This is a genomic window from Acinetobacter towneri, from assembly GCF_001758345.1.
GTDB lineage: Bacteria > Pseudomonadota > Gammaproteobacteria > Pseudomonadales > Moraxellaceae > Acinetobacter > Acinetobacter towneri_A.
Window position 1 is genome coordinate 173,015 of the sequence record NZ_MKQS01000001.1, and the last position, 230,686, is coordinate 403,700.

Consider the following 230,686-nt stretch of genomic DNA (forward strand, 5'->3'; position numbering starts at 1 on the left):
TTGTAGTTTTTCGATCAATACCCTTCCCTTTTGCAACGTGATGGCTTTGAATAGTGAAATAACAGCGTTATAAAAACAGGATGATTATGCAGAATCTAGGATTTGCACTTATTGATGCACATATTCATCAGTGGGATCCCTATAACACGCCGCACAGCGCACGGCTTGCTGTTAAGCTTTTGGGCAAGCATCCCAATTTGCTGGATAAAACCATTCGCATGATAAAACCAAAAACACTCATTGAAACTTTAGGACGCACCGAGCAGGTCACATCGCGCTATTTACCTGAGCATTATGCCCGTGACTTAGGTTTTTATACGGCTGAAAAAGTCGTGCATATTGAAGCCAATTGGCACAACCATAAAGGCAAAGGCGTAGTTGGTGAAACCGAATTTATAGAAAGTCTGGATTTTAAAAATAATGGTTTGGCTTTGGGCGCGATTGTCGCCACTGCAGACCCGCGCGATTCTAATTTTAAGAAAATTCTCAAATTACATCACAAAGCTTCTCCGCATTTTCGCGGAATTCGTAAAATGGCAGCCGTGCATGAAGATCGTGGGATTTTTGCTTGGGCAGACGAACCACACTTATATCGGAACAAAAAGTTTCTAAAAGGTTTTGAAGCTTTGGCGCAATATAATTTAAGTTTTGATGCATGGACGTATTCGACCCAATTGGGTGATGTCTTGGCATTGGCCAAACAATTTCCAGAAACTTCTATTGTGCTTGACCATTTGGGCACACCAGCAGGACTGTTCGGGCAAGTTGGCACACATACAGGCGTGACCAAAACAGCACGAGAAAATATTCTATTTCGTTGGCAAGAAGATATTGCCGAGTTGGCACACTGCCCAAATGTTTACAGTAAAATTTCAGGGTTATTTATGCCTGTTTTAGGTCATCAATTTCACTTGCAAAAACGTGAAGCCTCAAAACAGGAAATTATAGATTTAACTGCACCACTGATTCAGCATGCCTTACAAAGCTTTGGAATATATCGGTTGATGTTTGCCTCAAATTTCCCAATGGATCGGGTGAGCACGTCTTTGGTCAATTTAATTGATGCAACCAGTGATATTGTTGCGGCTTATCATCCAAATGCTTTGCAGCAAGTGTTTCATCATAATGCCAAACAGTTTTATCGTTTATAAAGCTTTAGCCAATTGAGCATGTAGACAAAGCTTACATACAACAAAAACGCATCAAAATAGATGCGTTTTTCTATCTACTCAAAATTAAATTGAATCTTTATTTAGACTGCGGCTTTAACGGCAGCACCTCAACATTGGCTTGACCATATTGATCTGCTGCTACTTCAAGCAGATGCTCCAAACGTAAATATTTCTGAATCACAGCATCTACATCGGCTTTAGTGAGTTTTGCTAATGCTTGATCACGTCGTTCACGATAGCGTAAATCACGACCTTGTTCTAATTGTGGCACCAACATACGGTGGATACTGCGTTCATCTTCCAATGCAGTCACACGCTTTTTCAAAATATCGGCTTTTGCAGCTTCCACTTCTTGCAAACTAACACCATCACGGCGCAAATCCTGCAACACTTTATGCACTGCCTGTGACACTTGAGCCGACTTGCCTGCACTGTATTGCGCAGAAATACTGAGCGCACCCGATGGTTCAAATTCACTTAAACTCAAACCACTACTAAAACCATAAACCAATGCATTTTTTTCACGTAATTCTTGCGCCAAACGTGAAGACAACTGCGATTCGCCCAAAATATAACTCAGCACCATCATGGCAGGTGTGTCAGGATGATTCAGGCCCAAAGGTAAGGTCAATAAACTTTGATAACTACCAAATTCGCGCTGTTCTGCTAATACATGCAACTTTTTCGCAGGATATGCCGTATAGGCTGAATCTAAGCGTTGATAGGCTTCCGTATTACGCGATTGTCCTAAACGCTGAACTAAAGTTTTTTTGATTTGTTTCGGATCAAACTCACCTGTAATGGCAATATGCGCATGATTCATAGCAAAAAATTGACGATATAACTGCTGCACCTGCGCTTGAGTTGCAGCTTGTAATTGTTGCTTCGCAAATTCAGGCTCGAAGTGATAGCGTAAATCGCCTTGCGGGTAAATTTCAATTAAACGCGCCATAGTCAAAGCTGCTACAGTTTCAGGCTCGGTATAAGGTCGTTCTAAACTGGATAAACTTTGAGATCGAATTAAATCAAACTGACTTTGCTCAAAACTTGGGTTTTGCATGACATCTAAAACAAAGTTAAAAAAAGCATTAAACTTTTCTTTTTTTGCCACAATTTGAATATGAATCGCATTGGCATCGGCTTGGGCAAATGCTGAACCACCTGCAGCAATTGACTGATCGGCAATGTCTTGCAAGCTATGCTCTTGAGATGCACGCAGCAGCAAATACGCGGTTAAATCTAAAATTTCGCCCTGCTTAAATAATGATTGTGCCGTACCAAAATTCACCGAAATGGTGGCATAAGTTTTATCATCCCGTGTTGCAGTTGGAAATAATGCATATTTGGCACCATTTTTTAAGCTGCCACGCTGAATCTTTTTTTCATTTTGAATCAAAGCTTGTTTAGATTTTTGCACATAGTCTGTCACTTCTTGCTGATAACTTTGCACATCTTTCAAAGGTGCAACAGGTGCATCTTGCTGGTCTAAAGTTTTTGCTACATTTGGATTATTTTTTGCTGTGAGTGCCTGTTTTTGATCTTCAGGTGTGGGTTGAATATCGCCAATGACCCGATGCTGTGCAGTGAAAAACTGTTTTAAACGCTGATTCAGTTCATCTGCATTTAACTGTTGAATACTATTCAAATCACGCCAATATTGTGTCCAATCACCCTGATACGCCACAGCATAATCACTCAAGCGACCACCCAAAGCCACCGCATCATTCATCACACTGTCTGCCTGATTTTGAATCAAGTTTTTCGCACGTTGTAACTCGGCATCATTAAAGTTCTTTGCCTGTTCGATGCTTTGGTTCAAGCCAGCTTGTACTTGCTTAGCGTCATGATTGGGCGCATACAACGCCCCCATCAGCACCAAATTAAAATCTTGATCTAACCAAGTGCTGGACTGCACCATCGTACTTTTGCCTGTTTCTACCAGTGTTTGATACAAATGCCCACTCGGTTGCAACGTATGTAAATAAGGTGACAGCACCAAAGCGGTTTTGATCTTTTCGTCATTGCCATTTAAATACAGATTAAACTTGGCCAGTTGACTGCCCTTTTGCACCACAAAATTACGTTGCTGAATTTTATTACTGTCTAATCGTGGCACCTGTACCTGTTTGGGAATTTGCCGTGCAGCAATTGGACTAAAATGTTGATCAATTTGTTTTAACACCGCTGCCTGATCAAACTTGCCTGTCATCACTAAAATAGCATTATTAGGCGCGTACCATGTGCGGTAAAATTGATTTAACTCCTGCATTTTAATGGATTGTAGCTCGTTTAAATCGCCAATCGGTAAGCGTCCAAAATACTGATTGCCATAGGCCGATTTCCACACCTGATCTATCAAGACTGAAAACGGTTGATCCATACGCACTTCACGTTCACGCTTTACAATCGCAATTTCGGCAGGCACATATTTTTCCTGCATGACCAACTTATCCATGCGTTCCGCTTCAAGATAAATCATCTCATTGACTGCGCGAGTTTCAGGACGAATGATGTTGGTGTATTTAGTCGAATAATAGTCGGTGCTGGCATTGTGCATTAAACTATATTGATCTAAACGGCGCTGAAATTCCTCGGCAGGTACATTTTCTGTACCTTTAAATGCCAAATGTTCCAACAAGTGTGCCAAACCACCTTTGCCTTGGGGATCATTCAATGAACCCGTTAAATACACCATATTCATAAAGACTTTATTTTCTTTTTGATTGGGTGCCAAAATGACTTTTAAGCCATTATCAAGTTGATATTCTTGTATTTCTTGCTGAGATTTTACTAAAACTGGCTGGGCGAAAACCACGCCATTGAATGCCAGTACACATAAAGGTAAAGTGAGGGTTGTAAAACGTAGCAACTTCTTTTTCCCGATTAATTTCATTCTATTTTTGATTTGCCATCGAAAATGGCAATTTTCAAATTGAGCGCAACAGCATACCAAGCTGCGATTAAAGCAACCGTAAAAATTTGCAAAATATATGATTTAGACCAAGCAAAACGAGCAAACTACTCTCATCTCAGCTTTTTTTCCAATATAAAGAAAGATGAAAACTCAATATGACAAAAATAAAGTAATGATCAATCGTAAATTTGACTAAGCATTTGATCAATTTTAAAGCATGAAAGAAGTCTAATGCAGTATCTAGTTTAAATCATGATTTCGCCCTGCAAATATAGCTGTGCATAACCTGAAATTTCGATACGACCATTAGGTAAAATTTTGCAATACAGTACGCCACCTCGGGCTGAAGCCTGATAAGCCACAAGTTCAGTTTGCTGCAATTTTTCTGCCCAAAATGGTGCAATTGCAGTATGAATTGAACCTGTAACAGGGTCTTCTGCCATGCCCATAGCAGGTGCGAAATATCGTGATACGCAGTCATACTGTGCATTTTTAGAAGCAGTAATCGCTACATCAACACTCGACTGTGCTGTGATAGCTGTACGCAATTGTCCCAATTGTTTTAATAATTCAAGATTCGGCTGTTCATCTAGCACATCTTGTACCGATTCATATTCCACAATATAAGCTTGCGCATTGATATAGACATTTTTAAATGGTTTAGTCAAAGCTTGGCGTAAAATATCGGGATAATCTTCAACTTCCTGGGCAGCGCGTATCGGGAAATTCATGCAAATTTTGCCATCTTGCTGTTGCTGAACTGTAAAAATTCCCAGATTTTTCACATGAAATTGAATTGTCTTTGCCTCGGTAAAATCCTTAAATAAAACAAAGCTGCTAGCAAGTGTTGCATGACCACAAAAATCGACTTCTGTTGTGGGGGTAAACCAGCGGATTTCAAAGTTTTCCGCATCTATCATTTTGACAAAAGCGGTTTCGGACAGATTATTTTCCAATGCGATATTTTGCATTAAATCATCAGCTAACCATGTTTTACTCACAAGCACGGCGGCGGCATTGCCTTTAAACAATTCATGGCTGAAAGCATCAACTTGGTAAATTTTCATGATTAAATGGTTTGTCCTAAAAATAATGACGGCTACCTAATATAAATAGGCTTGAAACATAAATGCTAAAAATATGTGATATTTATAAAATATTAGAGCTGAGGTTAGCGTGAACTTGCTAGTAAATATGGATAAGGATTCACAGCCCCATGCCCGCGTAAATAAATGCCATAATGCAAATGTGGCGGCGTGTTTTGGGCATTGCCTGACGTGCCAACAAAACCAATGACTTCACCAGCTTCTACCCAGTCTCCCACATGAATATGTTCGGCATAATCATCAAGGTGTGCATAATAATGTTGGCTTAATGCAGGCCCAGTAATCCAAATGACTTTTCCACCTAAGCGGTCTAAACCAATTTTATGCACAATGCCATCTGTCGCCGCAATGACGGCTGTCCCACGCACCGCAAAAATATCAGTCCCCTGATGCTTTCGCCCTTCACTGCGTGCTGCACCCCAGGTATCTTGTATTTGAGCAATATTCACACCTTTCACTGGAATTTGTAGTGGAGTCACTGTGAGTTCAGTTTGTTGCAATTTCCAATATAAATACGGGGTTTGAATTCCTGCAGACTCGCCAGACACGGGTGGCTGACATGCACAGAGCAAAGCTAGCATTGAAAAGCTAAAGATTAGTATAAAGCACCAACGAGCTTGTTGCATAACATCCTAATTTATATTCATACACGTTTATCTTAATTTTATGCATTATAGATGCCTAGTCTGTTTCTGTAGTTTAATGCATACACAAAAAAATAATTGTCTTTAAGCAATACTTTCCCCTATTCTTATCGCATAATAGACCCATCTCAAACGCACTGTATTTGCGATTTAATTGGAAATCGCCCGTTTTTCCTTTTAAATACTCTCAATTTTCCCAATTTGTTGAATTTAAAGAAGCATTTCTTATGAAAATCGTCATCTTAAATAAACCATATGACGTTCTCTCTCAATTCCGTGAAGATGAAAAACATCTCACCATGTCGGCTTTTGTAGATGATCCAGACTTACGTTTAGCTGGGCGTTTAGATATGGATTCGGAAGGCTTGGTATTTTTGACTGATCATGGCGGCTTGAATCAGTTTATTACCAATCCAGCCAATAAAAAATACAAAACCTATTTGGTTCAAGTCGATGGTGATGTCACTGAAGATGCCTTAGCACAATTGCGTAAAGGCGTGGAACTGAAAGATGGAATAACTTTGCCTGCGCAAGCGTATAAAGTTGATGAGCCTGAATGGTTGTGGGAGCGTGATCCTCCTGTACGTTTCCGTGCTTCTGTACCTACTTCGTGGATTGAAATTTCAATTTGTGAAGGTCGCAACCGCCAAGTACGTCGTATGACGGCTGCGGTTGGTTTTCCAACTTTGCGTTTAATTCGTACCAAAATTGGTTCAATTGATTTAGTGCAGTTGGGTTTACAACCCGGTGAAACCAAAGAAATTGAACCGTTGTTGTATCCTGATTTTAAAGATGTGCCCGCTGCTGAACCGTATCGCTCGCGTTCTTATGTGAAAAAACCTGGTGGTACGGGTGGCAAGCCAATCCATCAAAAGAAAAATAAAGATGGTACGCCTAAGAAAAAATCAGGTACGCCACGTATTTGGCAAATGGAAGAAAGTGAAAAACCACGTCGTAAGACCAATGGTACCACACGTCCTAATACCAAAAGCCGTGGACGTCGGGCGCGTTAAATAAAAAGGAATAAGCTCACTCATTATGGTGGGCTTATTCCATTATTTTAAAGGAGTTCAGACTCTAGTATTTGAATATACTTTGGTAAATCCTGCTCTATAAGTTCACGAAACTTTTCAGTCAGAATTTTTCTCAATTTTTCTGTATCCCCACTTTCTATAAAATCACCAATATCATTTTCAGACAAAATTAATTTCTGAAATGACTGATGCCATTTAGGCTGTAAATTCTTGTCAACACGATTAAAAAAACTTTTATGTTTGCGGTATATTTCAAAAAGCCTTTCACGAACTTCTTGTTCACCTACTCCAATTTTTAAATCAAAATTAACAACATGATTTCTTATATTGAACTCATACAAATAAATAGTATTATTTTCTAAATTTCCATGCTTTGGAAATAGACCTTTATCCTTTAATTTCTCAATATTTTTATGCAAAAATATTGGTTGAAAGCGGACATAAGTTTTATTACTGTTATAAGGTAACAATAACTACTCTTGCTCGATAAGTTCACGTAAAATATTTCCAATTTCACTTGTATCATTTGGCGTACTATATTTAAAAACTAAATCGAAAGCAGACTTATATCTCTTATAGAGTTTTTTTGCGATATCTTCAATTTCTTTATTTTCATTCAACATAGATTTTAACGTCTGTAAATATTGCTCAAGAACAAATTTGGTTTTTTCAGCCAAATTAGCTGATTGTTTTAGGATTTTTTGTTCAATCAGCTTACTAATATGACCATAATTTAACTGAACATAATGTTTTGAATCCTGATCATTAATATTTTGATCTTCCAAAGACAAATAAATATAAATCTTATGTTTATAATCAGGATAACTTGTTTCAATAATATTTCTATATTTTCTAAGCTGACCTTTTCCTTCTCCAGAGTATATTTTATTTTCAATCATCATACAAAATTCATTCTTTTTAGATAAAAACAATAAATCTATATTTTGCATTTCTCTATGAATTACGAGGTCATCAAAATCTAAGTGAACAAAATCAAAAACAGATAAACCTGACTCATTACCTAAATTTTGAAATTCATTTTCTTTAAAATATAATTTTATAAACTCTTTTAATACAAAATCTCCTAATTTATGAGTTTCTGCAGGATCAAACAGCCATGCTAAAAAATTTGAATGCTGTAATTCTCTGTGTGAAACTCTTAAAATTTCCATAAGATTGACTTCTTCATTTACTAAATTCTGCAAACTATTGAAGTCATCATCTAATATCAGCTCTTTTAACTGATATTCCACCTCATTTCTCATAATTTAAGCCTTGGTCCCTCTTAAGCATTACACTTAGTTACTTTCTTAATATTTTTATTAAAAGTAAACCGATGCAAAAGCATCGGTTTACATTTTTATGATCAGCCTTTCAACCACTGCTCTACTTTTGCCTGATCTGTAACATTTAATACCACTTCTGGCAATTCAATCTGCGCAGCATTTAGCTCAAGAGCCATCAACTCATCACGGCGGAAAGCATGAACAGTATAAATTGCATCCTGTTTGGCATATCGCTCAAGGGATTTTACCGTAGCTTTTAAACCATCAATCGCAATAATCACATCATGCGCAGAAAGCCCCGCTTTTACCGCTGAACCCTCACGATGGGCAGCTTGTACCAACACCCCTTCAGGTTTATCTGCCAATTTTAAACCAAACGGCAAAGACTTATCCTGTTTTAGCTGATAATCAACGCCAAATTCAGGCAATAACTGATCGAGCGGCAATTCATCAGTCGTGTTAATTAAATGATGGATTTGCTCCGACCAATCATCTCCTGTCAATTCTTTACATAATTCAAAGATAGTGCGCTCATGCACTTGAATGCCCTGTTGCGCATTGGCATACAATTTCTGCATTAAGGCATCTAAGCTTGAACCACGTAAGCGCAAGCCCAAATCTAAACATAAAGCCACCAAACAGCCTTTATTATAGTAGCTGGTTCCTGCATTGTTCGAGTTTTCATCTTGACGATAGAACTTAACCCAAGCATCAAAACTGGATTCTGCCACCGTTTGAATCGCACGACCCGGGTTTTGCAAATAACGATCAATCTGAGCTTTGAGCAGCTCCAAATAAGCCGCTTGATCTATCACACCGCTGCGTAGCAATAACAGATCATCGTAATAAGACGTAAAGCCTTCAAAAATCCACAATAGTGAGGTATAGCCTTCCTGATTCAGGTCATAATTCACAAAATTTTCAGGACGAATGAATTTCACCAACCAACTGTGAAAATACTCATGGCTGCACAGACCTAAAAAGCGCTGATAATCTTTAGAGGGTTGTTCAGGCTCGTTAGCTTTCGGTAAATCATCACGCGGTGTAATTAAACTGGTACTGTTCGGATGTTCTAAGCCACCATAGCTATTGCCTGTTGCCATGGTCATAAAGGTATAGTTTGCAAATGGCGCAGAACCAAACATAGCAATTTGTGTGGCACAAATTTTTTCAATATCTTGCTGCATACGTGCAGCATTCATTGCATGTTTACCCGAAACCACAAATTCATGTGGAATATCTGCTGCGGTAAAACTAAAACGAGTTTGTTCTGCCAATTCAAACGGTGCATCAATCAATTCGGCATAGTTTTTGGCTTTTAAGGTATAACGCCCTTTTACCAAACTTTTTGCAGTCAAACCTGTTGCAAGCTGAAAATGCTTCAGCTCATCTGGTAAAAATATTTCAACTTCAATGGCTTTGTCTTCTTGTCCATCTAAGCCCAAACAGGCACAGGCAGGATTGACATATAAACGCGTCTGATCGACATAAGCGCCACGCACCGACAAATCATAAGCGTAGACATCATATTCCACCGTAATCAATTCATGATCGGTATTAAATAAGCGCCATTTATTCTTTTCAAATTTCTGAATTTTGAGGATACGCCCTGCTTCATCATAAGCACGGACCGATTCAAGATGTTTGGAGAATTCACGGATTAAATAGCTGCCTGGAATCCAAGTAGGTAGTGATAAAACCTGAGTAGGATTAGCCAAAAAACGCACGGTGACATGCATAAGATGCTGACGATAATCGTCAAATTCGATTTGATAATGCAACATAATGGGCAATACAAAATGTATAAATAAGAACTTGACCACAAGCTTAACATTTTTTTAGCAATTGATGCGTCAAGACGAGATTTGTCTGCATTTATGGCTAGCCAACTGCACAAAAAAGGCATAGCATGCGCTAGTCTATTGACATTGTTTTTGCTGCTTAAAACCATTGTGACACCAATGGATTGGTGTAAATAAGGAACCTCTTTGAAACGTGTTATCTATCTGATTGCGCTGCTCTGTTGGCTATCCAGCGCAATCACGCATGCCGCATTATTGAATATTCAAGCTGAAAGTGTAGAAGCCGAAGCATGGGCAATTTTAGACCCACAATCTGGGCAAGTGATTGCAGAGCACAATAGTCACGTACAACGTGCACCTGCTTCACTCACTAAAATGATGGTGGCTTATATTGTGCTCAAAGATATTCAGGCAGGTAAATTAGACCGAAATGAAATCTTGACCGCAACACCTGTAGTACAGCAAGTGATGTGGGATGAATCACAAATGTATCTAAAAGCAGGTGAACAGATTTCGATAGATCAACTATTGGCAGGTTTAATTATTATGTCTGCTAACGATGCTGCACTCACTTTAGGTGAACGTGTTGCAGGTGGTGTGCCGCAGTTTATCGCCCGAATGAATCAGGAAGCGCAAGCTTTGGGCATGCAAGATACACATTTTCAGAATCCATCTGGTGTGACTATGCCTAATCATTATTCTTCTGCGGCAGATATGGCACGTTTAGCACAAGCGATAGTGACTGAAACACCCGATTATTTGGCTTATTCAAAACAAACTAGTTTTACCTACAATCAGCACTTTCACCGTGCGACCAATATATTATTAAAACAAGACCCAAGTGTAGATGGGTTAAAAACAGGCTACACCAAAGCTGCAGGCTACAACCTTGCTTTAACTGCAAACCGCCCAACACTGGATAGTGCTGCACCTGAACGTCGTTTAGTGGTGGTGGTGATGGGAACTAAGAGTGCGCAAAAACGCGCTGAAGTGGCACATCAATTATTAAATTTAGCCTATAGCTATACCCGTAATGAAGTCGCGATTAAACCCAAACAAATGATTGCAGAATTGCCTGTAGTGAAATCGACCTTACGCATGTTCAAGATTGAAAGCAGTCAGCCAAAGTTTGTGACGACATCGCTGTATGAACAGCCACATGCAATTAACTTGTCGCAGTTCGATCAAAGCACTCAACGTCTACAACTTGTGAATGCACAAGGCGAATTAGAAACACTTGAACCTGCACAGCGTACACAAACGCATGTCAATATTGAATTGTCTGAAAAATTGCTGACTGCGCCATTAGCACAGGTCATGAAACTGGCAACCGTACACGTTTATCAAAATAACCAATTGATTAACAGTTTTGCGATTGAAGAACAGGTCAACATTGTTGAAGCCAATATTTTTGAAAGAATCATGATGTGGTTTGGTAGTTTGTTTAATTTCTTTAGCCATCAACCTGTAGAAGATGAAAAAACTTCACTCGGTTAGAAGCCGATGATCCTCAAGAATTAAATATCACCAAGATGGGCAATGTCCCATCTTTTTTATTGTCATCTACACATCATGCAAAGAGCTTAAAATGAGCCTGCAGTAAAATCTGCAAATTTATAGGTATGACGCATAAATTTGCATTGAAATTATAAAATTTGCCCCGATTAACTAAAAAATGTCATAAAAAACTCGGAAAAGTGAAGAATTTGCAGAAATGTCTATAACAAATTCCACGTTTCACTTTATGATGTACCCTTAAAAAATTGAATGGATCAATAACATGACTGCTATTGCAAATGACCTCGTGGTTTCTTTCCACTACACATTGACTAACGCAGAGGGTGAAACTCTCGACAAATCTCAAGGTGAACCACTTGCCTATTTGCATGGTGCAGGTAATATCATCCCTGGTTTAGAAAAAGCGTTAGAAGGTAAAGCAGTAGGTGAAAAATTTACTGTAAACGTACCTGCAGCTGAAGGTTATGGCGAATACAACCCAGACTTAGTACAAGAAGTTCCTGCACAAATGTTCCAAGGTGTAGACAACATCCAAGCAGGCATGCAGTTCCAAGCGCAAACTGATGATGGCGTTCAAATCGTAACTGTAAAAGCAGTTGAAGGCGACAACGTAATTGTTGATGCAAACTTCCCACTTGCTGGTCAAGATTTAACGTTTGAAGTTGAAATCGTTGAAATCCGTGAAGCTTCTCAAGAAGAATTAGATCACGGTCACGTACATGGTGCGGGTGGTCATCACCACTAAGATCAGTAACGATCGAAGCAAAAGGCAAAGTATTTTTACTTTGCCTTTTTTGTTTGTCATTCTAAAATTTAGGATAAGCACATGACTGAAAGATCCTTTCAGGCAGACTATTGAGGAAAGATCATTACAGAAAAAATCAACACAGCCATTGTCGTTTTATTGGACAATTAAACCCTTCGCATTTAAGACAATTTTACCCAGTCATGCTTATAATGAAGTCACCTTTCTAGCGACCACATCAAGCATTCTTCCCATGCAAAACTATAATTTAGTTTGGTTCCGACAAGATTTAAGAATTTCAGATCACACCGCGCTTTGGCATGCTAGCCAAGCAGGAGCTTGTATTGGCGTGGTGATTCTTTCGCCTCAGCAATATCGTTTACATCACGATGCGCCGATTAAAATTGACTTTTACTTGCGTCAATTAAATGCACTAAAAGACGAACTCGCACAACTCAATATCCCACTGATTGTTCAAATCACGCCATCTTGCGCTGACATTGCACAAACGCTGCTCCAACTGTGTCAAACATTAAAGGACACACATCCAATTCAAAATATTTATGCCAATATTGAATTGGGAGTGAATGAGCTAAAACGTGATCTTGAAGTTCAACAAGCCTTGAACCAACACGGTCAGGACTTGGTGTTGTACCATGACCGCACGCTTTTTCCTGTGGGTACGGTGCGCAATCAGAGCATGAAACCGTATCAGGTATTCAGCGCATTTAAAAAATATGCCTATCAACAGTTGAATGTCAGTATTCCGCGTTGCTTTCCTCAGCCGCAACCACAACTACCCATCCAACTTCCTAAACAATATCTCTCTAAAGTGCCAAGTTTAGAACACTTAGGTTTCGACCCGCTTCCAACGGCACAACAAAATTTATGGGCAGTCACGGAACAACATGCACAGCACTTGTTGGATGATTTTACACGTGAACAAATGCACGATTATCAGCAACAACGTGATTTTCCTGCGTTGTCTGGTACCAGCCAATTATCTGCGTATTTGAACTGTGGCATTCTCTCCATTCGGCAATGTCTAGCTGCGGTTTTTGCGCATTCACAAGGGCATTTTCATCTCGAAAATGCAGGACAACAAACTTGGTTAGATGAATTACTTTGGCGTGAGTTTTATCAACATATTTTGTTTGATTATCCCAAAGTTTCCAAGCACCGTCCTTTTAAAGATCAGACCGCACAGGTGGCGTGGCGCAATGATCCTGCAGGTTTAGCTGCATGGCAGCGAGGAAAAACAGGCATCCCCATTGTGGATGCGGGGATGCAACAACTTTTGCAAACGGGCTGGATGCATAATCGAGTCAGAATGATTTGCGCGATGTTTCTGTGTAAAAACTTGTTGATTGACTGGCGCTTGGGCGAACAGTGGTTTATGCAACATTTAATTGATGGCGATTTGGCTGCCAATAACGGTGGCTGGCAATGGTGTGCCTCAACTGGTACAGATGCAGTGCCCTATTTTCGAATTTTCAACCCAGTGAGCCAATCACAAAAATTTGATCCTAATGGTGATTATATTCGCACATGGCTACCTGAACTGGCACATTTGGATGCAAAAAACATTCATGAACCGTATGCGAAAAATCCAAATCTAAAACTGGATTATCCTCATCCAATTGTTGATTTAAAACTCAGTCGTTTACGTGCCGTTGAAGCCTTTAAACAGCTTTAAGTCATACTAACATGAGATTTGTCAGCCTCTCCCATCTGCCATTCGTTAGCATGATGGGAGATTTAACGATTAAAGCAACAGCTAGGCTGCTTGCTCGTCACGTTTAAAGACCAATTCGCCTTTTAAAGAACTGTCTGCATCGAAGTAATAACCTTCACTATTGAAGGCTTTTAACTCTTCTGCGCGTTCCAACTTATTTTCGATGATAAAACGCGCCATCAAACCACGGGCTTTTTTGGCATAAAAACTGATGACTTTATATTTGCCATTTTTCTGATCTAAAAACACAGGTTTAATAATTTCAGCCTGAATTTTTGCTTCCTGCACCGACTTATAATATTCATCGGAAGCTAGATTCACCAATAATACTGACTGATTGTGTTTTAAATCTTGGTTAATTAAATTGGTGATGATATCGCCCCAAAAACGATACAAATTTTCACCGCGCGGATTATACAATTTAGTGCCCATTTCCAAACGATACGGCATCATTAAATCCAATGGACGCAATAAGCCATATAAGCCAGATAGCATGCGCAAGTGTTGTTGAGCAAACCCAATCTCTGCAGCAGATAAACTATAAGCATCTAAGCCTGTGTACACATCACCTTTAAAGGCAAACATGGCCTGACGTGCATTAGCAAGATCAAACTCTGCTTGCCAGTCACGAAAACGCTCGACATTCAAAGTGGCAATTTTTTCACTGACACTCATTAAACTGGCAATTTCTGTAGCAGAAAGTTTACGTGCTACATCAATTAACTCTTGTGAATGTTCAAGTAATCTAGGTTGAGTATATTCATCGCTTGGTAATGCAGTTTCATAATCTAAAGTCTTGGCTGGAGAAATTAAAGCGAGCATAAACCACCTAAATAAAAAAATACTGCGCTCACTATAGCAGCAGCTTTCAACAAACTCCAATGCGTGTTTTTGTTTAACCCTATCGGAAAAACACGTTGCGTTGTGCTTCCTGACGATGATCTCATAAGATCAATCCTACGTAGATACTGAGGTACTTTTATTTCAGCGCATGCTTTTAAAAACATTGGTTCTCTTTAATCAGTTGATGTTATTTATTACAGTACTTACAACTTTTCTCTAGGCAATAAAAAACCCACTTAACTCTCCCAAATTAAGCGGGTTAATAAAAATTATTTTGTTGTATTGTTCTTGCTGCTTAATATACGGTTGCGATGTGTCATTTAGATGACATTTCAATAAAAAAAACGAATGATTTTGATTTAAAAATCATGTATAGATTTTAAACATCCAACACATATCGTCCTAGTTTAACCTTTCCACTCAAATTCACTAAAAGATTGGTCTTCTTTCAGAGTATTTTCTACCGCTTGCGCCAATTGATTTAATAAACTTTGCTCTGTAATCCGTTCTAGCCAGTCTTGTTCTTCATTCGGGTATGAAGTAATTTCACAAACAAGGTGTCCATCCTCACCTCGGCTTTGACAGTTCACAGCCAAAGGCAGCGCATGTTGATCTACACTTACAGCGACTTGTGCACCACTCTGCGGCAACGTTTGAAAGCCATAGTGAGATAAGTTTTGTGAAAGTAAATTCGCCACATAATTCTGTGCCAAAGTGCAATCTTGTAACTCTTGTTTATTTTCACAATTTGCCATAAATTTTAATTTGCGCATGCTCGAACCCAAAGGCTTTTTTCTTGTATGGGTTTAGCATAAGCAATAAAACGCAAACAGCCAAGCAAAAGCTTGGCTGTTTCAGCATAAAGTCTAGGCTTTGCGATTTGTCATCGCAGCCCGTATCGTTTTGGCTTATTCTGTCACTTGAATATTCAGACCTGCCACACCTGCAAGCTCAGTAAAGGTTGGGAAACTTGTCGCTACTGTTTCTGTACCGACAATTTTAATTTCTCCAGAAGTACGCAAGCCTGCCATAGAAAAACTCATGGCAATACGGTGATCGTGATGTGATTCAATCTCGCCGCCTGTGAATATCGCGGACCAATCGCCCGCTTTGCCTTTACCCTGAATGATGATGCCATCGTCAGTGGGTGTGCAGTCAATACCCATGGTTTTTAAACCATCTGCCATCACTTGAATACGGTCTGATTCTTTCACGCGTAATTCTGCAGCACCTGTCAGTACAGTTTGACCTTCAGCACAAGCTGCAGCAATGAACAATGCAGGAAATTCATCAATCGCCAATGGCACTTGATCTTCAGGAACATGAATCCCTTTTAAAGTACGTGAACCACGAATACGAATATCTGCAATTGGTTCACCACCTGCAATACGTTCATTTTCCACGCTCAGGTCTGCGCCCATTTGTTTCAGAATTTCAATCACCCCTGTACGAGTTGGGTTAATGCCCACCGCTTCCAAGGTGACATCTGAATTTTCTGTAATGGCTGCACCCACCATAAAGAACGCCGCAGATGAAATATCAGAAGGTACTTGAATATCTGTACCCACCAATTTACCGCCACCTTGCAATGAAATACGGTTGCCTTCAGTTTTCACTTCGTAACCAAATGCACGTAACATACGTTCGGTATGGTCACGCGTTGGTTCAGGCTCAGTCACTGAGGTTTCACCTTCTGCCCAAAGCCCTGCCAATAAAATACCTGATTTCACTTGTGCAGATGCCATTGGCAAATCATAGTGAATGCCTTTTAACGCTTGCGTACCTGTAATAGATACCGGCGGTGTGCCACGTTCACCCGTTGTTTGAATTTGTGCCCCCATTTCACGCAATGGTTTAGCAATACGCTCCATTGGACGCTTGGTCAATGACGCATCACCTGTCATAACAGAATCAAACTGCTGTGCAGACAACATGCCTGCCAACAAACGCATAGATGTGCCTGAGTTACCCATATAAATTGGGCCTGCAGGTGCTTTTAAACCTTGCATACCTACGCCATGAATGGTGACCTCACCATTTTTAGGGCCTTCAATGCTCACCCCCATATCACGGAATGCTTGCAAAGTCGCCAATGCATCTTCACCTTCAAGGAAACCAGTCACATGCGTAGTGCCTTCGGCAATTGCACCAAACATAATGGAACGATGTGACACAGATTTGTCACCTGGTACGGTAAATTTACCTTTGAAAGTCTTAGCACCCGGCAAAATCGTAAATTGTTGTGTCACGTGATTGTTCTCCATAAAAGGTTTCTTGGCGAGCATATGATTAAAGTGCTGTCGTGCCGCTTGCGCATGTCCTAGCAAGCCCATTAAAGCATGCGAGTCTTCTTGTTCAATCAGTTGGCGAATAATCGCAAGTTGACTTTCAAAGCCATCCACCGCTTTTAACAATGCAGTTTTATTGGCAAAGAAAATATCATGCCACATTTGTGGATCGCTTGCTGCAATACGCGAGAAGTCACGAAAGCCCCCCGCAGCATAGCGAAAAATGTCTAAATTATCTTCACGATTTGCCAATTGTTCGACCAAATTAAAGGCCATTAAATGTGGAAGATGACTGGTATATGCCAATACTTCATCATGTTTTTCCACATCMATGCAAATTACTTCGGCTTTGGCGCTTTCCCACATTTGAATCAGTTTATTGACTGCCCACGGCGCACTGCTTGGCAATGGTGTCAAAATGACTTTGTGATTGGCAAATAAATCGACCTTGCCTGCATGCACGCCCGTATGTTCTGCCCCAGCAATCGGATGCCCGGGTACAAAACCTGCAGGTAAATGTTCACCAAATACCGCTTTGGCTGCAGCCACGACACTGCCTTTGGTACTGCCTACATCGGTCAGAATTACATTGTCTGCCAAATGTGGTTGAATTAATCGCAAGACTTTTTCTGTGGCTTGCACAGGTAGCGCCAAGACCACTAAATCTGCGCCTTGTACCGCATCAATAGGGTTATTAAAGCCTTGTTCAATTAATCCTAATTCAAAAGCATCTTGCAGCGTTTTTTCAGAACGGGTCGATGCCACAATATGCCGACTTAAATTTTCCGCCAGCATTACACGTGCCAAACTCGAACCAATGAGCCCGAGTCCGATAAATGCAACTTTTTCAAACAATGGTTGCGCCATGTTTTATGCCTTTGCTTCCTTGCCCAATACTTTGGCTAACGCACAGAGAAACTTCGCATTTTCTGCTTCTGTACCAATTGAAATACGTAAATGGGTTGTAATACCCACAGGACGTACAATCACACCTTCTTTCAATAAAGCATTAAAAGTTTGACCTGGATCGGCTTCCACATCTACCAAAATAAAGTTAGCACGTGAAGGCACATAATTCAGACCTAATGCTTTAAAGCCTGCTTCCAATTGTGCCATGCCTGCTTTGTTAGCAATACGTGATTTTTCGATAAAATCTTCATCTTTTAATGCCGCAACCGCAGCCACCATTGCCAAGTGATTGACGTTAAAGGGTTGACGAATACGGTTTAAATAATCAGTCACTTCAACTGAAGCCAAAGCAAAACCAACGCGTAGTGCCGCCAAACCATAACACTTAGATAAAGTACGGCTCACGATTAAGTTTGGATATTGCTCAAGGAATTTGAGGCTGTTGAAGTTTTCTGGAAAATACTCCACATAAGCTTCATCTAATACCACAATCACCTGTGCAGGAACTTTTTGCATAAAGGCTTCAAATTCAGCCTCTTCAAACCATGTACCTGTTGGGTTATTTGGGTTTGCAATAAAAATTAACTTGGTGTTGTCTTGAATTGCTGCCGCCATAGCATCCAGGTCATGTGAAAAACCTTTGGCAGGCACTTCAATGGCTTGTGCATTAATGGCTTGTGTTAGCAAAGCATATACTGCAAAGGCGTGCTGGCTATACAACACCGAATCTTGGTCTGAAACGAAAGTACGCGCAAACATTTCTAGCAAATCATTTGAACCATTGCCCAAAGTAATGCGATCATGCGCGAAGCCAAATTGTTTGTGAATTTGGTCTTTTAGAATAAAACCACCACCATCTGGATAACGACCAATTTCAGCAATTTCTGCTGCAACAGCTTCTTTGACTTTGTCTGAACAGCCCAATGGGTTTTCATTTGAAGCAAGTTTGACGATATCTGAAATGCCCAACTCACGCTCAAGCTCACTGATTGGTTTACCTGGTTGATAAGGCTTTAACTTCGAGATGCCTTCATTGGCTGGGACAAACGACATTTTACACTTCCAGTTGACTAGGTGATAAAGGTGGTGCGCATGATAAACATGCGCACCACTAAATTAAATACGGTTATAACACGGCAGCAGGATAAGAGCCCAAGACACGAACTTCTTTCACTAATGGACGGATTTCTTCAATCGCTGCACGGACATTGTCTTGCTCGACATGCCCTTCAAGGTCAATGAAGAATACATAGGCCCATTTTTCTGGCAATGCAGGACGCGTTTCAATACTGGTCAAGCTAATATTATGCTTCGCAAATGGTGCAAGAATTTCGAGCAGTGCCCCTGCACGGTCATGTGCAGATACCAACAATGAAGTTTTGTCGTTGCCACTTGGTGGAACTTTCTCACGACCAATCACCAAGAAACGTGTAGTGTTTTCTGGGTTATCTTCAATATTGCTATGTAAAATTTCGAGTTCGTAAATATTGGCCGCTATTTCAGAGGCAATTGCAGCAGAATGCCATTCATTACGAATACGGCGTGCTGCTTCTGCGTTTGAGCTGAGTGCTACACGTTCCACCCCTGGATAATGCACATCTAACCATTTACGGCATTGTGCCAAAGTTTGCTGATGCGCATAAATTTGTTTAATGCTGTCTTTACGGGTATTTTCAGACACAAGAAATTGGTGATGAATACGCAACTCCACTTCACCAATCACATTTAATGACGATGATTTAAAACAATCTAAAGTATGGTTCACCACACCTTCAGACGAGTTTTCGACAGGCACTAAACCATAGTGAGCGCTACCTGCTTCCACTTCACGAAATACTTCATCAATAGTAGGCAAAGGACGTACAATCGCATCATGACCAAAATGTTTAAGCACTGCGGAATGTGTATAAGTACCAATTGGCCCTAAAAAAGCAATACTTTGTGGCGCTTCAAGTGCCAAACATGCCGACATAATTTCACGAAATAAACGTGCCATGGTCACATCGGACAACGGCCCTTCGTTGCGTTCCATAACATTACGTAAAACTTGCGCTTCACGTTCAGGACGGTAAAACAACGGGCTCTCTTCTGCTGCAAATTTTGCTTTCGCCACCGCTTCAGCAAGTTGTGCTCGACGGTTAATCAGCTGCTGAATCTGTTGATCTACAGAGTCAATATCTTCGCGGATTTTAGCGAGATCAAGAGAAGTCGTTGTGTTCTGATCGTCTTGGATCATTGTTATGTCGCCCTTCAAAAACATTTTGCAAATAGTATAACAATAGTTAGCTTTCAAATGTTGCGCAATACAACTTTCAGTGTTTCAGATGCAAAAACATACAGTTGAGCAAAACATTCTCAATCTATACATTTAAGTTTTAACTTTGCACAACGTACCGCTTAAAACTGTGCAACTCTACATTTCTTTTTTATCTCTCATTCTAAGCGGTGTAATTTTTTTAAGTGTAATTCTCAATCAGCGCATTATTTTTAACTCTGATGAAATCATAAAAAAGAGCCAGCACGGGGCTGACTCTGATGATGATCGTTGATCTTTATTCAATTAGACTTTGAAGCATTGTTTTAACGCCCCAATAAACCACGCGCGACAATTTCTTTCATAATTTCATTTGTTCCGCCGTAAATCCGCTGGATTCGCGCATCAACAAAGAAACGAGAAATTGGATATTCCGTCATATAACCATAACCGCCAAACAGTTGTAGCAATTGATCGGCAACTTTCATTTGCATATCGGTTGCAAAGCTTTTTAGAGCGGCTGCAGTTTCTACGTCCAGTTCGCCCTGCATATACAATTCGACGTTTTGATTATAAAAAGCAGCAGTTGCCAATTCATCAATTTTCGCCTGTGCCAATACAAAACGGGTATTCTGGAACTGACCAATCGCTTGTCCGAACGCCTGACGCTCTTGCACATATTGCGTGGTCACATCAATTGAACCACGAATAGCACCCAATGCCGTGGCAGCAATTGCAGTACGTTCACGCGGCAATTCTTGCATTAAGTAGGCAAAACCATGCCCTGCCTGTCCTAACAATTGATTTTTCGGTACTTTGACATTGTCAAAGAATAGCTCTGAGGTATCTTGTGAATGCAAACCAATTTTTTCCAAATTGGTGCCTTTTTTAAAGCCTTCTAAATGAGTATCGACCAACATGAGCGATACGCCTTTGGCACGTGCTTGCGGATCTGTTTTTACTGCCAATACCACCAAATCTGCATGCTGACCATTAGAAATAAAGGTTTTAGAGCCATTTAGTACATAATGATCATCTTGCAAAATGGCATTGGTCCGCATGGCTTGCAAATCTGAACCCGCGCCTGGCTCGGTCATGCCAATTGCACCGACCACTTCACCCGACACCATTTTAGGCAGCCAGTATTGTTTTTGTTCTTCTGTACCAATATGCAAAATGTACGGTGCAGCGATTTCAGAGTGACAGGAAATACCTGTAGAAAGTGCGCTATAACCTGCACGTGCCGATTCTTCGACCAACATTAAAGAATAATGCGTTGGAACACCATAACCGCCATATTCTTCAGGCACATCAATACATAAAAAACCATTTTCCCCTAACAGATTCCACACACTACGCGGCATGATGCCCTCACGTTCCCACGTAGCATAATGCGGTGCAATATGCTCCTGCATAAAACGTCTAAAGTTATCTCTAAATAATTCTAAATCAGCATCATAAGCCAGCATATCCAATCCTTTATTTTTTCAATTGTTGTTTTCAACAGTATCCATGCTATGCAATTTTATTCAGGCTGTCATGTGTTATCCCTACAGATTGTCTTACTTTACAGTCAAACTTTAGTCGCCATTTCAGATGTGCAAACACAACATGTGGCGCTTGTATAAACTGAAGTTGTGAATAGTGCTGCAAACTGTTGCCGAAGTTTATACACTAGTTAAATTAAAATTGATGTGATGTGAACTCGCTTATGCCAAATACAAACCCCAATAAAAGAAATATTTATAAAGATGCAGAACATCCATTTGCACAATTTATCCGTATTATTGGCAAAGGCAAAACAGGCGCACGTTCACTGACCTATGATGAAGCCTATCAAGCTTTTTCTATGATTTTGCGCAATCAAGTGTTGGATGTGCAATTGGGTGCTTTTTTAATGCTGCTACGTGTGAAGGAAGAATCTGTAGAGGAATTAGCAGGTTTTGTGCAAGCCACACGTGATCAACTGCAATTTAAACCGCTTCAGGTAGATTTAGACTGGTCATCTTATGCAGGTAAACGCAGACATTACCCGTGGTTTTTATTGGCAGCGCTGACTTTGGCAAAACATGGTTATAAAGTGGTGATGCATGGTGCTTCAGGGCATACCATCAACCGTTTATATACCGAACAAGCGCTGCAATATTTAGATTATCCAATTTGCCAAAATGACCTAGAGGTTGAGCAGCAATTAGCTCAGTGTAATTTTGCTTATTTACCATTGGATGTTATTTCACCGATTTTGAGTGAGCTGATTAATTTACGCAATGTGATGGGTTTACGCTCACCCATTCATACCCTTGCTCGTTTAATCAATCCTTTTAATGCCAAAGCGACTATGCAGGCGATTTTTCACCCTGCCTATCGCAGCTCACATCAACAAGCCGCATTTCAGTTAGGTTATCAAAACAGTGCGGTGATTAAAGGTGAAGGTGGAGAATTTGAGCGCAATCCCGATGCCAAAACTTTAATTTGTGGCATCAAAAATGGCGCTTCATATGAACATGAACTACCTAAACTGACCGATAACCGTAGCCCTGTCGAAGAAGAACTGGATTTGGCCGTGTTTAAAGCTGTGTGGTCAGGTCAGCACACGCATGAATATGGTGAAGTTGCCATTACCGAAACTATGGGCATTGCTTTATATACAATGGGCGTATGTGATGATTATGCAGCAGCGATGCAAAATGCCCAGCAGCTTTGGCAAAATCGTCACAACTAAAAACTTATTGAAGATACAAAAAAAAGACACCAATCTCAGGTGTCTTTTTTTTCTTTCAATTTTTCTAAAAGCACTGGCTTATCATTTAAACAAAGCGAATTGGTTTAAATTCATCATGCTTGTGATGATCGTCATCACACTGCTCACCTTCTTCTTTAGTACCACGGTCAATATAGCCACTACGCTCAGTTTCAGGCAGGTTTTTCATTTCCCACGCATACACTGCTTGCATACAAATTTGACGTTGCTCTTGGGTCAGCGCAACACCGTTAGGCCACTTGCCAATTTCAATTGCCGTTTTTAAACGTCCAACAATTTCAGGATCGAGTACGGCAAGCATTTGTTCAATATTCATCATTCATCCTGCTGTTGCATTGATTCAAAATCTTGATTCCACCCTAACTTGGTACGACATGCCATATAGAAGTCATAACCTGGTGGATGTAATAAATTTAATTTATAAGGATGTTTGCGGATATGCAAACTATCTCCAACATTTAATGAAACACTATGTTGACCATCGGCACTGACCATTGGCAACACACGGTTTTCACGAATCTGGATTTTAATTTCACTGTGTCCGCCCACCACAATTGGACGCGAAGACAACGTATGTGGATGCATAGGCACCAACGCAATTGCATCCATGCTTGGATGTACAATTGGCCCACCACCCGACAAAGCATAAGCAGTTGAACCTGTTGGGGTTGAAACAATCAGACCATCACTATGCTGACGGTAGACATACTGCCCATCAATGTTCAGTTCAAAATCAATCATGTGTACAGACTTACCTGAATGCAGCACCACATCATTTAAAGCAATCGCTTCATAAATGATTTCGCCTTTAGAGCGCACTTCCATTTCCAGTAAAAAACGACGGTCTGACTGGAAGTGACCTTGTAACACTTGATCTAATTTAAAAATAACTTCAGTCGGTTTAATATCGGTCAAGAAACCTAAACGACCACGGTTCACCCCAATCACAGGAGTATTGTATTTGACCAAGGCACGCGCTGCATGCAGCAAAGAACCATCACCACCCACTACAATCACTAAATCGACCACTTCACCTAATAAAGCACGGCTAACCGTTTGGGTATTGTTATAAGGTACAAGTTGAGCAGTGTCAGAATCAAAAACGGGATGCAAACCCAATCCTAAAATATGGTCGTGAATCAGACATAATGTTTCTACGACAGAATATTTGTCCGTACGCCCAATCAGTCCAATGTTCCGAAAGTTCTTATGTGAAATTTGCACCTGCGATATCGCTCCGCTACGATTCGATGCCTATAATAGCACTAACCCGATTGATTTAAAAAAACTTTAGTTGCTCGAAATTCTGATTGTTTAGAGTGTGATTTCTTAAAACAATCATTTTATTTTCATACTTTTCTATACACAAAGTTTTCATAAAATAAAACAGCCTCAAAACGAGAAAAATCAAAGATATTTAAAGCTTCTAACAAGCTAATACAACAAAAAATCTGTATGCTATCCCATCCTAAAAACATCTTTTTTGCTTAAACTTAAAGAATAGATCGGTCATTTTTATGAATCTTAATAAATATTTAGCCATTTACGGAGCAGGAATATTTTTTGTTGGACTTATGTTTTTGGCTAAACATGGTTACTTAAATTTCTATGAAGAAAAAGCACAAGAACTTAACATCAATAAGCCCATAAACTTTATCCAGCCCATTGAAAACAAAGTTAATCATTCAGAAAGCTCCATGACTAATATGTCAGGTAATAATCTTATAGAACAACTCAAAGCCGATATAGAAGATACAAAACAATCATTCCCTTTACAAAATGAGGATAAATCAACTTTTATAGATGTCGTTCTTATGGATCAAGATGTTGCATACACGATCATCACACCCTTAACTAAATCTGATTTTACAGCAGAATACATTCACTTGATTACCGAAACTAATTGTAATGATGAATACTTACAGCCTTATTTAAAAGCAGGTTTTAGTTTTACTTATAAGTTTTTCGACCTAAATATGAATCGCATTTTGAACTTAAGCACCACCCTTAACCACTGTGAAGGCTTACAACAAGGTAATACTATCTAATCAAACTTAATTTTCTCTTCAGTCACAGATTAATTATTGCAAATTCAGTAAAAGCTTCGCATGATTAGCAAAATTTATCAGGATCTTATCGCGATTTATGAAGTCTGAGCGTGGCATAGGCATAATTGCATTACTGTTTTGCATTATCGTTATTGGTGGGTTTATTGCTTTTAGTATCTACTTGATTCGTCTAGATAATATTGTCAGAGACAAATTCGAGGGACAACGATGGGATATTCCAGCCAAGGTATTTGCACGCCCATTAGAAGTGTATAGCAATGCACCTGTGAGTCAGACTGACTTTACGCAAGAACTAAAACTGCTGGGTTATAAAAATACGGATAATTACGCCAAAACAGGCAGTTATGTCACAGATGGCAATACCTTATTTGTGCATACCCGTGGTTTTGACTTTGGCGATAGTGTCGAACCTGAACAGGTTTTAAAAGTCAGTTTTGCTAACAATCAAATTAGTGAAGTAAGTGCCACCAAACCTTCTAATACGGGTATCGCACGCTTAGAACCCATGTTAATTGGCGGGATTTATCCGCAGCACAATGAAGATCGAGTACTGATTAAACTGAATAAAGTACCTAAACCATTGATTGAAGCCCTCATCGCTACCGAAGATCGCAATTTCTATCAACACTACGGCGTTTCAATTCGTGGTACTGCACGTGCAATTGTCAGCAACGTCACTGGTGGCAAACGTCAGGGCGGTTCCACTCTTACCCAGCAATTGGTAAAAAACTTTTATTTAAGTCCAGAACGCACTTTAAAGCGTAAAGCCAATGAAGCGCTCATGGCGATGCTGATTGAGCTACATTACAACAAAGATGAAATTTTAGAAGCTTATTTAAATGAAGTAAATTTAGGACAAAACGGTAACTACTCTATTAACGGTTATGGTTTGGCTTCACAGTTTTATTTTGGTATGCCATTGCGTGAACTCAACATTGCACAGCAAGCTTTTTTAGTGGGTTTGGTACAAGGCCCATCATTATATAATCCTTGGCGCAATCCAGAAGCTGCCAAGAAACGCCGTGATATTGTGCTAAACAATATGTTGGTGATGGGGTATTTAAACCAAGAACAATATGAAAAAGAAACTGCACGCCCTTTAAATGTCATTACAAAACCTTCCCTCGGACCTGCCCGCTTCCCCGACTTTTTGGATATAGTCCGCCGTCAATTGCGTACTGAATATCAAGAAGGAGATTTGACCAATCAGGGTTTGCGTATCTTCACCACGCTTGATCCTATTGCGCAAACCAACGTACAAAATGCTTTTAAAGCATCAGTTGAGCGTTTAAGCAAAGCCAATCCAAAACGCTTAAAAGACTTACAGGGTGCGGTGCTAATTTCTCATCCTGAAAATGGCGAGTTAGTAGCAGCGGTGGGTTCTACGCAAGATTTTACTGGCTTTAACCGTGCCTTGGATGCCAAGCGTCAAGTTGGCTCGCTGCTCAAACCGATTATTTATTTAAGTGCAATTGAGTCTGGTCGTTATAACTGGGCAAGCCCTGTAGAAGATAGTCAGATCAGCATCCCGATTGATGGTAAATCATGGACACCCCGTAATTACAGTGGCAGCGATCACGGGATTGTGCCTATGTCACAAGCCTTATCTCAGTCTTATAACTTATCTGCAGTTCGTTTAGGACAGGAATTTGGACTATCGACCTTCCGTAATCACCTCATTAAATTTGGTGTCCCGAGTGATGCAATTCCGCACTATCCGTCTATTTTCTTGGGTGCAGTAGATTTATCGCCTATGCAGGTGATGGATATTTATGGCAACTTTGCCACTGGTGGTTTTAAATATCCGACCAAAGCGATTCGTACGGTGGTCGATGCCAATGGACGTTTACTTGACCGTTATGGTTTAACTGTACAACAAACCATTGATCCTTCTGCCGCCTATATTTTGAATTATGGTTTACAGCAAGTCATGAGTTCTGGTACAGGTCGTGCGGCATATAATAGCCTATCGAAAGATTTGAAATTGGCGGGCAAATCTGGTACCACCAATGATACCCGTGATTCATGGTTTGCAGGCTATTCAGGCAATTATTTAACCGTTGTATGGCTCGGTTTGGATGATAACAAAGTCACAGGCTTAACAGGCTCGTCTGGTGCTTTGCCCGTGTGGAGCAATGTAATGCAGCAATTGCGCCAAAAACCTGTCAACTTACGTCAGACTGAACAAATTCAATGGCATTGGATTGACCGCAATACGGGACATTTATCTGCGCAAGGCTGTGAAGGCGCGATGTACATTCCTATAAATCGTAATAATGTACCGCGTCAGGCAACCGCATGTGGTTTTTCACACTATCAAGTTGAACCCGTTTACCAACCCGATACCGAAACTCAGCAAGCAGCTCCTGAGACCAGTGATAGTATCGAGAATTATATCCGTGAAACAGAACCTGTAACGGATGACAATACCGATGGTCGTGTCATCTCAAGCGGCAGTTATATCAATTAAACTTGAGGATATCGGTCAGTTAGGCTTATGAAATTATCTCTTTTAAGGCAAGTTTTTTTCACCACGTTTGTAGTAGGGACGATGGCAACGATTGTAGCTTGCCAGAGTTTACCTRAAACGCCCGCATCTCAGCCTGCGCCTGAGAAACCTCACACTGTGACTACACCAGAAGGTGTGGTTATTCGTCCTTATGAACGTGAAGAAATTAAGCGTCAATCTCTGCAAGTGGTGGTGCCACAACAGAAGGTACAACAAAAACTAGAAGATGGCCGCAATTTACCTGCTTTTCAAAAGTTGATGCAGCAAACCCAGACCGCGTATAAAAAAGGCCAATTCAATCAGGCCGAAACTGCGGCTCTGCAAGCGCAGCGACTTGCCCCGCAAGCGGCTGAGACCTATTTATATTTGGCTTTAATTGCCAACCAAAAGAAACAACCTGCCAATGCCGAAGCTTTGGCACGCCGCGGTTTAACTTATGCGCAAAGCGCTGCCATGAAACGTCAATTGTGGTTAGTCCTTCAAAAAGCAGCACAGCAACAAAATAATGCTAAAAGCCTTGCGCAGGCTCAACAGGCTTTAAAAAATTTGTAATGGCAGTGATTTAATCAACTGAAAAATCGCTGAGTGATATCACATTTGCAATTTTTTTTGTGCAAACTAGAAAAAATTAAATAAAACGTACACCTGCAATGCCATAGGCATGATGCTGCTCTGCCGTAGCTAAATCATCCTGAGTTAAGCCACCCAAAGCAAACACAGGAATATCGACAAATTCAGCAATCTGCTGGAATTTTTCCCATCCTAAAGGTGTGGCATCATCATGCGTGGTGGTTGCCAAAACAGGACTGAGTAAAATTGCTTCACAACCAATTTGCTGTGCATGTTGTGCCGAAACAATGTCATGACACGCTGCAATATATCGCTGCCCGACTTTTAAATCGCCCTTTTGTAATTCCATCAGTTGCGATTGTTTCAAATGAATTGCTGCAATAGCATGATGCTGAATCGTATTTAATTGCTTCCACAATTCCAAATTGACAATCACTTGCCCCAGTTGCTCAATGCCATACTCCGACAATTCGACCTTGCATGCAGGGTTTGGCTCAACCCGCCAATACAGTAGCTTTTGCTTAGGCAAATTTGTCAATTGTTTTAAATCATCACTGACTTTAATTGTCTGTTGCCACGCTAGTCGTTGCACAATTGCACGATTGGCGTTCGGAAAATTCAGCTCTAAAAGTTGCGGGCGGCTAAACCACATCCAAGGCACTTGAATATCTTTTAATAACGCCGCGGGTACAGCAGCCTGAAAAATATGGAGATTGACAATCACATCATCATATTCATGGCWAATAATATCAAAGGCATGCCAGTGCTGAATCCCAATACCCACTTCTTCGAACACTTCACGGCGGCAGGCATCTACAGGGGTTTCACCTGCTTCTACTTTTCCACCTGGAAATTCGTGCTTATTGCCCTGATGTTGTTTGGCTTCGCGCCACCCCACTAACACTTTGTTTTGATGAAATAACAACGCAATTGCCACATGAATATTTGGCTTAGACATGAACCCGATTCCTTTTTTTGCAATGTACGTTTCACTGCAAATTGTAGACTTTTATAAATTCAACAATAATCCGTTGACAGGATTATATGATAATGATTATCATTTAAAACAATTCTTACACACCACGGAGTAACAAAAATGAACGCCCCATTTAACCTATTTTCACGTCATTCAGACACTCAGCATGCCCTACCTATGTTACATTCAAATAACTTGTTTGCGCTAGGACGCGAAATTCGTATTTTGCATGCAGGTGAAGAATATCGTTTACGCTTAACCCGTAACAATCGTCTTATTCTCACAAAATAATTAAAACAATCAACACAATAACAAACGTGGAAACAGCAGTATGAATCAGCGCATACTGCTTTTAAGTGCTGACTTGTTCAATTTTAACTTGCTTCCCAAAACTAAGCATAGTTACAGTTGTGCTTTAGGCAACAAAATGCGCACTTTTAATCCACCTTGTTCAGCACGTAAAAATTCAATTTTTCCTGCATGCAACTCTATAATTTTCTTACAAATCGACAATCCTAAACCAGAACCTTGAGTTTTGCTGCCCAAAGCACGGTAAAAACGTTCGCCCAAACGTGCCAACACTTCATCAGTCACCGCTTGACCATTGTCGGCGATGCAAATTTCCTGCATCAATTCATGCGGTTTTGCTTCAATCCAAATACTTCCTTGAGGTGCTGCATAACGCACGGCATTGTCAATTAAGTTACGCAGGCAGCTAAATAGCAATTCAGGATTGCCTTGCACTTGTATCTGTTGAATATCTGACTGAATCTGAATGGCTTTTTCCTGAATAAATGGTGTCAGGCTTTGTAAAACTTCCTGTACCAAGTCTGCTATAGATACCGCACTTTTTTTTAATGATGCAGCATCGGTCGGGTCTAAACGTGCCAATAACAGCAAGTTTTCCAATACCTGTGTACCACGGCTGACATCACGCTGAATTTGCTCTAAATCTTGTGCCAACTCAGGTTGTTGGTGGTATTTACGTTTTAACACCTGTAAACGCAATTGAATGGCAGATAAAGGAGAGCGTAATTCATGCGAGGCATCTGCAGTAAATCGCTGTTCTGCAATTAAAGATTGCTCTACCCGCCCCAACAATTTATGCAATTGCTGCAGCATCGGTTGCAGTTCTTTCAATTCAGGTTGCGTGGGGATAATTGGCGTCAAATCATGTTGATTTTTTTCTGCAATTTGTTGGGAGAGTTGCTGAATCCGATTAAATTGACGACCAATCATAAAATGCACAATGGCCCATTGCAGTAACCACAACAGCAATAAAATAGCGGCATAACCTAAACTGGTTGCAGCAGTTTCCTTGAAGCGATATTTAAGCGGCTGCGCGACAATCACATGCAAGCCATCTTCCTCTGCCACATAGCTGCGCCAAATTTGCCCGTCTTGCCAGTGAAATGAAAAACCATGCTCAGATGCCACAGCAAGCTGAGGCAAGTGAAGCTRAGAAATGTCATGTTCATCTTCAGAGGTAGTCAGAATCAGATCATCTAAACCCAATTGATAAGCAATATGAAATTGCTCACTCAACTCATCGACCTGATTGCCTGCATGGTCACGCAAGTCTGCTCGCAGCAACATATCGGCTATTTCATCCATAATGTCGTCATGCACACGCATGGTCTGATAACTGGCAACCGCCAATAATAAAATCAGCGCGAACCCACCCGCCAAGACCGAGCTTAAAACGGAGCTTTTAACCAGTTTGGACTGTAAAGAAATAACCTGTTTAGACATGCGGAGATCAAACTGAATTAGTTATTTTGCTGCATACGATAGCCTAAACCTCGTATGGTTTTAATACGGCTACTGCCAATTTTTTTGCGTAATTGATAAATAAATACTTCAATCGCATTACTTTCAATTTCATCGCCCCATGCATATAAAGACTCTTCGAGCTGTTCACGAGTCACCACATGCTGTGGGTTTTGCATCAGTTTATGTAAAATCTGGAATTCCTTAGCTGTTAAATTGACCTGTTGATCATCCACTTTCACTTGTTTACTTTGCGTGTCTAAAACCAAGTTGGCAAATTCAAGCTGCTTTGTCGGAAGACTTTGCGCATTGCGTAATTGACTGCGTACCCGCGCTGATAGTTCTTCAAGGCTAAACGGTTTGACCAAATAATCATTGGCGCCTAAATCAAGTCCCTGTACTCGATCTTGAATACTATCGCGCGCAGTAATAAAAATAACAGGTGTGTCCTGTTGCTGCTGTCGTAATGCGTGCAGAATTTCATCACCACTATTTCTAGGCAACCCACGGTCTAACAACACACAATCATAATGATGCTGCTGAATGGCTAAAATGGCATGATCGCCACACTCAACCCAATCAACATTATAGCCATCCATTTCCAGCCAAGTTTTTATGCTTTCTGCTTGAGATACATCGTCTTCAGCCAAGAGTATGCGCATATCATTCTCTGTTATTTATGCTTCAAAATTTTATGATTTGAAAATACTTTACATGATAAAACCACATACACCTTACAGCGTATGTGGCTTTTGAGTGAAATCAGTTTTGTGTAAGAAATAATGCTGTTTTACACAGCGTAGATTTAGAAACGAACTTGATCCACATCTATTTCAATACGTTTTGCAGGTTTATGATCAATATCCACTTCACCGATTAAGGTAACAGGCGTTTTGGCAGAAATTGCTTTGCCATTCCATAAATCATCATCAATATCGACTGTAATGGTGCCTGTGTTATCACGGAACTGATATTTTTCATCACCAATAGATTTCACCACATAACCTTTTAACTGCACTTTACTGTCATCTTTCAGGCTTAATGCTTGTTTTACCGTTACATTTTGATGTAGTGCTTGGGTGTTAATGCTGTCGTTTGCCATAGTGATTGAAGCCGTTGCCATTAAACCTGCCATCAACATTGCTTTCATTGTAAATTTCATTGCTTCACCTTTTTGTGTTGCTCATTTCGTTATGGTAATTAAAACAAAGCAAGATGAGCTGAATCTTAAGATTTCCATTTTTTTAAAATTCATTTTTAAAAAGTTTGAATCTGCTAATTTAATGGCACTACGCGCAACACTTCCTCTAAAGTGGTCACACCTTCTAAAACTTTACGCGCGCCCGCAATACGTAACGGTTCAATGCCCTCTTTTTTAGCTTGCTGACGTAATTCATTTAAATTGGCATTAGCGCTGATGAGCTGTTTGGTGTTTAAACTTAAAGGCATAAATTCATAAATTCCGACCCGACCTTTATAACCTGTTTGACGACATTCATCGCATCCAATAGGTTTAAACACTTGTGCTGGCATTTCCATAATGTAGTCAAAGGTCAAATGTTCCCAATCTTTTTCATTTATTGAGCCTTCCTGCTTACAATGTGGACACAGCTTACGCACTAAACGCTGTGCCAAAACGCCTAAAATTGTGGCAGCAGTCAAAAATGGCTGCACGCCTAAATCATGCAAACGAGTCAAACTTGAAGGCGCATCATTGGTATGCAGTGTCGATAAAACCAAATGTCCCGTCAGTGCCGCTTGAATCGCCATATTTGCGGTATCCTGATCTCGAATTTCCCCGACCATAATAATGTCAGGGTCTTGACGCATTAAGGCACGCACACCCTCAGCAAAACCTAAATCAATTGCAGTATTGACCTGCATTTGGTTAAAACTTGGTTCTAACATTTCAATCGGATCTTCAATAGTGCAGACATTGACTTCGTCGGTGGCCAATTGCTTTAGGGATGAATACAACGTGGTGGTTTTACCCGAACCTGTAGGGCCTGTAACCAAAATAATGCCGTGACTATGTGCGGTCAGTGCATGCCATTCATTCAACAAACGACTATCAAAACCCAATTGTTGAAAACTGCGTACCAATACTTCGGGGTCAAAAATACGCATCACCAGTTTTTCACCAAACGCCGTTGGCAAGGTCGATAAACGCAGTTCAGTTTCTTGCCCTTTTGGAGTGCGGGTTTTTAAACGTCCATCTTGCGGTTTACGTTTTTCGGCTACATTCATACGCCCTAAAATTTTAATCCGTGAGATGACTGCTGTGAGTGTATTGGCAGGCATGTTATAGATCGTATGCAACACGCCATCAATACGAAAACGTACTTTGCCTGTGTCTTTGCGTGGTTCGAGATGGATATCACTTGCGCCTTGTTCAAAGGCAAATTGCAGCACCCAATCCACCAACTTCACAATATGTTGATCATTGGCATCTGGGTTTTGGGTATCGCCCAATTGCAATAAAGCCTCGACCCCTTTATTTTCGCGATCATGTGCAGAAGATTTTTGCGATGAATGTACTGCACGACTCACTTGGTAATATTCAATCAAGTAGCGCTGTAATTGATCTGGGCTGAGTAAAACCCGCTGAATTTTTTTGGGCAATAAACTATGTTCTAAGTTAGCAACCCATTCTTTTTTATAAGGTTGATCTGTCGCAATTAATACCGCATCTGCAGTCACTTCTACCGCTAAAATACGGTTATGCAGCGCAAATTCCTGCGACATCACAGCAGTTAAAGCGGCAACATCGGCTTTTAATGGATCAATAATATAAAATGGCAAGCCTGATTTATCAGCCAGCCATTGGCATAAACGGTTTAAAGTTAAAGTGGTTTGGGGATGGCTTAGATCGACCAAATTAAAGTTGGCAATCCATTGTAGTGGATGCCATTTTAATTGATCACGTTGACGATGCGTGGTTTGGACCAAAGCCTGATCACGTTCAGTAATTTTGCCATCTTTGACTAATTGTTCTAAGCACCAAGTACTGTCTATTTCAAAATTAAAATTCATTGTTATATGCCCCAAAATCTGGGTTTACTATAGCAGAGTTTGCTTTCAAGGCTGAATGACTTCTTTCACACGGCAATCTTGTATAGTTCGATTAAGCCATAATTTTAGAGCAAAAATAGATTCATAAATGGCGATCAACTCATTTCAAATATATGATGTTTAAAATAACACCTTGTATTTGGAATGTTGCTGTGGATTTTCTGACTCCTCCATCTTTGGTTACAACCAATTTTCCCGAACTGCTCACCATGTTTGCAGCAGCACTCGGTTGTGGCTTACTGATTGGGTTAGAACGCGAACGCAGTAAAAAAAATGGACAACATCACCATTTTGCAGGCGTGCGTACCTTTGGTATTTGCGCATTACTCGGTGCAATTTGCTTCTTATTGGGCATGAGCATTGCCATTGTGGGTGCACTGATTGTTGGCGGAATAGGCTTATATTCCCTTAAAAACCAAACCGAAGATGACCCAGGTGCAACCACCGAACTTGCCTTCGTGATGACCTATTTTATAGGTGGATTGTGTTTATGGAACATTCCACTTGCTGCGGGTTTATCTGTCATTTTGACAGGTTTACTGATGACCAAACACACTATGCACGGCATTGTCAGTCAATGGATTACCGAAGCAGAACTGCGTGATGGCTTGTTCTTATTAGCCTTAGTGCTGATYGCTTTACCACTGACGCCCAATACCCCCTTGTGGGGCAATGTGCTTAATCCTTATGTGATTTTAAAATAATTGATTTTAATTTTAAGTGTGCAAGCGTTGGCACATATCGCCAAACGCTTACTTTCAAGCAGCAATGCCCTCATGTTATCTGCGATTGCTTCAGGTTTTGTATCAAGCACTGCGACCATCGCTAGTTTAGGCATGGAAGTGCGAGCGGGTCGTGGTGAAGCACGTGTCAATGCAGGTGCAGCACTGATGTCTTGCGTGGCGACTTTAGCGCAAATGTTGATTATTGTGGCAGGTGTCAATCTGGCGTGGTTTAAATTATTAATTATTCCAAGTTTGGTCGGAATCACGATTTTGGTTGTCGCGGGTGTGTGGTTGCTTAAACAGCATAAAAGTACGGCAGTGGCAAAGCCAGAAACCGATACCCGTATGTTTAGCCTTAAAGAAGCAGCAATTATTGTGGCAACCTTAACAGCAATTCAAGCCATGGTTTACGGCTTGGATCAAACCCTCGGGGATACAGGTTTAATTATTGGTACTCTGCTCGCCTCTTTATTTGAGGTTCACGCTGCAATTGCAACCGTGGTGATGCAAGGTCCACCAAGTCAACAAGTACTTTTGTATGCCTTAATTTTAGGTGTGGTGGCACATGCAATTGCTAAATGCGTCAATGCCGCACTCATTGGTGGCCTGCGCTTTGCGCTGTATTTCGCCCCTACCCAAATTTTGCACATTCTGGCGTTGGTGGCGATTTTATATATGCAGGTTTAATCGACAGTGATTAAAACAATATTAAGGATGTGTACCGCGTCCTGATCGACACGGAAACTGACATCAAAGTCTGCAAAATTTATGGTGTAAATTCGTTCAGCATCATCCTGATATGCAGGTCGTGGATCTAAAGACAAGACCTGTTCCAATTCCTGCGCAATTTGTGGTTGCAATACGCCAGCGCTGAGTAACTGATTTTTTTGCGCTTCGGCTGTGTCCATCCATAGCACTGTTTTTCTTATGGGTTCGTCTTGCGCATAGCCACTTTGTGCATCAGGCACGGCATCTGAATATTGAATATAAGGCTTAATATCCAAAATAGGCGTGCCATGCAGTAAATCTGCCCCGGTTACATAAACTCGCAATGACTTACCCACTTTTTTGACCTGTTTAAATTGCACTACAGACAAACCAATCGGTGCAGGACGATACATGCTGCGCGTCGCAAATACACCTAATTTTTGATTGCCACCCAAACGTGGCGGACGTACTTGCGCACGAAAACTAGGGCTTTGCTGTTTCTGTAATGTTTGATGCGTATCGGTTTGGTTTTTATTGTCGTGAAATTGCCATATTAACCATAAATGACTAAACGCTTCGATCCCTTCGAATGCCAACACATCGTTATATGGTGCTTGCATTTCAATATACGATTCGACCTGTACCAGATTGGGTTGACGAGGAATACCAAATTTTTCTCGGTAGGGAGAGTGCATAAATCCGATTATTGGCATTTTTAGATCAGTCTTCATCACTTTTTCTGATAAGCTCAATTAAATATATTCAGTTTATAGAGAATGATTTTAGATTAGAATAGCAAGCTGTTCTAATTTGATAATTTATTGAGACCTTTAATGGCTGCTTTCAACGTCGAAAAGATTACTCACGTACACCACTGGAATGACACTTTATTCAGTTTTAAAACGACTCGTGATACTGCACTACGTTTTAAAAACGGTCAATTTGTGATGATTGGTCTAGAAGTCAATGGCAAGCCTTTAATGCGCGCTTACTCAATTGCCAGTGCTAACTATGAAGAAGAGCTAGAGTTCTTCTCAATTAAAGTACCCGATGGCCCTTTAACCTCTATTTTACAAAAAGTAAAAGTGGGTGATGAATTACTGGTTTCTAAAAAACCAACAGGCACTTTGGTGCTGGATGATTTAAATCCTGGTAAAAATTTATACTTGCTTTCTTCAGGTACAGGTCTAGCTCCATTTTTGGCGACCATCCGTGATCCTGAAACTTATGAACGCTTTGAAAAAGTAATTGTGGTTCACGGTACACGTTTCATTTCTGAATTGGCTTATCAAGATTTAATTCTAAATGAATTGCCAAACCACGAGTTTTTCCAAGAACTTGGTATTCGTGAAAAACTGGTGTATTACCCAACCGTTACACGTGAAGAATATCCAAACCAAGGACGTGTGACCACAGCTATTGAATCGGGTGAACTCTTTGAAAAAATTGGTTTGCCACGTTTTAACCCTGAAACTGACCGTGCCATGTTATGTGGTAGCCCTGCATTCTTAAAAGATGTTGCAGCATTACTTGACCAACATGGTTTAAAAGAATCACCACGTATGGGTGAATTGGGCGATTACGTGATTGAACGTGCTTTCGTTGAAAAATAAGAGCTATTGAATCTAAAAAACCGAGCTAAATAGCTCGGTTTTTTTGTCATTGGCATCAATTAACGTACGCTACGACCTTCTTGGTTAGCACGTCCTTCACAGTGTGCACCGCCGCCAATTACAAACCCACGCTCTGCCTGACATGAACCAATCATACGACCACTCGAATCATACGTTGTCACTTTTGAAGCACAACCTGTCATCAAAATAGCCGCCGTTAATGCGATTAAACTAGAAATTTTCATTGTATTACCCCTCTAAAAAATTAGTCTTGTTGCAGTGAAATCTGCGAATTATTTGGTATGGTCGGCAAGAAACCCGTGCGCTCATCTACTTTAGAATAGTTAATGCCTTGTATGTTGGCACCACCATAACACACAGCTTTCGCCCCCAAAATAAAACCCTGTGTAGCAACACATGAACCAATCACTTGCCCTGCAGTATCATAAGTCACTACTTTAGAACTACAGCCAGCCAAAGCAATTAAGCTTGCTATAGAAAATAAGTTAATTAGTTTCATTTAACCCTCAATTTAAAATAATTAAATATTATTCGTCGTGAAAATTCTTTTTAAACACATCAATTTATTTTTAATTTTAGTTATATATTATTTTTTTGTAAATAACAATTTGAAATAACTTATCGTTATTTTCACTTCAAATTTTAAAATTGTTGCAGCTACAAAAATTAAAAGCACTCCATCTATATTACTCAGATCAGATGGAGTGCTTTTTACGTTTATTCTTTACTCAGGTACATTCATTCTTCGTTCAACCAACGCTTGCTGAATCACATGATACCCCGCTGTTAAGCCCAAACTTGCCATAATCACGGCTACAACAAGGTCTGGAATCAAACTACCCGTACCAAATACACCCACTGCCGCCAAAATAACTGCGAAATTACCAATCGCATCATTACGGCTACATAACCACACCGATTTCATATTCGAGTCGCCATCACGAAATGCATATAAAATCAATGCAGTAACCACATTAGCCAATAAGGCAATAATCCCAATAATACCCATGGTGATGGCCTCAGGTGGAATACCTTGTATATAGGCATAGATGACTTTAGCCATCACCACCACACCAAACAATGCCATAGTGATGCCTTTGAGCAAAGCCACAGTAGCGCGCCAATATAAACTTGCACTTAACACCGCAAGTGAAATCCCGTAATTGACTGAATCACCAAAGAAATCTAGCGAATCTGCCCACAGGGATGATGAATGGGCATAGGCACCACCAATCAACTCGATAAAAAACATGCTGAGATTGATCACCAATGCAATCCATAACGCGGTTCTAAATTTACTATTCGGTTTGATTGGCGCAGGCTCATGACTACACGTACATGCCATAGACACACCTTCTTTCAAAATGAAACTGTTTCGATTATGCTCATTTAAAACTATAGACTTAGTCCAAGGTCAAGCATGGCACAATATTTAATTCATGAACTGGCTAAAAAAGTTGGTGTCAGCACAGATACAATTCGCTTTTACGAAAAGAAACACTTACTCAATCCCAGCTTTCGTGCCGAAAATAATTATCGCTATTACAATGATGATGCTCTCAAGCGTTTGATTTTTATTAAGCGTTGCCGTGCTTTAGATATGAACTTAAAAGAAATTGAAGCCTTAATTGAATTAGAAAAACAGCCAAAGCAAAACTGCTGCGCCGTGAATGAATTAATTGATGAACATTTAAGGCATGTAGCAGATAAAATTGCCGAGTTGCAGCATTTTCAGCTACAACTTCAGCAACTTAGACAAGCCTGCACCACGAAAACGACCATTGATGATTGTCAGATTTTAAAACGGCTCGAAGCCGAATAATCACGCTCCAAGCTTTTTAAACATGGTTTTGCGTATTTAAAATTGAATTATTAAGACTTCTGGTTAACACGCTTCGACAACTGCTCGGCAGTTTCCACACGCTCAGAATAACGATCTACCAAATATGCAGCTTGCCCGCGCGTCAGCAAAGTAAATTTATATAACTCTTCCATTACATCGACAATACGGTCGTAATAGCTAGATGCTTTCATGCGACCATCTTCCTCAAACTCTAAAAAGGCTTTAGGAATAGAAGACTGATTGGGGATGGTGATCATCCGCATCCAACGTCCTAAAATACGTAATTGATTAACACTGTTAAATGACTGCGACCCGCCACACACCTGCATTAAAGCAAGCGTTTTACCTTGTGTGGCACGAATTGCACCTGCAGCAAGTGGAATCCAGTCAATTTGTGCTTTAAAAATCGAGCTCATCGAACCATGACGTTCTGGGCTACACCAAACCATACCTTCTGCCCACGCCAACAATTCATGCAGCTCTTGAACTTTGGGGTGTGAAGCATCACCATCTTCAGGTAAAGGTAAACCTTTAGGATGGAAAATTTTGACCTCAGCACCAAAGTGCTCCAAAATTCTGCCTGCTTCTTGTACCGCCAAACGACTATAAGAACGCTCACGGTTTGAACCATACATCAATAAAATTCGTGGCGGATGGTTTAACGGCTTTGCCTGCACCTGTTCAAAACTTGGTGTAGGCAATAAATCTAAATCAATATTGGGCAATAACATGCTGCATACTCTTACAACTAAAATGGGCAGTGAATACCCAGGTTTTTATCTTCAACCTCAAAATGAAGAAAATTACTTTGAACTAATGAATGACTCATTTTGATAAAACTTTTTACGCAGCCATAAAGACACACTCACTAAAGCAATCAACACAGGCACTTCAACCAAAGGGCCAATAATCGTGGTAAATGCAACGGGAGAAGCCAAGCCAAACGTTGCAATGGCAACAGCAAGTGCTAATTCAAAATTATTCCCTGCTGCGGTAAAGGAAATGGCGGTCGTCCGTGGATAATCATTGCCCATCCATTTGCTCATAAAGAAGCTAATAAAGAACATGGCAACGAAGTAAATAATCAATGGAATGGAAATGCGTAAAACATCCATCGGCAAGCTCAGTACTTCAGCGCCTTTTAGTGCGAACATCGCCACAATGGTAAATAGCAATGCCAACAGACTAAATGGGCTAATTTTGGGTAAAAAAGACGTTTGATACCAATCTAAGCCTTTGCTTTTCACTAAAATCAAGCGTGTTAAAAAGCCCATCAAAAAAGGAATACCCAAATAGATTAAAACAGCTTGGGTGATTGTCCAAAAACCAACATCAATCACTTGTCCTGCCACGCCAAAATACGGCGGCAAGAAACTCAGAAACAGCCATGCATAAGTACTAAAGAATACAATCTGAAAAATACTGTTAAACGCAACTAATGCAGCCACGTATTGGTTATCACCACAAGCCAAGTTGTTCCAGACCAAGACCATCGCGATACAGCGTGCCAGACCAATTAAAATCAAACCTGTCATATATTCAGGATAGTTTTGCAAGAAAATAATCGCCAAAGCGAACATCAAACACGGAGCAATCAACCAGTTTTGTACCAAAGACAACAACAAGGTTCGGCGGTCTTTAAACACTTCTGGCAAAGCTGCGTAATCGACTTTTGCCAATGGTGGATACATCATCAAAATCAAACCAATCGCAATGGGAAGATTGACTGTTCCCACACTCATTTGATCTAAGCTTGCCGATACTGCAGGAAATACCACGCCAATCGCAACACCTAGCCCCATGGCAATAAAAATCCATAAGGTCAGATTACGATCTAAAAAAGAAAGTTTGGACTGTGCCATGTGCTTACTCGCAATGTGTTGCAATTGTAGGGTTGATGTGCGTCATCGGGCTGACATCTTGCTGCGAAATAATATTTAAAACAGCAAACGCCCATTCGGGTAAATCTGGGTTCAAACGGTAATACACCCACTGCCCCTGACGTTGATCGAGCAAAATAGATAAGTTGCGTAACAACGCCAAATGACGTGATATTTTCGGTTGATTTAACTGCAATTGTTCTGTCAATTCGCACACACAAATATTGTGTTGAGCCATCACCAATTTCAGAATGTCCAGTCGGGTTGGGTCTGACAAACATTTAAAAAAATCAGTTTGATTCATTTTTTATCTGCACTTCAATATTAACTATTGCGAATATACGCATATCCATATATAAATGCAATATTGAAATTTTATCGACCTAAAACGAGTCACTACGCATGAGTAACACTATCAAAATTTTTCATAACCCTGCCTGTGGGACGTCACGCAACACTCTAGAATTAATTCGAAATACAGGACAAGAACCTGAAATTATCGAATATTTAAAAACACCACCTACACAGGCTGAACTTGCTAGCATGATTCAACAAGCAGGTTTAAGTGTCCGCGATGCGATCCGTAAAAATGTTGAACCATACGAACAGTTGCAGCTTGAAGGCAGCTCACACAGCGATACAGAATTAATTGCATTGATGGTCGAGCATCCGATTTTAATTAATCGTCCATTTGTTGTGACCGAGTTGGGTGTAAAACTGTGCCGCCCTTCGGAACTGGTCTTAGATTTACTCAGTCAACCACAACTAAAAAGCTTCAGCAAAGAAGATGGTGAAGTGGTGATTGATGAACAAGGGCAACGAGTGCGTTAAAACGCTTTCATCATTTAAAAATTGATTATAGGTGATCAGTCAGATTGGTATTGAAAGTCCCTACTCTTGCATTCCGTATGGCACAGGATAAGGAACTTTCAATATCAAGATTAGCCCAGCGTTTCAGCACGAGTTTTCTTCTGAATCCCGAGCTATTTACTAGGTTGAATCCTAAATTTAGATTCATACAATAAAGCCATATTTCTGCTATTGCTTTTTGATCATGGTCATTTCCCACGTCACCGAACTTCTTTCTCCTGCTGGTTCTTTAAAAAACATGCGCTATGCATTCGCTTATGGTGCAGATGCAGTCTATGCAGGTCAGCCGCGTTACAGTTTGCGCGTGCGGAATAACGAATTTGATCATGACAATTTGACAATTGGTATTCAAGAAGCACATAAATTAGGCAAAAAGTTTTATGTGGTGGTGAATATCCAGCCGCATAACAGCAAACTCAAAAACTTTATTCGTGATCTAGAACCTGTAGTTGCTATGCAACCCGATGCGCTGATCATGTCTGACCCAGGTCTGATTATGATGGTGCGTGAAAATTTCCCCGACATGCCTGTACATTTATCGGTACAAGCCAATGCGGTGAACTGGGCAACGGTGAAATTCTGGCAAAATATGGGTTTAACCCGTGTCATTCTTTCGCGTGAATTGTCAATTGAAGAAATAGAAGAAATAAAAAATAAAGTTCCTGGCATGGAAATTGAAGTATTTGTGCATGGTGCGCTGTGCATGGCCTATTCAGGTCGTTGCATGCTTTCAGGCTATATGAATAAACGTGATGCCAACCAAGGCGCATGTACCAATGCCTGCCGTTGGGAATATAAAATTCACGATGCAAAAGAAGATGAAACAGGCGACGTAATTCCTGTCAAAAATCTTTCTGAATCTGCCGATGCAGATGAACAACACATGCAGGCACAGCATCAATTTAACGAGCCTGTGTTATTACAACGTAATGATGAAGATATGTTTGCTGCTGAAGAAGATGAACACGGCACTTACTTTATGAATTCTAAAGATTTGCGTGCAGTGCAACACGTTGACCGTTTAACTAAAATGGGCATCCATTCATTAAAAATTGAAGGTCGCACCAAATCTTATTTCTACTGCGCACGAACTGCACAAATTTACCGTAAAGCCATTGATGATGCGCTTGCAGGCAAACCATTTGACCCTGCATTGATGACTCAATTAGAAGGCTTAGCTAACCGTGGTTATACCGAAGGTTTCTTGCGTCGTCATGTGCACAGCGAATATCAAAACTACGCAACAGGTTCATCAAATTTTGATCATCAACAATTCTGTGGTGAAGTCTTAGAACGCAATGGCGACTACATTAAAATTGATGTAAAAAATCGTTTTGTGGTAGGTGACTCTTTAGAATTGATGACACCACAAGGCAATATCTATTTTACTTTAACTGAAATTAAAGATAAAAAAGGCAATTTGATTGAAGATGCCAAAGGTTCAGGGCATATTGTAGAAATCCCTGTACCTGCAGATGTCGATATGCGTTATGCCCTGCTGATTCGCAACTTGCCAAATTCGACTGCAGATATTTCTGCCTCATCCTTGGCTTATCAAGCCAACTAAGTGGCAATAAACTAAGCGAGTATTGCGATGGCACTCCTGATTACCGACCAATGCATCAATTGTGATATGTGCTTACCCGAATGCCCGAATGAAGCGATTTATGAGGGGGATAAGGTGTATGAAATTGATGTGGCGCGTTGTACAGAATGTGTGGGGTTTTATGACTACCAAACCTGCGTTTCAGTCTGCCCAATTGAATGTATTATTCCGCATCCTGAGCATGTCGAAACCAAAGAGCAACTGCAGGAAAAGTTTAATCAGCTAAATTTATTTGGAATAAATAATAAGGCTAATTAGACTGAAATGAATCCAACTATAGTAAAGCAAACTGGATGTTAAAAATAAAAAAAGAACTGAATTGTTAGCCGACCCAGTTCTTAAAACCAAAAATAGAATAAATAAACTTTTAATACTGTCCGATAACGCAATTTACTGAACATAGCGCCTGAGTATTGGGGAACTCAGGCGCTATCTTTTTAGCGAATACATTTAAGGATGATTCATCCGCGTATTCAGATGTATTCGTTCAGACTTATTGACCTGAACGAATGATGTAATCAAATGCTGAAAGTGATGCTTTCGCGCCTTCACCTGTTGCAATGATGATTTGCTTGTACGGTACAGTTGTACAGTCACCTGCGGCAAATACACCTTTTACATTGGTTTCGTTGCGCTCATTAATCACAATCTCACCACGATTCGTCAACTCTACTTTTGACGCTTTTAAGAAATCCGTATTTGGTAATAAACCAATTTGCACGAAAATTCCTGCAAGCTCAACAGTATGCTCGACATCTGTCGCGCGGTCTTTATATTTCAATGCAGTCACTTGCGCACCATCACCAATCACTTCAGTCGATAATGCATTGGTAATTACAGTGATATTTGGCAAGCTGTTCAATTTGTTTTGCAAGACTTGGTCTGCACGTAATTTAGTATCAAACTCGACCAAAGTCACATGCTCTACAATCCCTGCAAGGTCAATCGCTGCTTCTACACCTGAGTTACCACCACCAATCACTGCAACACGTTTGCCTTTAAATAATGGGCCATCACAGTGTGGGCAGTATGCCACGCCACGGGTACGGTATTCTGCTTCACCTGGTACATTCATTTCTCTCCAACGTGCACCTGTAGATAAGATCACCGTTTCCGATTCAAGTGTTGCACCATTTTCCAAAGTCACTTCGACCAAACCATTGGCAGTTTCATCAGCACCTTTAATGGCAGATACTTTTTGTAGATTCATAATATCTACATCGTATTCACGCACATGCGCTTCCATTTCTGCCGCAAACTTTGGACCTTGTGTTTTTTGGATAGAAGTAAAGTTTTCAATATCCATGGTGTCCATGACCTGACCGCCCATGCGCTCAGCCACAATACCTGTACGAATACCTTTACGCGCTGCATAGATTGCAGATGTATTCCCAGCAGGGCCGCCACCAATTACCAAGACATCAAAAGCTTCTTTGGCATTCAGTTTAGCTGCATCTTTGCTTGCAGCATCTGTATCTAATTTAGCTACAATTTCTTCCAAAGTCATACGACCTTGACCGATGTGGTTGCCATCTTGGAATACGATTGGCACAGCCATAATTTTGCGCTGCTCAACTTCTTCTTGGAAGAATGCACCATCAATCATGGTTGCTGTTGTGCCAGGGTTGTAAATCGCAATGAGGTTCAAAGCTTGTACAACGTCTGGACAGTTGTGGCAGCTCAGCGATACAAACACATCAAAGTGAGATGAAAGATTCAATGCTTTGATTTGCGTTAATACTTCATCCGATACTTTTGGTGCATAGCCAGAAGTTTGCAATAACGCCAAAATTAATGAAGTGAACTCGTGCCCCATTGGTAAACCTGCGAAGAATACGCGCGGTTGCTCACCTACTTTTGCAATCCCAAAACTTGGTACACGTGTATTGTTACCGTCAAAACGTGCTGTAACTTGTGGTGAAAGTGCCGCAATTTCTTCAACCAATTCTTTAATTTTGGCTGATTTATCAGAACCATCTAAAGTCGCCACAAGTTCGATTGGGCTTTCAAGACGTTCTAATAAAGTTTTAAGTTGTGCTGAAGTATTTTGGTCTAACATAGCTAACGTCTCCAAGGGAGTAAATTTATTTGTTAAGGTTATCTTACGAAAAATAGTTACATAGGGGAAACGGTTTATTTTTATATTTATGATCGTTTTTTTGAATGATTGCTAAATTTTTAAAATATAAATTCAGCAACTTTGTTCCAGCATCGAAAATGTAGCTAACGTATTCATATTCCACAATAACATATTTTATGCTTGACTGCTGCAACGATTATTATCCTCTACTTTTATTCCAAATGTTGTTGAATCCGCTGAATACGTTGCTGTAGATGTCGCGATAAAAACCACAGTACCGCAGAGAGGATTAACATAAACACCATCACCACGAAATTCAAATAATAAGCAAGTCTATTTAATTGTTCTGCTTGCTGCACTTGTTTCTGTACGCTTTGCGCCATAGGTGTTAAAGCTTTGCCATAAACTTGCTGTTGGATCGCCCACAATTGTTCAGGTTTAAAGCCATATTGTAAAAATTCCGGATCTTGCTGCTCGGCTTTGACCAAAGTTAATACTTGTGGAATGGCTGCATCTTTATCTGCAGGATGGTGCAATAAAGCTGTTTGCGCCAACAAGTAAGCTTTAACAGGCATGGCCATGTCTGCATTTTGTAAATAACGCGCCAATTCACTTTCTTGAATGTGCTTTTCATAATGCACAATTTTAGCATATACCTGCTGCGTATCATCTTGTCGGTCATGCTGCACATAACTCAATGCCGACCAGAGTAAGATAAAACTCAGCAACCAAGCTACAAACTTCAAGACAAAGGATTGAAAGCGTACGTAGAAAAAACGAATTTTCCTAAGTAGATGAACTAAAACGAATGCACCCATAAACGACACAGACAGTTTTAAAATCAACCAACCAAACCAGCTCAATAAGCTGAAAAAATAATCAGGTTGCTGCCCTAAATTTGCCAAAGTCGCATCGACACTTGCAGGCATGTGTAATTGCTGAACTTCAGTGCTTAAACCAAAGAAGCTATAAATCACATCTTGCTGAATAAAAAAGCCAATTGCCGATATAAGCACCACCGTCATAGACAGCACAGCCAAAAAACTGAGCTTTTTTTGGCGCTGCTGTAATGCCACAACACCTGTTTTTAGTTGCTGTGGCTGAATGGCATATTCATCAAGTGCGGGCAAATCCGACTCCTTTTCAGGTAAATTTCAGATTAAATAAAGTCATTGTCAAACACGTTTATTCACCAAACTGTTGGCTTGATCCAATCACCAATTGATTTAGATTCTCTTGCAAGGCTCGTAAACGCGTAGTCGCTTCTGCACGTTTTTGCATGCCTTCTTTTTGTACCTGAATCACATCGTTCACAGTTTTAATGAGGGTATTTTGTACGTGTTCAAGGGTTTCAATATCAATCACCGAACGCTGATTGGCTTTGGCAGTATCCACCGAGTTTTGATGCAATAAATCTGCATTACGGCGCAGTAATTCATTGGTGGCATCATCAATACTGTTGGCCAGTTGCACACTGTTTTTCTGCTCATTTAAAGAAATCGCCAAACTAATCTGGTTTTTCCACGCAGGTAAGGTAATGTTTTTAATCGCATAAAATTTATCGACCAACATTAAATTATTGGACTGGATAATCCGAATCATCGGCAAAGTTTGCATGGCAGATTGTTGCAACACCTGCAAATCACTCACCCGCTTTTCTAAATTATTAGCAAGATGATTGAGATCATAAATTTTTTGAGTCGTGGTCTGATCCTGCGGCTGCGCGGAAAATTCAGAAATTTGCTGCTGAATTTCCTGCTGTTTTAACTTACCTGCTGCAATATAAATCCCCAATTGTTTATATTCATCTTGCACACCATGAAACATTTTATCCAGTGTATCTACACGGTTTTTTAAACCATTTTGTGAGCTTTCAATTTCTGTGACCAGACTATCAATTTGCGCTTTGGTGCTGTTAAAGTTTTGATCAAAACTTTGTTTAGCGCCTTTTAACTTATTGAATAAACCACCCAAAAAGCCACTGCTTTTGTTTGGATTTAAAATACTGTTGGTATTTAACTGCTGTGCAACCTGCACCACCTGATTCAGCTTTTGCCCTGTGACATCCAAATCCTTATTTTGCACCAAACCTAAAAGCTCATCGGTATAACTTGACGTTTTAGTGGCGATATTTTTGCCATATTCTGCAACCGAATGATGGCTAAGATCGCTTAATTCTTTACGCGCAGCCAGCACCTCCTGAAAGTCATCAGGCTGTAAGCCAATTTCCTGCAAATTGAGTTGCTGAAATTGTTGCTGAGTCTGTTCATCACTCACTTGCACAGCGACGTTGCGTTGTTCAGAAGTTGTCATATTTCGCCTCTATCTAATCAAAACCATGCCTTATGATTGCGCAGGTTTTTCTAAGGATTTTTTTAATGTCTTAATTAAATGCTCACGACTTTGATCCAGCTTTTCTAGCTGACTGTGTGAGCCACTTTGCTGACTTTGTTTGACATGATATTGCCATGCAGGAATGAGTACCTGCTGCGCTTCTTTAAAGCGATCTAACAAACTAAAAGAGAGTTGCTGTGAAAGTTGCATTTGAGTAATCGCAATATCATTACTACTTTGCAAAGTCTTTAAACTATAAATTTTCTTGGCCAGTCGTTCGCTAAAATTATCCAAAGGATGCTGATTGCGCACAAATCGTGGATATTCCAATAAAAATTCATCGGCAGCTTGAATATATTTCGCCATTTGCTCACGCAAACCAACCAACTGCTGAAAACGTGATTGTGATTTCTGAATTTCAATTTGCAGCTTTTGACTCAAACGGTCTGCTTGCCCTAACAAATGATCTAGGTTTTTATAATATTGCACTTGCCCCGCGCCATATTCCAAATCTATGCCTAGCCACTTTTGTAGTGCATTAAACTTACGTTGCTTTAACACTTTTTTAGATTTGCCAAGCGCCTGAATCAACTGCTCAATGGTCACACTCAATTGCTGGGTTAAATGTGGATCTACCCCATCCAATAAAACTGACTGCGCTTGAATCACCTGATCTGCATAATGATTTAGACGATATTGATCATTCAACAACGGTACTAAATCATTGCGTTGAATCGCCAAAAGCTCAGCACGATCCACCGTAATCTCTTGCAAAGGCAGCAACACTTCAAACTGAGCCATAGACCATCACAACCCTCTTTACATGATTTTATAGTACGTGTTTTTCGGCTAAGGTCATGTAATATTTTGCAATTTTTTATTTCGATCTGCTTAAATGCTTTTTTATAGATTCGCATAACATCAGTCACAAGATGCCTGATTCAAAACACCAGTGCATAAAAAAGCCATGATCAACATGGCTTTCAATGTTCCTAACGCAGGATGATAAACAGATTATAAATAATCGCCTTCACGCTCTGGCTGATACAAAATCTTCTCAATTTTGACTTTCATCATATGACCATCGGGCTGTGGCCATTCAATTTCCTGACCTTCAGCTAAACCTAAAATGGCAGTCCCGACAGGTGCAACCACATTCACCTGCCCTTTCTCACCTTTAAAGTCATGCGGATAAACCAAGGTAATTTCAGTCGGTTCTTTTGCAGGTGCAATGGTAATCAATGCGCGGGCATTCATGCTCACCACATTATTCGGTACATCTTGTGGCGCAACCACTTCAGCACGTGCCAATTCATCTTCTAGATGTTGCATCGTTGGCGTCAATTTAGGTTGATGCTCAAGCATCGTTTCCAAACGGTGCAAATCTTGTTCTGAAATAATAATCTTTGGTCTAATCATTTACTTTTATTCCTGTCATTCCGACAATACTGTCATCATCAGCTTGCCTACAATCATATTCAATACGCTTAAGTTATAACAGAAATTCAGCTTATTGAACGAAAAATCAATTTTTTACATCCATAAAAAAAGCCCCCTTGAGGGGCTTTTCTCAAGGCTGTGCTTATTTTGCGTAAACTGGGAATTTCGCGCAAACAGCTTCAACTTTTGCTTTTACAGTATTAATTACAGCTTCGTCACCTTTGCTGTCAAGAATGTCTGCAATCCAACCTGCAAGATCACGTACTTCTGCTTCACCAAAACCACGTGTAGTTACTGCTGGAGTACCAATACGGATACCAGAAGTTACAAATGGAGAACGTGGATCGTTCGGTACAGAGTTTTTGTTTACAGTAATGTGCGCAGCACCTAACCATGCATCTGCATCTTTACCTGTAATATCTTGCTTGATTAAAGAAAGCAAGAACAAGTGGTTTTTCGTACCACCAGATACGACATCATAACCACGTTCGATAAGAACTTCAGCCATCGCTTGCGCATTTTTAACAACTTGTTGTTGATACGCTTTGTATTCAGGCGCCATTGCTTCTTTAAAACAAATTGCTTTTGCTGCAACTGCGTGTACCAATGGACCACCTTGGTTACCAGGGAACACAGCAGATTGTAATTTTTTCTCGATTTCTTCGTTTGCTTTCGCAAGAATTAGACCAGAACGTGGACCACGCAATGTTTTGTGTGTTGTCGTAGTCGTTACGTCAGCAATTTGCACAGGGTTCGGATATACACCAGCAGCCACTAGACCTGCTACGTGTGCCATATCTACAAATAAATAAGCACCAACTTTGTCTGCGATGTCGCGGAAACGCTGCCAATCTACAATTTGGCTATACGCAGAGAAACCCGCAACAATCATGCGTGGTTTGTGTTCAAGCGCTAAACGCTCAACTTCTTCGTAATCAATTTCGCCAGTTTCTGGGTTTAAACCATATTGGATAGCGTTATATGTTTTACCTGAGAAGCTTACTTTTGCACCATGAGTCAAGTGACCACCATGTGCCAAGCTCATACCTAACACAGTGTCGCCTGGGTTAAGTAAAGCTAAGTAAACTGCAGAGTTTGCTTGTGAACCAGCGTGTGGTTGAACGTTAGCATAATCTGCACCAAAGAGTTCTTTAGCACGGTCAATCGCCAATTGTTCAATAATATCTACGTATTCGCAACCGCCGTAGTAGCGTTTGCCTGGGTAGCCTTCTGCATATTTATTGGTAAGTTTTGAACCTTGAGCTTCCATTACTGCAGGTGAGCAGTAGTTTTCAGAAGCAATTAACTCAATATGAGCTTCTTGGCGCGCATCTTCATTGGTGATCGCTTGAGCTAATTCTGGATCAAATTCGGCAATAGAAATATTGGCAAACATTAGCGAGGTCCTATTAATTTAGGGCTTTTAAGCCGTGCTAAGATTGGCGCGTATTGTAGCATAAAGTTTGTGAACTGAGAGAATGAACTTTGCTCAGTTTTACATAAAAATAGCTCATGTTTCAGATAAAACATGAGCTATTTTAGGTCAAATCAATCTTTATCGTAATTCAATGACTTATTGAATAGGCATTAGTGATTGAACATCTTTGACAATCTCATCCATATTATCCACATACACCGAACCATGATCCCATTTTTGCTCTACAGGTAAATCCTGATCAGTGACGTAATGAATTTTAGTTCCCATCCCTTGAGCTGACTGAACCAAGTAATCCGTGACTTGTTTCGGTACAGTTGGGTCAGCCGTTCCTTGATAAATAAATATAGGCGTACTGATTTTCACTTTTAATGGCTGTGAACCATTGGTTAAGAAATCTTTAACTTCAGGGATGGTCTCATGAAATTCGGTTGAGTACGTGGATAACCATCCAATTTTCCATAAGTCTGTGCGTGCTCTCGCATTGGCTGAAGCATACTCCCACCTAATGCCTCATAACAGATTGACTCTGCCTGAGCAGCAAGTTGATCTGTTGGTGACACAAATATTTCAGAATATTTCAAGGTTGGAGCAGTATTTCTTAGCCCCGCAGCAATTAGAGCAGTAAACGTATCTAATGGTACAAGTGTCTGTACTTTCTTTATTACATCTGGCTCCTGAGCTGYTTTTTGTTCACCACCCGCCAATACCAACGCTAAATTTGATGCAGGTGCGATAGCTATGGCACCCTTATAATTTAACTGCGCACGCGATGCATACTGCGCTGCACCTAAAGCCGCATGTCCACCCTGTGAATGTCCAACTACACTCCAGCGCGTTTCTGCCGTGTTACCCAAAAGCTTGCTTGCGGCGACAACAGCATCTGTAATCGAATACGCCGCACTTTTTAAATTTAAGAATGGATGTAATTCTTTAGCGCTTGGTTCACCTAAACCCTCATAGTCTGGTGCAACAACGGCGTAACCTGCAGCCAATAATTTAGCAATGAAATATTCATTTCCTTTTAAACCTTGACGGCTCGGCGCACACGCGTCTGCCACACCTGTTGTGCCATGCGCCCAAACTACAAGTGGCCATCCGCCCGCAGGCTTAAGTGTTTGAGGGGTAAAAACCAGTGCAGTTGCCTGCGTTTCTTGTCCATTTACCCCTAACATTTTATAAGTCATCAATGTTTTAGATGCACTCACTGCATCTAAAACATTATTTGCATTTGCACCTTGATCTAAATAAGACTCTGTTTTTACGATAGGGGCACTAAAATTATATTTCGGAATACCATCATCAATTACTACAACGCTAGTATCGTCATGATCATCATTACATGCCGTTAAAAACAAACTGCTACTGACCAAAGCCACACTTAACCATATTTTTTTCATTTGCTTACCCTTGTCTTCATATTCTTATTGATTGCATCCTTCGCAATCTTTAGTTGTACGCTTTTTTATAGCATCAGGCAAGACTATACAAATTAATATGCAACTGTATTTTATTTAAAATTAAACACTTACTTTAAAAAACCGGTCAATCGATCACATATAGAGTAGTTTATAAAATTTCGATTCAATTTGTCATACGCAACCGCTAATGTTAGATTGCATTTGTATTGAATGACGCAAGCGAATTAGGACATGCAGGCTATTATTCTCGACACTGAAACCCATACTTTAAATGGACAACCTATTGAGATTGCTTACGCCCCCATACAAATTCAAGATGGCAAAATTAGTCTGGATAAAAGTCAAATTTTCGATCAGTTATATCAGGTCGATGAGCCTATTTCATTCGCAGCAATGGCGGTACATCATATTTTAGAATCGGATTTAATTGATCAACCGCATTACAGTAGTTTTGAATTACCTGCCCAAACCACCTATATCATTGGGCATAATATTGATTACGATATTCGCGCTCTAGATAAATGTGGTGTAGATACCTCTAAAATTAAAGCCATTTGTACTTTGGCACTTGCCCGTCGCGTATGGCCGAATGCAGAAGCACACAATATTTCAGCTTTAATTTATATGATTACCAAAGGCAGCGAAAAAGCGCGTGACATGATTAAAAAAGCGCATCGTGCCGATATGGATATTATTTTAACGGCCAATATTTTGATGCACGAAGTTCATCAACTACAAATTCAAAGTATTGAAGAACTCTATATCGCCTCAGAGGAAGCACGTATTCCACACATTATCAATTTTGGCAAACATCGTGGTACTGCAATTGCTAACCTTCCTACCGATTATGTGCAATGGTTATTAAGACAAGAAGATTTAGATCCTTACTTACGCAAGGCGCTCGAAAATACCAGTATTTTGACTTTATAAATATTTCAAGTGAATCATCCACTTTTTACTTGTCATAATTTATTCATCTTAATGTAATTTTCAAAGTCTATGCTTTGCCTTAATTTATTGGGGAAATAAATTAAGGCTCATGTTTAATTATCAAAAAACTCAACTCGGTCTAGATGCATTACAACAACGCACACGTGATTTAAATGCACGTCAACGTCGTTTATTGGTACTGATTGGTACTGAAGATTTTGATTTACTCGGAGATCAATTCAAGCAACGTCTTGCACCACCTGAATTGATTGAACAGCTATTAGATATGCAATTGATTGCGCCTGCTACGCTTGAGCAAGACAGATTGCAACAACAAGAGCAAGTACCAACACCGAACCCTTTACACACAGAAATTCATAGCCAACTTGCAAGCAGCATCCCTCAAGCACATGCAGAAAGTTTGGCAGAACCAATCCGCACTCAACATCTTCAAGTAAATTCAGTTCCTGCATATTTAGAAGCACGTGTTGCAGCTGCTATCAATACTACAGAACAGGCCGCTGAACAACCTGAACCACAAGCAGAAACACAGCCTGAAATTTCAGCTTTGAGTTTTGAAGATGTAAAATTTCTCATGATGGATACTTTACAACGTCATTGTGGATTAATGGCAAAACAACTGATTCAGCGAATTGTACAAGCGCAGGATATTCGCAGCTTAAAACTCTGCCAAATGCAATGGATTACCTCTTTGCAAGAAACACGTTTGCCACCGAAAGCACTCAATCAGATTTTGCAGCAAATCAACCACTCTCTGCAAAAGCTTAATCCGACTTAAAGCTTAGATTTTTGTACTTAGTTTTAAGTCTTTTTAACAATTAAAACTATGCTTAGGGATATGCATTAATTTATTTTTATTATTTTTCAACATCTTAAGAACACATGTAAATCTTAGATTCATTATCCCTATAAAAACTAAGACTTTAGCGGCATAGCCCCGACTCATAAAAATCAACGATATAGTATTTTCTAGAATTGTTGAGGCACAAGGTTATGATGAGTCATGCATTTTTTAGCGTTTGATGCTTATGACAATCCAATGCAACTCGGTAAAGTTGGCAATTGGGTGATTACCTTTTTAAGCCCAAAAGATCAGTAAAGCCAAATACAGCTGGCGATTACCAATCTATTACTACGTCAAATTTCGGCACATTTACAACCGCGATGCTTGGTAATTCAACAAAGTACAGATGTCCTGCTCTGGTAAATCTTGCAGATTGAATGTTTTGATAGTCAAACCAAACAAGAGTTGAGTTTTGAGCCTGATAATAAATTGGGCACGCCGTCATTCAAAACTATCCAAGAATTTGATAAATACGATGTAAATATCCTACATGTAAAAGATCAGGCGGTTAAATGTGACATGTTCTGAGCTTGATGAGCACTTTACTTGCATCTACTTAAAAATTTGTGCACAAAAAAGCTCATCGAAATGAGCTTTTCTAAAAATCAAGTGGTCTCACAAATAATTACTCCAACACACGGAAAATACTATCAGACTCTCGGCTTTCAAACAAAAGTTCGATGCTTGGTAAAATTACTTCACCTTCCACAATAATGTGTTCAATTTTGTGAAATAGTGCCAAACCCGCTGCCAATGAAGTTTCTGGGATATTACGTAGCAATGCTTTTGCTTCGTAAATATGGCTAAACTGGTCTTTAACTTTAATATCGATGATTTGCGTCATTGTTGTTCCCTTTTTCTTGACGGAAGTTTTTTATACCATAGCTTATAAATTTTTTAAAAAAGTGAGTTGTTAGATTGTTTGACAATGTAGTATTTTTTAAACTAAATTTTAATTATTTAATAAATTCAACCACATATTTTTTAAAATTTTATTTACAACTTACAAAATCACAGTAAAGTTGCTTGTTTTTTATTCTAGCACAGAAAAAACTCGCATTGCTGCGAGTTTTTTTATGTTGGAAGGCTAGTGCTGATTTTATTGTTTGAACAAAAGTTGCAAACTCAACGAGCTGTCATTGATCCGTCCAACTGCATCGTAGCGTCAATTACATTGAATGACCTACTGTAATTTCAATATAGTGAAACTTATTTTTTACTGCAATAGCCCACTACATTTCAACACATTCACACAGCAAAATTTCAATTGATTTAATTTTCAGTTGCGGCATAATTTTATGCGGCTAAAAGCTCCAGCTTTACGATTAGCTTCTGTGCGAATCAAAAATAAATTAAAAAAACAATACGCAGCTGATTACTCAATTAATTCAATTTCATAATTAACATCTTGCAGCATATCTTTATTGTATAGCTTTACCATTGCTGTAGCTTCAGCAAAATCATAAAACAAACCTGCTCCCCTTCTGCCACGGCTTTACAACGAAATTCCGTGGTGCCAATTTCTGATGTGGAAAAAGTTGAATGATATAGCCCAGGAAGTTGCTCTCAGATTTTCAGTTTTAAAATAGGTGAGTATTATATGACTTTGTTGCACTATGATTTGAAATACAAAGCGCCTTGCACTAAGGTTCTCTCCTAAGCATCGGATGACATGTACCATAGTTTCAACCGAACTGTGCAGATGATAGCCTGACCTATTTTCCATAGCGTCATACCTGAGATACCGTCTTGGCAGCTAATCAGGTTTAGAGATTATTCGATTAATAAATAATGTATTTAAAAGGCAGTCTGATGTTTTAAAATGCCATAACTCAGATGTATAAGCTTGCGCTTTGCAGCACCTAAAAGTGTGTGATTCAGAGACATCATTTTCAATATAATGGGTGTTTATGAATAGAGAAGTTCAACTAAGATTCGTATGGGTTAAATTATTTGAAGAGACCAATGATGCTGGCCTAGTTTGTCGGAGATGTGGCATTTCTAGACCAACGTTGCGCAAGTGGTGGAAAAGATATTCTTAACAAGGTATTGATGGATTAAGTAGTCAGAGTAAACGTCCTTTAAATCGCCAAATATTAAAATCGATGCTGAGCAAGCAGCTTTAATATTAGAAATGCGCTCGGCTAGAAATCTTGGTGCTCTAGGTTTGCAAACAGAATTGATGAGGCTGCACAGAATCTCGTTGTCCTAAGCGACTATCCATCTAGTGATCCTAGCCAAAATAATGGACAGCACGTCCCTCTAAAGATAACGTAACTTTAATCTTTGGAGATTCAAGAAATGGCTAAACGTTTTAGTCCCGAATTTAAACAGCAAGCGATTGATTATGCACTTTCAAACTCCCACGAAGCTATAGCTGCAATCGCCCAGAAATTAGGTGTGGGTTATTCAACCTTAGACAAATGGATTCGTGAAGCCAATCCAGTGGGTTCAAGCAAACGTCAACTTTCACCAGAACAACAGCGGATCTTGGAATTAGAGAAAGAAGTCAAACAGCTCAAGGAAGCCAATGACATCTTAAAAAAAGCGCATGTGTACTTTCTAACAGATCATGCCAAGAAAAGTACACGGTAATTCAAGATCTAGATATGAATGAAGTCACCGTATCTTCTGCCTCTAAATACCTAGGTGTCAGCACTTCAGGCTATTATGCCTGGCAAAAACGTCAAGCCAATCCAGCACAGAAATATAATGACTTAAAAGCCGTATATTGGCAGCATCATGCACGATTGGGGGCACCTTCATTAGTACATGACATGCATGAATTAGATTACAACATGAGCGAACGTACTATTGGAAGGATGCTAAAAAAGCTTGGTTTACGTAGCAGGATTGCACGTAAATACAAGCATACGACTGATTCAAACCATCGTTTGCCTACAGCACCCAACTTGTTGGATCGTCAATTTACGGTCAATGAACCCAATAAGATCTGGACAACGGATATTACCTATATCCGTACTAAGCAAGGTTGGCTGTATTTGTGTGTGATGCGTTTCATTATGCAATGGCTCGTCAGGGGTATCCAATGGGTGTCATGGTGCATTCGGACCAAGGCTCACAGTACTGTAGTCGTGATTTTAGGACGCTATTATTGACGAATAACTGCGTTCAAAGTATGTCACACAGTCTTGCGCAGTATACTGCTCATGTTGGGATAATGCAGTGACCGAAAGCTTCTTTCATACATTGAAAGGTCATGTGGTCCATGGCAGTGTGTTTGCCACTCGAAAAGAAGCGAATACTGTCTTGTTTGACTATATTGAGATTTATTACAATCGGGTCAGAAGGCATTCCGCAAACGGCTGGTTAAGCCCAGAAGCCTTTGAACAGAAATATTTTAAGAATTTAGAGGGATTTGTTGTCCACGATACTGTCTAGGATCAAGAATCGGATGAAAAAATTAACGGCTATTTCGATTTATTGGAAAATCCAGATACTTCACAAAAAGTACGCAAACAGTTCCTTTGCAAAGACTGGCCTGATATCTATTACAAGCAGTACGTCCCTGCTTTAAAGCAACTTTCACCAGAATATACCGATGAAGAATTAAGTCAGGCACTCGATAGAGCCGTGGACTACTACAAAGAAAAGTATGTGATTGACTGCAATCAGTAAAGTAAAGCTCGTGCCATATCTAGTTACTACTGTCTAATTAAGGTCAATCGCAATCCTCACCTGTTATAACGAAGTAGCGCAAAACAAACTCATCAATGCCTATCGATGGGTTCTTTTTGTGTAATAACTCTGTAACAGTGGATTTAAACGTAGTTTTATACCATTTATTATATTTACTCTAATGTTTAGAAGACAAAAAGGAAAATAAAATGAAATACGTGTTAGGTGCAACTCTTATAGCTCTAGCGATCACTGGCTGTACTTCGACTCCAAATAAAGAAGTAACGCGCGAAAACGTGATACGCAATGCCCCTGAAAACACACAAGTTATCAGTTTTGTAGGCCCTAATGATTTAAAACTTTACCTAAAATCATCTGACCTATTTGAAACTGCACAAATGATTGATGGATCGGGTGAAGTTTATCATCTTAAACGCGCTGTTTCTGGTAGTGGAGTTCGCTTAGCGAATGATGATGGTGTTTCTATTCACTTCAAAGGCGGTGAAGGTATTGTCGAGTTTGAAAAAGACAAGCCGATCAGTATTACTGAAGTAAAAAAATAAAGTATCTAGTGAAAATCAACCCACCCCAGCGGTGGGTTTTCTTTTGCCTATTACCGCTTATAGTTTAAAATCTAATAACAATAAAACTTTGACCATACAAAAAATCCTCCTGACCAGCTTACTTTTCACTATCACTCTTAACGGTTCCAAAAGGAACCTGAATATTAGAGGCATCATCTACGGCGCATCATGATTCAAAAATGATTGAATAATTTAAGGCTGCTGATGAAAAGATGAGTAATTTTCTAGATCAATTAGATAGTCCGAACAGATCAATAGAAATCAGTAAGAAAATTATCTGCAAAGACTACCCTGAATACGCAAAAGAATATGTTCCTGTCTTTCTAAAAAATTAATCAAAATATGGGCAATGTAGCACCACTATGTTCTATTAATTCCTGGCTGCCTTCAATTTCCATTTCAAAGCCATTCCACTCATAACCCATCTTAAAAAACAGTTCTTGAGCTTTATCAAATTCTTTATTTGTTGGAGTAGCTGTACATAATCTTTGCATCATCCTTATTTCAATTCTTATTAATAGAAGACTTAAACCAATTTTTATATAAAATCAGTGCAATTGTAGAAATATCAACATAATAGAAAAAAATTTCGGGAATCTTGAAATATTAGCTTACAAAGTGGTGAAATTAATTATGAGTACACAAATGAGTACACAAGACATAATTTTTACTTATATTGTTCTTTAAAATCAGATATTTAACATATTAATATGGTGCGCTCAGCGGGACTCGAACCCACGCCACAGGCTTCGGAGACCTGTACTCTATCCAGTTGAGCTATGAGCGCGCGCTGCACATCATAACAAAAAATTGCTGAAGGTAAAGCAACTATATGTATGTTACGTATTTTTATGCTTATGCTTTAAACAATGTTCCAAACTTGGAACAAAGAATTCCATGTAACTTACTTGGTTTATTGATACGGATCGCTCACAATAGTAGCTCTATTCCTCAAGTGAGAATTTCATGACTGATGCATTGACGTTAAGAGACGTGTCAAAGACCTATCGAAATGGTTTCCAAGCACTCAAAGGAATTAATTTGACCGTTCCTGAAGGTGAGTTTTATGCCCTACTTGGACCTAATGGTGCAGGTAAATCTACAACCATTAGCATCATCAGTTCTCTCACCAAAAAAACGGCAGGTACTGTCGAAATTTTTGGGCATAATCTAGATACCCAACCATCCCATGCCAAGCAATGTTTAGGGGTAGTACCGCAAGAATTTAACTTTGGTCAGTTTGAAAAGACCTTTGATATTTTGGTCACACAAGCAGGATATTACGGTATTTCAAAAAAAGTTGCCGAACAACGTGCCGAAGAATATTTAGAAAAACTAGGCTTGTGGGTTAAGCGTGCCACTCAAGCGCGAATGCTGTCTGGCGGTATGAAACGTCGTTTAATGATTGCACGTGCCATGATGCACGAACCGAAACTGCTTATTTTGGATGAACCCACTGCAGGTGTAGATATTGAGCTGCGTCGTTCAATGTGGGATTTTTTAACAGAGATGAATGATAAAGGCACCTCAATCATTCTCACTACCCACTATTTAGAAGAAGCCGAAATGTTGTGTCGTCGTATCGCGATTATTGATCGTGGAGTGATTAAAGAAGACACTTCCATGAAAAACTTCTTAAACCAGTTAAGTGAAGAATCTTTTATTTTCGATTTAGCTGAACCGATTCAACCCATTCATTTAGATATTATTGGTGTACGTTTCAACTTAATTGATGCAGTGACCCTAGAAGTCACTATGGATAAAGCTCATACCCTAAATGATTTATTCCAACTCTTAGAAGCACAAGGCATTCGCGTGCGCAGTATGCGTAATAAGTCCAACCGTCTAGAAGAGTTGTTTGTCAAAATGGTCGAAAAAAATTTAGATGGAGCTGCGCAATGAATTTTACTCAACTACGGATTGCACTCTATACCTTAGTGCATAAAGAAGTTCGTCGTTTTATGCGCATATGGCCCCAAACCTTGCTTCCGCCAGCCATCACCATGAGTTTGTACTTTGTGATTTTTGGTAATTTGGTCGGTTCGCGTATTGGTGAAATGGGCGGCTTTAGCTATATGCAATTTATTGTGCCTGGCTTAATTATGATGGCGGTCATCACTAACAGTTATGCTAACGTATCTTCCAGTTTTTTTAGTGCAAAATTCCAGAAAAGCATTGAAGAACTGATTATGAGTCCTGTACCGTTACATGCCATTTTATGGGGCTATGTTTTGGGTGGTGTTATCCGTGGTGTATTGGTCGGCATTATTGTCACCACCATGAGTTTATTCTTTACTGACCTTTATATTACCAATTGGTTTGTCACCATTTACACAGTATTAATTACGTCCTTTTTATTCTCATTAGGTGGCTTTATTAATGCTGTTTATGCAAAATCGTTTGATGATATTTCCATTATACCGACTTTTGTACTGACTCCACTGACTTATTTAGGTGGTGTATTCTATGCCATTAGTGCCTTAAGCCCTTTTTGGCAAAATCTCTCTTTAATTAACCCTGTGGTGTATATGGTTAATGCTTTCCGTTACGGCATTTTAGGACATAGTGATGTCAACGTGACGATTTCATTATCTGTGATTACACTATGCTGCGCAGTGCTTTATGGTATTGCCTATCATTTACTTTCTCGTGGTTCAGGAATGCGTGAATAATGAGTGTTGAACAATCTCTCCTTGGTAAAGACACCAATTATCCTACAGAATATCAACCCGATATTTTATTCCCTATTTCACGTGCTGCTGCACGTGAAAAATATGCAGATGTTGAGGGAATCCAACTCGGGCAAGACTGGTGGCACGTTTTTGAAATTTCGTGGTTGAATGCCGCAGGTGTTCCACAGGTTGCGATTGGTCGGATTGCGCTACCTGCTTCATCACCTAACCTGATCGAATCAAAATCATTAAAGCTCTACTTTAATAGTATGAACTTTACTCGCTTTCAGTCTGAAGCCAATTTCATTGAAACTGTTGAGCATGATTTAACGGCTGCAGCACAAGCACCTGTTACGCTAACTTTATTTAAGGTTGATGATTTGGCAATTAGCCAACCTGAAGGTATTTGTATTGATCAGCTCACGCCTGAGCGTTTAGAGCAGCATCCTGACCCAAGTTTATTGCAATTCGATTTAGAACAAGCGGAAGATATAGAGGTACAACTTTTCTCACATTTATTACGCAGCAATTGTCCTGTCACAGGACAACCTGACTGGGGCACGGTTTTTATCCGTTATCAAGGCAAAAAACCTTGTTATCGCAGTATTTTGGCTTATATTATTTCTTATCGTCAGCATAATGGTTTCCATGAACAATGTGTGGAACAGATGTTTGCAGACATCTGGCAAAAATTCGCACCAGAAAAACTGATGGTATATGCAACCTATACACGTCGTGGTGGTTTAGACATTAACCCTTGCCGTGTATCGGACTTAACATGGATGCCTCGCCCTATTCGTTTAGCGCGACAATAACAACATTGAGGTTGAACAATGCCATTTTTTGGATTCATTCCATCTGCAGAATTATTAAATACGATTGAAACTGCACAACAGAAAAAAAATTCAAGTGAGCCGCTGTACCCACTGCGCGACAAAACCGCATTAATGATTAATGAAGAAATCATTGATGCCATTTTAACCGAGTTGGTACGTCGTTTTCCTGCCAGCGATAAACGCGACACTGCCGAAAAACTTGCGGGCTATGTCAAATCTACCGTTGCAGTACTCCTAAAACAATTATTAAGCAAAGCGCCAAATGATGTCGTGAAACAATCGATTGAATTTTCTGAGCGCAGTAGCTTTAAAGATGCAGCAGGCAATGCACGTGTAGGTGAAACGCTCGATGCAAGTTTAGTGACCAACCTGAAACACAACTATGCCGAAATTCAAGCAGGCAATGAAGTGAACAAAGCTGCTTTAACCGAACTATATAAACAGTTTGCAGAAGCGACGGTACGCCACTTTATGAGCGACTTTAACAAAACCCTCGATTTGGGCATGATTAAGCGTAAAGCAGCAGATATTGGCGCAGCAGCGGTAATTAAAGCTGTCCATATTGCGGTGGATAAAATCATCCCAAATTTAACCAAAGAGGAACTCTTGGTTTTAGCGGAATATCACGACACATTATTCCATCATTAATATCAGTAAGTTGAGCTGCTGATCAGTTTTAAGCCCTTTTTTGCATATTATGTGCGAAATAGCGAGAATCGCACTTGCTATACGCTTCTTACACAGCACAAACTGAAGATGCAGCATTCCTAAAAGATGTAACCAACCTACCCAATGCCTGATTTCGATCAGGCATTTTATATGCAGTTGAAGATTGTGATATGGCTGCAACTTTTACACAATAAAGAATAACTTTTTGCACCTAAATTGAATTTTGTTACAAATCCTGCGCGCTTTTTACACATTCTTTGTCTATTTTTGTATAAGTTTTTGCAAGCCAGTCACGCATGAATGCTATCTTAGTCGCTTGCTTCGCTTTCGCAGTTTGGCCCCAATAGCGGCTTATTCTTCATATATAAAGCAACTTATTTACTGCATATAAATAAGTTGTGTAAATCATCAATTTGGAATTTACCCCAACATGTTCAATCTTGATTTTTATAACAAATTAAAACGTCTTTCTTTACTCATTGGTGCATTTTCTATTACCAGTTTTTGTCAGGCCAATGATTTCCAAAATCATCCGTCTTATGCCAGTTTTAAACAAAAAACCATGCAGACCTATGGCTTAAGTGCAGCACAAGTTGATTGGGCGATGGAAGGCTCTAAAAACTTACCGAATATCATCAATATCATGAACCGCCCAGGCGAAAGTAAGCCATGGTACGACTATAAAACCAATTTTCTTGCAGAAAGCACTATTCAACGTGGTGTGCGCTTTAAACAACAATATGCAGACACCCTCAATCGTGCTGAACAGCAATTTGGTGTACCGCAATCCATTATTTTAGGCATTTTAGGTGTAGAAACAGGCTTTGGAAGCAATAAAGGCTCTTTTGTAACCCGTGATGCCCTTGCCACCTTAGGCTTTGGTTATGAACGTCGTGCAGAATACTTTAAAGATGAACTCGCGGCACTGATCGCATGGTCATATAAAGATGGTGTGCCAACTTCTTCAATTGTTGGTTCTTATGCAGGCGCTGTTGGTTATCCGCAGTTTATGCCTAGCAATATTCCAAAATTTGGGGTCGATTATGACGGGAACGGACATATTGACCTACGTAACTCGGCAGTCGATGCCGTTGGCTCTATTGCGAATTATTTGGCGCAACATGGGTGGCAGCGTAATCAACCCATTGCATTTGCTGCTCGATATACAGGTAACAATCCTGACAACGTCATTGCCAAAGATTTAACCCTGCCAACGCCTTATGGGGTTTTAAAATCGCAAGGGGTGATGCCAATGAATCCCATTGTGCAAATAGATGACCTTGACTTGGTCAATGTCATTCAATTACAAGAAAATTATGGTCATATCTACTATATAACCTATCCAAATTTTCAGGTGATTACGACTTATAACCGTAGCCGTATGTATGCGACTGCACTGTGGTTATTGGGCACTGAAATTGCGAGTCGCTAAGCAAAAAATTAAGTGAAGAACACGAAAGTCAAGAAATATTTCCAACAATTTGATCACAAAACCAACTTTTTACACACTATGTTACAATATTGATTATTTTTTAATCAATTAGAGTTGGTTTTTGGTACTTTTTGTCATTATTTTCGTATAAAGACTAGACACCTTTAGTAAGGGATGAATATTATCCATTTCGTCAAATGTAGTCGAAAAAGTGAAATTACAGACAGGATTACCACTATTTCAATCAGTTAAGAGCGAAATTAAGTTAATAATTCTGTCTTCAGGAGTTCAAACCATGCCCAGTCCACTTAAATACTTACTTGCACTTTCTGCAGCTGTTGCCCTAAGTCAGTCGCAAGCTGAAATGGTGCAATCATCATTCAACAATGATAATGAGTCATCTAGCCTAGCTGCGCGTGTACTCAACAAAGAAACACAAAGTTTTAATTCACATTTCTCAAATTTAAATAGCCTTTCAATCACCGAACGTTCAGGTGACCAAATCCGTCGTCAAACGATTGCAGCGAAAATTGAAATTCCTGCTGAAGAGCCTTCAGTGATTGAAAAGTTAAACGCAGTGGCATCGAACACTGTACGTAAATTTAGCCAAACAGGTATGGCATCTTGGTACGGTCGCCAATTCCACGGTCGTAAAACTGCAAGCGGTGAAACATTCGACATGAATGCAATGACTGCTGCACACCGTAGCTTGCCGCTAAACTGCTATATTCGCGTAACCAACAAAAACAATGGTAAAAGCGTTGTAGTTAAAGTAAATGACCGTGGTCCGTTCCATGGCAACCGTGTACTTGATCTTTCTTATGGCGCTGCAAAACAATTGGGCATCACTAATGCAGGTACTGCCAAAGTAAGCATCGAGCGTATTGACGGTCCAAACTCTTAATATTCACTTACACGATTTCGCATTTGACTTAAAAGCCACAGCAATGTGGCTTTTTTAATGCCTGTAAAATTTATAACCACCCTATGCATCTATGCACTCAGATGATTTACACCAATTTTGTGGCTACTTCATGATGAAAATATAATTACTGTTTTGACCACCTCTTTGTTCTCAGTTATATTTTATACAGTTAAACAATAACAACGGATGATCGGTCTACAGGAGTAGCACATGAAGACAGTAAGTGAATGGCTCGATGAATACAGCGACAGCCATCAAAATAAAACCAATAAATTAATTCACTGGGTTTGCGTACCTACGATCTTTTTTTCAATTGTCGGCATATTGGCTCATTTCAGTGCTTTACTGACGACTTTACTTCTGGTGCTCAGTTTTATTTTTTATGCACGTTTAGATTTGATTCTTGCAGTTGCAATGGCCGCTTTAATGCTGGTAATGGCATGGCTGATCTATGTTTTGCCTATGGGTATGGGTTTTTATATCGCAATTTTTGTTTTGGCGTGGATTGGACAGTTTTATGGTCACAAAATTGAAGGGAAAAAGCCTTCATTCTTCAAAGATCTCCAATTTCTTCTCATTGGCCCAATTTGGTGCATGGATGCCTATTTAGGTAAAATCCTACCCTCTTGGAAAACACGTCGTAAAAACAGCATTATGAGCGTTTAAACGCTATATCCTATTTTCATTATCGGAAGAACCTTTATTGATAGGTTCTTCCTTGATGTTTTAACCATCCACCCACGTGTCTATTTGCTGGATCATGATGTGTCCAGTGAATCACCCCACCCTTATCTGAGTATTCATATTCACCAAAAAACTCAACGATATCGCCTTTGGCAAGGCTAGTAATTCGTGGTGCAAGATCAATATTATGTGCAACCAACACAGTTTGCCCATTATTCAGTTTTAAAATAAATTTTTGATGCCGTGAGCCTTCGTTGTCATCTGCCAACACTGCAATGACCTGCCCACTCGCATGAACTTGTAGATTACTCTGGCTACGCTCAAATGCACGTTCAATCAGCTGAACACCCTGAGCATCTTGTCCTTGCAGCTTATCTCGCTGTAGGTTCGACTGTTCTTTTTCAGTTTGCGATGTGCGCGTAGTACTTGTAGTTGGCGCGTTTGATGTTTCAGACTGAAACTGTTGTAAATCTATGCAAAAAAATGCAGCAATTAACACTACAATAATTGCGCCTATGCCTAAATTCTTTTTATTTGCCATATAACCTTCTTGTTCTGATTCCAAACTATAAGATGAAGTTAGTTAGTTATAAAATACTGATTTAAAATAATATTTATAGTTTTATATCAATATTTATGCCTCAATTGCAGATCGAAAAAGCTATATTCACAAAAAAGCCCCAAAATAAATTGGGGCTTTTCTTACAAAATGTTTTACGTTCAGTAAAAATTATTTTGCAGCAGCTTGAGCAGCAGCAACTTCTTCAGCAAAGCTCATTTCTGCTTTTTTCTCAATACCTTCACCCACTTCGAAACGAACGAATTGAGCAACAGTAGTACCAGTCGCTTTTAATACTTCAGCAACTTTCTTCTCGTTGTCAATTACGTACATTTGACGATCAAGCGCAACTTCGTTCAAGTATTTTTCAACTGAACCAGTGACCATCTTCTCTACGATGTTTGCAGGCTTACCAGATTCAACTGCTTTCGCTTCTGCAATTTCTTTCTCTTTAGCGATAAGATCAGCAGGAACTTGTTCAGCAGTAACAGCAACTGGGTTAAATGCAGCAACGTGCATTGCAATACCTTTACCAGTTGCATCATCACCTGTGTAAGAAACAACAACACCGATTTTTAAACCGTGCTTGTACACAGCAAGGTTTTCGCCTTCAACGATTTGTGCACGACGAACTTGAATGTTTTCACCAATTTTTTGAACAAGTGCAATACGCGTTTCTTCAACAGTTGCGCCATCTTCAAGTTTAAGCTCAGCAATTTTAGCAGCATCAGTTTCGTTTGCAGCAAGTGCAGCAGCAGCAACTTTCGCAGAGAAACCAGCAAAGTTTTCGTCTTTTGCAACGAAGTCAGTTTGACAGTTTACTTCTAAAAGAATCGCTTTGTTGCCTTCTTGAACGATTGTGATTGCACCATCAGCAGCAATGTTACCTGCTTTTTTAGCAGCTTTTGCTTGACCAGATTTACGAAGGTTGTCAATCGCTAATTCGATGTCACCGCCCGCTTCTGTTAATGCTTTTTTACATTCCATCATTGCTAGACCAGTACGATCACGCAATTCTTTAACCATGCTTGCTGTAACTGCAGTCATGTTTATCTCCTAAAATCGGTAGAAAATGAATTCTTTTTTTAACAGAAACGGCCCAGAGGGTGTCTCTTGGGCCGTCTGCATACATGACGCTTACTTTGCCACCATCACATGTCGCAAAAATGACAAGCTTACGTCAAAACGCATTAAGCCTCAGAAGCAGGAGCTTCTTCGCCTTTTGCTTGAGCATTGGCTTGAGTTTGAGCGTATTCTTTACCAGCAATGATCGCATCAGCCATTGAAGAAGCGTAAAGTGTTACTGCACGGATCGCATCGTCGTTACCCGGAATAACGTAGTCTACGTTGTCTGGGTTAGAGTTTGTATCAACGATACCAATTACAGGAATACCTAAGTTTTTAGCTTCTTTAATTGCAATCGCTTCGTGATCAACGTCAATTACGAATAATGCGTCAGGTAAACCACCCATGTTTTTCACACCGCCTAAAGCGCGCTCAAGTTTTTCCATCTCACGGGTACGCTCTAAAGCTTCACGTTTAGTAAGCTTAGCAAAAGTACCGTCAGTAGACTGAACTTGAAGATCTTTTAAACGGCTGATAGATTGGCGAAGTGTTTTCCAGTTCGTCAACATACCACCTAACCAACGGTGATCTACATACGGTTGACCAGCACGTTGAGCTTGTTCACGGATGATTGCAGAAGCAGCACGTTTTGTACCAACGAACAAAACTTTGTTCTTTTTGCTAGCCAATTGGTTTGCAAAGTTCAAAGCATCATTTAACGCAGGAACAGTGTGCTCAAGGTTGAWGATGTGAATTTTGTTACGCGCACCAAAGATGTATTGACGCATCTTTGGGTTCCAGAAACGTGTTTGGTGACCAAAGTGTGCGCCAGCTTGAAGAAGGTCGCGCATGCTTACGTTGTAATCTGCCATTTTCTTTACCTTAAAGTTTGGGTTAGGCCTCCATATATCCGCATTCTCCACCCCAAAGGGCACCCAGAGTAATGTGACGATATATGTGCGGATTTTTAATTTCCCTTTTACCACGCCGCATGAAACATATTCATAAAAAGCATTTGATAAAATGGGCGGCTATTTATACCATAGTCACATATAAATTTCCAAAAGTTTTTAGAGATCATGAACAGTACTTATCAAGCGCCTCGTCGATTAATTAAAACCGAAGATGAAATTGAGAAAATGCGGGTAGCGGGACGACTGGCAGCGGAAGTTTTGGATATGATCAAGCCACATATCAAACCAGGTGTAACTACACTTGAGCTTGATACGATTTGTCACGATTATATTGTCAATGTACAACATGCCATTCCAGCCTGCCTAGGCTATGGTGCTGCCCCGGGTCGTCCAGCCTTCCAGCATACTATCTGTACTTCGGTAAACCACGTGGTCTGTCACGGTATTCCATCTGAAAACAAGATATTGAAAAAAGGTGATATCCTGAATATTGATGTCACGGTCATTAAAGATGGCTACCACGGCGATACCAACATGATGTACGTGGTGGGCGGTGAAACTTCTATTCTTGCCAACCGTCTATGCAAAGTAGCACAGGAAGCCATGTACCGCGGTATGCAAGTTGTAAAACCGGGCGCGACCATTGGTGATATTGGTCATGCCATCCAGAAATATGTCGAATCTGAGCGCTTTAGTGTTGTGCGCGAATATTGCGGTCACGGCATTGGAACAACCTTTCATGATGAACCACAAGTGCTGCATTATGGCCAGCCAGATACCGGCATGATTTTAGAAGAAGGCATGACCTTTACCATTGAGCCAATGGTGAATGCAGGCGTTTGGCAAACCAAATTACTGGGTGACAAATGGACTGTGGTGACCAAAGATCATAAACTTTCAGCGCAATATGAACACACTATTTTAGTGACTAAAGACGGTCTAGAAGTCCTGACTGCACGTCCTGAAGAAGACCTGTCGCGTTTCCAGTCTTAAGCTGTCATTGGCGTAAAAACTAAAAAAAATGTCAGAAAGGTCACATTTATGTGGCCTTTTTTATCACCCCAAATTCCTACTTAAAACTTATTAATCAAAAACTTATATAAGGATTTAGGTTTCATACCTAAAAAATGTATTCATTATTTCAAGCTACACAAGTCATAAACAAGTCACAGAGCAGCAAACTTATTTTTAGAATGTTACAAATGTAATAAAACAATCTTCTTCAAAAACAACAGTCTTGCTTTATCTAACTATTAAATAATGGCCCCTTATAAAAACGAGCAATAAATTGGACATGGAGTCCCTTATATGAAGAAGACCTTATTATTTGCCAGCACGCTGTTGGCCTTACCTGCTGTTTCTTATGCCTCACCGTATTTTAGTCTACAAGATGGTGATGGATTTAAACGCTTTTCTGTATCGGTCGGTGCACTGCATGTTATGCCGCAAGGCAAGGCACAACCTTTTCGAGTCAATACAGCTATTCAAAATGGCTACACAGCCGATGTCGGTGAGGTTCAATCCCAAACTGTAAAAGATAATTTACGCGACGGTTTTGAGCCACCCGTATTATTAAGTGGGGCATTAAATTTGCTGCCTACCGTTCCTGCCAACATGAGTGGACAAGCCACAATTTCAGGTTTGGAACAATGGGATAATCCTGGTACAGGTTTAGAAGCAGATGATGTCACCACGCTGGGTATCATCAGCAACTATTTCTTTACCGATAATATTTCCTTTGAAGTCAAAGGTGGTATTCCCCCTAAAGTTGATTTACAAGGCAAAGGTAAAATCTATGCACCCTTTTCAGCAATTGCACGTCCATTAGGTGGTGCATTGGGTGAGCTTGAATTACAAAATGATATTTTCATTACCGATTTAGAAGCACATGGCCCTGCTGCATCTGCCCGTGCATGAACACCTGCATTTGAGTTTCAATACCATTTTGGCAAAACTGGTGTAAATAAATTCCGTCCTTATGTCGGTGTCGGTTTAATGTACGCTTATTTTAATGAATTAGAAATTAACCCACGCACTGAACAAGACCTAATCGCCGCAGGTCACATGATTGCAAATATTAAAGAAGGAAAAGCGGGCGCATCTTTAGAAGGCACACCAAGTGCAGCCAACCCTAAAGTTGAATTAGACGCCACCGATGCCTTTGCACCCGTTGCCACTGTCGGCTTTACCTATGACTTTAATGAAAAATGGTTTGCGGTCGGTTCTGTATCTTATGCACATCTTAAAAACAAAACCACCATTACTGTGACCGATGCTAAACACGGCGAACTCATTCACTCCAAAGCCGATATTGAAGTGAATCCGATCATTGCATACGCAGGTTTTGGGATGCGCTTTTAAGCTATAATTTTACTCTTCCCACTTTTAACTAAAAATAAGACGGCTACGGTCGTCTTATTTTTTTTTGTACTTTTTAATTAAAGTAATCGCTTCAATCTTGATAACTCAATTTTATCATTTGATGAATTTTATTTTATCGCGATCCTGAGCTGAATCGACTACCATAGCAGTCTGTTTGCTGTTGTTGGATGCCTTATGTCGAATGCTCAATTTTCCAAACCTCTGATTTACATGTTAATTGGAAGTGCCATTATTTTGGCATTATCGCTTGGGGTTCGGCATGCATTTGGTTTGTATTTGGTGCCTATGAGCCATGAATTTGGTTGGGGACATAATGTCTTTAGTTTAGCCATTGCCACGCAAAACCTGATTTGGGGTGCAGTCCAACCCATCACAGGTGCTTTTGCAGACAAATACGGCAGTAAAATTGTAGTTGCAGTCGGTGGCGCACTATATGCACTCGGCTTATTACTTATGGCCGTCAGCTCAACAGGCTTATTGCTAAATTTAAGTGTGGGTTTAATTTTAGGATTGGCGCTTTCTGCGACCTCATTCCCTGTACTACTTTCTGCAGTGGGTCGTGCTGCTCCTCCAGAAAAGCGTAGCCTTGCAATGGGTATTGCCAGTGCTGCAGGCTCGTTTGGGCAATTTATCATGTTGCCATCGACCTTATTGTTATTACAAAGTGTAGGTTGGTCGGGCGCATTAATTGTCAGTGCGATTTTAATTGTCTTGATTGTTCCTTTGGCATGGATGCTCAAAGCACCCATGTATCAAAACCCTAATGCAAGTTCAGTCAGCCAACCCGCTTTAGGCTTTAAACAAGTTTTGGTGATTGCCAAAAACCATAAACCCTTTTGGTTTTTAGCTTTGGGCTTTTTTGTCTGTGGTTTTCAAGTGGTGTTTATCGGGATTCACCTCCCTAGCTACTTAATTGATCATGGCTTTAATGCAACCACAGGCACAGTTTTTCTAGCACTCGTGGGTTTATTTAATATTGTAGGCACCTATACCGCAGGTTGGTTAGGCGGTCGCTATTCGAAACCGCACTTGCTGATGTGGCTTTACGGACTACGCGGTATTGCCATTATCGTCTTTTTAATCCTGCCTTTAAGCATCTGGACAATTTATGCATTCGGGATCATTATGGGCTTATTGTGGTTATCTACAGTGCCTTTAACCAATGGTATTGTGGCAAATATGTTTGGAATTAAATACCTGACCATGCTCAGTGGCATTGTGTTTTTCACACACCAAGTCGGCTCTTTTTTTGGTGGATGGCTTGGCGGTTTAAATCACGACCTGACAGGTAACTATAATGTTATCTGGATTGTTTCTATTGCTTTAAGTGCGTTTGCGGTCTTGGTACATTTTTGGGTAGATGAGGAGCACGTCATTCATGATTAATTCTTTATTGAATTTTAAAGTATTGCTCACACTCGCAATCACTGCCCTTTTTGGCTTGTCGATTTTTTTATGGATGCAAACGCCACAACTGTTTGAATATTTTAATCAGGCGTTTTGTGCGCATTAAAACGCGATTTCTAAAATATTAAGTCGATTTTGCTACTCAAAACTCCGCTTTAGACATGGAGCGTCTTATGCAGATTCAATTGCATCGTGGAAGATTGATTGACCATATTCATCTTGTGGTGAATGACCTTGAGGCAAGTCGGGCATTTTATACTGCCATATTAGCGGTGCTAGATATTCCAGTTATGGGAACTACCAATGATCACTTTTGGGCAGATGAACTCTTTATCTCGTCAGTAGAAAGCCCTGCCGCACAAGGTACACTCACTGGGCGTCATCATCTCGCCTTTCAAGCTAAAAATCGTCAAATGGTCAATGCTTTCTATCTTGCAGCATTGGCGCATGGTGGTAGATGCAATGGCAAACCTGATGAACGTGCTTATCATCCTGATTATTATTCAGCTTATGTGCTTGATCCTGATGGCAACAATATTGAAGCTGTCTTTCATGGCGAAGCACAACGCAGCGCAGCATCAGTCATAATTGATATTTAACGCTCTCTGTTCCATAGATTAACGCCTCTCCTGTGCATAAATTTCCTTACAGCAAATCAATAAAAAACACCCCACAAGAATGATCTTATAGGGTGTTTTAAATTTTTTTTTGCGCTCTAGCAGAATCACTTAAAACAAACGATTCATCCCATTTAAGGTCGCGACACGATACGCTTCCGCCATGGTTGGATAGTTGAATGTAGTTTCCACAAAATACTTAATGGTATTGTTCGGGCTGTTCATCACCGCCTGACCAATGTGGATAATCTCTGCCGCATTATTACCAAAGCAATGCACGCCCAAGACTTCTAAAGTGTCACGGTGGAATAAAATCTTCAATTCGCCCACAGTATCACCCGTAATTTGCGCACGTGCCAAATGACGGAAAGATGCCTGACCAACTTCATAAGGAATTTTTTCTTCCGTCAATTCCTGCTCAGTTTTACCAATCGAAGAAATTTCAGGAATGGTATAAATACCTGTTGGAATATCGGTCACAGGTGCAACATTTTCTTCGCCACTCATATTTGCACCCGCACAACGACCTTGGTCATAGGCAGCAGATGCCAACGAAGGCCAGCCAATCACATCACCCGCAGCATAAATATTCTCTACTTCGGTTTGATATTGATCATTCACTGTTAATTGACCACGGCTGTTTGGTTTCAGTTCTACATTTTCTAAACCTAAACCATCGGTATTCCCTGAACGTCCGTTACACCACAAAATCGCATCGGCTTTGATTTTCTTACCACTTTGCAAATATAAAACCACGTGATCATCAAAAGTTTCTAAATGATCAATTTGCTCGTTGTGACGAATTAGCACCCCTTGCGCACGCAAGTGATATGACAAAGCATCTGAAATTTCATCATCCAAATAGCTGAGCAATTTATGCTGAGTATTAATCAAATCAACCTTATGATCTAAACCAATGAAGATGGATGCATATTCGCAACCAATCACACCCGCCCCATAAATAATGATTTTTTGAATTGAGAAATCTAAATCCAAAATTTTGTCTGAATCAAATACACGCGGATGATTGAAATCTAACATTTCTGGACGATATGGACGGCTACCTGTCGCAATCACAATTTGCTGACACCTCATGGTTTCTTTAATGCCATCGGCACCAAATACCAAGACCGTATTTTTATCTTGGATATAAGCACGACCATGATAAATCGCAATTTCGTTACGGTCATAAAAGCGAGAGTGCGTTTCAACTTGCTGCTGAATAACTTTATGTGCACTTTGCAACACTTGTTTCATGGTGAACTGACGCCAATCACCCATTTTTTTAAACATCGGGTCACGGCGATAACGGATAATATTCGACACTGTCTGACGCAATGCTTTACTTGGAATGGTGCCCACATGAGTACAGTTACCGCCAAGCTGCTCACGAACATCTACAATCGCAACCCGCTTACCTGATTTGGCAAGTTTCATTGCCGCGCCTTCACCCGCTGGGCCTGAACCGAGAACAACCGCGTCATACTTCACGAAAGTTCCACTAACGACCTCTTTTTTACGTGGCATTCAACGCTCCTTTTCTTTAAATCTGTCTTTTCAATGGGCTATATTATGACGTAAATCTTTTGAATTTTCTGTATTTACTGTGCATATATTACGTGATAACCACATTTTTTATATGAATATCGTTTTTACCCAATTTAAGCACAATTTCGTTATAATAATCATCTTATGATGAAGTTAAGGTGACATTTTACTTTGGCACTTAGATTCGGTTTAAACAGATTCTATTTCACGTAAAATCTACCCTACACTATATCTCTCCCCTTTCAAAAACAGTGGAAAAGTTGAATATGTCTGCAAACCGTAAACCAGAACAGGGTGTCAAACTTCGTGGTGCTGAAAAAGTCGCACGTATTCCTGTAAAAGTTATTCCTACGGTTGAAACGCCTCGTAAGCCTGACTGGATTCGGGTCAAAATGACGGCCCCAGAAGAAGTTCAACGCATTAAAACCACTTTGCGTCAGCAAAAATTGCACACCGTTTGTGAAGAAGCTGCTTGTCCAAACCTGCCAGAATGTTTTGGCGGCGGTACAGCAACCTTTATGATCATGGGTGATATTTGTACGCGTCGCTGCCCGTTCTGTGATGTTGCGCATGGTCGTCCAAATGCATTAGATCCTGAAGAACCACGCCACATGGCAGAAACCATTGCCAACTTAGGCTTAAAATATGCCGTGATCACCTCTGTAGACCGTGATGACTTATTAGATGGTGGTGCACAACATTTTGTCGATTGTATTAAAGAAACTCGTTCTTTAAGCCCAAATACGTTGTTGGAAATTTTGGTGCCAGACTTTCGTGGTCGTATGGATATTGCACTACGCATTATGACCGAATGTCCGCCAGATGTTTTTAACCACAACATTGAAACTGTGCCACGCTTATATAAAGCGATGCGTCCGGGTTCAGACTATCAGCATTCTTTAAACTTGCTGAAAATGTTTAAAGAATATTGCCCAGATATTCCAACCAAATGCGGTTTGATGGTGGGTATTGGCGAAACTGAAGAAGAAGTCATTGCACTGTTAGATGATCTTAAAGCACACGATGTAGATTATGTGACCATTGGTCAATATTTACAGCCATCTAAAGAGCATGCACCAATTGACCGTTTTGTAACACCTGAAGAATTTGAGCGTTATACAGCGCATGGTCAAAAGTTAGGTTTTAAAAATATTTGGGCTGCACCAATGGTACGTTCAAGTTATTTTGCAGACCGTCAATATTATGGCAAACCTGTACCAACAGTACGTCGTAAAGCTGACCCTGCTAAAAAAATTAGCGTACAAACCATTGAAGCTTAACACTCGCTTATTTCAAAATTTGTGATAATGCTAAAACAGCCCCGACTTTATGTTTGGGGCTTTTTTTATGCCTAATGGATTCACTTTGGCAGGTCGATACGGATATTTTTGATTATTTACGACCAAGTGCGCATCGTGTTGCACTAAATAACGAGGCAAGTGTCGAAGAAATTCAGGAAGTCTTGTTACACAGCTTGCCTTATTGTGGCGCACCTGCAACTCAGGAAGCTTTTCGCGCAGCGTTGGAAGTTTTGGCAGAACACACTGCAAATACTTAAACGCAATCTAAATCAAAACATATAAACCCTCGGCATTTCACTGAAACTATTCCGTGAAATATCGATGTGATTGAATTTAAATCCAATACACATTAAAGCTATAAAAGAACTCATTTAACTCAAAGCGCACCTGATAACCTAAATCAGTCAGCTGTGCCGATAAATTCCGAATATCTTCTAAAGGTAAATGTTTTGGCAGCACGCTAAAAACTGCAGTATTGCCCTGCTTAGCATTCTCTTCAATTAAAGACGCCAAACGCTGCTTGTACAATTCAATATCTAGCTTGGCATGATCTGAATAAACTTTTGCTTGTTCAGCAGTTAAAAAATTTGCCATCTTATTGTTCTCATCATGTCGTTATTTAAGATTCAGCATATTGAAAGTTGATAATATCGCTCAAGTGATTTTTTGTTATTGTCTGCATAATTGAATAATCAACAGAGCCTAGTTTTAGAAAATAAAATCACATCGAAGATGGCTTTTTCCCTGCAGACCTTTTAGGCTATCGCACATTCTTATGTTGTAATTTTGCTGGATAGCATTATGTCAGAATCTGTTTCAATCTCCCCTGCGCTAATGAACCGCGCCATTGCAGGACAAGCCGATGCCCAATTTGAAGTGGCGGTGCTGTATATGCAAAGCGATTTTAATGAAGATATTGAACTTGCTGAACAATGGGCACTCAAAGCAGCCGCAAATGGACATATCGAAGCCATGTATTGGCTTGGTGAAGGCTATACCGTATATGCCAAAGACATTCAGCAAGATGACCCTGAAGATGCCAAACAACATTTTGAAGATGCTTTTGTCTGGCTCAAAAAAGCCAGTGATGCACAACACCCTGCAGCTATTTTAGAGTTGGCAGGCTATTACCGTCGTGGTGATGTTGTTGAGCAAGATGTCGCTCGCTCTGTCGCATTGGTTCAGCAAGCTGCTGAACTAGGCGAAGTACAAGCCATGCGTGACCTTGCTTTTATTTATGCAAATGCTTTGGGTGTAGATACTGATGAAAACAAAGCTGAATATTGGACACAAAAAGCCGATGCAGCGGAGTAATTGATTTTTCTAGCCGATCAATTGATGGGCTAGATAATTTTTGCATAATTCGAACCGTCATTGAATCAAGCTTAGACTTTTAATAATGCTTAAACTTCGACCACTATTACTTGTCTGCAAATACCCGCTTGCTGACGCTGTTGTTCAAACACAGCCGCAGGCATCGGCTCAAAACTGTCAAAGAAACAAATTTCTGCATCATCAATTGAATATAGCAATGAGTGATTGCCCACGCCTTCTAAAGTGTCGTAATAGACGATTATAAATTTATTTTCATCAAATGCGTGCTGAATTTGCTGATAGCCGATTGCCGCCAATACAGGCAATTTAAGCTGTTTAGCTTCGGCATAACTTAACTTTTCTGCATCTTGTATATCTGGGTCAGGGTCAGTATAAAACTGCACATTAAAGCCAAACTTTTTCAGTCCAACAGCCAAACCAATTGTGGTTGTGCCCTGCTCTGGCGTATAACCACACACTTCAATCAATTGTTGAATATCGGCATCAATTCCTAAGTGTCGTAGCAACATCCACACTGCGTAAATCCCGCCGTTGGCTTCTAAATTTGCCAACTCTTGAGGAAGCTCTAAAGCCATCATTCAATCTCAAAAATATGTTTGTAGTGATAATAAACAAAACATGATTGGAACTGAATCAATTTCCAAGTACAATATCGCGCTAGTCGAGGGATGCTGCGACGTTTTACAGGCACGAAATGTAAAATCGCCAGGCTCGACCAGCATAGCAACGCGTTTGCTATGCAAGAAACGGCATCCGCGAACTGAATGATCAATTGTTTTTTATAAGGAGATCGTGATGAACGCGGTTAATGCTTCATTTACAGATTATAAAGTTGCCGATATCACACTAGCTGATTTTGGTCGTAAAGAAATCAAACTTGCAGAAGCAGAAATGCCAGCCCTTATGGGTTTGCGTAAGCGCTACTCAGCTGCAAAACCTCTTGCAGGCGCGAAAATTCTCGGCTGTATCCACATGACCATTCAAACTGCTGTTTTAATTGAAACGCTAGTTGAATTGGGCGCAGAAGTTCGTTGGACTTCTTGTAACATCTTCTCTACTCAAGACCACGCTGCTGCAGCAATTGCTGCTTCAGGTGTGCCTGTTTTTGCTTGGAAAGGCGAAACTGAAGAAGAATATGTATGGTGTCTCGAACAACAAATTAATGTAAATGGCACACCATGGGATGCCAACATGATTTTGGACGATGGCGGTGACTTAACTGCACTTGTTCACGAAAAATATCCTGCATTATTAGAGCGCATTCACGGCATTACTGAAGAAACCACTACGGGCGTACAACGTCTAATTGAAATGTGGAAAGATGGTTCTTTAAAAGTGCCTGCAATTAACGTCAACGACTCTGTGACTAAATCTAAAAACGACAATAAATACGGTTGCCGTCACTCACTCAACGATGCAATTAAACGTGGTACAGACATGCTATTGTCTGGCCGTCGTGCATTGGTGATTGGTTACGGTGATGTGGGTAAAGGTTCTGCACAATCTTTACGACAAGAAGGCATGATTGTTCGTGTTTCTGAAATTGACCCAATTTGTGCAATGCAAGCATGTATGGATGGTTACGAAGTTGTATCTCCATACAAAAATGGCGTACAAACAGGCAATAAAGCAGACGTTAACCTAGAGCTGTTAGAAAATACTGACTTGATTGTGACTACAACAGGTAACTATCATGTGTGTGATGCGGCAATGCTAGATACACTTAAAGCAGGCGCTGTTGTATGCAACATTGGTCACTTCGATACTGAAATCGACACCAACTACTTACGTGGTTATAAGTGGGTTGAAGTGAAGCCACAAGTACACCAAGTGTATCGTTCAGAAAACGAAAACGATTATTTAATCTTGCTTTCTGAAGGTCGTTTAGTGAACTTGGGTAACGCAACAGGTCACCCATCACGTATTATGGATGGTTCATTTGCTAACCAAGTATTGGCACAAATGCACTTATTTGCAGAGAAATTTGCCGATCTTCCTGCCGATCAAAAACAAGCGGCAATTCGTGTTGAAATCTTACCGAAAAAACTAGACGAAGAAGTTGCTGCTGCAATGGTTGCTGGTTTTGGTGGTGTATTAACACAATTGACTCAAGTACAAGCGGACTACTTAGGTGTAGCTGTTGAAGGTCCGTTTAAATCGGATGCTTATAAATACTAAGTTTTTAATCCTTCTCCCTAACCCTCTCTCATAGGGAGAGGGAATGATTCATTGTTTAATGAATGTATTCGAGGGTAAGTCCTCTCCTGAGCAAGTTTAAAGCACTGCTTTTAAACCCAGCGCAAGAGAGGATTTAGGAGAGGTGAAAAAATATAAATAAGTATTTATAACAAGGATTTAATTATGACCAAACAAGTTCCTATTTCATTTGAATTTTTCCCATCTAAAACCGATGTAGGTGCAGAAAAACTCAAAGTTGTGCATCAAGAATTACAACTTTTAAATCCAGAGTTTTTTTCTATCACTTATGGTGCAGGTGGTTCTACTCGTGAACGTACTTTATCGACCATTAGCGACTTCAATGGCAAAGGCACACCTGTAGCGCCGCACCTGTCTTGTATTGGTGATGACAAAGCGCGTATTGCTGAATTGCTTGATATTTATAAAGCACAAGGCATTGACCGCATTGTGGCTTTGCGTGGTGATTTACCTTCAGGTCAAGTTGGTTTAGGCGAATTGCCGTATGCGTCTGACTTGGTGCGTTTTATTCGTGAACATTCAGGTGATCATTTTCACATTGAAGTTGCGGCTTATCCTGAAATGCATCCACAAGCAGACCACTTTGATCAAGACATTAAAAACTTTGTCACCAAAGTAAATGCTGGTGCCAATGCTGCCATCACCCAGTTCTTTTTTAATCCAGATGCGTACTTTTACTTTGTAGAACGTATTCAAAAGCAAGGTGTGAATATTCCTGTTGCGCCTGGCATTATGCCGATTACCAATGCCAGCAATTTAATTCGCTTTGCAGATGGTACAGGTGCAGAAATTCCACGCTGGATTCGTAAGCAATTAGCAACCTATGGTGATGACACAGCTTCAATCAAAGCCTTTGGTCATGAAGTGATTATTAAACTGTGCGAACGCCTGATTGCAGGTGGTGCACCAAGTTTGCATTTTTACACCATGAACAACACCGAACCGACTCGTCAATTAGTGACAGATCTTGGTTTGGCTTAAGCTGTATTTTTCATATTTATTGACTTGAACGAGTAATCCCTATGCCCCGTTTTTATATTGAGGCTGAATTAGCAGTAGATACACAAGTTGAACTGACTGAAACAGTATTTCATCACTGGGTGAAAGTACTACGCGCACAAGTCGGTGAAACCGCCACCTTGTTCAATGGGCAAGGTGGTGAATATGAAGTGGAACTGGTTGAAGTTACCAAAAAAACAGCGCTAGTGCAGATTAAAAGTTTTAATCCAGACAATCGCATCCCAAGCTTTAGCGCCTTATTAGGACAAGTAATGAGCAAAGGCGATCGTATGGATTATGCGATTCAAAAAGCGGTAGAGCTTGGCGTAACTAACATTCAGTTGCTCACCTCTGAACGCTGTGAAATGCGCTTAAAATATGACCGTGATCAAAAGAAAATAGATCATTGGCAAGGCATTACCATTGCAGCCTGCGAACAGTGTGGCATGAATATCGTCCCGAAAATTTTAGCCCCACTACGGTTAGAGGACTGGCTCAATAGCGACCTTCCTGCTACCAAATTAGTGTTAGCACCAAATAAAGATCAAGTCGATGTGTTAAACAACGCCAGCAAAGATTTGGCTTTATTAATTGGGCCTGAAGGTGGTTTAAGCGAGGCTGAAATTAGCGCTGCAAATGCTGTTGGCTTTCAAAACTGGTGTATTGGTTCTCGGATATTACGCACTGAAACCGCACCCGTGGTTGCTTTAGCAATCTTAAATTATCGCTTAGCTGAGTAATTTATCCACTTTTGCAGAAATCGATAGCCAATAACATTGCAATTTATAAAGCACAGGATTACTCTCGAAGAAGATCTTAAAAATTTTGCACAAAATTTAAACACAAACCGCAATAGTTTATGCATCAACGTAATGTTATTTAAAAATATAAATGATGGAATCATTTAACTAGATTTTGGGGAAGTATGTCAGACGCTCAAGATGAATTGTTGCAGCAATACTTAGATGCTGCGCAAATCACCAATACCATTCGGCTTATTCGATTCTTTTTGGTCAGCATCCTGATTGTTTGTCTGTATGTGTTTTTTATTTATCAAATTTCTTTCTCACAATCATCACCCTACCTCAATATCTGGTTTATTCTCACTGAACTGACCATTGGTTCGTGTTTACTGCTCACTGCGATTCACTTTAAAACGGGGCAATATCAACTCCAACATGCAGATCGCTGGTTAAAATTGGTATGTTTCTTAATTGGAACTGCAATCGCAGTTGGGGTAACTTTGCTGTATTACTTTTTACCCCATCAAAACCCTGAACTGAACATCCATGAAGCCATTATTCTAGCTGCCTTATTAATTATTGTGAGTCAAACCTTTGCCCTCACCTTTTTAACACAACGCTTGAGTTATTTTTGTTGGGTATTCATTCCAGTCATTACGCCCTATATTGCCGCGCAGTTTTTAATTCGCTCTGAAACTTCTGCTTTCTTTTTTCTGGCAACAAATTTTGCATTAATCACCTTACTCATTTGTGCCAATACTTCAATGCATATGCATCGTCGGTTATCGAGCGTCAATTTTAAAAACGACCAATTAAAAAAAGCCGCAGAGCAACAAGTTGACTGGACAGATCAACTCCGCCAACAATTGCAAGTGGAAATGAACAAATCTAAAGATATTGAATTACAACTGCAATTTAACAATCAAATGCTGGAACAAAAAATTAGAGAACGTACCTTTGACTTAGAACAAACCCATCTAGACTTAATCAATCAACAACATAGTTTAATTTTGGCACATGAAGCCGCAGGTATTAAAGCGTGGGACTGGAATATCCGAGAAAGAAGCATTGTCTTTGGCACTGGCTCACAGCAAACTCGTTTAAAAAATTCCAAAAAGCATCGGAATAAATTACAGCAATTAATTCACCGTGATGATATTGCACACCTTCATCAAACCATGAAAGAGCATTTACGTGGTCAGACAGAACGCTATCAAGCCACTTATCGCATTCAACATAATTCAGGTCAATGGTATTGGGTGCAAGATATTGGGCGGGTAATTGAGCGTGATCCTGTCACCAATAAACCTTTACGCATGGTCGGGGTTCGCCGTGACATTCACCAAGAACGAATTGCACAAGAACGCTTAAAACTCACTGCTAGCGTACTTGAACAAGCGGCTGAAGGTATTTTTATTTTAGATGAAAACCTGCGCTATATTGAAAGCAATCCATTTTATGCACAAATGAGTGGATTTCAACGTGACCATATTATAGGTAAATATCTGTTTGATCTAGTCAAATCCAACAAAGCAAATCCACGCATGACACAAGAGGAAATTGTTCAACAATTACTCAGCAAGGGTGAATATCATACTGAAAAGAGTATAAAATTCCGCTCAGGAAAAGAATTAGAAGTTCGTTTGCATATCAATGCAGTCAAAGATGAGCAAAACCGTATTATTAATTATATTGGAATTGTGTCTGATTTAACCGAACATAAACTAAAAGAACAGCGTTTATCCTATTTAGAAAATTATGATGCGCTGACCGATCTCCCCAATCGTTTTTATTATAATTATCAACTACATCAATATCTTATTTCACAGCAAGATTCATTGCAGCAATTGGCGGTCATTCGACTCAATATTGACCGTTTCAGACCTTTAAATGAATATTTATGCAATAATGGTGGCGATGAATTGCTCCGCCAAGTGGCGCAGCGTTTACGTATCACCAATGCCGAAGCGCTGTTTGTTGCACACTTAAATGGCGATGATTTTGCAATTGTTTATGAAATTTCTCACATTCGCCCTTCAATCGAAGAGCACTGTGAACGTATCACCAAAGCCTTTAATTTGCCGTTTAATGTACAGGGACAAGAACATATTATTACTCTGTCGATGGGGGTTTCCCTCTATCCTGAACATGGACGCCAGTTGGATTATCTAAATAATTGTGCTGAACAAGCCTTGTCTGAGGCTAAGCGTTTAGGTGGCAATACCATTAAATATTACACTTTAGACAACACCAAACTGCTAGAGCAAGATGTGCATTTAGAGCGTGACTTACGCCAAGCCATTAAAAATGATGAATTAATTGTATATTATCAACCTAAAATTGATTTCCATAACTATCAAGTGGTTGGGTTTGAGGCATTGGTACGTTGGCAGCATCCAAGCAAAGGCATTATTCCACCCAACCTATTTATTCCTATTGCAGAACAAACCAGTTTAATTTCCGATATTGGTCGAGTTGTGATTCAACAAACAGCCAAACAAATTCGTGAATGGAACCTGTTAGGTTTTGATCATATTCGAGTATCAGTCAATGTGGTTGCACAACAACTGCAACGTGGTCAATTACTTCAAGATTTAGATGATGCGATTAAAACCTATCAAATTTCAGGTGCAAGCTTAGTATTAGAAATTACAGAATCCTTTTTGGTGGAAAATTCCACAACCGTGAAGTCCTTATTAGATGAAATTAAACAACGTGATATTCATATTGCCTTAGATGATTTTGGTACAGGCTATTCTTCACTTTCTTACTTAACTGACTTCCCAATAGACATTTTAAAAATTGACCGTAGTTTTATTTCTAAAATTGGAAATACCAAACAAGAAGCCATTGTCAATGCCATCATTGCTATGGGCAAAGCCATGGACATGACTGTAGTGGCTGAAGGAATTGAAACTGAACAACAACTCCAATATTTGCAGAATTTAAAGTGTGATATTGCACAGGGTTATTTATTCTCTAGGCCTTTGCCTGAAAGTGAAGCGACTCAATTTCTAAAAGCAAATTTAGTATCCGCGCTTATCGCTCCTTAATCTTAAACTAGACCTAAAAGCTCCAAGTTTGTTCTAAAAATAAACAGTGACGACTGTGCTAAGAGGGCAAGTAATGGTATATTTCCATAAGATTCATAAAAATTCACCAGCATCGCTGGCCAACTTGTCACATAAGAGATTCAGATGGACGATCAATCATTAAAACAGCAGGCACTTTACTATCACGAATTTCCAACACCAGGAAAAATCAGCGTTACTCCAAGTAAGCAGCTGGTCAATCAACGTGACTTAGCGCTTGCTTACTCACCAGGTGTCGCAGCACCATGTTTAGAGATTGAACGTGACCCTTCAAAAGCTGCACTTTATACCGCTCGCGGTAACTTGGTTGCTGTCGTGAGTAACGGTACAGCAGTACTGGGTTTAGGTAATATCGGTCCTTTGGCGTCTAAACCTGTGATGGAAGGTAAAGGCGTACTCTTTAAAAAGTTTGCTGGTGTCGATGTTTTTGATATCGAAATTGCTGAAAATGATCCAGATAAAATTGTAGATATTGTGGCAGCATTAGAACCAACTTTTGGTGGTATTAACCTTGAAGACATCAAGGCACCAGAATGTTTCTACATTGAGCAAAAACTTCGTGAACGTATGAACATTCCGGTGTTCCACGATGACCAACACGGTACCTCAATCATTGTCGGTTCAGCCCTACTCAATGCTTTGTTGCTCAATGGCAAGAAAATTGAAGAAATCAAAATTGTAGCTTCAGGTGCAGGTGCCGCCGCGCTATCTTGTTTAGACCTATTATGTGCGTTGGGCGCGAAAAAAGAAAATATCATTGTTGCGGACTCACGTGGTCTAATCACCACTAAGCGTGAAGGTTTGGATGACTCTAAAAAACGCTATATGCAAGATATTGAAGCAACACAACTAGCCGATGTAATTGGCGGTGCAGATATGTTCCTCGGTCTTTCTGCAGCGGGTATCTTGACTAAAGCTATGGTTAAAGAAATGGCTGAAAATCCAATTATCTTTGCTTTGGCTAACCCCGACCCAGAAATCCTACCTGAACATGCGCACGAAGTACGTCCAGACGTAATTATGGCGACAGGCCGTTCAGACTACCCTAACCAAGTCAACAACGCACTTTGCTTCCCGTATATTTTCCGTGGTGCATTAGACGTTGGCGCAACAACTATCAACGAAGAAATGAAAATTGCTTGCGTACACGCAATTGCACGTATGGCACACATTGAAGCAGATGCCTCAACTTATGGTGAAAAATCTGCATCATTCGGCCGTGATTATTTAATTCCACGACCACTTGATCAGCGATTAATTCTTGAAATTGCACCTGCAGTTGCTCAAGCCGCTATGGATTCAGGTGTTGCAAGTCGTCCAATTCAAGACTTCTCTGCATATCGTCAGCGTTTGTCTGAGTTTGTATATAACTCGGCATTGATGATGAAGCCTATTTTTGCTCAGGCAAAAACTGATCCTAAGCATATTGCTTATGCAGAAGGCGAAGACCTACGCGTACTTCGCGCAGTACAAATTGCAGTAGATGAAGGCTTGGCAAAACCAATCCTTATCGGCCGTACTGCTGTGATTGAAGCAAACATTAAAAAGCTAGGTTTACGTCTTGAACATGGCGTGAATATAGAAATTGTAGATCAGGAAAACAACCCGAACTACGAAAAATTTGCAGATGATTACTACACTATCATGCAGCGTAAAGGTGTGACACCTGAATACGCGCAGCGTGAAGCACGTCGTCGTTCTACCCTCATTGCAGCAATGCTAGTGAAGCATGGTTTAGCCGATGGTATGTTATGTGGTACTTATTCAAGCTACGATATTCACCTTGATTTCGTAAAAAATGTGATTGGTCTAAAAGAAGGTCGTACTAACTTCTTTACCCTTAACGCATTGATGCTTGAAGATCGCAACTTGTTCATTGCCGACACTTATGTCAACACAAACCCAACTGCTGAACAGTTGGCTGAAATGACACTTTTAGCGGCTGAAGAAGTACGCCGTTTTGGTATGACACCACGTGTTGCACTACTTTCTCACTCAAGCTTTGGTTCTGACCAACAAGACGCTAGTGCACAAAAAATGCGTAAAGTCTTTGAAATCTTAAGTGAGATTGCACCTGAGCTTGAAGTTGAAGGTGAAATGCACGGTGATGCAGCCTTAGACGAAAATATCCGTCATTTTGCTTTCCCGAACTCTCGCTTCAAAGGTTCTGCAAACTTGTTGATTATGCCGAACTTAGATGCTGCCAATATTTCATTTAACTTGTTGAAATCGACTTCAGGTAACAATGTCACAATTGGACCAATCTTGTTGGGTGCAGCGAAACCTGTACATATTTTAACGCCAACTGCTACGACACGTCGTGTAGTGAATATGACTGCGTTAACCGTTGCTGAAATTCAACAAACGGAACGTGACAGCCTATAATTTATAGGTACTCCATCTAAATCTGAGTCATTGACTCAGAATTATGGACTTGAGAAAACCTCTATTCTGTAGCATGATTGCTTGAAGAATAGAGGTTTTTTCATGCAAGTTTATTTAGTAGGCGGTGCAGTTCGAGATCACTTACTCGGGCATCCCTATCACGAAAAAGATTATGTTGTGGTTGGCGCAACGCCCGAACAACTTTTAGCTCAAGGCTTTCAACCTGTGGGCAAAGATTTCCCTGTTTTTCTTCATCCTGAAACCAAAGATGAATATGCACTTGCCCGTACAGAGCGCAAATCTGGACACGGTTATCATGGTTTTGAATTTCATACCGACCCAAGCGTAACTTTGGAACAAGATTTAATACGTCGTGACCTAACCATAAATGCCATGGCGATGGATAAGGATGGTAATGTCTACGACCCTTACGGTGGACAGCAAGATTTGTGCAATAAAGTGCTGCGCCATGTATCCAATGCATTTGTAGAAGACCCGTTACGGGTGCTGCGTATTGCCCGTTTTGCCGCACGTTATCACGCTCTAGGCTTTGTGATTGCCCCTGAAACCTTGTTATTAATGCAAGAGTTGGCAGAGTCTGGCGAATTAGATGCGCTGACGCCTGAGCGCGTATGGAAAGAAACTTCGCGTGCCCTAATGGAAGCGCATGCCGATGTGTATTTTGAAACATTACGTGCCTGTGGTGCTTTAAAAGTTTTGTTTCCAGAATTAGATGCTTTATTCGGTATTCCACAGCGCCCTGAATATCACCCTGAAATTGACTGTGGTGTGCATACCATGATGTCACTTCAACAAGCCTGTCGTGCCAATTACTCACTCGATGTACGCTTTGCAGTGTTATTGCATGATTTGGGCAAGGCCTTAACCCCTGCCGATGAATTGCCAAGACACATTATGCATGAAGAACGTGGGATTAGACCTGTAACGGAAGTATGCGATCGTCTGCGCGTACCGAACACTACCAAACAACTGGCACTGGCTGTATGTAAAGAGCATTTAAAATGCCACCAAGCTTTGAGCTTAAAACCTGGCACGTTATGGCGTTTATTACAACGATTGGATGTCTTGCGTCGTCCTGAACGCGTAGAAGCCTTTGTACAGGCCTGTGAATGTGACTCTCGTGGGCGTTTAGGTTTGGAAGATCGTGACTATCCACAAGCGAGCTATATATTGGAAGCAATTCAAGTGGTACGAAGCATTAAAGCGCAAGACTTACCTGCCGATGTCCAAGGACCCGATATTGGTGAAATGCTGATTGAACTGCGAATTAAAGCGATTGAACAATTGAAGGCACGCCACGTGGCTGCTACTGCTTAGGCTATTTTGGTCTATGAAACATCATTTCATGTGTTTTTTAAATCCTCTTTAGCCTATTTAAAGCTAGCCTAAAGTTTTACTCAAAAAGCCGCAATCTTCTCAAAATATAGAAGTTGCGGCTTTTTTAGTGCTTTAGGTTCTCGAATAAATACATCGCGAATTGAGAAACTACTGAATTTAACTATTATGCAAGTTGTGCAGGAAAACTTATCACCTGCTCTAAACGCATCTGCTCAGTTGCAACCATCAATAAGCGATCTATTCCTAAGGCGATTCCTGAACATTCAGGCATATGCGGTAATGCAGCCAATAAATATTCATCAATTGGCATCACATGCAAACCAAGTCGTGTGCGTTCTGCATTATCGGCTTCAAAACGGGAACGCAGCACCGCAGCATCAACCAGTTCATCATAGGCATTTGCAAGCTCTAAACCTTCGATATATAGCTCAAAACGCGCTGCGACCAATTCCCCATCATCATCTGTTCTGGTTTTAGCCAAAGATGCCAATTCAGGTGGAAAATCGGTTAAAAATACAGGATCATCAAAGCCCAAACTCGGTTCTACAAAATGTGAGAACAATAGGTCGATATAGCCTAGACGGTCATCCCCCAAATCCAGATGCAAACCAACACGATGACAGCAGTCTTTCAATTGTTGCAGACTTGCCTGTAATGGATTTAAATCCAAACGATCCATAAATGCATGTTTATAGCTCAATACTATCGGACGTACTTCGCCAAAGCGTTGTTTTAAAGTCAAATTGAGTAAATCAGTCACCTCAAACATGAGATCTTTCAGACTAAATTGGGGACGATACCATTCCAACATGGTAAATTCGCTGTTGTGTTTACGCCCATGTTCATCATCTCGAAAGACTTTGCAAATTTGATAAATAGCACCACTGCCACTGGCCAATAAACGCTTCATAGCAAATTCAGGTGAGGTCTGTAAATAGTGCGTATGCAATTTGCCCTGCACGTAGCGCTGCGCTTGCACTGAAGCCAAATGCACATCAGTCACCCCTGCCTGTGACAAAATTGGCGTTTCAACTTCAAGTACTTCACGTTCCACAAAAAACTGGCGTATTTGTGCATACAATTGTGCACGTGCGCGCATGCTGTTTAAGTCGCAAGTGGGTTGATATTGGAGATTTGAACTCATGCTTGCGGGCCTCCATGCGCTGCCCATTCACGACGCAGAGGATAGGTTTTTCTTAAATGATCAAAAGCCTGCTGCTCAACTTTGCCCGCTTTGACACAGGCACGTAAATTGGCATCATCCTGTGCAATATCATAAATTTGACTTAAATGTGCATGCAGACTATTTTTCAAATCTTGGGTTTTGAAATATTGCGCGCAGCTTGGCAATTGAGTTTCAAATTGTTTTGTGGCATCTAAACCAAAATTTTCACAAAAAGCCTGATAAATCATTTGTGTGCCGCGTGCCTTGCCTTCTAGGCTATACCCTGCAATATGCGGGGTTGCCAAAGCAAGCAAATCTAATAATTCTGCAGAGATTTCAGGTTCATATTCAAAAACATCTAATACCACTAAACGCTGAGTATGTTGAATATCCTGCATTAAAGCCGCTTCTTCTACCACTGGCCCACGCGCTGAATTAATCAGAATGGCTTGAGGCTTCATACATGCCAAACGCGCTGCATTAATTAAATGATGAGTAGGATGTTCACCAGTTTCTGTTAATGGCACATGAATGGAAATTGCATCTGCCTGTTGTAATAGTGCATCTAAGTCACATTGCTGCACATTGGGTAACTGTACAAATGGATCATACGCGATGACATCCCAACCTAATAATTGTGCCATTTTGACCAAGCGCGAGCCGACATTGCCCAGTCCAATAATGCCAAGTTTAAAGTTTTGATTGGCATGTAGTAATTCAGGCTCGAGATGAAGCAATGCGGTAATCACATACTCACTCACCGCCTGCGCATTACAACCTGCMGCATTTGACCATGCAATACCCTGCTGCTCGATGGCTGGGATATCAAGGTGGTCTGTGCCAATGGTCGCGCTGCCAATAAATTGAAGCGCAGTCTGTTGAATCAATGCTGCATTCACTTGGGTGACGGAACGAACTAGCAGCGCATCAGCATCTTGCACATCTTGATGCGTTAGACGGCGTCCAGCCTTGTGCTCTATTTCTGCCAAATCTGCAAAGAAATAATCGGTATATGCCAGATTTTCATCTGCAATGATTTTCATAACGCCATCCCATGTGTGTTTGCTTGTTTATGATAGCTTGAGTTGTCTAGGATGACTATGCTAGTTGGCATGGATGCAGAATTGTTAGACAGCAATCCAACGTTTTTTGAGAGAAGCATACAGGTTTATATAAGCTTGTAAGTTGGCATAAAAAAATCAGCCACCTTCGGGTGGCTGACTGCTAAAGATTAAGCGAGTGGAAGCTTAACCAATAAATCTACGCGCATTGCGGAACATACGTAACCATGCACCATCTTCAGTCCATTCTTCAGGTTTCCAAGAATGTTGAAGCGCACGGAAATTACGTTCAGGGTGCGGCATCATAATTGTTGCACGACCATCTTTTGAAGTCACACCTGAAATACCCTCTGGCGAACCATTCGGGTTCATTGGATAATGCTGGGTCGCATTTCCGTGGCTATCGACATAACGTAAAATCACTTGGTTACCTGCGTTTAAGGCTGCCAAATTAGCTTCAGGTGCAACGACACGACCTTCGCCATGCGCCACTGCGATTGGTAAAATCGAGCCTTCCATMTCTTCCAATAATACAGAATTCGATTTTTCAACGCGTACATTAACGCTACGCGCTTCAAACACTTCTGAGGTATTACGATGGAAACGTGGCCACGCTTCTGCACCTGGAATGAGTGGTGCTAATTGTGACAACATTTGACAACCGTTACAGATGCCCAGTGAGAATGTTTCTTGACGGTTAAAGAATTTCTCAAACTGGTCACGTAATTTCGGGTTAAACAAGACTGACTTTGCCCAGCCACCGCCCGCACCCAAGACGTCACCGTAAGAGAAACCACCACACGCAACTAAGCCTTCAAAGTCGTCTAAATCGACACGTCCTGCAAGCAAGTCACTCATGTGCACGTCAACAGTGTTAAAGCCGACTTTGTCAAATGCTGCCGCCATTTCTACATGACCATTTACACCTTGTTCACGTAAAATCACCATATTAGGACGACGTGTGTTGATGTACGGCGCTTCAACTGGCTCATTTAAATCGAATGTTGGTTGAGCGATCAAACCTTTGTGGTTCTGATCTGTAATCAAGGCAAATTCTTGATCAGCAGTTTCTGAGTTGTCACGTAAACGCTGGATTTGGTGTGATACTTCACTCCAAGCCGTTTGCAAGTCAGCACGTTCAAGCACCAAGTCATTTACAGCAAGTTGGTCTGTGTTATTGACTGTACCGACTACCGAAATTGCATCTTTCAAGGTAGATGCAGCAACTTCAGTAGCTAAGTCAGCCCAATCTGCTTTAGAAATTTGTAGTACTGCACCAATTTCTTCCGCAAACAATGCCGCAACAGATTGATCTTCTAACGCCACACCTAAGCGTGAAGCGAACATCATTTCAGCTACAGTTGCTAATAAACCACCATCGCCAATGTCGTGATAAGCTTGAATCAAGCCGCGGTTATTCCAGTCTTGTATCAAAGCAAAGAATGCTTTGAATTCGTCAAAGTTATCGACATCTGGTGTCACTGAACCAATGGCTTTATACACTTGCGCCAACATCGAACCGCCTAAACGGAACTGACCTTTAGACAAGTCGATACGCACCAATACTGAATCGGTATTTTTTAGTTCAGGGGTTAGCGTTTTGCGCACATCGGTCACTGGTGCAAATGCAGTAATTATACCTGACATTGGTGAAGTTACAGATTTATCAACACCTTCGTCATTCCACGTCGTACGCATAGACAATGAGTCTTTACCTACAGGAATTGCAATTCCTAGCGCAGGACACATTTCCATACCAATCGCTTTAACACCTTCAAACAAGGCTTGGTCTTCACCTTTTTGACCTGCTGCTGCCATCCAGTTTGCAGACAATTTAATGTCGCTAATCTGGTCAATTTTGGCTGACATGATATTGGAAATAGATTCCGCCACTGCCAAACGCGCAGATGCTGCGGGATTCAATAAGGCTACAGGTGGACGTTCACCCATCGCCATTGCCTCACCTGTAAAGCCTTGTAAGCTGGTGGTGGTCACTGCTGCATCTGCAACAGGCACTTGCCATGGGCCAACCATCTGATCACGTGCAACCATACCTGTAATTGAACGGTCACCAATGGTAATGAGGAATGATTTAGAAGCAACGGTTGGATTCTTGATAACACGGTAAATCGCATCTTTCAGATCAGTAACTTGAGCTGCATCAAAATCATCACCTTGACGCTCAATGCTTTCATAAGAACGGCTCATGCGTGGCGTACCACCTAACAAGACCTGCATTGGCATATCTACAGCTTTGTTATTGAACAGTGGATCTTCAACCGTTAAATGACGCGCTTCTGTCGCTTCACCCAATACTGCAAACGGACAACGCTCACGCGCACAGATTGATTCAAATAATTCTAAAGAACTTGGACGGATGGCCAATACATAACGCTCTTGCGCTTCGTTTGACCAAATTTCCATTGGTGACATGCCTGGTTCTAAAGATGGAATCTTACGCAAATCAAGTACAGCACCTAATTCGTGATCATTCACCAACTCAGGCATTGCGTTCGAAATACCACCTGCACCCACGTCATGCACTGATACGATTGGGTTAGCATCTTCCAAACGCCAGCATGTATCAATCACTTCTTGGCAACGGCGTTCCATTTCTGGGTTTTCACGTTGTACTGAAGCGAAGTCAAGATTTTCACCCATGGTTCCGCTATCTACAGAAGATGCAGCGCCACCGCCTAAACCGATCAACATCGCAGGGCCGCCTAAAACGATTAATAAATCGCCTGGCTGAATTGGGTCTTTTTCGACATGGTCTGGACGAATGTTGCCGTAACCACCTGCAATCATGATTGGTTTATGGAAGCCTTTTACTTCACCATTCACGTTTTGCTCGAAAGTACGGAAGTAACCATTTAACGCAGGACGACCAAATTCGTTGTTAAACGCTGCACCGCCCAATGGGCCTTCAATCATAATTTGTAATGGCGATGCCATACGTGAAGGCTTGCCATAATTTTCTTCCCAAGGCTGTTCAAAACCAGGAATATTTAAATTCGATACTGTAAAGCCTGTTAAACCTGCTTTTGGTTTACCACCACGACCTGTCGCGCCTTCATCACGGATTTCACCACCCGAACCTGTCGCAGCACCTGCAAATGGTGCAATTGCAGTTGGATGGTTGTGCGTTTCCACTTTCATTAGAATGTGGGCAGCTTGGCTCTTATATTTATAAACGTAGTGACCTGTTGCAGCATCTTTTTTCGGATAGAAACGCTGCGTGTCAAAACCAACTATCACCGAAGCGTTGTCTTTATAAGCCGACAATACATCTGTTGGTGATTCTTTATAAGTGTTTTTGATCATTTGGAACAGTGACAATGGCTGTACTTCGCCATCAATTGTCCATTCTGAACCAAAGATTTTGTGACGGCAGTGTTCAGAATTGGCTTGCGCAAACATCATCAATTCGATGTCATGCGGATTACGGCCTAACTTGATAAATGCTTCGGTTAAATAATCAATTTCTTCGTCAGACAAGGCAAAACCAAACTCGCTGTTGGCTTTTACCAATGCTGCTTTACCTTCACCCAAAATATCAATGCTATTTAAAGGTTTTGGTTCAGTTTCAACAAATAACGCTGCAGCATCATCAATGTGATTAAACACACTTTCAGTCATGCGGTCATGCAATACTTGTTTTACTTCGTTTGAAACGTCTGCAATACCCTTTAAGGTAAACAAAACACCGCGTTCTAAGCGGTGTACAGGCGTATTACAGTTGGCAAAAATATCGGTTGCTTTTGATGACCAAGGAGAAATTGTGCCCACACGTGGTGTCACTAAAATTTGAACTTCATCACTTGCAGCTTGGCGTAATTCAAAAGATGCACCATCATTTAAAAGCTGTAAAGCAGATTGCTGTTGTTGCTCGTCGAGCGCTTGGTCAAATAAATAAATCCATTGGCTATCGAAAGATTGAACAGAACTCATTGACGCTAAACGGTTTAAGAGTTGAGTTTTCTTAAAAGATGAATGTGCAGGTGCACCGGCAACGATAAACATGCTGATTTTGGCTCCACGGGCTGATCTTTTGGACCATGCCACAATGTGACTTGAAGAGAGCGCATATTCTACTGCGAAATGCCATAATCAGCTAGATGAAAAATAGTTTTCTTGGCGCGTTTCGGCAGTAAAACTTCTGAATGTTATTTTTATCACAAAATTTAAGCCGACTACCTAAAACATAGATTTGTCGCCCTATATCAAACTTGAATCAAATAATTGATTCAAACTACTCAAAGCGCCTTTAGTAATCCTAATTTGAAAAGGCTTTGTTGCATAAAAATTAAGCGTATGATTTTATTATATTTATTTATAGATTAAAATTTATACAGAAATTTTAAAATTAGTCAGTTGCAAAATGTTTGTGCAACAAAGTCCATCAGAAGATATCCTCACAAAGAAAAACTTATTATATTTTCTTTGCGAAACTCAACTCATTCTTAGACCTACGAATTCGCCAAACCCCTAAAAACAAGAAAATACTACCAGATGCTAATAAATAAATTAATTTAGGCAATACAACTGAAGTTTTAACGCCCATTTGATTTAGTTGTATAAACAGTTGAATAGCTTGAGTTGAAGGAAATATATTGGCAATGTATTGCATCCAAAGCGGCATAGCTGCGTGTGGCCAAGCCGCTCCTGATAGCATAAACAATGGAATTGAAGTAAAAACTAAAACTTGTCCTGCACGTTCAGGCATATCAAAATAACTGGCAATTAAAAAACTCAAGCCAATTACACTACCAATATAAATAGGAACAGCTAATAACATTCCCTCAAAATTACCTCCACGAGGATAATCATAAAGCCAAAAAGTAAAACCGAATAAGTAAAAGCACCCTAAACACCCTATACTTAAAATAGCAGTGAATATTCCAAATACTTCAGTTTTGCTCGGTTTCCAGCCTCGTTCCTTATAAGTTGCTATAAGCATACTTAAACCCAAAAGAATGGTTTGATGAATGATGAGAGGAGCAATTGCAGGAAAAATATAACTACCATAGCCTGAAGTTGTGTTAAATAATGGAATTTGATGGACAGATAGAACAGGAGAAAAATCTGAAATTTCTCTAAACCTTTCAGTTTGGGTCATTAGCACACTTTCAATTGACTGTGCCAAACCAAAACCTATTTGCTTGGTTTTTAGAAAGTTAGCAGTACTTAAATATAAACCAACTCCACCAACATCACCGCGCCGAATACTGTGTGATAAGTTATTTGGCAACAATAAAATACCATCTACCTGTTGTTGTTTAATCAAGCTTTCGGCTTCAGCAAAGTTTCCTGTGATGGTTTTAATTCTAACATTCGGACTTTTACCAACCTCACTTATAATTTGCTGAGTGAGAGGACTACGTTCTTCATCTACAATTACAATAGGTAAAAATTCAGCATGTTGTGATTTATATGCGGTAGGATAAAAGAAACTATATAAAAATACAGATAAAATCAGTGTTGTGAAAATCGCTGAATTTGCAAAAATATCTTTAAATGTTTTGGTATAATATTTAAAAAATAGTTTCATTTTTGCCCGCCTTAAGCCGATGTTTAAGCAGAAACAGCGCCAAAATAAAATACAACACCGCATATAGAATTAAAATAAAAAATGGCAGAACAGAAGTCGCAAGCGGACTACCCACAATCCACTGCTGCGTTTGCAATTTTGCATAAGGTGTATACGGAATAATATTGGCCCAAATTTTTGTAAATAATGGCGCATTATTTAAAGGTAAAGTCACACCTGCAAAACTTAGGGATGACCCACCATAAACAGCAATCAGACCAAAAGTTTTACTTAAGTTTTGAGTGGCTAAAACCATTGCACTGCTTATAAATGCATAGGCACAATACAATAAAAATTGTGCAAAAATAATCACCCACAACTGCCCTACAACAAACCACCCTCGTACTTCAATCAGCCAGAACATCCATACCCAAGTCCAGAAACTAAAAATAAAGACATAAGTTAAATTTTTTGTTATTAAAGCACGCCATGCAGACCCTCCCATTACCCAGGTAGCTGTGGTTTTAAATTTAAGCTCTTGTCCAACAGAAAATGCAACACAACAGCAAAGTAATAAATGCAAAATTGCTGGGATCATATAAGGCTCTAAATAGAGCTCATAATTCAAGTCTGGATTATATAAAGGTGAAATTTTTACGGTAGCTGTCGGTAATTCCAGCTCAGGTAAATGGCGAACTAAGTAGTGGTGTCTCATATAGTCTTGAATTCCCTCGAGACTACTCACAAACATAGCTGAAGAGATACTATTACCAACACTAAAATAGCTTTGATTAAAAAAAATACCAATTTGCGCATCTTCAGCGTGAACCAAACGTTCTTCTGCACCAGCAGGGATAACTACATAGCCCCATATTTTATTCTGGTTTAACTTTCGTTCTGCATCACTTAGATTTTGAGTAACAAGCTCAATATGCAACGTAGATTGATGGGTAAGATATTTTTTAATTTGACGACTGAGTTCGCTCCGATCTTGATCGACAACAGCAATTGGCAAATGTTCAGGTTTACCCTGATAAAACATGCTACTGAATAATAGTATAATTACCAACGGCGCAAGGGTGACTAAACTCAAATCCCATTTGTGATTAATTAAATATTCTAACTCTCGAAAAAAACCCGCAAACATTAGTGTGCCTTATTTAATTTAAAGAGCACACTCATACCTACTTTCAAATTAGGATTCGGCGTGGCAGGCACCAAATGCACTTTAAAACTTCGAATATCATAACCGCCCGTTTGACGAGTTGTTTTTATGGTAGCAAATTCACCTTCCGCATCAATATTTTTGATATTAAACAGCATATACTGATCAAGTGCAGGTATATAGCCTTGTAATTGTTTAAGCTGATAAATAGATGCATATTGATCTTCACGAACAGTCAAACTCACCCAAATATCATTTTGAATAATACTCACCACAGGTACTCCCATGGCGATTAGTTCAGAAACTTTGCCATAGGTTTTGGAAACAACCCCATCTACAGGTGCATTCAATTGTGTTTCTGCTTCTAATGCATTTGCTTCTGCCACTGCCGCTTTTGCAATTTCTACCTGTGCATCTGCTGTGGATTTTTGTTCGGGGGTACTACCGCGTTTAGCACGTGCATACTGTTGGTAAGCTGCTTCAGTCATCTGAGATGCTGAAGTAGCAGCTGCTTGAATTTCATCACGGCGTTGTCTAGAAATCACCCCTTCGCGAAATAAATTTATACTCCGTTGTAAGGTCGTATTGGCTAATGCTTCCTGTGCTTTCAAGGCTTGCCAGTTCGCATACAAGCTGTCAATGTTTTCTTGCTGAGAACCGCGTGTAGCGGTAGATTGAAAAGCTAGTGCTGATTGAAGACTTGCCAAAGCCTGTTGTTTTTTGGCTGAAACTTCAGGGCTCCAAAGCCGAACTAATGGCTGATTTTGTTTAACGACCTGTCCTTCTTGTACATAAAGCTCTTCTATACGACTCGGAACTTTGGTGCTCACATATATTGTTTCCGCTTCCACACGCCCTTGAAGTTCAATTTGTTGAGGCTGATAACTTTTCCAAAGCCCAAAACCAATTAAACTGAGTATTAAAATCAGCAATAATGTCGCAAATATTTTTAACTTTCTAGATTTTGTCGAATCAGGCTTTAGGGCTTGCGCCTGATCTTGAGCAGTTTGTGAAGTGTCAACTGATTCACTCTCTAACAACTTATCATCATTTTCAATTTCATTATCCATTTGTTGGTGGATAGCAGTCTGCTGCTCTGATGCTGAATTTGCTGTTAAAGATTGATTCTCTGACAATTCAGACATTCTGTCTTCCTGATTCGAATTATTCTGATCTTGATTCACTGGAATTATCTCATCATCATGAATTAATATAATGTGTGTTAGGTTGGGTCAGATACTCTGAGAATTGATCAATCGAACCATGACTGTGTAATAAAGTAGCCAGTGACATTACATATTTGTACGCATTTAATGCCATTTCTGCTTTTAAACCACTTAACATATTCTGTGCGTCAATGACTTGATTGGCTGTGGCCATATCTTCTTTAAATGATAATTCTTGAATTCTTAAGTTTTCAACTGCAGCTTTTAAATTTTGCTGGAGCAAAATATCGCTTTGTTGAGCGGTAAGCATTTCACTATAAGATTTATATATGAGAGTTTCAATCTCTTGCTTGCTTCGCGCAGTCATCAACTCAGTCGCGTAACGCTGTAATTCTGCAGCTTGGATACTTTTTTTATGATCTACACCTGAAAATAAATTGTAGCGCGCAGCAACACCCACAATCCAGTGAGGGTTATCTTCTAGTCCATATTCGCCAAAAGCAAAAACATTAGGTTTGGTCGCAGCACTTTTAATTTTAACTTGAGCATTCGCCAGTTGAATGTCCTTTTGCATTTTACGAATCAATACTGATTGCTCTGGGTAGCTTTTTAATAATGCATTTAATGACGTAGATGGAGTCTTATTCACAAATAAAGGCGTGCTTAAATCCTTAATTTGACTACTTTGGAGTAGATTATTCAATTGGAATAGACTTGAACTATAATTTGCCTCGCTGTTTTGCAAACCACGTTCAGCATTGTTCTTAGCCACTTCAAACTGCATGCGTTGACCCTTGCTAATAAAACCCTGTTGTTCTAGTTTTAACGCATTTTGGTAATGTCCCTGTATAGCTTTTAAATTATACTGACTGGCTGCTAAAAGCTGTTGCTGTAATTGGCTATTGAAATAGACCTGTATTAACTCAAAACGCTGTAAATCTTGCTGTTGCTGATCATTTAATTGTTGGCGGTCCGCATTAATTTGCGCCACTTCTTTAGTTGAGCTGATGAAACCGCCTGTATAAAGCGGGATCATCATCGAAATGGTGGGTTGTACAACTTGATTATCTAAGTTGAGCTGATATGCATTCGGAATTAATCCGACACCCTCTTGAATACTTTTACCAATTCCATCTTTTATGACAGCGGTATTAGAACTATCTCCTAACCATTGATCAACTTTTTGATTCACATTATTGCTTAATGTCTGTTCTAAATTATTTTTTATTCCGCCGAGTGGTACTTCTAATTCTTGATGATAAGTATAAGCTCTTACATTTAAGTCCACACGAGGCAACCCCAAACCCTTTAACGCAGTGGCTTCTAATTGTGAAGCCTGTTGTAACGCCTGACTGGCTTGAGTACTATATGAATTATGAAGAATATATTGCTCTGCTTGTATGTAGCTCAAAGTTTGGGCACAAGTAGCAGCATTATATAAAATGGTAATAGCCAGTAATATAAATTTGGATTGCTGTTTAAAATGTTTCATACCCACTCTGACTGGCTCCATTGATTGTTGTATCTTGCTGACTTTTTTGCACAAAGATTTCATAACTATATGATTTTAAAAGTTTTGATTATTTTTAATCCAAAATTAAAATTATTCAAATCAGATGCTTACATATTTATGCAACAAAACCCTATTAATTTAAAATCAAAAAAATAATCTATTATTTTAGGGATCAATTCAGCTTCTCATCGCTAAATAGAGATGAGCCATTATAATCTGCTTTATTTTTTCTTGTAAATTAGGAAAAGTATTAATCCCGTCACTATTTAGTGAATGAGGTATAGATGTATTCTCTTTAGGGATGTTTTTAAAAATCAAGGCCCTCATTTATTTGGCAATCTATACTGAAAGAAGAAAATAAAACAGATAGGAAAACTATTAGTATTCATTTTTACGCAATGTACTATTTATTCTTATAAAAACTTAATAAAACCAATTGTCTTGAATATAGAAGACAATTGGTTAATAAGCTGTCATTAAAAAGTAAACATGTATTCTTTTCCGAATTGGTTTGATACTCTCTCCACCCATTGCTCTATTTTATCAGCTGTCATGACTTGAAAATCTCGCCAATAATATTTCATCTGCTTCCATACCATCTCGATTCGATTTAACTCAGGGCTATAAGCTGGAATAAAATACAAATTCGTCGAAAAGTTACTTTTAAGTAGCTCTCTGTAATCAGCCATCTTTTTACTTCTATGAATCGAGGCATTATCWACAATAAGAACCAATGGAAGGTTATAAGTCTGTTTTACTTGTTGAGCTATTCCAGTTAAATAGGCATAAAACCAAGTGCTTGTAACTGACTCTTGTAAACAACTTGTCACCAGTTTCCCCGTTGAAAGCAAACACCCCATGACATTAACTCGTTTTAATCTTATTGCATCAACCGCATGAACATCACCTATCTTTGTCCACGCATAGCGGTTATCAGGTGTAGATGAAAACCCTGTTTCATCAACATAACCTAATATAATTTCACCACGTGCCGCTTGCTCTCGTAATTTTTCAATCTGNACAATAAGAACCAATGGAAGGTTATAAGTCTGTTTTACTTGTTGAGCTATTCCAGTTAAATAGGCATAAAACCAAGTGCTTGTAACTGACTCTTGTAAACAACTTGTCACCAGTTTCCCCGTTGAAAGCAAACACCCCATGACATTAACTCGTTTTAATCTTATTGCATCAACCGCATGAACATCACCTATCTTTGTCCACGCATAGCGGTTATCAGGTGTAGATGAAAACCCTGTTTCATCAACATAACCTAATATAATTTCACCACGTGCCGCTTGCTCTCGTAATTTTTCAATCTGCTGTGTTGCTTGTTCAAATGCAATCGGATCTCTTTTTTTTCAAGCTATGACGGGTACGCTTGAAGACCATACCTGAATCACGTAAAAACTTACGAATGGTTTCAACAGACACGGACACTTCGTATTCTTCATGTAGTTTGACTCGGATTTGTTCTGCATTGAGTGGACTTGTATTGACCCAATCTAGGATTTTCGCCTGATAGTCTGAGATCAATGTATTGGGCCGACCTGAGCGATGACCTTCTTTAATCGATTCAAACTCATACAATTCCCAACGTCGGCGTTGTAGCCTTATGGTTTCTGGGATACGTTCTTGTAGAGTGGCAACTTCCGCAACACTTTTACCTTCAGAAAGCCAGAGAATAGTTTGGGCACGTTGTCTTTCACGCCAATGTTTTGCATGCTTGGCCAGAAAAATGAGTCGTTCTCGCTGTTCTAAACTAAGTGGTACAGAAACAATTCGAGGCATGTGTGAACATCTGTTAACTAAAAAAACTTTTTCGCATGATTAGTTATTTTTGTCAACTTATAATTTATTTCACAGATTAACTTGTAAATCGCCCGTATTCATCACTTTTTCGATGACTATTATTTCGTCGATCATCTTGTGAAGAACGACTGCCGCGATTGTCTTCATCGTCATCGTCAATTTCTAGGACCAAGTTTCAGCTTATTAAACTATTGTCCTTAATCTTCCAAATACCACCAAAAGAAATCAATCCAATCCAAAATTTGATGAGGGGTAATTTGAGGGGCAAAACTACAGACAAAAAATAAGCCCTTGTAAAAACAAGGGCTTATTTAGATATTTGGCGGAAGCGGTGAGATTCGAACTCACGGAGGACTCACACCCTCGTCGGTTTTCAAGACCGGTGCATTAAACCGCTCTGCCACGCTTCCATGTGGGCCATGATACGAAGCTTTTGATTTGATGACAAGTAAAAAATTCTTCGTTACCACTCAAGTGAATATTGTTTCACCAAATCAATGCTAAAGCTCATCAAAACAACAGCATAGCCACATCACTTTTTAAAGTTTAGCGGCTAATTCTGCCCCTTCACGAATCGCACGTTTTGCATCTAACTCTGCAGCAAGCTTTGCCCCACCAATAATATGATAATTAGCCAAAGTATTTTCATCTGCCGCAGGCATTAAATCTTTAACTGATTCTTGCCCCGCACAGACTACAATGCTATCTACACGCAACAATTGGTCTTGACCTGCCATTTCAATCCATAAGCCTTCATTGGTAATTGCTTTATATTGCACACCACGTAGCATACGCACGGCATGTTTTTTTAACTGTGCGCGGTGGACCCAGCCTGAAGTTTTACCCAAACCAGCACCTAAAGCCGTCGTTTTACGTTGCAATAAATAGATTTCACGGATTGGGGGATCTACTTCTGGAGCACACATGCCGCCTTCAGTCACATAATTAGGATTTGGATCAACTCCCCATTCACGCTGCCATTCAGCCAAAGGCTGAGGTTGTGGCTGATGTTCAGGTTTCAGTAAAAACTCCGACACATCGAAACCGATTCCGCCTGCACCAATCACAGCAACTTTTTGTCCAACAGGTGCGCCACGTAATACTTCTGCATAAGACAATACTTGCGGTGCATCGCTACCTTCAATTTTTAAAGCACGTGGTACAACACCTGTTGCAATCACCACTTCATCAAAACCTTCACGTTCGAGTTGCTCGCGGTTGACTTTGGTATTTAAACGTAAATCGACCCCAGTTTTTTCAATTTGCACTTTAAAGTAGCGGATGGTTTCATGAAATTCTTCTTTGCCCGGCACGACTTTAGCCAAATTGAATTGCCCACCCACTTCATTGCTGGCTTCAAATAAAGTCACCTGATGCCCACGACTGGCAGCAACTGTGGCTACAGACATTCCCGCAACACCACCGCCCACAACGGCAATACGCTTCGGTTGCTTGGTTTTCTCATAGACCAATTCAGTTTCGTAGGCTGCACGCGGATTGACTAAACAAGTCGCACGCTGATTTTTAAAGGTATGATCTAAACATGCTTGGTTACAGGCAATACACGTGTTGATTTCATTGACACGATTGGTTGCAGTTTTATTGACCCAGAATGCATCTGCCAATAATGGGCGTGCCATTTGAATCATATCGGCTTTACCCGCTGCCAAAATTTCTTCTGCAGTATCAGGCATATTAATACGGTTGGATGCAATTACAGGAATTTCAACGTGTTTCTTTACTTCCGCGGTATAATCAGCAAAAGCTGCACGTGGCACAGAAGTCACAATGGTCGGAATACGAGCTTCATGCCAGCCAATTCCAGTATTGAGTAAGTTCACACCCGCTTGATCTAAGGCTTTTGCAACGGTAATCACTTCCTGCATAGTGTTGCCATCGTGGACTAAATCCAACATCGACAAACGGAAGCAAATAATAAATTTTTCTCCTACTTCAGCACGAATAGCTTTCACCACCTCCAAAGCAAAACGCATACGATTTTCAATTGCACCGCCCCATTGGTCTTCACGCTGATTCACATGACGGCTTAAAAACTGGTTCAACAAATAGCCTTCCGAACCCATAATTTCGACACCATCGTAGCCTGCCATTTTGGCTAGACTGGCTGTTTTCGCGTAATCCTCAATGGTATTTAAAATTTGTCTTTCACTCATTTTACGAGGTTTAAATGGTGAAATTGGAGATTTAATCGGGCTTGCAGACACCACAAATGGCTGATAACCGTAGCGTCCTGAATGCAGAATTTGCATTAAAATTTTCGCGCCATGCTTATGGACTGCATGTGTCACCAGTCGATGCGGTGCAACATCGCCCAATGTATTCATGGTACCACCTGCAGGCAATAACCAGCCTTGACGGTTAGGTGAAATACCGCCCGTAATAATCAAACCAACGCCACCTTTAGCACGTTCGCCAAAATAAGCAGCCAGTTTTGGATAGTTATAAAAACGATCTTCCAATCCCGTGTGCATTGAACCCATCACGACACGGTTTTTAATGGTGGTAAATCCTAAATGTAATGGTTTTAGAATATTTGCATAGCGAGTTGTCATGATGAATCCTTATATAATGAGCTTTGCAACTTGTTGCATGAATAATACTTTAACCGATTTTTATAAACTGTTTATGACTCTAAAGTTAGACTGCGTGGCGCAAACGTCAATTTATAGGGTCTGTTGACACTTCTTCTATGTTTGCGACAACGCATATTTTTTAGCCGATATAAGGCATGAGGCAGGAAATTTAGTCATTCTAAATGACTGACTCATAATGCAATAGCAGCAAAAAATATACTTGTCCCCTTGCGCAGCAAACAAAGCAGTGCTTTGTTCTTGCTCATGTGGCTAAAACTTTCTCAGATTGCGTTATGAAACTTGGCAATAGACCCTAACTATTCTTGATATAAACTTGATATAAAACTGCCCAAAAGTAAAAGTGATTTTATTCTGCACCATCCAAATTGCGGTTTTTGTTTTTCAATTTCTACACCAAGTTTGCCATTTCTAAATGAAAATTTAAGCCTGAACCTGATTTTTTTATCAAATGTGCTTTTTTAACGAAAACAAGCATTTTAAAGAGTGCTATAATTTGCAGTTTAGAATTCTCCTTGGCCACCAAAATGTGGTGCATATTTTAAAAACTTAGGACTAGCAATGACTGATAATGCAACTATCTTGCAGAATGTACCAGTAGGCAAAAAAGTCGGTATCGCCTTTTCTGGTGGTCTAGATACTTCAGCTGCTTTATTGTGGATGAAGCAAAAAGGCGCTGAACCGTATGCGTATACCGCAAACTTGGGGCAGCCAGATGAAGATGACTATGATGCCATTCCAAAGAAAGCAGAAGAATATGGTGCGGTAAAAGCACGCTTGGTTGACTGCCGTTTACAGTTGGCTTTGGAAGGTATTGCTGCCATTCAATGTGGTGCATTCCATATCAGCACAGGTGGTATGCCTTACTTTAACACCACCCCGCTTGGTCGTGCAGTAACAGGTACAATGCTAGTGACTGCCATGAAAGAAGATGACGTAAACATCTGGGGTGATGGTTCAACCTATAAAGGTAACGATATTGAGCGTTTCTATCGTTATGGTTTATTGACTAATCCTGCGCTTAAAATTTATAAGCCGTGGTTAGACCAAACCTTTATTGATGAATTAGGCGGTCGTGCGGAAATGTCACAATTCCTTATCGACAATGGTTTTGACTATAAAATGTCAAAAGAAAAAGCTTATTCAACTGACTCAAACATGCTAGGTGCAACACACGAAGCGAAAGACCTTGAGTACCTAGATGCTGGCATCAAAATCGTTGATCCAATCATGGGCGTGGCGTTCTGGAAAGATGACGTTGAAGTGAAAGCCGAAGAAGTGTCGGTTACCTTTGAAGAAGGTATGCCAGTTGCATTAAACGGTCAGCGTTTTGAAAACCCTGTTGAGTTGATTCTTGAAGCGAACCGTATTGGTGGTCGTCATGGTTTGGGAATGTCTGACCAAATCGAAAACCGTATTATTGAAGCAAAATCTCGCGGTATTTACGAAGCACCGGGCATGGCATTATTACACATTGCTTATGAGCGTTTAGTTACAGGTATTCACAACGAAGATACGATTGAACAATACCGCATTAACGGTTTACGCTTAGGTCGTTTGCTTTACCAAGGTCGTTGGTTCGATTCTCAAGCATTAATGCTTCGTGAAACTGCACAGCGTTGGGTGGCGAAAGCGATTACGGGTACTGTGACTTTAGAGTTACGTCGTGGTAATGACTATACCATTATGAACACTGAATCTCCGAACCTCACTTATGAAGCTGAGCGTTTAACCATGGAGAAAGGTGATTCAATGTTTACGCCAATGGATCGTATTGGTCAGTTAACGATGCGTAACCTAGACATTACCGATACACGCGCTAAATTAGGTCTTTATACCAATTCTGGCTTATTGTCGATTGGTTCAGGTTCTGCAGTGCCACAATTGAAAGACAAAAACAAATAATCACTTGCTGATCATTTTGTTAAATCGAAAGCCGCTCAAATTGAGCGGCTTTTTTATATACGTTTAAACATGAAGACTAAAAAATCATACTAAAAGCTGCGATAGAAAAACTTACAGCACCTCTTCCACCCGCAAAGTGTGGTAATAAATTTGATTACGTCCCAACTGTTTCGCACGGTACAAGGCTTGGTCTGCACGTTGCAAGAAATCGCTTTTAAAAATTTCCGCCTCACCTTTGTAAACAGTAAAACCTAAACTGATTGTGACATTACTGGAAACTAAAGATTGGCTATGTGGAATCGCCAAACGCTCAACCGCTTTAAAAATATTGTAAGCCACAGCATACGCACCATGTGCATCTGTTTCTGGCAATAACACCACAAATTCTTCGCCACCATACCGCGCGACAAAATCCATGTGACGAATCGAGTCTTTAATCGATTTGGCAATCGCTGAAATGACTTCATCTCCCTTTTGATGCCCATAATGATCGTTATATTTTTTAAAAAAATCGACATCTATGAAGAGTAGGGATAATGGCACTTCATCATGCCGTGCCTGTTCAAAATAGCTATCCAGCATTTCATCAAAGGTACGTCGGTTAGACACTTTGGTCAGCGCATCATGCTGACTTAAATGCAATAACTCTTCGGCATGGATACGGTTAATTTTTTCACTAAGTCGAGCTTGATGCATCACCAAAAAAATCATCCGCTCTCGGGTACACAGCATTTTGCTGATTAAAAAACCCATCACACTACTGCCAACCAACACCCGTCCCATCACCATCACATCAATTGGAATATGCAAGCTTAATAACATAATCATGGCAACTACAGCAGCCATTAGCCCTGTCAGCAGCATGTGAAACGGCTTCACCCCTGTCAGTACAAAGCCCATAATATAAATCATACTAATGATCATCATGGCTTGATATCTAAACACTTCGGTAAACACTGTCATGGTCAGCCAAGTCATCGACACAATGGCCCAAAAAGTCAAGGCCATGGCCGCATAAGGATAATATGAGCGTAAAATTTTATAATGGGCAAAAAAGAACAGGGTCAGTAAGCAAAATGCACCATTGACTAGGCCTAGTAAGGAATGGATAAAGTCGTGTTTAAAAAAATTTCGATCAATAATCCAGTAATCCCCAGTAATAATCATCACAGTGATAATAAAGTAGATGAGTACGCCCGACCAAAAATATTGGTTAATGTTATGCCGTGCTTGTTCAAGATGCTGTTTCCAAAATTCAACTTCGAGTTGTTTCGGAAAAACCTGACCCGCACGTTTACGTTGATGTTTAATCAACTCTTCATTTTTTTCTTTGTCGTACTGTAGCTTGGCTAACTTATATTTGTATTCCATGGATGCTTTAAATTCCATTTAATCACGATTGTTGCACAGCAAACCTGTAACAGCCTGAATATAATTTTAATGTTTCTAAAATAACACAATGTCTAAACTATTCATTCAGGCATTTCTATTTTTTATGGCTTTCGGCGTTATCATTTTAACATTTATAGATTATCATCTGTTTTATTTTTCAAACTGGCAGCGCCTTGAATACAATTACTCTTATCCAGCCAGATGACTGGCATGCTCATTTACGTGATGGTTTAGCACTACAACGTACTGTTCCTGATCTTGCCAAGCAATTTTCACGCGCAATTTGTATGCCTAACCTTGTTCCGCCAGTAAAAACGGTAGAAGAAGCAGAAGCTTATCGTGAACGCATCATGGCACATGTTCCTAAAGGTGTAAATTTTGATCCGCGTATGGTGTTGTATTTTACCGATCAAACCTCTCCTGAAGAAGTTAAGAAAATTAAAGCCTCGGCGCATGTAAATGCTATTAAACTTTACCCTGCTGGTGCCACCACCAATTCAGACAATGGGGTAAGCGACATTCGTAAAGTTTATGCGGTGATAGAGCAACTTGAAGAACAACAAGTGCCATTATTATTGCATGGTGAAGTCACGCATAATCATGTCGATATTTTTGACCGTGAAAAACGCTTCTTAGATGAAGTGCTTTCACCATTATTACAACAATTTCCAAACTTGAAATTGGTGCTTGAGCACATAACCACCTCTGAAGCAGCACAATTTGTTTTAGAACAAGGCCGGAATGTCGCTGCAACTATTACCCCACAACATTTATTATTTAACCGTAATGATATGTTGGTGGGTGGTTTGAAACCACATTTCTATTGTTTGCCTATTTTAAAACGTCAAACCCATCAGCAAACATTATTGGAAGTTGCGACTAGCGGAAATCCTAAGTTTTTCTTAGGGACAGATAGCGCACCGCACTCAAAAAATGCCAAAGAAAATGCATGTGGCTGTGCAGGCTGCTATAGTGCACCTACGGCAATTGAGCTGTATGCACAAGCTTTTGATCAAGCTGGACGTATTGAGCGCTTAGAAGGCTTTGCAAGCTTGTTTGGTGCAGATTTCTATGGTTTGCCGCGTAATACCAACACAATTACCTTGGTGAAAGAAGAGCAAATCATTCCAACCAGTTTAGACTACTTGGATGGTGAACAAATTATTCCGGTATATGCGGGTAAAACCATTCAATGGAGAAAAGTGTGACAGATACAACTTTGCCCGTGATGGGGCAACGTTTTCGTGGTTTTTTGCCTGTGGTGGTCGATGTGGAAACCGCAGGCTTTAATGCCCAAACTGATGCCTTGTTAGAAATTGCAGCTATTCCAATTGTTTATGATGCGGAAGGCAAATTTGTACCAGGCGAAGCGTATCATGCGCATATCAACCCGTTTGAAGGGGCAAATTTAGACCGCCGCTCTTTGGACTTTATTGGGATTGATCCTTTCAATCCTATGCGTATGGCCATGGCTGAAGATGAAAAAACTGCATTAAAACGGATTTTCAAATCGGTCAATGAAGTGCGTCGCCAACAAAATTGCACCCATGCCATTTTGGTTGGTCACAATGCGCATTTCGATTTAGGCTTTGTGCAAGCAGCCATTGCCCGCACAGGTACGAAGAACCAAAACCCATTCCACAGTTTTTCAGTGTTTGATACAGTGACTTTAAGTGCGGTGATGTTTGGTCAAACAGTGTTGGCAAAATCATGTATTCAGGCAGGTATTGAGTTTGATGGCAAAGAAGCACATTCAGCTTTATACGATACGCAAAAAACTGCAGAGCTGTTTTGTTTTATTCTGAATAAACTTGCACCGCACATGGTAGAGAACTTACTCAACCCAGATCAATAATACGATTGGTACTCAAAGATTGAGAGGATTACAGGATGACAGACTGCGTTTGTCATCCTGTTTTCTTTTTAATGTTGTGGTCTTAATTCATGTTTCTCAATCTCAAGGCTGAGTATCGAAATTAATTTTACTTTGAATCAGCTTTTATGCATGCAGTCTTTTGAGCTGACTTTGGTTATAATGGCAATATTCCAATTTGTGTTACTTATTCTGCCATGTTGAAAAAAATTGTATTGGTCTTGGTCATTCTCGCGCCTTCTGCGTTGTATCTTTATATTGTGAATCGTGAGCCTGCCCAACCTGAACCAAACCCTCAACCCGCAGCAACACAAACAACAACCACTGAAAAACAATATCAAACCCCTGATCATTAAAATGCTGCACAGCGTTCAAATTTGTGTTTGGTAATTTATTATTTTTAAAGATACATTTTTTTAAACAAATATCATAAAGCGCGGTATTTTTTAGGATTCAGGTTTGACACTGTCGCAAAAAATTCATAATATACGCCTCACCTCGTATCGTCCCTATCGTCTAGAGGCCTAGGACATCGCCCTTTCACGGCGGTAACCGGGGTTCGAATCCCCGTAGGGACGCCATATATCTTGCTATACGATCATTTCTAATCCAAATTTATTATTTCAAGATTGCAGATTTGTAGTTTTTCTCTACAATACTCCGCTTCATTCCATATTTTCTCCTAACACTTATGCCGTCATCGAATCATCAAAATGGTGCTGTGCATCAAGGTAATACTGAGCCTTTAAAACGTGCCATGAGCACTCGACATTTGGTCATGATTTCACTAGGCGGTGCCATTGGCACAGGTCTATTTTTAGGCTCAGGTGAAGTCATTGCACAAACAGGCCCCGTTGGCGCCATCATCGCTTATATTTTTGGTGGTTTAATTGCCTATATGGTGATGCTGTGTTTGGGTGAGCTTGCCGTACACATGCCTGTTTCAGGTTCGTTTGGCGCATACGCTAAACAATATATTGGGCCTGGCACGGGCTATACCATCACTTGGTTGTATTGGCTCACGTGGTCGGTTACTTTAGGCACAGAGTTTACCGCCGCCGCGTTGTTAATGCAGGAATGGTTCCCGCATATTTCCATGTGGATTTGGACACTGATTTTTGGTGGTGTCGTATTTAGTTTAAATATGATTTCCACACGGCTGTTTGCAGAATCTGAGTTTTGGCTGTCTTTGGTCAAGGTCGTGACTGTTATTGCCTTTATTGTTTTGGGTTTAATGGCAATTTTTGGGGTTGTATCCTATCAAGGTTATAGCTCGGCACCTTTATTTAGCAATTTAACTGCACAAGGCTGGTTTCCTGAAGGGCTATTCCCTATTTTTGCCACCATGTTGATTGTTAATTTCGCTTTTTCGGGTACGGAGTTAATTGGTGTTGCTGCAGGTGAAACCAAAAACCCTGCCAAAAACGTGCCTAAAGCAATCAATACTGCAATTTTCCGCCTGTTGATTTTCTTTGTAGGTACTATTGTGGTAATTAGTGCCTTATTACCACATCAGGCTGCAGGTTTGGCTGCAGAAGGGGTAAGCAGTAGCCCTTTTGTGACGGTATTTAATCAGATTGGCATTCCTTATGCTGAAGATATTATCCGTTTTGTGATTATCACAGCCTTGCTCTCTGCAGCGAACTCAGGCTTATTTGCAGCTTCACGAATGATGTGGTCGCTCTCACACCAAAAGCAATTGCCACAGATTTTTTCTAAGGTAAATGCGCGTGGTATTCCTTATATAGCAGTCATAGTCACCATGCTCGGAGCAATGCCAGGGTTATTGTCTGAGCAATTTGCGCCAGAAACCATCTTTAAAAACCTCTTAGGTGTGGCTGCATTTACAATGGTTGTGGTCTGGATGAGTATTTGTTTAAGCCAGTTTAACTTCCGTCGCCAATGGTATAAACAAGGCAAAACCGTACAGGATTTAGGTTTTGCTGCACCGCTATTTCCAATAGTGCCTATTTTAGGTTTTGTATTCTGTTTTATAACTTGCCTGAGTATGTTATTTGACCCTGAAATGCTGGCAGGTTTTATCGGCTGTATGATTTTTATTGTATTGTGCTATGCCAGTTATTACATGATTTATCACAAAAAATGATAATGCTTTTTTAGCGAGAATGTAAAAACAATAGCGGGCAATCTTAGGATTGCCCTTTTTTCTGAGTTTTGTTAAGTAACAACAAATAGCGAAATACAAAGAGAATCACCCTGCTCCAATATAGGCATCTATTTAAACTATAGCTTAAAAACATCATTTTTAGCACTTCAAACATATTACGACAGCAGAATAGTTTTAATTTTATTCAGTTGATCATTTTTTTCAGAATTATTGCCGAAAAGCGTTTGACACCCCCCTTTATACGCCCTATTATACGCCCACCTCTGAAACGTCCCTATCGTCTAGAGGCCTAGGACATCGCCCTTTCACGGCGGTAACCGGGGTTCGAATCCCCGTAGGGACGCCAATTTCAGAAGTAATATTTTATTAAGTCCCTATCGTCTAGAGGCCTAGGACATCGCCCTTTCACGGCGGTAACCGGGGTTCGAATCCCCGTAGGGACGCCATTACTTTAGATCAAAAGTTCTGGTTTAAAATATCACTTCTACATTGTCCCTATCGTCTAGAGGCCTAGGACATCGCCCTTTCACGGCGGTAACCGGGGTTCGAATCCCCGTAGGGACGCCATATTCGAGATAGTTAATTAATAAACTTCTCATGAAAAAGCCCAAGCATGATGACTTGGGCTTTTTTATTGCTTGTTTTGTTGCTTGTTCCCTCATTCCTGTTTTTAACGTTTGATCAAATTTCTTTGATTGCAATTTTATTTGTTTAAAAATGGTTCATTCAAAAATCTTACTCTTTAACATTTCTCTTCAACTCGTTATCCATTCATATTCATTTACAGCAATCGCACTATAAATCCGAACAAAAAATCAACACCCGTGGTATGAGCATGCCGTTAAGGTAGAATGCATAATATATCTGCAGGGATCAGATTATGTTCGTCATTACAAAGTTAAGTTCGCCTGAATCATCTATTAAAAACCATAATCATCAATTTAATAACTTTAAAGATTGGATCAACTTCTTTCAAGATCAACAGATTTCGACGGCAGTAAAGACCGAACAGGCTGAGAACTATTTAAGAGATTTAATCCAGCAGGTTGATGTGGCTGGGTTGGAATGGCTGGATCAACCCAGACATGTAGAGCAACATTTTCTGGAACAGCACCACCAAACCTGCGCAATTTTCCAGTCTTATGTAGAGCGGCGTAAAAAGCAGCAAGGACGTGAGTATTTCCCGACTGTGTCACATGCATTTGAGTTTATTGCCAAAGTTTCACCTGTAAAACTGGTAGACGGCTCATGGCTTTATTCAACTGTGCAAAACTGGAATCGGCCGGAAACCAAAGATCTGATTTATATCTATCTGGAAGAACTGGGCATGGGTCATACTCGTGCCAATCATGTCACCATGTATCGGGACTTGCTGAATCATTATGAGCTGAATAGCTATGCCGAGCAGCTGGATGCCAGTTATTATGAACAAGCAGCCGTTCAACTGGCATTGGCCTATGCACCACCTGAATATTTGCCGTTAGTCATTGGTTTTAATCTGGGTTATGAACAGCTGCCCTTACATCTGTTAATTACCAATTATGAGTTATCTGAACTCGGTATTGATCCACATTATTTCAATGTGCACATTACCATTGATAATGCTCACAACGGTCATGCACAAAAATCGCTGCAAGCATATTTTGATCATTATGCACTCGCTGAAGATCCTGCCCAGTATCTAGACCTGATTAAAAAAGGTTATGTGCTGAATGACATTGGTAAAAGTTCTACCCAGATCATCAAGCAGCTGGATACTGAAAAACTGGCTTTGAAAGTGTTCCAGAACAAAGCGCTGATTGGACAATATATCCATAACCAGAAATGCCAGTTTAATGGCAAGACCATTAATGAGTGGTTATCCGATCCGGCACAGATTGCAGACTTCTTGAAAGTCATGATTGAAAAAGGCTGGATTGTAAAAGATGCACCTGTAGAACAAAGCCGGTTCTGGAAAATGATTGATGATCCAGATGGCAAAATGTTTGGTGTATTTAATGCGACTGAAAAACAGATTATTAAAGACTGGATTCAAGGTGAGACTTTTGCCGCTCGTCTGTCATCACGTAGCAGATCTCAAGTTCATAACCAGATGGAACCGGTATTGAACCGTATTGACCAGCAACAGATTCATCAGTTGAAAAGCCGTCTGAATCGCTGTGCCGCTGCCGAACAAAAGATTGATTTATTGATTCCTTATGTAGCACCGTATATGCATCATCAGGAAGTAGGCTTGTGGGCAACGCGTCAGCTTTCCCAGCTGCTCTTCCCTTTTCAGACTCAAGCCATGACTTATTCTTAGAAAGATCACTCATAAAAAACAGGGCATTGTATATGCCCTGTTTTTGCTTCAATACATTATGCACATTAGGCCGATTTACGTGAATTGATCTGACCTTTAATCACAGCTTTCACATTGCCTTTTACGTAATTTAAAAATACCTTTAAAGGCGACAGTTTTGGATTTGGTCGATTACCTTTGGCAATTTCCTTAAATTGCGCGGCATACCAGATGATTTCCATAATCGCCATTTTATCGATCATTGGAATACCGGTTTTAATTTTCTCCACTGCATAACGTACATCCTGTCCTGCAACCAGACGGTTACCCAGATCAGGCTCGACCGCAAATGGACGTGCAATACCGACAAAATCACATGCGCTACTATCTAGGGCTGCATTCATACCTGCTGCGGTACGGAAGCCACCCGTCACCATCAAATGACAATTAACTTCCTGACGGATCTTTTCGGCAAAGTCAAGGAAATAGGCTTCGCGGGCAACTGTTGATGCTTTACGTTTCTCTGCTTTTACCCCGGCCATTGCTGGTGCTTCATAGGTTCCACCAGAAACTTCAATAATATCGATCCCGGCTGCATCCATCGCCTTAAAAACATAAATAACGTCTTCCTCACTAATGCCACCGCGCTGGAAGTCTGCCGAATTTAATTTTACTGAAATAATAAAATTCTCTGAAGTTGCTGCACGCACCGCCTTATAGGCTTCTAGCAAAAATCGGCTGCGGTTTTCAATACTGCCACCCCACTGATCTTGACGTTTATTGGTCAGTGGAGATAAAAACTGGCTAATCAGATAGCCATGTGCACCATGTAGCTGTACGCCTTCAAATCCCGCCTTTTCACAAATGGCAGCTGAAGTCGCAAAGCGCTGGATAATATCTAAAATTTCATCTTCACGCAGTTCACGTGGCGTACCGAAACTCATCGCCAATGCTGGACTAAAAGGTACAGCTGAAGGTGCTACTGTTTCTTTATTCAAGCCTTTAGGGCACTGACGCCCCGGATGAGATAACTGTACCAGTTGTATCATGCCATGACGTTTTCCGACATTCGCCCACGCCTTTAACTTTTCCAAATCACGTTCAGTTTCTACCACAACTACACCGGGTTCATTCTTGGCACGAAAGTCCACCATAACATTACCCGTTATCGCACAGCCTAAACCGCCTTTGGCCCAAGCCTCATACAACTTTAAATGGGCTTGATTAGGTTGGCCTGCATCATTCGCCAACGCCTCACTCATGGCACCTTTAATAATGCGATTTTTAAACATGCTATTACGAATCTGAATTGTTTTGGCAAGATGGCTCATACACTGTTCCGTATTGTATTTTATTGATCTTTTTACTCTAAAGATTTTTCAGAACAGGTCAATGCCATTTTGACAAATCTTATTGTCAATAATGGTAACCCATACCTATAAGCCCCAATAGTTGTTCTAAATATTGAAGAGTTAATATTCACTAGCTGCTATCAGTTGACGGGTGTATTCCGTTTGAGGATCTCTAAATAGCTGTGCAGTCTCCTGAAATTCCATAACTTTAGCTTGATGTAGCACCAACACTTTTTGACAAAGCGCTTTCACCACTTGCAAATCGTGGCTGATAAACAAATAACTCATCTGTTCTTGCCGCTGTAAGCGGCGCAACAACTGCACTACAGCGCGTTGGGTGCTACGATCTAAGGCAGAGGTCGGCTCATCCATAATTAACAGTTTAGGGCGTAATACCAACGCACGTGCTAATGCAATCCGTTGACGTTGCCCACCCGACAATTCATGCGGATAGCGCTGTTTAAAACTCACAGGCAATTCTACTTTGCTTAAAGCTTCATCTATGCGCTGAATGATTTCAGGTTTGGATAAATGTTGCAATGTCAAACCTTCACCAATGGTTTGTTCCACATTTAAACGTGGATTTAAGCTGCTAAACGGATCTTGAAATACAATTTGAAACTGCTGTCTTAAGGGACGCAATTGACGTTCATTCAGTTGATTCAGGTCTCGCCCATGTAGTTCAATTTTTCCATCACTTTCAATCAGTCTTGCAATGGCAAGTGCCAATGAACTTTTACCCGAACCGCTTTCACCGACAATACCAATCKATTGACCTTGCGGAAGTTCCAAGCTTAACGGTTCAACCGCAACCACATAATCTTTAACCCGATTCAGCAAGCCTTGTTTAATCGGGAATTTCACAGCAACCTGATCTAACGCCAAAATAGTCGGCAACTCATCAATTTGCAAAGCTTCGCCAAAATCATGGTTTAACAAATTTTGAGTATAGGCTTGCTGCGGTCTATTAAAAATATCTGCCACACTGCCCTGTTCTTCGACCCGTCCCTGATTCATGACAATGACCTGATCTGCATAGTGTTTGACCAAGTTCAAATCGTGGCTGATCAAAACCATGGCCATATTATGACGCACTTGCAGGCTTTTTAATAAATCCAAAATCTGCGCCTGCAAAGTGACATCTAAAGCAGTGGTTGGTTCATCGGCAATCACAATATCGGGATCAAGTGCCAACGCCATGGCGATCATCACTCGCTGACGTTGCCCCCCAGATAATTCATGTGGATAACGCTTTAGTTTTTCTTCAGGCTGAGGAATGCCAACATCTTCAAGTAATTGCAACACACGGGCACGCGTTTTTTCCTTGCTCCAACCTTGGAGCAACAAACTTTCACCAATAATTTTTTCCACGCGATGCAACGGATTTAAAGCCGTCATCGGTTCCTGAAAAATCATGGCAATTTTTTGACCACGAACTTGCCGCAATTGTTGCGGTTTAAGGCGAAGTAAATCCTGTTCTGCAAAGATTGCCTGACCTTGCACCTGTAAACGTTCGGGCAATAAACCTAGTAATGCCAAACTGCTAATAGATTTTCCCGAACCACTTTCACCGACTAATGCAATAGTTTCGCCTGCATGCAGCTCAAAGTTTAAATCATGCAGCAAAACCTGTTCCTGCTGCCGAATATGCAGATGACTGACTGTTAGCAATACTGCAGGCTGTGACGCAGTTGAAGGATTAACGTCTTGGATCGAATGCATCACGGGTCGCTTCTCCAATATAAATCAACAAGGACAGCACAATCGCTAAGGTAAAAAAGCCTGACAACGCTAACCACGGTGCATTTAAATTATTTTTGCCTTGTAACAGCAATTCCCCTAAAGATGCTGCATCGGGCGGTAAGCCATAACCCAAAAAATCCAGTGCAGTTAAAGCTGTAATATTGGCGGTCAGCATAAAAGGCAACTGCGACAAACTCGAACTCATGGCATTGGGTAAAATATGCCGAAACATAATGGTACGATCGGTTACGCCTAAACTTCGCGCTRCACGGACATAATCAAAATTTCGGGCGCGCAAAAACTCTGCCCGAACTAAGCCGACCAGTGTCGTCCAGCCAAATAGCAGCATAATTACAAATAGCCAATACACACTTGGGGTAAACATGCTGACCAAAATCATCACCATGAACAGCATCGGTAAACCACCCCACACTTCTAAAACACGCTGACCAATTAAATCAACCCAACCACCGTAGTAGCCCTGTATTGCTCCGACCAAAATACCTAGAGCTGCCGATGCGAAAGTCAGTGCAAAACCAAATAACAGAGATACACGCAAGCCATATAAAATTCGCGCCAACACATCACGTCCTTGGTCATCTGTACCTAGCCAGTTTTGTGCAGTTGGTGCTGAAGGTACAGGCACGGTCAAATCTAAATTCGGAGTCTGGTAAGAAAACTCAATGAGCGGCCAAACTGCCCATCCTCGGTCTGCAATCAGTTGTTGCACCACCGGGTCTTTATAATCGGCTTCAGTTTCAAATACACCGCCAAAGGTCGTTTCAGGATAAGCCTTGAACACTGGCAGATATAAAGATTGCTCATATTTGACTAATAACGGTTTGTCATTGGCAATCAATTCTGCCGCTAAAGACAATACAAAAATAATGATAAAGACAATTAAACAACCAAAACTCAATTTGTTCTGTTTAAAACGCTGCACGCGCGCCTGCATGATCGGTGTCATCATTTGGCCCCTCGCGACTCAAAACTAATACGTGGGTCAATCACCTGATATAACACATCACTGATTAAGCGCAGAATTAAGCCCAATAAGGTAAAAATAAACAAAGTACCAAAAATTACAGGATAATCACGCTGCACAATCGCTTCAAAACCAAGCAGGCCTAATCCATCTAAATTAAAAATAATTTCGATGAACAAGTTCCCGACAAAGAAAATACCCACCAACGCTTCGGGCAAACCTGCAATCACAATTAGCATGGCATTACGAAACACATGCCCATATAACACACGCGATTCAGTAAGACCTTTAGAACGTGCCGCCAACACATATTGTTTGTTTAATTCTTCCATAAATGAATATTTAGTGAGATAAGTCAGCCCTGCAAAACCACCAATCACCATCGCCAATAAAGGCAAAGTCATGTGCCAAAAATAGTCGGTGATTTTGCCCCACAGACTCAATTGCGCAAAGTTTTCAGACACCAAACCCTGTAAGGGAAACCACTGAAAATATGAACCGCCTGCAAAAAATACAATCAGCAAAATAGCAAAGGCAAACGCAGGAATGGCATAACCAATCGCCAACAAAATAGAAGTGGCTTTATCGAACAACAAACCATGCTGACGGGCTTTTTTAATGCCTAAAGGTATAGAAATTAAATAAATCAGCAAGGTACTCCATAGACCTAAAGATAGCGATACGGGCAACTTTTCCCATAACAATTGGGTCACAGGTTTGTCTTTAAAAAAACTGGTGCCAAAATCAAGCTGCACATAGCTCGTGAGCATTTTCCAAAAACGTTCATGTGCGGGTTTATCGAATCCATATTGTGCTTCAATTTTTGCGACCATTTCATCACTTAAACCTTTAGCACCTTGATAATTGCTGCTATTGGATGTTGCAGCAGTTTCACCGCCTGTCGTCCCCATGCCCTGAAAAGCTTCGGCTTGCTGAATTGCTTGTTCGACTGGTCCGCCTGGTGCAATTTGAATCACCACAAAGTTAATCAATAAAATGAAAAACAAGGTTGGAATAATCAGGAGCAATCTTTTGAGTATGTATGTGCCCATGTGCTTACCTTTTGGCAATGTTCTGGTTTATCGCAAACACTGTCATGCTTGAGTTTTAAAATCGTTATTTTTGACGTAAATAATGCGCAACTTTCTTGGCTTGTGCGGCATCGCTCCACCAATAATCAATTCCTGCCGATAATTTAGGTTTGGTAGCGGGCTGACGATACATATTCCAATAGGCATACCAGTTTTCACCTTTGCCATAGGTTGGAATTTGATAATACCCTGCGCGCAATAAACGATCCAAAACTTTGGTACGCACAATCAATTGTTCACGATTAGGTGCACGAATCAACTGTTGTACCACTTCATCAATCACTGGGTTTTTAATGCCTGCATAATTGTAGTTTCCTGGTTGATCTGCGGCAGCACTACTCCAAAGCTGTGCCTGTTCATTGCCCGGACTTAAAGATTGCGGCATGACACTGGTGGTCATATCAAAATCGGCACGACGCATGCGTTCAATATATTGCGGTACATCGACATGCCGAATATTTACCGTAATGCCCAGACGTTTCATATTGCGCACAAAAGGCATGAGTGTGCGTTGCAAACCATCCTGATGGATTAAAAATTCAATTTGAATGGCTTTGCCTTTGGTATCTATCAATTTACCTTGCTGAAAACGATAACCCGCTTTCAAAAGCAGTTCACGGGCTTTCAGCAAACCACTTCGGTTAAAGCCACTAGCATCGGTCACAGGATACTGCCAATTTTGCAATACGCCTTGACGTTGAATAGGATGCAGCTTGGCCAAAAAGGGTTTTAAAACAGCCAATTCAGCGGCTGAAGGAGTGCCTTTTGCTTCTAACTCGCTATTAGAAAAATAACTTTGCAAACGGCGATATTGCCCATAAAACAAGGCTTTGTTTTGCCATTCAAAATCATAAGCGTAGGTTATAGCCTGCCTAAAGCGAATATCCTGAAACGCATGTCTGCGGGTATTAAAAACAAAACTTTGGGTCGGAATGGGATTTTGGTGCTGAAATTTATGCTTGACCACCATACCCGCATTCACAGCAGGAAAACGATATTCCGTAACCCATTTTCGTGCCGTATATTCTTCATGCAGCGTGTATTGCCCCGACTTAAACCCTTCGAAGGCAATATCTAGATTACGATAATAAACATACTTCAGGCGATCAAAATTATAGCGCCCCTTATTTACAGGTAAATCTTTGCCCCAATAATTTGGATTACGCTTATAAGTAATGCTGCGGCCTGCATCAATCCGCTCAATAAGATACGGCCCTGAACCTAAAATCGGTTCTAGGGTAATGCGGGTAAAATCACGCTTTTGCCAGTCTTTCTTAGAATAGATTGGCATTTGCGACAAAATCAGTGGCATTTCGGCATTGTTATTGGATTTAAAACTCACTTTGACCTGATGCTTAGACAAGACCGTGGTTTTATCTAAATCGGATAAATACATTTGTAAACCCGGATTGGACTTGGTCTGAAAAGCATCAAAACTGAATTTGACATCATCTGCTGTGAGCGGGCTGCCATCACTAAATTTGGCTTTAGGATTTAAATGAAAAATGACGAATGCAGTTTGCTTCGGATCATAGCTGACTTTTTCTGCCAATAAGGGATACATCACCCCGGGCTCATCTAAAGAACTGCTCATGAGTGAATCAAATAATAAATCCACTCCATCGGTGGAGCTGCCCTTGCCATTCATACCATTTAAATTATCAAAAGTGCCATTACTGGCACGAATTAAATTGCCACCTTTAGGTGCTTGCGGGTTGGCATAAGGCATAGCCGAGCGCCCCACATACTGAGGCTGGCTATGTACAGCAATATAGGGCGTGGTTTGTARCGCAGCCCATCCACACTGTGGCAAGACCACACAGCCTAAAATGTAGCCAAGATATTGATGTGTCTTTTTTATGGCAAATGACATGCACACAGCTCCTTGTGCAGTATTCCCGAGGATGCCGTCAAACACCGTATCCTCAGGATTAAACTTTACAGATTCGGGACTTTAATCATATCGCCAATACGCAATTGGGTGTTTGGCTGCATGTCATTTAAATCTGCCAATGCTTTAGTGTCGATGCCATAGCGACTGGCTAAGTCAATCAGCGTATCCCCACGTTTCACTTTATATTCAGTCACGTTTTTTGGAACTTGAATGCTTTGTCCAATGCGTAAACCAGAACGTGGTGTTAATTTATTTAAACTTGCCAATTCTGTAACCGACACACCCACACGGTTGGCAATCGAATTTAAAGACTCACCACTTTTAACGGTATAGGCTTCGGTGGCTTTGCTACTGCTGCTTTTCGCAGCACTTACGACCTCAGTTTTTACTTCATTCTTTGCAGCACTGGCATCGACTTTTAAGCGTTGCCCGATGCGTACATTGGCAGTACGTGAAAGGTCATTCAACTCTGCCAAATAATTCAATTGCAATTTATATTGGCGGGCGATACTGCTTAAAGTTTCACCTGCTTTTACCACGTGAATGTCATTGGTCGTTTCAGCCACCGCTTCAACTTGGACTTTTTTCTCAGCAGCATCACCCATCAGTTTCAAACTTTGACCTGCTCTTAAACCGCTGTTACGGCTTAGATTGTTTAAGTCTGCAATATAGTCTTGGCTGAGATTATATTTTGTCGAAATCGCCGATAAGGTATCGCCACGTTGTACCGTATAACGCTCAGGTACATTAACACCTGCTGGTACTTTAAGGGTTTGACCAATGCGTACCCCACTTTGAGTGGTCAAATTGTTTAAATTGGCCAATTCAGCCAAAGAAATTTTGGCTTGGTTGGCAATGCTCGATAAAGTATCGCCACGCTGTACTTGGTAGTTTTCAGTCGGATAGTTTGGCTCTGCTGCTTTTGTTTCTGACTTACTGGCGTCAGCTTTGCTCGCTTCCGTTTTTTGTGCGGTCACTTCATTCACAGGCACATTAATACGCTGCCCAACCAATAAGCTACTGTTCGCGTTTAATCCTGGGGTTAAATCGGCCAATTCCTGATTAGACAAGGCATAACGGTCTGCAATCAGTTTTAAATATTCGMCGCGCTTCACCACGTAAGTTTTGGTTGCTATTTTTGCAGCCTGTTCTGCAGCTTTTTTGTCGGCTTCTGCTTTGGCTTTAGATGCTGCCGTTTCTTTTAAACTTAGGCGCTGGCCTACAAATAAACCACTTGTGGTGCTTAAATTATTCAAGTCTGCCAATTGTTTTACTGTTAAACCAAACTGACTGGCAACACCTGTTAAGGTGTCATTGGCTTGCACCACGTACTGCTCTGGCATGGTTTTTGGCTTAGCAGGCTCTGCCTGTACTTGTGGCTTGGCATCGTATAAATAAATACTGGTGCCCACATACAAAGTTGCATCCGGAGCAATTTGGTTCCACTTGGCAATATCACGCCAGTTCAAGCCATTTTTCATGGCAATACTGGCCAAGGTGTCCCCCGCTAACACGGTGTACGTGGTACGTTTGCCTTTTGGTGGTACGACCACCACTTCAGACTCCGTACGCACATAATTCTTACCTTGGTTACGCTTTGCTTCTTCTGAATCTAGGCGCGTATTTTCTGCCACACTTTTCGGGTAAGCAAAACCTTTGGTTAATTCTTTACCTTGCTGCTCTGCAACAGACAGACTGGTCTGAATAGCGGTCAGCTTAATTTTGCCATCGTATGGATCGACAATTTCAGTGCCTTGAGGCGCAATTTGTTTCAACTCTGCCACAAGTTGTTCTTGTTCTGCCTTAGAAGCCACAGGTTGCAATACTTCTTCTACAGTTTTATTGCTACCTTCAGCCTGTACTGCTGCAAGAATTTGCTCGCGCTCAGTATTGGAAATTGGTGGTTCAATCCGCACAGGCTGAATATTGGCAGCAGGTGTAACAGCAACAGGAATACGCGGTGCACTTGGAATATCGCTACCTGCAGCAAAGGCTGCTAAAGCGTCCGAACCTTGTGGGGTACGTGACAAACGTGCAGGCGTAGTCGTTGCTGGTTTTGAAACACTGGCTGTGGTCGATACTGTGCTTGGCTTAGTGCTAGTCGTGACTGCCACAGATGCTGCAGGTTTGCTTGTAGTCGTTTTGGTTGTGGTACTGGTCGTTAACGCAGGTGGTTCAGATTTAGACGGTGTAATGGTCACACCAGAAGATGAAAACGATGGGGTATTGCTGTTATTACTTGCCAATAAACCGCTACCACCTTGGAGTTTTTTCAATCGTGCATCGACTGTCGGACTTAAATCTGCAGGAATCAAAATACGCATTGGACTTTGGCTGTCAATCCGATCCCCACGATGTCCTGGGTTAAGCGAATACAATTCGGCACGACTTAGCCCTGTAATATTGGCCACATCATTTAAATTTACCGCACCTACATTAATTTCACGGAAGTGTGGACGGTTGGCAATTGGCGGTAAAGACACACCATAAGCATGTGGACTTTTAATAATTTGTGCCACCGCCAAGAAACGCGGCACATAGTTCATGGTTTCTTGCGGTAGTTTTAAAGACCAATAATCGGTTGGTAAACCTGCAGCTTTATTGCGGTTAATGGCTTGTTGAATACGACCTGGGCCTGCGTTATAAGCTGCCAATGCCAATTCCCAAGAACCAAACTGATTATACAAACTGCCCAAAAATTCATAGGCAGCACGAGTCGACTCTACGACATCACGGCGACCATCGTACATTGAAGTTTGTTTTAAGCCGTAAATACGCCCCGTACTTGGAATGAACTGCCATAAACCTGCGGCAGCTGCGCTACTGGTCGCGGCAGGGTCATAAGAACTTTCGATGACAGGTAACAACGCCAATTCAGTTGGCAAGCCACGACGTTCAGCTTCTTTAACTGTGTGATACAAATAACGTGAAGCACGCGCACTTAAACGATCCAAATAGGGCTGACGTGAAATAAACCAGCCTCGCTGCGCTTCAATACGTGGATTCCAATGGTTTAAATCCATTTTGAAACCAACGGTCATACGCTTCCAGACATCACCGTGTTTTAAAATTAATAAACGGTCACCTTCTACCGCGCGCATATCTGTTGCAGAGAGTAAATCTTCCAGCCCATCTAAAGTACTGGCATCTAAATAACCCGACCCGACCTGACTTGAAGTGAGTGGCTTGCTCGCACCTTGCGTCGAGCTACAACCCGTCATCAAACCAAGGGCAGCTAATGCTGAACCTAAAACTGTAATTTTAAAAAATGAAGGTAAAGTCGGCTGCCACATGCGCGTGGTTGGTTTATACATAAAAAAATCCAAACAACTCGTATATAAATTATTTTTTAGACTTGCCATTGTAGTAGAGCTAGACAACGACACAAGGCATTAATTTAGCGCGTTTCGTCTATAAATGTTACAAGAAATTAAAAAATAGATAGGATTTACACGTCTAAACTGAATTTGCGATATACAATAGCTTTTTATTTCGATTTATTTTGCACAACCTGCGGATCTGATTTATGTCTCAAACAATCACATTATATGTTGATGGTGCTTGTCGTGGTAATCCTGGCTTGGGTGGCTGGGGTGCGTATATTGTTACTGAACAAGCAGAACATAAATTATATGGTGGCGAAGCTCAAACCACCAATAACCGTATGGAATTGACTGCAGCGATTGAAGGCATTTTATTTTGCCCAATGGATGCCAAGCTGATTATTTGGACTGACTCCAATTACGTCAAACAAGGCATTACCGAGTGGATTCACGGCTGGAAAAAGAAAAACTGGAAAGATGTCAAAAATCCTGATCTCTGGCAAAAACTAGATGCGGTCTGTCAAGGTCGTGAAATTGAATGGAACTGGATTAAAGGTCATGCAGGACATGCGGGCAATGAAATGGCAGATCAACTCGCCAATGTGGGTGCAGATCAAGTCAGCAAAATGTTGAAAACTGGAGACTCAAACCCAACCCTCAGCGCAACCTTAGTCACATCGACAGCAGACACCACAGAACATGATAAAAAAAAAACCGAATCTGACTGGTTGTTAGATGACCCCTTTGGTTTTGATTTAATGGGCGCTGATGCCGAGGCTGAAACAGAAGATATGCAAAATACGCTTCAGGAAACTCATCAGACAACTGAGACGGAACTTGAAACAGCAGATAACTTGCCTGCAACTGAATTAACAATCACAGACGAAGCTGAAGTAGAAAAAACCAATCCATCAGCTCGCGTTGACGCAGTGAACACAACTCAATCGCATCCGCATATTGTGGTCACTCCTGCCACAATGCAGCTACACGGCCCGCGCCAACTGATTCTTGATACCGAAACCACAGGTTTTTACTATCAAGATGGTGACCGAATTATTGAAGTCGGTGCACTGGAAATGATTAACCGTAAACTCACGGGCAGCTCTATCCACATTTATATTCAGCCTGAGAAACTGGTCGGTGAATCAGAAAACATTCACGGTATTTCAGATGAGTTCTTAAAAGACAAACCCAAGTTTGCCGAAATTGCTGATGTGCTGTATCAATATCTTAAAGGTGCAGAAATTATCGCGCACAACGCTACCTTCGATATGAACTTCTTGGATATGGAGTTCAGTCGTGCAGGTTTGGGCAATTTATCAGACGTGTGTACCGTAACGGACTCATTGCTGATGGCAAAAAGCAAACACCCTGGGCAAAAAAACTCACTCGATGCTTTAGTTAGACGCTATGAAATTCCTGCACGTGACCGTACCTTCCATGGGGCATTACTGGATGCTGAAATTCTAGCCGACGTTTACTTAGCAATGACCGGGGGACAAGTCGCCTTTGATATGGATGCCCTGTCTGCAAGCGAAGAACAGCAACGTCAAAGTGATCGTTTAAGTATTGATATTGATCTTGCTGTCATTCTGCCATCTGAAGAAGAATTGGCTGCACATGAGAACTGGATCAAACAATTCGAAGAAAAACACGGTAAACCTTGTTTATTTGCCAAATAAAATCGACAAGTTTTGTAATTTTATGTATTTAAAGATTTGCCAGTTCAGTTATAGTTAAAGCAAATAGGACTTTGTGTATTTTGCAAAGAACCAACAAACAGATAAAACTCTAGGAAAGGTGCAGATCCATGTCTTACCAAACCTCTATACATTTTGATCCAACTGCCTTGCTGATAATAAAAAATGAGGTTGATAATTCTATCAAATTGGTTGAATCCGCAGTAAGTACCTTAGCTGAAGATCAAACTTTGCCTTTTGGGATTGATGATGCACTTGATCAATTTGAACAGTGTGCTCAGGTTTTAGCCTTAATTGATATGGAAAGCTTGGCAAAAATTGCGCAATACTCAGCAGAGCTCATGCGTAAAATTATGGGGAACCCAAGCAATATCAACACGCAGGAAGTGATTGCACTTAGCGAAGGCACCACCATGCTCAAGCGTTATATTGAGTTCATTTGCCTACGTGAAGTTAAAATTCCACAATTTCTGCTCGATACTTTAAACCGTTTAGAATTAGCATTGGGGAAACCGTTGACTCAAGAAGGGCAGCATATCGAAACTTTACTGGACTGCATCACTCCAAGTTTCCAATTGCCGCAAGTGCCTTCTTTAGAAAAGTCGGCTTATGTGCATCGCTTATATAAGCTGTCATTACATAAACTGCTCAAGCAAGAAGAATCTGTAATGGATCTTCAAGCAATCAAATTAGTAGGAACATATTTAGCAGGCTTGGCAGCAAACCATCCTAGTCAGCAATATTGGGGCTTAGTACACGTTGCCTTTAACCATATTGATAACTTGTTGTTGAATGAGCCACGTTTGCGTACTTTTATTGGTATTGAGCACAATATGCGTCAATACTTTGCAGCGCCAGAAAGCTTTGAAGTAAACCTCACTGACCTTGCCAATGTTTTAAGCTTGTGCATTAGTCAGGAAGATGAAGTTTCTCAACATATTCGCAGTCAAATCAATTTAGGTGACGACCTACTCACCGATACACAGTTACAAGTATTCAGCCGTCATTTGTATGGTCCAGACTTTGACACCATGCATACCATTAGCAATTTAGTGACCACTGAAATGACACAAATTCGCAATGACATCGAATACAACTATCAAAACATGAGTCCTGAAAAAACACGGGAATTGCAAAGCAAATTAAACGAGTTAGCCAATTTATTTAAAGTGCTGAACTTAAATGAAGCGCAAATTGATCTGCAACGTCAAGCAGAATCTTTAAGTCGACCTGAATTGCTTAAAGATGAAAACTTTGCTCAGCAATTAATGAACGTGATTTTATCGGCGATGAACTCTATTGGTGTGTTGGAGCGTCATCACACTTCTAGCCGTTTACAATTACGCGTGAATAACATGAATATTTCGCTAGATCGTTTAGATGAAGCACATGAAGCCTTACTGAATGAAACCAAGTTACTGATTGACCTCATCACGCAAACACTAACACTACACCTAGAAAATCAAAACGTTGCAGATTTAGAGCATACTTCTGCACAAATTCGTGAAGTTGCAGGGGCTATGCTGTTCTTAAATGCTGAAAATGGTCAAAAAGCACTGAAAGTATCTGCAGATTTTGTGCATGCACAAGTTGAAGCATGTCAGCACTTAACGCTAGAGCAAGTCAATCACATCTTGGATTCACTTGCGAGCGCAGACATGCTGATTGACAATTTAAAGAACAAACAGCCTGTTCTACACAGCATGTTTAAGGTAGCATTGGACAGTAGTGAAAAATTGAAAACTGTAGCACAATGACTGAACTCTCACTTGCATATATATTTCAGCGACAACAGCTTTTAGTCGATGAAAACTTCCAATTACCACGTGTAGAAAAGCTGGCAAGTGATTTAAGTTTTAGCTCGGGTGATCAAGTGATTGCCCGAGATCTGCTTGACAATGAATCTATACCTGAGGGATTTCAACTGGTTCCAATCCGACAACTTTTACAAGTCTGGAACACGCAGCAGTTTGAACAAGCCAGCCGTGCTATTCAGTTACTCGAATGGCGTCGCAATCATAAATTCTGCAGCCATTGCGGTCATAAAACCGAAGTCCATGCGAAACAATACGCTATGGTCTGCCCTGCTTGTGGCTATCACCAATATCCGCGCGTAAATCCCTGTGTCATTACCGTGATTACCCGTGGTAAAGATGAAGTTTTATTGGCACGTCATTCAAGCAATAAATTGCCAGTTTACGGTTTAATCGCAGGCTTTGTGGAAGTGGGTGAAACACTTGAAGAAGCCGTGCGTCGTGAGACTTTTGAAGAAGTGGGTTTGCAGCTTAAAAATATTCAGTATCTTGCCAGCCAGCCATGGCCTTTTCCAAGTAACTTAATGATCGCATTTAAAGCTGAATATGCAGGCGGTGAAATTCAGTTACAGGAAGAAGAAATTCGTGATGCGCAGTTCTTTAAGTTTGATCAACTGCCTGATATTCCATTTAAAGGCAGTATCGCCCATGCCATGATTATGCATGTGACTCAAGGCACACCTGTGGCAGATGACACCAAAGCTTGGCTATAAGTCTTATAATTCATGATCTGACATATAAAAAACCGTTGCAAGCCACAAGCTGCAACGGTTTTTTATGACTATTTTCAGTGAAAGATCAATCAACATCAGCTATCTTTAAGCGCCTGATCTAAAGCACGCAATATTTGGCGTTTAGTTGCAAAGAAACGGCTAAACAGACTCGACACCGATGCCATGACACTGACATGGCCTGTTTTTGGAATGACAATAATTTCGCTGTGATTGCCATATTTCTTTAGCACGTGATCGAAGTCTGTGGCATTATTTGCACCCACAATTTGATCTTTTTCTGCCACCAATAAATAGTGTTTGACTGAATTCGACTCCACAAAATAATACGGCATCACATCCTGATATGGCACCTCTTGATCAAAGGCATCGGCACATAGCGGATCATCCTTATAATCAAAATGATAAGGCCCAGCTAAGCCGATAATGGCGCGGATGTGATCTTTACATCTTAAAGCATACGGCTGTGGATGGTACAACAAAGACATCACATTAAATGCCCCAGCAGAATGTCCCATCAACACCACCTGTGCAGTGGCAATACCCAGTTTATGTTGCTGCTGAGTCAAGTAATTCAACGCAAGGGTTAAATCGTCAATATAGGTGGGAAAAATATGTTGTGGCGCGAGCTGATAGTTCATCACCGCGACATCAAAGCCTTCTTTTGCAAAAGCTTCGCCCACAAAACGATAATCTTGCTTATCGCCATGTGACCATGACCCACCATGCACAAACACAATGAGTGGACGCTGTGGGCGTGGTGTTATGGTGCGGTACAAATCCAAACGATGCCGTGCGCGTAAACCATAAGCAATATTGCTTTGAACGGTATAACCCTGACGTGGCGTTAAACGGTTCAGCGCATAGCTACCCAAATCATACAGGCGAAATTCTTCATAAATACGTTTCGCCTGTTCTAAAGTTTTATTTAGTTGTTTAAACAAGTGTTCCACATTATTGAACATGCGTCGGTTCAACCTGATCTGGGTCAATCGCGACAGGCGTTTGTGTTTCTGGAGCAACCATTGGACTTACAAAGTTCGCGTTATTGCTTGGTCGTAGCTCAATATTATCAATTAAGGTAATAATTTTAGTGACATTACCTACTTGCTGTAGCACTTGGTTTAAATCCTGCGATTCCGCATTGTTTAAACGTCCCATCACATACAACACGCCATCTTCGGTATGAATACGCACTTTGCTGTCTGACACTACAGGCGCTTTCATAATCAAGCCGCGTGTATTTGCAGTGACCGTAGTGTCCTGCATAATAGTGCTATAACTGATTTGATTACCCACTGTAATATAGTTATGGATGGTTTTTACATCACTCATGGCACGCACATTGTCTTCTGCCAACTGTTTTAAATGCGCGTCAGGCACTTGCCCTGTCAACAACACATTGCCATGAAAACTTTCTATATTGACACGCGATTGTTTAAAACGTGAATCCAATTTATATAAATTAATTTTTGCAGTACGTTCAATAGAATTATCTATAAACACTTGCCCAAGTGAGCGTGCACCACTTTCTGTACCCACTGGCGCAGTGCCTGTACCACTTGAAATAAAACTTGCACAACCCGATAAACTTGCTACACACAGCAAGGTCACTGCAATACGATTGAACACTCAGCAAGACTCCTATTATTTTCTTTCAATTCTGGCTTGTGCTGTGCATTTCATCCTTAGATTTGCACGATCAACAATACACCGACTGATGCTTTTGCTTTAAATTTCACTCAAAGATTAATCAAGTCTGCATCAAAAGTAAAAGCATTTTCAATCCATTGCAAATCATACGGGTATTTGGAAAAGTCTTGCTGTACTGTTTTTGCAAATTGCCGAGAAAAATCAAAGCAAATCACATCAAAACGACAATAATATTCTGAATAGTGTGGATATTTTGTTAAAAACTGCAGGGCGGTTTTCATAATTTTACGCTGCTTAGATGTAGACACCACTTCATAGGCTTTGCCATAGCCAGTTTGTGAACGCGCTTTAACTTCTACAAATATCAGTTGTTCTGCTTGAATAAAAATACCGTCTATTTCACCAAAAGCACTGTGATAATTCTGCTCCAACATGCGCCAGCCATGTTGTTGTAAATATTGCCAAGCCGCCTGCTCTGCCCATGTGCCAATGTTTTGCTGGAGTGTTTTTTGATTCATGTTATATCCAATTTTTATTTTGTTATGCTGATCAGTCATAGTATTCACTGAGGTGAAATGACGCGAGTTTCACACGTCAGACTGCAATTCAGGTAGAATACGCGTTTGGTCTGTAACTTGCATCAGACGCAAGCCAATACTGCCGTTGTTTCGTGTTTGATCTTTTTTTATTTTAGTTTGTTATTTCCCACGGAGAAAACTCAATGAGTGCCCAGTTATTTGTTGTTGCTACCCCAATTGGTCACTTAGATGATATGAGCTACCGTGCAATTGATGTGCTCAAATCGGTCAGCCTAATTGCTGCTGAAGATACCCGCACCTCTGCACAATTAATGAAACATTTTAATATTTCAACTCCGCTTACAGCCTGCCATGAACACAACGAAAGTAACAAGATTGATATTTTAGTCCAAAAATTACTCAATGGCGAAGATATTGCGCTCATTAGCGATGCAGGTACGCCACTGATTAGCGACCCAGGTTTTAAATTGGTTCGTGCAGCACAAGCCAATGGTATCCGTGTGATTCCAGTACCCGGTGCATGTGCAGCCATTGCAGCGCTAAGTGCAGTTGGTTTACCCAGTGATCGCTTTAGTTTTCAGGGATTTCTCGCGTCTAAACAATCACAGCGATTACAGCAACTTGAAAAGCTAAAAGATGAAACCCAAACCCTGATTTTTTATGAAGCACCGCATCGAATTTTAGATTCGGTCAAAGATATGGCGGGCGTATTTGGTGCAGACCGTCCTGTTGGCTTTGCCCGTGAAATTACCAAAACCTTTGAAACCATTAAAAAGATGACTTTGGGCGAATTGCTTGAATTTATCGCAGCAGATCATCATCAACAAAAAGGTGAAATTGTATTGGTGGTGGGTGGAGCGAGCGAAGAAAAAGACCTTGAACAAGAAAAATTAGATCAGCTATTGCAGCGTTTATTGCAAGATTTATCGGTAAAAGCAGCATCACAATTGGCTGCTGACTTAACAGGAATTAAAAAGAAAATTGCCTATCAACGTGCCTTGGAGTTAAGCCAAGCAGCTGAATAAGCCTGTTGATCAATAAAGATAATGACAATCATCACGCATAAAAAAGCATCACACTTTATGCAAGGTGATGCTTTTTTTATGTTGAAGTGATAAGCATTAGAGTAGCCTACATAATCAGCACTCCGCTAGACCCACTCAACAGTTCAACGAATAAATTCAATCAACGCAATTAGCAAATACGTTCAACAGATTAGTCGCGTGCAGACTCATCTGGTGGTACTTCGGTAATTTTTCCACCACGTGCCAAGAATGCAGCAACTTCATCTTCCAATGCCTGACGCTGTTTCAGTTTGGCAGTTACGGTGAGTGTTTCTGCTTCTGCTAAATCTCCATCTGCAGCGCTTTCTTCTGAATCTGCAGCGCCTTTTTCGGCAGCTTTCGCTTCATCTTCGTCAACAGTTGAATCTTCTACATCATCGTAATCGTTCATGTCCGTCATCTTAATCTCCCCACAAATGACTTCAATTTAGTCCAAGTGAAAACTGGTTATGAATTACGATGAAATTTAGCAATCTCTTGACCTTTCGCATAGAGTCTAGATTAAAAAAAACGTATCTTTTTTAATCAAATTGGTAATAACGTATGTATGACCGTACAAAAAACGACTGTTTTGCTTAAACGGCGTAGCGTGTGTCTTTAAGTAGACTTAATCCATTGGCTTGTGCCATGAAGGCATCTTTTAACGCAGGCTGCTGTTCTACCTGTTTCAAACCAAAGTTACGTGCCCACACCACCGGGAATAAAGTGGTGGTTTCCATCCAGCCAATCGCAGACATGCTATGCATCATGGCATCATTTTGTCCTTTACGGCGATGCTCATAACGCTTTAAGGTCTGCTCATGCGCCCAAACGCCACGTTTGAAATCGTGTAACAATACATCACACAGTACAGCCGCATCCAGACAACCAATATTCACCCCTTGCCCTGCAAGTGGATGAATCACATGCGCGGCATCACCAATAAGTGCCAGACCATCTTGCACATAGCGCTGCGCTGCACGTGCTTTCAGTGGAAAAATAGCACGCGGGGTTGCCTCTAAGACTTCTCCAAGCATATGATGACTTTCACGAGTCAAAAGCTGGCTAAAGTCGGCATCATTGAGCTTGGCATATTCTTCGGCATAATCATCAGGTAAAGTCCAAACAATCGACTGCCAATGCCCTTCCTGTTCTGCTTGTAAACTCGCCATCGGTAAATAGGCCAAAGGACCTGTTTCTAAGAAAATTTGACGTGCAACATGCTGATGCGGCTGTGCAGTACGAATTGCACAGGTTAAACCTGCCTGACGATAATCCAGCACATCAAAATCAATATAGGCTTGTTCGCGCACAAAGGAGTTGGCACCATCTGCCCCAATCACCAATTTGGTCTGTAATTGCGTACCATCGGCTAAATGAATATGCCAAACATCAACACCGCGTTCTAAACGCGTCACTTTGACTTGAGTGCGATAATCATGCACTTGTTGTAACATTTGTTGCTGAATCGCTAGATTTAATATACTTGGCTCAACCATTGACCCCAGAGCATGCTCAATGGCGGGTGTACGTGCGGCACTTACCCCAAAATTAATTTCGCCATAGCCATTTTTATTCCACACTTGCATGCCGCTATACGGCATGTGTCGCGCCAGTTTAGACCAGACATCAACTGTTTTTAACAAGTGGATGGTTGCTTGACTTAAAGCCAATACACGCGGATTGGCAACTGCAAGAGTTTTCTCTGCATCTAAAATAGGTGCCGCATCTAAAACCGTCGCCTGCACACCGCCTTGTGCCAACAAGAGTGCAGTTAAGCCCCCCACCAAGCCCCCACCAATAATGACGACATCTAAAACTTGAGTTTGTTGATTTGCTGTGCTCATGCTTTTAACCCCATGGCATAGTTGGCGACCAAAGGTTTAATGCCTGGAATAGTATCAAACGCGACTAAGCCTGTATTGCGCATAAATTTCAGGATTGGGTTTTGATTGCTAAATCCTCGTACGACACTGTCACAGAATTTGATGACTCGCTGCTGATCTTTCAAACGCGATTGTTCATAGTCACGCAGCATTGTAGCATCACCTAAATCTCCTGACTGAGCCGCCTGTTCGGTGAGATAACGCAATAAGACATATGCATCTCGCATACACAGGTTAAACCCTTGCCCTGCGACTGGGTGAATGGTATGGGCTGCATTGCCCATCAGTACAACGCGACCAACCGCCTGTTTTTCCGCCAGAACTTGTGATAATGGAAAACTAAAACGACGTCCTGTTTTTTCAAATTTCCCTGCACGATCACCATAGGCTTGTTGCAAGGCATTTAAAAAGTGTTGATCATTTTCATCGCCTATCCATTCATGTTCTGTACCTTTTGGTACAGGCCACACCACAGAACGGCGATATTCACCTGGTAGTGGTAACAATGCCAAAGGCCCTAAATGGCTAAAACGCTCAAAGCCGACATGTGCATGCGGTTTGGAGGTTTGTACTGTCGTCACTATCGCCACTTGGTCATAATCATGTTCCGATGCACCGATGCCCAAGGCTTTACGGCAGAAAGAATCACGACCATCGGCAGCAATCAGTAGTTTGGCAGCAAGCTGTAATTGTTCCTGACCACGAACGGCTTCAATATAGGCAAAATCTGTATCTTGTTTAAGACTGGTGACCTGTACACCATCAATCAATTCAATCAAAGGTTGTTTACGCACTTCGGTCAGTAACACCCGACCTAACCATGCATTTTCAATCACCTGACCAAAGCTTTCGACTTTTTCTTGTTCGGCCAATAAACGTGCCTTGCCAAAACTACCTTGTTCGGTAATTTGAACTTCTAAAATAGGCGTAGCATGTTCTTGCAAGGCATCCCATAAACCTAGCTCTTGGTAAATTTGTACGCTGCGACGCGACAAGGCACTGTTACGTGCATCAAAACTGGAGTGATACGGCGCAAGGTTGGCATCATCATAATTGGGGTATTGAATCGCTTCTAGCAACTTCACTGCAATGTTTGACTTAGCCAACATCAAGGCTAAGCTTAGCCCGACCATACCACCGCCTACAATGATCACTTCTTGTTGCATGCCTTGATCCTTTTTATGAGGTATTCGACTTCAAAAGATTCAATCGAAATACGTATAATCTGTAATGGATTTTATCTTACCGCAAAGTCATTTATTTTTATAATGAATTAGTATTGAAGCTATGGAAGATGATTAGACTTCTTGCAAATGTCCAATTCAAACTATAATTATTAGTCCCTCATCTTCTTGCTCCGAGCCATGTATGACACAAGAGAAGATAAATTCAATACTTAGTATTATTGATGGCTGATGATTGATTTTAGAATAAGCTCAACGATAAAAATGATCTCACATAATGGTTATTATACAAACTATCTTTGTAATGCATATTGCATTACAATATTTCCATACATTCAATAACTGAGAGAAGTGATGGCTACTGTTAATTTCAGGGTCGATGAAGCCCTTAAAGAAAAATCTTATTCAATCCTTAAAGAACAAGGTATCTCACCTACCGATTTCTTTACCAATATTCTTGAATATGTGGCAACGACTGGAAAGCTTCCAGTACAGAAAGCGTTGCTTTCAGAAGAAGATGCTGAACTATTGGCACTTGTCCGTAAACGCATGAATGATCCTAAAGAGATGTTCGAGGAAGTCACATTAGATGACTTATAATCTTTTACGTCACAAGGACTTCACTGCAGAATGGGAAAAGCTTCCGAGTGCTATCCGCGACCAATTCAAGAAAAAATTAGCCAAAGTCATTGAGCAGCCACATATTCCAAAGAACATGCTTAAAGGTGATCTTGCTGGCTGCTATAAAATCAAATTATTAAAAGCGGGTGTCCGACTTATTTATCAGGTCAAAGATGATCAGGTCGTTATTTTGCTCATTACCGTTGGAAAGCGTGCTGATAACATTGTTTATGATGAAGCAAAAAAGCGGATCAAAGACTAAAAATTATTTACATACTCAAAATTTACACGCGCTTTCTAATAAAAAAGCTGATCACTTGACCAGCTTTGATTAGACCCAATTAAGCAGATTTAGCTTTTGCCATCAATGCTTCAATCTCTTCTACGGTTTTCACCACTTTTGAAGTCAGATTCAATGGCCCGTTCGCAGTCGCAACAATATCATCTTCAATACGGATACCTATACCACGCCATTTAGCATCTACCGTTTCATCATCGGGTGCAATGTATAGACCCGGTTCAACGGTCACCACCATACCTTCTTCATAAACACGCCAGTCTTCACCGTGTTTATAGCTGCCGACATCATGCACATCCATGCCCAACCAATGCCCTGTACCGTGCATATAAAACTGGCGATAACTTTCCGAAGCAATAATTTCTTCTAAATTGCCCTGCATAATGCCTAGATCAAGCAAACCTTGCACCAAAATACGCACCGCAACATGGTGTGGTTCTTTATAGGAGTTACCAATTTGTACAGCTTCAATTGCTGCAATTTGCGCATCCAATACAATGTTATACAGTGCTTTTTGTTCTGGACTGAATTGACCATTCACGGGAAAAGTACGGGTAATATCTGAGGCATAGCACTGATATTCACAGGCAGCATCTATCAGGACTAAATCGCCATCTTTAAGCACTTTGTCATTTTCGACATAATGCAAAATGCAGGCATTTTCACCACCACCGACAATACTGTTATAGGCAGGTACGCAGCCATTTTTACCAAAAATATAATTCAGTTCAGCTTCTAGCTCATATTCCATCATGCCTACTTTTACTGTTTGCATAGCACGAATATGCGCTTCTGCACTAATATTTGAGGCAATTTGCATCAACTCCAATTCAGACTCAGTTTTATGCAAACGCATTTTATCCAGCAAACGATCTAACTGAACAATTTTAGCAGGTGCAGTATTGCCTTGACGATGTTGTGCATCGGCTTGTTGGTTCCATGCCGCAACACGTACATCAAATTCAGGCTGCTGCCCTAAACGATAATACAACGTGTCTTTATTGACAATTTTGGCGATGATTTCTGCATCTAATTGCGCAATTGCAAAAGACTCATCTGCCTCAAACAGCTCAATTGCACCTTCTAAACCTGCGCGATAACCATTCCAGATTTCCATTTCACGGTTACGTTCACGGCAGAACAACGTGTAGGTATAACCTTCATCAATTGATTCATAGGTTTCAATCACCGCAACTGCTTCAGGTTCAGCAAAACCTGTTAAATAGAAAAAACTGCTGTCGGCACGATATTTATAATCTGCATCACGATTACGCATTGCCACAGGACTGGTTGCAATAATTGCGACACTATTGGGCCCCATCAGTTCTGCAAGTTGATCACGACGTTCTTTAAATTCGACTTGAGTCAGTTTTTTCATAAATACGGTCTACATATATAAAATGATGAAAATATGATTGTTGTAATGACTTAAAGCACCTTACACCGACATACTTAGGCACACAACGCCCGATTAACTCGGACGGTGTGGCGTAAACATTTCAACAACAGCACTTGCGTTTTGTGTGGTTTGTGCAGTTTGTTGACGCGACTTAGCATGTAAGTTTTGCAATAAAGAGCTTTCTTCTACTGGTACTTTTTTACGCCCAACAGATAAACTCACAGGAATCAAACGTACAAATTCATACAATTCCTGATAGCTTTCTTCGCCTTCTTCGTCATTGTCTGAATCTTCAAATTCAACCGCAGCAACATCTTGTAAATGCTCAATCAGTTCAATTTCATCTGAACGAATATGCCCAGAAGCCAAACCAAAACCAAGCACAACGCCTGCACACCAATCTGCCAAAGCTTGCACACGTTCTTGTAAAAGATGTTCATCATCTGGCAATAACGGCAGATAATCTAACTCATCTTCAGACAAAGCATGTGCGACATCTTCCGATTCATCGGTTAAAAGTGACAGTGCGGCTGGCTCTAATTCTGGCACATTGAGGGTTTCTAAAATCTGCTGCCACTCGGTTTCAGTTGGTGCATTTGTCACACAAACTATACCTGTCAGCAAGCCATGTAACTCACTTGGGCTTGAAATTTCTTCAATGTTAGAAAAATTGCGGAACCATTCCGACCAACCTGAAATATCGTCTTGCATTCGTTTATCCAATCTCTATACTTCGTATATATTACCTTTGTTTGCAATACTGTGCGACCACGATATGTTAGAAGAATTACAGCGTCTACAAGCGCATATTGGTGTTTTAAAAACACGAATTGATCATTATGAAAGTGAAAATACCGCCCTCAGCACAGCCAAGCAAACTGCTGAGGAACAGCATCATGCACAAATTGTGCAAAGAAACAGCATTATTACTGCCAAGCAAGATGAAATTGAGAATCTGACTGAGCAATTAAGCAGCACTCAGGCGCAATTTCAGCAGTTAAACCAAGATGCGACAGCACTGGCAGACCGTTACAGTCGTTTGGAAAAAAGCTGTACTGATTTGAAAAACCGCTTTCAGGAAATTTTGGCTGAGCGCAATGAATTACGCATTCTGAAAGAAAAAATGCTGAATGATCAGCGTATGAATCAGCATGAAATTCAGACACTCAAACAAGAACGTGAAAGATTGTTACAAAAAAATGAGCATGCCAAAGCCAAAGTTGAAGCTATTATTCAGCGTCTTGCAATTTTAGGTACAGCTCAAGATCATCATGCGCAAGAAATTCAACAACTTGCCCACCCTGCCGAAGTGAGCGAGGAAGGTTAATATGTCAGTTCAAATTCCAATTGATTTACGTGTTTTAGGACATAGTTTCCGTTTAGCCACAACTGAAGAAAAAAGAGAAGATTTAGAGCGTGCAGCACAATTATTGAATGAACGCTATGATGAGTTTCGTCGTAAAGCGCCCAATATGGAACCGAGCAAACTGATTATTGTGGTGGCTTTAGAGTTGATGCAAGAGGTTCTTTCTATGAATAAATCTTTGCAGCATTATGAGCATTGTGAGCGTTTACTCAGCACCATTTTGCAAGAAGTTGAAGCCCTTACTTAAGTGTCGTTTTTTTGACTTAAGTTTGCATAAAGGCTATGCAAACAAGCTCTATCTTTACAGTTAATTCGTGAACATGAGTTGCCAAGCAACTGAGATGGGTTATACTAATTCTAACTCTGAGGTGTTCGCCAGCGAGTCTATATCCCTGCCGATACTTAAATCTTAGGATTGTGTTCTGCATATTTAGAGCGTATGCCCATCTCGTATGGGAAACCCAGCAAGTATGCGTCGCGTCCGCCTTGAACTTTTTCGGGTTCAGGGTAACGACATGCAGCGGCATCTTCGGAGCTATTTATTTTTAAATATCTAAAAATAAAATGTCTAAAAAATATAAAATCGTTTAGAAAAATGTATCAGCAGAAACCTTAAACCGCTCAGACAGCGCTTTAATATGACGAATATTCAACTGGCGTTTGCCACTTAAAATCTCCGAAATCACAGATTGAGTTGCAACCTCTGCCAAGTCAGATTGACCTAATCCATGTTGCGCCATCAAAAAAGCTAAAGCAGCACGACCATCTCCATGAGGAATAGGCAGGTGTTCATTTTCATAAACAGAAACCAAGTCACCGAGTTGATGAATCAGCCCCATTAAAGGATGCGTTTCATCATCACCAACAATATCTAAAAGCTCATCTAAAGCCTCGACAAGTGCATGAAAATCTTTTTCATTTTCTGGTTTACTCAGCAAAGGAGCAACGTAGTGCCAGTGATCTACAGCCTGTTTAATCATTGCGTTCATACTAATCCTCCTTCCAATGACCTTTGTCATATTCTTTATGGGATAACACATGACGAATATACACACGCTTTGCCTGATACATCACAACAGCAATAAGTCGAATCTTATTCCCACCAATATCGAATACATGAAACTTTCCAACTTTATCAACTGCTGGAAATAACTGCTTCATTTCGGCAAAGTCTTTCGGATCATTTGCCTTAATAATTCGATACCAACCATCGAGTGCTGTTTCAGCCTGTGGCCACTTGTGCATTGCCTCTATAATTCTAGCGTGGGTGATCACATGCATAATATTTTATCGCATTTTGCTATAAATCAAGTATAAACTGATTATCGCATATTGCAATATTTTATAGCGAATTAAACAAACTCAGTTTCACCAACTTGATGATAGTGACGATTAAAATAAACCAACGCCTGATCTTGTTGATTTTTTTGAATGGCAACAATTGGGCAAATAAAAATAGTATGCGTTCCGACTTCTTGAATTTGCGAAATTTCACAATCAAAGCTCACTAATGCATTTTTTAATATAGGAGCACCCGTTTCTAAAGCACCCCATTCCGCCAGCTTAAAACGCTCATCTGAGCTTAATTTTGATGAGGCAAACGAATTGGCAAGGTGTTCTTGTTCTGCATTCAGCACATTCACACACAGCACTTTATTCTCTAAAAAACTGAGATGTGAACGCGATGATTTATTCATACACACCAATAATGTTGGCGGTGTATCTGTCACGCTACATACCGCAGATGCAGTAAAACCATGACGTCCTGCATCTCCCATTGTCGTCACTACATTGACTGCACTTGATAAGAAAGACATTGCATTTTTGAAGTCTGTTGCTTTAACCATCACCGTATTCCAACACTCAACTTTTTTAGAAAGTTCAAAGGATGCTTTTTGCCTGAAAAAGCATCCCTGATTCACTTAACTTAAATTCACTTGGCTTGAATTCACTTCGCCTGATCGAACGCTTAACTAGATAATTCTTGGCGAATAATCTTCGTACCAGCAGCCAAAGCCTGTAACTTGCCTCGTGCAACCTGACGACTCAATGGTGCCATTCCACAGTTAGTCGATGGGTACAACTTGTCAGCATCGACAAATTGCAATGCTTTGCGCAATGTATCTGCAACTTCATCGGCTGTTTCAATCGTATTCGTTGCGACATCAATCGCACCCACCATCACCTTTTTACCACGGATAAGTTCAAGCAAATCCATCGGAACACGTGAGTTGTGACATTCGAGTGAGATAATATCCAAATTTGATTGCTGTAATTTTGGGAAAACTGCTTCGTATTGACGCCATTCTGAGCCGAGTGTTTTTTTCCAATCAGTATTGGCTTTAATGCCATAACCATAGCAAATATGCACGGCCGTTTCACATTTCAAACCTTCTAAAGCACGCTCTAATGTTGCCACGCCCCAGTCATTCACTTCATCAAAAAACACGTTAAACGCAGGTTCATCAAACTGAATGATGTCTACTCCTGCAGCTTCAAGTTCACGCGCTTCCTGATTCAGGATTTTGGCAAATTCCCATGCCAACTTTTCACGGCTCTTGTAGTGTGCATCGTATAAAGTATCAATCATGGTCATAGGGCCAGGCAGCGCCCATTTAATAGGTTGATCTGTCAGTGAACGCAAGAATTTGGCATCTTCGACAAATACTGGTTTTTGCCGAGAAACTGCACCCACCACAGAAGGGACACTGGCATCATAACGATCACGAATTTTGACTGTTTCACGTTTCTCAAAATCGACACCTTCAAGGTGTTCAATAAAAGTGGTAACAAAATGCTGGCGGGTTTGTTCCCCATCACTCACAATATCAATCCCTGCTTGCTGTTGTTCATGCAGTGATAGACGTAGCGCATCTTGTTTTGCGTCCAGTAATTCTTGCCCTGTTAATTTCCAAGCCGACCAAAGCTTTTCAGGTTCTGCCAGCCACGAAGGTTTAGGTAAACTGCCAGCCGTTGATGTCGGTAATAAAATAGTCATTTTGAATCTTCTATCTGTATTTTAAGTTAAGCAACACGTTCTTGATTAGCAGCATGCGGCGGTACGAAATTAGCAGCCCATTGTTCAAGAATGTCTTGATAAGGCTTGATAAAGTTTTCTTCAGTCCATTTACCCTGCTTCACTGCCAACTGAGCACGCTCAACTCGGTCATACACAACTTGGGTCAATGAATAATCCTGATAATTCAAACTTGGCTGATAGACCTCGCCTGCAGGTGAGTTGGTGTTATAAATTTCAGGACGGTAAATTTTCTGGAAGCTTTCCATGGTGCTGATGGCACTGATCAGCTCAAAATCTGTGTAATCACGCAGTAAATCACCAGAGAAATAGAACGCAAGCGGTGCATTGCTATTTTCAGGTTTGAAATAACGCACGGTTAAACCCATTTTTTCAAAGTAGTCATCGGTACGTGAATATTCATCATTTTTATATTCTGTACCTAAAACAGGATGCACATTGGTTGTGCGGTAATAAGTTTTCGTGGTTGATACGCTCAGGCAAATCACTGGTTGTTTTTGAAACTCAGTTTGAAACACTGCTGAACTGACCAAATGCTGATAAAGCTTACCGTGTAAATCGCCAAAACTTTCAGGCTTTTCATTCACTTTACAGCCGAATGCAGGCAATACCACACTAAAGTCATAATCGCGGACATAAGAAGAAAAACTGTTACCAATCATGCCTTCAATGCGTTCATTTGTTTGATGATCTGTGATCGTACTTTTTAGCATTTCAATGAATGGGAAAGTTTTGCCGTTTCCTTCAATATCAATTTCTGCAGAAATGATGTCAATTTCAAGCGAATAACGATCACCTTTCGGGTTATCGCAAGATGCGAGCGAGTTAAAACGATTATTGATCATCGCTAAGGTTCTGCGTAAATTTTCATGACGGCTTTCACCACGCGCTAAATTTGCAAAGTTAGTGGTTAAACGCGTGCTGTTAGCAGGTTCATAGTTTTCGTCAAAACGAATGCGTTTAATTGAACAGGTGAATGGCTTTGTCATGATGATCTACTACCCAAATTTAAAAAGTTAAAATTTCTGAATGAGGGTATATATACTGGAACGACCAAGTGAATAAAAATGATTTAACCTCAACCTAAAGTGAATTTTATTCACCTTAATTTAAAGCAAGCAGCAGAACATCTAAAAATGATGGTTTTTCTGTTATCACTTAAATTTAAAAATTAAAATAAATATTTCAATAACAACAAGTTAAAACCAAAAAATATTTTTATTCCGATAAATATTGAAGAGTACATTTTAGAGGACAGCACATAGTTCATTCAGCAGATTTCAGCCCTGAATGAATGAAACTCAGCTTGAAGTTAGAAAATCTCAGCTTCTGATTGGCATGGTTGAGCATCTTCTTGATAAAACGTATTGATTGAATCACATTAAAGTCACTAGACAAAAAAATAGGTCAATCGTCAGTTGACCAATTGACCTTAGCTATAAGCTCACACCTTGGGGCTCATAGATGATGCAATTTTATTGAACTTGTGCAGGAAAACCATCTTCAGCCAATGCAGCGGTAATTTGATCTACTGTTGCAGTGCTTTCCACAGTCACAATTTTAGTCGCTAAATCGACTTCAACTTTTGCAGCAGGATCAACATCTTGAATGGTTGCCGTGACACCACGTGCACAACCGCCACAAGTCATATTTTCAATCAATAGTTTCATTAAGAACTCCACATTTCTGCATTTGTTGAACTGTAGTTTAAAGCTTACCATGCTGGCAAGGTCAAGCCTATTTTGGGTTAAAATTTACTTGACCTTACCATCGTGTCAATCTATATGCTAAACACATGCTCCAAATTATAGAGACGACCATGGACGCAAAACACCCAAATACCTCTCCCTATCAGGAAACTTTGTCTATAGAAGGCATGACCTGTGCCTCATGTGTCGGGCGTGTCGAAAAAGCCTTAAAAAAAGTCGATGGTGTAGAAAAAGCTGAAGTGAATCTTGCAACAGAAAAAGCACTGATTCACGCATCGCAACCTTTAGACCGTGCACTGCTCATTAAGGCAGTGCAACGTGCAGGTTATGATGTAGCTGCCATTCAACCAATCGAACTGTCTATTGATGGCATGACTTGTGCCTCGTGTGTAACACGTGTCGAAAAAGCCTTAAAGAAAGTGCCTGGTGTAGAACAAGCCAATGTCAATTTGGCGACTGAACGCGCATGGATTCAACCGAATGCCACAGTTTCTAGCCAAGACCTGATTCGAGCGATTCAAAAAGCAGGTTATGACGCCAAACTGCTGCAACACGACGCTAACGAACAACACGATAAAAAGAATCTGGAACAGCAACAACTGAAACGTGATTTAGTAATTTCACTGATTTTAGCCTTGCCTGTATTTATTCTGGAAATGGGCTCACACATGATTCCCGCCTTTCACATGTGGGTGATGCACAATATTGGACAACAACAAAGCTGGTTAATTCAATTTGCTTTAACCACATTGGTACTGCTTTTACCTGGACGCCGTTTTTATCAAAAAGGGATTCCTGCGCTGTTTCGTTTTGCGCCTGATATGAACTCTTTGGTGGCTGTGGGAACTTTGGCTGCTTACAGTTTTTCATTGGTGGCGACATTTATGCCCCAGCTTTTACCCGAAGGCACAGTGAATGTTTATTATGAGGCTGCGGCAGTGATTGTCAGTTTAATTTTGCTGGGTCGCTATTTTGAAGCCAAAGCCAAAGGGCGCACATCTCAAGCCATTCAGTATTTAATTGGCCTGCAAGCTAAAACTGCGCGTATTCATCGGGATGGTCAAATTATTGAAGTACCTGTGGCAGAAGTGAGTTCCAATACCATTGTTGAAATCCGCCCAGGTGAGCGCATTCCTGTAGATGGTGAAGTGATCGAAGGTCATAGTTATATAGATGAGTCAATGATTACGGGTGAACCTGTTCCTGTAGCCAAACAAGCAGGCGATCAAGTTGTAGGTGGCACCATCAACCAAAATGGCACACTGAATATTCGTGCCACCGCGATTGGTGAAGCTTCGGTGTTGGCGCAAATTATTCGCATGGTTGAACAAGCACAAGGTTCTAAATTACCCATTCAAGCATTGGTAGATAAAGTGACCATGTGGTTTGTACCTGCCGTGATGTTATTGGCTACCMTTACTTTTATGGTCTGGTTTATTTTTGGACCAGAACCTGCCCTGACCTTTGGTTTAGTCAATGCAGTCGCTGTTCTAATTATTGCCTGCCCATGTGCAATGGGTTTAGCCACACCGACTTCAATTATGGTGGGAACAGGTCGTGGCGCAGAAATGGGGGTGCTGTTTCGTAAAGGTGAAGCTTTGCAGCTGTTGCAAGAGGTTAAAGTGGTCGCGGTGGATAAAACAGGAACGCTCACCGAAGGCAAACCGACATTAACCGATTTTCATGTGCAATCGGGTTTTGATACAGATCGAGTTTTTGCACTTTTGGCATCAGTTGAAGCAAAGTCTGAGCATCCCATTGCATTGGCGATTGTGCAAGCTGCAACAGAAAAGCAAGTCAGTTTACTGCCTGTGACCGAATTTGACAGCATCACAGGTTCAGGTATTGAAGCAATGGTGAATGGTCAACGTATTCAGATTGGTGCAGACCGTTATATGCAACAAATTGGGCTAGATGTTAGCGCTTTTAATGCAGAAGCTGCACGTTTAGGACAAGAAGGCAAAACACCAATTTATATGGCGATTGATCAACAACTGGCAGCCATTGTTGCCGTTGCAGACCCAATTAAAGACACGACTTTTGCTGCTATTGCAGCGTTGCATCAACTGGGTTTAAAAGTGGCGATGATTACGGGAGATAACCGACATACGGCTCAGGCGATTGCTGCACGTTTACAGATTGATCATGTGGTAGCCGAAGTTTTACCTGAAGGAAAGGTTGATGTTGTACGTGAATTACAACAGCAATTTGGACGTGTGGCTTTTGTGGGCGATGGCATTAATGATGCCCCTGCTTTGGCACAAGCCGATGTTGGAATTGCGATTGGGACAGGTACAGATGTTGCGATTGAAGCAGCCGAAGTTGTATTGATGTCGGGCAATTTACAAGGTGTGCCCAATGCAATTGCTTTGAGTAAAGCCACCATCCGCAATATTCGTCAAAATCTATTTTGGGCATTTATTTATAATATTGCCTTGATTCCAATTGCTGCGGGCTCTCTGTATCCGTTTGCAGGTATTTTGCTCTCGCCTATTTTTGCTGCGGGTGCGATGGCGTTATCTTCAGTGTTTGTGTTGGGTAATGCGCTCCGCTTAAAATATTTCCAAGCAGCACAAGTTTAAATATAACATACATAGGGTTTAGAAGATTGTTCTATGCCCTTTTATGAGAGAAGTCACATGAATATTGGTCAAGCCTCTAAGCTATCGGGTATTTCCAGCAAAATGATTCGTTATTATGAGCAAATTGGTTTGCTAGATACGGCCAAACGCTCTGCTTCAGGGTATCGAATTTATTCTGAGCAAGACTTAAAAACCTTGTTTTTTATTAAACATGCGCGAGATTTGGGTTTTTCTTCTGAGCAAATGAAAGAATTACTAGGTTTATGGAAAAATGCTGACCGACAAAGTGCAGAGGTGAAGCAGCTCACGCTTAAACATATTGAAACTTTAAAACAAAAGATTGCACAATTGCAGGAAATGGCGAATTGGCTACAAAGTTCTGCAGATCATTGCTCTGGCGATGAGCAAGCCGATTGTGTTATTTTGAAGAATATTGAGTTGGGGAAGTGAGAATTCAACTCAACATTTAATTTTAAATGGCTTTGGTGCACAAACTATCTCTAAGGCTTATTCCACAATATAATTTCCAAACGAATAAGCCTAAACCTTAAATTTATCCGACAACCCATTGGTCTTCATATTACCGAGCACTCATTCATCGCGAAAATATTGCCATTTGGTTTGAGCCTGCTGCGTCGTAATGCTAAGCTCCATCAAAAGGCAAACAAGGGTTAAACCAAACCTACTCCAAAGCAGCCATCAAATGCTGCTTAATGATGAAATCATTATTCCGTCTTTCTTTACCCATGGTCATTGGCTTTGTACAAAACATCTTTTTCTGAAATAAAGCACCTATTTAGCCGATAATTTTTTTAGAATGATTTATGCTATATCACACATCAATCAATGAAAATTGAATAACAAGAGAATTTGATCTATGCCTCATTCTTACCACCTCGAAAAACATTATATTTCACGATCTGGATGGTTACGTGCTGCAGTTTTAGGGGCGAACGATGGAATCATCTCTGTGACGAGTTTGGTCGTTGGGATGGCAGCTAGTGGTGCATCTTCACAAACATTGTTGATTACCTGTATTGCGGGTTTAATTTCKGGCGCTGCTTCTATGGCAGCGGGTGAATATATTTCAGTGAAATCTCAACAAGACATTGAAAAAAATGACCTTGCGATGGAAGCCCGTGAATTAAAACTCAACCCAGAGCATGAGCTAAAAGAGCTCACCAATATTTATATGATTCGCGGTTTAGATGCCAAATTGGCAGAACAAGTGGCCATACAATTGACTGCTCACAATGCTTCAGATGCCCATGCCCGTGATGAAATTGGTATTTTAGAACACACCGCAGCGCGACCCTTTACCGCAGCATTTTCTTCGGCATTGGCATTTACTGTAGGTTCATTATTCCCGTTGGTGTCTATTTTACTCTTACCTGAGCATCTGTTAGATAAAGGTGTGATGTTGGTCGGTGTAATCAGCCTAGGCATTATGGGGGCACTTGCCAGCTATGTGGGTGGTGCAAGTATGTGGAAAGGTGCATTGCGCGTCATGATTTGGGGTATTGTCGCCATGGTATTTAGTGCGTGGATTGGTTCAATGTTCCATGTTGCAGTGGCTTAAAACCTAGGAAATTCAGTATAAATCTCTGCCCTGTCTTTGAATAAAAATATATTCAGAGATAGGGGGAAACTTCAGAAATAAAGTGAATAAACAGGTTACTTATGCAAAGTTCACTTCTCTAAAATTTCTATCTTCAAAGTTATTCAAATAAAACTACGACAGATTCAGCCCGCAATTTTAAGTCAGTTTTAAGTTTCAAATTTTAGGCTAAAGCATCTTAAAGTCTTTTGAATCATTGACGATGTCTAAGCAGACCCAATCACCACTTGCTCCGTCTTTCTTGGCCCGACTGCGCGTTTGGCAAAAACCGATTTCTTTATTCTATTTCAATCTAATGCTTGCCCTATGGTTAGGCTTGGTATTGAACTATGGATTTTATGAGAAAATTAAACAATTCACACCTTATCAAGGAATTAAAGCCACTAACCTAGTGATCGCAACTGTGATCGTGATTGTGTCAGCATATCATCTGTTGCTGCAATGGCTGAACTGGCGTTGGAATGCCAAAATATTAGCAAGCATTTTGATTGTAGTTGGTGGATTCAGCGCTTATTTTGTCAATAGTTTAGGTGTAGTGATTACCGCAGACCAAATTCAGAATATGCTGCAAACCGATGTGCGTGAAGTACGTGATCTCTGGTCTGTACGTTTGGTGGTTTGGAGTGTGCTGTTTGTGCTACTGCCATTGGTTTTAGTGTGGTCTGTTAAAATTCAGCCGACTCATTTTGCTCGACAATTACTGCAAAAGACCTTGGGTAGTGTAGTTTCTATTGTGCTGATTTCGGGTTTATTGTTCTGTTTTTATGTCGATTATGCTGCAATCTTCCGTGAACATCGTGATTTAAAAGGCATGCTTTCGCCACAAAATGCGATTGCATCTGGTCTGTCCTATTATAAAAAGAAAGCTCCTAAACAGAATTTGCCGCTGCTGCGCTATGGTGAAGATGCGCATTTAATTCAACGTGCGCAAACAGGCACAGCACCCAAAATTATGCTGTTGGTGGTCGGTGAAACTGCACGTGCTGAAAGCTTCTCGCTGAATGGCTACGCAAAAAATACCAATCCAGAACTGTCTAAACTGCCTGTGATTAATTTCACTCAAGTCAACTCTTGTGGTACTGCCACGGCTGTTTCTGTGCCGTGCATGTTCTCGGGGATGCCACGCCAAAATTATGATGAACAACTTGCAAGTCACCGTGAAGGTTTACTGGATATTGCCCAGCGTGCAGGTTATCAAGTCACTTGGATTGATAACAATTCAGGCTGTAAAGGTGCTTGTGATCGGGTGCAGCAATATCAAATTCCTGCAGCGCTAAAACAAAAATGGTGTGATGCCAGCGGTGAATGTTTAGATGAAATTTTAGTGGATAGTTTACAGGCTTATCTTGCTCAACTTGACCCTAAAGACACRCGCTCACATTTAATTGTATTGCACCAAATGGGCAGTCATGGACCTGCTTATTTCAAACGCTCAACCGCAGCTTATCAACCTTTCCAACCCACGTGTAACAGCAATGCGATTCAGGGTTGCACTGCCGATGCCTTACGCAATAGCTATGACAATTCGATTGTCTATACCGACCATGTTTTAAGTCAGTTGATTCAAACTTTAGCGCAACAAAAGCACTATCAAACCGGATTTTGGTATTTGTCTGACCATGGTGAATCGACAGGTGAACATGGTTTATATTTGCACGGTGCGCCATATTCTATGGCGCCTACTCAACAGACCCATGTACCTATGCTGATGTGGTTTTCAGAAACCTGGCAACAACAAAATTCTGCGCAAGTGAATTGCTTAAAAGCACAACGTCAAGCAACATTGAGTCAGGATAATCTTTTCCCAAGTTTATTGGGCTTGCTGGATGTAAACAGCAAAGTAATTGACCCGAAAAATGATATGCTGAATCAATGTCATACTCCATATATCGCCCAACCGCAGCACGAGTCATCACATGCCTAAAATTTTAATCATCGAAGATGATTTTATGATTGCCGAATCGACCCAGACCTTGCTCAAGCTACAACAATTTGATGTTACTTGGGTGAATAACGGGATGGATGGCTTAAAGCAATTACAGCAACATGATATCCAGCTGGTGTTGCTGGACTTAGGCTTACCCATGATGGACGGCATGCAGGTATTAAAAAATATTCGCCAGTTACATCCACAATTGCCCGTGCTGATTATTTCAGCGCGTGATCAATTGCAACAACGGGTTGATGGTTTGAATCAGGGCGCAGATGATTATCTAATTAAGCCCTATGAGTTTGATGAATTACTGGCGCGAATTTATGCCCTACTCAGACGCAGCGGTACACAAAATCCAGTGAATAATACTGCGCATATTTTAAGTTATGGCGATTTAGTCTTAGATACCGAACAACATTTGGCAAAATTCAAAGGTGAATATATTGAACTGTCGAATCGTGAATGGGCAATTTTAATGGCTTTGCTCAGCCACCCAAATAAAATTTTCTCTAAAAATAATTTAGAAGATAAATTATATGATTTTGACAGTGAAGTCAGTAGCAACACTATTGAAGTCTATATTCACCATTTACGCGCCAAACTCGGTAAGGACTTTATTCGTACCATTCGTGGTTTAGGTTACCGTTTAGGGCAAATTTAATGCAATCCTACTCTTTGCAAAAACGTCTGATTGTTTATGTTTCTATCTTTAGTGTCATGTTGGGCTGCGCTTTGGTATTTGCAGCCTATCGAATTGCCCTAGAAGAAATCAATGAAATTTTAGATGCACAAATGCAAAGTTTGGCAGAACGCATTGCAGCGAACCACCCAGAACCTACGCGAAGCCAAATCAATTTAAATCAAAAATATAGTGAAGAAGACTTATTTGTCGATATTTGGGCATATGCTGATGCAACACCACAATTACACCCTCAAGATGTATTACTACTACAGCCTGTAGAAAAACCGGGTTTTTATAGTCATCAAACTCAATCTGAATTGTGGCGTACTTATATTTTGCCGCAGGAAAATCTGCAAATTCAAATTAGCCAGCAAAACTCTGTGCGCCAATATTTAGCTTTAGAGTTAGCAGCAAATATGTTTATTCCCTATGCACTATTTTTACCCTTTGCATTATTGGCTTTAAGTTGGCTAATTCGCCATAATTTCCGACCTCTAAATGACTTTAAAAGTGAACTGGCACGTCGTAAAGCGCAGGATCTCAATCCAATTAGAATGCTAGATTATCCAGTTGAGCTTGCACCTACTATTCAGGAAATGAATAAATTATTTACGCGAATTTCTGTCGCACAACAGGAACAGCGCCAGTTCGTTGCCGATGCTGCACATGAATTACGTACCCCGCTCACTGCACTCAATTTACAAGTACAAATTCTATTGCAGCAATTTCCACAAAGTGATGCCCTCTATAATTTAAGCCAAGGGGTTTTACGTTTACAGCATTTGGTCAATCAGTTATTAAGCTTAGCCAAGCAAGATGCCTTAGATAGTCTGATTGAAAGCGATCAAACCCTCTCTTTAAATCAAATGACCATCGCCTGTGTGGAACAGCTCATTCAATTGGCATTGCAAAAAGATATTGATTTAGGTGTCGAACAACGCCAAGAGTTGAATATTCATGGGCAAAGTTCTGCTTTGCATTCCATTATTTATAATTTAATTGATAATGCGATTAAATATACGCCCAAAAAAGGCGTGATCAATGTGACTATTTTTCAGCAAGAACAACATGCAATTTTGCAAATTGAAGACAGTGGTGCAGGCATTGACCCCGCACTGTTCAGTCAAATTCGACAGCGTTTTTACCGTATTCACAACCATGCAGAAATTGGCAGCGGTTTAGGTTTATCTATTGTAGATAAAGCCACCCAACGCTTAGGTGCAAATTTAGAGTTTTCTAAAAGTGCCAGTTTAGGTGGTTTATGTGTGCAGGTTAAATTTCCGATGCGTTAAGATCGGGTTTTAAGTTAGATTTTTTGATTGTGGCAATTTATGCGCCAAGAACGCATAAGCGACTACATTCAAACACCAAGTAATCCAGCCTGTCCAAAGATTATGACTGAAAAAATGTGCCCCGCGCATCATTTGCGTCCAGCCCATCCCCATGCCTAAAATGCAAGCCGCAATCAAGAAAAAATAAGCACGTTTAGGTTGAGCAACTCGATAAACAAAATATCCTACCAATAAAGCAAAACCACTTGAGGCATGCCCACCAGGAAAACAATGCCCTGCCGTTGCACTTAAATCCCACCGAACACCATGCGCTGTGGCTATACTCATATCCCACGGGCAAGCATGTGCCGACTGTGATTTAAGTATTGCAATCACACTGGTCGAAATCACCACCATCCAAAAGAAATAGCCAAACTCCCAACGACAAGCACGTAATTTTTGAAATCTGAAAGACAGCAACCAAGTCAGTAAATAACTCAGATATACCGCAATCAGGATATATTTGACATACCGATGATTTAATTCAGCCAATGCCCAGTCTTGTCGAAGTGGAAATTCTGCATGAGCATCCACGAAGGGTTGAATGAGGTGTAAATCTAGCCTGCCTGTAACGCTAAATAAATTAAGCAATATCAGCAAACTCAGAAGGAGTAAAATTGCTTGAAGAAGTAAAAATTTTGAATGCTGATGCCGCATGAGGAATACTCAACTCACTATCTATTTTAAAGTCTGTTTTATGCTTGTTTTTAAGGGATTAAGCAGGAATCAGGCATGCGCCCCAGGTCAATGCGATAATTGCCAAAGCAACAAATTGCGCTGCACTCCCCATATCTTTTGCATTTTTAGACAAGGGATGTTGCTCCATTGAAACACGATCGACCACAGCTTCAATGGCTGAATTAATCAGTTCGACAATGATGGCAAGCAAACACACCACAATCATAATCACTTGTTCGACACGACTAACAGGCATGAAAAAACTGAGTGGAATCAGCATTGAATTAATCAGAATAATTTGCCGAAATGCTGCTTCGTTTTGAAAGGCGGCTTTAAAGCCTGCCAAAGAATAGCCTGTGGCATTCAAAATCCGTTGTAAACCAAAAGAGCATTTGTAAGGAGAGCGTGGAAGCATAGTGAATTTGATTTGAAATAAATCGGATGTTAAATGGTTTAACTTAAAATTGGCTTAACTATAACCTTTTGAGACTATTAAATTAAATCTGTGTAATACGTAACATTCTGAGAGCCCTATTGAATAATAAGACGCCATCTAAAGTAAGCTATAAATACCATCAATTTCTTCATCTAAGGTTGTATCAACTGCTCGGCTTCAACTTGCTTAATATCAAAATCAGGACTTTCTTTGGCTTGAATAATTTGCACAGGAATAAAGCGCACTTGAACCACACTTGGTTTTCCACGTGGGTCTTGTGCTAATTTTTGATTCAATGCAGAAATCTGTTGAGGTTTTGGCGCTATATCTCCACGCAAGACTACGCGAATTAAAGTCATCTCTTTACGCCGATCAAACTGCACCGTATCAATCAAATTATTATGTTGATTAAATTGACTTTCAATCAAGCTTTCTACCTGATGTTCATACATCTGTTTATTTAACATCATCATAAAGTTAAAGCTTAAATAGATACCCAGCGCAAAAAGTACTAAAAGACTCACGATATTTCTTTTAATAAATTCAATTACTGTGCTATTTACTTCTTCATCTGAACCGCGTCTAAAACCAGCTGCCCATAACACCAGTGAAGAACTAATTTGAATAGCAACAATATTGGTCAGTGCCAACAGCAGAGCATTTGCTGCATGTTTCCATTCCAGATGCGCAATTAATATGCCACTTGCAACCAGCGGCGGTACCAAAGCAGTCGCAACTGCAACGCCAACAACAGCCACAGACAGACGTGGTGAAACGGCTGCAAATGCCCCTGCTGCACCACCCGCAAGTGCAATCATTAAATCCATAATGGTAGGCTGAGTTCTAGACAGAATTTCATGGGTGATAGGTAAGTTAATATTGATAAGACCTAAAATGATGCCAATACTGACAATCATCGACACACCTAAAACTAAGGTTTTAAATGCTGTTTTAAAAAACAACCATCGATTATCAATAAATGCTAAAGCCATACCTGAAATAGGACCAAGCATCATCGCAACCAGCATTGCACCAATCACCACTGCAGCTGAATTAGACAATAAACCATAGCCTGCAATAATAGCTGCCAAAGCATTCATTATAAAAAAGGTTTTGCTTGGCAAGGCATCGGCCTGAATATTCAGCCGTACTTGTTTATGATCAATCTTTTTAGAGTTTTCGCGCTCCGCTTGTTTGTATTTCAGCTTTTCTTTCAGAAGTTCATATTTTTCTTGTTCAGGACTGTCTTCAACCACAATCGTTGGATCTTGATCTTTTTCCATCGCATGCCTCTGTGTTAGCTGAATAGGAATCTATCCAAATTCTCATGTAGCCGTAGACTTTGTGCAATTCCGCCCAGCATGTTTGGCTTCATACAATTTATTATCTGCAAGTTTAAGCACTTCAGAAATATCCTCTGCATCTTTAAACCAAAATGCGATACCAATTGAGATGGTAATTTCACCCATACCATTAATATTGGTTTGTTGCATGGTCGTTCTTAAACGCTCCGCAGCTTTATATGCCACACTTGGGTCGGCAGTCGTCATCAGCACTAAAAACTCTTCGCCCCCAGAACGGCAACAAATATCATGATCCCTAAAATTAGTTTGCATTATTTGGGCGAGCGTTTGCAGTACCATATCACCTTGATCATGCCCATAGTGATCATTAACTTTCTTAAAGAAATCAATATCAATAGACAATGCTGCAAACTCAGTTCGGGTTTTGACCAACTCATTTAAAAATAATTGCATCCCACGACGGTTATATAAACCTGTCAATGGATCAGTATAGACGTGATGCTTTAACTCCGCAATCCGATCACTAAAGGTTTCCGAACTCATTAATAATGAGGTTCTAAACTTTAAAACCTCGAAATACCACGGATCAACTTCTTTAATTTTATTTTCAATGTCCGCATGATTGAGCATACTTGCCATACGTGCCAAGCGGTTCAAAGGTGAAGAAATAAAGCTTGAGATATACCAAATCAATAAAAAAATAAAAAAGTAAAAAATGAAGATTCCAATCGATACTTTAAAAATCAGCGTATTAGCTTGTGCAAGTAAATCATCTGTGGGCTGCTGAGAAACTACAATCCAATTTACACTTGGAATATGTGCAAAACCCGCCAAATTATCTATACCTAAACTATTCTTTAAACGAATTGATCCCTTTGTATTCTTATTAATATAATCCAAACCTGTATTATTGATAATTTTTTCACCAATTCGCTTTTTATCTGGATGAAAAATAATACGATTATGTTGATCAATCACATACATATAACTTTTTTTATAATCATACTGAGTATTGAGCATGGTATTAATCAAGTTCTGCTCCTGTAAATAAATCGTACCACTGATTAAGCCTAAATATTGATGTGTTTTATTATAAATAGGTTGTGACATCATGACGATTAAATTATTACTTATAGACCAATAGGGAGATGAAATATAAGTTTTCTTTTTTTCAATAGATCCATCAATACCAATGGTACTATAAGCCTGATTAAAATTAAGTTTTAATGTATTAGGTGCATAAGCTAAAATATGTTTATTCTGCTCTACCAATAAAACGCTATTAAAATGATTCGATTGATTTTTTAAGCGTTTTACTTCTTCTTTTCTAACTTGTGTATTATAAAAATTTTTTTCTAATAAACGTGCACTATAATCCAACTCTTGCAGCATATCTGAAAAATGTTGATTGGCACTGGTGGCAATTTTTTCTGCATATTTTTCATTGATCGAAAGTGAATTTTGAATTAATTGTTGTTTAATTACATAATTCAAAATAAATACACTGACAACAAATAAGCCAGATACGCTTAAAACTGTCGAAATTAAAATAAGTTTACGCAGATTCAATCTGAGTGATAGTAAAAAATGCTTCAACAGTTCCAACCCCAAAATTCAAAAACTGCGACAAATGCCAACTTTAACACATAATTTTACAACTCAACGACATAACTTGAAAGTCATATAGTTGAGTTTTAAGTTTTTCTATTTTTGTTGTTCAATTACGCAAATTGGATGATTCCCTGGCTGCTGACCACCACCTAAATCTAGGCATATGTCCTGATAGTAAAATTTCTGCCATGCACTTCCCAAGAATGCACCCACTAGCAAACAAAGAATACATAGAATCGCGAGTTGAAGTTTTTTCAAACTTAATTTTTTGCTTGAAAACCGTGTCTAGGAAACCATGTCTATTAGATAAAATTTTTTGGTCATTTACACACAAAATTACAAAAAATAAATATTTATTCCATGCTTTAAATTTATCCTATCCACCTAATAAATAAATTGTTTTCTCTTATGTTTAAGACACTTTTCACTATAAGCAGTTGCTCACTTTTAACAGCATGTATTGTGGTTGACGGAACAGCATCGGGGCAGATTCCCAATATCGTCATTCAACCTCAAATTCCAGCAAGTACACCTGTAGAACGTCCTGCACAACAAACCATTTATATGCCAACACCTATGCCTTATCCTGCGCAAACATGGCAACAAAAAGTCAAAATTAAAACCTATGATGGTCGCTGCGTAGATTTTAGTCGCAGTAATCAACGTTCCATTCAGACTTCACATTGTCATGATGGTACCAATCAGCATTTTATTTTCCATCCTGATCAAAGCATTACCGTGCAAGGTAAATGTCTAGATGTAGCAGGAAAACAGAAACATGATGGTGCTGAAGTAATTGCTTATACCTGTAATGGACAAAGTAACCAAAAATGGTATCTCGATGGTCAGCGTATTCGTAGTGCAGATACAGGCAAATGTTTAGATATTTATAATGGAAAAATGAAAATGTATAGCTGCAATCAAAATCGTGGGCAGAAATTTAGTTTTATTGCCTTATAAAAAAGAATCACTAATTCCCTCAGCCTAGCCTGCTCTTTTGAAGATGAGGGAATTAGCGAATGATAATTTAAAAAATTATAAAAATTTTACTTTAAATACGATTAATTAAGGATGCTGACTAAACAAATCAAAAATCACTTTTCTTAACCACTGATGACTGGTTTGGTGATGACAAGACGTATGCCAATATTGTCGTACAGGATAGGTTGGAAAATTCAAAGGCGCACTCACTACTTGTAAATTCCCGCGTGCCAATAACACCTCACTTAAATAATAAGGCACTGTCGCAATCATATCGGTTTCTTGCACAATTAAACCGACCCCTAAATAACTTGGGATACTCATTAGAATATTACGTCTTAAACCACGATTGCTTAATTCATTTTCAATATGGTAGTGACCTATACTGGTATCTACATCGACATGCGATTCACGAATATAAGCTTCAACATCTAAACTTTTTTCACAAATACGTGGATGATCTTTACGACTAATCACCACATAATATTGTAAAAATAATTGCTGCTGATAAAAACCCTGCTCTAACTCAGGTAAAAAACCAATCGCAAAATCAATTTCACCATTTGCCATTTGATAACTGGTTTCACGGGTAATAGGACGAATTTTAATCCGCACTGAAGGTGCATATTTTTTTAAAAACTTGGTCAGTTTTGGCAATAAAACCAAATGCGAAACATCGGTCATTGCCAAGGTAAATAATTGATCGGAATGTGTCGGATCAAAATCGACTTTAAAATTATTGACCGTTTCAATTTTATTAATAATTTCACTAATCGGTGAAAAAATCTGTTTCGCCAACTCTGTAGGCAACATTTCATTGCCAACCCTTAAAAATAATGGGTCATTAAAATGCTGACGAATTTTATTTAAACAGTTACTAACCGCAGGCTGACTCATGCCCAATGCATCTGCTGCTGCAGACACATTTTTTAATTTATATACATAGTAAAAAATCTGTAGCAGTTTGCTATCTAACTTAAACATATCCATCTTTCCTTAGAATCAGTTTCACTGCTCAGTTTTCATCCTTATTTAACGCCAAGCTTTTAATTTAGAGCTATGCCCAATGCCCACATTAAAACAATTGGTCGGATCCAATTTTTGATAATGCTGCTTTAAGGCAGGCTTCGCCACATATAAATGCCCAACATTATGCTCTGCAGGATACTCTGCCCCACGTGCATCAAGCAATGACCACATTTGATGTTCCATCGCCAACGGGTCTACGCCTTTTTTAATAATATAGTCCTGATGAAAGACATGACATAAAAAATGACCATAATACAACTTATGTATAATCGCCTGCTCCAACTCTTCGGGCAAGGTTTCAACCCATTGCTGATCATTACGTCTTAACGCAATATCTAAAGCAACAATGTCTTCCACTTCATTTCGATGTGTATCACGATAACGAATTGCAGCACCTGCCACTGCAAAGCGATGCAGAAAAGCCTTGCGGCCTTCATCTTCATTACATAGAAAAAAACTGCCAGAATTGCGCGTGATAAAATAATCCAGTAAAAACTGCTGTACTGCCGCAACATCTTGCTGCTCAATGCGCAAAATTAAATGATGTTCATACAAATCACGAAATTGGTTCATGCGTTCTGGTAAATGATTTGGCAGAAGTTTCGTGAACATTTGCAAAACTTTATCCGACAATCCACGCATGCCCCAACGGGTTAGAAAACCATCAACTTTGTCTTTCATGGCAAAAGCTGCAGGTACTTTACTGGTGCCAAACTTCTCGATAAACAAGAAGCTGTCTTTGCCGTATTCTGCACCAATGTCATAGGCATCTCGATGAATATACTCGCCAGCAATCGGTACACGCGGCAAATCACGTAATAAAAAACGGCGAATCGCGGTTAAATCATCCTGCTGATTGCTGCCGATATAAAACACCTGACTCGGAATTTTCTCAAACGTATCCAAATGCACTGCAAACACACAGACTTTACCTGCCGAACCCGAAGCTTCAAACAAACGGCTTGGGTCGGCATTAAACCGTGCAGGCGTATCGGCGTCGACTTGGGAAACATCATGCACATAACGCTGATCAGAAGCACAACTATGTTCCGAATATTCAATATCTTCAGGGCGATATTGTTGTTGCTCAAGTCTGGTTAAAATTTCTTCTGGCGAGTTTCCTAAATTCACCCCCAGATGATTGATGAGTTGCAACTCGCCCAGTTCATTGACTTGTGCATATAAGGCCAACTCAGTATAGGCAGGGCCACGTCTGACCAATGCACCACCTGAATTATTACATACCCCGCCCAACACCGAAGCGCCAATACAAGATGAACCAATGACTGAGTGTGGCTCACGCTGATGTGGTGCCAATTTTTGTTCCAAAGCATCTAGCGTTGCACCAGGCAAGCAAATCACTTGCTTGGCATCGTTGATGAGCTGAATACCTTTTAAACGTTGGGTGTTGATCAAAATTACAGGACGATCATAGTCATCACCAAATGGTGTAGAACCACCCGTAAGCCCTGTATTGGCGGCTTGCATGATAATAATGCAATCTGCCGCCACAGCCACTTGTAACACTTGCCACTGCTGCAACAAAGAACCTGGCGTGACCACGGCAAAAACCTGTCCCTCGCCAAAACGTCGCCCTTGACGATATAAACGAGTATCTGATTCATGGGTCAATACATGCGCTTTTCCCACAATATCGACCAAGTTTTTGAGGGTTGATGCAGCATCAAATTGTATTGCAGAAGAAATTGTCTGTGGCATAGTGTACAAGTCCTGAAACAAGGTGATAAATACAATTAAGCGATTCAGCCAAATGCATCGGTTGATGGATTGGTCGCTTCTGTTGGCAATTTAGCCTTTCAGTTCACGCTCAAGTTGTACCAAGCAATCTGAGTTAATCGCCTGAATGTTTTTAGCACCCGTTAAGGTCATTGCGACTCGCATTTCCTTATCAATCAATTCGAGTAAATTACTCACACCCGCCCCGCCTGCTGCACCTAGTGCATAAATAAAGGCACGTCCTAGCATACAAGTATCCGCGCCCATCGCCAGCATGCGCACCACATCTAGGCCATTACGAATACCTGAATCCACTAGAATTTTAAGATCTCCTTTCACCGCATCAGCAATTGGCGGTAAAGCACGTGCAGTCGAGAGCACACCATCTAACTGACGACCACCGTGATTGGACACCACAATTCCATCAGCCCCAAAACGAACAGCATCCTTAGCATCTTCTGGGTCTAAAATGCCTTTAATGACCATTGGGCCATCCCAGAATTCACGAATCCACTCTAGGTCTTTCCATGAAATGGATGGATCAAAGTTATTGCCCAACCAACCAATATAATCTTCCAGTCCAGTCGGCTTGCCCAAGTATTTGGAGATATTGCCCAAATCATGTGGGCGGCCGAGTAAACCCACATCCCACGCCCAGTTTGGATGCATCACTGCTTGCATATAACGGCGCATGGCCGCATTTGGCCCACTCATGCCTGAATGTGCATCACGATAACGTGCACCAGGCACAGGCATATCTACTGTAAAAACCAATGTTGAACAGCCAGCTGCTTTGGCACGTTCCAAAGCATTGCGCATAAAGCCACGGTCACGTAACACATAGAGCTGAAACCACATTGGGCGAGAAATGGCAGGTACCACTTCTTCAATTGGACACACCGACACGGTAGACAAAGTAAACGGAATACCCTTTTTGTCTGCTGCTACCGCAGCCTGTACTTCACCACGGCGCGCATACATGCCTGTTAAACCGACTGGCGCCAAAGCCACAGGCATCGACAAAGTTTCATTAAATAACGTGGTTTCTAAACTTAAAGCCGACATGTCATTTAATACACGTTGGCGCAAGGCAATTTGTGAAAGGTCTTCTACATTTCTTTTTAGCGTTTGTTCCGCATACGCACCTCCATCAATATAGTGAAATAAAAATGGCGGTAAACGGCGTTTAGCTGCTTCGCGGTAATCATTCGCAGAAGAAATAATCATGGCGCTATCCTGTTTAATCGACTCGCACGCTGACGACGCGCATCTTCCTCGTCTATCATGCGTACTTGTTGAACTACAAATTCAATATGTCCACACACTGCCGAACGGGCAGCTTCTGGATCCTGGCGTTCAATTGCATCCATCACTTGAAAGTGTTGATCATGCAACTGATCGAAACGGTGGGCTTCGGTATAGACTTTACGTCGGCCCAAAACCACGTTGTATTGCAACAAATCAAATAAGCCACGCATCATTTGAATGAGCACCAAATTGTGCGATGCTTCGGCAATTGCCAAATGAAACTTGGCATCGGAAATTGCTGCCTGATCGTCATCACCTAAAATTTGAAAATGGGCAATTTGCTCATAACAGGCACGGATGTTTTTCAAATCCTCAGCAGTTGCCCGCTGTGCGGCATACCATGCCGTACCACCTTCAAGCACCATTCGAGCTTCCTGCACATCAAAACGATAAGCAGGGTCTTCATCAATCAGGTTACTTAAAGGCTGCACAATTTGATATTGCGACCAATTGGTGGGTAGCTGTTGCAAAAAAGTACCCGCTCCAACTTTGCTGACCAGCATGCCCTGACTGGTCAATTGCTGAATAGCCTCACGCAAAGAGGAACGGGAAACCCCGAGTTGTTCACATAACTTTCTTTCGGCAGGCAATCGGTCTCCGACTTGCATCTGATTTTTTTCAACCAGTGTGCGCAGGTCTTGTACAACTTTGTCGGAGACTTTCATGCGGCTATCCTCTTGTGCATGTGGTTATGGAATCATCCATGGGAACACATAAGCTTGTAGAGTGATAATAATACCGATCATTACGGTGAACGTGATACTGTGTTTCACGGTAAAGCGGAATAAATCCGATTCTTTACCGACTAAACCGACTGCCGCACAGGCAATTGCAATCGATTGCGGCGAAATCATTTTGCCTGTAACACCACCACTGGTATTGGCAGCAACAAGTAACACTTCTGGCACACCAATTTGCTGTGCAGTTGTGGCTTGCAAGGCAGCAAATAAGGCATTGGCTGATGTATCTGAACCTGTCAAGAACACTCCAATCCAGCCTAAAAATGGCGAGAAGAAAGTAAATGCATTACCTGTATGAGCCAAAGCCAATGCCAAGGTCGCAGACATACCTGAATAATTGGCGATAAAAGCAAAGGCCAGCACCATACCAATGGAATAAATCGGTGTTTTTAATTCATTGATGGTTTCTGCAAAGGTTTTGACAGCTTCACGTGGTTTCATTTTTAAATAAATGATGGTGATGAAAGCCGCAATCATAATTGCAGTACCCGTGGCACTCAGCCAGTCAAACTTAAAGATGGCATCGTAGTCTTTGACGTCTGCCACCACAGGCGGCATTTTTTGTACCAGTTGATGTAAAAATGGCACTTTGATGGAAATGACCCAATCATGCATTGCACCATCTTTAGCAAATAAATCTTTGAACGGTTTGATGCTCCAAATCGTAACCATCACCGTTAAAATTGCAAAGGGTGACCATGCTTTCACAATCTGCCCGATGCTGTATTTTTGCTGTTGTTCTGCAACTAAGTTGGCATCCACTTTTGTGTCTGCATCGCTAAAACGGAAAATGTGTTTTGGCTGCCAGAATTTAAACAACACCGTTAAACTGACCAAAGAGGCAATTGCAGCGGTAATGTCAGGTAACTCAGGTCCAACAAAGTTAGAGGTCAAGTATTGTGCAATCGCAAAAGCACCACCACCCACCAACACTGCAGGCCAAGTTTCTTTCACACCGCGCCAGCCATCCATAATTGCCATAATCCAGAACAGCACAATTGGCACCATAAATGGCAACTGACGTCCAACCATCTGGCTAATTTCCATGGTTTCTACACCCGAAACCTGACCCGCCACAATAATTGGAATCCCCATTGCGCCAAACGCAACCGGTGCGGTGTTCACAATCAGACATAAACCCGCAGCGTATAAAGGTTTAAAACCCAAACCTACTAGCAAAGCTGCAGTAATTGCCACTGGCGCCCCAAAACCCGCTGCACCTTCTAAAAATGTCCCAAACGCGAAGCCGACTAATAGCATCTGGAGACGCTGATCTTCTGTAATCGAAAGAATAGATGAGCGAATAATGTTAAATTGCCCTGTTTTTACAGAGATTTTATATAAGAATAATGCGCCAATAATAATCCATGCGATTGGCCACAAACCGTAGAAAAATCCATAGATCAATGAAGCAAAAGCCATTGGTGCCGGCATGCCATAAGCAAATAACGACACCAATAATGCCAAAATAACCGTAATGGTTCCCGCAACACTTCCTTTTAAGCGAAATACCGCCAATGCTAAAAAGAAAAAGATAATCGGGATTAATGCAATAAGACTCGAAATCCAAATATTTGCCATTGGATCATAGATCTGTTGCCAATGTTGAAGCATTGTCATCTCCTTGAAATGCTCACTCAAACGTAAACATAGGTCTAAGCATAGAGGTAAAATTCTAGTTTTGGTCTGACCAATATTGAGGTGAAAAACAAAATTCCCTCAATATATGCAACAAATGATAGTTTTAGACAAAAAAAAGTCAAGATTGGTCTGATTGTTTATTTTAAATGGTCATACCAATTTCGGTAAAGGTTTTCTTTATATACAGCATAAAAAAATACGCCAAAGAAATATTTAAACTTTGTTTTTTCTCGAGTTTTTAAAAGGAAGGAAAAACCAAATTTATTTCGCACAGCTTTATACAACTTTAGTCCAATACAATAGAATCAGTGTGATTTCTAGCAAGATGGATTGAACGCTTGATAAGTTTTTACGTCCAAATTCATCTAACGCGTGTCGGAAGCGTTTTTCAGTTCGTATAACCGCAAAATGAGAGTGTTGTTTTTGTTTTGGCACGTGTTTTTACATAATTGTTGTTTTTAACTTAACTCGGCCCAATTTATCTCGTAGCGACCGTGAAGATTTTTAGTGCGGCATTCATTGCGCTATAGCATCAGTGTGTTTTTAATTTTACATCTAGATTCAAGCCAAACTATCCCATAGTAGGTCAGGTTAAGATAATCAGAAATATAACATTACATCCTGTTAAAATGCCAAGCATGATAAAAGCTTGTTTTTTGTCGATGCAATGATAGTCATTCCATACCCATTCAAGCATTTAAACTCAGGAATATAAGGATGTGCCCAAATGCAGTTGTTGAAACTTAACACCTTGCGTAAACAGCTTCGACAACAGCGCAGAGCAGTCACGCCTAATCAACAGCAGCAAGCGCAGCAAGCTGTTTTGCAGCGCCTAATACGGTTGCCAAAATTTCAGTACGCAAAAAAAGTGGGGGTGTATTTAGATGCATTTGGTGAAATTCATACACAGCGCATCATTGAATACTGCTTCGTGCAAGGCAAACAAGTGTATTTACCCATGATTTGCAACATGAATCAGCAACTGGTTTGGGTTGAAATCTCACGTCATCAATACATCAATAAACGTTTTTCTCATCACCCACTGGGCATGAAAGAGCCGATGGCAAGTCGTGGGAAGCATGTTTCTCATCTTGACCTTTTAATCATGCCCTTGCTGGCTTGCGACAAGTACGGCACTCGAATTGGAATGGGTGGTGGTTATTATGACCGCACGCTGGCATCTGCTCCACAGCGCCCTTATCGCTTAGGTATCGCACATGATTTTCAGCTGATTCATGCAAACTTGCCACGTAAAAACTGGGATCAACCTCTAGATGCGTTACTGACACCAGAGTGTTTTTTACAGTTTAAACGCAACTTGAAACGCTAAATTGATCATTTTGACTGGATAGGTCAATTTAAAATCAAATACTTAGCTAATTTTTTAAACAATTTATGTTGACCTGCCCTTGTATTTTTTAAAATACCCATCACTATAAAAAACATGGCAACACCGTTGTCACTCATTAGGAGTGCCCATGTCTGAAATTATTATGAATCAAGAAACCTTAGAGCCTCAGGTTCCAAGTGTATTACCGCTTTTAGCGCTACGTGATGTGGTGGTTTATCCGCACATGCAAATCGCTCTATTTGTAGGTCGTGAAAAATCGATCAATGCAGTTGATGTGGCTCGTAACAGTGACAATCTAGTATTTGTAGTTGCGCAAAAAGATTCGCTTACAGAAGAAATTGATCACGACAATTTGTATCAATACGGTACTGTCGCGAAAATTGTGCAAGTTGTAAATCACGAAAATGATGAAAACTGTATTAAAGTGCTGATTGAAGGCTTATACCGCGCCAAACTCGAAAAAATTATTGATGAAGACGCGTATTTAACTGCAGAGCACAGCTTAAGCCCAATGACTGTTGCGATGGATGAGAATACCCAAGCAACACGCTTGCAAGAATTACGTGCCTTATTTGCGCAATATGCTGAAGCAAAATTACGCAATGCACGTGAACTGATTGCTGCTGCCAATAAAATTGAAGATTTATTGCAATTGTTGTTCTTTGTTGCAACTCGCGTGCCGTTGAACATTGATATTAAACAAAAATTCCTTGAGCACGACGAGTTTGAAGCTCACTTAATGGAGTTAATGACTTATTTATTGCAACAGTCTGAAGAACAGCAGATTGAGCAAACTTTGCATGACTCAGTTAAACGTCAGATGGAAAAAAATCAGCGTGAATACTTCTTAAATGAGAAGATGAAAGTCATTCAACGCGAGCTGTCCGATATGAACGGMGGTGCGGAAGATGATGTCGCTGAAATTGAAAAACGTCTGGCAGAAGCAGACTTGCCTGAGCATGTACGTAAAAAAGCAGAAGCTGAGTTCCGTAAACTTAAAGCGATGCAACCTGCATCTAGCGAAGCAGCTGTGGTACGTAACTATCTAGAAGTCATTTTAGATACGCCATGGAACAAAGCCAGCAAAGTCAGCATCAACTTGGCGAAAGCACAAGAAATTTTAGATGCTGATCATTACGGTTTAGATGAAGTCAAAGACCGTATTGTGGAATACCTTGCTGTGCAGTCGCGCGTGAAAAAACTCAAAGGCCCAATTCTATGCTTGGTTGGCCCTCCAGGTGTAGGTAAAACCTCACTAGGTGAGTCGGTTGCAAAAGCCACTGGACGTGAGTTTGTGCGTATGGCACTAGGTGGCGTACGTGATGAAGCGGAAATTCGCGGTCACCGTCGTACCTATATTGGTGCGATGCCAGGTAAAATTGTACAGTCATTGACCAAAGTCGGTGTGAAGAACCCACTGTTCTTGCTCGATGAAATTGATAAAATGGCACAGGATTACCGTGGCGACCCTGCATCTGCTTTGTTAGAAGTGCTTGATCCATCACAAAACAACAAGTTTAACGATCACTATTTAGATCTAGACTTAGACTTGTCTGAAGTGATGTTCATTTGTACTGCCAACAGCATGAATATTCCAGAAGCTCTGCTAGATCGTATGGAAGTGATTCGTCTACCGGGTTATACCGAAGATGAAAAAGTGAATATTGCTGAACGCTATCTTGTACCTAAAGCCATCAAAAATAATGGCTTGCGTGCTAAAGAATTGACGGTTCATGAGGAAGCGATTCGTGACATTGTACAGCGCTATACGCGTGAAGCAGGTGTGCGTAGTCTTGAACGTGAAGTGTCAAAAATTGCCCGTAAAGTGGTGRAAGAAGCAGTCAGCAAAAAAGCCAAAAACCTACAGGTAGATGTGACTTCACAAAACTTGCCGGATTACCTTGGTCCACACAAATTTGACTATGGTATGGCAGAAGAAGAAGCTGAAGTGGGTCGCGTAAATGGCTTGGCTTGGACTTCAGTGGGTGGTGAATTACTTACCATTGAAGTAGCAACCATGAAAGGCAAAGGCAATTTCATCACCACAGGTTCATTGGGGGATGTGATGCAAGAGTCGATCAAAGCTGCGATGACCGTTGTGCGTACCCGTGCTGACAGCTTAGGCATTGAGGCGAGTGTATTTGCCGAAACCGATGTGCACGTACACTTGCCAGAAGGTGCAACACCTAAAGATGGTCCATCTGCAGGTTTGGCATTGACCACAGCATTGGTGTCTGCGTTTACAGGTATTCCAATTCGTCCTGATATTGCCATGACTGGTGAAACCAGTTTACGTGGTCGTGCAATGCGCATTGGTGGCTTGAAAGAGAAACTTCTTGCGGCACATCGTGGTGGTATCAAACTGGTATTTATTCCAGAGGAAAATGTGCGTGACTTGTCTGAAATTCCAGACAATGTCAAAGAAGGTTTGGAAATCAAGGCTGTAAAAAGCATTGATGAGATCTTGCCTTTGGCACTGACCAGTATGCCTAAGCCTTTAACCAAGGCACCCATTGTGAAGCCGGTGGCCGCAGGCAAAGCCGCACGTCACTAAGCGAGTTACTCTGCTTTAAGCATAAACTTTTCAAAAGAGCACTTCGGTGCTCTTTTGTTGTATTTAGACTCTAGATTTTGAAACGTAGTTGAATATTTTTTAATTCATTTTTCAATTGGATAGCCTATTTTTAATTCAATTTCCTTGAAAAATAGGTAAACCATCCACATATATAAATTTAAGATACATCTCGCTGTATGTTTCTTGTTTGGTCTATTTAGACCGACAAATTGATCAGACGCTTTTGATTGAAGCATGCTTCATGTTCTGGTCATCCATATCTCCAGGTGGATGACCTTTTAACCGCAGTCCTATTTCAATTCAGGGCTGCGTTTTTTATGCACTGCGATCATTCATCAAGGTGATAAAACCTGTGCAACCAAGCCATTCACAACGTGCGCCATTTTTTCAAAATTTACTGTTTTTAAAGTATCACCTGTGGTGTGGCGAAGTGAGCTGCGATAACTGCCGGTATCGGTAATTAAAATAGCTGGAATATCATATTTCCAATAATTTAAATGATCTGAAAAATCTATACCCTTGATGAAAGTCGGTGCCACCACGCGCTCACATTGCAACTGGTTCAAACGCTGCATTGTATTGCAATAGCATGCACTCATTTCACGTGATTGCATATTACTCAATGCCACAATAAAATTGCCATGACTTGGGTAAATCCACTTTAAACCGATTGGGTAATTTTGCACCAAATTTTTATCGTAATAACCAATCATATCCAACACATACACCGCACGGATTTTTTCTTTTTCTGCCTGCACAGATTTGGCATGTACAAAACTGCCCATCGACTCGGTTTTAAAAAATGGTGGCTCTGCCAAGGTATAGAATACAAATTCGACATTTTGACTAAGTTTATTCTTTTCCTGCGCCAAAATTCGTGCTGTTTCGATTACACCTGCCACGCCAGAAGCGTTGTCATTTGCCCCCTGCTGCTGCCCATAAACATCGTAATGCGCACCAAAAATCGTTTTTTGCGCAGCACCGACATTCAATTTGCACACCACATTGCGGTAGCTTTGCTGATTGACCACATAATTTTGAAATTGACACGGAATTCCAAATACTCGCATTTGTTCCCGAATCCATGCCGAAACCCGATTCAGTTCATTCACATTTTTATAATGACGATACTGTTCGGAATTACCCAAACCCTGCTGCCCAATCACTTGCTGMATATAGACTTGCAAATTGTTTGGTTCTGCCCATTGAGCCTCAGGCACAGCAAATGTAGCAGTGGGCATCAATCCCATACCCGCGCCCAATATCCATGAATATAACTGCTGACTTTGAAACGCGCGCATGCTGATAATTCCAAGACAAAAAAGACCAATAAGATTGCTGAGTATTAAAGCAACAGCCTGTTGGCAAATTCAATTGCAAATTGTGTCGTCACACAGCGCTTGTATTGAATCATGGTTATAATGCGAGATTCTGATTGCTCGCTACATGAACTCGCCTATGAAAATTCGCATTCTGACCATTGGACAAAAAATGCCTGCTTGGGTGCTKACTGGTTTTGAAGATTATTTCAAACGGATTCAGCCTTTTGTGCAGACTCAAATTGTCGAACTGCCAATGGCGAAACGTGGCAAAAATGATTCTGAGGCCGATATTCTAAAATATCGCCAAATTGAAGGTGATAGCATTTTAAATGCCATGAAAAACAATGAGCTGTTAATTGCCTTGGAAGTGGGCGGCAAAGAGTTCAGCACCGAAAAACTTGCAGAAACCATGAAAGGCTGGATGTTAGAGGGCAATGATGTCGTGCTTGCGATTGGCGGACCAGATGGTCATTCTGAAGCAGTACGTAAAGCAGCAGCATGGCATTGGTCCTTATCCAAACTTACTTTGCCACACCCTTTAGTTCGCGTGATGCTGATCGAACAACTATACCGCGCTATGAGCATTAATCATAACCACCCTTATCACCGTGCGGGCTAATTAAGCAACTCAATTTACACGTGAAGTCATCGGAATATACCAATTTAGCGACGTTGCAAAGCTGCAACATAGCGTTCAACAAAAGTACATTTCGCTGCACACACTTTTTTGCGATGCTGAAGAACAGCAGGCTATATGGAGCTCGGCATGAACTTACAGACATTACCTGGTTTATTTATCTCACATGGTTCGCCCCTGTTAGCACTCAATCCTGAACAGGTTGGACCCGCGCTTAGCCGTTTAAGTGAAAATTTACCAACACCGCAAGCCATTGTAGTGATGTCTGCGCACTGGGAAAGTAATGCCCTAGAAGTCAATACAGGTATTCGCCCTGAAACATGGCATGACTTCYGTGGTTTCCCTGAAGCTTTGTATACTCTTCGTTACCCTGCGCCTGGCTTGCCTGAACTGGCAGAAGATATTTTGCAGCGTTTGGCTGATGCGGGCTTTGCTGCACATGCCAACAGCACACGTCCGCATGATCATGGCGTGTGGATGCCATTACTACACATGTATCCCGATGCCAATATTCCTATAATCGCTATTTCTTTGCCTACAAATATGAGTGCCGAACAGATTTATTATGTTGGGCAAAGCTTGGCGCCACTGCGTGATCAGCAAATACTACTGATTGGCTCAGGCAGCATCACCCATAACTTGCGTGAATTATCATGGAATACACCCAATGCGGCTGTGCCTGAATGGGCATCTAGTTTCCGTAATCGTGTAGTGCAGCATTTAAGTCATCGCAATTATGATGCTGTGCTGGATTGGCAACAATTGCCGTATGCGACACGTAATCACCCGACCCTAGAACACTTTGCACCGCTGTTTTTTGCGATGGGCACAGGTGATCGATTTAATATTGTTCATAGTAGCTTTAGCATGGGTTCACTCGGTATGGATATTTATCGTTTTGATTAAGCACTTTGCTAACTAAAAACCATAAAAAAACCGATGCATGTGCATCGGTTTTTTGAAAGTCTATTTAAGACAAAGCTTAGAATACACCTTGCGCTAACATTGCATCGGCAACTTTTACAAAACCAGCAATATTCGCACCATCTACATAGTTTACAGTACCATCTTCTTGTGTACCGTATTTCACGCAGTTGCGGTGAATTTCTTTCATAATTGCATGTAAACGCTCATCCACTTCTTCAAACGTCCAACCTAAACGAATCGCGTTTTGAGACATTTCAAGACCAGAAGTTGCTACGCCACCTGCATTTGATGCTTTACCTGGTGCGTATAAGATTTTCGCTTCTACAAATTTCTCAACAGCATCCAAAGTAGAAGGCATGTTCGCACCTTCAGCCACACAGATTGTGCCATTCGCAAGTAAAGTTGCTGCATCATCACCATTCAACTCATTTTGAGTTGCACATGGTAATGCGATGTCACACTTGATCCCCCAAGGACGTTGGCCTTCAAGATATTCGAAACCGTGTTTAGATGCAAATTCAGAAATACGACCACGTTTTACGTTTTTAAGTTCCATCACTTCAGCAAGTAATTCTGGTGTGAAACCTTCTTTCACGTACACCGTACCATTAGAGTCAGAAAGTGAAACGACTTTCGCACCCAAGTACATTGCTTTATCTGCAGCAAATTGTGCAACGTTGCCTGAACCAGAAATCGCAACGACTTTATCTTTAAAGCTATCGCCACGAGTCTTGAGCATTTCCTCAGCGAAATACACAGTACCGTAACCTGTAGCTTCTGGACGCGCCAAAGAACCACCGAAAGATAAGCCTTTACCTGTGAATACACATGAAGTGTCATTGCTGAGCTTCTTCATCATACCCGCCATGTAACCTACTTCACGGCCGCCTACACCAATATCACCCGCAGGAATATCCGTGTTAGAACCTAAATGACGATATAACTCGATCATTAAGGCTTGGCAGAAACGCATAATTTCGCCTTCAGACTTACCTTTAGGGTCAAAGTCTGAACCACCTTTACCACCGCCCATTGGCAATGTAGTCAAAGCATTTTTAAAGGTTTGTTCAAAACCTAAGAATTTTAAAATAGAAAGGTTCACTGATGGATGGAAACGCATACCACCTTTAAATGGACCAATTGCTGAGTTGTACTGTACACGGAATGCACGGTTTACGTGGGTTTGACCTTGGTCATCTACCCAAGAAACGCGGAATTGAATGGCACGCTCAGGCTCAACCAAACGCTCAAGCAAACCATGTGCTGCATATTGAGGGTTCTTTTCAATAAACGGCCAAAGGCTGGTCATTACTTCTTCTACAGCTTGTAGAAACTCTGGTTGATGTGCATCACGTGTTTTAACGTAATCTAGGAATTCGTTAAGGCTGTTGTATTTCAACGCTTAATCCTCAGCAGAAAATGGATCAAAATTGGTCAAAATTTCAATCAATGATATATTTTGGCGCAAAATATTAAATATGTTTTGTTCACAATCTACAATAGTTTTTTTCAAAAAACTTTAAAACATTTGTATTTTCATAAATTTAACTTATTTTTTAGCGTGTTAAGCCTATAAGTTTATGTAACAAATTAATTCATAGTGTTGAGCATTTTTGCACAAAAAACTAGCCATTGTTGTTCTTAATTTGCGCACAAGCCTAAAAGCAAAAATCATGCTAAAATCATTTACCTAGAATTTTCCTCAAGATTTATTTTCCGTTTTTCTGCTGCTGTTAAAGTGGCGTTGGTTTGTCCATGAATTCGCAAATTGCTCTGATTCAAAATATTGATGCGCTCCTTCCTCAAACTCAATGTGGCTTATGTGGTCATCGTGATGGCTGTTTACCCTATGCCAAAGCGATTGCGGAAGGCGAAGCGGCCAACAAATGTGTACCTGGTGGGCAACCTGTTGCAGATGCACTGGCAAACTTACTGCAACGCCCGTTATTAATCGCAGAAGCAAGTGTTTGGCCTGTGCAGGCAGATGGCCGCCCACAACGTATGAAAGCATTAATTCGGGAAGATGAGTGCATTGGCTGTACCAAATGTATTAATGCCTGTCCTGTCGATGCAATTTTAGGTTCAGGTAAACTCATGCACAGCATTTTGACTGATTTGTGTACAGGCTGTGAATTATGTATTCCACCTTGTCCTGTCGATTGCATTGACTTAGTGGAAGATACACAACCTCTGCTTTCTGAAAGCGCACGTGTAGCAGAACAGAATGATTTACGTCAGCGTTACTACGCCCACATTCAACGTGAAGAACAACGTCGTCTGCAACGTAAAGGCCCCGTAGTGCGAGCAGAAATTGATACTGAGCTGTTTGCACAATTCTCAGCACAAACCGATGCTGCTGTTCCTGTGATTGAGTTGCCTGTACAAAAAAATGAAAAGATTTCTACTGCCGATGCACAAACCACCATCGAACTGGCAAAATTACGCACGCAAATTAAAAAACTCGAAAAACAACTGAGCGTGCGTGAAGATGAGAAAAAACGTGTCATGCTTGCCAATTTACAACAACAATTACGTGAATTAGGAGCATAAATATGTCCTTAAAAAGCACGACCTTAAAAACCAAGCCCGTTAAAGAAGCGTCAAAAAAAGCGGTTACGGTCAAAGAAAAATCTTCAAAAAACATGACCAAAAAACAGATTCAGACTTTTTTTGAACGCTTGCGTGAGCAGCGCCCTAACCCAACCACTGAGCTGAATTTTTCCAATCCTTTTGAATTATTGATTGCCGTGACTTTATCGGCTCAAGCTACGGACGTCAGTGTCAATAAAGCCACTGACAAATTGTTTCCCGTTGCCAACACGCCTGAGGAAATTTATGCCTTAGGTGTAGATGGCCTAAAGGAATATATTAAAACCATTGGACTCTATAACTCCAAAGCCGAAAATGTCATTAAAACCTGTAAAATTCTCATCGAAAAACATGGCAGTATGGTGCCTGATAATCGAGCCGATTTAGAAGCCTTACCTGGCGTGGGACGTAAAACTGCCAATGTGGTGTTAAATACTGCATTTGGACAGCCCACTATGGCGGTTGATACGCATATTTTCCGTTTGGGTAACCGTACAGGTTTGGCTGTGGGTAAAAATGTTTTAGAAGTCGAACAGCGTTTAATTAAAGTCATTCCTAAAGAATTTTTAATTGACTCGCATCACTGGCTAATTTTGCATGGACGTTATTGCTGTATTGCGCGTAAGCCTAAATGTGGTGAATGTGTAGTGTCTGATGTGTGTAACTGGCCTGATCGCTTTGAATTTGGTGCACACCGCCAGATTAAGCTGCATAAAATTCATCACGAGCTCATCCCTCAGTAAACACTTCAGTAGACTTTAGTGATCTAAACTTATTGAAGAGATGCTAAATCATTAAAGCAATGTGGATCATCCAAAATAGTGTGGATAACTGTGCAATCTATACACAAATTGTGTAGAGATGATTTATTTATCCTGAGAATGTTCAGACTGACGTTGTTGCTGTTGTTTAAGTTTCGGATGCACCGGATAGTGCTTGCCTGATTTTTTTTCAGACGAATTTTGAGCTTGTGTATTGCGCAACAACTTATAGCTCACAAAAACAAGAAAGCCTAAAACGGCAATACTTGCCAATAACATGATGATCACAGCAGCATGTTGCAAAGCACTCTCCCAAACTGAAACAAATAAAACGAGCCCTAATATGTATCAGGACTCTTTTAAAGTCAAAACAAGCCGCCTGTTTAAACGGTTTTATTTTTCATTTAAACAGACTTGGTCTAAAACCTAGGCTTATTTTGCTTGGTCTAAAATCGCAAACAAATCTGCTTGAACTTCTTCAATTGGACGAAGACCATTCAATTTGTTGTAGCTTGGTGCATTTTCTCCAGAAGCAGCACGACCCTGATAGAAGCCAATCAATTGCTCAGTTTCTGAGTGATACGCTTTTAAACGCTTACGAATAGTTTCTTCTTGATCATCTGGACGTTGTACTAAGTCTTCACCTGTTTCATCATCTTTACCTTCCACTTTTGGAGGATTGTAAACAAGGTGATAAATACGGCCAGACGCAGGGTGCTGACGACGACCAGACAAACGCTGTACGATTTCTTCGTCTGCAACATCAATTTCAATCACATGGTCAATATTGATGCCTTCGCTTTCCAAAGCTTCAGCTTGTGGAATTGTGCGAGGGAAACCATCAAAAATACAACCATTCACGCAATCTGGCTGCGCAATACGCTCTTTAACTAAGCCAATGATAAGTTCGTCAGATACCAAACCTCCACCATCCATAACGCTTTGGGCTTGTAGACCTAATTCAGTACCTTCACGAATTGCAGCACGGAGCATATCACCGGTTGAAATTTGTGGGATATTGTAGCGCTTACAGATCAACTGAGCTTGTGTACCTTTACCTGCTCCAGGTGGTCCGAGTAAGATAATGCGCATAAAAAACATCCTCATTTTAACAATGTATTTGACACTCGTTGCATCAGAGCCATCGCCCTTTACGCAGCCAGCATCCTCTTATAAGAAAGCGACAAACAAATGTATTAAACCAGCAATAAAACCAGTTACACCACCCAAGACAATTAAAATCCACTCATCTTCCTGAAAGGCAGGACGCAAGAGATTCTGGAATTCTTTTGGCGTCAGTTCACGAATACGATCTCTGAACATTTGATAAATTTTCTGTGCACGGCTCGCATTAAAGGCAGGGTCGCATACAGGCACCATCGTAATTTCAATCGAACGATCAATCAAGTCAGTCTTGAGTTTGGCATACTCTTTTGGCCCCAAAGACAACTGTAAAGAGGTACGAACCAATGGTGTTTCCATAATTTCGTTGATGTGGCGTTTGACAATACGGCGGGTTTTGTCTTTTTTACTGCCATACATCATTTCAGTCATAATGGATTTTAACGTAATCAGATCTTCTGTTACTACCTTTGCAAACACATCCGAGACTTCATCTTGGCGTTTCATGAACGCACCCTGAATATTATAAGTCCCAATGCGTGGAATCACTGGCTTGATCCATGGAAATTGACGATTTTCGGTCAATTTAAAGAACTGCGGATATTTCACGTAATGCGGGTGAACTGGGTTGAATACCATCCAAATGGCAATCCAATTGGTCAAGAAGCCCCAAATTGCCGCCCAAAATGGGACCGTCCAGTGCCATGGCACTAGAAACCAAACGATCATTTGGAAAATACCAAAGAACATCCCAATCAATGCACTAATATGCCAAATAAAATTAATTTCTTTTTGACCAACTTTTAGGAACATACGCACCATTAAGCGGCGGTCTCCTTCCATTTGGCTAACCACCATTTCACGCATATCCACCAAAGATTCAACGTTCAGGGTCAGTTCAGTCACCAATTCGCGTAGCACACCTGGCAGTTGTTTATGCGCCTGAGCGTAAATACGGCGTTTAATCGAATACGGTAAGTTCTCCCAAAGCACTGCATTACGGTCTAACATGACCTCATCAATTAAGTGTTCAAGTTCAAAATCCACTTGCTCACCAATAATGCGCGCCATATCTTCTGGGTCCATGGCGTTAAGAAATTCACGCAATGAGCCCAATTTTGACAAAGTGTTATCGGTAATGATGCCTGAGATACGCCCAGCTTTACGCGGCACAATCCCCTGCCATCCCACAGGAATAGGCCCAACGTGAAAACCCCAAAAGCTGATTGGATAGAACACCATTTTCAGTGCCATCCATACATGCGCCCAGGTCACAAAAGCAGTCACAGGTATAATACTGAGCACGGCCCAGAAATCTGGACGATTCAAAAAGGTTTGCCACAACTGATTGACGTACTCAAGCATGCATTTTTTCCATATTTAGTTCTAATTACAAGATTCTAAAGTAGTTAAAAGTCACTATTCTGACTACAAACCCATACTGAGCGTATAGGAAAATTGTAGTCTAGGCTCAGTTTCCGCAATCACTCGCCCTTGTCGATCTTCCAATTTTTCACCTGCGCCAATGCCAACACTAAAGCTACTGATGCGTTCAGGGCTCAGTAATACATAAGCCAGATCAATGCCTGCACCTAAACGCGCTTTTTCTTCACCATCCACCCATTTAGATTCTAGGTGTCCTGCGTAAGCGCCAATATAATAACCATTTTTGTCTTTACCTGTGAGGTGGTATGGGTAACGAAAACCTGTTTGCCCACCGACTTCATGGTCACCATTTAAAAAAGCCCCCGCTTTTAGATAGGCAATGCCATAGGGATTGACCCATTCACCATTCAAATGCAGTAATTTTTGGGTAATACCCACCCCTACATTCCAGGTTTTTGCGCTATCTGCGCTAATTTTTGCTTCAGGTAAAAAAGTAGTGTTCCCAGCAAAGCTAAAACTTGAAAAGGCAAGTAATGCCACGAAAGAATAGACTTTTGTCATTATTGTCACCAGTGTCCATTTGTTTTAATTTTAAAAACAGTCCTGTTTTCGTGTTTTGACTCTAGCAGAATTGTCAGGATTCTTATATACAGCAAATTACAATTTTGATGTCGCTAAAGTCAAAAATTAAGATTGCGCCCATCTTCTAGGTTAAATCGGGCAATTCAGTCAAATATGGTTACTCAAAATTGCCAATAGATGCGTTAGAATAGTCCAAATTCGTTCTCCCTCATTTTTGTTAAGCCAATTTTTGTATGAAACAACACTATCCGTTAAAAAATGCTCAGCAAGAGAAGCGTATTTTTCGCAATCGCATCTTTTTTTCGGTGGGTGTTGTGGTTTTTTTCTTGCTGCTGTTGGTGGCTCGTTATGCTTATTTACAAATTAGTGGCTACGATGAATTTTCAACTGCATCAGATAAAAACCGTATTCGATTACAACCACTCGCGCCTGCACGTGGTTATATTTATGACCGCAATGGCGTGTTATTGGCCGATAACTACCCTGTATTCTCTGCTACCTTAAGCCGAGCAGATGTTGAAGATATTGATGACACCATTGCGCGACTGACGCCTGTTTTACAACTGACAGAAGAAGATATTGAGCGCTTTAAAAGTCGGATTAAAACTTCACGTAAAACCGAACGTGTATCGATCAAACTGAATTTAAATGAATCAGATATTGCGCGTTTTAGTGAAGTCAAATTTCAGTTCCCTGGTGTCAATATTGAAACTCAAATGACTCGTTATTATCCACACGGTGAATTATTTGCGCATGTGATTGGTTATGTCGGACGTATTAACGACAAAGAACTGAAAGAAATTGACAAAGATGCTTATGCAGGCACTAATCTGATTGGTAAAATTGGGGTGGAAAAATCGTATGAGCACTTACTACATGGCGTACCTGGCAACGAATCTGTAGAAGCCGATGCGCATGGTAATGTGCTACGCAATTTAGGACGTAAAGACCCTTTACGTGGCAATGATTTGTTTTTATCACTGGATTACGGCTTGCAAGTGGTTGCCTCTGAACAATTGGCAGAACGTCGTGGTGCAATTGTGGCACTCGACCCACGCACAGGTGAAATTTTAGCTTTGGTATCTAGTCCTAGCTTTAACCCTAACTTATTTGTCACAGGCATTAGTCATACCGACTACTCAGCTCTACGTGATAATTTAGATCAGCCGCTCTATAACCGTGCGGTACAAGGTGTTTATCCACCTGGTTCTACCATTAAGCCGATGTTTGGTTTAGGCGGTATTCATTATGGCTATGTCGATTGGAAAACTGCCATTCAGGATTATGGATATTTTACTTTACCGGGTGATAGCCACCGTTTTCGTGACCATAAAAAATCGGGGCATGGCATTGTCAATATGCACACTGCTCAGGTGGTGTCCTGTGATACCTATTTCTATGTATTGTCCTATCGTATGGGCATTGAAAAAATGAACGACTGGATGCGTCAATTTGGTTTTAGTGAAAAAACTGGAGTCGATTTACCAAATGAAAGCACAGGGCTCTACCCAAACCCAGATTGGAAAATGCGTACTCGTAATGCCAAATGGATGAAAGGTGAAACAATTTCCGTCAGTATTGGTCAGGGTGCATTTACCTCGACACCATTGCAATTAGCAATGGCTACCGCCATCACCGCTAACAAAGGCTTTAAAGTTACACCGCACGTGTTACGTGAAAGTCGTGGCGCGAAACCATTTAAAGTTCACAATGGCACCAACGGTAAAATTGATTTTAACGGCACAGAAGAAGACTGGATTAAAATGCGCGATGCCATGGTTGATGTGATTCAATCTGGTACAGGTAAAGGGATTAAAGGCGGATTACAATATTCGATTGCAGGTAAAACGGGTACAGCACAGGTTAAAAGTATTGCACAGGGCAAACGCTATAATGAAGCATTGCTAACAGATCGTCAGCTTGACCACGGCTTGTTTGTCGGCTTTGCACCTGCTGAAAACCCTGAAATTGCAATTGCAATTATTCTTGAAAATGGTCGTGGTGGTTCTGCCGCAACAKCCTTGGCGCGTCCAATTTTAGATTATTGGTTACTCAATAAAAATAAAAAGCCTATTCGTCCATCTGTGGCACAAGTAAGTGGTGGCTTAATGACTGCGGGTTTAAAACCAAGTGAGTTACCAAGTGGTGAAGTCCCATCATCTACTGCCCCAGATACTCAAAGCCCCAATCATCCAAATATTGCGAGCAATAACCCTACAGCAAACCCAAATCATGTACAAACAGCTCCGAGCTCAACGACAACCAATTCACCTGCAGCTGCGCCCGCAGCAGTTGTACCAGCCAGCCCAATTGAGAGCGACTAATCCATGAAAAATCAACTACGCATTATTGGTGGAGAATGGAAACGTCGTCAGTTGGCTTTTGCTTCAATTGAGGGATTACGACCAACGCCTGACCGAGTACGCGAAACCTTATTTAACTGGTTAATGTGGGATGTGCAAAACGCCAAAGTGTTAGACCTCTGTTCAGGTTCGGGCGCTTTAGCTTTTGAAGCCCTGTCCCGCGGTGCGGCACACGTGGTCATGATTGAGCCAAACCGCACACAAGCGCAGTTTTTACAGCAAAATTTAGAATTATTACGTGTGAATAAAAGCACGGCACAATTGAAAATTTCTACCGCACAGCATGCCTTGGCAACACTGAAAGATCAGTTTGATTTGGTATTTTTAGACCCACCCTACAGTTTAGATTTATGGGAAGAATTGGCAGCGTTGGCTGATCCACATATTGCAGCACAAGGTCTGATTTATGTTGAAGCAGATCGTGATTTAAACCTGTTAAAATTACCGCATACATGGCAAAAAATTAAAGAGAGCAAAGCGGGCACTGTACGTGCAGGCTTGTATCAAAAGATTATTGTTTAAATTTTTTTCTTAAAAGAGATGTTGTAACTTTCTGGTTTTGACACTTTTCGACAGTTAGTAAATAATGTTATATTATAACATTACAGTTAAAGTGTTTATCTTCATGAAAGTTCGTTCATCTTTAAAAAGTGCAAAATCGCGTGCCGATTGTCAAATTGTGAAACGTCGTGGCAAATTATTTGTGATTTGCAAATCCAATCCACGTTTTAAAGCAAGACAGGGCTAATCCCCTGTCTTTTTAATTTTTATGTACTATTAAACTCAAATAGCATGCTTATTCTGAATAGTAACGTGTATCGACACTAAAGCTTTCGGGAAATTTTGCTTGCACCTGCGCATAAAATGTCATGATTTCAGCCATATCTTTTTCAAAATCACCAGTTGGATGCACAATTTTTCCCACACCCGTTTTCTTTTTTGCATAGTCCATATACGCCAAAGCAATTGGCACACCTGCATTTAACGCAACATGATAAAAACCTGTTTTCCATTGTTCTTGACGCGCACGTGTGGCTTCTGGCGTCACCAACATCACCAATTTAGGATGGGTTTTAAATAAGTCCGTCATGAGCTGAACCATACTTGGTCGTGGTTCGCCTGGTGCTTTCGGACGACGGTCGATACCAATACCACCCATGGCACGGACAAACGGCCCAAACGGCAATTTCATATAGCTGTCTTTAATGGTCAGGCGAACATTGACGCCCAAAGCTTTAAGCCCTAAGCGTGCATATAAGGCATCCCAATTACTGGTATGCGGTGCTGCAATCATCACATATTGGTCTAATTCCAACGGACAATGATTGTCGATTTCCCAACCCATTAAATTTAAGCTTCGCTCAGCTAACTTTTCAAACACAACCGCATACCCCAAATAAAGTGTGCGAATTTTAGCAAGCATCACCAAATATAAAAGTCTAAAACGATGAATAAATAAACAAATACTTTATAAATGTATAAAAATTCCCTGCACTCCTCTCAGTTTTCTCATTCCATGCAAAATCATACTGTTTTAACATCCATTCATTACCAGATTTAAGCAGGTTTAAAAATTGTAAATATATAAATTTACGCGTAGTTTGATGAGTTTTAAGGTCTAATCCGATGGAATCCTTGAAGTTAAATTTAAAACACAGAACTTGTTATGATTTGCTACAAATTTTCATTAAATATAAGGTGAATTAGCTTTTCAGATACAAGGTGAAAGTTTAAGGTGGCAGCAACACGAGTTTTGAGTTCAGAACATATAAGCTGAATCGTTATCCGATTGCACTCAGTACACTTAGCTTACTTTTAGCAGCTTGCGGGTCAACCGAGCAAAGTAAGGAATATCAAGCTAATTTGGCTTCTGAATCACCAGTCGCGCACAAAACTGAATTTCAAAACTCAGCAACTTCTTGGTCACGACAAGCTACTGGTAACTTTAAAGCCTTATTACCTTGTGACCACTGTGAACAACATGTGATTCACTTACGCATGAATGATAATCAAACCTTTCAACTTAGCGACATTAAACGTTGGAAACAGCGCCATCGCGAAAACCTAGTGACAGGCACGATTCACGCTGCTCAGGACAACAAACAGCCCCAACACTTATCACAAACCACTGCAAATGAATGGTTGCTCAACACAGAAAATGGAGAAGTCTACGCGCGCATTCAGCTTACAACTCACGGTCTTAAATTCAATTTATACAAGCAAAAAAATATAAAAGATCAGCCGAAAATTGAAACCCAGGTTTTCTTACATCCTGTAGAAAGTATGAAAGTCAGTAATGCGCTGAAGCATGTCGATATTCAGGCTGAACACGTACAAAATATTGAGGTCAAAGAGTTAAACGACCCTGTGATGGCACATGATTATTTTCTAGCAATTCACAATCAATCTAATCAAGCATTGCAATTGCATGCCAGTGATTTAATTTTGCTCGATCAGCAGTATCAGGAATACGCTGCTGTAGTCGATCCACAGTTTTTAGTGCCTATTCCCGCACAACAAAAACAATGGATTAAGGTGTCTTTCTATTACCCTACTTCTGTACAGGCAGATGTGATCAAAATTAAATAAGTTCAAACTGCTGACTGTTTATAAATAAAGAAACATCTCTTTAAAGATGTTTCTTAAAAGTGTTTCAGCATTCTTTGATTATTTTTATCGCCATAAAAAAACCCTGCAGATGCAGGGTTTTCTTTTAAACCATCAAGCGATTACGCGTTGAATTGGTTCATTGTGTTTTTAGCTTCGTCCGCTGCTTTAAGCGCGTTGTCACCAGAGAAGATTTCTTTGTGATCGTCACCGATGTCAGAACCAGCCATTGCTTGGTGTTTAACGCAAGCGATACCACCACGGATTTCTTTACGTTGTACGCCAGCAACATAAGCCAACATACCTTCAGAACCGAAGTAACCTTCTGCAAGCTCATGAGTAGAAAGCGCAGCAGTGTGGTAAGTCGGAAGTGTGATCAAGTGGTGGAACACACCCGCTTCACGAGAAGCGTCTGCTTGGAATGTACGTACTTTTTCGTCAGCTTCAGCAGCTAATTCAGTGTTGTCGTACTCAGCGCTCATTAACTTAGCACGGTCGTATGCAGAAACGTCTTTACCTTCAGCAACCCAACGGTCGTAAGCTTGTTGACGGAAGTTTAAAGTCCAGTTGAACGATGGAGAGTTGTTATAAACAAGTTTCGCATTTGGAACAACTTCTTTAACACGGTTAACCATGTGAGCGATTTCTTCAACGTTTGGAGTCGCAGTTTCGATCCAAAGAAGGTCAGCACCGTTTTGTAAGCTAGTCACACAGTCAAGTACAACGCGGTCAATTTGAGTGCCTTCGCGGAATTGGTACAAGCCAGAAGCTAAACGCTTAGGACGGTGTAATTTACCATCACGCTTGATTAGGATTTCGTCTTCTTTCGCTTCAGAGATGTCAATTTCTTGAGTGTCTAAGTAGCTGATGTATTGAGAAGCGATGTCGCCTGGCTCTTTAACTACTGGGATTTTTTGAGTTAAGTCAGCACCTTCAGAGTCAGTACGTGCAACGATGATACCGTCGTCAAGACCCATTTCTAAGAACGCATAACGTAACGCGTGGATTTTAGCGATGAAGTCTTCGTGTGGAACAGTTACTTTACCAGCTTGGTGACCACATTGTTTCGCGTCAGAAACTTGGTTTTCGATTTGAAGTGCACATGCACCCGCTTCGATCATTTTCTTAGCTAATAAGTAAGTTGCTTCTTCGTTACCGAAACCAGCGTCGATGTCCGCAATAATTGGCACAACGTGAGTTTCAAAGTTGTCGATTTGTGCAGTGATTTCAGCAGCTTTAGCTGTATCACCAGCGTCTTGTGCTTTTTTAAGTGCACGGAACAAATCGTTTAATTCTTTTGCGTCAGCTTGACGTAAGAATGTGTAGATTTCTTCGATCAATGCAGGAACAGAAGTTTTTTCGTGCATAGATTGGTCAGGAAGTGGACCGAATTCTGAACGAAGTGCAGCAACCATCCAACCAGAAAGGTAGATATAGCGACGCTCAGTTGTACCGAAGTATTTTTTGTTCGCAATCATTTTTTGCTGAGCGATAAAACCGTGCCAGCAGCCTAGTGATTGAGTGTATTTGCTAGAGTCTGCATCATAAGCAGCCATATCACGACGCATAATCGCAGCTGTATATTTAGCAATGTCTAAACCAGTTTTGAAACGGTTTTGCATTTGCATACGCGCAGCATCTTCAGGACTGATGTCTGCCCAAGTGTTGCCGAATTTTGCTTTTAATTCGCGGATTGCATCAATCGCTGTTTGGTATGTAGTCATGATATTGTACCCTGTAATATTATTTAGGATTTATCAATCGAAGGCTAAATCGCGCTTATGTTTGATTGCTCAGATTTAGAGCACTTCGTTACGATGGATACAGAGTAGAGTGACTGAATGAATTAATCCAATATTCTAGTGTAATTCTCGGTATTTTTTTAAAAAATGTATAGATCAAAGTCTTAATCCGAAAATACAACAGAAATATAATTCACTGTTTTTTAATGTATTACTTAGAAATTTTATCAAATATCTTTGCTTACAAATTCTATTTTGTGCCGATATTTTCTGCATTAGACTTAAGTCTTGCCTTTCATAAAAAAAATACATGCATTGGCAATATCTGCCATTTTATTGCAAAGTTTTGATACTTTTAGGCTCAATGTAACCGCATAAATTTCAGACATATAGTATCTGCTATCAGTTCAGCCAATACTTTTGAGTTTTTTTGCATTTAAAATTAAAATATAAATGAATTTCTAGGCACCCTTCATTTTTTGAAAACAATGCTGGGTTGGCTGTTTTTCAGATTTTTTTGCTGTTTATCTCGTCGATTTTTTCATCATCATTTATACACAAGCCCTACGGCTTATGGCATAATCCCAATAATTTAGTGATTTTATTTTCGGTATTTATTTTATGAATCTGGAGCGGGTTGATCTTAATCTATTAATTTATCTTGACGTCTTACTTCGTGAAAAAAATGTAACCCGTGCTGCAGAACAATTGGGTGTTACCCAACCTGCAATGAGTAACATTTTACGCCGTTTGCGCAATTTATTTAATGATCCCCTGCTGATTCGTTCTTCTGAAGGTATGACACCAACTGAACGCGCTCTTGAATTACAACCGCGTATCCGTGATGCATTATCTGACCTTTCTATGATTTTGGAACCTCGTACCGAGTTCCGTCCTTATACTTCAAATCGTGTATTTCGGATTATGACTTCCGATTACGCAGAAGCCACATTAGTACCACGCTTGGTTAAAGCTTTACGCTCTGAAGCACCCAATGTGGTATTGGACTTTTTAACACCAAGTGATGTGTCTTACCGTGACATGGAGCAAGGTAAAGTTGATTTAGCGATTAACCGTTTTAATGAAATTCCTCAAAGTTTCCATCAAGTTTTAGTTTGGCGTGATAGTTTCTCTTGCCTGCTCAATCATAAACACCCTGCTGCCAATAACCTCAATTTAAAAAGCTACTTAGATGCACAACATATTTGGGTCTCTAAAACAGGTATGGGCGTTGGTTTTGGAGTGAATCCTGAAAAACAAGCAGGTCTCGGCTGGATTGATCAGGCTTTAGAGCGTATTGGACAAAAACGTAAAATTTCTGTGTTTACCCGTCATTATCAAATGCCTGCACTACTCGCATCAAATGTGGATTTAGTCGCAACCTTGCCTACCCGTATTGCGCTTTTACAGGCCAAAAGCCAGAATTTTCTGATTAAAGACCCGCCATTTTATATTCCAGAATTTGAATTAAAGATGGCATGGTGTCCGTTGTTACATCATCACCCTGCACACCGTTGGTTACGTCAATTAATTTTATATGTAGCGCGCCAAATGATTGAAGAAGAAAACCGTGAGTTTTTACTGAATAACTCTCAATTTTCAGCCTATTAATTAAAAATTCACTGAACTTATTGGCACAAAACCTTATACTCAGGTGAGGAATATTTCGATATTCCTCATTGTTTAATAAAGATTCAAATTGTTATATTTAAAATAATATAATCCACAGGTGGATTCGTGAGCCTCTTCCAGAATATTGTTATTATCTTCATCCTCATTGTCGGAGCTGGTTTTTTATCGCTTACTGAAATTGCGTTGGCTGGTGCACGTAAAGTTAAACTGAAAATTCTAGCCGAATCAGGCGATGAACGTGCTCAAAAAGTTTTAGACCTGCAAGAAAATTCAGCTGACTTTTTTGCTGCCTCCCAAATTGGCTTAAATGCAGTTGCCATTTTAGGTGGTATTTTAGGTGAAGGTGCTTTTCGTCCTTATTTCTACAATCTTGTAGTACGCTTTTATCAAGGGCCATGGGCTGAAACGCTTAGTTTTGCCTTGTCATTTACCTTAGTAACTTCCCTATTTATTTTATTTGCTGACCTGATGCCTAAGCGTTTGGCAATGATTGCCCCTGAAAAAATTGCGATATCGGTGATCAACCCGATTCAAATTTTTATTCGGGTATGCAAGCCTTTGGCATGGATGATTAATGCGATTGCCAATGTGTTGTTCCGCTTATTTAAAGTCAATACCACGCGCGAAGACAATATTACGTTTGATGATATCTCTGCAGTCATGGATGCAGGTGCTCAAGCAGGTGTTTTACAAAAGCAGGAACATCACTTTATCGAAAATGTGTTTGAACTTGAAGAACGTAACGTACCTTCGAGTATGACCACACGTGAAAATGTGGTGTTTTTTACTCTAAAGGAATCAGAAGCCAGTATTCGTCAAAAGCTTGCAGAATATCCTTATTCGAAATTTTTAGTCTGTAGTGAAAATATTGATGATGTAATCGGCTATGTTGATGCCAAAGATATTTTGGTCAGAATCCTGAATAATCAATCTTTACTACAACTGAATGAAAGCACCATCCGTAATGTATTAACCATTCCAGATACACTCACGCTGTCTGAAGTGTTAGATCGTTTCCGCTCGACCAAAGAAAAATTTGCCGTAGTGATTAATGAATATGCATTGGTTGTAGGCGTAATTACCCTGTCTGACATTATGATTACTGTGATGGGCGATTGGGTAACACCTATTGAAGAAGATCAGCAAATCATTAAACGTGATAACAACTCTTGGTTAATTGATGGCAGTACGCCAATTGAAGACATTAAACACGCGCTGCAAATTGATGAAATGCCAGATGATGAAAATTATGAAACCATTGCAGGTTTTATGATGTATAAGCTACGTAAAATCCCGCGTCCTGCCGACTCTGTACTTTTTGATGGTTATAAATTTGAAGTAGTCGATGTCGATCATTTTAAAATTGATCAACTTTTAGTGACACGAATTGTAGAAACGCAGGAAATACAAAACAACTCTGAGGCAGATGGATAGTGAGATTCACTGTATTCGTATGGACTTGATCAGCATCCACATTTTCTAGCATTTACAAAAAAGCACCACATTAAAATGAAATGGTGCTTTTTTTAAATCTGAACTGAAACATCTGAAATTCAGCTGAGTATTTATTTAATATTTACGATCAGCTCATCTAATACCGATTGATAGTGAATCGCAATATCTTCAGCTAAAATTTTATAGACATTGTCGAATTGCACCATCGGCCAACCTTCCTTCCAGAAAGGAAAAATATTGTGCAAATCATGCGTCACCACAGCATCTTCACGCACAATTGCTTGTGCAACCTGAGCCAATACTTGCGCGGTTTCTGCGCCATCAATGGCTAAATAATCAATCCCACGTGCTTTTAAAATACGCACACGGTCTTTTTTATAACGGATTTTTTTCATTTGCGCTTCATTTAACTGCAAAGCCAAACTTACCGCTTCTACAAATTTGCTCTCAAATGACTGATTCAATTCCACCAATGCTGCTTTATGCGCTTCCTGACGACCTGCTTTCCCACCATTACGGATAATTTCTTTTGCCTCTGTGTCTAACTCATCACTTTTCATAGACTGCAAAATGTCGAGTATTTCGATATCACTTAATGATTCAGGAGATTGGTCAATCATGTACTGTCCTTGGACAAAATAGCAAAACGCTATTTTCGCATAATTTAGCTAAAAGCTCGACACATTCCGAAGCAATTGTTCACACCCTGCTGTGCTGTACCTATTACAGTGCAGCAGTTTAAAATCTATCTTTCAGTTTTGATCGGCTTTGTTGCAAAAAATTTCATAACTATATGATTTAAAAGTTTTGATTATTTTTTAATCCAAAATTAAATTTATTTAAATCAGATGCTTACATATTTATGCAACAAAGCCAAATAATTACTAAATCTGATTCAAAAAATTTTTTTAAATTCTCTATAAAATACGCATAAAAAAAACTGACACTCAGTCAGTTTTTTTTGCATGTTGATTTTGAAATTGGAGTCTTTAAATCACTTCCACCACTACTTTACCTACGTGCTCGCCTGTATCCATTTCGGCATGTGCCTGTTGAATTTGATCAAACTTAAAGGTTTTATAAATCATAGGCAGACATTCACCTTTTGCTAACAATGGCCATACGATCTCTTGCAACCCTTTGGTAATTTCAGCTTTTTCTGCAGTATTGCGGGCGCGCATGGTCGAACCAGTAATAGTAAGACGCTTCATCATGATTTGACCAAGTTTCACTTCTTTGGCTTTTGCACCCCCTAAAAATGCGATATACACCAAGCGACCATCACGGCGTAATAAATTTAAATTACGTTCCAAATACGGCGCACCAACAATATCTAAAATGATATCGACCCCAGCATTGTCTGTCGCTGCGTTAATCACTTGTTCAAAATCTTGTGTTTTGTAATTAATGGCTGTGGTGAGATGTGAAATTGCCTGTACTTTTTCATCTGAACCTACAGTTGCAAAGGTTTTTAAACCAAGCGCATTACACAACATTAATGCTGTAGTACCAATGCCACTAGTGCCACCATGAATCAGTGCCGTTTCGCCCGCTTTGGCTTTGCCCATTTGGAACACGTTGGCCCACACAGTAAAAAATGTTTCAGGTATCGCTGCGGCTTGCACAAAGCTGACACCTGTGGGAATCATCAAAGTCTGGCTTTCAGGTACAACACAATATTCTGCATATCCACCGCCATTGGTTAAGCCGCACACAGCATCACCAACTTTAAATTGGCTGACATCTGCACCCACAGCAACCACTTCACCTGCTACTTCTAAGCCTGGCACTGGCGTCACACCTTTAGGCATAGGATACAGACCCTGACGCTGTAAAATATCAGGACGATTCAAACCAAAAGCATGTACTTTGACCAAAACCTCATTGGCTTGTGGCTCAGGTATTGCAACCGTTTCATAGGCTAATTTTTCTGGGCCACCTGGTTCTGTAATAATAATCTGCTGCATTGTGTTTTGTGTCATGGCAAATTCCTGATTGTTTGATGCTGATATGAATTCTGACTATTTGAACATAAAACAGCAAAGCATTAAAACCCAGATTAACTTAGGTATAATTCTCATGCCGTGGTGTTTCATGCGTGATTAAATTTTTATTTATGATTAAAGAGTATGTGATGTCAAAAATTGTGGAATACAACGAAAATAATTACCGTGAGTTTGAATATGAAACAGGCGTTGCGGTGATTCGTTTTTATGCGACGTGGTGTACGCCTTGTGTTCAAAATGCACCATTTTTTGAGCAGCTTGCCCAACTTTTTGATGCTTCGGTAAAGTTTGGCAAAGTGAATGTCGATCAATCTCCAATTTTAACTTTGCGTTATCAAGTCTTTGGTTTACCGACCACTCTGATTTTTAAAGATGGGCAAATTGTTGAACGACTGTCGGGCAATGTTTCTGTCGTACAACTTCAACAAAAAATTCAGAGCTATCTTTAAGCCATGTAGAGTAGCGTCAACATATTAAGTTTGAATTACTACCTGATCGCGTCCTGCATGTTTGGCTTGATACAAATGCGCATCTGCAGCTTTCATAAAATCATCCACGTGCGTATACGCTTGTGCGCGAGTCATCCACGCTACACCGATACTTAAAGTCACATATTGTTTATGGTCTTCTCGTGCTACATGCTCAAAAGCTGCATCACGTACAGCCTGCAAGACCTTTTGCATGAGTGGTGCAATCGCAGGTTGCGGAATATCGTGCAGTAAAATGGCAAATTCTTCACCCCCATAACGTGCCACAAACGCATTTTTAGGCAAAGTATCTTGTAAAACTTTAACTAGGTTTTGCAGAATTTGATCGCCTTTTAAGTGCCCATAATGATCATTGTATTTTTTAAAATAATCGACATCGAGCATCGCAAAAACCAAAATATGTCGCTTATTTTGCAAGGTTTCAAAATACAAACGCTGAATTTCTTCATTTAATGCACGGCGGTTATACGCCTCCGTTAATGCATCAGTATTAATCTGTATTTCCAGTTTTTCATTCAAAAGACTGAGTTGTTCAGTGCGTTCCTGCACTTTTAAATCTAACGAGTTGTTTAAATGAATCAGCTTTTGGTTCAAGCGTTCAATGCGCAAGTTATGGTAGGCATAATTTCGTGCCTGCTGAAACATGATGAGCAATGCATAAATACTGGTCGAAATAAATGATAAATGAATGGAATTGACCAGATTCAGCATTAATAAAAAATCATGAATAAATGTGCCACATAAAATAATCACTGCCCAAAAATTGATTTTGGAATAATGCTCTCCTGAACGCAGAGTTTGATAAAACCCATAGGCAAAATTTGCCAAAACCAGCACAAAGAAAAAAGAACTATAAAATGCGAACTGCTGAAAAATAGTGGGTTCTGCCCACAGCGTCACCCCAATATTAAAGCTTAATAACAGCATTGCCGCGCTATATACCCAACGATGTAAATAGCGCGAACTGAGCAAAAACATATAACTCAGGAAAAATAAAATCGCGAGAAAACTAAATAAATATTCGAGCCTTATTCCCCAAGACCAACTTAAATTCAGGAAAGTGGTGTAAGCATAGGGCGGAGAAAATAAATTATGTAATGCTAGAAAAACAATAAACAAGCCAAAAATAAACATAAGCTTGGTCTTGCCGCCATTTGCAAGACTAAATGCCGAAAACATCAAGGTAAACAAACCAACACCAAGTACTGCCCCAGAAATCATGGCAATACTCATCATCAAACGCTGATACTGTTGATTGATGGTACGACTTAAACCAATTTTCATTGGATTTTTTATACCACCTTGCAAGCTTTGAAAACTAGACGCTTGAATGGTTAGGGTAAAATATTCACTTTCAGGGACAAAATATGCAATTCGTGGGGCATTTTCGGTTTCGTGATGACTTGCATCTACACCGACTGTCCCAACACGCACCAATGGATCGCCATTTAAGAATACCCGATATGCGCCATACTGGTTGGGAATCCAAATCGCAATACTTCTGCCTAAAAACTCTTTTGGAATTTGAAAGTGCCCAATAAAAGTGCCATACGTATTGGCATTGCCCATTAAATCTTCAAATGAAGCAGGCAATTCAACGGTATTCGATGTCAGTACTGCACTGGGTTCTTGAATCAATTGTTGCGGATAAAACAACCATTGCCCACTCAAAATACTCGTTTTATCTTCAGTAAATTGAACTGAATTGAGCAGTTGTTGATGTAGATAATAAGATTTAGGTGCAGACTCATATTGTGCCAACACACACTGTGGAGTGAGTACACTAAACAGTAAAATCAAGAATAATAATGCACGTATGTGCCACATCCGAATGAATTTCAAAAATGCAAAAACCCTATTGTGCTTATTTTTCAATCTAATCGTTCTTGCACTAAATTTAAAGTAAAAAAATTAAGTCATTCATATTAGACCGTACTGACATTGGATGAATGACTTAAATTCTAGCTGTATGGCTAAATTAAACAGGATTTATTGATCGCGTGTTTTCACATCATACAATTCAATTTCAAAAATTAAATTCGAATTGGCAGGAATGATATTGCCCATTTTGCGCTCACCATAAGCCAAATGCGCAGGTACCACAAGTTTCCGTTTACCACCCACTTTCATCCCCATGATGCCTTGATCCCAGCCTTTAATGACACGACCTGTACCAATCACGGTTTCGAAATAGCTGCCGCGGTCCAAGGATGAATCAAACTTTGTGCCATCTTCCAACCAACCTGTGTAATGCGTAGTAATTAAAGCGCCTTTGACCGCTTCTTTACCCTCGCCCACCACCAAATCAATAATTTCTAATTCCGCACTCATGTTCATCTCCAAATATTTACACTTCGATGTTTAAGATAATTGCCAACTCGGGTAAGTGTTATTGTAACTGTATCCACTCAATCTGCGCCTGTGCTTGAGCGCCAATCAATGTCCATTCACCATCCATCACATTCAACTGCAACTGCATGGTACGTTCGCATAAAGCTTGAATGGCTTCAGTACTCGCTTGCGATAATTGCCATACTTCAACATTATTTAATGTTTTGATTTTACTATTACGTTTATACCACTCATCTACCGATGAACCATAGGCAATAATCGCAACTTGCTTACAACGTGCACTGGCTTTTTTGACTTTATCTTCATCTGGGCAACCGACTTCAATCCACTTGATTAACTGCCCTGTTAAGTCTTTTTCCCACAAAGCAGGCTCATCGGTTTCAAACAAATCTTTGGTGAATTCCAAAGCTTCATCTGCATAACGTGCGAATGCCAAAATACGCACCATCAAACGCTCAATGGTTTCAGAAGGATGTAATGCCATGGTTAGTTGATAGTCACCATATTGATGCACATCCATATTAGCAATGTTCAAATCTGCCTTATAAATTGTCGCTTTTAGCGCCATTGTCTATTCCTAAAACCATGTTCAAATTTGCCGCTAAGCATAATAGATTTTCTGGGATTTTGCTTTATCGTTTGCCCGAGAGCACATAGATTTCATTCAAAAGCTGTAGCAGCATCAACCCGACACGCCAATAACGCAGCCTCAAACTGTAACCAATCCCGCTCGGTTTGATAAATAATTTCCACTCGATTGTCTATCCCTTCATCGGTAGATTGATAGTTAAATTGCTGGGGATTGAAGTTAAAACTTTTCCAGCCCTGATTGCTATAAAAAATCCCTTTAATGCGTAACCAATCTTGCTGTTCACAGAGTAAATCTAGAAGTGGATAAAAATCGAATTGCCAGCGTTTAGGGAATTTCCAGCCCGCTACCGAATAACCCTGAGCAGTTTCTACATAATGATATGGCAACTGTTTAATTTCTGGTTCAGACGTATTTGCAGCTGGAATCAGCGTTTTTTGTAATTTTAATAAAGGCTGAATTTTACGCTGTGTGCCGACATACAGCGTATCAATTTCAATCAAAGCCAGATTACCCTGTTCCGCTTTCAACCATTTTTGCGCATAGGCTTGATATTCGTGTTGCAACTGCACMAGCGCCTGCTCATCTGCCACCTGCATTTGATCTGCATGTGACACCACAATAATTTGTGCAGCTTTGAGCTGATCGGCATACAAGTTTTGCTGCGTCCACGCCTGATCATGCAAACGCGAACCATCGACCACCGTAACCAAGGCACGCATCGATAAATGGGTATGCCAATGTGGTTCAGTCAATTGTTCCACGAGTTGCGCAGGATGCCCCAAACCTGTCGGTTCAATGAATAAACGGTCAGGCTTCGCTTCAGACAATAAACGCGACARGGCAATTTGCATAGGCAACTGACTGCTACAACATAAGCAGCCGCCCAATAATTCTTTGACCTGATAGCCTTGTTGCTGAGGTAAAAGTTGTTGATCGACACCGATTTGTCCAAATTCATTCATCAGCACCGCCCAGACTTCATGTTCAGGTTTTTGGATGAGTAACTGTTTCAATAATGTGGTTTTTCCTGCACCGAGAAAACCAGAAATAATATGCGTCGGGACTGCTTTTTGTGGTGCAATTAATTTCAAAATAAGCTCACTTTATTGAGTTTCAAACAACTCAAGCATGCTAAGCAAGTTTAGCGATGAGATCAATCTGAATCTAAACACACACAAATTTATCCAATTGTTGATATTCATTGATGTCGTGACTTGAAAAATTTTCTTACATTTATTGCGTAATGATTTGCCACTTGTTTTAGCAGATTCACCAAGTTTTAGTCGCTTGATGTTATGTTTTATTGCTAACCCTGCAGTTTTCTTGCATAAAATACAGTCATTTTCGCTAAATTTGGCTACTTTTATTTAACAAAAATTACCAAAATTAAACCTGTTCATCATCATTGTGCGATTCAAGTAACCATCTTTGTTTTGCTTTGTTGCAAGCATTGATCCTACACCAATGGCTATTAGGATGAGTTCCTGTTCAGCTCGTTCAAATCAGGTGATGACTGACTTGAACACTTTAGCCGCATTAAGTTTTTTCTTCATGCTTGTGCTGAACATTTTGATCATTCGTGAAAACTTTAAATAAGGATGCCAAACCATGAAATTGACACAAATTTTACTCACTTCAACTTTTGCTTTTGCCACTGCAACCACTTTTGCAGCACAGGCTGAATCGAAAGTTCAAGAACAGGAAAAAGTGATTGTTTCAACGCAGGAAACTGTGGCTGGACCTGCTTCAGAACAAGCTGCTGCACAACCTGCATCTGAAGCTAGCACTGAAACACCAGCAGCATCGACCCAACAACCTTAAAAAAAGCGATACATTTTAAAATGTAAATTAAATACAAAAACTGAGTTTTAAGCCACTCTCTCGGTTTACTCAGTTTTTGTTCATCCATAAGGCTAATCAATACCAAGCTTGAGCAAAGTTAAAAAAATAGCCGCAAAAAAACCCGTATGCAATTGCAAACAGGTGTTCAGCTGAGATTGACGAAAACTTAGTTTTTTTCAGTTTTCTTATAAATACTGCAAGATGGATGATGATTTTCTTGCAAACGCGCAACTTTGCGTTGCTCCGCTGCTTCAAAGCGGCATCGTTTCCAGTCGTTATCTAATTTCAACGCAGGGATTTGTTTTGGTTTACCATTTTCATCCACTGCAACCATAGTGAAGTAACAGCTGTTGGTATGGCGCACTGTACGCTTTTGGATATTTTGCGCTTCTACACGAATCCCAATTTCCATTGAGGTACGACCGACGTGGTTCACACTGGCAAGGAAAGTCACTAATTCCCCTACATGAATCGGTTCTTTAAAGTTCACTTTATCAACCGAAAGGGTCACCACATAACTACCCGAATAGCGGCTCGCACATGCATACGCCACTTGATCCAATAGTTTTAAAATTGTTCCACCATGCACATTCCCTGAAAAATTTGCCATGTCGGGTGTCATTAACACGGTCATGGTCAATTCTGACTGGTCATCTAATACAGGGGCAATTTGATCTAATGGTGACATTGCGTTCTCTAGACTCTTTTAAAGACAGTAAGATATGAGCGTATTATTATATCGTGTTTATAAAAGTTTGAATGTTCATTTCGGCAACAAGTGCATCATTATTATTTATATTGTTAATGTGAACATTTATTTAGAGTTATAAGACTAAAGCCTAAGACACCCAAGCTGTTATTTTTTAATTCATTTCTTTAATTAGAATATTTGTTCAAATTGAATATACAGTAAATACCATCGCTTCAAGTGTTCAAAAAACAAACTAAAATCTTTTATTCAATGGATTAATCAAGCAAATTTCGGCTATTTTACCCAAGAAATTTCATTTAGTGAGAGCATTCAAGCCAAGCGCAGCATTTCCTGCGATACATTACTATAAATCAAAGTTTGCTCGGAACTTAAGGCAGCTTTAAATACATAAGAACCATCTGGATTAATCTTCTTCATTGTAAAAATACCCTACTACATCTTGCTAAGTATCACCTGCTGTCCAATTTCAAAGCCGTGCATGAAGTATCCCCTCGATTTTTTATAAAGTTTTAAAGTCCTGAAGCACAAAAGTTAGGCTGTCTTGGAAGCATGTTCAATTGGTAAACTGCTTAAAAAACGAATTCAGTAAATGCTACATAGAATAAATGGAAACGGTGCGAAAGAACACGCTAAAAAATTGATTTTAAGTCTAAATACCTCATCTCAGTATTTAGATATCTTTAGGGTATCTTTATTTTTAAACTATAATATCAAATACTTACAAAGAATAAATCTAAGCAATCTAACATTAAAGTTATTTTTATCAAGCACCTAATTAGACTTAAGTTAAATCTGTTGATTTCATTGAATTGACCTAAATGAAGGATCTGGACAGCTATTTAAACTGTCCATAAAGCCCAAAAGTATTACTCACTTTATAGTCTACAATTCTATGCCCATGCGCATAATGATGCTGTTGATAGACCTGATCAATTTTATTTAATTGCGCTGCGGTTGCTTCTGCACCTGCCAGCATAGTCGCTTCGCGCCCTTTTACATCAAAAATATGGGCTTTTTCACGTAAATCGGGTTGAATGACCACATCTGCCAGTTTCAATTCTTCATTGGCCAAATGCTTTTGCATAATATTAATATTTTGGTTAAACAATCCCCACACATTACTGGTTTCAGTATGAATAGGCTGCGCCAAAATATTCACGGCAATCACAATATCTGCCCCTAAATCGCGTGCAACCTTGACAGGTACAGGGCTCACTAAACCACCATCGACATATTCATGTTCTGCAATTTTAGTAGGTACAAACATACTTGGGATAGACACTGACGCACGCACCGCTTGACCCGTATTGCCATAATTAAATACAACTTTTTTGCCTTCTTTTAATTCAGTCGCCACCACGTACATCGGGATTTTAAATTGCTCCAAACGGAGTTGATCGACTTGTGCATTGACATAATTTTCAACTTTTTTACCATCAAAAAAGCCTTTTAAATCTAAAGTCACATCCCGCACATCATTGGCTTTCATATTCATGGCAATTTCACGTAATTGCTGTGCATTTTTACCACTGGCATAAATTGAACCGACAATGCTGCCTGCGCTGCTGCCCACAATAAAATCAGGATGAATACCGTACTGCTCAAGTACTTCAATCACCCCAATATGTGCATAACCACGTGCGCCACCACTGCCCAAAACCAAGGCGACAACTGGACGTTTTTTTTGTTGTTTTAACTGACGAAAATCAATTTGATTCAGGCGCGACTCTGCTTCAACCACGGGCTGCGACTCACGCAAAGTTTGAGTCGAAAATTGCTGCTGCGATGGCACCACCTGACATCCCACCATCAGTAATGCTGTAAGAGATACATACCCAATTTTCATAATGACCTTCTTGAATCCATAGGTTTCAGTCGATATTTCACCATCAATCGTGTCAAGGTTGATCAGCCTACTTGATACAGCAACCCTCTTAACGTCAACAGTTATGCTCTCTGTTTTTACCTTGCATGAGCGCCCATAGTCTATCTATTATTTTAACCGATCCTTGTAGTAATTCGTTAAACTGTCACGTCTAGCCACTACAGTGGCGCACAAGTCGAATCTGTCTAAAATTATATGCCAACACCTTCTTATTCCTTATTATTCTGGATTTTTCTGCAATTAGGCTGTCTGTCTTTTGGCGGGCCTGCAGCGCATTTGGTATTTTTCCATCAGCGCTTTGTGCAACAACTCAAATGGTTAGATGAAGCACAATATGCCCAAGTTGTGGCACTGGCTCAACTTTTACCAGGTCCAACCAGTAGTCAGGTGGGTTTAGCGATTGGTTATTTACAAAAAGGCTATTGGGGTGCAGTACTTGCATGGCTTGGTTTTACTTTACCTTCTGCTGTGTTCATGGCTTTAGTTGCTGTACTCGGCCATCAATATTTAGAAGTGCTTTCTTCAGATAGTTTCCACACGATTCAACTGATTGTTTTAGCCGTCGTGGCTTGGGCATTTTGGCAAATGTTAGGCAGTTTTTGTAAAACCATTTGGCAATACGCCTTAATGCTGGCTGCAGCTGTTTTTATTTATTTTGTGCCTTTTAGCTTGAATCAAGTCTTGGTGATTTCGCTTGCAGCAGTATTGGGTATATGGATGGCAAAACAGACGCCAACGAATGTTCAAAATACAGATGCAACTCAAACGAGCTTTACTGCAAATCACATCGTTCAGCATCGTAAATACGCCATATTTTGGGGTGGGCTGTTTGTTGCACCGTTTATCATACTGACAGGTCTCAACTGGCTCACGCCAAATTTGCTTTATACCGCCAACTTAAGTTTCTATCAAGCAGCCTCTTTGGTTTTTGGTGGTGGCCACGTTATTTTGCCCTTGTTACATCAAGATTTTGTCAGTACCGGTTTAGTAAGCGCAGAACAATTTGATTTGGGTTATGCCATGGCACAATTAGTTCCAGGACCATTATTCAGTTTTGCTACCTATTTGGGCAGTTTAGTTCCCATGACAGACATGATGTGGCTCAATGCTGTTTTAGCAACTTTGGCCATTTTCCTGCCCTCTTTCTTTTTGGTTTTTGCCACCTTGCCGTATTGGTCTTGGTTAATGCAGCAAGCGTATATTCGTCATGCCGTCACAGGTATTAATGCAGCGGTGGTTGGGTTATTGCTCTACATGGTGGTAGAAATGGCACAACGCTATGTATTAAGTCTCTATGACCTTATTTTTGTTGCCTTCGTGATTGTGCTGTTAAAGTCAAAATTACCCGTTTGGTTGAGTCTGATTGGAAGTTTCCTGCTCTATACTGTGTTATTGAATTTTATTGCTTAGGCTATTTTTTAAGACTCACTTGCATCACGGCCTACAACGTAGCGTTCGTGTATAGAGGCTTGCTCACCGTTCAACATCCCACATAAAAAATGCCAGCTCATGTGAACTGGCATTTTATTTTGCAATCTATCTACAACTGAACAGCTTAACCTGAAAAGAATTTCAAAATAGACTGAATCACCGCGACGTTAATCAAGTCGACAAAGAAAGCGCCACACAACGGCACAATCAAGAATGCTTTATAAGAGGGGCCATACATATTGGTAATGGCTTGCATATTGGCGACTGCTGTTGGCGTCGCCCCCATCCCAAAACCACAGTGTCCTGCTGCCAGCACGGCTGCATCGTAGTTTTTCCCCATAATACGGAAGGTTACAAAGGCAGCATACAGTGCCATTGTGAGCGTTTGCGCCCCTAAAATCACCATCAACGGGCCAGCCAAATCGGCCAATTGCCATAGTTTGAGTGACAACAACGCCATCGCCAAATATAACGATAAAGATGCATTCCCAAACACATCAATCGCACGATCAAAAATATTGACTTTAAAAATACTTTCTAAAACATTACGCAGAATCACACCGCCCGCCAATGCCCAAACGAAAGTTGGCAATTCAAACATAGTGCCTTTGGCAACGCCTGTCATAAATTCGGCAAATGCCAAACACGCTGCAAATAAACCCAAAGTAGTAATTGCATTATCTGCTGTGATTAAACGCACCTGATGCGGATATTCAAATGGAATAAACTCATTGGAATCTTGATCCGCAGGTGTATTATCGCGTTTTTCATTTTGTTCGTCGGTACGTGGTACAGCCAATTGATGACGGTTGATTAAAGTTTTAGCCAGTGGACCACCAATTAAGCCCCCAATAACCAAACCGAAGGTTGCGCTTGCCATTCCTAACGCTAAAGCGCCTTGAATACCATATTGGGTTTCTAAAATTTCACCCCATGCTCCTGCCGTACCATGACCGCCAGTTAAAGTAATCGATCCTGCAATTAAACCAATTAGTGGATCAATACCTAACAATGTTACAAGACTAATGCCGACAAAGTTTTGCACCACAATAAATGTGGAAATTGCAATCAAGAAAATAATTAAACCGATTCCGCCCTGACGCAATTTTGTGAAGTTCGCGCTTAAACCAATCGAGGCGAAGAAAATAAGCATAAAGCTAGTTTGCAATGCGCTACTAGTGGTAATGCTATAACCCCAAAATTGATTCACCAACAATGAAACAATAGCGGCAACCAAACCACCTGCAACAGGTTCAGGAATATTATAGCGTTTTAAAAAATCAATTTTATTGACTAAAAGTCGCCCTAAGAGCAGGACGATGACCGCAGCAATCAGCGTATAAAACGCATTAAAAGTAAATTCCATGGCAATATCCATATAGTGATTGCAGATTATTTTTAATATGATGAAGAGCTGTTTATGCAAACTAAAGCATTTGCATCACTATGACTCTAAATCAACTAAAAAATGCCGCAATACAAAGTATGTAAACAGTATCGTATTTGACCGAAGTTTAAGAGGTATGCATTTCGCTCAACCAACCCATCCTTTGGTTTCACTCAAGCGTTATGATCTGCGTTTGCCTAGAACAGAAGAAAAGAAAGACAAAAGACAGCATTTTCACTTTCGGGGTGACTTCGAGTGCAAACAACTGAATCGGCTTAACACTGAGAGGTAATCTCATATAAGCTCCCAAATATCTGAGGTGGATAAATACCTTCCGATAAAGATATTCAACCACTTGATAAAAAACAGCAAGATTAAAGGTCGATCATTATGCATTTTTTTTGACAAAAAGCTGCTATTTTCTGCGTTTTTTCTAAAAATTTTAATGATTGTGTTCAGCTATAAGAGAAAGTTACAACATTTCTTTAAACTGGATAAAATTTTAGTTATTGAGTGAATAACATAAATTTTCAACACAAAAAAAACAGAGCTTAAAATTAAGCTCTGTTTTGGATTGTGCTCAAAAGGAGTGACTTAGAAGCTATAACGCGCCATAAAGCCTACACGGTCATCACTGAATTTTTGACCTTTGAAAGTTTCACGCTCACCATTGATATATTCAATACCTAAATCGACTGGTTTTACAGGTGAATAGATAAAGTTAATCCACGCTTGTTGTACTTTCTCGTTAGCATCATCATTTATACGCGCATAGTCTGTACCATCATCAGAAAATAATGCACCATAAGCTAGAGTTGAACGCAGTTGTGGTGAGAACTTATATGTAATACCTGTTTGAACAGCAATTGATTCATTTTGCTCAATGTTGTTATTAGCATCTAAAGTAAAAGCAGCATTGCTACCATACAAATGATTGTTATGTCCTTTTACATAAGTTACGTCAGCTGAGACTTTCAGTGGCTCGGAAATTTGGTAGTTCGTACCTAAAGCTGCACCCCAACCCGTTTTATCATCACCACCCGTACTAGCTTTGTAATGCTCAACCAAGGCACGAGCTGAAGCTAACCCCTTACCTTCCGCAAAGCCTTGAGTGACTTTTGCGGTTAATGTTGGCACTCGATAAGTTACACTACTACCGTCTGCAGTACTATTACCTTCTTCAGCAGATACAAATAATTGCGTTGCAGGTGCTAGTTTTTGACTATAACGTACTTGCGGCACGCGTGATGCCCCCCCCATACCACCAATGTTTGTAAGGAAATCAATCATTTCTGGTGCATGTACTGAAGCAAAGCTTGAAGTTGTTTGACCAAATAGCCAATTGTTTAAAGTCAAATAAGCATGGCGAATACGTAAATTCTCTGCCGCACTTGCAAAGTCAACCTCAACTTTACCGCCTACTTTATTGTCACCAACAGGTGTATTAAAGTCTAAACCTAAACGGGTTACTTTTGCTGTAGCACGTAATTTGTCACTTGCTTCTTCATTACTTGTATGTGCTGAGTTAAAGTCATTATCCGCACCTTTAATAATATAGTTTGCATCACCACGTACAAAACCATAAATAGAAACATCTGCACCAGATTTAGACTTTAAGCTGCTTAATGCACTTACAGGTGCAGCAGGCTTCGCCTGTTGTACTTGGGCAATTTGAGTTTGCTGCTGTTGTTGTACTTGCTGTTGTTGCTGAATTAATGATTTTAACGCTTCAACTTCTTGACGAAGTTCTTGAATTTGTTGTTGCTCAGTTTTTGCTGCGTGTGCAGTACCTACCATTAAAGTTGTAACAGCAATAGCTAAACCTTTGATCATAAATTGACCGTTGAGTAATTGACTCATTTATCTCTCCAAAATAAAACAACGCTGCATCCGTGCATGATGATTTTGTTCGTCATCTATCGATTTCACATCGAATTATAAAAATGGCTTAAAAATCAAAACACTTTTGCCAAATAGTCCAAGACACTCAAATATTTAAAATATTACAATTTGTGTCATTTATTACAGGCTTCAATCTATCAAGTTATGATGTTTATTAAAATCAGTTTTCCCGAATAAGAAATCATAATTAATCATAATTACAGATTAAAATAATTAAACCATATAAAATTCAATACTTTAAATAGGTTGATTTTTCAAGAATTTACCCCACTATTAGACTATTGTATATATTTCAGTTCTGTCTAAAAGCCCGATCTTTACGAAAAAAATTACCATTTGAAAAAGTATTGACCTCAACTCAGTCTGATTGAGGTTGTAAAATATGAAAAACGGCAAACAYCCCCGACCCAATAAATAGCAGCATTAATACCGCCATATTCAGCAAAGCACTGCCTGTTAAAAAGTTAAGTAATACCCCACCAATCAAGCCACAAAAGAATTGCACACTGCCCATGATCGCACTGGCTGTTCCAGCACGTGCGCCTTGTTTTGCCATTGCCAGCGCCATGGCATTCGGGCCTGTAAAACCAATCCCAGACACTGCAAGAAATAAACCGAGCATTACCAATGCCAAAGGTGCATACCCCAGACTACCTGCAAGCAGTAGAATGACCGTACCACTCAGTTGAATCATGCTGCCCAGTTTTAAGCGTTGCAACACGCCTAATTTTCCACTGATTTTTTTATTTAGGGTCGAAAACAACATAATGCCAAAGGCATTGGCACCAAACACATAAGCAAAAGCCGTTTCACTCAAGCCATATTGATCCATCATGAGCGCACTTGAACCGCTGATATAGCAAAACAATGCCCCACCTGTCAGACACCCTGCTAACATTGGAAAACGAAAATCACGATCTTTTAAAATTGCGAAATATAAGGTCAGGACTTGCTGAAAACTCAACTTTAAACGGCGTTCTTTGGCTAAAGTTTCTTTAAAAAAGAAATGTACACATAAACAGCAAATAATTCCAACACAGGTCAGCACCACAAAAATGGCTTCCCAATTCATCCATCTAAGCACCCATGCACCCAGCGTTGGTGCAATAATGGGTGCAATGGTCATCACAATCATCATGCTCGAAAAAGCTTGAGCGGACGTTTGCAAATCCAAGCGATCACGAATGGCTGCTCGTGCAATCACCACGCCCACACAACCGCCCAACGCCTGCAAAATACGTGCAGCAATCAATCCCCATTCATTGTGTGCAAACACGCACAACATACTGGCCAGTGAAAACAATACCAAGCCAATATATAAAGGCGGCTTACGTCCAATCCGATCACTCAGCGGCCCATAAATCAGTTGCCCCAACGCCAAACCTAAAAAATAGGCAGGCAAACTGTTTGCGACCATTTGGGTCGATACACCAAACTCGCTTGCCATTATTGGCAAGGCAGGCAAATACATATCAATCGACAAAGGCCCAAGCGATGTCAGTAACGCCAACAACAAAATCCAGGCTGTCGAATATTGCTGCATGTTGGGTTCTGGCGCAGATGGTGGCGTACTATTTGAACTTAGTAAAGTTTTCGATATGCTCATATTTTAAGGTGGAATGACAAATGTATAGAGAAGCTTGCACGCTTCATACTATCATTTGTAGTGATTAAAGATGAATTTTCACATATTAAATTCTCTAAACACTCATCTACAGTTACAATGTACGCAAGCTTTCATTTCATAGCATAATCACTGTTTAGAAAAAAAATTTTACTTAAAGGAACGATGTTGAAACCTTGGCTGATTAAGCTCAAACAAGCGACCTATAACACCACATTTATGTATAACATCCGCATGCTCATTGCATTTGCGGGAACTGCTTTTGTTCCCTATTTTATGGGAATGCAAATTGCCACCATTCCTTTAACTTTAGGTGTGGTTGCCGCAGGTTTGAGTGATATAGATGACCGTTTTTCGGTGCGTATCCTTAATCAGCTCTATACTTATATTGGGTTCTTTGTTACCGCCACTTCGATACAGTTTTTATTTCCGCACCCTATTTTATTTGCCACAGGCTTAATCCTGTCGTGTATTGTCTTAATTTTGCTCGGTTCGCTCGGACGGCGTTATGCCACCATTTCTTATGGCTGTTTGGTGGTATCGGTGTACGCCATGCTTGGTGTCAATCTATTTGATGACTGGTACATGCAACCGCTACTTTTGGTCTCGGGCGCAATCTGGTACGGCGTAATTTCAACCATCAGCTTTTTACTGTTCCCTGTTCGTGCTTTACAAGACAAACTTTCGCTCAGTTATTCTTCTCTGGGCGATTTTTTATTTGCCAAATCTAATCTATTCGATGTGGATATGACTGCATCTAGTTATCAGCAAAGCATCATTGATTTATCACTTGAAAATGGCAAATTAATTGCGATTTTTAACGACTTAAAAACGGCTTTGCTGACGCGTTTAAAAGGTGACCGCGGACAAAAAGATACCCGACGCAGCTTACAGTATTATTTTGTCGCACAAGACATTCATGAACGTGCCGACTCTGCACATATTGATTATCAAAAACTGGCGAAAATATTTCAGCACAGCGATGTTTTATTTCGCTTCCAGCGCATTTTGTCTATTCAAGGTAAAGCCTGTAAAGATTTAAGTGAAAGTATTCTGCATCGTAAACCTTATGTGCATAACAAGCGTTTTAAACATGCTTTTGAAAATCTTAAACAGTCTTTAGAAAAGCTGCGCAGCGAGCAGCAATATGACCAGGTTTGGATTAATGCACTGTTTGCCTTATATCAAAACCTAAAATCAATTGACGCTCAACTGCGTAATCTTGAAACCGAACGTAATATTAAACTGGATAAATCCAAGCATATTGAACAACAACTCATAGATGACGACTTAAAAAGCTGGGATGATATTGTCATCCGTATCAAACAGCATTTAACCCCTGAATCTGTCTTGTTCCGCCATGCCATTCGTTTGTCGATTGTACTGTTAATTGGCTATGTTTTTGTACAAGTCACCAATATTCAATATGGCTACTGGATTTTACTAACCGCTCTGTTTGTGATGCAGCCTAACTTTAACACCACCAAACGCCGTTTACGTTTGCGTATTATTGGGACACTGGCAGGGATTGTGGTCGGCTACACCATTTTATATTTTGTGCCATCTGTAGAAGGGCAATTGGTGGTTTTAATTATTAGTGGCATGTTGTTCTTTGAATTACGCAGTAAACAATATGCACAAGCGACTGCTTTTATGACTATTTTGGCGCTGATGAACTTTAATCTAGAAGGTTTGGGCTTTGCCGCAGCTGTACCACGTATGGTCGACACCTTAATTGGTTGTGCACTGGCATGGTTTGGCGTGAGTTTTATCTTCCCCGACTGGAAATTCCGTCGTCTATCACGCACGATTCGTCGCTCACTCACCGCACAATGTGACTATTTGGCAGAAGTGATTCAACAATATAAAAATGGGCGCAATAACGGCTTGAATTATCGTGTGGTGCGCCGCGCTGCTCACAATGCCGACGCAGAAGTTGCTTCACTGATTTCAACACTCGCCACCGAACCTGATTTTGATCCTGATCAAAAAGCTCAGGCCTTTGAGTTCTTGTGTCTGAATCACACCTTTATTAGTTATATCGCTGCACTGGGTGCGCATCGTGACAAAATTGAAGATCAGGAAGTCTTGGAACTGCTCGATCAAGCGATGGACGATATTCAAGGTGCTTTACTCAACGATGAAACGCCTGATTTAAGCGCACACAATATGCTGCAAACCATTCGTCAGCTTTTAAGTCAAAACAATGAGCAAGATCAAAAATCATTAATTATTTTGCAGCAATTATCTTTGATGATGAGTATCTTGCAGCAATTAAGTCGCTTAAAACAAAGTTTAAGCCACGAACATGATCAGGATGCAACTGAACTGGCGTCTTTATAAATCATTCTGCAAAGGATCCATGTCTACTTTCTCAGCCTAAGCACAATATGTATTCATCGACCTTAGCATGATTTTGCGACAATATACTCACTGAATGACAGCAATTAATGCTAAACTTTTTATAGTTTTAAATTTGTTAGTTTCACTATGACCGCGAAAAGTTTATACGCCTACACCCTACAGCCTGTAATCTACGAAGTTTCTGAAGAGGAACAACGTCACGCTCAACTGGTAATATGGCGCAGTACCAATAAAATTGGCATGAAAGCATGGATTATTATGGGGGTGATAGTCGCCCTTTCCATTTTAGGCATTCTGCTATTAAAAAATTATTCAACAATTTTCTGCTGGGTCGCCATTGTCTGTGTGGCACTCTACCTGCTGGTGCGTAAATACGGCTTGGAATGGTACGTTAAACGCAAAATGAATGAATTTCCTGTTCAAGAAATTAAAGGGATTCGTTTAGGCGTACAACCACACGGAATCGTAATGCGTCAGCAAATGGGCGCTCAAGAAGGCGTGGGTGCAATCGGCTGGAAAGATGTATATGAATGGTACAACACCCCAGAATTTATTTTGATGAACTTCAAAGTAAAAGGTCAGCAAGGCGCTTATATTCTACCTAAGCGCATGGACAGCAAGAACTTTTCGTTCAACACCATTCGCAAGCATTTAACCGAAGCTGCAGGCGAAGCCAAGCAAATCTAAATATCCCGTTCAAAAATAAACCTCTATCCCCTGCGATGGAGGTTTTTTTACTTAAAATTAAAACAATGAACGATAATGAGAATAAATAGCATTTGCATTAACTTTGTATCTAGATTATTCTTCTGCAAAATTCGTGCTCAACTCGCATTCCTCATGTTAAAAAAAACTTTTTTCCAAATTCACTGGTTCCTTGGCATTACAGCAGGGCTTATTTTGTCACTCATGGGTGTCACTGGGGCAATTTATTCCTATGAACAACAAATTCTAAAATGGTTGAATACAGACAGTTACCAAGTTCAAGTTGAGCAAAAACCCAAACTTACTCCTGCAGAAATTTACACGCATTTTCAGCAAGTCCAACCAAGTTATAATATTAATAGCATTACCATTGCCCAAGATCCTGCAGCATCTTCAAGCATCAATATTGCGAAAGAAGGCGCCAGACGCGGGCAAAATATCATGATTAATCCCTACTCTGCAGAAGTGTTGCCTGAAATTCGGGGACGTGAATTTTTCCATTTCATTCAGCAATTACACCGCAATTTAACCGTAGGGCCTATTGGTAAGCAAATTACAGCCGCATGTACCCTCATGTTGCTGTTCTTTGTGTTAAGTGGCATTTATCTGCGCTGGCCAAAACGCCATTCATTCAAACAATGGTTTGCGATTAAACCACAACTCAAAGGTCGCAATTTTATTTGGGACTTACATGCTGTGGTGGGTACATGGGTAGTGATCTTCTATCTTGTTATGGCATGCACAGGGCTATATTGGTCGTATGATTGGTGGCGCAATGGTATGTTTAAAGTCATGGGCGTAGAAAGACCACAAGCACAATTACAAGCAGAGGGACGCAATAAAAAAGAAAATCAAAATAATCAAACACCTCATCAAGCAAGGCAGACACAAGTTGTGGAACAAGGCCCCAATAGCACGGATCCTACCAAAAAAAATACACTGGATCAGGCACAAATTAATCTTGCTTTGAAGCAGGCATGGCAACATTTCCCGCAGCAATTGGGGCAGGATTATTCCAGTATCACTTTTAATGTGCCTAAACATGCCAATAGTGAAATTGAAATTAACTTTGTCGATGTCATTCCACAACATGAACGTGCCCGCAATAGCGCAACTTTTGATTATCAACAAGCGCGTATTACTCAACTTGAATTATATGCAGACAAACAGCTTAATGAAAAAATCATGAGCAGCATGCTGCCTGTGCATCGGGGTAGTTTCTTTGGACCTGTTTATCAATTTTTAGCCATGCTTGCTGCCTTGATGATGCCGCTGTTTTTCGTCACAGGTTGGATGCTATATTTAAAACGTCGTAAACAAAAGCGTTTGACTCTTGCTGCACGTCAAAACCAAACTCAATTTAAGATTGACCCAAATGCTGAACACTGGCTCATCGTCTATGCCAGCCAAACAGGTACTGCCGAACAATTGGCATGGCGCACTGCAACGAGTCTGCAAGAGGCACATCAGCCTGTCACAGTCAAAGCTATTCAAGAATTGCAGATAACTGAGCTTAAAAATAATACTCAAATTTTATTTGTTGCCAGCACATACGGCACAGGAGATGCACCCGATTTATCCTCTAGCTTTGTGAAAAAAATCATGTCCCAAAGCTTAGACCTCTCTCATTTACGTTATGCGGTTTTAGCTCTAGGCTCCAAAGAGTATCCTGACAGTTATTGCGATTTTGGACATCGTCTTGCTGCATGGCTGCAACGCAATCATGCTCACGCTTTGTTTGACACTATTGAGGTAGATAATGCCAATCCTGCTGATGTACAGCGTTGGAATCAAGCATTGGCACAGGTGACACAACTTGAATTACAAAGCATGCAAATTGACAAAACTTTTGATACATGGCGTTTACAACAACGTGATTTGCTCAATCCAAATAGTTTAGGTACCCCTGCGTTTAATATTGAACTTGTACCGCAGCACGAAGCACATTGGGCTGCAGGTGACATTGCTGAAATTCAACCAGAAAACAGTACTGTACGGATTCAGGATTTTTTAAAACAACATCAACTCGATGCCAATACCATTATTGCAGATGGTCAGCAAACCTTAGCACACGCTTTAGCATATAAAGACCTGACAGCCCCTATTCAAACATTTAAAACTATCGATGAATTATTGGCACAACTTGCCCCCTTACCTAGTCGTGAATATTCAATCGCCAGTATTCCTTCACAACAGGTTTTGAGACTTGTAGTGCGTCAAAAATTTGATGCTCAAGGTGAGCTGGGCTTAGGTTCAGGTTGGTTAACTGCCCATGCAGCAATCGGACAAAATATCGCACTACGCATTCGCAATAATCCATCTTTCCATTTAATTGATGATGACCGCCCAATTATTTGTATTGGCAACGGCACAGGACTTGCGGGTTTAATGAGCTTATTGCATGCACGTACCCGCCTGAATTACACCCAAAACTGGTTGTTTTTTGGTGAACGCCAGCAAGCGCACGATTACTTTTATCAACGCACCATCGAGGCTTGGCAAAGCACAGGCGTGCTACAACGGCTTGATTTGGCTTTTTCCCGCGATCAAGCCGATAAAGTCTATATTCACCATAAGTTACGTGAACAGGCTGAAGATTTAAAACGATGGGTTGAACAAGGTGCCGTGATTTATGTTTGCGGTAGTATTCAAGGCATGGCCAGTGATGTCGACCAAGCTTTAAAAGATATTTTGGGTGAAACTCAACTAGAACAATTACGTCAGCATGGACGTTATCGCCGAGATGTGTATTAATCTCAACTTGTAATTCACCTAATTTTACCCATAGCCTCAACCGAAACATACTTCAGTTGGGGCTAAATTTTTAAGCAGCTTCGGCTATACTGTTTACACAGCATCATAGCGCAATACAGTTATGCAAGGCATGCAAGAAAGTCACGTACAGCCGCAATCAAGTCTATTCAAAAGAATATTAAGTAGCCTAATTGGATTAATTTTAGTTTTGGATGGTGTCTATCTCATCAGCTTAAAGAAAATTCATTTCGGCACCGTTTTACCTTTGTTAATAGGCACGATGCTGCTGTGTTATGCCATTTTCTATACTTGGATTCAAAGCCACTTAAAACAACATACACGCTTAGATTGGTTATGGAAATTCGGTTGGGGCATATTTTGGTTATGGTGCATCAGCCTATTGATCTTTTTTGCTTATATTCATTTCAGTACACAGCAGCAAAATACTGCAAGCAACAATGCCAAAGTGGTGATTGTACTCGGCAGTGGCATAGAAAATGGACAACCATCGCCCACGCTCGCCAAACGGCTAGATACCGCAGCAGCTTATGCCTTAGAACATCCACACAGTTATTTAATTGTCAGTGGTGGCCCCGCTTTTGCGKAACAACTCACTGAAGCGCAGGTGATGTCCAACTATTTACAACAACGCTATGCAATTGCAGCATCACGCATTATCTTAGAAACCCAAAGTACCAGTACGGCACTCAATTTAAAAAACAGTCAACCTTTGCTGCATCAAATCGGCACAGATAAAACCCAACCAATTACGATTGTCACGAGTGATTTTCATACCCTCCGTGCAGCAGCTATTGCTAAACGACAGGGATACACACAGTTCAGTATGTTGAGCGCATCAACACCGCTCTATAGCCGCTATAACGCGTGGTTACGCGAATATTTTGCTTATATCAGTGGTTGGCTGCTCAATGAGTATTGAAAAATAAAATCTAACATGCACATCGCTTAATTCAAACGAATTGAGCGTGGCAAAGGAATTTGCATCTCTTTAAAAAATTCAGGTTTTTGTATATACACCTGATACAAATAATTTTTTAGATCTAGCAATAACTTTTCAGGAGCAACCAATACATTCTGCCCTTCAGGGCTTAGATTCATAGAAACATTAGTGGCTTCCTGACGTAAAAACGGAATCACTTTTTCAATAAAATCTTTCAGTGAAATTTCTTCAACTTGATAATTGGCCCAATTGTCTTTGATTAACAGTTTAGCTAGACTTTTATTTTGCCATATTGCAAAAGCACGCTGCCCTGTAGGGGTAGCACAAAGCGCCCAACCATCTTCATACAATGCAAAAACATGCCCCTGAGAAACAATGGTTTCAATAAATTGCTTGTAAATATCTTGCACATTATAAATTTGCGGCGCTTGCTTAGATGCAGCTTTTCGTTGATAAGGATTTCTCATAAGTCACGGATATTAGTATTATTATAAATAAAAAAATTCTAGGCGAATTTATTGCAATAAGCAAGAAATATGAGATGAAGGTGTATGAAAAGATATGGTGGGCGCTGACGGGATCGAACCGCCGACATTCTGCTTGTAAGGCAGACGCTCTACCAACTGAGCTAAGCGCCCTGAAGAGAAAAATAACATTGTTATTTTACGTTGCAAAACAAGCGAAGTGCATAGTCTTGAACTTTGAAACTCACTTTTCATATCAGGGAATGAAAAATGGCGCAGCGGACGGGGCTCGAACCCGCGACCCCCGGCGTGACAGGCCGGTATTCTAACCAACTGAACTACCGCTGCAACGGTAATTGCATTAAGCAATTAAGGGCTTTTTTGTATGTATGTCAAGCATCTATACTAAAATATGGTGGGCGCTGACGGGATCGAACCGCCGACATTCTGCTTGTAAGGCAGACGCTCTACCAACTGAGCTAAGCGCCCTAAAATGATCAAAACAACATTTTGTTCTGATTTTGCAAAACTGTCAAATTTTGCATCATTTAAGTTTATATCTATCAGTAAACTTAAACTTCTCTTTTGAATGGCGCAGCGGACGGGGCTCGAACCCGCGACCCCCGGCGTGACAGGCCGGTATTCTAACCAACTGAACTACCGCTGCATCGCAAAAGAATCTGGTGGGCGCTGACGGGATCGAACCGCCGACATTCTGCTTGTAAGGCAGACGCTCTACCAACTGAGCTAAGCGCCCTCAAAAGAAATTTATGTAAATGGCGCAGCGGACGGGGCTCGAACCCGCGACCCCCGGCGTGACAGGCCGGTATTCTAACCAACTGAACTACCGCTGCACTTACACAAAGTCACTCTTGTGGTACAAACGATGGTTAAAGAATCTTAAGTGGCGCAGCGGACGGGGCTCGAACCCGCGACCCCCGGCGTGACAGGCCGGTATTCTAACCAACTGAACTACCGCTGCACGTAAGAATCTATAACGTAAAGGCTTGGTGGGCGCTGACGGGATCGAACCGCCGACATTCTGCTTGTAAGGCAGACGCTCTACCAACTGAGCTAAGCGCCCTTAACGTCTTTATCGTTTGTGAGGTGCATTATAGAGAATCTTTACCGCCTGTCAAACGCTTTTCGGCTTGTTTTCAGTTTTTTGTGATCGAGTGATTAAAAAATAGGTGATCCGCTATAAAAACAAACAAATTCTGCAGGTTATTTTAGTTTTCAAACAAAATTAATGTGCTTTTCAACTTGTTAGCGCTGCAATCTACCTGCTCAATCAGCCAGCTTTTAGGTAGTGATAGATGCAACATTATTCATCTAAATTCACCTCGCAAGCACCATCAACTAAGTAAACCTAAACTATTTAAATCCAGTTTGTGTTCAGAAATATAAACCAGCGCTTTTTCTGGTATCAGTTCAAACAATTCTAAAATATCTTGGTTACGCATCCGAATACAGCCATGCGATGCAGGAATGCCCATTGGTTCTGTGTCTGGTGTGCCATGTATATAGATATAACGCTGAAAAGTATCGCAGCCGATGCCCTGATTAAAACCCTCTTGCAGACCACTAAGCCATAAAATACGGCTTAAAATCCAGTCCCGTTCAGGAAATTGTTCGGCTAAATCTAAATTGTAAATTTCACCCGTAGGTTGACGCGCAATGAACACTGCATTTTCAGGTTCATTTTCACCAAATTTCAAAGCGACTTCATGCCAACCACGCGGTGTTTTACCACTATTTTCAGTTTCACCAATGCCATTCACCCCACTAGAAATGACATAAAATTTCTGATGCTTAGGCAAATATAAAGTTTGCTCGGACAAATCAATCAAAATATCTGCTTGTGTATATAAAAAAGTCATTGCGTTACCCTATTCTTCTTCTTTCTTAAGCGGCTGTGGTTCAGGACGTAACCACAACCAAATACACACCACCAACATGGTGGTATTGGTAAAAACTTTGACCGCAACAGGCGCAGTTGTAAACAGCATGAGTACGGCACTGATACTCATCATGATCGTTGCTAACCATTTGGCTTTACGCGGTACTGTGCCATTAGCACGCCAATCCCTGAGTGTACTGCCATATTTAGGATGATTCAGTAACCAGTTATCCATTTGCGGCCAACCACGTGATGATGCCCAAGCTGCTAAAATCAAGAAGACAGTAGTAGGCATACCTGGTAACAATGCACCAATAAAGCCAAGGATGACAAAGATCACCACTAAACCTCGCCATAACAAGCGTTGCATACTACTGTCCTAAACTTCGAATTGCGGTAGTATAAAGCGTTTTTTAATTTTCCGTTGTAATTCTGCATTTTTCAGTATGGATTCATAATGATTGAGTTGCATCAATCCGAGCTTATGCCCGAAGTCTGGCTGACTTATAAAACCCCGCTTATCCGTCAGTTGGCTTTTAGTGTGGCCAGCCCGAATATTTTATCTGCTGTGCCTGAGCAATTGCCCATTCAACATACTTTTGAATTCCATGCAAATGCTTTTTGGCAAAAGCATTATCAAGCTTATCAATCACGTTTAGCCTATTTAGATTCTCATCCCGAAGCGGTGTACGAGTTTTTAAATCAGCTGAAAAGTACCCGTTTAGGCTTACGCTTTGAAATGTTGATGTGGTTTTGGCTGCGTGATCGTGACTATCATCCCTTCGAATTATTGGGGCACAGTATTCAAATTATTGATGGTGCTAAAACTGTGGGTGAACTGGATTTTTTACTGTGCAACCATGACACAAAGCAGGTTGAACACTGGGAAGTGGCTTTAAAATACTATTTAGCTGAAACGGACTGCTCTTTGGCACATTGGTATGGTTTAAACCGCTCCGATACTTTGGCGCGAAAACTGAATCATTTTAGTCAAAAGCAATTTCAATTTAAACAAGCTTTAGATGTGTCAATTGAACGTCGCTTTGCCGTACTCAAAGGACAATTGTATTTCGCCACGTATCACTTGAAAGAATCAGCTACAATACTTAGCCCACACTGGGTCAATCGCGCTCGTCGTTTAGGACTTTGGGGGAGTGATATTCCAGCGCCAGCAGAACAGTTTTATCGCCTGCAACGGCATGAATGGATTTGCCAAAATGCTCAAGTCAGTAGCCTACCGAATCAATGGTGGACCGATGGTTTATATTTTCAGGCAGCACATTCACAATTTTATATGTACCGCGCTGCACCCTTGATTAGCTATCTTCCATTAACACGCTGCATAACAGTTTCAACATTTTATTACGCAAGCACCATAAAAGTTACCTATTTATTATTCTGATTATTTTCTATGCTTAAAAACACATCAAAATAATCTATCTAGCGCATATTGGAGATGAACATGAAAAAAATTTTAGCGACTTCACTGTTATTGACCTTTATTTTAACGGGTTGTAATACAATTAAAGGTGTGGGCGAAGACGTATCTTCTGCAGGTAATGCGGTAAGTAACACTGCTGAAAAAACCCAACAAGAAATTCGAAAATAATTCTGACAATTTCAGAAAGATCTTCACAAAACCACAAAAAACCTTGTCCGAGAACAAGGTTTTTTCACGCTAAAAATTTCACTTTTGTTGCATTATTCCCCTATTATTAGCACTTACTCTTGATAAACGTCTGAAACTCTCATGACCTCTTCTGCTACTCTGGATTTAAGCCTGCAGCTTTTACGCCAACCGTCTGTCACTCCTGTCGATCACAACTGTCAAAATCTCATGGCAGAACGCTTAGAAAAAATTGGATTTAAGATTGAATCTATGCGTTTTGACGATGTAGATAACCTCTGGGCGCGTAAAGGTACAGAAGCTCCAGTTTTTTGTTTTGCAGGTCATACCGATGTTGTCCCTACAGGCAATTTAGACGCATGGAATACCGATCCATTCGTACCTGAAATTCGTGATGGCAAGCTTTATGGTCGTGGCAGTGCCGACATGAAAACAGCATTGGCAGCTATGGTGGTTGCCTCTGAACGCTTTGTTGCTAAACATCCTGACCACAAAGGTTCAATTGCTTTTTTGATTACCTCTGATGAAGAAGGGCCATCCATTAACGGTACCGTAAAAGTCGTTGAAACGTTGGAAGCACGTCAGGAAAAAATGACTTGGTGTTTGGTCGGTGAACCTTCAAGCACACATAAATTAGGCGATATTATTAAAAATGGTCGTCGTGGTTCACTCAATGGAGTCTTGACTGTAAAAGGTAAACAAGGTCATGTGGCTTATCCACACTTGGCAATTAACCCGATTCATACCGCGTCTAAAGTAATTGCGGAACTTTGTGAAACGGTGTGGGATCATGGCAACGAATACTTTCCTGCCACCTCATTTCAAATTTCAAATATTCAAGCAGGAACAGGTGCGACCAATGTTGTCCCAGGTAACATGACAGTGACCTTTAACTTCCGTTATTCGACTGAAGTGACTGCGGATCAGCTAAAAACACGTGTGTTGGAAATTTTAGATCAGCATCAAGTGGATTATGAAATCGAGTGGACGCTTTCAGGTTTGCCATTTTTAACCCCTGTGGGTGAATTGGTTAATGCTGCACGTCAGGCCATTCGCAATGTCACAGGTGTTGAAACAAAATTATCGACCAGTGGCGGCACTTCCGATGGTCGTTTTATTGCGCCAACAGGTGCGCAAGTATTGGAATTAGGTGTACTCAATGCCACCATTCACCAAGTTAACGAGCACGTTGATGTGGCTGATTTAGAACCCTTAGCGGAAATTTATGAGCAGATTTTAGAAGTGTTACTCACTTAAATCGAATAAGAGTTAGTTACAAAAAACAAAAAAGGAACTCTATTGAAGTTCCTTTTCTGTTTTACAACATAGAAAATTGCGGTTAAGCCGTTAATTTTTCTTGAATGTATTGCAAATTTGGTACATGAAAGACCTGCTCACCCATACGGACATATTGGAATACCGCAGGATCAGTCGTGTTTTGTTGGTCATCATCTACCACTTCAGAAATACGCAAGCGCAGTGTTTTAGGCATTTCATTGCACATCAAAGCAAAACGCTGCTCCATTTCATCGCCTTCAATAACCAGTGCCACGCCCATTTTTTTCTCTGGGTCATTGACTGCATAAACAGGCAATTGCGATTCGTGCCATTCTACAGTCTTTACTTGAGTGGCATTATCTAGTGCGGATAACACAATATTTTGAGGTATCAGCATCGGGTGTTTACCATGACATTCAACAATATAAGCATCAATAAAACCCGTAGAAACGGTGATTAAATGGTGCAACTCTTGTTGACTAATTTGCCCAAGTAAATTGGGACCATTCGTCTGACTCATCGTTTACCCCTGACTGACTGCTAATAGTTGTTCAATATTGGCAAGTAATTCTACCTCTTGGAACGGTTTACCCATGTAGTGTGTCACACCTAAGCTAAACGCGCGCTCACGGTGTTTTTCACCTGTACGGGACGTAATCATGATGATTGGCAGATTGTTATGCATATCGTGGTGGCGTACGAGGTTAGTTACCTCAAAACCATCCATACGTGGCATTTCAATATCCAGCAACATCAAGTCAGGTTTGACGTTTTCAAGCTGCTCCATGGCATCGATACCATCTTTGGCGGTCACGATGTCATAACCTTGACGCTCAAGCAGACGTGAAGTTACTTTACGTACGGTGACTGAGTCATCCACAATCATAATTAAGCGGCGTGTATCACGACGTTGGATATCACGTTGATCGCTGGCTTGTTTAGTTCGGTGCGTTGCAAGAATTTGACGGGCTATATTCTGACCATCCAAAATCAAACAAACTTGACCATCACCCAAAATGGTTGCGCCTGCAATTGCACCAATGCTTGAGAACTGTTGTCCAATTGGCTTCACAACAATTTGACCACGCGAACCAATCAACTGATCAACTAGTAAGGCAATACTTTGACCTGTACTGCCTTTAATTAACAGAACTGGTAGTGAATGACCCACATGGCTTAAACGCGGCAATGGCTGATTACCAACGAACTCAGATAAGTAACGTAACTTATAGTTCTGGTTATCAATTTGGAAGAAATCTTCATTGCTGTTGAAGTAAGATTCCAAGGTCGTTGGTGCTATACGTACAATACGGTCAATTTGCGCTAACGGTACAGCAAATTGTTGATCACCAACTTTTACCATTAAGGCATCAGATACCGCAACCGTGGTTGGTACGCGAATACTGAAGGTTGTACCTTGACCCAATGTTGAATCTACTGATACGTGACCACCAAGTGCCTTAATTTCACTTTGTACCACATCTAAGCCCACACCACGACCTGAAATTTGTGTAACCGATTTTGCTGTCGTAAAACCTGGGTGGAAAATGTATTGCAGAATTTCATTTTTATCTAAATTCTGATCAGCTTTGATTAAACCTAAGCTCAATGCTTTTTCTTTAATCTTGGCATCATCAATACCCTTACCATCATCCACAAAAGTCACCACAACATCTGTACCTTGGCGGGTGATGTTCAGTTCAATTTTACCAACCTCAGATTTATTAGCAGCAGCACGTTGCACAGGGTCTTCAATACCATGGTCTACCGCATTACGCAGCATGTGTTCAAAAGGTGTCACCAAACGTTCTAGAATAGTACGGTCTAATTCACCTTCAGTGTTATTAACCACCAATTCTGTCGGACGGTTCAAGGTCGATGAAGTCTGACGCACAATACGTTGTAAGCGTGGCAATAAACGCGAGAATGGTACAAGGCGTGTACGCATCAAGCTTTCTTGAATTTCGGCCTGAATACGTGATTGTTGTAATAACAAACCTTCGGCATCACGGATTTTGTCAGCCAATGTGCTCTTAAAGTCCACCAAGTCCGATGCAGATTCTGCCAGAGATTTAGACAACTGATTCAACGATGAATATTGGTCCATCTCTAATGGGTCAAAGTCTGCATAACGTGAGTTTTCAGAACCATGTTTGGCAATAATTTGCGATTCTAGCTCGCCTTCCATTCGACGTAACTGATCGGCAAGTCGTTTAATCGCCAATTCCATCTCATTCAACGTACCGCCCAGTTGCCCTAGCTCCATTTCAATACGTGAACGGTTAATCGAGTTCTCGCCTGACAAGTCAATCATCTTCTCGACTAAATCGGCCGAGATACGAATCATCTCATTGCTGTTATCTAGTTTTGTGGTTTCGCCCCACTCACCTGACATTGCAGGTGGTTCTGTACCATCACCCTGAACAAACTCATAACTACGGCTTGGTGATAACAAGTCGTTATGCGTTAACCGCTCAGGCAATTGTGCAGATACATCTACAAACTGCATCGCCGATAAGCTAGATTTTAAACTGTCATAATCAGTGTAATCTGCTTTGAAAATTGCATCACGCAACCATGCTAATGTGGTTTGCAGCAAGGCATCATAAACATTTGAGTTAAATTGATGCACTGCAAACTGTTCAAAGGCACTTTCAAGTTGATAGGCAATTTGCGCAACAGATTCAATTTCAGCCATACGTGCACCGCCTTTTAAGCTGTGCGCCGCACGTTGTAATTGAAGCAAGACACTACGGTCACTACGCTGCTCAAACCATTGTTTCAAGCGCTGATCTGCAGCATCCAAAATTTCTTCCGCTTCTTCTCGGAAAGTTTCAACCACAATTGAATGTAATTGCTCATCTTCAGATTCAGCATTTGCTTCATGACTTGCAGTTTGTGTTACCGGTTCAAATGACGCAGTAACAGCATCTTCCAGACTTGCCTCATCAGCAATAGCGATATCATCTTCAGCTAAATCTGCAGTCGTGTCTTGCAAGGCTTTTGCTGCCAACTCAGGCTGTGCATCAACCTCTTCTGCTTCGATCACCTGTTCAGGCTGCGCTGTAGTTACAGCACTTGTGACTGACACATCTGCATCGCCTTGTGCCAAGCTGACAATGTTGCCTAAAATAGCAATTGACTGTGTCGCAGCATAGTCCACACGCTCATCGCGAATGGTCTGAATACGGTCTGCAATATCATCTTGCACCAAACGGATAATTTGAATTAACGCAGGTGATACAACAATTTGGTTGTTAATGATACGCTCGTAAATCGACTCGAGGTTGTGTGCAATTAAACCAATATGCGTCGCAGAAATCATATTTGCGCCACCTTTCAAAGTGTGCAAATAACGCATTAAGTTGTTTAAAGCCGAAGTGTCGCTGGCGTCTTTTGACCAAGTATTGACGTCTTCATCCATACCCACCAAAAGCTCTTCAGCTTCTTCCAAAAAGATATCCAGCAATTCAGGATCGAAGTCTTTATTGGCATCATCGGCATGCATGTTTTGTTGATCTGATGCAATACGTTGTGACAATTGCGCTAAATTCACCGTGCCCGAACTTTCGCTAGCAACTACAGCAGACGCCACATCAGGTTCTGCAACAACTGCTCTTTCTACAGCATTGTCGCTCACCGATGTTTCTGCATCTTCAAGTGCAATTGCATCAATGTCTTGCTGCACGAATGCAGTTAAGTCATTTAAGGTTTTCTGAATATCTTCAGTAACCGTAACACGCTGTCCCGCAGCCAAGGTATCAAATAAATGAATAAACTCTTGGTGCGCCTGTGCAAATAACTCATAACCATATTCAGAGTTAAGCAAAATTGGCTTAGCTAAAACACTGTCGTAAGCTGCTTTAAGTTCTTCAGTAAATTGATGGATACCCACTGATGCACGGTTATCAGTATGCTCTACCAATAATTGCGCTTGTGCGCTGAGTTCTTCTAAATAGCTTGGGAATTGCGCTTGCGCCAATTTATCAAATTCAAATTCAGCATCAAGTAAACGATCAATATTCAGTTCGATGAGTCTCGATACCAAACCTTGAGGATTAGAGTCTTCTGTATCGCTGGTGCTAAAGCCGTAGCTATCCCATGCTTTACTAAAAGTTGCATAGATAACATCTAAACCATCACAGTAACCTTGGCGAAGTACATGCAGATAATCACGGACAAATTCTGCGTATTGCACCAACAGCGCAGTTTCTTTAGAGGTGGATTCAATTTCATCTTGCACAAATGTTTTAAACAAGTTTTCAACTTTAGAACTGGCTTGAAAAACTTGATCAATTTGCGCCATAGACGAACTGCCGCGCAGTGTATGTAAAGCACGGATTAAGCCATTATAGTCTTGTGAGTGAATCTGATCTTGCGCCAAGAACTGATCAATGGTCGCTAAATGCTCTTCAGCTTCTTCCACAAAAATAGCCAGAGTTTCAGCCAATAGGCTCGCATCAGCAGCCGCTTCTTGTGCAACTTCTGTCTGAGACATTTCTTCAGCTGTCATTACATCTTCAGATGATTCAACTGCTGTTTCAACTGCAGCATCCGCCAACTCTAGTCCTGTCGGCATATCAGTTGCAGTCAGTTGATCCGCTAGAACTAGCAACTCTTCCAGTGCAGGTTCAGGAGTTTGGTTTTGCTGTAATTGTTGTCCTAAAAGCACCAATGGGCGTAAATCAAGATCAATTAAACCGACTTGTTTAAAAATTGGATAAAGCTTGTATTGATAAAGATTGAAAACAGTTTTTGCGTATTTTTGAATATCAGTATTGAGTGTTACCGTACCCGAAAGCACACGGTTTAAAGTATCTTCAACCGTCCATGCCAATTCGCCCGCAGACTTCGCACCCACCATGCGACCCGAGCCTTTTAAAGTGTGAAAGTGACGACGAATAGTCACTAAAGTTTCTTGATCTGTTGGGTTGGCAAACCAAGTTGTAAATAATGGATTTAATTCTTCGAAGATTTCTTCAATTTCTTCGACAAAAATTTCAAGAATTTCTGCATCTTGCTCAAGATAACTATCTTCAAGAAGCGTCATTGTTTCGACTAAATTTTTTAATATTTCTTTCATAGCTAAGGCTTCTTACGTTTTCAGCACCAAAAGGTACTTCAACTTAATTGTAACCATCCTGAATGCCCCTAACCCAAAAGTTAAGTTCATCTTTGCGATGCTTTATCTCTGAATGATGGTGTACCCATAACTGTGTATAGGTACACCTTTCCCCAAGCTGGAATCCCGCTTATTCAGGTAGTTTAAAGTCAGTTACAGATTCACGTAATGATTCTGCCATGTTGGCTAACTCAGATACCGAACGTGCAGTATCAAAAGTTGCACTGGTCGTTTGTGAGGTAATTTCCTGTACAACGTTCATCGTGGTTGCAATGTGACCAGCAGAAGCCGACTGAAGTTTTGCAGCATCCGAAATGTTAGAAATCAATTTCGCAAGGTTGCTCGATACCGTTTGAATTTCATCCAGTGCAACACCCGCATCCTTAGATAAGTTCGCACCACGTACAACTTCAGATGTGGTTTGTTCCATCGAAATTACGGCTTCGTTGGTATCGGTCTGAATGGTTTTTACCAGTGTCTCAATCTGCTTAGTTGCAGATGCTGAACGTTCCGCTAGACGCTGTACCTCGTCGGCTACGACTGCGAAACCTCGACCAGCTTCACCCGCCATAGATGCCTGAATTGCTGCGTTTAATGCCAAAATGTTAGTTTGGTCAGCAATATCATTAATTAAGGCAACAATGTTACCAATCTCTTGTGAAGATTCACCCAAACGCTTAATACGCTTTGAGGTTTCTTGAATCTGCTCACGAATAATATCCATACCTTCGATTGAACGGTTTACAACATCTGCACCATTCGATGCAATATGTACTGATCGTTCTGCTACCGCTGCTGATTCTTCGGCGTTGGCAGATACTTGGTCAATTGACATGGCCATTTCGTTAATAGCGGCTGATGCACCTGCAATTTCTTGCGCCTGATGCTCAGATGCTTCTGCTAACTGGTTGGTAATGTTCTGTGTGGTTGCCGTATATTGTGCAACTTCGTGTGATGTTTCGTGAATACGAGATACCAGATCACGTAATTGGTCAATCGCAAAGTTAATCGAGTCGGCAATAGCACCGGTGAAGTCTTCCGATACTGTTGCATAAGAACGTAGGTCACCATCCGCAAGGTCAGCAATCTCATCAAGTAAACGTAAAATCGCGTTTTGGTTACGGTCATATTCATCTTGTAGACGAACCACGCGAGCTTTATCGGCTTCACCACGTAAACTAAGTAACTTGAATACACAGAACAAGAATGCAAGTAATGCTGCAATCAATCCAATTGCAGGAATCGCAATCGACCAACCTGAACTGCCAGACAACTTATTTAAATTGTTTAAAAGTTTATCTGACTGGTCAAAAATAGAAGATGATGCCTGACGTACTTTTACAATTTGTGATGAGTTCTTTAAAACCGTTGCAGCTGCAGATTTCAATACTTCTTCATATTCTGCTTGAATGCCTTCTAATGAACTACGTAAATCTTCTTGAGTAATACGCTGTACGCCCAGTTCTGCACTACCATTTAACTGCGCTGCTAAGTAAGCACCAAACGTTTCGGTATCGGCACTAAAGTCATCTGCAGATTCACGAGAACTGTCTGTACCTGTCAATACAGAACTGATTGAACGTAAAATACGCTCTGCAATGAACACTTGGTTCTTGGCAATAACCACTTGGCTACTTGGCATGTCTTGACGTGCCATTTGGTCAACCATCAAATTATATTCCGCCTGAATACCTGGAATGGTTTCACCAATTGCAATGCTCGTGTCATAAAGCTGGTTAATAATTTTTTGTTGTGAAGCAATCAAATCAATATTTTCAGAAATTGATTTCCACTGTGTTTCTACTTCGCGCAAGGTATCTGTATTTGCATGAATGTCTTTCACTGTTTCTAAATTAGCAGCAAAGGCTTTTTGTGAATCTGTTAAGTTTTTAATCGATTCAGGTGTACCTGATGCCGTGGCTTCAGTTGCTTGACGTGAAATGGTTTGTGATAACAGACGTAATTCACCCAAACTACGGGTAAAGTCGTTATTACGCGGCACACTATAAAAAAGGTATAGCAACAGGAAAAGCGATAAGAGGATACAAAAAGCTGCACCTAAAATAAGTGGCTTAGATTTTTCTGTTTCGCCAAATACACTCGCAAACTCTTCTGTTCGCGCCTGTAGTTTTGCAAAAAAACCTGGACCACTTGCTTTACGGACGGTTTCTTCGCCTGAATTTTTCTTTTTAAGTTTAAAGCCCATGCAGCTTCTCCCCGATTGACGCCTTCATTTTTAGGTGCGCGACAGTTAATTTATAAATTTTATAGATGCGTTCATGTATTTTGGGTTTTGCAATAAACGACTCAATAAGAAAACATGCCATTGTTGGTTATGTTGGTGAAAATACCCCTGACAATATTCTTGTAAATTACTATCTAAATCATTGTGTTTAGAAAAGAAACTTTTCTTATTAAAGTGCTGTATACCCAAAACTTGATCTACAACTAAACCGACATAATGGTCATTATGACTAATACACATTACCTTTTGAGTAGGTGAATATTGGCTACTTTGCCCAGAAACATAATGTGCCAAATCTGAAACTGAAAGTAATCTTCCTCGAATATTCGCTAGACCCACTACCCAAGGCTGGGTATTAGGTACTGGCGTGTATTTCGGTGGATAAATCACCTCAGAAACTTCTCCTAATGGAGCAACGAAATATTGCCCCATCATTTCAAAAGCAATACCAGACCAGCGGTTTACCTCATTTTCGGTACTTACGTAGTTTTTGTTTCCACGTTTAGATAGCCGAAGTAATTCAATAAAACCATTTGCAGCCATAACTTATCCTGCATTAAGGTGTTGATTAATCACATCAATTAATTGTTTTTCGTCAACAGGCTTAGTTAAGTAATCGCTTGCACCTTGGCGTTTTCCCCAAACACGATCGGTGGCCTGATCTTTGGTACTCACAATTACAATTGGAATATGTTTAGTAGTATCACCACGCGAAATTTGACGTGTTGCCTGAAAGCCGTTCACGCCTGGCATAACTACATCCATTAATATTAAATCTGGTAATTCAGCTTGGGCCATGGTCACGCCATCTGCCCCATTCGTTGCTTCAATGACATCAAACCCACGCTTGGTCAAGATTTCTCTAAAGCGGAATGTTTCTGTAGGTGAATCATCTACAATAAGAATACGAGCCATTATTTTCCCCAATAAATCTATCTAACTAACTAATAATTATGCTGTCACGTGGTTACGAATGGCGTTTAATAATTCATCTTTACTAAATGGTTTAGTCAGATACTCATCAGAACCCACAACACGTCCTTTGGCTTGATCAAATAAACCATCTTTACTAGATAGCATAATCACAGGAATGTTTTGGTAATTTTGCGAGTTTTTAATTAAGGCACACGTTTGGTAACCATCTAGGCGCGGCATCATAATATCTACGAACACAATATCAGGATTTGATTCTGCAATTTTGGATAAAGCTTCAAATCCATCTACTGCGGTAACCACTTCGCAACCTTCTCGTTGTAAGAGCGTTTCGGCTGTACGGCGAATGGTTTTTGAATCATCAATCACCATGACTTTTAGATTTTGGAATTTATCGTCCATTCAATGACCCTTCCCATTTTGTTTGTACAAGCAACTGAGTAGAAATTTTTTCACATTGATCGTATTTTTAACATATCTTTACTTGTAGTTTCAATGAACATATTTAGCTCGAAGCTACACTTTTACACCATTATCACCAAATCACTCACACTTTCTGGTGACCATCGATATTTTTTTATCGGTTGTGTTTTTTTAATTTCTAATTTTGATCTAATATAACACTATATATTACGTTTAATTTAAGTAATTTAGTCAACTTTCATTTGGGGGACAACGTGAGCACTTATTTTGCACAATTACTCGCTGTCAAATTAAAACAAAACAAAAAGTCGTTCAAAATGGCGATGCTAGCGTTGCTTCTGTTTCCCTCTGCTCAATTGATGGCTGAAACTCAAAATAAAGCAGTATGGTATCGTTATTATGATCAAAAAGGCGTAGCCAATATTAGCAGCAATGTGACCCCCAATCATATCCGCTATGGCTATGAGGCTTTGGATCGGAACATGCAAGTGATTCAGCGTGCTCGTCCCTATAATACTGAAACCGATATTAAAAAAGCACCACAACGTGCTGCTCAAGCACGTCAGAGTGAGTCGGACCAGCGTCTAAAAAAAGCCTATACCAACAGTCAAACTGCCACCATTAAGAGAAATAACACTTTAGCGCACATTAAAAAGCAAATTAGCTTTCAACAAGAACAACTCAAGCAACTCCAAACTGACCGTATTAGTTTTAAACGTCAGGAAATGGAGTATTTACGTAAAGTTAAGCCTGTACCACCACAACTGAAAACCAATTTAGACAATAACTTAAAAAATATTGAATTAAAAAAAGACATGATTCAATCTTTACAAACAAGCTATCGAAATACCCAAGCAGAATACGACAGAATTATTCAACGCCTCAAAGCCCTAGAATAGGGCTGGCTTTTTTTGCGTTGTCATTTTGACATTAAAATAAGGACAAATATGCATGCACATTGCACAGCGTATCTCATTCATTTTTAATCAACAACCTTTGCCACTTCTTCGGATCAGTACACTTGGGTTATGTGTATTTCTTTCTGCCTGCCAAAAAAATGAAACAGAAAATGTTGCTCCCACACCAGAAAAAATAGAATTAATTCAACAAGATTTAGTGACACCCCAACAAGGCAGTGCCATTAGTAAAACTGCCTTTACAGGCACAGTACGTGCAGTCAATCAAAGCAGTATTCAAGCACAGGTGACTGCCACAGCAACTTCAGTCTATGTCAAAGTGGGCGATAGCGTACAACGTGGTCAAACCTTGCTACGCTTGAATAATCAGGATAATGCTGCACGTTTGGCTCAAGCTCGCGCCAATTTAGCTGCAACGCAAGCACAAGCCAACCAAGCTCGCAACATGATGCAACGAAAAAAGCGTTTGCTCGATCAGGGTTTTATTTCGCAAGTGGAATATGAGCAAAGTCAGCTAGATTACCGTGCACAAATGGAAAGTGTACGCGCGCAACAAGCCAATGTTGATATCGCTTTAAAAGCCGATCAAGATGGCACAATTACCAGCCCTATTCATGGCATCATTACAGAACGTCAAGTTGAGCCTGGGCAAACTGTGGCTGCAGGACAAACCTTATTTGAAATCGTCGATCCGAAGCAATTAGAAATTCAAGCAAAATTACCAAGCGAATTACAAGCCGCACTCAAAATTGGTCAAAAAATTGAATATCAACTTCAAGGCCAAGCAAACATATTTAATGCACAAATTAGTCGCGTTTCCCCTGTAGCAGATTTAGCCAGTCGTCAAATTGAGTTTTTTGCGACCCCGCTTGAGCGTCTTCCTTCTTTAAGTATTGGGGCATTTGTGGATGGTCATATTTTAGCGAAAAGCACTATTTCAGGGCAAATCATCCCACTCAATACCATTCACGATATCCAAAACAAACCTTATGTTTGGGTGATTCGAGATCAAAAAATTGCCCGCGTGGATATCACAGTTTTAGAACAGCGCTATAGTGACAATACTGCTGTGATTCAAGGCTTACAGAGCAGTGATCTAGTCAGTCGAGTGGTGTTCAACCCCGATCAAATTCAGCAGCAGGTGATCATTCAAAATAACCCTCAATAAATTGAATTTCATCTCAATGCAGTAGTGCAGATGTCCAATAAATAAAAAATCAGGATCGTTGTTATGTGGTTTACCCGAGTTAGCGTCAAGTATCCCGTTTTTACCATCATGATGATGTTTTGTCTAATGGTGCTTGGCTTGGCTTCATGGCAACGTATGGGCGTGGAAGAATTTCCTGACGTCGATTTTCCGTTTGTAGTGGTTTATACCAGTTATCCGGGTGCATCACCTGAAACAGTTGAATCTGAAATCACCAAGAAAATGGAAGATCAGATCAACACCATTTCTGGACTCAAACAACTGGTTTCACAATCCAGTGAAGGGTTATCTACCATTATAGCCGAATTTAATTTAGATGTTCCTTCGGCAGTGGCAGCACAAGATGTACGCGATAAAATTTCGTCTGTCAGTGCAGGCTTTCGAGATGAAATTCAAGACCCTGTGGTGGAGCGCTACGACCCCACTGCTAATGCGGTTCTGTCGATTGTCTTTGAATCCTCACAAATGTCCTTGCGGGATTTAAGTTCCTATTTAGATCAACAGGTTGTGCCACAACTGCGCACTGTGTCTGGCGTCGGAACTGTCAATTTATTGGGGGATGCACAGCGACAAATTCGAATTGAGGTCGATCCACAAAAATTAATGAGTTTGGGCTTAGGTGTGGATCAGGTGATCAATACCCTCAAAGCTGAAAATATTGAAGTGCCAGGCGGTACACTCAAACAAGCCAATAGTGAATTGGTGGTCGAAATTCAATCCAAAGTCATTCACCCTCTGGCTTTTGGCGATTTAATTATTGCCAATAAAAATGGTGCGCCAATCTTTTTAAAACAAGTGGCTACAATTCAAGACAGTCAGGCAGAGCTGGAAACTAGTGCGTTTCTAAATGGGCAAACTGCGGTTGCTGTCGATATCTTGCGTAGCTCAGACTCTAATATCATTGAAGTGGTAGATAACACCTACAAAACCTTGGAACGTATTCAAACCCAACTGCCTGCAGGCATGACTGCAAAAGTCGTGGCGGATTCTTCTAAAGGGATTCGTGGCAGTATCCGTGATGTAGCACGCACCATTATTGAGGGTGCGATTCTAGCCGTCCTGATTGTACTATTGTTTCTCGGTTCATTCCGTTCTACCGCCATTACAGGATTGACCCTGCCCATCGCCCTACTCGGTACACTCACCTTTATTTGGTCATTTGGCTTTACCATCAACATGATGACCTTACTGGCGCTCTCGCTCAGTATTGGCTTATTGATTGATGATGCAATTGTGGTTCGTGAAAATATCGTGCGTCATGCCGCTATGGGCAAAGACCATGTCACTGCTGCTTTGGATGGCACTAAAGAAATTGGCTTGGCGGTTTTAGCCACCACGCTAACCATTATTGCGGTATTTTTACCTGTAGCATTTATGGGCGGGATTATCGGACGTTTTTTCTATCAATTTGGTGTAACCGTCAGTACTGCAGTACTGATTTCCATGTTTGTCAGTTTTACCCTAGACCCAATGCTGTCTGCACATTGGGCAGAAAAACCCAATCCCAATAAACAACCTGGACGGGTAAAACGTTTCTTAAACTGGATTTCCAACAAACTCGACAATTTAAGTCATCATTATGAAAAACTTTTAAAATTAGCGCTACGATTTCGCGTTATTACCTTATTGATTGCCGTAGCTTCATTATTTGCCGCACTCGGATTATCTAAACTTATTGGTACAGAATTTGTACCTGTACCCGACAAAGGTGAAATTCGGATTAAATTTGAAACACCTGTGGATGCCTCACTTGAATATTCACAAGCAAAATTAAAACAAGTAGATCAAATCATTCGTCAACACCCTGAAGTTCGTGCAACTTACGCAGCCATTAACAGCGTGACAGATCGCGGGAAAAATCATGTTAATTTACGTGTAACTGTCAGCCCACGTAATGAACGTGAACAAACATTGACAGAACTCAATAACGAATTCCGCCAACGTCTACAAAGCATTGCAGGTATCACCATCACCTCTGTCGCATCTGCCGATGAAACAGTTTCGGGAGGACAAAAACCTGTGATGGTGTCCATTAAAGGCCCTAATTTAGCAGAGTTACAAAAAATTTCTGACCACTTTATGAAAGAAATTGCTCAGGTGGATGGTATTGTCGATTTAGAAAGCTCGCTAAAAGCCCCTAAACCTACATTAGGTGTTCATATAAATCGCGTCCTTGCTAGCGATTTGGGGCTATCGGTGAATCAAATTGCCAATATTATCCGCCCACTCATTGCAGGGGATGATGTCACTACATGGCAAGATGAACATGGCGAAACCTACGATGTTAATGTTCGCGTTACGGAAAACCGTCGTAGCTTGCCGAGCGATGTGCAAAATATGTATTTAACTTCACAAAAAACCGATGCCAATGGACAAAATGTTTTAGTGCCTTTAACGAGTGTGGCAAAGTTTGAGGAAAGTTTAGGTGCAGCACAAATCAACCGCCGTGATTTAGCCCGTGAAGTTTTGGTCGAAGCAAACACCGCAGGACGTCCTGCAGGTGACATTGGTGCCGACATACAAAAAATTCAGGATAATTTTAAGCTCCCTGCGGGCTATAGTTTTGACACCCAAGGTTCCAATGCCGATATGGCCGAATCTGCGGGTTATGCACTCACAGCAATTACACTCTCCATCGTATTTATTTATATTGTTTTAGGCTCGCAATTTAACAGCTTTATTCACCCCGCAGCAATTATGGCTTCTTTGCCGTTGTCGCTGATTGGTGTGTTCTTGGCGCTGTTTATTTTTAATTCCACCATGAACCTATTTTCTATTATTGGCATTATTATGCTGATGGGACTGGTGACCAAAAATGCGATTCTACTGATTGATTTTATAAAGAAAGCCATGGATCAAGGTGAGTCACGTTATGACGCTATTATTGCCGCAGGTAAAACCAGACTACGCCCTATTTTAATGACCACTAGTGCCATGGTAATGGGGATGGTACCCCTCGCACTTGGACTAGGTGAAGGCGGTGAGCAAAGTGCACCTATGGCACATGCTGTTATTGGTGGTGTGATTACGTCTACACTGCTGACCTTAGTTGTTGTACCCGTGATTTTTACTTACTTAGATGACTTTAAAAACTTTATGCTGCACCAAACCCGCAAATTGCTTTCATAGCATCAAACGACATTGACGTATAATGGAGGGGCTAAATTTTAACGCAAGCTTAGCCCCATTTTTATTGTATAATCCGGCTCTGAAAAAATTCCATTTAACGCTTCATTTTTTAGGACAGTTTCCATGCGCGCGAGTCGCTTTTTATTTGCTACGTTAAGAGAAACCCCAAACGATGCCGAGGTGATTTCTCACCAGCTAATGTTACGTGCGGGTATGATTCGTAAATTGGCTTCGGGTTTATATACTTGGCTGCCAATGGGTGTGCGTGTGCTAAATAAAGTTGAAGCCATTGTTCGTGAAGAAATGAACCGCGCAGGTGCTTTAGAAACATTTATGCCTGTCACGCAACCTGCTTCACTTTGGGAAGAATCAGGGCGTTATGTGCAATATGGTCCTGAGTTACTGCGCTTTAAAGACCGCCACGACAATCCTTTTGTACTTGGTCCAACACATGAAGAAGTCATTACTGATTTGGCACGTAATGAATTAAAAAGCTATAAGCAATTGCCAATCAACTTCTATCAAATTCAAACTAAATTCCGTGACGAAATTCGACCACGTTTTGGGGTAATGCGTTCACGTGAGTTTATTATGAAAGATGCTTATTCTTTCCATACCAATCAAGCCTCCCTACAAGAAACCTATGATGTCATGTACGACACATACTGCAGAATTTTCTCACGCTTAGGTTTAGACTTCCGCCCAGTACAAGCAGATACAGGTTCTATTGGTGGTTCTGGTTCACATGAATTCCACGTTCTGGCTTCAAGTGGTGAAGATGATATTGCCTTCTCTACAGAATCTGATTATGCAGCCAATATTGAAATGGCTGAAGCCATTTTGGTGGGTGAACGTGCTGCTGCAACGCAAGAACTCAACATTGTAGAGACACCAAACCAAAAAACCATTGCGGAAGTTTCTGCATTTTTAGGCACAAATAGCAACCAGTCAGTCAAAGCGCTCTTGGTTCAAGGTGTTGCAGATGAATCAGGGCAAATACCTGTGATTGCATTATTCCTGCGTGGTGATCATGAACTCAACGAAATTAAAGCAGAAAAGCATCCACAAATTGCTGCACCACTTACTTTTGCAACCGATGCACAAATTGCAGCGTTAGGTTTAACTGCTGGCTTTGTTGGTCCACAAGGTTTGGTCGAAAAAGGCATAACTGTGATTGTAGACCGTGCTGCATCGGTATTGTCTGACTTCGTTGCAGGTGCAAACCAAGTTGATCAACACGCAACAGGTGTAAACTGGGAGCGCGATGCACAATATACTGAAGTTTATGATTTACGTAATGTCGTTGAGGGCGATCCATCTCCCGATGGGAAAGGAACTCTGCAAATTAAACGCGGTATTGAAGTCGGTCATATCTTCCAGCTTGGTACTAAATACTCAGAAGCGTTGGGCTGTAAAGTATTAGGTGAAGATGGCAAACCGTTTACTGTTACCATGGGATGCTATGGGATTGGTGTTACCCGTGTGGTTGCCTCTGCCATTGAACAGAACTTTGATGATAAAGGGATTATTTGGCCTGCAGCCATCGCACCATTTGAAATTGCGATTGTGCCAATGAACGCACATAAATCACCACGTACATTAGAAGCAGCAGAAGCACTTTATGCTGAACTTCAAGCTGCAGGTTATGATGTATTACTGGATGATCGTAATGAACGTCCTGGGGTGAAATTCTCTGATCTTGAGCTTACAGGTATTCCGCACCGTATTGTGATTGGTGAGAAAGGTTTAGATGCAGGTACTTTTGAATATAAAGGTCGTCGTGATGCTGAATCTAGCAACCTAACGAAAGAAGAATTACTCATCAAAATTGCTAACTAAGATTAAACACTAAGCATAAAAAATCCCGCACAAGTTGCGGGATTTTTTTCATTTGGAATTAACAGAATTTCATACCACCATAACAGTTAGGGGTAACGTTTTGGTTATTTAAAAGCTTATCCTTTAATGTAATCGTAGCTGGATTTCCTGTTGCATAATTCGTAAATTGACCTACATTAATATTCAATTTTTTTTCAACAGCTACGCCAGCCAAAGAACCTAAAGCCTCAAAAGCACCAACATCAATTGGTTCGGATTTATTGAGCAAATAGTCACTAATCGCTGTAGCTACTTGTGGTAATACCGCAGAAATATCAACCTTATCTGTTGTTGCTAAATATCCCAGTTGTATAGGTTCTTTAAAAGACATCCACCACCCTTGTTGAGCAACATCACCCTGATCGGCTCCTTGCCAATGCACAGGTTTACTTTGCAGAGATAAATACCCTCCTGTGCCATTGAGTGGAATATTGTGAATCATATTCAAAGCTTGAACAAAAGTAATATCCATATTAAGTTCATCCAAACTCGAGCCTGCTGCCATTTTAAAGAATGAGTGTGTCCCAAGAGAACCAAATAATAAAGCAGGGAATTCTACATAAAGCTGGTCTTGAGAGAAATCAGGAGTTCCTTGAACACTACCCGGTAAACTCTTACCCAGCTCTGCAACAGCTAAAGGAATAGAAGGAATAGATGAGCGAATACCACTCACTTTGGCAGCAGTCATACGTTGACCCGTAACCACCGTTTCTGGCATAGTAAAATCTACTTTCATAGAAGGAACTGTAATCCCTGTATGCCCTTCTGTTCTAACACCATTTGTAAATGGCTTACTATCAAACTGTCTTGTTTGCCCCAAAGCCTTTAAACGACCAGAAATAATTTCATCATCGGTCATACCAAATGTCGCTTGCTCAGTAAATGAATGACCTTGAGTTTGTGCCATTTTCATATAACCACTAAAACTTTTAATCCCGTCATTTGGGTTTTGTACGTTATCTGTACCCAAAGTCAGTAGACCTAAAATTTCTTCAGCACCTAAACGAAAACCAATCACTTCACGTGTTGACGCACTATTTCCACTAATTGCAAACTCAATAAATGGATTGGTAATTTGTGCGCTTGTGCCTGCACGCTCACTTGTAAATTTGGGACTGCCTGTCGAATCATAAGATTGGTTCAAACCACTTAATGCAATATTAGAAATATCAATATCACATCCTGCTTTACCACCAATCGCATTATTTACACCGCCACAACCTAGTTGTAGTGTTTTAATATTGGCATTGAGCTCCATGAGTGCATCAACACTCAGTTTATAAAAATTTAACCCTTGCGATTGATCTGTCGCAGTCATCAGGTTCAAAAGTGCCTGACCTTGTACATGAGATAACTGATCATCATTTAAAGCCTGCATCGCTTGAGCAGAATTGAATGAAAAAGCTGTACTTAAAATAGATGCAACTAAAATTGTTTTTTTCATTTTATTTCTATCCTTTAGCGTGGCGTAATGCCCAATGTGCTGCGCATGGTTCCACCTGTAAGCGCGACAGATGCGATTTTCTGCATATTGCCATTGGTAGACATTGCAAAGTTTGTTTTAAAGGGTTGAGCAATATCATTTTTATAATTAAATTTAACTTGATTGTCTAAAGTGACCGTATCTGCACTGACGACGACTTTTCCTTTAACACCTATATGACCTTCCATTCGATTCAAGTTAATAGAAGACGTTTGAACAGTTTCATTATTCACTTGATCTTCATTAATCAAACTAAAATAACTACCTAAATTCTTGGGATCTGCCTGTTCTGAGCTATCTAGACTTCTAAACTTAAAGTTCGCATCAAAAGAC

The 230,686-nt window shown here is 40.5% G+C and carries 195 protein-coding genes, 14 tRNA genes, 1 other RNA gene and 9 pseudogenes (1 of these 219 only partly in view); 97 read left to right on the forward strand and 122 right to left on the reverse strand.

Annotated elements, in window-relative coordinates; all coding sequences use genetic code 11:
• The first annotated feature begins 86 nt into the window (after window positions 1-86).
• Complete coding sequence (locus tag BJN41_RS00755) at window positions 87-1,151, forward strand: amidohydrolase family protein (protein WP_019836688.1); 1,065 nt, start codon at window positions 87-89, stop codon at window positions 1,149-1,151.
• Window positions 1,152-1,248: 97 nt separating this feature from the next.
• Here BJN41_RS00755 and BJN41_RS00760 read toward each other — a convergent pair whose 3' ends face one another.
• From BJN41_RS00760 to BJN41_RS00770, 3 genes are all read right to left on the reverse strand, one after another.
• Window positions 1,249-4,041, reverse strand: a complete 2,793-nt coding sequence (locus tag BJN41_RS00760; RefSeq protein ID WP_227515192.1) for a M16 family metallopeptidase — start codon at window positions 4,039-4,041, stop codon at window positions 1,249-1,251.
• Window positions 4,042-4,331: 290 nt separating this feature from the next.
• Window positions 4,332-5,153, reverse strand: a complete 822-nt coding sequence (locus BJN41_RS00765; RefSeq protein ID WP_019836686.1) for a PhzF family phenazine biosynthesis protein — start codon at window positions 5,151-5,153, stop codon at window positions 4,332-4,334.
• A 104-nt stretch (window positions 5,154-5,257) separates the two neighbouring features.
• Window positions 5,258-5,818: a M23 family metallopeptidase gene (locus BJN41_RS00770; RefSeq protein WP_026438049.1), complete on the reverse strand. Its 561-nt coding sequence runs from the start codon at window positions 5,816-5,818 to the stop codon at window positions 5,258-5,260.
• A gap of 245 nt (window positions 5,819-6,063) precedes the next feature.
• Between BJN41_RS00770 and BJN41_RS00775 the strand changes: the two genes are divergently transcribed.
• Complete coding sequence (locus BJN41_RS00775) at window positions 6,064-6,849, forward strand: rRNA large subunit pseudouridine synthase E (protein WP_019836684.1); 786 nt, start codon at window positions 6,064-6,066, stop codon at window positions 6,847-6,849.
• A gap of 47 nt (window positions 6,850-6,896) precedes the next feature.
• Here BJN41_RS00775 and BJN41_RS15765 read toward each other — a convergent pair whose 3' ends face one another.
• From BJN41_RS15765 to BJN41_RS00785, 3 genes are all read right to left on the reverse strand, one after another.
• Window positions 6,897-7,340 carry a hypothetical protein gene (locus tag BJN41_RS15765; RefSeq protein ID WP_227515193.1) on the reverse strand — a complete coding sequence of 148 codons (444 nt, stop codon included), beginning with the start codon at window positions 7,338-7,340 and terminating at the stop codon, window positions 6,897-6,899.
• 3 nt (window positions 7,341-7,343) lie between these two features.
• Entirely contained in the window at window positions 7,344-8,123 is a 780-nt protein-coding gene (locus BJN41_RS15770; protein ID WP_227515194.1) for a PD-(D/E)XK nuclease family protein, read from the reverse strand.
• Window positions 8,124-8,236: 113 nt separating this feature from the next.
• A complete protein-coding gene (locus BJN41_RS00785) occupies window positions 8,237-9,940 on the reverse strand; it encodes a M61 family metallopeptidase (protein WP_070152282.1) in 1,704 nt (567 codons plus the stop codon).
• Between the two features lie 204 nt (window positions 9,941-10,144).
• Here BJN41_RS00785 and BJN41_RS00790 point away from each other — a divergent pair, with 204 nt between their 5' ends.
• The 3 genes from BJN41_RS00790 to BJN41_RS00800 all read left to right on the forward strand — a co-directional run bounded on the left by BJN41_RS00790 (window position 10,145) and on the right by BJN41_RS00800 (window position 13,917).
• Window positions 10,145-11,455, forward strand: coding sequence for a D-alanyl-D-alanine carboxypeptidase PBP6B (locus tag BJN41_RS00790; protein WP_070152286.1), 1,311 nt, complete (start codon window positions 10,145-10,147; stop codon window positions 11,453-11,455).
• A 283-nt stretch (window positions 11,456-11,738) separates the two neighbouring features.
• Complete coding sequence (slyD, locus tag BJN41_RS00795; protein ID WP_070152289.1) at window positions 11,739-12,221, forward strand: peptidylprolyl isomerase; 483 nt, start codon at window positions 11,739-11,741, stop codon at window positions 12,219-12,221.
• A 253-nt stretch (window positions 12,222-12,474) separates the two neighbouring features.
• Window positions 12,475-13,917, forward strand: a complete 1,443-nt coding sequence (locus BJN41_RS00800; RefSeq protein ID WP_070152293.1) for a cryptochrome/photolyase family protein — start codon at window positions 12,475-12,477, stop codon at window positions 13,915-13,917.
• 81 nt (window positions 13,918-13,998) lie between these two features.
• On the opposite strand, the gene yaaA is transcribed toward BJN41_RS00800, so the two are convergent.
• The 6 genes from yaaA to BJN41_RS00830 form a co-directional block, all read right to left on the reverse strand.
• The gene (gene yaaA, locus BJN41_RS00805) at window positions 13,999-14,778 is read right to left on the reverse strand and encodes a peroxide stress protein YaaA (protein WP_070152296.1); all 780 of its coding nucleotides are present in this window, start codon (window positions 14,776-14,778) and stop codon (window positions 13,999-14,001) included.
• 428 nt (window positions 14,779-15,206) lie between these two features.
• Window positions 15,207-15,572 (reverse strand): hypothetical protein, encoded by a 366-nt coding sequence (locus tag BJN41_RS00810; protein ID WP_004972981.1) that lies wholly within the window; start codon window positions 15,570-15,572, stop codon window positions 15,207-15,209.
• Between the two features lie 135 nt (window positions 15,573-15,707).
• Complete coding sequence (locus tag BJN41_RS00815; protein ID WP_070152299.1) at window positions 15,708-17,954, reverse strand: bifunctional prephenate dehydrogenase/3-phosphoshikimate 1-carboxyvinyltransferase; 2,247 nt, start codon at window positions 17,952-17,954, stop codon at window positions 15,708-15,710.
• Between the two features lie 3 nt (window positions 17,955-17,957).
• Entirely contained in the window at window positions 17,958-19,049 is a 1,092-nt protein-coding gene (hisC, locus tag BJN41_RS00820; protein WP_070152301.1) for a histidinol-phosphate transaminase, read from the reverse strand.
• A gap of 73 nt (window positions 19,050-19,122) precedes the next feature.
• Complete coding sequence (pheA, locus tag BJN41_RS00825; protein ID WP_019836678.1) at window positions 19,123-20,232, reverse strand: prephenate dehydratase; 1,110 nt, start codon at window positions 20,230-20,232, stop codon at window positions 19,123-19,125.
• Between the two features lie 344 nt (window positions 20,233-20,576).
• Entirely contained in the window at window positions 20,577-21,719 is a 1,143-nt protein-coding gene (locus tag BJN41_RS00830) for an acyl-CoA dehydrogenase family protein (protein ID WP_070152304.1), read from the reverse strand.
• Between the two features lie 242 nt (window positions 21,720-21,961).
• Between BJN41_RS00830 and BJN41_RS00835 the strand changes: the two genes are divergently transcribed.
• Window positions 21,962-22,972: a glycosyl transferase family protein gene (locus BJN41_RS00835; protein WP_070152307.1), complete on the forward strand. Its 1,011-nt coding sequence runs from the start codon at window positions 21,962-21,964 to the stop codon at window positions 22,970-22,972.
• Between the two features lie 85 nt (window positions 22,973-23,057).
• Here BJN41_RS00835 and BJN41_RS00840 read toward each other — a convergent pair whose 3' ends face one another.
• Both BJN41_RS00840 and BJN41_RS00845 read right to left on the reverse strand, forming a co-directional pair.
• Complete coding sequence (locus tag BJN41_RS00840; protein ID WP_026438048.1) at window positions 23,058-23,327, reverse strand: YeaC family protein; 270 nt, start codon at window positions 23,325-23,327, stop codon at window positions 23,058-23,060.
• On the reverse strand, window positions 23,327-24,244 hold the full coding sequence (locus tag BJN41_RS00845) for an NAD(+) kinase (RefSeq protein ID WP_201787564.1): 918 nt from the start codon (window positions 24,242-24,244) through the stop codon (window positions 23,327-23,329). The genes BJN41_RS00840 and BJN41_RS00845 overlap by 1 nt, the downstream gene beginning before the upstream one ends.
• Window positions 24,245-24,528: 284 nt before the next feature.
• Between BJN41_RS00845 and BJN41_RS00850 the strand changes: the two genes are divergently transcribed.
• From BJN41_RS00850 to BJN41_RS00860, 3 genes are all read left to right on the forward strand, one after another.
• Window positions 24,529-25,059, forward strand: a complete 531-nt coding sequence (locus tag BJN41_RS00850; protein ID WP_019836673.1) for a hypothetical protein — start codon at window positions 24,529-24,531, stop codon at window positions 25,057-25,059.
• Between the two features lie 97 nt (window positions 25,060-25,156).
• A complete protein-coding gene (gene mrcB, locus BJN41_RS00855; protein ID WP_070152313.1) occupies window positions 25,157-27,550 on the forward strand; it encodes a penicillin-binding protein 1B in 2,394 nt (797 codons plus the stop codon).
• Window positions 27,551-27,631: 81 nt separating this feature from the next.
• Window positions 27,632-28,141 carry a tetratricopeptide repeat protein gene (locus BJN41_RS00860; RefSeq protein WP_227515195.1) on the forward strand — a complete coding sequence of 170 codons (510 nt, stop codon included), beginning with the start codon at window positions 27,632-27,634 and terminating at the stop codon, window positions 28,139-28,141.
• A 76-nt stretch (window positions 28,142-28,217) separates the two neighbouring features.
• On the opposite strand, the gene BJN41_RS00865 is transcribed toward BJN41_RS00860, so the two are convergent.
• Complete coding sequence (locus BJN41_RS00865) at window positions 28,218-29,117, reverse strand: NUDIX domain-containing protein (protein WP_070152319.1); 900 nt, start codon at window positions 29,115-29,117, stop codon at window positions 28,218-28,220.
• Between the two features lie 138 nt (window positions 29,118-29,255).
• On the opposite strand from BJN41_RS00865, the gene hemP reads away from it, so the two are divergent.
• Window positions 29,256-29,426, forward strand: a complete 171-nt coding sequence (hemP, locus tag BJN41_RS00870) for a hemin uptake protein HemP (protein ID WP_004972965.1) — start codon at window positions 29,256-29,258, stop codon at window positions 29,424-29,426.
• A 111-nt stretch (window positions 29,427-29,537) separates the two neighbouring features.
• Here hemP and BJN41_RS00875 read toward each other — a convergent pair whose 3' ends face one another.
• From BJN41_RS00875 to BJN41_RS00890, 4 genes are all read right to left on the reverse strand, one after another.
• Entirely contained in the window at window positions 29,538-30,887 is a 1,350-nt protein-coding gene (locus tag BJN41_RS00875) for a sensor histidine kinase (protein WP_070152322.1), read from the reverse strand.
• A 17-nt stretch (window positions 30,888-30,904) separates the two neighbouring features.
• On the reverse strand, window positions 30,905-31,567 hold the full coding sequence (locus BJN41_RS00880; protein WP_070152325.1) for a response regulator transcription factor: 663 nt from the start codon (window positions 31,565-31,567) through the stop codon (window positions 30,905-30,907).
• A 143-nt stretch (window positions 31,568-31,710) separates the two neighbouring features.
• Window positions 31,711-32,067, reverse strand: coding sequence for a NirD/YgiW/YdeI family stress tolerance protein (locus BJN41_RS00885; protein WP_070152328.1), 357 nt, complete (start codon window positions 32,065-32,067; stop codon window positions 31,711-31,713).
• A gap of 113 nt (window positions 32,068-32,180) precedes the next feature.
• Entirely contained in the window at window positions 32,181-33,938 is a 1,758-nt protein-coding gene (locus tag BJN41_RS00890; protein WP_070152331.1) for a GspE/PulE family protein, read from the reverse strand.
• A 248-nt stretch (window positions 33,939-34,186) separates the two neighbouring features.
• Between BJN41_RS00890 and BJN41_RS00895 the strand changes: the two are divergent.
• A pseudogene (locus tag BJN41_RS00895) lies at window positions 34,187-35,389 on the forward strand (MgtC/SapB family protein).
• On the opposite strand, the gene tsaA reads toward BJN41_RS00895, so the two are convergent.
• Entirely contained in the window at window positions 35,386-36,141 is a 756-nt protein-coding gene (tsaA, locus tag BJN41_RS00900) for a tRNA (N6-threonylcarbamoyladenosine(37)-N6)-methyltransferase TrmO (RefSeq protein WP_034606831.1), read from the reverse strand. The pseudogene BJN41_RS00895 and the gene tsaA overlap by 4 nt on opposite strands.
• Window positions 36,142-36,243: 102 nt before the next feature.
• Here tsaA and BJN41_RS00905 point away from each other — a divergent pair, with 102 nt between their 5' ends.
• Window positions 36,244-37,023, forward strand: a complete 780-nt coding sequence (locus tag BJN41_RS00905; protein WP_019836662.1) for a ferredoxin--NADP reductase — start codon at window positions 36,244-36,246, stop codon at window positions 37,021-37,023.
• Between the two features lie 59 nt (window positions 37,024-37,082).
• Here the strand turns inward: BJN41_RS00905 and BJN41_RS00910 are convergent, their stop codons facing one another.
• From BJN41_RS00910 to BJN41_RS00920, 3 genes are all read right to left on the reverse strand, one after another.
• Window positions 37,083-37,268 carry a hypothetical protein gene (locus tag BJN41_RS00910; protein WP_004972947.1) on the reverse strand — a complete coding sequence of 62 codons (186 nt, stop codon included), beginning with the start codon at window positions 37,266-37,268 and terminating at the stop codon, window positions 37,083-37,085.
• A gap of 20 nt (window positions 37,269-37,288) precedes the next feature.
• The gene (locus BJN41_RS00915; protein WP_019836661.1) at window positions 37,289-37,543 is read right to left on the reverse strand and encodes a hypothetical protein; all 255 of its coding nucleotides are present in this window, start codon (window positions 37,541-37,543) and stop codon (window positions 37,289-37,291) included.
• A 225-nt stretch (window positions 37,544-37,768) separates the two neighbouring features.
• On the reverse strand, window positions 37,769-38,389 hold the full coding sequence (locus BJN41_RS00920; RefSeq protein ID WP_070152334.1) for a cation transporter: 621 nt from the start codon (window positions 38,387-38,389) through the stop codon (window positions 37,769-37,771).
• A 75-nt stretch (window positions 38,390-38,464) separates the two neighbouring features.
• Here BJN41_RS00920 and BJN41_RS00925 point away from each other — a divergent pair, with 75 nt between their 5' ends.
• Complete coding sequence (locus BJN41_RS00925) at window positions 38,465-38,866, forward strand: MerR family transcriptional regulator (RefSeq protein ID WP_070152337.1); 402 nt, start codon at window positions 38,465-38,467, stop codon at window positions 38,864-38,866.
• Between the two features lie 50 nt (window positions 38,867-38,916).
• On the opposite strand, the gene arsH is transcribed toward BJN41_RS00925, so the two are convergent.
• From arsH to BJN41_RS00940, 3 genes are all read right to left on the reverse strand, one after another.
• On the reverse strand, window positions 38,917-39,618 hold the full coding sequence (gene arsH, locus BJN41_RS00930; protein WP_070152340.1) for an arsenical resistance protein ArsH: 702 nt from the start codon (window positions 39,616-39,618) through the stop codon (window positions 38,917-38,919).
• A gap of 72 nt (window positions 39,619-39,690) precedes the next feature.
• Complete coding sequence (arsB, locus tag BJN41_RS00935; RefSeq protein WP_070152343.1) at window positions 39,691-40,749, reverse strand: ACR3 family arsenite efflux transporter; 1,059 nt, start codon at window positions 40,747-40,749, stop codon at window positions 39,691-39,693.
• Window positions 40,750-40,753: 4 nt separating this feature from the next.
• On the reverse strand, window positions 40,754-41,071 hold the full coding sequence (locus BJN41_RS00940; protein WP_070152346.1) for an ArsR/SmtB family transcription factor: 318 nt from the start codon (window positions 41,069-41,071) through the stop codon (window positions 40,754-40,756).
• 98 nt (window positions 41,072-41,169) lie between these two features.
• On the opposite strand from BJN41_RS00940, the gene arsC reads away from it, so the two are divergent.
• The 3 genes from arsC to BJN41_RS00955 all read left to right on the forward strand — a co-directional run bounded on the left by arsC (window position 41,170) and on the right by BJN41_RS00955 (window position 43,501).
• Complete coding sequence (gene arsC / locus BJN41_RS00945; protein ID WP_070152349.1) at window positions 41,170-41,598, forward strand: arsenate reductase (glutaredoxin); 429 nt, start codon at window positions 41,170-41,172, stop codon at window positions 41,596-41,598.
• Window positions 41,599-41,821: 223 nt separating this feature from the next.
• Window positions 41,822-43,204 carry a tRNA 5-hydroxyuridine modification protein YegQ gene (yegQ, locus tag BJN41_RS00950; protein ID WP_070152352.1) on the forward strand — a complete coding sequence of 461 codons (1,383 nt, stop codon included), beginning with the start codon at window positions 41,822-41,824 and terminating at the stop codon, window positions 43,202-43,204.
• Between the two features lie 27 nt (window positions 43,205-43,231).
• Window positions 43,232-43,501 carry a YfhL family 4Fe-4S dicluster ferredoxin gene (locus BJN41_RS00955; protein WP_019836654.1) on the forward strand — a complete coding sequence of 90 codons (270 nt, stop codon included), beginning with the start codon at window positions 43,232-43,234 and terminating at the stop codon, window positions 43,499-43,501.
• Between the two features lie 235 nt (window positions 43,502-43,736).
• Here BJN41_RS00955 and ahpF read toward each other — a convergent pair whose 3' ends face one another.
• From ahpF to BJN41_RS00990, 7 genes and pseudogenes are all read right to left on the reverse strand, one after another.
• Window positions 43,737-45,302 (reverse strand): alkyl hydroperoxide reductase subunit F, encoded by a 1,566-nt coding sequence (ahpF, locus tag BJN41_RS00960; RefSeq protein ID WP_070152355.1) that lies wholly within the window; start codon window positions 45,300-45,302, stop codon window positions 43,737-43,739.
• A gap of 233 nt (window positions 45,303-45,535) precedes the next feature.
• The gene (locus BJN41_RS00965) at window positions 45,536-46,453 is read right to left on the reverse strand and encodes a hypothetical protein (protein ID WP_019836652.1); all 918 of its coding nucleotides are present in this window, start codon (window positions 46,451-46,453) and stop codon (window positions 45,536-45,538) included.
• A 55-nt stretch (window positions 46,454-46,508) separates the two neighbouring features.
• Complete coding sequence (locus BJN41_RS00970) at window positions 46,509-47,636, reverse strand: toxic anion resistance protein (protein ID WP_019836651.1); 1,128 nt, start codon at window positions 47,634-47,636, stop codon at window positions 46,509-46,511.
• Between the two features lie 30 nt (window positions 47,637-47,666).
• Complete coding sequence (locus BJN41_RS00975; protein ID WP_019836650.1) at window positions 47,667-48,458, reverse strand: hypothetical protein; 792 nt, start codon at window positions 48,456-48,458, stop codon at window positions 47,667-47,669.
• A gap of 213 nt (window positions 48,459-48,671) precedes the next feature.
• Window positions 48,672-49,076: a nucleoside diphosphate kinase regulator gene (gene rnk, locus BJN41_RS00980; RefSeq protein WP_004972920.1), complete on the reverse strand. Its 405-nt coding sequence runs from the start codon at window positions 49,074-49,076 to the stop codon at window positions 48,672-48,674.
• Between the two features lie 163 nt (window positions 49,077-49,239).
• Window positions 49,240-50,493 carry a serine hydroxymethyltransferase gene (glyA, locus tag BJN41_RS00985; RefSeq protein WP_019836649.1) on the reverse strand — a complete coding sequence of 418 codons (1,254 nt, stop codon included), beginning with the start codon at window positions 50,491-50,493 and terminating at the stop codon, window positions 49,240-49,242.
• A gap of 177 nt (window positions 50,494-50,670) precedes the next feature.
• Window positions 50,671-51,932, reverse strand: a pseudogene (locus BJN41_RS00990) (alpha/beta hydrolase).
• Window positions 51,933-52,184: 252 nt separating this feature from the next.
• Here BJN41_RS00990 and BJN41_RS00995 point away from each other — a divergent pair.
• The 3 genes and pseudogenes from BJN41_RS00995 (at window position 52,185) to BJN41_RS01005 (ending at window position 54,276) form a co-directional block, all read left to right on the forward strand.
• Complete coding sequence (locus BJN41_RS00995; protein WP_070152358.1) at window positions 52,185-52,883, forward strand: exonuclease domain-containing protein; 699 nt, start codon at window positions 52,185-52,187, stop codon at window positions 52,881-52,883.
• Between the two features lie 109 nt (window positions 52,884-52,992).
• Window positions 52,993-53,682 carry a hypothetical protein gene (locus BJN41_RS01000; protein ID WP_019836646.1) on the forward strand — a complete coding sequence of 230 codons (690 nt, stop codon included), beginning with the start codon at window positions 52,993-52,995 and terminating at the stop codon, window positions 53,680-53,682.
• Between the two features lie 225 nt (window positions 53,683-53,907).
• Window positions 53,908-54,276 (forward strand): annotated as a pseudogene (locus BJN41_RS01005) (hypothetical protein).
• A gap of 97 nt (window positions 54,277-54,373) precedes the next feature.
• Here the strand turns inward: BJN41_RS01005 and BJN41_RS01010 are convergent.
• Window positions 54,374-54,592, reverse strand: coding sequence for a hypothetical protein (locus BJN41_RS01010; RefSeq protein WP_004972907.1), 219 nt, complete (start codon window positions 54,590-54,592; stop codon window positions 54,374-54,376).
• 1,066 nt (window positions 54,593-55,658) lie between these two features.
• Here BJN41_RS01010 and BJN41_RS15775 point away from each other — a divergent pair.
• The 4 genes and pseudogenes from BJN41_RS15775 to BJN41_RS01030 all read left to right on the forward strand — a co-directional run.
• Window positions 55,659-55,957, forward strand: a pseudogene (locus BJN41_RS15775) (helix-turn-helix domain-containing protein); the annotation flags it as partial.
• Window positions 55,958-56,049: 92 nt separating this feature from the next.
• A pseudogene (locus tag BJN41_RS14525) lies at window positions 56,050-57,150 on the forward strand (IS3 family transposase).
• 42 nt (window positions 57,151-57,192) lie between these two features.
• Window positions 57,193-57,387, forward strand: a complete 195-nt coding sequence (locus BJN41_RS15780) for a hypothetical protein (protein WP_019836642.1) — start codon at window positions 57,193-57,195, stop codon at window positions 57,385-57,387.
• Window positions 57,388-57,596: 209 nt separating this feature from the next.
• Complete coding sequence (locus tag BJN41_RS01030) at window positions 57,597-57,950, forward strand: hypothetical protein (protein ID WP_070152361.1); 354 nt, start codon at window positions 57,597-57,599, stop codon at window positions 57,948-57,950.
• Window positions 57,951-58,306: 356 nt separating this feature from the next.
• On the opposite strand, the gene BJN41_RS15520 is transcribed toward BJN41_RS01030, so the two are convergent.
• Window positions 58,307-58,468: a hypothetical protein gene (locus tag BJN41_RS15520; protein ID WP_158006182.1), complete on the reverse strand. Its 162-nt coding sequence runs from the start codon at window positions 58,466-58,468 to the stop codon at window positions 58,307-58,309.
• Between the two features lie 214 nt (window positions 58,469-58,682).
• A tRNA-Arg gene (locus BJN41_RS01035) sits at window positions 58,683-58,758 on the reverse strand.
• A 179-nt stretch (window positions 58,759-58,937) separates the two neighbouring features.
• Here BJN41_RS01035 and BJN41_RS01040 point away from each other — a divergent pair.
• The 7 genes from BJN41_RS01040 to BJN41_RS01070 all read left to right on the forward strand — a co-directional run bounded on the left by BJN41_RS01040 (window position 58,938) and on the right by BJN41_RS01070 (window position 65,171).
• A complete protein-coding gene (locus tag BJN41_RS01040; RefSeq protein WP_070152365.1) occupies window positions 58,938-59,873 on the forward strand; it encodes an ABC transporter ATP-binding protein in 936 nt (311 codons plus the stop codon).
• Complete coding sequence (locus BJN41_RS01045; RefSeq protein ID WP_070152368.1) at window positions 59,870-60,643, forward strand: ABC transporter permease; 774 nt, start codon at window positions 59,870-59,872, stop codon at window positions 60,641-60,643. The genes BJN41_RS01040 and BJN41_RS01045 overlap by 4 nt, the downstream gene beginning before the upstream one ends.
• Window positions 60,643-61,458, forward strand: coding sequence for an NADPH-dependent 7-cyano-7-deazaguanine reductase QueF (queF, locus tag BJN41_RS01050; RefSeq protein WP_070152371.1), 816 nt, complete (start codon window positions 60,643-60,645; stop codon window positions 61,456-61,458). The genes BJN41_RS01045 and queF overlap by 1 nt, the downstream gene beginning before the upstream one ends.
• A gap of 18 nt (window positions 61,459-61,476) precedes the next feature.
• Entirely contained in the window at window positions 61,477-62,127 is a 651-nt protein-coding gene (locus tag BJN41_RS01055; protein WP_070152374.1) for a hypothetical protein, read from the forward strand.
• Window positions 62,128-62,578: 451 nt separating this feature from the next.
• Complete coding sequence (mltB, locus tag BJN41_RS01060; protein ID WP_019836572.1) at window positions 62,579-63,580, forward strand: lytic murein transglycosylase B; 1,002 nt, start codon at window positions 62,579-62,581, stop codon at window positions 63,578-63,580.
• Window positions 63,581-63,875: 295 nt separating this feature from the next.
• Window positions 63,876-64,484 (forward strand): septal ring lytic transglycosylase RlpA family protein, encoded by a 609-nt coding sequence (locus BJN41_RS01065; protein ID WP_019836571.1) that lies wholly within the window; start codon window positions 63,876-63,878, stop codon window positions 64,482-64,484.
• 231 nt (window positions 64,485-64,715) lie between these two features.
• Complete coding sequence (locus BJN41_RS01070; RefSeq protein WP_019836570.1) at window positions 64,716-65,171, forward strand: DUF962 domain-containing protein; 456 nt, start codon at window positions 64,716-64,718, stop codon at window positions 65,169-65,171.
• A gap of 34 nt (window positions 65,172-65,205) precedes the next feature.
• Here the strand turns inward: BJN41_RS01070 and BJN41_RS01075 are convergent, their stop codons facing one another.
• From BJN41_RS01075 to rpsB, 3 genes are all read right to left on the reverse strand, one after another.
• Window positions 65,206-65,730, reverse strand: a complete 525-nt coding sequence (locus tag BJN41_RS01075) for a DUF3465 domain-containing protein (protein WP_070152688.1) — start codon at window positions 65,728-65,730, stop codon at window positions 65,206-65,208.
• 189 nt (window positions 65,731-65,919) lie between these two features.
• The gene (gene tsf, locus BJN41_RS01080) at window positions 65,920-66,795 is read right to left on the reverse strand and encodes a translation elongation factor Ts (protein ID WP_019836568.1); all 876 of its coding nucleotides are present in this window, start codon (window positions 66,793-66,795) and stop codon (window positions 65,920-65,922) included.
• Between the two features lie 143 nt (window positions 66,796-66,938).
• On the reverse strand, window positions 66,939-67,685 hold the full coding sequence (gene rpsB / locus BJN41_RS01085; protein ID WP_070152377.1) for a 30S ribosomal protein S2: 747 nt from the start codon (window positions 67,683-67,685) through the stop codon (window positions 66,939-66,941).
• A 207-nt stretch (window positions 67,686-67,892) separates the two neighbouring features.
• Between rpsB and map the strand changes: the two genes are divergently transcribed.
• From map to BJN41_RS01105, 5 genes and pseudogenes are all read left to right on the forward strand, one after another.
• Window positions 67,893-68,720, forward strand: a complete 828-nt coding sequence (gene map, locus BJN41_RS01090) for a type I methionyl aminopeptidase (protein ID WP_019836566.1) — start codon at window positions 67,893-67,895, stop codon at window positions 68,718-68,720.
• A 315-nt stretch (window positions 68,721-69,035) separates the two neighbouring features.
• Window positions 69,036-70,088, forward strand: a pseudogene (locus BJN41_RS01095) (OmpW/AlkL family protein).
• Between the two features lie 195 nt (window positions 70,089-70,283).
• A complete protein-coding gene (locus BJN41_RS01100; RefSeq protein WP_019836564.1) occupies window positions 70,284-71,495 on the forward strand; it encodes an MFS transporter in 1,212 nt (403 codons plus the stop codon).
• A complete protein-coding gene (locus tag BJN41_RS15930; protein WP_019836563.1) occupies window positions 71,488-71,622 on the forward strand; it encodes a hypothetical protein in 135 nt (44 codons plus the stop codon). The genes BJN41_RS01100 and BJN41_RS15930 overlap by 8 nt, the downstream gene beginning before the upstream one ends.
• A gap of 67 nt (window positions 71,623-71,689) precedes the next feature.
• The gene (locus BJN41_RS01105; RefSeq protein ID WP_019836562.1) at window positions 71,690-72,115 is read left to right on the forward strand and encodes a VOC family protein; all 426 of its coding nucleotides are present in this window, start codon (window positions 71,690-71,692) and stop codon (window positions 72,113-72,115) included.
• 129 nt (window positions 72,116-72,244) lie between these two features.
• Here the strand turns inward: BJN41_RS01105 and sthA are convergent, their stop codons facing one another.
• The gene (gene sthA / locus BJN41_RS01110; RefSeq protein WP_019836561.1) at window positions 72,245-73,660 is read right to left on the reverse strand and encodes a Si-specific NAD(P)(+) transhydrogenase; all 1,416 of its coding nucleotides are present in this window, start codon (window positions 73,658-73,660) and stop codon (window positions 72,245-72,247) included.
• Window positions 73,661-73,947: 287 nt separating this feature from the next.
• Here sthA and lipA point away from each other — a divergent pair, with 287 nt between their 5' ends.
• Together lipA and BJN41_RS15235 are read left to right on the forward strand one after the other, a co-directional pair.
• Window positions 73,948-74,961: a lipoyl synthase gene (gene lipA / locus BJN41_RS01115; protein ID WP_070152380.1), complete on the forward strand. Its 1,014-nt coding sequence runs from the start codon at window positions 73,948-73,950 to the stop codon at window positions 74,959-74,961.
• A gap of 134 nt (window positions 74,962-75,095) precedes the next feature.
• Window positions 75,096-75,239, forward strand: a pseudogene (locus BJN41_RS15235) (carboxymuconolactone decarboxylase family protein); the annotation flags it as partial.
• A 76-nt stretch (window positions 75,240-75,315) separates the two neighbouring features.
• Here the strand turns inward: BJN41_RS15235 and BJN41_RS01125 are convergent.
• Window positions 75,316-75,576 (reverse strand): hypothetical protein, encoded by a 261-nt coding sequence (locus BJN41_RS01125; protein WP_019836558.1) that lies wholly within the window; start codon window positions 75,574-75,576, stop codon window positions 75,316-75,318.
• Between the two features lie 207 nt (window positions 75,577-75,783).
• Here BJN41_RS01125 and BJN41_RS01130 point away from each other — a divergent pair, with 207 nt between their 5' ends.
• Window positions 75,784-76,296 carry a tetratricopeptide repeat protein gene (locus BJN41_RS01130; RefSeq protein ID WP_026438039.1) on the forward strand — a complete coding sequence of 171 codons (513 nt, stop codon included), beginning with the start codon at window positions 75,784-75,786 and terminating at the stop codon, window positions 76,294-76,296.
• 89 nt (window positions 76,297-76,385) lie between these two features.
• Here the strand turns inward: BJN41_RS01130 and BJN41_RS01135 are convergent, their stop codons facing one another.
• Complete coding sequence (locus tag BJN41_RS01135; protein WP_070152691.1) at window positions 76,386-76,892, reverse strand: cysteine peptidase family C39 domain-containing protein; 507 nt, start codon at window positions 76,890-76,892, stop codon at window positions 76,386-76,388.
• A gap of 220 nt (window positions 76,893-77,112) precedes the next feature.
• Between BJN41_RS01135 and ahcY the strand changes: the two genes are divergently transcribed.
• The 6 genes from ahcY to BJN41_RS01165 all read left to right on the forward strand — a co-directional run bounded on the left by ahcY (window position 77,113) and on the right by BJN41_RS01165 (window position 87,091).
• Window positions 77,113-78,495 carry an adenosylhomocysteinase gene (gene ahcY, locus BJN41_RS01140; protein WP_004972762.1) on the forward strand — a complete coding sequence of 461 codons (1,383 nt, stop codon included), beginning with the start codon at window positions 77,113-77,115 and terminating at the stop codon, window positions 78,493-78,495.
• A gap of 183 nt (window positions 78,496-78,678) precedes the next feature.
• Window positions 78,679-79,515, forward strand: a complete 837-nt coding sequence (gene metF / locus BJN41_RS01145; protein WP_004972760.1) for a methylenetetrahydrofolate reductase [NAD(P)H] — start codon at window positions 78,679-78,681, stop codon at window positions 79,513-79,515.
• A gap of 41 nt (window positions 79,516-79,556) precedes the next feature.
• Window positions 79,557-80,273: a 16S rRNA (uracil(1498)-N(3))-methyltransferase gene (locus BJN41_RS01150; RefSeq protein ID WP_019836555.1), complete on the forward strand. Its 717-nt coding sequence runs from the start codon at window positions 79,557-79,559 to the stop codon at window positions 80,271-80,273.
• A gap of 185 nt (window positions 80,274-80,458) precedes the next feature.
• Window positions 80,459-83,329 (forward strand): EAL domain-containing protein, encoded by a 2,871-nt coding sequence (locus BJN41_RS01155; RefSeq protein WP_070152383.1) that lies wholly within the window; start codon window positions 80,459-80,461, stop codon window positions 83,327-83,329.
• A 144-nt stretch (window positions 83,330-83,473) separates the two neighbouring features.
• Complete coding sequence (locus BJN41_RS01160; protein WP_070152386.1) at window positions 83,474-85,753, forward strand: NADP-dependent malic enzyme; 2,280 nt, start codon at window positions 83,474-83,476, stop codon at window positions 85,751-85,753.
• A gap of 102 nt (window positions 85,754-85,855) precedes the next feature.
• Window positions 85,856-87,091, forward strand: coding sequence for a multifunctional CCA addition/repair protein (locus BJN41_RS01165; protein WP_070152389.1), 1,236 nt, complete (start codon window positions 85,856-85,858; stop codon window positions 87,089-87,091).
• A gap of 184 nt (window positions 87,092-87,275) precedes the next feature.
• Here BJN41_RS01165 and epmA read toward each other — a convergent pair whose 3' ends face one another.
• The 12 genes and pseudogenes from epmA to BJN41_RS01220 form a co-directional block, all read right to left on the reverse strand.
• On the reverse strand, window positions 87,276-88,256 hold the full coding sequence (gene epmA, locus BJN41_RS01170; RefSeq protein ID WP_019836551.1) for an EF-P lysine aminoacylase EpmA: 981 nt from the start codon (window positions 88,254-88,256) through the stop codon (window positions 87,276-87,278).
• Window positions 88,253-89,320 (reverse strand): 4-phosphoerythronate dehydrogenase, encoded by a 1,068-nt coding sequence (locus BJN41_RS01175; protein ID WP_004972744.1) that lies wholly within the window; start codon window positions 89,318-89,320, stop codon window positions 88,253-88,255. The genes epmA and BJN41_RS01175 overlap by 4 nt, the downstream gene beginning before the upstream one ends.
• Window positions 89,321-89,524: 204 nt before the next feature.
• On the reverse strand, window positions 89,525-93,361 hold the full coding sequence (gene purL, locus BJN41_RS01180; RefSeq protein ID WP_070152392.1) for a phosphoribosylformylglycinamidine synthase: 3,837 nt from the start codon (window positions 93,359-93,361) through the stop codon (window positions 89,525-89,527).
• Window positions 93,362-93,770: 409 nt separating this feature from the next.
• Entirely contained in the window at window positions 93,771-94,889 is a 1,119-nt protein-coding gene (locus BJN41_RS01185; RefSeq protein ID WP_019836549.1) for an ABC transporter permease, read from the reverse strand.
• On the reverse strand, window positions 94,873-96,015 hold the full coding sequence (locus tag BJN41_RS01190; RefSeq protein ID WP_070152395.1) for an ABC transporter permease: 1,143 nt from the start codon (window positions 96,013-96,015) through the stop codon (window positions 94,873-94,875). The genes BJN41_RS01185 and BJN41_RS01190 overlap by 17 nt, the downstream gene beginning before the upstream one ends.
• Window positions 96,015-97,178: an HlyD family secretion protein gene (locus BJN41_RS01195; protein ID WP_019836548.1), complete on the reverse strand. Its 1,164-nt coding sequence runs from the start codon at window positions 97,176-97,178 to the stop codon at window positions 96,015-96,017. Before BJN41_RS01195 ends, BJN41_RS01190 begins: the two co-directional genes overlap by 1 nt.
• Before the next feature lie 55 nt (window positions 97,179-97,233).
• On the reverse strand, window positions 97,234-98,691 hold the full coding sequence (locus BJN41_RS01200) for a TolC family protein (protein ID WP_227515196.1): 1,458 nt from the start codon (window positions 98,689-98,691) through the stop codon (window positions 97,234-97,236).
• A gap of 497 nt (window positions 98,692-99,188) precedes the next feature.
• The gene (locus BJN41_RS01205; protein ID WP_227515202.1) at window positions 99,189-99,746 is read right to left on the reverse strand and encodes an IS630 family transposase; all 558 of its coding nucleotides are present in this window, start codon (window positions 99,744-99,746) and stop codon (window positions 99,189-99,191) included.
• A gap of 3 nt (window positions 99,747-99,749) precedes the next feature.
• Window positions 99,750-100,055, reverse strand: a pseudogene (locus BJN41_RS15240) (transposase); the annotation flags it as partial.
• Window positions 100,045-100,500, reverse strand: coding sequence for a helix-turn-helix domain-containing protein (locus tag BJN41_RS01210; RefSeq protein ID WP_004973749.1), 456 nt, complete (start codon window positions 100,498-100,500; stop codon window positions 100,045-100,047). The gene BJN41_RS01210 and the pseudogene BJN41_RS15240, both read right to left, overlap by 11 nt.
• Window positions 100,501-100,841: 341 nt before the next feature.
• Window positions 100,842-100,931, reverse strand: a tRNA-Ser gene (locus BJN41_RS01215).
• Window positions 100,932-101,060: 129 nt separating this feature from the next.
• A complete protein-coding gene (locus BJN41_RS01220) occupies window positions 101,061-103,094 on the reverse strand; it encodes an NADPH-dependent 2,4-dienoyl-CoA reductase (RefSeq protein ID WP_070152402.1) in 2,034 nt (677 codons plus the stop codon).
• Between the two features lie 600 nt (window positions 103,095-103,694).
• Between BJN41_RS01220 and argG the strand changes: the two genes are divergently transcribed.
• Window positions 103,695-105,038 carry an argininosuccinate synthase gene (gene argG / locus BJN41_RS01225; RefSeq protein ID WP_070152405.1) on the forward strand — a complete coding sequence of 448 codons (1,344 nt, stop codon included), beginning with the start codon at window positions 103,695-103,697 and terminating at the stop codon, window positions 105,036-105,038.
• Between the two features lie 111 nt (window positions 105,039-105,149).
• On the opposite strand, the gene BJN41_RS01230 is transcribed toward argG, so the two are convergent.
• Window positions 105,150-106,409, reverse strand: a complete 1,260-nt coding sequence (locus tag BJN41_RS01230) for a GGDEF domain-containing protein (protein WP_070152408.1) — start codon at window positions 106,407-106,409, stop codon at window positions 105,150-105,152.
• Between the two features lie 194 nt (window positions 106,410-106,603).
• Here BJN41_RS01230 and pyrC point away from each other — a divergent pair, with 194 nt between their 5' ends.
• From pyrC to BJN41_RS01270, 9 genes are all read left to right on the forward strand, one after another.
• The gene (gene pyrC, locus BJN41_RS01235) at window positions 106,604-107,638 is read left to right on the forward strand and encodes a dihydroorotase (RefSeq protein WP_070152411.1); all 1,035 of its coding nucleotides are present in this window, start codon (window positions 106,604-106,606) and stop codon (window positions 107,636-107,638) included.
• Window positions 107,623-108,285 carry a ribonuclease T gene (rnt, locus tag BJN41_RS01240; protein ID WP_074964433.1) on the forward strand — a complete coding sequence of 221 codons (663 nt, stop codon included), beginning with the start codon at window positions 107,623-107,625 and terminating at the stop codon, window positions 108,283-108,285. The genes pyrC and rnt overlap by 16 nt, the downstream gene beginning before the upstream one ends.
• Before the next feature lie 215 nt (window positions 108,286-108,500).
• Window positions 108,501-108,659: a hypothetical protein gene (locus tag BJN41_RS15580; RefSeq protein WP_019836351.1), complete on the forward strand. Its 159-nt coding sequence runs from the start codon at window positions 108,501-108,503 to the stop codon at window positions 108,657-108,659.
• Window positions 108,660-108,808: 149 nt separating this feature from the next.
• Window positions 108,809-108,884, forward strand: a tRNA-Glu gene (locus BJN41_RS01245).
• A gap of 110 nt (window positions 108,885-108,994) precedes the next feature.
• Window positions 108,995-110,410, forward strand: a complete 1,416-nt coding sequence (locus BJN41_RS01250) for an amino acid permease (protein WP_070152415.1) — start codon at window positions 108,995-108,997, stop codon at window positions 110,408-110,410.
• A 291-nt stretch (window positions 110,411-110,701) separates the two neighbouring features.
• Window positions 110,702-110,777: transfer RNA gene (locus tag BJN41_RS01255), tRNA-Glu, on the forward strand.
• A 24-nt stretch (window positions 110,778-110,801) separates the two neighbouring features.
• Window positions 110,802-110,877, forward strand: a tRNA-Glu gene (locus BJN41_RS01260).
• Between the two features lie 45 nt (window positions 110,878-110,922).
• Window positions 110,923-110,998, forward strand: a tRNA-Glu gene (locus BJN41_RS01265).
• A gap of 313 nt (window positions 110,999-111,311) precedes the next feature.
• On the forward strand, window positions 111,312-112,733 hold the full coding sequence (locus BJN41_RS01270; RefSeq protein WP_019836353.1) for an iron-containing redox enzyme family protein: 1,422 nt from the start codon (window positions 111,312-111,314) through the stop codon (window positions 112,731-112,733).
• Window positions 112,734-112,798: 65 nt separating this feature from the next.
• Here the strand turns inward: BJN41_RS01270 and BJN41_RS01275 are convergent, their stop codons facing one another.
• From BJN41_RS01275 to BJN41_RS01300, 6 genes are all read right to left on the reverse strand, one after another.
• Window positions 112,799-114,043: an NADH:flavin oxidoreductase/NADH oxidase family protein gene (locus BJN41_RS01275; protein ID WP_026438016.1), complete on the reverse strand. Its 1,245-nt coding sequence runs from the start codon at window positions 114,041-114,043 to the stop codon at window positions 112,799-112,801.
• Between the two features lie 141 nt (window positions 114,044-114,184).
• Window positions 114,185-115,786, reverse strand: coding sequence for an ABC transporter ATP-binding protein (locus BJN41_RS01280; RefSeq protein WP_070152418.1), 1,602 nt, complete (start codon window positions 115,784-115,786; stop codon window positions 114,185-114,187).
• Window positions 115,764-116,774: an ABC transporter permease gene (locus BJN41_RS01285; protein ID WP_070152420.1), complete on the reverse strand. Its 1,011-nt coding sequence runs from the start codon at window positions 116,772-116,774 to the stop codon at window positions 115,764-115,766. Before BJN41_RS01285 ends, BJN41_RS01280 begins: the two co-directional genes overlap by 23 nt.
• Entirely contained in the window at window positions 116,774-117,844 is a 1,071-nt protein-coding gene (locus BJN41_RS01290; protein ID WP_019836357.1) for a microcin C ABC transporter permease YejB, read from the reverse strand. Before BJN41_RS01290 ends, BJN41_RS01285 begins: the two co-directional genes overlap by 1 nt.
• A gap of 64 nt (window positions 117,845-117,908) precedes the next feature.
• Window positions 117,909-119,756, reverse strand: coding sequence for an extracellular solute-binding protein (locus BJN41_RS01295; RefSeq protein ID WP_070152424.1), 1,848 nt, complete (start codon window positions 119,754-119,756; stop codon window positions 117,909-117,911).
• 65 nt (window positions 119,757-119,821) lie between these two features.
• Window positions 119,822-123,091, reverse strand: a complete 3,270-nt coding sequence (locus BJN41_RS01300; RefSeq protein WP_070152427.1) for a lytic transglycosylase — start codon at window positions 123,089-123,091, stop codon at window positions 119,822-119,824.
• Between the two features lie 212 nt (window positions 123,092-123,303).
• On the opposite strand from BJN41_RS01300, the gene dnaQ reads away from it, so the two are divergent.
• The 3 genes from dnaQ to nudC all read left to right on the forward strand — a co-directional run bounded on the left by dnaQ (window position 123,304) and on the right by nudC (window position 127,327).
• The gene (dnaQ, locus tag BJN41_RS01305; protein WP_070152430.1) at window positions 123,304-124,782 is read left to right on the forward strand and encodes a DNA polymerase III subunit epsilon; all 1,479 of its coding nucleotides are present in this window, start codon (window positions 123,304-123,306) and stop codon (window positions 124,780-124,782) included.
• 128 nt (window positions 124,783-124,910) lie between these two features.
• Window positions 124,911-126,557, forward strand: coding sequence for a chemotaxis protein (locus tag BJN41_RS01310; RefSeq protein ID WP_070152432.1), 1,647 nt, complete (start codon window positions 124,911-124,913; stop codon window positions 126,555-126,557).
• Window positions 126,554-127,327, forward strand: coding sequence for an NAD(+) diphosphatase (nudC, locus tag BJN41_RS01315; RefSeq protein ID WP_070152435.1), 774 nt, complete (start codon window positions 126,554-126,556; stop codon window positions 127,325-127,327). Before BJN41_RS01310 ends, nudC begins: the two co-directional genes overlap by 4 nt.
• Window positions 127,328-127,422: 95 nt before the next feature.
• On the opposite strand, the gene BJN41_RS01320 is transcribed toward nudC, so the two are convergent.
• The 3 genes from BJN41_RS01320 to BJN41_RS01330 all read right to left on the reverse strand — a co-directional run bounded on the left by BJN41_RS01320 (window position 127,423) and on the right by BJN41_RS01330 (window position 129,516).
• Entirely contained in the window at window positions 127,423-128,310 is an 888-nt protein-coding gene (locus BJN41_RS01320; RefSeq protein WP_070152438.1) for an alpha/beta hydrolase, read from the reverse strand.
• Window positions 128,300-128,977, reverse strand: coding sequence for a BON domain-containing protein (locus BJN41_RS01325; RefSeq protein WP_070152442.1), 678 nt, complete (start codon window positions 128,975-128,977; stop codon window positions 128,300-128,302). Before BJN41_RS01325 ends, BJN41_RS01320 begins: the two co-directional genes overlap by 11 nt.
• A 110-nt stretch (window positions 128,978-129,087) precedes the next feature.
• Entirely contained in the window at window positions 129,088-129,516 is a 429-nt protein-coding gene (locus tag BJN41_RS01330) for a YraN family protein (protein ID WP_070152446.1), read from the reverse strand.
• Between the two features lie 203 nt (window positions 129,517-129,719).
• Between BJN41_RS01330 and rsmI the strand changes: the two genes are divergently transcribed.
• Window positions 129,720-130,562 carry a 16S rRNA (cytidine(1402)-2'-O)-methyltransferase gene (rsmI, locus tag BJN41_RS01335; protein WP_070152449.1) on the forward strand — a complete coding sequence of 281 codons (843 nt, stop codon included), beginning with the start codon at window positions 129,720-129,722 and terminating at the stop codon, window positions 130,560-130,562.
• Window positions 130,563-130,752: 190 nt separating this feature from the next.
• Here rsmI and BJN41_RS01340 read toward each other — a convergent pair whose 3' ends face one another.
• The 3 genes from BJN41_RS01340 to ubiH all read right to left on the reverse strand — a co-directional run bounded on the left by BJN41_RS01340 (window position 130,753) and on the right by ubiH (window position 133,632).
• Window positions 130,753-131,001: a hypothetical protein gene (locus BJN41_RS01340; protein WP_019836366.1), complete on the reverse strand. Its 249-nt coding sequence runs from the start codon at window positions 130,999-131,001 to the stop codon at window positions 130,753-130,755.
• A 175-nt stretch (window positions 131,002-131,176) separates the two neighbouring features.
• The gene (locus BJN41_RS01345) at window positions 131,177-132,427 is read right to left on the reverse strand and encodes an FAD-dependent monooxygenase (RefSeq protein WP_070152452.1); all 1,251 of its coding nucleotides are present in this window, start codon (window positions 132,425-132,427) and stop codon (window positions 131,177-131,179) included.
• A complete protein-coding gene (gene ubiH, locus BJN41_RS01350; protein ID WP_070152455.1) occupies window positions 132,424-133,632 on the reverse strand; it encodes a 2-octaprenyl-6-methoxyphenyl hydroxylase in 1,209 nt (402 codons plus the stop codon). The genes BJN41_RS01345 and ubiH overlap by 4 nt, the downstream gene beginning before the upstream one ends.
• A gap of 372 nt (window positions 133,633-134,004) precedes the next feature.
• Here ubiH and BJN41_RS01355 point away from each other — a divergent pair, with 372 nt between their 5' ends.
• Window positions 134,005-134,250, forward strand: coding sequence for a type II toxin-antitoxin system RelB/DinJ family antitoxin (locus BJN41_RS01355; RefSeq protein ID WP_004970507.1), 246 nt, complete (start codon window positions 134,005-134,007; stop codon window positions 134,248-134,250).
• Window positions 134,240-134,533, forward strand: coding sequence for a type II toxin-antitoxin system RelE family toxin (locus BJN41_RS01360; RefSeq protein WP_004970510.1), 294 nt, complete (start codon window positions 134,240-134,242; stop codon window positions 134,531-134,533). Before BJN41_RS01355 ends, BJN41_RS01360 begins: the two co-directional genes overlap by 11 nt.
• Before the next feature lie 79 nt (window positions 134,534-134,612).
• Here the strand turns inward: BJN41_RS01360 and pepP are convergent, their stop codons facing one another.
• Complete coding sequence (gene pepP, locus BJN41_RS01365; RefSeq protein ID WP_070152458.1) at window positions 134,613-135,947, reverse strand: Xaa-Pro aminopeptidase; 1,335 nt, start codon at window positions 135,945-135,947, stop codon at window positions 134,613-134,615.
• Window positions 135,948-136,040: 93 nt separating this feature from the next.
• The gene (locus BJN41_RS01370) at window positions 136,041-136,679 is read right to left on the reverse strand and encodes a UPF0149 family protein (RefSeq protein ID WP_004970514.1); all 639 of its coding nucleotides are present in this window, start codon (window positions 136,677-136,679) and stop codon (window positions 136,041-136,043) included.
• Window positions 136,680-136,743: 64 nt separating this feature from the next.
• Here BJN41_RS01370 and BJN41_RS01375 point away from each other — a divergent pair, with 64 nt between their 5' ends.
• The 3 genes from BJN41_RS01375 to ssrS all read left to right on the forward strand — a co-directional run bounded on the left by BJN41_RS01375 (window position 136,744) and on the right by ssrS (window position 137,874).
• A complete protein-coding gene (locus BJN41_RS01375) occupies window positions 136,744-137,295 on the forward strand; it encodes a hypothetical protein (protein ID WP_019836370.1) in 552 nt (183 codons plus the stop codon).
• A gap of 1 nt (window position 137,296) precedes the next feature.
• Window positions 137,297-137,581 carry a cell division protein ZapA gene (locus BJN41_RS01380; RefSeq protein ID WP_004970518.1) on the forward strand — a complete coding sequence of 95 codons (285 nt, stop codon included), beginning with the start codon at window positions 137,297-137,299 and terminating at the stop codon, window positions 137,579-137,581.
• 110 nt (window positions 137,582-137,691) lie between these two features.
• Window positions 137,692-137,874, forward strand: a non-coding RNA gene (ssrS, locus tag BJN41_RS01385) — 6S RNA.
• 47 nt (window positions 137,875-137,921) lie between these two features.
• Here the strand turns inward: ssrS and BJN41_RS01390 are convergent.
• The 6 genes from BJN41_RS01390 to BJN41_RS01415 all read right to left on the reverse strand — a co-directional run bounded on the left by BJN41_RS01390 (window position 137,922) and on the right by BJN41_RS01415 (window position 142,041).
• On the reverse strand, window positions 137,922-138,323 hold the full coding sequence (locus BJN41_RS01390; protein ID WP_004970519.1) for a helix-turn-helix domain-containing protein: 402 nt from the start codon (window positions 138,321-138,323) through the stop codon (window positions 137,922-137,924).
• 1 nt (window position 138,324) lies between these two features.
• Window positions 138,325-138,615, reverse strand: a complete 291-nt coding sequence (locus BJN41_RS01395; protein ID WP_019836372.1) for a type II toxin-antitoxin system HigB family toxin — start codon at window positions 138,613-138,615, stop codon at window positions 138,325-138,327.
• Between the two features lie 71 nt (window positions 138,616-138,686).
• Window positions 138,687-139,181, reverse strand: a complete 495-nt coding sequence (locus BJN41_RS01400) for a flavin reductase (RefSeq protein WP_070152461.1) — start codon at window positions 139,179-139,181, stop codon at window positions 138,687-138,689.
• 122 nt (window positions 139,182-139,303) lie between these two features.
• Entirely contained in the window at window positions 139,304-140,332 is a 1,029-nt protein-coding gene (locus BJN41_RS01405) for a methionine synthase (RefSeq protein ID WP_070152464.1), read from the reverse strand.
• Between the two features lie 26 nt (window positions 140,333-140,358).
• Entirely contained in the window at window positions 140,359-141,360 is a 1,002-nt protein-coding gene (locus BJN41_RS01410) for a putative oxygenase MesX (RefSeq protein WP_070152467.1), read from the reverse strand.
• Window positions 141,361-141,846: 486 nt separating this feature from the next.
• Window positions 141,847-142,041 carry a heavy-metal-associated domain-containing protein gene (locus BJN41_RS01415; protein WP_070152470.1) on the reverse strand — a complete coding sequence of 65 codons (195 nt, stop codon included), beginning with the start codon at window positions 142,039-142,041 and terminating at the stop codon, window positions 141,847-141,849.
• A gap of 149 nt (window positions 142,042-142,190) precedes the next feature.
• On the opposite strand from BJN41_RS01415, the gene BJN41_RS01420 reads away from it, so the two are divergent.
• The 7 genes and pseudogenes from BJN41_RS01420 to BJN41_RS01445 all read left to right on the forward strand — a co-directional run bounded on the left by BJN41_RS01420 (window position 142,191) and on the right by BJN41_RS01445 (window position 150,187).
• On the forward strand, window positions 142,191-144,662 hold the full coding sequence (locus BJN41_RS01420) for a heavy metal translocating P-type ATPase (protein ID WP_070152473.1): 2,472 nt from the start codon (window positions 142,191-142,193) through the stop codon (window positions 144,660-144,662).
• Window positions 144,663-144,719: 57 nt separating this feature from the next.
• Complete coding sequence (cueR, locus tag BJN41_RS01425) at window positions 144,720-145,112, forward strand: Cu(I)-responsive transcriptional regulator (protein WP_070152476.1); 393 nt, start codon at window positions 144,720-144,722, stop codon at window positions 145,110-145,112.
• A gap of 101 nt (window positions 145,113-145,213) precedes the next feature.
• Window positions 145,214-145,435 (forward strand): annotated as a pseudogene (locus BJN41_RS15085) (transposase); the annotation flags it as partial.
• A gap of 104 nt (window positions 145,436-145,539) precedes the next feature.
• Entirely contained in the window at window positions 145,540-146,241 is a 702-nt protein-coding gene (locus BJN41_RS01430; RefSeq protein WP_070152479.1) for a VIT family protein, read from the forward strand.
• A 241-nt stretch (window positions 146,242-146,482) separates the two neighbouring features.
• Window positions 146,483-148,204 (forward strand): phosphoethanolamine transferase, encoded by a 1,722-nt coding sequence (locus BJN41_RS01435; protein ID WP_070152483.1) that lies wholly within the window; start codon window positions 146,483-146,485, stop codon window positions 148,202-148,204.
• Window positions 148,197-148,874, forward strand: coding sequence for a response regulator transcription factor (locus BJN41_RS01440; protein WP_070152486.1), 678 nt, complete (start codon window positions 148,197-148,199; stop codon window positions 148,872-148,874). The genes BJN41_RS01435 and BJN41_RS01440 overlap by 8 nt, the downstream gene beginning before the upstream one ends.
• Window positions 148,874-150,187 (forward strand): ATP-binding protein, encoded by a 1,314-nt coding sequence (locus BJN41_RS01445; RefSeq protein ID WP_070152489.1) that lies wholly within the window; start codon window positions 148,874-148,876, stop codon window positions 150,185-150,187. The genes BJN41_RS01440 and BJN41_RS01445 overlap by 1 nt, the downstream gene beginning before the upstream one ends.
• 9 nt (window positions 150,188-150,196) lie before the next feature.
• On the opposite strand, the gene BJN41_RS01450 is transcribed toward BJN41_RS01445, so the two are convergent.
• The 4 genes from BJN41_RS01450 to BJN41_RS01465 form a co-directional block, all read right to left on the reverse strand.
• A complete protein-coding gene (locus BJN41_RS01450; RefSeq protein ID WP_070152492.1) occupies window positions 150,197-150,883 on the reverse strand; it encodes a phosphatase PAP2 family protein in 687 nt (228 codons plus the stop codon).
• Between the two features lie 58 nt (window positions 150,884-150,941).
• A complete protein-coding gene (locus BJN41_RS01455) occupies window positions 150,942-151,319 on the reverse strand; it encodes a diacylglycerol kinase (RefSeq protein WP_070152494.1) in 378 nt (125 codons plus the stop codon).
• A 173-nt stretch (window positions 151,320-151,492) separates the two neighbouring features.
• The gene (locus BJN41_RS01460) at window positions 151,493-152,623 is read right to left on the reverse strand and encodes a TIGR00341 family protein (RefSeq protein WP_004970544.1); all 1,131 of its coding nucleotides are present in this window, start codon (window positions 152,621-152,623) and stop codon (window positions 151,493-151,495) included.
• Window positions 152,624-152,665: 42 nt separating this feature from the next.
• Window positions 152,666-154,240, reverse strand: coding sequence for a sensor domain-containing diguanylate cyclase (locus tag BJN41_RS01465; RefSeq protein WP_070152694.1), 1,575 nt, complete (start codon window positions 154,238-154,240; stop codon window positions 152,666-152,668).
• Between the two features lie 477 nt (window positions 154,241-154,717).
• Here BJN41_RS01465 and BJN41_RS01470 point away from each other — a divergent pair, with 477 nt between their 5' ends.
• The gene (locus BJN41_RS01470) at window positions 154,718-155,215 is read left to right on the forward strand and encodes a ricin-type beta-trefoil lectin domain protein (RefSeq protein WP_227515197.1); all 498 of its coding nucleotides are present in this window, start codon (window positions 154,718-154,720) and stop codon (window positions 155,213-155,215) included.
• Between the two features lie 105 nt (window positions 155,216-155,320).
• Here BJN41_RS01470 and BJN41_RS01475 read toward each other — a convergent pair whose 3' ends face one another.
• The 5 genes from BJN41_RS01475 to lldP form a co-directional block, all read right to left on the reverse strand.
• Complete coding sequence (locus tag BJN41_RS01475; protein ID WP_004970549.1) at window positions 155,321-156,220, reverse strand: LysR family transcriptional regulator; 900 nt, start codon at window positions 156,218-156,220, stop codon at window positions 155,321-155,323.
• Window positions 156,221-156,268: 48 nt separating this feature from the next.
• Complete coding sequence (gene dld, locus BJN41_RS01480) at window positions 156,269-157,984, reverse strand: D-lactate dehydrogenase (RefSeq protein WP_070152497.1); 1,716 nt, start codon at window positions 157,982-157,984, stop codon at window positions 156,269-156,271.
• Between the two features lie 90 nt (window positions 157,985-158,074).
• A complete protein-coding gene (lldD, locus tag BJN41_RS01485) occupies window positions 158,075-159,229 on the reverse strand; it encodes an FMN-dependent L-lactate dehydrogenase LldD (protein WP_016659249.1) in 1,155 nt (384 codons plus the stop codon).
• On the reverse strand, window positions 159,226-159,975 hold the full coding sequence (gene lldR / locus BJN41_RS01490; RefSeq protein WP_070152500.1) for a transcriptional regulator LldR: 750 nt from the start codon (window positions 159,973-159,975) through the stop codon (window positions 159,226-159,228). Before lldR ends, lldD begins: the two co-directional genes overlap by 4 nt.
• A 24-nt stretch (window positions 159,976-159,999) precedes the next feature.
• Window positions 160,000-161,670: an L-lactate permease gene (gene lldP / locus BJN41_RS01495; RefSeq protein WP_171257401.1), complete on the reverse strand. Its 1,671-nt coding sequence runs from the start codon at window positions 161,668-161,670 to the stop codon at window positions 160,000-160,002.
• A gap of 754 nt (window positions 161,671-162,424) precedes the next feature.
• Between lldP and BJN41_RS01500 the strand changes: the two genes are divergently transcribed.
• Complete coding sequence (locus BJN41_RS01500; protein WP_171257406.1) at window positions 162,425-163,021, forward strand: 5-formyltetrahydrofolate cyclo-ligase; 597 nt, start codon at window positions 162,425-162,427, stop codon at window positions 163,019-163,021.
• Between the two features lie 148 nt (window positions 163,022-163,169).
• Complete coding sequence (gene lon / locus BJN41_RS01505) at window positions 163,170-165,596, forward strand: endopeptidase La (RefSeq protein ID WP_070152509.1); 2,427 nt, start codon at window positions 163,170-163,172, stop codon at window positions 165,594-165,596.
• Between the two features lie 356 nt (window positions 165,597-165,952).
• Here the strand turns inward: lon and BJN41_RS01510 are convergent, their stop codons facing one another.
• Window positions 165,953-166,918 carry a M28 family peptidase gene (locus BJN41_RS01510; RefSeq protein ID WP_070152511.1) on the reverse strand — a complete coding sequence of 322 codons (966 nt, stop codon included), beginning with the start codon at window positions 166,916-166,918 and terminating at the stop codon, window positions 165,953-165,955.
• A gap of 157 nt (window positions 166,919-167,075) precedes the next feature.
• Here BJN41_RS01510 and rlmH point away from each other — a divergent pair, with 157 nt between their 5' ends.
• Window positions 167,076-167,558 carry a 23S rRNA (pseudouridine(1915)-N(3))-methyltransferase RlmH gene (gene rlmH, locus BJN41_RS01515; protein ID WP_026438445.1) on the forward strand — a complete coding sequence of 161 codons (483 nt, stop codon included), beginning with the start codon at window positions 167,076-167,078 and terminating at the stop codon, window positions 167,556-167,558.
• 147 nt (window positions 167,559-167,705) lie between these two features.
• The gene (locus tag BJN41_RS01520; protein ID WP_070152697.1) at window positions 167,706-168,482 is read left to right on the forward strand and encodes a dioxygenase; all 777 of its coding nucleotides are present in this window, start codon (window positions 167,706-167,708) and stop codon (window positions 168,480-168,482) included.
• A gap of 76 nt (window positions 168,483-168,558) precedes the next feature.
• Here the strand turns inward: BJN41_RS01520 and gdhA are convergent, their stop codons facing one another.
• Window positions 168,559-169,902: an NADP-specific glutamate dehydrogenase gene (gdhA, locus tag BJN41_RS01525; RefSeq protein ID WP_019837844.1), complete on the reverse strand. Its 1,344-nt coding sequence runs from the start codon at window positions 169,900-169,902 to the stop codon at window positions 168,559-168,561.
• Window positions 169,903-170,258: 356 nt separating this feature from the next.
• Between gdhA and BJN41_RS01530 the strand changes: the two genes are divergently transcribed.
• Together BJN41_RS01530 and nth are read left to right on the forward strand one after the other, a co-directional pair.
• The gene (locus BJN41_RS01530; RefSeq protein WP_070152514.1) at window positions 170,259-171,053 is read left to right on the forward strand and encodes an RnfABCDGE type electron transport complex subunit B; all 795 of its coding nucleotides are present in this window, start codon (window positions 170,259-170,261) and stop codon (window positions 171,051-171,053) included.
• Window positions 171,054-171,145: 92 nt separating this feature from the next.
• Complete coding sequence (gene nth / locus BJN41_RS01535; RefSeq protein WP_070152701.1) at window positions 171,146-171,835, forward strand: endonuclease III; 690 nt, start codon at window positions 171,146-171,148, stop codon at window positions 171,833-171,835.
• A 123-nt stretch (window positions 171,836-171,958) separates the two neighbouring features.
• Here nth and BJN41_RS01540 read toward each other — a convergent pair whose 3' ends face one another.
• From BJN41_RS01540 to BJN41_RS01555, 4 genes are all read right to left on the reverse strand, one after another.
• Window positions 171,959-172,156 (reverse strand): hypothetical protein, encoded by a 198-nt coding sequence (locus BJN41_RS01540; protein WP_070152517.1) that lies wholly within the window; start codon window positions 172,154-172,156, stop codon window positions 171,959-171,961.
• Window positions 172,157-172,285: 129 nt separating this feature from the next.
• Window positions 172,286-172,945 carry an adenylate kinase gene (gene adk, locus BJN41_RS01545; protein ID WP_070152520.1) on the reverse strand — a complete coding sequence of 220 codons (660 nt, stop codon included), beginning with the start codon at window positions 172,943-172,945 and terminating at the stop codon, window positions 172,286-172,288.
• A gap of 78 nt (window positions 172,946-173,023) precedes the next feature.
• On the reverse strand, window positions 173,024-174,340 hold the full coding sequence (locus BJN41_RS01550) for a hypothetical protein (protein ID WP_070152523.1): 1,317 nt from the start codon (window positions 174,338-174,340) through the stop codon (window positions 173,024-173,026).
• A 63-nt stretch (window positions 174,341-174,403) separates the two neighbouring features.
• A complete protein-coding gene (locus BJN41_RS01555) occupies window positions 174,404-174,922 on the reverse strand; it encodes a hypothetical protein (protein WP_070152526.1) in 519 nt (172 codons plus the stop codon).
• A 254-nt stretch (window positions 174,923-175,176) separates the two neighbouring features.
• Between BJN41_RS01555 and mrdA the strand changes: the two genes are divergently transcribed.
• The 3 genes from mrdA (at window position 175,177) to ykgO (ending at window position 178,054) form a co-directional block, all read left to right on the forward strand.
• Entirely contained in the window at window positions 175,177-177,267 is a 2,091-nt protein-coding gene (gene mrdA, locus BJN41_RS01560) for a penicillin-binding protein 2 (protein ID WP_070152529.1), read from the forward strand.
• Window positions 177,268-177,270: 3 nt separating this feature from the next.
• Window positions 177,271-177,828, forward strand: coding sequence for a 16S rRNA (guanine(966)-N(2))-methyltransferase RsmD (gene rsmD, locus BJN41_RS01565; RefSeq protein WP_070152532.1), 558 nt, complete (start codon window positions 177,271-177,273; stop codon window positions 177,826-177,828).
• A 103-nt stretch (window positions 177,829-177,931) separates the two neighbouring features.
• The gene (gene ykgO / locus BJN41_RS01570) at window positions 177,932-178,054 is read left to right on the forward strand and encodes a type B 50S ribosomal protein L36 (protein ID WP_026438469.1); all 123 of its coding nucleotides are present in this window, start codon (window positions 177,932-177,934) and stop codon (window positions 178,052-178,054) included.
• A gap of 48 nt (window positions 178,055-178,102) precedes the next feature.
• Here the strand turns inward: ykgO and BJN41_RS01575 are convergent, their stop codons facing one another.
• Entirely contained in the window at window positions 178,103-178,651 is a 549-nt protein-coding gene (locus BJN41_RS01575; RefSeq protein ID WP_227515204.1) for a 1-acyl-sn-glycerol-3-phosphate acyltransferase, read from the reverse strand.
• Window positions 178,652-179,169: 518 nt separating this feature from the next.
• On the opposite strand from BJN41_RS01575, the gene BJN41_RS01580 reads away from it, so the two are divergent.
• Window positions 179,170-179,895: a hypothetical protein gene (locus BJN41_RS01580; protein WP_227515198.1), complete on the forward strand. Its 726-nt coding sequence runs from the start codon at window positions 179,170-179,172 to the stop codon at window positions 179,893-179,895.
• 140 nt (window positions 179,896-180,035) lie between these two features.
• Here BJN41_RS01580 and BJN41_RS01585 read toward each other — a convergent pair whose 3' ends face one another.
• Window positions 180,036-181,637 (reverse strand): isocitrate lyase, encoded by a 1,602-nt coding sequence (locus tag BJN41_RS01585; RefSeq protein WP_070152541.1) that lies wholly within the window; start codon window positions 181,635-181,637, stop codon window positions 180,036-180,038.
• 639 nt (window positions 181,638-182,276) lie between these two features.
• Between BJN41_RS01585 and BJN41_RS01590 the strand changes: the two genes are divergently transcribed.
• Window positions 182,277-183,266, forward strand: coding sequence for a LysR family transcriptional regulator (locus BJN41_RS01590; protein ID WP_070152544.1), 990 nt, complete (start codon window positions 182,277-182,279; stop codon window positions 183,264-183,266).
• Window positions 183,267-183,392: 126 nt separating this feature from the next.
• Window positions 183,393-184,721 (forward strand): hemolysin family protein, encoded by a 1,329-nt coding sequence (locus tag BJN41_RS01595; protein WP_070152548.1) that lies wholly within the window; start codon window positions 183,393-183,395, stop codon window positions 184,719-184,721.
• Window positions 184,722-184,852: 131 nt separating this feature from the next.
• On the opposite strand, the gene BJN41_RS01600 is transcribed toward BJN41_RS01595, so the two are convergent.
• Together BJN41_RS01600 and BJN41_RS01605 are read right to left on the reverse strand one after the other, a co-directional pair.
• Window positions 184,853-185,362 (reverse strand): hypothetical protein, encoded by a 510-nt coding sequence (locus tag BJN41_RS01600; RefSeq protein ID WP_070152551.1) that lies wholly within the window; start codon window positions 185,360-185,362, stop codon window positions 184,853-184,855.
• A 369-nt stretch (window positions 185,363-185,731) separates the two neighbouring features.
• Window positions 185,732-186,724 (reverse strand): NAD(P)H-quinone oxidoreductase, encoded by a 993-nt coding sequence (locus BJN41_RS01605; RefSeq protein ID WP_070152554.1) that lies wholly within the window; start codon window positions 186,722-186,724, stop codon window positions 185,732-185,734.
• A gap of 152 nt (window positions 186,725-186,876) precedes the next feature.
• Here BJN41_RS01605 and BJN41_RS01610 point away from each other — a divergent pair, with 152 nt between their 5' ends.
• Complete coding sequence (locus BJN41_RS01610; RefSeq protein WP_070152704.1) at window positions 186,877-187,197, forward strand: thioredoxin family protein; 321 nt, start codon at window positions 186,877-186,879, stop codon at window positions 187,195-187,197.
• Between the two features lie 24 nt (window positions 187,198-187,221).
• Here BJN41_RS01610 and BJN41_RS01615 read toward each other — a convergent pair whose 3' ends face one another.
• The 4 genes from BJN41_RS01615 to BJN41_RS01630 form a co-directional block, all read right to left on the reverse strand.
• Complete coding sequence (locus BJN41_RS01615) at window positions 187,222-189,063, reverse strand: GGDEF domain-containing protein (RefSeq protein WP_070152557.1); 1,842 nt, start codon at window positions 189,061-189,063, stop codon at window positions 187,222-187,224.
• Window positions 189,064-189,225: 162 nt separating this feature from the next.
• Complete coding sequence (locus BJN41_RS01620) at window positions 189,226-189,567, reverse strand: FKBP-type peptidyl-prolyl cis-trans isomerase (RefSeq protein ID WP_070152560.1); 342 nt, start codon at window positions 189,565-189,567, stop codon at window positions 189,226-189,228.
• A gap of 58 nt (window positions 189,568-189,625) precedes the next feature.
• Complete coding sequence (locus BJN41_RS01625) at window positions 189,626-190,156, reverse strand: YaeQ family protein (protein WP_070152563.1); 531 nt, start codon at window positions 190,154-190,156, stop codon at window positions 189,626-189,628.
• A 92-nt stretch (window positions 190,157-190,248) separates the two neighbouring features.
• Window positions 190,249-191,271, reverse strand: coding sequence for a CobW family GTP-binding protein (locus BJN41_RS01630; RefSeq protein WP_070152566.1), 1,023 nt, complete (start codon window positions 191,269-191,271; stop codon window positions 190,249-190,251).
• A gap of 517 nt (window positions 191,272-191,788) precedes the next feature.
• On the opposite strand from BJN41_RS01630, the gene BJN41_RS01635 reads away from it, so the two are divergent.
• Window positions 191,789-192,001: a hypothetical protein gene (locus tag BJN41_RS01635; RefSeq protein ID WP_070152569.1), complete on the forward strand. Its 213-nt coding sequence runs from the start codon at window positions 191,789-191,791 to the stop codon at window positions 191,999-192,001.
• 187 nt (window positions 192,002-192,188) lie between these two features.
• Here BJN41_RS01635 and BJN41_RS01640 read toward each other — a convergent pair whose 3' ends face one another.
• Together BJN41_RS01640 and BJN41_RS01645 are read right to left on the reverse strand one after the other, a co-directional pair.
• A complete protein-coding gene (locus BJN41_RS01640; protein ID WP_070152572.1) occupies window positions 192,189-192,710 on the reverse strand; it encodes an acyl-CoA thioesterase in 522 nt (173 codons plus the stop codon).
• 859 nt (window positions 192,711-193,569) lie between these two features.
• Window positions 193,570-194,544, reverse strand: a complete 975-nt coding sequence (locus tag BJN41_RS01645) for a patatin-like phospholipase family protein (protein WP_162164697.1) — start codon at window positions 194,542-194,544, stop codon at window positions 193,570-193,572.
• Window positions 194,545-194,814: 270 nt separating this feature from the next.
• Here BJN41_RS01645 and chrA point away from each other — a divergent pair, with 270 nt between their 5' ends.
• Window positions 194,815-196,029 carry a chromate efflux transporter gene (gene chrA / locus BJN41_RS01650; protein ID WP_070152574.1) on the forward strand — a complete coding sequence of 405 codons (1,215 nt, stop codon included), beginning with the start codon at window positions 194,815-194,817 and terminating at the stop codon, window positions 196,027-196,029.
• Window positions 196,030-196,174: 145 nt separating this feature from the next.
• Here the strand turns inward: chrA and gltS are convergent, their stop codons facing one another.
• The 3 genes from gltS to BJN41_RS01665 all read right to left on the reverse strand — a co-directional run bounded on the left by gltS (window position 196,175) and on the right by BJN41_RS01665 (window position 200,882).
• Window positions 196,175-197,416 (reverse strand): sodium/glutamate symporter, encoded by a 1,242-nt coding sequence (gene gltS, locus BJN41_RS01655; protein ID WP_070152707.1) that lies wholly within the window; start codon window positions 197,414-197,416, stop codon window positions 196,175-196,177.
• A gap of 615 nt (window positions 197,417-198,031) precedes the next feature.
• Window positions 198,032-199,297, reverse strand: a complete 1,266-nt coding sequence (locus BJN41_RS01660) for a DcaP family trimeric outer membrane transporter (protein WP_070152577.1) — start codon at window positions 199,295-199,297, stop codon at window positions 198,032-198,034.
• A 400-nt stretch (window positions 199,298-199,697) separates the two neighbouring features.
• Window positions 199,698-200,882: a multidrug effflux MFS transporter gene (locus BJN41_RS01665; RefSeq protein ID WP_070152710.1), complete on the reverse strand. Its 1,185-nt coding sequence runs from the start codon at window positions 200,880-200,882 to the stop codon at window positions 199,698-199,700.
• Window positions 200,883-201,131: 249 nt separating this feature from the next.
• Here BJN41_RS01665 and yccS point away from each other — a divergent pair, with 249 nt between their 5' ends.
• From yccS to BJN41_RS01685, 4 genes are all read left to right on the forward strand, one after another.
• The gene (yccS, locus tag BJN41_RS01670; protein ID WP_070152713.1) at window positions 201,132-203,306 is read left to right on the forward strand and encodes a YccS family putative transporter; all 2,175 of its coding nucleotides are present in this window, start codon (window positions 201,132-201,134) and stop codon (window positions 203,304-203,306) included.
• 147 nt (window positions 203,307-203,453) lie between these two features.
• Window positions 203,454-204,014: a YcxB family protein gene (locus BJN41_RS01675; RefSeq protein ID WP_070152580.1), complete on the forward strand. Its 561-nt coding sequence runs from the start codon at window positions 203,454-203,456 to the stop codon at window positions 204,012-204,014.
• A 153-nt stretch (window positions 204,015-204,167) separates the two neighbouring features.
• Complete coding sequence (locus BJN41_RS01680; RefSeq protein ID WP_070152583.1) at window positions 204,168-206,786, forward strand: PepSY domain-containing protein; 2,619 nt, start codon at window positions 204,168-204,170, stop codon at window positions 206,784-206,786.
• Window positions 206,787-206,907: 121 nt separating this feature from the next.
• Window positions 206,908-207,726, forward strand: a complete 819-nt coding sequence (locus tag BJN41_RS01685; protein WP_070152586.1) for a YdcF family protein — start codon at window positions 206,908-206,910, stop codon at window positions 207,724-207,726.
• A gap of 26 nt (window positions 207,727-207,752) precedes the next feature.
• Here BJN41_RS01685 and BJN41_RS01690 read toward each other — a convergent pair whose 3' ends face one another.
• The 11 genes from BJN41_RS01690 to BJN41_RS01740 all read right to left on the reverse strand — a co-directional run bounded on the left by BJN41_RS01690 (window position 207,753) and on the right by BJN41_RS01740 (window position 210,481).
• Window positions 207,753-208,214 carry a DUF2750 domain-containing protein gene (locus BJN41_RS01690; RefSeq protein WP_019837487.1) on the reverse strand — a complete coding sequence of 154 codons (462 nt, stop codon included), beginning with the start codon at window positions 208,212-208,214 and terminating at the stop codon, window positions 207,753-207,755.
• Window positions 208,215-208,309: 95 nt separating this feature from the next.
• Window positions 208,310-208,385: transfer RNA gene (locus tag BJN41_RS01695), tRNA-Val, on the reverse strand.
• A 97-nt stretch (window positions 208,386-208,482) separates the two neighbouring features.
• Window positions 208,483-208,559, reverse strand: a tRNA-Asp gene (locus BJN41_RS01700).
• A gap of 65 nt (window positions 208,560-208,624) precedes the next feature.
• Window positions 208,625-208,700: transfer RNA gene (locus tag BJN41_RS01705), tRNA-Val, on the reverse strand.
• Window positions 208,701-208,801: 101 nt separating this feature from the next.
• A tRNA-Asp gene (locus tag BJN41_RS01710) sits at window positions 208,802-208,878 on the reverse strand.
• Window positions 208,879-208,892: 14 nt separating this feature from the next.
• Window positions 208,893-208,968: transfer RNA gene (locus tag BJN41_RS01715), tRNA-Val, on the reverse strand.
• A gap of 20 nt (window positions 208,969-208,988) precedes the next feature.
• A tRNA-Asp gene (locus BJN41_RS01720) sits at window positions 208,989-209,065 on the reverse strand.
• 51 nt (window positions 209,066-209,116) lie between these two features.
• Window positions 209,117-209,193 (reverse strand) — tRNA-Asp (locus BJN41_RS01725).
• Window positions 209,194-209,219: 26 nt separating this feature from the next.
• Window positions 209,220-209,295, reverse strand: a tRNA-Val gene (locus BJN41_RS01730).
• 271 nt (window positions 209,296-209,566) lie between these two features.
• Complete coding sequence (elsL, locus tag BJN41_RS01735) at window positions 209,567-210,091, reverse strand: cell wall-recycling L,D-carboxypeptidase ElsL (protein WP_019837488.1); 525 nt, start codon at window positions 210,089-210,091, stop codon at window positions 209,567-209,569.
• A 9-nt stretch (window positions 210,092-210,100) separates the two neighbouring features.
• On the reverse strand, window positions 210,101-210,481 hold the full coding sequence (locus BJN41_RS01740; RefSeq protein ID WP_019837489.1) for a YbaN family protein: 381 nt from the start codon (window positions 210,479-210,481) through the stop codon (window positions 210,101-210,103).
• Between the two features lie 87 nt (window positions 210,482-210,568).
• Here BJN41_RS01740 and BJN41_RS01745 point away from each other — a divergent pair, with 87 nt between their 5' ends.
• The 3 genes from BJN41_RS01745 (at window position 210,569) to dapE (ending at window position 212,995) form a co-directional block, all read left to right on the forward strand.
• On the forward strand, window positions 210,569-211,513 hold the full coding sequence (locus BJN41_RS01745; protein WP_070152588.1) for a DUF1853 family protein: 945 nt from the start codon (window positions 210,569-210,571) through the stop codon (window positions 211,511-211,513).
• A gap of 60 nt (window positions 211,514-211,573) precedes the next feature.
• Window positions 211,574-211,720 carry an entericidin A/B family lipoprotein gene (locus tag BJN41_RS01750; protein WP_070152591.1) on the forward strand — a complete coding sequence of 49 codons (147 nt, stop codon included), beginning with the start codon at window positions 211,574-211,576 and terminating at the stop codon, window positions 211,718-211,720.
• 141 nt (window positions 211,721-211,861) lie between these two features.
• Window positions 211,862-212,995 carry a succinyl-diaminopimelate desuccinylase gene (dapE, locus tag BJN41_RS01755; RefSeq protein WP_070152594.1) on the forward strand — a complete coding sequence of 378 codons (1,134 nt, stop codon included), beginning with the start codon at window positions 211,862-211,864 and terminating at the stop codon, window positions 212,993-212,995.
• An 82-nt stretch (window positions 212,996-213,077) separates the two neighbouring features.
• Here the strand turns inward: dapE and BJN41_RS01760 are convergent, their stop codons facing one another.
• The 6 genes from BJN41_RS01760 to pilG all read right to left on the reverse strand — a co-directional run bounded on the left by BJN41_RS01760 (window position 213,078) and on the right by pilG (window position 221,718).
• The gene (locus tag BJN41_RS01760) at window positions 213,078-213,536 is read right to left on the reverse strand and encodes a hypothetical protein (protein WP_019837493.1); all 459 of its coding nucleotides are present in this window, start codon (window positions 213,534-213,536) and stop codon (window positions 213,078-213,080) included.
• A gap of 3 nt (window positions 213,537-213,539) precedes the next feature.
• Window positions 213,540-218,099: an Hpt domain-containing protein gene (locus tag BJN41_RS01765; RefSeq protein ID WP_070152597.1), complete on the reverse strand. Its 4,560-nt coding sequence runs from the start codon at window positions 218,097-218,099 to the stop codon at window positions 213,540-213,542.
• A 169-nt stretch (window positions 218,100-218,268) separates the two neighbouring features.
• The gene (locus BJN41_RS01770; protein ID WP_019837495.1) at window positions 218,269-220,344 is read right to left on the reverse strand and encodes a methyl-accepting chemotaxis protein; all 2,076 of its coding nucleotides are present in this window, start codon (window positions 220,342-220,344) and stop codon (window positions 218,269-218,271) included.
• 45 nt (window positions 220,345-220,389) lie between these two features.
• The gene (locus BJN41_RS01775; protein ID WP_019837496.1) at window positions 220,390-220,926 is read right to left on the reverse strand and encodes a chemotaxis protein CheW; all 537 of its coding nucleotides are present in this window, start codon (window positions 220,924-220,926) and stop codon (window positions 220,390-220,392) included.
• Between the two features lie 3 nt (window positions 220,927-220,929).
• On the reverse strand, window positions 220,930-221,298 hold the full coding sequence (locus BJN41_RS01780; RefSeq protein ID WP_019837497.1) for a response regulator: 369 nt from the start codon (window positions 221,296-221,298) through the stop codon (window positions 220,930-220,932).
• A 36-nt stretch (window positions 221,299-221,334) separates the two neighbouring features.
• A complete protein-coding gene (gene pilG, locus BJN41_RS01785) occupies window positions 221,335-221,718 on the reverse strand; it encodes a twitching motility response regulator PilG (protein ID WP_004975524.1) in 384 nt (127 codons plus the stop codon).
• A gap of 338 nt (window positions 221,719-222,056) precedes the next feature.
• Between pilG and BJN41_RS01790 the strand changes: the two genes are divergently transcribed.
• The 4 genes from BJN41_RS01790 (at window position 222,057) to BJN41_RS01805 (ending at window position 228,831) form a co-directional block, all read left to right on the forward strand.
• Window positions 222,057-222,638 carry a hypothetical protein gene (locus BJN41_RS01790; RefSeq protein ID WP_171066656.1) on the forward strand — a complete coding sequence of 194 codons (582 nt, stop codon included), beginning with the start codon at window positions 222,057-222,059 and terminating at the stop codon, window positions 222,636-222,638.
• A 52-nt stretch (window positions 222,639-222,690) separates the two neighbouring features.
• Complete coding sequence (locus BJN41_RS01795; RefSeq protein ID WP_019837499.1) at window positions 222,691-223,824, forward strand: efflux RND transporter periplasmic adaptor subunit; 1,134 nt, start codon at window positions 222,691-222,693, stop codon at window positions 223,822-223,824.
• A 63-nt stretch (window positions 223,825-223,887) separates the two neighbouring features.
• Entirely contained in the window at window positions 223,888-226,992 is a 3,105-nt protein-coding gene (locus tag BJN41_RS01800; RefSeq protein ID WP_070152601.1) for an efflux RND transporter permease subunit, read from the forward strand.
• Window positions 226,993-227,115: 123 nt separating this feature from the next.
• Window positions 227,116-228,831 (forward strand): proline--tRNA ligase, encoded by a 1,716-nt coding sequence (locus BJN41_RS01805; protein WP_070152604.1) that lies wholly within the window; start codon window positions 227,116-227,118, stop codon window positions 228,829-228,831.
• Between the two features lie 58 nt (window positions 228,832-228,889).
• Here BJN41_RS01805 and BJN41_RS01810 read toward each other — a convergent pair whose 3' ends face one another.
• Together BJN41_RS01810 and BJN41_RS01815 are read right to left on the reverse strand one after the other, a co-directional pair.
• Entirely contained in the window at window positions 228,890-230,314 is a 1,425-nt protein-coding gene (locus BJN41_RS01810; RefSeq protein ID WP_070152607.1) for a hypothetical protein, read from the reverse strand.
• Between the two features lie 14 nt (window positions 230,315-230,328).
• Window positions 230,329-230,686, reverse strand: the 3' end of a protein-coding gene (locus BJN41_RS01815; RefSeq protein WP_070152609.1) for a DUF6160 family protein. The gene runs 1,889 nt beyond the window's last position; 358 of the gene's 2,247 nt are visible here — the last part of the coding sequence; its start codon lies off the right edge, out of view; its stop codon occupies window positions 230,329-230,331.

What these genes read in the sequence shown, in the direction of transcription:
- ahpF (WP_070152355.1), bottom strand. Translation starts at nt 45,302, where the DNA reads ATGTTAGACCAAAATACTTCAGCACAACTTAAAACTTTATTAGAACGT.
- BJN41_RS01810 (WP_070152607.1), bottom strand. Translation starts at nt 230,314, where the DNA reads ATGAAAAAAACAATTTTAGTTGCATCTATTTTAAGTACAGCTTTTTCA.
- BJN41_RS00800 (WP_070152293.1), top strand. Translation starts at nt 12,475, where the DNA reads ATGCAAAACTATAATTTAGTTTGGTTCCGACAAGATTTAAGAATTTCA.
- tsaA (WP_034606831.1), bottom strand. Translation starts at nt 36,141, where the DNA reads ATGAAGACTGATCTAAAAATGCCAATAATCGGATTTATGCACTCTCCC.
- BJN41_RS01190 (WP_070152395.1), bottom strand. Translation starts at nt 96,015, where the DNA reads ATGTTTGCGGGTTTTTTTCGAGAGTTAGAATATTTAATTAATCACAAA.
- BJN41_RS01010 (WP_004972907.1), bottom strand. Translation starts at nt 54,592, where the DNA reads ATGACGCAAATCATCGATATTAAAGTTAAAGACCAGTTTAGCCATATT.
- BJN41_RS01130 (WP_026438039.1), top strand. Translation starts at nt 75,784, where the DNA reads ATGTCAGAATCTGTTTCAATCTCCCCTGCGCTAATGAACCGCGCCATT.
- BJN41_RS01610 (WP_070152704.1), top strand. Translation starts at nt 186,877, where the DNA reads ATGTCAAAAATTGTGGAATACAACGAAAATAATTACCGTGAGTTTGAA.
- BJN41_RS01380 (WP_004970518.1), top strand. Translation starts at nt 137,297, where the DNA reads ATGTCAGTTCAAATTCCAATTGATTTACGTGTTTTAGGACATAGTTTC.
- BJN41_RS01760 (WP_019837493.1), bottom strand. Translation starts at nt 213,536, where the DNA reads ATGAGTCAGACGAATGGTCCCAATTTACTTGGGCAAATTAGTCAACAA.
- BJN41_RS01200 (WP_227515196.1), bottom strand. Translation starts at nt 98,691, where the DNA reads ATGAAACATTTTAAACAGCAATCCAAATTTATATTACTGGCTATTACC.
- rsmD (WP_070152532.1), top strand. Translation starts at nt 177,271, where the DNA reads ATGAAAAATCAACTACGCATTATTGGTGGAGAATGGAAACGTCGTCAG.
- BJN41_RS15930 (WP_019836563.1), top strand. Translation starts at nt 71,488, where the DNA reads ATGATTAATTCTTTATTGAATTTTAAAGTATTGCTCACACTCGCAATC.
- BJN41_RS01770 (WP_019837495.1), bottom strand. Translation starts at nt 220,344, where the DNA reads ATGGGCTTTAAACTTAAAAAGAAAAATTCAGGCGAAGAAACCGTCCGT.
- BJN41_RS01615 (WP_070152557.1), bottom strand. Translation starts at nt 189,063, where the DNA reads ATGTGGCACATACGTGCATTATTATTCTTGATTTTACTGTTTAGTGTA.
- BJN41_RS01275 (WP_026438016.1), bottom strand. Translation starts at nt 114,043, where the DNA reads ATGAGCCATCTTGCCAAAACAATTCAGATTCGTAATAGCATGTTTAAA.
- arsH (WP_070152340.1), bottom strand. Translation starts at nt 39,618, where the DNA reads ATGTTATTGCCCAATATTGATTTAGATTTATTGCCTACACCAAGTTTT.
- hisC (WP_070152301.1), bottom strand. Translation starts at nt 19,049, where the DNA reads ATGTCGTTTGTCCCAGCCAATGAAGGCATCTCGAAGTTAAAGCCTTAT.
- gltS (WP_070152707.1), bottom strand. Translation starts at nt 197,416, where the DNA reads ATGGAATTTACTTTTAATGCGTTTTATACGCTGATTGCTGCGGTCATC.
- BJN41_RS00890 (WP_070152331.1), bottom strand. Translation starts at nt 33,938, where the DNA reads ATGAATTTTAATTTTGAAATAGACAGTACTTGGTGCTTAGAACAATTA.
- lipA (WP_070152380.1), top strand. Translation starts at nt 73,948, where the DNA reads ATGTCTGCAAACCGTAAACCAGAACAGGGTGTCAAACTTCGTGGTGCT.
- BJN41_RS00920 (WP_070152334.1), bottom strand. Translation starts at nt 38,389, where the DNA reads ATGGCATGTACGTGTAGTCATGAGCCTGCGCCAATCAAACCGAATAGT.
- glyA (WP_019836649.1), bottom strand. Translation starts at nt 50,493, where the DNA reads ATGTTTGCCAATATTTCTATTGCCGAATTTGATCCAGAATTAGCTCAA.
- BJN41_RS01395 (WP_019836372.1), bottom strand. Translation starts at nt 138,615, where the DNA reads ATGCATGTGATCACCCACGCTAGAATTATAGAGGCAATGCACAAGTGG.
- BJN41_RS01745 (WP_070152588.1), top strand. Translation starts at nt 210,569, where the DNA reads ATGATTGAGTTGCATCAATCCGAGCTTATGCCCGAAGTCTGGCTGACT.
- BJN41_RS01475 (WP_004970549.1), bottom strand. Translation starts at nt 156,220, where the DNA reads ATGTTTAAGTTAGATAGCAAACTGCTACAGATTTTTTACTATGTATAT.
- BJN41_RS00765 (WP_019836686.1), bottom strand. Translation starts at nt 5,153, where the DNA reads ATGAAAATTTACCAAGTTGATGCTTTCAGCCATGAATTGTTTAAAGGC.
- BJN41_RS01555 (WP_070152526.1), bottom strand. Translation starts at nt 174,922, where the DNA reads ATGACAAAAGTCTATTCTTTCGTGGCATTACTTGCCTTTTCAAGTTTT.
- BJN41_RS01135 (WP_070152691.1), bottom strand. Translation starts at nt 76,892, where the DNA reads ATGGCTTTAGAGCTTCCTCAAGAGTTGGCAAATTTAGAAGCCAACGGC.
- BJN41_RS01600 (WP_070152551.1), bottom strand. Translation starts at nt 185,362, where the DNA reads ATGATTGACCAATCTCCTGAATCATTAAGTGATATCGAAATACTCGAC.
- BJN41_RS15580 (WP_019836351.1), top strand. Translation starts at nt 108,501, where the DNA reads ATGTTGAAAAAAATTGTATTGGTCTTGGTCATTCTCGCGCCTTCTGCG.
- BJN41_RS00880 (WP_070152325.1), bottom strand. Translation starts at nt 31,567, where the DNA reads ATGCGCATACTCTTGGCTGAAGACGATGTATCTCAAGCAGAAAGCATA.
- rnt (WP_074964433.1), top strand. Translation starts at nt 107,623, where the DNA reads ATGGAGAAAAGTGTGACAGATACAACTTTGCCCGTGATGGGGCAACGT.
- ubiH (WP_070152455.1), bottom strand. Translation starts at nt 133,632, where the DNA reads ATGCAACAAGAAGTGATCATTGTAGGCGGTGGTATGGTCGGGCTAAGC.
- nudC (WP_070152435.1), top strand. Translation starts at nt 126,554, where the DNA reads ATGACTGAACTCTCACTTGCATATATATTTCAGCGACAACAGCTTTTA.
- BJN41_RS01230 (WP_070152408.1), bottom strand. Translation starts at nt 106,409, where the DNA reads ATGGAATACAAATATAAGTTAGCCAAGCTACAGTACGACAAAGAAAAA.
- BJN41_RS01775 (WP_019837496.1), bottom strand. Translation starts at nt 220,926, where the DNA reads ATGGCTGCAAATGGTTTTATTGAATTACTTCGGCTATCTAAACGTGGA.
- BJN41_RS01045 (WP_070152368.1), top strand. Translation starts at nt 59,870, where the DNA reads ATGAATTTTACTCAACTACGGATTGCACTCTATACCTTAGTGCATAAA.
- BJN41_RS01370 (WP_004970514.1), bottom strand. Translation starts at nt 136,679, where the DNA reads ATGCAAGACGATATTTCAGGTTGGTCGGAATGGTTCCGCAATTTTTCT.
- BJN41_RS01195 (WP_019836548.1), bottom strand. Translation starts at nt 97,178, where the DNA reads ATGTCTGAATTGTCAGAGAATCAATCTTTAACAGCAAATTCAGCATCA.
- pepP (WP_070152458.1), bottom strand. Translation starts at nt 135,947, where the DNA reads ATGAAAAAACTGACTCAAGTCGAATTTAAAGAACGTCGTGATCAACTT.
- rnk (WP_004972920.1), bottom strand. Translation starts at nt 49,076, where the DNA reads ATGATTAGACCAAAGATTATTATTTCAGAACAAGATTTGCACCGTTTG.
- BJN41_RS01440 (WP_070152486.1), top strand. Translation starts at nt 148,197, where the DNA reads ATGCCTAAAATTTTAATCATCGAAGATGATTTTATGATTGCCGAATCG.
- argG (WP_070152405.1), top strand. Translation starts at nt 103,695, where the DNA reads ATGACTGATAATGCAACTATCTTGCAGAATGTACCAGTAGGCAAAAAA.
- BJN41_RS01575 (WP_227515204.1), bottom strand. Translation starts at nt 178,651, where the DNA reads ATGGGTTGGGAAATCGACAATCATTGTCCGTTGGAATTAGACCAATAT.
- BJN41_RS01550 (WP_070152523.1), bottom strand. Translation starts at nt 174,340, where the DNA reads ATGCTTGAGTACGTCAATCAGTTGTGGCAAACCTTTTTGAATCGTCCA.
- lldD (WP_016659249.1), bottom strand. Translation starts at nt 159,229, where the DNA reads ATGATTATTTCTTCTGCGAATGATTACCGCGAAGCAGCTAAACGCCGT.
- BJN41_RS00940 (WP_070152346.1), bottom strand. Translation starts at nt 41,071, where the DNA reads ATGAATCAAACTGATTTTTTTAAATGTTTGTCAGACCCAACCCGACTG.
- rsmI (WP_070152449.1), top strand. Translation starts at nt 129,720, where the DNA reads ATGAGTGCCCAGTTATTTGTTGTTGCTACCCCAATTGGTCACTTAGAT.
- BJN41_RS00775 (WP_019836684.1), top strand. Translation starts at nt 6,064, where the DNA reads ATGAAAATCGTCATCTTAAATAAACCATATGACGTTCTCTCTCAATTC.
- BJN41_RS01800 (WP_070152601.1), top strand. Translation starts at nt 223,888, where the DNA reads ATGTGGTTTACCCGAGTTAGCGTCAAGTATCCCGTTTTTACCATCATG.
- nth (WP_070152701.1), top strand. Translation starts at nt 171,146, where the DNA reads ATGACCAAAAAACAGATTCAGACTTTTTTTGAACGCTTGCGTGAGCAG.
- arsC (WP_070152349.1), top strand. Translation starts at nt 41,170, where the DNA reads ATGAGTAACACTATCAAAATTTTTCATAACCCTGCCTGTGGGACGTCA.
- BJN41_RS00905 (WP_019836662.1), top strand. Translation starts at nt 36,244, where the DNA reads ATGGCTGCTTTCAACGTCGAAAAGATTACTCACGTACACCACTGGAAT.
- BJN41_RS01320 (WP_070152438.1), bottom strand. Translation starts at nt 128,310, where the DNA reads ATGTTCAATAATGTGGAACACTTGTTTAAACAACTAAATAAAACTTTA.
- elsL (WP_019837488.1), bottom strand. Translation starts at nt 210,091, where the DNA reads ATGACTTTTTTATATACACAAGCAGATATTTTGATTGATTTGTCCGAG.
- BJN41_RS01675 (WP_070152580.1), top strand. Translation starts at nt 203,454, where the DNA reads ATGACCGCGAAAAGTTTATACGCCTACACCCTACAGCCTGTAATCTAC.
- BJN41_RS01455 (WP_070152494.1), bottom strand. Translation starts at nt 151,319, where the DNA reads ATGCTTCCACGCTCTCCTTACAAATGCTCTTTTGGTTTACAACGGATT.
- pheA (WP_019836678.1), bottom strand. Translation starts at nt 20,232, where the DNA reads ATGATCCAAGACGATCAGAACACAACGACTTCTCTTGATCTCGCTAAA.
- BJN41_RS01270 (WP_019836353.1), top strand. Translation starts at nt 111,312, where the DNA reads ATGTTCGTCATTACAAAGTTAAGTTCGCCTGAATCATCTATTAAAAAC.
- BJN41_RS01390 (WP_004970519.1), bottom strand. Translation starts at nt 138,323, where the DNA reads ATGAACGCAATGATTAAACAGGCTGTAGATCACTGGCACTACGTTGCT.
- cueR (WP_070152476.1), top strand. Translation starts at nt 144,720, where the DNA reads ATGAATATTGGTCAAGCCTCTAAGCTATCGGGTATTTCCAGCAAAATG.
- BJN41_RS01450 (WP_070152492.1), bottom strand. Translation starts at nt 150,883, where the DNA reads ATGCGGCATCAGCATTCAAAATTTTTACTTCTTCAAGCAATTTTACTC.
- arsB (WP_070152343.1), bottom strand. Translation starts at nt 40,749, where the DNA reads ATGGCACAGTCCAAACTTTCTTTTTTAGATCGTAATCTGACCTTATGG.
- mrcB (WP_070152313.1), top strand. Translation starts at nt 25,157, where the DNA reads ATGAAGTCTGAGCGTGGCATAGGCATAATTGCATTACTGTTTTGCATT.
- BJN41_RS01070 (WP_019836570.1), top strand. Translation starts at nt 64,716, where the DNA reads ATGAAGACAGTAAGTGAATGGCTCGATGAATACAGCGACAGCCATCAA.
- epmA (WP_019836551.1), bottom strand. Translation starts at nt 88,256, where the DNA reads ATGAGTTCAAATCTCCAATATCAACCCACTTGCGACTTAAACAGCATG.
- BJN41_RS00925 (WP_070152337.1), top strand. Translation starts at nt 38,465, where the DNA reads ATGGCACAATATTTAATTCATGAACTGGCTAAAAAAGTTGGTGTCAGC.
- BJN41_RS01155 (WP_070152383.1), top strand. Translation starts at nt 80,459, where the DNA reads ATGTCAGACGCTCAAGATGAATTGTTGCAGCAATACTTAGATGCTGCG.
- ahcY (WP_004972762.1), top strand. Translation starts at nt 77,113, where the DNA reads ATGAACGCGGTTAATGCTTCATTTACAGATTATAAAGTTGCCGATATC.
- BJN41_RS01740 (WP_019837489.1), bottom strand. Translation starts at nt 210,481, where the DNA reads ATGCAACGCTTGTTATGGCGAGGTTTAGTGGTGATCTTTGTCATCCTT.
- BJN41_RS01000 (WP_019836646.1), top strand. Translation starts at nt 52,993, where the DNA reads ATGTTTAATTATCAAAAAACTCAACTCGGTCTAGATGCATTACAACAA.
- BJN41_RS01220 (WP_070152402.1), bottom strand. Translation starts at nt 103,094, where the DNA reads ATGACAACTCGCTATGCAAATATTCTAAAACCATTACATTTAGGATTT.
- BJN41_RS00975 (WP_019836650.1), bottom strand. Translation starts at nt 48,458, where the DNA reads ATGGCTCAGTTTGAAGTGTTGCTGCCTTTGCAAGAGATTACGGTGGAT.
- metF (WP_004972760.1), top strand. Translation starts at nt 78,679, where the DNA reads ATGACCAAACAAGTTCCTATTTCATTTGAATTTTTCCCATCTAAAACC.
- BJN41_RS01750 (WP_070152591.1), top strand. Translation starts at nt 211,574, where the DNA reads ATGAAAAAAATTTTAGCGACTTCACTGTTATTGACCTTTATTTTAACG.
- BJN41_RS01660 (WP_070152577.1), bottom strand. Translation starts at nt 199,297, where the DNA reads ATGAGTCAATTACTCAACGGTCAATTTATGATCAAAGGTTTAGCTATT.
- chrA (WP_070152574.1), top strand. Translation starts at nt 194,815, where the DNA reads ATGCCAACACCTTCTTATTCCTTATTATTCTGGATTTTTCTGCAATTA.
- BJN41_RS01460 (WP_004970544.1), bottom strand. Translation starts at nt 152,623, where the DNA reads ATGGAAAAAGATCAAGATCCAACGATTGTGGTTGAAGACAGTCCTGAA.
- sthA (WP_019836561.1), bottom strand. Translation starts at nt 73,660, where the DNA reads ATGCCACGTAAAAAAGAGGTCGTTAGTGGAACTTTCGTGAAGTATGAC.
- BJN41_RS00840 (WP_026438048.1), bottom strand. Translation starts at nt 23,327, where the DNA reads ATGAATATTGAACAAATGCTTGCCGTACTCGATCCTGAAATTGTTGGA.
- dnaQ (WP_070152430.1), top strand. Translation starts at nt 123,304, where the DNA reads ATGTCTCAAACAATCACATTATATGTTGATGGTGCTTGTCGTGGTAAT.
- BJN41_RS00970 (WP_019836651.1), bottom strand. Translation starts at nt 47,636, where the DNA reads ATGACAACTTCTGAACAACGCAACGTCGCTGTGCAAGTGAGTGATGAA.
- BJN41_RS01780 (WP_019837497.1), bottom strand. Translation starts at nt 221,298, where the DNA reads ATGGCTCGTATTCTTATTGTAGATGATTCACCTACAGAAACATTCCGC.
- BJN41_RS00770 (WP_026438049.1), bottom strand. Translation starts at nt 5,818, where the DNA reads ATGCAACAAGCTCGTTGGTGCTTTATACTAATCTTTAGCTTTTCAATG.
- BJN41_RS01530 (WP_070152514.1), top strand. Translation starts at nt 170,259, where the DNA reads ATGAATTCGCAAATTGCTCTGATTCAAAATATTGATGCGCTCCTTCCT.
- dapE (WP_070152594.1), top strand. Translation starts at nt 211,862, where the DNA reads ATGACCTCTTCTGCTACTCTGGATTTAAGCCTGCAGCTTTTACGCCAA.
- BJN41_RS00835 (WP_070152307.1), top strand. Translation starts at nt 21,962, where the DNA reads ATGCCAAATACAAACCCCAATAAAAGAAATATTTATAAAGATGCAGAA.
- BJN41_RS01355 (WP_004970507.1), top strand. Translation starts at nt 134,005, where the DNA reads ATGGCTACTGTTAATTTCAGGGTCGATGAAGCCCTTAAAGAAAAATCT.
- BJN41_RS00910 (WP_004972947.1), bottom strand. Translation starts at nt 37,268, where the DNA reads ATGAAAATTTCTAGTTTAATCGCATTAACGGCGGCTATTTTGATGACA.
- BJN41_RS01605 (WP_070152554.1), bottom strand. Translation starts at nt 186,724, where the DNA reads ATGACACAAAACACAATGCAGCAGATTATTATTACAGAACCAGGTGGC.
- BJN41_RS01645 (WP_162164697.1), bottom strand. Translation starts at nt 194,544, where the DNA reads ATGGTGGGATGTCAGGTGGTGCCATCGCAGCAGCAATTTTCGACTCAA.
- BJN41_RS01075 (WP_070152688.1), bottom strand. Translation starts at nt 65,730, where the DNA reads ATGGCAAATAAAAAGAATTTAGGCATAGGCGCAATTATTGTAGTGTTA.
- pilG (WP_004975524.1), bottom strand. Translation starts at nt 221,718, where the DNA reads ATGGACGATAAATTCCAAAATCTAAAAGTCATGGTGATTGATGATTCA.
- map (WP_019836566.1), top strand. Translation starts at nt 67,893, where the DNA reads ATGAACAGTACTTATCAAGCGCCTCGTCGATTAATTAAAACCGAAGAT.
- BJN41_RS01805 (WP_070152604.1), top strand. Translation starts at nt 227,116, where the DNA reads ATGCGCGCGAGTCGCTTTTTATTTGCTACGTTAAGAGAAACCCCAAAC.
- yaaA (WP_070152296.1), bottom strand. Translation starts at nt 14,778, where the DNA reads ATGCTCGCTTTAATTTCTCCAGCCAAGACTTTAGATTATGAAACTGCA.
- BJN41_RS00810 (WP_004972981.1), bottom strand. Translation starts at nt 15,572, where the DNA reads ATGCGCAAATTAAAATTTATGGCAAATTGTGAAAATAAACAAGAGTTA.
- BJN41_RS01620 (WP_070152560.1), bottom strand. Translation starts at nt 189,567, where the DNA reads ATGAGTGCGGAATTAGAAATTATTGATTTGGTGGTGGGCGAGGGTAAA.
- BJN41_RS01445 (WP_070152489.1), top strand. Translation starts at nt 148,874, where the DNA reads ATGCAATCCTACTCTTTGCAAAAACGTCTGATTGTTTATGTTTCTATC.
- BJN41_RS01680 (WP_070152583.1), top strand. Translation starts at nt 204,168, where the DNA reads ATGTTAAAAAAAACTTTTTTCCAAATTCACTGGTTCCTTGGCATTACA.
- BJN41_RS01310 (WP_070152432.1), top strand. Translation starts at nt 124,911, where the DNA reads ATGTCTTACCAAACCTCTATACATTTTGATCCAACTGCCTTGCTGATA.
- BJN41_RS01410 (WP_070152467.1), bottom strand. Translation starts at nt 141,360, where the DNA reads ATGACAAAGCCATTCACCTGTTCAATTAAACGCATTCGTTTTGACGAA.
- BJN41_RS00885 (WP_070152328.1), bottom strand. Translation starts at nt 32,067, where the DNA reads ATGAAATTTACAATGAAAGCAATGTTGATGGCAGGTTTAATGGCAACG.
- BJN41_RS00830 (WP_070152304.1), bottom strand. Translation starts at nt 21,719, where the DNA reads ATGCTGGCTTATGATGCTGATTTAGAATTATTTAGAGATAACTTTAGA.
- BJN41_RS01400 (WP_070152461.1), bottom strand. Translation starts at nt 139,181, where the DNA reads ATGGTTAAAGCAACAGACTTCAAAAATGCAATGTCTTTCTTATCAAGT.
- BJN41_RS01185 (WP_019836549.1), bottom strand. Translation starts at nt 94,889, where the DNA reads ATGAAACTATTTTTTAAATATTATACCAAAACATTTAAAGATATTTTT.
- BJN41_RS01210 (WP_004973749.1), bottom strand. Translation starts at nt 100,500, where the DNA reads ATGCCTCGAATTGTTTCTGTACCACTTAGTTTAGAACAGCGAGAACGA.
- hemP (WP_004972965.1), top strand. Translation starts at nt 29,256, where the DNA reads ATGAACGCCCCATTTAACCTATTTTCACGTCATTCAGACACTCAGCAT.
- BJN41_RS01250 (WP_070152415.1), top strand. Translation starts at nt 108,995, where the DNA reads ATGCCGTCATCGAATCATCAAAATGGTGCTGTGCATCAAGGTAATACT.
- BJN41_RS01415 (WP_070152470.1), bottom strand. Translation starts at nt 142,041, where the DNA reads ATGAAACTATTGATTGAAAATATGACTTGTGGCGGTTGTGCACGTGGT.
- queF (WP_070152371.1), top strand. Translation starts at nt 60,643, where the DNA reads ATGAGTGTTGAACAATCTCTCCTTGGTAAAGACACCAATTATCCTACA.
- BJN41_RS00785 (WP_070152282.1), bottom strand. Translation starts at nt 9,940, where the DNA reads ATGTTGCATTATCAAATCGAATTTGACGATTATCGTCAGCATCTTATG.
- BJN41_RS01100 (WP_019836564.1), top strand. Translation starts at nt 70,284, where the DNA reads ATGTCGAATGCTCAATTTTCCAAACCTCTGATTTACATGTTAATTGGA.
- dld (WP_070152497.1), bottom strand. Translation starts at nt 157,984, where the DNA reads ATGCCACAGACAATTTCTTCTGCAATACAATTTGATGCTGCATCAACC.
- BJN41_RS01150 (WP_019836555.1), top strand. Translation starts at nt 79,557, where the DNA reads ATGCCCCGTTTTTATATTGAGGCTGAATTAGCAGTAGATACACAAGTT.
- BJN41_RS01405 (WP_070152464.1), bottom strand. Translation starts at nt 140,332, where the DNA reads ATGACTATTTTATTACCGACATCAACGGCTGGCAGTTTACCTAAACCT.
- BJN41_RS01040 (WP_070152365.1), top strand. Translation starts at nt 58,938, where the DNA reads ATGACTGATGCATTGACGTTAAGAGACGTGTCAAAGACCTATCGAAAT.
- BJN41_RS01585 (WP_070152541.1), bottom strand. Translation starts at nt 181,637, where the DNA reads ATGACTACATACCAAACAGCGATTGATGCAATCCGCGAATTAAAAGCA.
- BJN41_RS00995 (WP_070152358.1), top strand. Translation starts at nt 52,185, where the DNA reads ATGCAGGCTATTATTCTCGACACTGAAACCCATACTTTAAATGGACAA.
- BJN41_RS01635 (WP_070152569.1), top strand. Translation starts at nt 191,789, where the DNA reads ATGAAATTGACACAAATTTTACTCACTTCAACTTTTGCTTTTGCCACT.
- BJN41_RS01590 (WP_070152544.1), top strand. Translation starts at nt 182,277, where the DNA reads ATGAATCTGGAGCGGGTTGATCTTAATCTATTAATTTATCTTGACGTC.
- adk (WP_070152520.1), bottom strand. Translation starts at nt 172,945, where the DNA reads ATGCGCATTATCTTACTCGGACCACCTGGAGCAGGTAAAGGTACACAA.
- slyD (WP_070152289.1), top strand. Translation starts at nt 11,739, where the DNA reads ATGACTGCTATTGCAAATGACCTCGTGGTTTCTTTCCACTACACATTG.
- BJN41_RS01290 (WP_019836357.1), bottom strand. Translation starts at nt 117,844, where the DNA reads ATGGGCACATACATACTCAAAAGATTGCTCCTGATTATTCCAACCTTG.
- BJN41_RS01345 (WP_070152452.1), bottom strand. Translation starts at nt 132,427, where the DNA reads ATGAGCACAGCAAATCAACAAACTCAAGTTTTAGATGTCGTCATTATT.
- BJN41_RS01160 (WP_070152386.1), top strand. Translation starts at nt 83,474, where the DNA reads ATGGACGATCAATCATTAAAACAGCAGGCACTTTACTATCACGAATTT.
- BJN41_RS01105 (WP_019836562.1), top strand. Translation starts at nt 71,690, where the DNA reads ATGCAGATTCAATTGCATCGTGGAAGATTGATTGACCATATTCATCTT.
- BJN41_RS01030 (WP_070152361.1), top strand. Translation starts at nt 57,597, where the DNA reads ATGAAATACGTGTTAGGTGCAACTCTTATAGCTCTAGCGATCACTGGC.
- yegQ (WP_070152352.1), top strand. Translation starts at nt 41,822, where the DNA reads ATGGTCATTTCCCACGTCACCGAACTTCTTTCTCCTGCTGGTTCTTTA.
- BJN41_RS01795 (WP_019837499.1), top strand. Translation starts at nt 222,691, where the DNA reads ATGCACATTGCACAGCGTATCTCATTCATTTTTAATCAACAACCTTTG.
- BJN41_RS01360 (WP_004970510.1), top strand. Translation starts at nt 134,240, where the DNA reads ATGACTTATAATCTTTTACGTCACAAGGACTTCACTGCAGAATGGGAA.
- BJN41_RS01340 (WP_019836366.1), bottom strand. Translation starts at nt 131,001, where the DNA reads ATGACGGACATGAACGATTACGATGATGTAGAAGATTCAACTGTTGAC.
- ykgO (WP_026438469.1), top strand. Translation starts at nt 177,932, where the DNA reads ATGAAAGTTCGTTCATCTTTAAAAAGTGCAAAATCGCGTGCCGATTGT.
- BJN41_RS01065 (WP_019836571.1), top strand. Translation starts at nt 63,876, where the DNA reads ATGCCCAGTCCACTTAAATACTTACTTGCACTTTCTGCAGCTGTTGCC.
- BJN41_RS01055 (WP_070152374.1), top strand. Translation starts at nt 61,477, where the DNA reads ATGCCATTTTTTGGATTCATTCCATCTGCAGAATTATTAAATACGATT.
- BJN41_RS00915 (WP_019836661.1), bottom strand. Translation starts at nt 37,543, where the DNA reads ATGAAACTAATTAACTTATTTTCTATAGCAAGCTTAATTGCTTTGGCT.
- BJN41_RS00955 (WP_019836654.1), top strand. Translation starts at nt 43,232, where the DNA reads ATGGCACTCCTGATTACCGACCAATGCATCAATTGTGATATGTGCTTA.
- BJN41_RS01125 (WP_019836558.1), bottom strand. Translation starts at nt 75,576, where the DNA reads ATGGCAAATTTTTTAACTGCTGAACAAGCAAAAGTTTATTCAGATCAT.
- BJN41_RS00850 (WP_019836673.1), top strand. Translation starts at nt 24,529, where the DNA reads ATGAATCTTAATAAATATTTAGCCATTTACGGAGCAGGAATATTTTTT.
- BJN41_RS01375 (WP_019836370.1), top strand. Translation starts at nt 136,744, where the DNA reads ATGTTAGAAGAATTACAGCGTCTACAAGCGCATATTGGTGTTTTAAAA.
- BJN41_RS01765 (WP_070152597.1), bottom strand. Translation starts at nt 218,099, where the DNA reads ATGAAAGAAATATTAAAAAATTTAGTCGAAACAATGACGCTTCTTGAA.
- mltB (WP_019836572.1), top strand. Translation starts at nt 62,579, where the DNA reads ATGTTCAATCTTGATTTTTATAACAAATTAAAACGTCTTTCTTTACTC.
- lldP (WP_171257401.1), bottom strand. Translation starts at nt 161,670, where the DNA reads ATGACAATGCTTCAACATTGGCAACAGATCTATGATCCAATGGCAAAT.
- BJN41_RS01790 (WP_171066656.1), top strand. Translation starts at nt 222,057, where the DNA reads ATGGCGATGCTAGCGTTGCTTCTGTTTCCCTCTGCTCAATTGATGGCT.
- BJN41_RS15520 (WP_158006182.1), bottom strand. Translation starts at nt 58,468, where the DNA reads ATGATGCAAAGATTATGTACAGCTACTCCAACAAATAAAGAATTTGAT.
- BJN41_RS00755 (WP_019836688.1), top strand. Translation starts at nt 87, where the DNA reads ATGCAGAATCTAGGATTTGCACTTATTGATGCACATATTCATCAGTGG.
- tsf (WP_019836568.1), bottom strand. Translation starts at nt 66,795, where the DNA reads ATGACTGCAGTTACAGCAAGCATGGTTAAAGAATTGCGTGATCGTACT.
- BJN41_RS01330 (WP_070152446.1), bottom strand. Translation starts at nt 129,516, where the DNA reads ATGAATCAAAAAACACTCCAGCAAAACATTGGCACATGGGCAGAGCAG.
- BJN41_RS01625 (WP_070152563.1), bottom strand. Translation starts at nt 190,156, where the DNA reads ATGGCGCTAAAAGCGACAATTTATAAGGCAGATTTGAACATTGCTAAT.
- BJN41_RS01165 (WP_070152389.1), top strand. Translation starts at nt 85,856, where the DNA reads ATGCAAGTTTATTTAGTAGGCGGTGCAGTTCGAGATCACTTACTCGGG.
- BJN41_RS01690 (WP_019837487.1), bottom strand. Translation starts at nt 208,214, where the DNA reads ATGAGAAATCCTTATCAACGAAAAGCTGCATCTAAGCAAGCGCCGCAA.
- lldR (WP_070152500.1), bottom strand. Translation starts at nt 159,975, where the DNA reads ATGAAAGTCTCCGACAAAGTTGTACAAGACCTGCGCACACTGGTTGAA.
- BJN41_RS01640 (WP_070152572.1), bottom strand. Translation starts at nt 192,710, where the DNA reads ATGTCACCATTAGATCAAATTGCCCCTGTATTAGATGACCAGTCAGAA.